Below are 195,892 nucleotides of genomic sequence, written 5' to 3' on the forward strand. Positions count from 1 at the left end.
CCGGCGGCGACCACCTGGGCGACCGTGCCCTCGGCCGGCGCCGGGCGCTCGAAGGCGTAGGCGACCTCGGTGCGCAGCGCCTCCCGGGACAACCGGTCGAGGGGGACGCCGTCCAGCAGCACCTGTCCCTCGTCGGGGTCGATCAGCCGACCCGCCACGGCGGCCAGGACGGACTTCCCCGCTCCGCTGCGGCCGACCACCGCGGCGGTGGCGCCGCCCGGCACCCGCACGCCGTCGGCGCGCAGTACCTGCCTGCCGTCGCGCACCACCCGCACGCCGCGCAGTTCGAGTTCGCCCGGTCCCGCCGGGGGAAGACACCGCGTTCCGTGGTCCAGCACGGGCATGCGCGCCAGGGCCAGGGTCCGGTTCCGCGCCTCGCGGCCCCGCACCACCGCGCCCAGCAGGGACGCGGCACCGCCGACGCCGGCCGTCAACTGCGCGTACCGGCACACGGCGAGCAGCTCGCCCACGCTCAGGACGCCCGACGCGAGGCGCAGGCCGCCGACGGCCGTGGCGGCCAGGGTGAGCAGGGGGACCAGGACACCGCTTCGGCCCAGGGCCCGCCCGTGCAGCGCCCACATCCGCCGGCCCAGGGCGGCGAGCCGCGTCAACGGCTCCAGCACACGCGCTCGTTCACGGGCTCCGGTCCCCGCGGCGGCGATCGTCGCCGCGCCCTCCAGGGCCTCCAGCAGCCGGGACGCGATCTGCGACTGCGCCTCCTGGTAGGCGGCCACCGAGGCACCGGTGTCACGGGCGAAGGTCCGCAGCACCAGCGCCAGGGCGGGGAGCCCGGCCAGCACGCAGGCCGCCACCCACATGTCGACGAAGGCCAGCGCCGCGAGCGCGCCCACCGGCGTGACCATCGACGCCGCCAGCGCCGCCCGGGCCGCCGGGGCGCCGCCCGCGTCGGCGGCGTTGAGGGTCAGGCGGGTCCCGACGTCCCCCGGGGTGAAGGGCCGCGCGCGATCCGGTACGGCGCGCAGCAGACCGTCGAAGGCGCGGGAGCGCAGGGACGCCGTCCACACTGCGTTGCAGCGTCCGGTGAACAGGGAGGTGAGGCTGTCGAGCAGCAGTTCACCGAGAAGCAGCGCGGCACTCAGCGCCAGCCAGCGTCCCGCGGCACCGCCGGCCCCGCCGTCGCGCAGGAGCAGATCCAGTGTGCGGCCGAGGGCGAAGGGCTGGGCCACCGTCGCCACGGCCGCTCCGACCGAGCACAGCAGCACCAGCACCTCGGGCGCGCGCCCCGGCTCCGCGCCGTCGGCTCCGTCCCTCGCCCTGCCCGCCCGCCGTGCCCGGAACCCGGTCGTCAGCACCGGCCGGCCTCCTTCCGTCCGTCCGTCCGCCGGAACGTGCTCCGGCGCCCCGGGCCGGAACCCGGGGCGCCGGAGCCGGGGGACGTGACTCACCACGTCGCCCCGGCGGTCAGCACCGGTGTCAGTTGCAGGTGGTGACGCTCAGGCTGCTGTCGCCGCAGAGCAGCAGGCTCGCGCGGCTGCCGCTCTCGACGTCACCCATGGCCTCTTCCTTCGGGGTCTCCATCGACTGCAGGTCGAACAGGTTCATGACATTTCCCTTCGTAGGACAGCGGGTTCTCTTGCATCACGACCCCGGAAGGGGCCGAGTCATGGGGCCGCCCCGGTGTACGCGGCGGCGGGAGGAACGGCAGCCCGGCGGACCGGGTGCCGTGGACGGAGGCGACGGCCAGCAGGCATCCCGCCGTTCCCGTGGAGAGGTCCATGGACAGGCGCATCATCTGCTCACCGGGGAAGGCGAGCCGGTCGCGGTAGGACATGGCGTGCCAGGAGAGCGCGTCCAGCTGACGCCGGACGGCCCGCGGACCGGTGCCGGGCACTTCGGCCGTCGTGCGGCCGAGGTACAGCACCATCCCGGCCACGCCCCGGTACAGGCCCGGCTGGGCGTAGAACATGGCCTGCGCCGCTGCCACGATCTCACCTCTCGCCCGCGCGAACTCCTCGTCCTCCCGGTGCGCCAGGTAGTCGTCGAGCACCATGCCGATGCCCACGCTGCCCGCGCCCAGGTAGGGCATGGTCCGCCAGCCCTCGTCGACCTGGAGTGCGCCTCCTGCGCCGCGGACGCAGCGGGAGAGGTCCTGGCGCAGCGCGTCCCGCGCGAGGTCGAGCAGGGCGGGGTCCCGGTCGCGTTCGTACAGCCGCAGGAAGAGCAGGGCACGTCCCGCCGCGCCGTGCAGCAGCCCCGCGCGGCCCCGGCCGGTGCTCCCGTCCCCGGCCGCCGGCCCGCCCCGGGCGGTCAGCTCGGCACAGCGCCGGGCCGCCGTGTGCAGGGCGGTCTCCCCGGTGGCCGCGGCCAGCGAGTCCAGGGCCAGGCCCACTCCGGCGGTGCCGCTGTGCAGGTCCGGGGCCAGACGGTCGAAGGACTGGTCGAGGAGCAGCTCCGCGAGGTCGAGGGCGCGGTCGTGGTGGCCGAGGTACTCCAGCGTCCAGGCGAGGCCGGCGAGCCCGTCGTGGAAACCGGGCGGCATGCCCGACGGCGGTTGTTTGGTCCGCTCCAGCAGCCACTGCTCCCCGTCCTCGTCCCGCCCCGCCCCGCTCTCGGCCAGGGCGTACAGCACTCCCGCCGCGCCGTGGCCGAAGGCCAGTCCGCCGCCGGCTGTGGCGAACTGCGCGATGTCGCCGGGGAAGAGGCGGTCGGTACGGGAGGGTGTCGCCGACGCGCGGATGGCCGCGGCCATCGAGTCCCGGCTGCGGGGCCAGTCGTCCGGCCGGACCGGAGCCACCGGCCCGCCCGCCCGTCGTGCCGCCGGGGCGCCGGTGGCCCCGCCCGTGATCTCCTCGACCGCCGCGTCCAGGAAGGCCCGGCCCACCGGGAACTGTTCGGCCGCCACCTCGGCGAGGTGGGCCGCCTTGCGCCGGTCCAGCGCCAGCAGACTGGTGAGCGGGAGGAACAGCGCGAGCCTCAGACAGGCCAGCGCATACCGGTCCACCGCGACGCCCCTCCGGTCGGGCGGCGCCACGAACCCCGGGTTGGCGACGGTCTGCCGACCGGCTTCGTCGACCCGGTGGGCCGCCTCGAAGTCCAGCAGGGCGACGCTGTCGTCCTCGCGGATCATGATGTTGAACAGGTGCAGGTCGTTGAAGACCACGCCCCGGGCGTGGACGGACTCGACGGCGCGTTCCACCCGTGCGTGGACGTCGAGGGCCCAGGCGGTGTACTCGGCCAGCCGTTCCTCACCGGGGTCGGCCTCGATGAGCGGGTGCCGGCGGGCGAAGAACGTGTTGAGCGGCTTGCCGTCGATGTGCTCCAGCACCAGGAAGTGGTGCTCCCCGACCGTCAGGTGGTCGAGCACCTCGGGTGTGCAGTCGAGGCCGGACAGCAGCTCCAGCGCCCGGCGTTCGCGGTGCAGCCGGGTCACGGCGTCCGCGCCGTCGGCCGCCAGACCGGCGTGCGGACGGGCTTCCTTGAGGACCACCCGGTCCCCGGTGCGGGAGTCACGGGCGAGGTAGACACCGCCGCCGTTGGAGAAGTGCAGCGCCGACTCGACGGTGTAGGGCAGGCCGCCCACGGTCAGCGCGTCCCTGGCCTTCAGGTGCGGGCGCAGGAACGCGGGCGGATCCACCCAGTCCGGTATGCGGAAGACGGGGCCGCGCAGGTCGGGCACCAGCACGCCGTCGGGACCGGTCACGGCCGGCTGCAACTCCCCGTGCGCGTCGTAGCAGTTACGCCGGGTGAAACCGCCGTACCGGACGTGCACGGGTCCTTCGCCGAGCCGCAGGTCGCTCAGGATGTACGGTCCTGGCTCGCCCGCCAGCAGCTCCGACAGCTCGGCCGCGAGCCGTTCGAACCGCGCCTCGTCCGCCGGGTACACGGTGATGAACTTGCCGCTGCCCGCCCGGTCCGCGTACTTGGCGTTGCGCTGGTGCAGCAGGTAGCGGCTGGGGACGAACTTGAAGGCCGTGCCGCCGGCGACACAGTGCCGCCACACACGACCGAGCACGGACTCGGCGTTGTCGAGACAGGCGGAGACGTGGATCTTCCACCCCTGGTCGGGCAGTTCGGCGTCGGCCGGACGCAGGGCGAGCCAGTCCCCGCTCTCGTTGCGCTGCCATCCCGACGGGACGGGCCACGAGGCCGCGGCGTAACGGGAGTTGCCGGCGCCGGCCGGGGAGACGGTGCGGTGCGGAGCGTCGTAGAAGCACGGGTCCGCGTCGCAGTACACGGCATAGCCCTTGTTCACGCCGTCTCCCTCCCACCGGTTGATGACGGGGACGACGGTGTCACGCGACGCGCCGTCCCGCACAGTCACCTCTGTCATCACTCCGGTGTGCGGAACGCACGGGTAACTTCACGGGGTTCCGTACGGCGGACGTCCCGTTGCCGGGGTGGAGGCGGCGTCGTCATGACGGTGGCGACACGACGTCGAGGACGACGGGAGCCGCACGATGCCGCACACCACCGCCTTCGCCGGGAACCAGTGGTACGTCGCCGCCCCGGGTGCCGGCCGCGTCGACGACGGCGGGGGCGCGGAGGACGCCGCGGTCCGTGCGCACCCCGCGCACCGCGCCGTCGGCGGTGCGCAGGACCCGGGTCGCCTCGCGGCCGCTGAGCGGCCGTGCCCCGGTCGGCGAAGGGCCGTCTCAGTCGGCGGAGTGGACCACTCGCAGATGGGAGGCGGCGCGGCGGGGCCCGCGGCCCCCGGACGGTGCTCGGCGCGCCTCGCGAAGGACCAGCGTCAGCCGGGTGCAGTCCATGTCCCGGAGGGCCGGGGTCGTCTCCGCGACGATCCGGCAGTCCGTGGCGCCCCAGCGCGGATCGGGGTGGATCAGCGGCCGTACGGCGCCGTCGGGTTCGGCGGCCCGCTCGCCGACGGCCCGCAACCAGTGCGGCAGTCCGTGCCGGTAGGCGGCCTCCATGAGGGGGTCCTGGGCGATGTCGCGGCGGATGGCCTGCAACCCGTGGTCGTGGCCGTACCGTTCGACGGTCTCGGCGAAGTGGGCCAGCATCGGCAGGCACCAGCTCGACTCGTGGTCGCCGAGCACCGTGGCCGCGTCCGGGTGGAAGAGGACGAACCGGAGGAAGTTGTCGGAGGGCAGGGCCGTGGGGTGCGGCTCGACGTCCTGGAAAAGCGCCCGGAAAGCGGCGTTGGCGAGCATCACGTCCCAGCGGTGGTCGACCACCAGAGAGGGGAAGGGGACCGCCTCCAGGAGTGCGGCGTAGTCCTGGAGATAGGCCTGGACCTCGGGAGTCCCGGGGACGGGCCGCGGTGCAGGCCGCTGCCCTCCTGCCTGATGTGCCATCGGGAGGTCACCCCTCTTGCCTGTGTGGCCCTGACGCGGCGTCCCGATCCTGCTGCCCGTACATGAGGCGTGTCAACTATCGTGGCATTCCATGCCGGTTGACGGCTGAAATTGGCCACAGTTGTGGCGAGACCTGGATGTGGGCTCGAGGCAACGGCTAATCTCCGTGAAGTTCACGGCAATCGTCTGTGAGAAGCCTGTGAGAGACGTAGGAGATCTTCCGGTGACGGGTGGCTTCGAGGGTCCGGACGCCGTGCCGACGACCGCGCTGCCGGCCGTCGTCGCCCGCGTCACCGCACTCGCCGACCGGCTCGGCGTGGCGCACGCCGAGGTCTTCGACGTCGGTCGGCTGTCCGCCGCCTCCGGTGTCCCGGAGTCCGTGGTCAAGGCGCTGCTGAGCGGCCGGTCGGCGGGCGAGCCCGATGTGCAGGCGCGGTTCGTGCAGCGGCTGGACCTGCTGCGCCGCACCCGGTTGAAGCCGAACGGCCGCAGGTACACGCAGCAGGAGATCGCCGACGGCGCGGGCATGTCCCGGCAGCAGGCCGGCGCGCTGATCAACGGCGACCGACGTCCGACCATGGAGCACTGCGACGCCATCCAGCGGTTCTTCCGGGTGCACGCCGGTTTCCTCACCGCCGAGGACCCCGAGGCGCTCACGGGCGCGCTCCAGCACACCGAGCAGGAACTGCTGCAGAAACTCGCGGACCGGGAGCGGGCGGCCGCGCCGGCCGACGACCCGCTGGAGCGGCTGCTGCAGGACCACGGGGTGCGCGGGATCGCCTGGCGGGCCGCCCAGCTACCCACCGACCAGCACCGCGACAAAGTCGCGGAGTGGCTGGACATGCTCCTGGAGAGTGTTCAGCGACCCAAGGCCTGACCCGGGGAGGACAGTGGGCATCGGCAGGGAGATGCGCCGCCTGTGCGGCGAGTTGCTGGCGGAGCTGACGCTTCCCGTCCCGGCGCGGTCCACCGATCTGTACGCGGCTCTGTGCGAGGCGATGAGCAGGCGCCGCGGCCGTCCCGTGCTGTTCCGCACAGCGGTCTTCCCGCCCGGCACGGCGAGCGGGTTGTGGCTCGACATGGCGGACCAGGACCTCGTCGTGATCGAGGAGCGCACGGCCCCGGACCACCAACTGGTGATCCTGGGTCACGAGCTGTGGCACATGCAGGCCGGCCACCGCGGTCGCCACCACGTCCGGGGAGCCGAGGTGGCGACGCGCCTTCCGGGCCGCACCCTCGACGAGGACGCCCTGCGGGCGACCGTCCTGAAGGCCGCCGCACGCACCCGGTCCGACCTCGCCGAGGAGAAGGAGGCCGAGGCCTTCGGCCTGCTGCTGGCCAGCAAGTGCCGGACTCGGCTGGCCGGTTCGTCGCTGCGCGGGCCGGTGCGGCGGGATCGGCTGGCGGGACGGATCGAGGCGTCACTGGGGTACCTGGGGCCGCAGGGCTGAGCGGCACGCCCCGGCGCGTGAGCCCGCCGGGCGGGCGAACCGGACCGGGGCGGCATCCGATTGTCAGTGGGGGGCGGCAAGCTGGAGGCGAACCGTCACCGACCGCGACAGGGGGAGAACCGAGCGATGTCCACCGCACTACTCACCGACCGCGAGCGCACCGCCGTCCAGGCCTACCTGCGGCTGCTGCACACGGTGCGCGCCGCCCTGGACACCCGGCCGGGCCCGCCCGGGCCTCCCGGGCCCCCGGTGGTGCCGCCCTCCGTGCTCGCCGAGGCGGAGACCGCCCTGGCCCGGGCGGGCCTGTCCGGGAACGAGGAGGTGTTCTTCCGGATGCTGCGCGACTGGCACCCCGAGCCGTAGCCGGCCGTGTCCCGCCCGTGGCGGCGGTCGCCGTCCCGCTCAGACGTGCGGGACGGCGACCGCGGTCACGACCAGGCCTCCCCCGGTGGCCCAGCGGCCGGTGAAGTGACCGACCTCCCGGGCACCCACGCGCGGGCCGGGGACGAGGAGGGTGGCACGGAAGCCGCCGCGGGCGTGCTCTCCGGGGTCGGCGAAGAGGTCGAGGTCGGCCTCCATGAAGTCCAGCCACTTCCCGGTGAGCGGGAACCACGCCTTGTAGACGGACTCCTTGGCGCTGAACAGCAGCCGGTCCCAGTGCACGGCGGGCAGTTCCCGCGCCAGCGCGCCGACCCGCGCCGCCTCCTGCGGCAGCGCCACGGAGGACAGGACGCCCTCGGGCAGCGGAGCGTGAGGCTCCGCGTCGATGCCGAGGGACGCCAGGTCGACGGCGCGCACCAGGGCGGCGGCGCAGTAGCCCTGGCAGTGGGTCATGCTGCCGACCACCCCGTCCGGCCAGACGGGGGCGCCCCGCTCACCGGGCAGCACCGGCCGCGCCGGCACGCCCAGCTTGTCCATGGCGCGGCGGGCGCAGGAGCGCACGGCGGTGAACTCCCGGCGGCGTTTGGGGACGGCGCGCTCCAGCAGCGCCTCCTCCTCGGGGTACAGCGGGGCGTCGACGCCCTCGTCCCCGTAGGCCTCGACGGCGACCACCGTCTGCGGCAGCAGCTCCTCGATCATCGCCCCTCGTCCTCCCGCGGCACGATCCGGCGCAGCCGCCCCGGCGGCTGTTCCCGTTTGCGCCACTCGCGCGGATAGCCCACCGACACCTCCTCGAAGCGGACGCCGTCCTGCCGGGTGGTCCGGGGGATGTGCAGATGGCCGTAGACCACGGTGTGGACGGGGAACCGACGGTGCCAGTCGTCGGTGAGCATCGTGCCGCACCACATGGCGAACTCGGGGTACCACAGGACGTCCGTCGGATGACGGTGCAGTGGCCAGTGGTTGACCAGGACCAGCGGCAGTCCGTCCGGCACCTCGGCCAGCCGGCGTTCGGTCTCGGCTACCCGGGCCCGGCACCAGGCCTCCCGGCTCGGGTACGGGTCGGGGTGCAGCAGCTGCTCGTCGGTGCAGACGACCCCGGTGCCGTGCGCGTACTCCAGCCCCTCGTCCTTGGTGGTGCACCCGGGCGGCAGGAACGAGTAGTCGTACAGCAGGAACAGCGGGGCGACGACGACCGGGCCGCCGGGGCCGTCCCAGACGGGGTACGGGTCCTCGGGTGTGACCACCCCGAGGTCGCGGCACTGTTCGACCAGGTGGTCGTAGCGGGCGGTGCCGCGCAGGGTGACCGGGTCGCTCGGATGGGTCCACAGTTCGTGGTTGCCGGGCGCCCAGACGACCTTGGCGAACCGGCCGGCCAGGGTCTTGAGGGTCCAGTGGACGTCCTCCACGGTCTCCGCGACGTCACCGGCCACGAGCAGCCAGTCCCCGTCCGACTCGGGCCGCATGCCGTCGACCAGGGCACGGTTCTCGGCGTAGCCGATGTGCAGGTCGCTGATGGCCCACAGCTGTCCGCCGCCTGTCCCCGACATCCCCGCCACTCCTTCAGCCGTCGCATCCGACACCACGAGATCACATCGGCGCCGCCGGAACAAGCCGTGCCCCGCCGTCCGCGTGCGGTACGGGAACAACCTGCGAAGCCGTATGATCTGCCCCGACACCACCGCCGTGAGACATCCTTCCACAGGGCGGTTCGGTGACCCTCCGCACTCCTGCCCGGGCAACGGGCCGCCGAGCCCTGCCCGCGACCCCCGAAAGGCGGCCCGCATGGTCTCTCGCGTACGCGTCTGGCTCAACCGCACGTACGCGGAGAACGTGTTCTTCATGGATCAGCTGCGGAGGAATCCCGACGACCGGGCCGTCGAGATCCACGCCACCCACGGCGACCCCGACTCCCCCGTGCCGGCCGCCGCCGACACCTCCGAACCTGAACCCGAGGGGCTGTCCCCGGCGGCGTACGTCGAGTACGCGCTCGCCCAGTGCGAGCGGCGCGGCATCGACGTGTTCGTGCCCCGGCTGCACCAGGCGGCGATCGTCGCGCGCCGCGCCGAGTTCGAGGCGGTCGGTACGGCACTGCTGGCGCCGCCGCCCGAGGCGGTGGCCGTGTTCCACGACAAGGTGACCGCCTATGAGGCGGTCCAGGCGATCGGGGTGCCCGTGCCGCCGTGGTGGCGGGTTCGCACTGCGGAGGAACTCGTGGCTGCGGTCGACGAGTTGGAGGCGCACGGGTATCGGGCCTGTTTCAAGCCCGCCTCCGGCGCGGGCGGGGTGGGCTTCCGCGTGATCACCCGCGCGCCCTTCTCGCTCGCCCAGGTGAGCGGCTTTCCGAGCCCGTACGTGCCGCTCGGCCCGGTGCTGGACGCCCTGCGGGAGGCCGACGAGCCGGTGGACTGGCTGGTGATGCCCCGGCTGGAACAGCCCGAGGTGTCGGTGGACTGCCTCACCGGCACCGACAACCGGGTCCGGCTGGCGGTGGGGCGCACCAAGAACGGCCGGCGCAGGGGCTTCACGCTGCACGAGCAGTGGCTGGAGCCGGCCCGGCGGATCGCGGAGGGCTTCGGACTGCACCATCTGTCCAACATCCAGTTCCGGATGCTGGGCGGACGGCCCGTGCTCATGGACGTCAACACCCGGCCGGCGGGCGGGCTGCACCAGCTGGCGCTGTGCGGGGTGAACGCCCCGTGGGCCGCCGTGCGGCTGGCGCTCGGCGAGGATCCGGGCGAGATGACGCCCCCGTTCCTGGGTCAGGACTACACGGTGGTGTCGGGTCCGCGTCCGCTGCTGCCGGTGCCCCTGCCGCAGCAGCGGACCGACGCGGACACGCTGGGGGCCGTACCGGCTCCGGCGCCGTCCGTGGAGCCTCGGACGGTGGCCGGAGCCCCCGCGTAGGAATTCCCCGGAAGAAATTTCCGCCGGGGGTGTATCAGGGGCCGGGTCGTGTGCTCTTGATGGTGAAGGCGACTTGGGGGAGCCGCCGGGGGGGGGAGCACGGGGGAACGGGGGGCTCGGGCCGGTCGGTCGCTGTCACGGGGGGCGACCGACCGGCCCGAAACCGTGCCCGCCCGCTATCCGAGGTAGGCGAGGCCGGGGTGGACTGCGGTGTAGCCGTCGACGAGACGGCGGGCCACGTCCACGGAGTCGACGAGCGGATGCAGCGCGAACGCCTTGACGGCCGTCGCACGGGAACCCGACCGGGCGGCGGCGAGCACCTCGCGCTCGACGGCCTTCACGGCGCAGACCAGACCGGTGGCGTGGTCGGGCAGCGGGTCGACGGAGACGGGGTGCGCGCCACTGGCGTCCACCAGGCAGGGGACCTCGATGACGGCGTCCCCGTCCAGGGGTGGCAGGGTGCCGCGGTTGCGGACGTTGAGGATCAGGGTGGCGCGTTCGTCGCGGGCGATCGCCCGCATCAGGGCGAGTGCCACGCCCTCGTACCCGCCGGACAGGTCCTCCTCCTCCCGTTCGCCCGCACCCGCCGCCTCCCGGTTCTCGGCCATGTAGGTGGCCTCGCGTTCGGCGCGGGTGCGGTTCCACAGCTCCAGGGCGGGAACACCGGGCTCGGCCACCCCGGCGTAGAACCGTGCCTGCTGGTCGTGGAGGAATGCGCCCCGGGTCCGGTCCGCCTGCTGGTAGGCGTGCACGGCCTCACGGTTGAAGTAGTAGTAGTGCAGGTACTCGTTGGGGATCGCGCCCAGGGAGCGCAGCCAGTCGGCACCGAAGAGCCTGCCCTCCTCGAAGGAGCCGAGCAGGACGGGATCGGCGAGCAGGCGCGGGAGTTCGTCGCGGCCGGCGACCCGCAGACCGCGGACCCAGCCGAGGTGGTTGAGGCCGACGTAGTCGACCCACGCCTCCCCCGGCCGCGCGCCGAGCACCCGGGCGATGCGGCGGCCGAGGCCGACCGGTGAGTCGCAGATGCCGATGACGCGGTCGCCGAGGTGACGGGACATGGCCTCGGTGACCAGTCCGGCGGGGTTGGTGAAGTTGATGACCCAGGCATCGGGGGCGAGGCGGGCCACCCGCCGGGCGATGTCGACGGCGACGGGCACGGTGCGCAGACCATAGGCGATGCCGCCCGCACCGACCGTCTCCTGGCCGAGCACGCCCTCGGCGAGGGCGACCCGTTCGTCGTGCGCCCTTCCTTCGAGACCGCCCACACGGATCGCGGAGAAGACGAACGCGGCGCCGTGCAGCGCCTCGTCGAGGTCGGTGGTGACGGTCACCTCGGGCGCGTCGGACACACCGGCGGCCTGTTCGGCCAGCACCCGGGCGATCGCGTGCAGCCGTCCGGCGTCCACGTCGTGCAGGACGACACGGGTCACCCGGCCCTCGGCGTGGTCCCCGAGCAGCGCCCCGTACACCAGCGGCACGCGGAATCCCCCACCGCCCAGAATCGTCAGCTTCACATCCGCACCTTCCCACCACGACGAACCGGGACGACCCTACTCGCGGCGCGGCCGCACCGGGCACGCTCCACCGCCCCGACCCGCTGGAGGGCGGCCGGCCACGGCCAGCCGCTCCGCGCCCCACCGTCCGCTGTCCGCTGTCCGGCCGCAGCGAAATCCCTCTCACCGGTGAGGGCCGGGCCCCGGGACCTCGCGATACTGGAACGGCCCCCCGCCCCGAGGAGCCTCCCATGTCCCTCCGGTCCGCCTTCGCGCCGGTCGTCGTCCGCTGGCGTGCGGCGAATCCGTACGCCCTCGACACGGCGCTCGCCGCGCTCGTGCTGTTCGCCGTCTCCCTGCAGTGGATGTTTCCCGACGAGGGCGAGGACCCCCTGTCCTGGCAGGGCTGGCTGCTGGGCGCCGCCACCGCCGTACCGCTGGTCTGGCGGCGGCGGGCGCCGTGCGCGGCGGCGGGCGCCGTGTCGGTCGCCACCCCGGTACAGGCGCTGTACCACGCTCCCCCGCCGGACGTGATGTACGGCGGAATGGTCGTCCTGTACACCTTGGCCGCCCTCGGCAAGCCCTGGCAGCGGAGGATGATGCTCACGGGCTGGATCGTCGGGGTCGTCGTGACCATGCAGCACCAGACGGACAAGGAACCCTTCGAGTACGCCTTCCACCTGATGGGCCTCGTCTGCGCCTACGCCCTCGGAATGCTCGCCCGCGTACAACGCGCCTACACCACCGAGCTGGAGGGACGGGCCCGTCGGCTGGAGCGGGAGCGGGCCGCGGACACCGCGTGGGCCCGCGCCGAGGAACGCGCCCGCATCGCCCGGGACATGCACGACATCCTGGCGCACGCGGTGAGCCTGATGGTGGTGCAGGCGGAAGCCGGGCCCGTGGTGGTGCGCAAGGATCCGGAACGCGCGGAGGCCACGTTCGACACCATCGCGGAGACCGGCCGGGACGCGATGGCCCAACTACGGCGCATCCTGGGCGTACTGAAGGAGGAGCGGCCGGACGGCGAGGCCGGCGGCCGCATGCCGCAGCCGGGCGTGGCGGCGCTGCCCCTGCTGGTCCGCCAGGTGCGGGAGTCCACGGGGCTGCGTACCGAGCTGCGCACCACGGGCGTGCCCCGCCCGCTGTCCTCGGACACCGAGGTCGCCGCCTATCGTGTGGTCCAGGAAGCTCTCACCAACACCGTGAAGCACGCCCGTGCCTCCCGTGCCGTGGTGGAGCTGGACTGGACGGAGGACCGGGTGACCCTCACGATGACGGACGACGGACGGGGACCGTCCGCGTCGGCCGGCGGACACGGGCTGATCGGCATCAGGGAGCGGGCCGCCGCCTGCGGGGGCAGCGCCGAGACCGGCAGCGGCCCGGACGGCGGCTTCCGGGTCGTCGTGCGCCTGCCGGTGGCCACCGACCGGGAGGGAGCCCTCGGGTGAGCATCCGGGTGGTCGTCGCCGACGACCAGGAACTGGTCCGGGCCGGCTTCGGCATGATTCTCGACGCCCAGGACGACATCGAGGTGGTCGTCGAGGCCGACGACGGCGAGCAGGCCGTCGCGGCGGTGCGCCGACACGCCCCGGACGTACTGCTGCTGGACATCCGCATGCCGGTGATGGACGGCCTGGAGGCGGCCCGGCAGGTGTGCGCGCAGTCGGGCTGCAAGGTCGTCATGCTGACCACGTTCGACCTGGACGAGTACGTGTACGAGGCGCTGTACGCGGGCGCCAGCGGCTTCCTGCTGAAGGACGTCCGCCGGGACGACCTCGTGCACGCGGTGCGGGTGGTCGCGGCCGGCGACTCGCTGCTCGCCCCGGCGGTGACCCGGCGGCTGGTCGCGGACATCGTGCGGCGCCGCCGGGAACGGGCCACCACCGAGACCGCCACCCCGCAGCGGCTGGACGCGCTCACCGCCCGCGAGGCGGAGACGCTGCGGCTGCTGGCCCGGGGCCTGTCCAACGCGGAGATCGCGACGGCCCTGTTCGTCAGTGAACACACCGTCAAGACCCATGTGAGCAACATGCTGGGCAAGCTCGGTCTCAGGGACCGGGTACAGGCGGTGATCTGCGCGTACGAGACGGGGCTGGTCGTTCCGGGTTCCCCCTGAGGGGTGAGCGCCCGGGCCTTCTCCCCCGTACGGGCGAGGGCCGCGAACCGCTCCTTCCGGCGATCCGTCGCACCACCCCGTGGCACGAGTCTGGGAGGCGACGACGAACCGACACTCGCCGGGAGGGACCGTGCTTTCCGCACTCGCCCGGGCGGCCACCCGCCGCCCCTTGACCGTGATGCTCCTATGGGGGCTCTTTCTGCTGCTGGGCTTCGGGCTGGGGACGGGCGTGTTCGCGCGGCTCTCCGACAACGTGCCCGAAGTGCCCGGAAGCGAGTCGGAGTCGGCGGCCCAGTACCTGGACCGGGTCGGCCCGGTGGGCGAGTCGGTCACCGGCGTGGTGGCCGGCACGGCCGTCTCGGACGCGAAGCTGCGCGCCGAGGTCGGGCGGGCCGTGGCCGACGTCCGGAGGGTCACCGGGGTCGCCGCCGTGCCCGACCCGTACACCACGCGCGGGCTGACCTCAAAGGACGGGCGGGCGCTGATCATCCCGGTCACGCTCGAGGGCGGCCTGGACGACGACGCCGAGGAGCACGCGCTCGACGCGGCGGCCGAGCGGATCCGGGAGATCGACGCCCCCGACGTCCATGTGAGCGGAGGCCCGCTGCTGGGACAGCAGCTCGGTGAGCGCGCCCAGGAGGACGTGAAGAACGCGGAGTTGATCTCCCTGCCGGTGGTACTGGCGCTGCTGCTCGTGGTGTTCGGCGGGCTGCGTTCGGCGCTGCTGCCGCTGGTCGTCGCGGTCGGCGGCATCGCGGGGGCATTCCTTGCGCTGTTCCTCTTCAGCGAGGTCACGGACATCTCCGTGTACGCGATCCAGGTGACGACGATGCTGGGGCTCGGGCTCGCCGTGGACTACGCCCTGCTGATGCTGGTGCGGTTCCGGGAGGAGCGCCGGCACACGGAGGACGTCGTGGAGGCGGTGCACCGCACGGTCGCGGCGGCCGGACGGACGGTGCTGTTCTCCGGACTCACGGTGGCCGTCAGCCTGACCGGGCTACTGGTCTTCCCGAGCGTGTTCCTGCGCAGCATGGGCCTCGCGGTCGCCGCGGTGGTCGTCATCGACATGCTGGCCGCGCTCACGCTGCTGCCCGCGCTGCTGGCCCGGTTCGGCGGGCGGATCACCCCGGCGAAGAACCGGCCGGAGGGCGAGGAGGGCCGGGTCTTCGCACGGATCGCCCGCTTCGCCGACCGGCGCCGGATCGCCGTCCTGGCCGTGGCCGTTCCGGTGCTGCTGGTGCTGGCACTGCCGGTGACCGGGATGCGGATCGCCCTCGGGGACGCGCGGCAACTTCCCTCGGACACCGAGGCCCGGCGGTTGCACGACACCGTGGGCGACCACTTCCCGCCGGGGACCGGGGTCACGCCGATCACCGTGGTCGTGCGGCCCGGCGCCGACGGCGCGACCGCCGACGGGCTCCGCGCGCTGTCCCCGGCCACCACGGTCCGTGAACTGCCCGGTGGCGCCACGGTGCTGGAGATCCGGCCGCCCGGCGAGGCCGACGGCGAGGAGGCGACCGAGCTGGTCGACCGGGTGCGTGAGGCGCGCGGCGGCGAACCGGTCGAGGTCACCGGGCCCGCGGCCCGGCTGGTCGACTTCCGCGAGATGCTCGCCGAACGGGCGCCGTGGGCGGCCCTGACCGTCCTCGTCGGCATCTTCGTGCTGCTGTTCGCGTTCACCGGTTCCGTGCTGCTGCCGCTGCGCACCGTCACGACGACGCTGCTCAGCCTGGGCGCCGCGCTCGGGGCGGTGGTGTGGGTCTTCCAGGACGGTCATCTGGCGGGGCTGCTGGGCGCCGAGGGGCTGGGCGCGCTGAGTCTCACCGCGCCACCGCTGATCATCGCGATCGCGTTCGGACTCGCCATGGACTACGAGCTGTTCATCCTGGCCCGGATGCGGGAGGCCCGGCAGCGCACCAGCGACGACGCACAGGCCGTGGTGGACGGGCTGCGCAGCTCGGGCAGGGTGGTCACCTGCGCGGCGCTGCTCCTGGCGGTCGTCTTCGCCGCCTTCATGACGGGCGGCTTCTCACCCATCCTGCAGATCGGACTCGGTCTCACCCTGGCCGTCCTCATCGACGCGACCGTCGTGCGCATGCTCCTGGTCCCGGCCACCATGTCCCTCCTCGGCCGCCGCGCCTGGTGGGCCCCGGCGCCCCTGCGCAAGGCCCATGACCGCTTCGGCCTCCACGAGGAGCCGGCGGAGACGGCCCGGCCGCGCGTGCCCACGGGGGTGTGAGCACCCCCCCTCGCCACGCCGCCCCCTCCCGTCGCTGGGGGCTCCGCACCGGACCCTTGTCCGTGTGGTTCCCCGCGCCCGTGACGGGCGCGGGGAACCACGGCGTATCCGCGCCGCCACACCACCCGTCCGGCGCCCCCTGCGCCCGTCCGCACCGCTTCGGGACATGGACTCCCCACAACCGCAGGAGCCTTGTCAGTAACGCGCAGGGCAACAACACCGTGTTCGCCATGATGCACTACGGCGCCTCACCGGGCGGTCCGTGCAACGGGACCAGCGGCATCGACGGCTCGGCCACCTGCCAGGGCACGGCCTGCCGGGCGGCTTCCACACGTACCGAAGGGAGCGGGACCGCCCGACGGGTACGGAGGAGGTCCGCTTCTCCCTCGACGGCGCCGCCTTCACACCGTGCGGGGGAACCAGGTCGACGCGACGGCCTGGGCGCACGCGACGAACCACGGCCACGTCATCCTCCCGGACGCGGCGACGGGCGACGGCTTCCCCGACGCCTTCGGCGGCGGCCCGGACACTCGATGTCCGTGACTGCGTGCAGGTGTTGACCTCCGGCGGCGCCGCTTCCCGCCGGCAACCGCGACGCCTACGGCGCCGTCCAGACCGAGTGCTACGACGGCCGGAGCGGCACGACGACGGAGAACACTTCGGGCTCCGGCGGCGGCCAGAACGTGGGCGCACCGGCCGATGGTGACCGGCGGCGGTTCAAGGGCGTCGCCTTCGGCTCGAACCCGGCCCGGCAGTTCTCCGCGCGGGTGGCGAGCGGCGCCGCCTCCGGCCTGAGCGGATTGGTCGAGGTGCGTCCGGACAGCCGGAGCGACGCGCCCGTCGGCGGGTTCGCCGTGGTCGACACGGGCGGCCGGCAGCCCCGGCGGACACCGGCGACGTGACGAGCACCCACGCCGTCCACCCGACCTTCACCAGCGGTCAGCCGTCGGACCTCGCGAACGCCAGCCGGTTCCCCCTCAGCCACTGGTCCCGCCCCCGCACCGGCCCTTCCGGCCGGGTGGGAGGGCTTCACACACGCGTGGAACCCTCTTCCGCATGCCCCGGCCGGAAGCTGCATGGCCATGACGGTTCCGCGGTACCCGGGGCCGCGGAGGAGGGGCGGGCCGTCGGCACCGAGGACGCCCCACCGACCGGAAGTGGACCCACCACCAGAAAGGTCATACTTTTAAACATGAATGCATGAAGCATCGATGTTGCTTGAACCGATGACTTTTTGAAGTGGTGCGGCGGGCCACCCGCCTCGGGCGGCACCGCCCCGGCGACGCGGCCGCCGGGGATTCACCGGCCGCCGCACACGGTTGCCGTGACCGCGAGGGAGAAGACGAGCACTGTGAGTGGAGCGACCGTGAGGGACTTCTCCGGTGAGCGCCGGACGTCCGCCGAGGTGAAGGACCCGGCGGGCAGGGACACCCTGGGTGTGGAGGCGCCGGCCGCACCCGGCTCCGCCCCCATGGTGTCACCGTACGACGAGGTGGTGCGGCAGCCGGCGAACGAGGGCGCCGCGACGCGCGAGGACGACCGGCGCGAGCTGCCCGACGCGGTGACGAAGTCGCTCGACAGCAAGGGAGCTGACGCGGAATGACCGACGAGACGACCGAACCGACGACGGACGCCCCGGAGGAACGGGAGGAGGCCCTCACCGCCCTCCCCGCGCCCCCGGCCGACTGGGTCAACCCGCTGCGCGACCCCCGGGACCGGCGCCTGCCCCGGGTGGCGGGCCCCTCCGGGCTGGTCATCTTCGGGGTCACCGGCGACCTGTCCCGCAAGAAGCTGATGCCGGCCGTGTACGACCTGGCCAACCGGGGCCTGCTGCCACCGGGCTTCTCGCTGGTGGGGTTCGCCCGCCGGGACTGGGAGAACCAGGATTTCGCCCAGGTGGTGCACGACGCCGTCAAGGAGCACGCGCGGACCCCGTTCCGCGAGGAGGTCTGGCAGCAGCTCTCCGAGGGCATGCGGTTCGTCCCGGGCGACTTCGACGACGACCACGCATTCGAACAGCTGCGCAAGGCCGTCGACGAACTGGACGCCTCCCGGGGCACCAGCGGCAACTACGCCTTCTACCTCTCCGTACCGCCGCGGTTCTTCCCGAAGGTCGTCCAGCAGCTCAAGAAGCACGGGCTGGCCGACGCCCCCGAGGACTCCTGGCGGCGCGCGGTGATCGAGAAGCCGTTCGGGCACGACCTGAGGTCGGCCCAGGAGCTCAACGCCCTCGTGCACGAGGTGTTCGAGCCGGAGCAGGTCTTCCGGATCGACCACTACCTCGGCAAGGAGACCGTCCAGAACATCCTGGCGCTGCGTTTCGCCAACCAGATGTTCGAACCGGTCTGGAACCGGTCCTTCGTGGACCACGTGCAGATCACCATGGCGGAGGACATCGGCATCGGCGGCCGGGCGGGCTACTACGACGGCATCGGCGCCGCCCGTGACGTCATCCAGAACCACCTGCTGCAGCTGATGGCGCTCACCGCGATGGAGGAACCGGCCTCCTTCGACGCGGCCTCGCTGCTGACCGAGAAGCTGAAGGTGTTCCGGGCCGTGCGGCTCCCGGACGAGCTGGGCCGGCACACGGTGCGCGGACAGTACCAGGGGGCCTGGCAGGGCGGCGCGAAGGTGCGCGGCTATCTGGAGGAGGAGGGCATCGACCCCTCCTCGAGGACCGACACCTACGCCGCGATCAAGCTCGGGGTGGACAACCGGCGCTGGGCGGGCGTCCCCTTCTACCTGCGCACCGGCAAGCGGCTGGGCCGCCGGGTCACCGAGATCGCGGTGGTCTTCCAGCGGGCGCCGCACTCCCCCTTCGACTCCACCGCCACCGAGGAGCTGGGGCAGAACGCGGTCGTCATCCGGGTCCAGCCGGACGAGGGCATGACGGTCCGGTTCGGCTCCAAGGTGCCGGGGACCTCGATGGAGCTGAGGGACGTGACCATGGACTTCGCGTACGGCGAGTCGTTCACCGAGTCCAGCCCGGAGGCGTACGAGCGGCTCATCCTGGACGTCCTGCTGGGGGACGCCAACCTGTTCCCGCGCCACCAGGAGGTGGAAGAGTCCTGGAGGATCCTCGACCCGATCGAGGAGTACTGGGCGGCGCACGGCCGGCCGGCGCGGTACACCTCGGGCAACTGGGGACCCGCGGAAGCCGACGAGATGCTCGCACGAGACGGACGGAGCTGGCGCAGGCCATGAAGATCGACCTGACCGACACCACGGCAAGCAAGGTCAACAAGGCGCTGGTGCAGGGCCGCCGCGCCATCGGCACACCGGCCGTGGGCATGGTCCTGACGATGGTGATCGTCACGGACGAGGAGAACGCCTACGACTCGATCAGGGCGGCCGAGGAGGCCTCGCACGAACACCCCTCGCGCACCCTGGTCGTGATCAAGCGGCACACCCGCAACCCGCGCGAGCGCACCCGTTCCCGGCTGGACGCCGAGGTACGGGTCGGCTCCGAGGCGGGCACCGGGGAGACGGTGGTGCTGCGGACGTACGGCGAGGTGTCCGAGCACGCCGACTCGGTGGTGCTGCCGCTGCTGCTGCCGGACGCGCCGGTGGTGGTGTGGTGGCCGACGGACGCGCCCGAGAACCCGGCGAAGGACCCGCTGGGCGCACTGGGCCAGCGCAGGATCACCGACCTGTACACGGTCAGGAACCCCATGGAGGTGCTCGAGGCCCACAGGCGCACCTACGCACCCGGCGACACCGACCTCGCCTGGACCAGACTGACGCTGTGGCGCTCCATGCTCGCGGCGGCGCTGGACCAGGCGCGGGCGCCGGTGACCTCGGCGACCGTGGAGGCCGAGGCCGACAACCCGGCCGCCGAGCTGCTGGCGCGCTGGCTGGAGGCACGGCTGCGGGTCACCGTCGACCGGGTGGCGACCGAGGGGCCCGTCGTCACGGCGGTCCGGCTGGGCACCGCGGACGGCGAGGTCGTCATCGACCGTCCCGAGGGCCCGCTGGCCACGCTGACCCTGCCGGGGCAGCCCGCGCGCCGGCTGGCGCTGAAGGTCCGTACCACCTCCGAACTCATCGCCGAGGAGCTCAGGCGCCTCGACGCGGACGAAATGTACGCCGTCGCCCTGCGCGGCGAGGCCACCGAGGAGATTCCCGCCCATGTCTGACGTCCCCGAGCCGGCCCGGCGCCCCGAGTGGACCGCCCTGGAGAACCACCGCGCGGACGCGCTGCCGCAGCCGGACCTGCGCGAGCTGTTCGCCGCCGACCCGTCCCGCGCGCAGCGGTACGTCGTGCGCGTGGGGGACCTGCGCATCGACTACTCCAAGCACCTCGTCAACGACGAGACGCTCGCCCTGCTGCTCCGGCTGGCCGAGGCCACCGATGTGTTCGGCCTGCGCGACGCCATGTTCCGAGGGGAGCGGATCAACACCACCGAGGACCGGGCCGTGCTGCACACCGCGCTGAGGGCCCCTCGGGACGCGGTGATCGAGGCCGACGGGGAGAACGTCGTCCCGGCCGTGCACGCCGTCCTCGACAGGATGGCCGACTTCGCCGGCCGGATCCGCTCCGGCGAGTGGACCGGCCACACCGGCAAGCGCATCCGCAACGTCGTCAACATCGGCATCGGCGGCTCCGACCTCGGCCCGGCGATGGCGTACGAGGCGCTGCGCGCCTACACCGACCGCTCGCTGGCCTTCCGCTTCGTGTCGAACGTGGACGGCGCCGACCTGCACGAGGCGGTGCGCGACCTGGACCCGGCGGAGACGCTGTTCATCGTCGCGTCCAAGACCTTCACCACGATCGAGACCATCACCAACGCCACCTCGGCCCGCTCCTGGCTGCTCGCCGGACTGGGGGGCGACGAGAAGGCGGTCGCCCGGCACTTCGTCGCCCTGTCGACCAACGCCGAGAAGGTCTCGGACTTCGGCATCGACACGGCCAACATGTTCGAGTTCTGGGACTGGGTCGGCGGCCGCTACTCCTACGACTCCGCGATCGGCCTGTCCCTGATGATCGCCATCGGCCCGGACCGCTTCCGGGAGATGCTCGACGGCTTCCGGATCGTCGACGAACACTTCGTCAACGCTCCCGCGGAGGCCAACGCTCCGCTGCTGATGGGCCTGCTGGGAGTCTGGTACAACAACTTCCTCGACGCCCAGTCGCACGCCGTGCTGCCGTACTCGCACTACCTGTCGAAGTTCACCGCCTACCTCCAGCAGCTCGACATGGAGTCCAACGGCAAGTCGGTGGACCGTCAGGGCCGCCCCGTCACCTGGCAGACCGGGCCGGTGGTGTGGGGCACGCCGGGCACCAACGGGCAGCACGCGTACTACCAGTTGATCCACCAGGGGACGAAGCTCATTCCGGCCGATCTGATCGGCTTCGCCCGCCCGGTCGCCGAACTGAGCGACGAACTCAAGGCACAGCACGACTTGTTGATGGCCAACCTGTTCGCACAGGGCCAGGCCCTCGCGTTCGGCAAGACCGCGGAGGAGGTGCGGGCGGAGGGCGTGCCCGAGGAGCAGGTGCCGCACCGCACCTTCCGGGGCAACCGTCCCACCACCACGATCCTGGCAGCCGAACTGACCCCCTCGGTGCTCGGCCAGCTGATCGCGCTGTACGAGCACAAGGTGTTCGTACAGGGCGCCGTCTGGAACATCGACTCCTTCGACCAGTGGGGCGTCGAACTCGGCAAGGCCCTCGCCAAACAGGTCGAGCCCGCCCTCACCACAGACGCCGACGTCCCCGGCCTCGACCCGTCCACGGCCGCGCTGGTGGCCGCCTACCGCGAACGCAGGAAGTGAGCTGACATGCAGATCGGTCTTGTTGGGCTCGGCAAGATGGGCGGCAACATGCGCGAGCGCATCCGCAACGCCGGCCACACCGTCATCGGGTACGACACCAATCCCGAACTCTCCGACGTCGGCCACCTGTCCGACCTGGTCGACCGGCTCGAGAGGCCGCGCGCGGTGTGGGTGATGGTGCCGGCCGGCACCGTCACCCAGCACGTCATCGACCAGCTGTGCAGTCTGCTCAAGCCCGGCGACGTCGTCGTCGACGGCGGCAACTCCCGCTGGACGGACGACGAGAAGCACGCCAAGGAGCTGGGCGCCCGGGGCATCGGCTTCGTCGACGTGGGCGTCTCGGGCGGGGTGTGGGGTCTGAAGAACGGGTACGCCCTGATGGTCGGCGGCGACGAGGAGCACGTGGAGCGGCTGAGGCCGGTCTTCGACGCGCTCAAGCCGGACGGGCCGTACGGCTACGTCCACGCGGGCAAGGTCGGCGCCGGGCACTTCTCGAAGATGGTCCACAACGGCATCGAGTACGCCATGATGCAGGCCTACGCCGAGGGCTGGGAGCTCCTCGAGAAGGTCGACTCGGTGGACAACGTCCGTGAGGTGTTCCGCTCCTGGCAGGAGGGCACCGTCATCCGCTCCTGGCTGCTCGACCTCGCGGTGAACGCCCTCGACGAGGACCAGCACCTGGAGCGGCTGCGCGGGTACGCCGAGGACTCGGGCGAGGGCCGCTGGACCGTGGAGGCCGCCATCGACAACGCCGTGCCGCTGCCGGCGATCACCGCCTCGCTGTTCGCTCGGTTCGCCTCCCGCCAGGAGGACTCCCCGCAGATGAAGATGATCGCTGCGCTGCGCAAGCAGTTCGGCGGGCACGCCGTCGAGACGGCGGAGAAGGGGTAACGCCGGTGGGAGATCTGCTGCTGGCGCGGCACGGCGAGACGGAGTGGAGCAGAGCGGGCCGGCACACCGGCCGGACCGACCTCCCGCTGACCCCGGCCGGTGAGGCCCAGGCCGAGTCCCTGGCTCCGCTCCTGGCGGGGCGGGCCTTCGGACTGGTCCTCACCAGCCCGCTGGTCCGCGCCCGGCGCACCGCCGGGCTGGCGGGGCTGACCGGGGCCGTGGAGGAGCCGGACCTGCGGGAGTGGGACTACGGCGGCTACGAGGGGATCACCACCGCGGACATCCACCGCACCCGGCCCGGCTGGGACCTGTGGACCGACGGGGTGCCGCCCGGCCGGGAGTTCCCCGGCGAGTCCCCGGAACAGGTCGGCGAGCGCGCGGACCGGGTGCTGTCCCGGGTGGCCGGGGCGCTCGAGGAGGGGGACGTGATGCTGGTGGCGCACGGCCATCTGCTCCGCGTCCTGACGGCCCGTCGGCTGGGCCTGCCGCCGGCCTGCGGCCGGCTGTTCCGCCTGGAGACGGGCACCCTGAGCCGGCTGTCGCTGGAGCACGGCAGCCCGGTCGTCGCGGAGTGGAACACCCGGCCGTGACCTGGCGGTCCGGCGATGTGCCGGCCGCCGGCGGGCCCCGTCGCCGCCCTCGCCGGACGGCTCGGCCGACGTGCCGTCGAGGGGAGCGCGAAGCGGGCGGAGAGGATGACGGTCCGATCCCGCCGACGGCGTTCCCCGGCCGGTCAGGAATCGAGAAGCGCAGAGGGACACGGGCCGTCTAGCCTGGCCCTGCCGCGATGGGGACACCGACGGGGACCGCGCACGCGGTCCCCGTCCGACGAAGGGGAACAATGAGCATGGCCACGAGGGCAGAGCAGCAGTCGGCCGGGGCGCACGCCGCCGACAGCCACGATCTGATCCGCGTGCACGGGGCGCGTGAGAACAACCTCAAGGACGTCAGCATCGAGATCCCCAAGCGCCGGCTGACGGTGTTCACCGGTGTCTCCGGCTCGGGCAAGAGCTCCCTGGTGTTCGACACGATCGCCGCCGAGTCGCAGCGGCTGATCAACGAGACGTACAGCGCCTTCCTGCAGGGCTTCATGCCGACCCTGGCCCGCCCCGAGGTCGACGTGCTCGACGGACTGACCACCGCCATCACCGTCGACCAGCAGCGGATGGGCTCCGACCCCCGCTCCACCGTCGGCACCGCCACCGACGCCAACGCGATGCTGCGCATCCTCTTCAGCCGGCTCGGCACGCCGCACATCGGCCCGCCCGCCGCGTACTCCTTCAACGTCGCCTCGGTCTCGGCGAGCGGCGGCTTCACCGTCGACCGCGGGACCGACAGGACCCGGACCGAGAAGGTCAGCTTCAGTCGCACCGGCGGCATGTGCACGCACTGCGAGGGTCGGGGCACCGTCTCCGACATCGACCTCACGCAGCTCTTCGACGACTCCAGGTCGCTCTCCGAGGACCCCTTCACCATCCCCACGTACACCGGGGACGGCTGGGTCGTGCGGGTCATCGCCGAGTCGGGCTTCTTCGACAAGGACAAGCCGATCCGCGAGTACACCAAGAAGGAGCGGCACGACTTCCTCTACCGCGAGCCGACCAAGGTGAAGATCAACGGGGTCAACCTCACCTACGAGGGACTGATCCCGAAGATCCAGAAGTCGTTCCTGTCCAAGGACCGCGAGTCGATGCAGCCGCACATCCGGGCCTTCGTGGACCGGGCGGTCACCTTCGCCGAGTGTCCCGAGTGCGACGGCACCCGGCTCAGCGAACTGGCCCGCTCCTCACGGATCGGCGGGCTGAACATCGCCGACGTCTGCGCCATGGAGATCCGCGAGCTGGCCGAATGGGTCCGCGGGCTCGAGGAGCCGTCGGTGACGCCGCTGCTGACCAAGCTCCAGCACACCCTCGACTCGTTCGTGGAGATCGGCCTCGGCTACCTCTCGCTCGACCGGGCCTCGGGCACGCTCTCCGGTGGTGAGGCGCAGCGCACCAAGATGATCCGCCACCTCGGCTCCTCGCTCACCGACGTCACCTACGTCTTCGACGAGCCCTCGATCGGCCTGCACCCGCACGACATCCAGCGGATGAACAACCTGCTGCTGCGGCTGCGGGACAAGGGCAACACGGTGCTGGTGGTGGAGCACAAGCCGGAGACGATCGCCATCGCCGACCACGTCGTGGACCTCGGCCCCGGCGCCGGCACTGCGGGCGGCACCGTCTGTTTCGAGGGCACCGTCGACGCCCTGCGGGCGAGCGACACCGTCACCGGCCGCCACCTCGACGACCGGGCCGAACCGAAGAAGACGGTCCGCGAGGCCACCGGCGCGCTGGAGATCCGCGGCGCGAACGCCAACAACCTCCAGGACGTCGACGTCGACATACCGCTCGGCGTGCTCTGCGTCGTCACGGGCGTCGCCGGATCCGGCAAGAGCTCCCTCGTCCACGGCTGCCTCCCGGCCGAGGACGTGGTCTCGGTGGACCAGACCCCGATCCGCGGCTCGCGCCGCAGCAACCCGGCGACGTACACGGGACTGCTCGACCCGATCCGCAAGGCGTTCGCCAAGGCCAACGGGGTCAAGCCGACCCTGTTCAGCGCCAACTCCGAGGGCGCCTGCCCCACCTGCAACGGCGCCGGCGTCATCTACACCGACCTGGCCATCATGCAGAGTGTCACCACGACCTGCGAGGACTGCGGGGGCAAGCGGTTCGACGCGTCGGTGCTGGAGTACCGCTTCGGCGGCCGGGACATCAGCGAGGTGCTCGCGATGTCGGTGACCGAGGCCGAGGAGTTCTTCCGCGAGGGCGAGTCCCGGCTTGCGGCCGCGCACCGGATCGTGGAGCGCATGGCGGACGTCGGGCTCGGCTACCTCACCCTCGGCCAGCCGCTCACCACGCTGTCCGGCGGCGAGCGGCAGCGGCTGAAGCTGGCCGTCCACATGGCCGGCAAGGGCGGGGTGTACGTCCTCGACGAGCCGACCACCGGTCTGCACCTCGCCGACGTGGAGCAACTGCTCGGCCTGCTCGACCGGCTCGTGGACTCCGGGAAGTCGGTCATCGTCATCGAGCACCACCAGGCGGTCATGGCGCACGCCGACTGGATCGTCGACCTCGGCCCCGGCGCCGGTCACGACGGCGGCCGGGTCGTCTTCGAAGGCACCCCCGCCGACCTGGTGGCCGCCCGCTCCACCCTCACGGGTGAGCACCTCGCCCGGTACGTCGGTGCCTGAGGCACTCGCCGTACGCGCCGGGGCGTCCCCCTGCGCCCCGGCTCCGCGCGGGATGCCCTACGCCCCGGTGCCGCGCGGGATGCCGTACGCCCGTTCCACCCGCAGCCGCAGCACCAGGCGCCGGTCGCGGACCATCGCGGCGCGGTAGTCGTCCCAGTCGGCGTGCTCGCCGTTGACGTCGCGGTACAGCCGGATCAGTTCCTCGACCGTCCCGTCGTACGGGTTCCCGGCGACGGGCGACAGGTCGGCGGTGCCCTCGGCGACCGTGTAGGCCCACCGGTCGTCGCTGGTCACGTGGTAGGAGGCGCGGGGGTCGCGCCGCAGGTTGCGGGTCTTGGCCCGGTCGTCGGTGAGCGAGACGCGGATGACCCGCTCACCGGGGTAGTAAGCGTGCATGACGTTCGACAGCTGGGGCCGTCCGTCACGTTTCAGGGTGACGAGCACTCCGCCGTGCAGCTCGGAGAGCAGGGCGAGCAGTGCGTTCTGTTCGGCGTCCTGGGTCATGACTCGTCCAACGGCCCGCACCGGGCCGGTGTTCCCCCGAGGAGAGCGATGGCAGTGCTGCGGCAGGAGGCCGGTCCCGCCGAGGCCGGGCTGGACGCGGGGGCGCTGGAGCGCCTGGACCGGCACTTCGCCCGTCTGGTCGACGAGGGGAGGCTGCCCGGGTTCCTGGTGGCCGTCGCCCGGGACGGGCGTGTCGCACACCTGACGGCGTACGGGGCGCGGGACGTGGCGGCGGGGCTGCCCGTGGAGAGCGACACGCTGTGGCGGATCTACTCCATGACCAAGCCGGTGACGGCCGTCGCCGCGCTGATGCTGATGGAGGAGGGTCGCCTCTCGCTGGACGACCCGGTCGGCCGCCACCTGCCGGCGTTCGCGCGGCCGCGCGTGTACGAGAGCGGGTCGGGCGACGGGGTGCGGACCCGCCCTCCCGCCGGCCCCCTCCTCGTACGGCACCTGATGACGCACACCGCCGGTCTGACGTTCGCCTTCTACCACTCCCACCCCGTCGACGCGTTGTACCGCGCGGCCGGGCTGGAGTCGTCGGTGGCGCCCGGCGCGGACCTCGCGGGGACGACGGAGGTGTACGCACGTCTGCCGCTGCAGTTCGATCCGGGCACGCAGTGGAACTACTCGGTCGCCTCGAACGTGCTGGGGCGGATCGTCGAGGTCGTGTCGGGCCGGCCGCTCGACGTGTTCCTCGCCGAGCGGGTCTTCCGCCCGCTCGGTATGACGGACGCCGGGTTCGAGGTCACCGACGAGCAGGCGGAGCGGCTCGCTGAGCTGTACGGGGAGTCCGACGGCGGCGGCATCGAGCCGATCGAGGGACTCCCGCTGCGGGGCCGGCCCCGGTTCCTGTCCGGCAGCGGCGGCATGGTGGCCTCCGCCCACGACTACCACCGCTTCATGGAGCTGCTGCGCCGGCGCGGCGAACTCGACGGCGCGCGCCTGCTCTCCCCGGCGACCGTGGACCTGATGACCCGCAACCACCTCCCCGGCGGCGCCGACCTGCGCGCCCTCGGCAGCCGCCCCGCACACGACGTGCCCGGAAACGACGGCGTCGGCTTCGGCCTCGGCGTCTCCGTCGTCGTCGACCCGTCGCGCACCCAGGCCCCGTCCGCTGCCGGCAGCTACGGCTGGAGCGGGGTGGCCACGACCACGTTCTGGGTCGACCCGGGCCGCGACCTGACCGTGCAGTTCCACACGCAGGTGCGGCCCAGGTCGTCCCGCACCGTCTTCCGGGACCTCAAGCGGCTCGTGCACGAGGCGGTGACGGGGTGACGGACGTCAGGACAGGTGAGCCGCCGCGCGGGCGGGGAGCGGACGGGCGGGTGCGCCGCTCCCGTCACGCTCTTCGGGGCAGCAGCACCGCCGCCGCCCCCGTCGCACCGGCCAGTGCCAGCCACGGCACCGTCGGCGGCAGCCCGGCGTCCAGCAGCATGCCGGTCGCCGAGCTGCCGACCAGGACGATCAGGCCGGAGACCGAGGACAGCGCCCCGGTGTAGAGGCCGAGCCGGCCCTCCTCGGCGAGGTCGGGCACCCAGGCGCGGGCCACCGGCACGACCAGCATCTGGCCGAGGGTGAGCAGGACGACGAACCCGGCCGCGGGTACCAGACCTGCGGTCCCCGACCACCCCGCGGGGCGCGCCGCCGCCACCGTGGCGAAACCGACCGCGACGAGCAGCAGGCCGGACGCCATCGACCGGCGCATCGCCAGCCGCTCCCCCACCCAGCGGGTGACCGGCAGCTGCGCCGTCACCACCAGCAGGGAGGACAGGGCGAACAGCCAGGCCAGCGCCGTCTGGGAGCCGGTGACGCGCTCCACCTCCGCGGGGAGGGCGAGATACAGCTGGTTGTAGGCGAGCAGATAGGCGCCGAAGGCGCAGCACAGGCCGAGGAAGGGCCGGTTGCGCAGCACCATCCGCAGTCCGCCCCTGACCGGCGTGCGGTCCCGCCCGGGGATGCGCTGCGGCAGCAGCCGGGCGTGACCGGCGAGCACGAGCACGAAGACCCCGGCGCCCGCCAGGCACGCGGTGCGGAAGTCCACCGCCAGCAGCAGCGCGCCCAGCAACGGCCCGACGAACGCGCCGGCCTGCCCCGCCACGGTGAACAGCGCCAGCACGCGGGTGCGGGGCCCCCCTCCCGCCTCCTCCCACACGACCGCCTGCCGGGCCACCTCCGACTCGACGGCCGGGGAGAACAGCGCGGCGGCGAACCCGATCAGCACCACCGCGCAGATCACCGCCCAGGTCCGCTCGGCGTGCCCCAGCCACACGAAACCGGCGATCCGCAGCGCGCACCCCGCGAGCACCACCGGTCGGATGCCGTACCGGTCGGCCAGCGCCCCGCCGACCACGAACAACCCCTGCTGGCTGAACGTCCGCAGTCCCAGCACCAGCCCGACCAGCCAGCCCGCCATTCCCATGGCCTGCCCCAGATGGGCGGCCAGGAAGGGAAGTACGGCGTAGAACCCGAGGTTGAAGGCGAGTTGGGTGACGATCAGCAGCCGCAGCAGCGGGGAGAGCCGGGTCCGGCCCGCCGCCTTGCGCGCACCGGTGGACAGGGCGGTCCTCATGTTCTCACCAGTTCTTCCGAGGACGTCGACGGGCGTGTGAGCAGTGCGCCGGGCGGGCGGCCCCGCAGCCGTCCGCCCGGTCCGCGCCGCCGCCCCGGCCACCGCACTCCACCGGTCGCGGTCACCGCGAACGCCCCGAGCAGGGCGAGGACGGCGGCCGGGGCGAGCACCGCCCAGGGCGCGCGTTCGGCGTAGGGCTGGTTCTCAGCGAGGAGCAGCCCCCATTCCGGCGACGGCGGCTGGGCGCCGAGACCGAGGAAGCCGAGGGAGGCGAGGGCGAGGGCGATGCCGGGCAGGCGCACCAGCGCGTGGCGGGTGACGGGCGGCAGCACTGCGGGCAGCAGCTCACGCCGCAGCAGGTGCCAGGGGCCCGCCCCGAACTGCCGGGCGGCCGCGAAGTGCTCGGTGGCGCGTTCCTGGACCAGCAGCGCCGAGGTGTGCGCGGCGAGCGGGGTCCAGGCGACGGCGGTCACGGCGATCGCGGGCGTGGCGGTCCCGCCTCCGACGACGGCGGTGACGAGCAGCGCACCGAGCACCGGCGGTACGGAGTTCACCGTGTCGGCGAGCGGCCCGGACAGCCGGGGCAGCAGCCCGAGCGCCACCCCGGCGCACAGGGCCACGGCGCTGATCCCGAGGGCGAGCAGCAGGGTGTCGAAGGCGCCGTGCCCGACCCGGGCGAGCAGGTCCCTGCCGAGGGCGTCCGTACCGAACGGGTGCGTGGGGGACGGGGCCTGGAGCCGCTCCCCGGTGTCCAGCGCGAGCGGGTCGCGGGGCAGCCCCAGCGCGACGACGGCGACCAGCAGGGTGCCGTGGACGAGGGGCTGGACACGGCGGGCGGACGGGGCCGGCCGGTGCAGCGTCGTCAGGGCGCCGTCCCGCAGCGCCGGCCCGACGAGCAGCCGGGCCGCGAGCCGGCACGCCCCGGTGGCCACGGCCGCGAGCAGGACCAGGGCGAGGGCGCCCGCCTGGAGCACGGGCAGGTCCTGGGCGAGGGCTGCCTGGAGGGTGGTGCGGCCGAGCCCGGGGATGTCGAAGACCTGCTCCACGGCGACGGCCCCGCCGGTCAGCCCGACGACGAACAGGCCGAAGTTGGGAAGCAGCGCGGGCACGCAGCGGCGTACCGCCCGGCGGGCGATGCGCCGTGCGGGCAGTCCCTGGGCGGCGGTGGCCAGCGCCCAGGGCTCGGCGAAGGCGCCGGGCAGCAGATCGTCGAGCAGCCGTCCCAGCACGGCCCCGGCGGGCAGGCCGAGGGCGAGCGCGGGCAGCACGGTCCACTGCGGCCCGTACCAGCCGAGGGCGGGCAGCCAGCCGAGGTGCACTCCGACGACGGTGGCGAGCACGGAGGCGACCAGGAACTCGGGCAGTGCGGCGAGCATCGCCGACCCACCGCCCCCGGCTCGCCGGCCGTCGAGCAGCCGCCGGGATCCGAGGTGGAGGGTGCGGGCGCAGACGAGCCGGGCGGTGACGAGGGCGACGAGGAGGGCCGCCGACATCAGCAGCAGGGAGACGCCCAGTGCCTGGAGCACAGTGGGCAGGACCTCGTCGCCGGAGATCCACGACCGTCCGGCGTCCCCGCGCCACAGCCCGCCCAGCCACTGTCCGAGCAGGGAGAACGGGCCCGAGTCCAGACCCAGCTGCTCACGGATGTCCGCCAGCACCTCGGGCGTGGGGTCACGCTCGGCCGAGCGTGCCTTGAGGACCGTCAGCGCCGGGTCGGTGCGCGAGAGCCAGGGCAGCAGGCCGATGACGCACACGAGGGCGGCCGCGAGGACCGCGCGCCACAGAAGTGCGGCCAGGGGCTGTCGCACGGGTCAGCGCCGCGTTCCCGTACCCACGAGGGTGCGCTCGTAGGGATCGAGCAGCACGCCCCGCACGGAGGCGCCGACACCGGTGATGATCCGCTGGTGCACCAGCGGTATCACGGCGTCACTGCCGAGGACGGCCGCCTCGGCGGCCATGGAGGCGTCCTGCCGTTGGCCGGGCTCGGCGGTCCGCTCGGCCTCGGCGACCGCACGGTCGACGTCCTTGTCGCACAGCTGGGCGATGTTGTAGCCACCGTCGCAGGTGTAGTCACTGGCCAGGACGGCGACCGGGTCGCCGGTGTCGAGGAGGGTGTTGCGGGCGAGCACGAACGCGTCGAACTTCCCGTCCAGGGCGTCGCCCTCGAGCCGCGAGTACTCCCGCACCTCGAGCTTCACCGTGAAGCCGGCCTTCTCCAGCTGCTGCTTCACCACTTGCGCGACCTCGGGGAGTTCGGGCCGGTTGTCGTACGTCGCGAGGGTGATCGCGGTTCCCTTCGCGCTGCCGGCCCCCGCCCGTCCGGTGGGCTCGACCCGCTTGCCCTCGGCCCAGGTCACGGCGGGTCCGTAGACACCGGCGCCCGGGTCGGCGTACCCCTCGTACACCCCCTCGGCGAGCGCGGAGGTGTCGATGGCCGCGCGGGCGGTGGCGCGCAGCCGCGGGTCCTTGAGGGGCCCGGTGGCGGAGTTGAGCAGCAGGCTCGTGGTGCGGGTGGTGGCGGTGTCGCGCCGGGTCCTCCGGTCGAGGGCGGCCGCCTGCGCGACGGGCACCGCCTCGGCGATGTCGACCTCGCCGGTGCGCAGGGCGTTGGCGCGTGCTGTGCCGTCGGCGATGAACCGGGCGTCGATGCCGGTGGCCTGGGCACGGCCGCCCCAGTAGTCGTCGAAACGGTCGAGGGAGGCGGACGAGGCCCCGTCCGCCCCGGTGAGTTCGAAGGGCCCGGTGGCGGTGCCGACGGGGTCGACGCGGCCCTTCGCGTCGTACGCCTTGCCGGAGAACACGGCGAGGTTCGGGCTGGACAGCCGCAGCGGGAGGACGGGGTCGGGCTCGGCGGTCCGGACGGTGACCTCGCGGCTGCCGCCGGCCTCGACGGTCAGGTCGACGCCGGAGAGGGCGGCGGGCTCGGGCTCGGCCTCGGCGGCGTGCGTGAGCGCGTCGGCGACGGCGGACGCGGTGACGTCCGTACCGTCCTGGAATCCGGCCTCGCGCAGCGTGAACACCCAGGTCCTGTCGTTCTTCTGGCGCCAGGACCGGGCGAGCGCGGGCGCGGCGGCGCCGTTGGCGTCCATGGCGGTCAGGCCCTCGGACACGCCGAGCCGGCTGAGGAGCGTGGCGTCGGCGCCGTACGGCGAGAACCGCTCGGCGGGCGGGAAGGCGAGCGCGACCCGCAGCCGGGACCCCGCGTTCTCGCCGCCGTCCGTCGACTCGCCTCCCCGGGAGGCGAAGCAGCCGGCCAGCAGCGGAGTGAGCACCAGGGTGGCGAGAAGCCGCGAACGAAGCGGGCGCACAGGTCACCGTCCCATCGGTATTTCGAAGTGGACGACGCCGTTGCCGCCGTCCGCGTCCTCACGTTCGTCGTGCACGACCTTTCCGAGGGACCGCCAGAAGGCCTCCGCCCCCGGGACGGACGGATCGGTGTGCAGATACACGGACCGGTAACCGCCGTCGGCCGCCGCGAAGTCGAGCAGCTCGCCGACCATCCGACGCGCCAGTCCACGTCTGCGGTGGTCCGGCCGCACGTACACCCGGCGCAACTGGGCGGTCTCGCCGGAGGGATAACGCTCGGCGAGCTCGCGCGGGTTCGGCGGATGGGCGGGCCCCCGGGAGTCGAGGGCTCCGGTGGCGACGACCTCGCCGCCGTCCGGATCGATCGCGACGAGCAGGGTGTGCCGGGGCGGGGCGAGGTAGGCGGTGCCCGGGTCGATGATGTCGCCGTGCCAGCGCGGCACGTACCCGGTGCCGAAATCGCGGTACACGGTGTCGAGCATCACGGCTCGCGCACGGTCGAGGTCTGCCGGGCCCGCGGCCCTGATGCTGTAATCATGCACCTGCAAATCATATGCAAAAAGTTTTCAGGGTCGATCAAGGGGGTGAGGGCCGCCCGGCACACCCAGAACCTACATACATGACTTTCATGTTCGAACGGGACCGGCCAGGCGCCTCACCTCCCTCTCTCCCTCCCCCGCTCGCTCGCCTACTCGGGACCAGCCGCACCGAGCAGCCGGACCAGGTCCTTGCGTCCGCACCCGAGCCGGCGGGCCCGGTCGGCCGCCATCAGCACCAGGTGCGCCACGGCCTCCGCCGAACATCGGTTCCCGTCATCGGCGTCGAACCCCTCCTGGGGCTCCTCGACACCCAGACCGTTCATCACCAGCCCGTGCTCACGGCGGACCTCCGCGACGGTGTCGGCGACCGCGTCCAGGAGCGTCTTCCCCGGCCGCTCGCACTCCAGGGCGAAACAGCCCCGATCGGCCGGCACACACCCGTCCGGTGGACGCGCCCGCAGCCCCGCGTACCGCTCGTCCGCGAACCCCGTGTCGTCGAACTCGTCGTGCACCAATGCGAACCGGTGGAAACCGGACGGCACCGGAGGAGGTGGCGGCGCGTACGCCCACCCCGCGTCCTCGTACAACTGCCGCTTCACCTCCTCCTCCTCGGTGTGCGTCACGGTGAAGCCGGTGGCCTCGTTCCGCCCTGTCGTCGTGCCGTCGGCGTTGCGGTGGAAGTGCAGGCTCATGATGTGCTCCGGTCGTCCGTGTCCTGGGAGGACGGGAGATGTCCCCGTCACCGGTTCGAACGGACCACCCGTCCCGCACGTGCCCGCATCGCACAGCACCACCCGATCGTGTGAAGCCGCCCGCCGACGGCGGCGCCACCGGCCACGGCTCACCGCCCCGACGACGGACCGCCGCTGCACCGGGACGGCTGTCAGGGCCGGGAGTTATCCTCACAAGACGCTTGCGACACATGTGTCTTACGACCACGGGGGGTGTCCATGCACGGCCGCGACCAGATCTTCCCTCAGGACTGCCCGGGCGATCACCCGGGCATGTCGACCGAGGCGGGGATCGACGTCCAGCGACAGCTGGAGTCCCTGATCCAGGACTTCCGGACCAGTGACCCCCCGATGCCGGTGATCGTGCTGCACGCCGAGGACCCCGCCGACGACGACCGGGTCACCGAACTCGTCGACGAGCTGAGCGAGGGGCAGCAGCGTCACGGCACCCGCCTGGCCGTCGCCCCGACCGAGCCGCAGCCGGGGGACCTCGATCCCACCGCCCGGGCCGCTCGGCTCCTGGCCGACCTCGGCGACTCCAGGAAGTGGGGCGACCGGTCCGCCTCCTACCGCCCCTACTCCTTCCCCCGCCTCAGCCTGGTGCGCGCCCTCCAGGAGGCCACCGACGACCCGGAGATGCGCGAGCACTGGCCGACCGCCCCCGGCGGCACCCCGGACGGCAACGTCCAGCGGGAGCGGGCCCAGGCACATCTGCTGCGCATCCTGGCCCGGCAGCGCTGGCGCCCCCGCAGACCCTCGCGCCGGAACCGGCAGGTGCTGCTCAACGACGTGCAGCAGTTCCTCCCCATGGGCGTCCTGGGCGCCTTCACCGCGCTGCTCACCCGCCCCGAGTGGTACGTCGCCGTCCTGGCGGGCATCGGGCTGATGGTGCTCCTCGCCGGACTGAACCACGTCCCCGGGCGCGCTCCCCTCCTCCTGTGGCTGCGCAGGGAGAGCCGGTGGTTCCTGACCACGACGTTCCTCCAGTCCGCCGCCCGCCGCCAGTCGACCAGCGTGCGGCTGCTGCGGCCCGTCCGCTCCTGGCGGGCCATCGCGGCCCGCGCCTACGACGTGGCCGAGGCCATGCGCGAGGGCGGTCCGTTCCCCCTCCAACTGTACGTGCTGGCACTCTTCGAGGACCTGCGGGACAACCACCGGCGCGGCAGCTGGGACCTGCGCGGCTTCAAGCGGACACGGCCGCCGGTGCTGTTCCTGCGCCGGGCGGGCCGGGAGAACGGCGGCACAGAGCTGATCCGGGCGGTCAGCGACGTCCGCAGCCGGCGCAGTGAACTCGACCCGCTGCTGATCGTGGCGGGCGTGGCGGCGGGCGACGCGACGCTGCTCGACCGGGGCGCGGACGCGCGTCCTGCGCTCAGCCGGCCGCAGCAGTCCCCGTCCCCGCCCTCGCGTCTCCCGCAGCGGTTGCGGCACTGGTACGACGAATGGGCCGGGAACCTCCGCGCCGATCAGTCACCGAGCAGGACGAACGCCCTGCCCTGGGTGCTCAGGATCCCTTTGCCCCACGACGAGCTGGTCCAGCTGCGGCAGGCGGACTGGCGGTGCGTCAGGGCCAGGCACCGGCCGCCCCTGGCCCGCGTGGTGTGGTCGGCCCACAGCCTGCTCCTCGTCCTCGTCCTGATCGTCACCGCGGGCGTCGTCCACGCCCGCGAACTGCACCGGACGTACTGTTCGGCGGGCCTGCTGACCGCCGACCGCGACACCGAGCGGCGCCCCGCGCCCGGCGGCGGCACGGAGTGCGTCGGCATAGCCGCCGGCGACGTCCGGTTCGGCGCGCACCTGAGCGGCGGGACCACCGAGGAGGGCGAGCGGCTGCGGGAGCTGGAGAGGCTGGTGAGCGCCGAGAACGCCGAGGTCCTGCGCGACCACCCCGACGCCTACGTCACCGTGGTGTACGCGGGCCCGCTGAGCTCCTCCTCGGTGGACCCGTCCCTGGTCAAGGGCGCCGAGGAGCTGACCGGCGTGTACCTCGCCCAGCGCGTGGTCAACGAGAACTACACGGTGAAACTGCGGGTGCTGCTCGCCAACGGCGGTGCGGACATGGGGCACCAGCGCGTCACGGCCGACGCGATCGCCGAGTACGCCGACCGCGACCCGACCGTCGTCGGCGTGGTCGGCTTCGGCCGCGACCTGCAGAGCAGCCCCGACGTCACACGGCGGCTCCACGCGGCGGGGCTGCCCGTGGTCTCCGGCACCAATTCGGCGACCTACCTGCCGAAGGAGTTCTCCAACTGGTTCAGTCTCGCGGCTCCCGACGAGCACCAGGCCGAGGCGCTCGGTCTCGTCGCCCGGCAGCTGCGCGCCGGGGGCGGGTCCCCGCACGCCCTGGTGCTGGCCCGGGACACCAAGGAGTCGCAGGACCGTTACACCGGCGAACAGGCCCTGTACGGCGGCGAGATGCTGAAGCGGGAGGGCTTCCGGCTGCTGCCCGCGCAGCGCTACCGGGTGGCGAACGGCAAGCCCGAACTGCGGCTGCACGCCGAGAGCATCTGCCGGGGCGAGGACATCCCCTCGGTGATCTACTTCGCCGGACGGGTCGAGGACGTCGGACCGCTGATGACGCAGCTGACCACCGAACCGGGCTGCGCCAACCGGCAGATCTCGATCCTCACGGGCGACGACCTGAGCAAGGCCAGGTTCTCCGGCACGGGCGGCCGCGACGGCGTGGCCCCGCGGATCACGCTGTACCACGCGGCCCTGGCCGAGCTGCAGGAGGCCGCCGCCAGGACCGCCTTCTACGAGGACGCCGCGCACTACCTCCCCTGGCTGGAGGAGGGGAGGGCCACGTACGACGCCGCCGACTTCGCGAGCGGGCAGACGGCCCTCTCCCACGACGCCACGCGCGCCCTGTACTGGGCGGCCAGCCTCGGGGACGTACGCCAAAACCGCGCGGCGACCTGGGTCAACCTCAGACACGTCAGACTCGACGGCATGGCCACCGGGACGATCGACTTCACCGACGCGCCCCTGTACGAGGAACGCCACGGCCACAGCATCGTCCTCAACCGGGTCCGGAGAACCGCCGAGGGGGACTCGAACCCGGAGGTCCTGTGCAGCAGACCGGCCGGCAGCACCCGGCCGCTCACCGTGCGGGAATGCTCGATCGAGTGAGCGGGCCGGCGGTTGTTACGCTCACCGCGTGAGGATTCCGGGCCCCGAAGAGATCCGCGCGCTGCACGAGAAGCACGCGCCCGACGCCGAGGCGTTCACGCTCGTCCACACGCACTGCGAGGTCGTCTGGAGCATCGCCGAGCAACTCATCTCGGCCTCGCGCCTCGACGTCGACGCCGAACTGGTCCGCGCCGGCTGCCTCCTCCACGACATCGGCGTCTACCGCCTCTACGGGGACGACGGCCGGCTGGACCACGGGAACTACATCCGGCACGGGCTGCTCGGCCACGAACTCCTCGGGAACGAGGGCTTCCCGGAGCCCCTGCGCCGGTTCTGCTCCCACCACACGGGGGTGGGGGTCACGAAGGACGACGTCCTGCGCCAGAACCTCCCGATCCCTCCCGCCGACTACCTCGCGGTGACGCGGGAGGAGCGGCTGGTGATGTACGCGGACAAGTTCCACAGTAAGTCCCGGCCGTCGGCGTTCCTCTCCCCCGACGCGTACGCCGCCCACGTCCGCCGCTTCGGCGAGGAGAAGGTAGCCGCCTTCCAGGCCCTGCGCGCGGAGTTCGGCGACCCGGACCTCGACCGGCCGGTGCCGGGCCCCGACCTGCCGCCCGGCCGTTCCTGACGCACGGTGCGACGCGGGTGCGGGCGGCGACGACCGGGGCCTACTCCCCCGGCAGGTGTGCGTCCGGCGCGTCCGGGCGGTGGTCGGGAAGCCCCGAGCGGGTGGCCGCCTCGTGGCGCACCCGCAGGAACTCCAGGTGCCGCTCGTACTGGTCGAGACTGTCGGCGATGAGCTGTTCCTTGGTGTAACCCATCACGTCGTAGTCCTGGTTGCCCTCGGTGAGCCGGACCTCGAAACGTACGTAGGTGTCGTGCGTGCTGACCGACCGGACGGCGAACGCGGGGGTGGGCAGTTCCACGGGCCGGACCTCGTAGAGGAACGCGTCGTCGGGGCCGATCGGTACCCGCAGACCAACGTGGGTGAGGCCGTTCTCCTCGACGGTGCCCTCCAGGACCTCCGCCTCCGCTCCTTGCTGCCGCAGCTCCTCGGCGACCTCCTGGAGGGCGGGACGGCACACCTGGTCGACGAATCGCGCGGCCGCCCTCCTGCCGGGGAACGCCATCGTTCGCGCCAGCCGGCGCCGCCAGTTGGGCGCCCCCTGCAGACCGTGCTGCGCCATACGTCCGGAGAGCGCCCCGGGCAGCGTGGTGACCCTCGCCTCCTCCTTCATCCGTTCGGTGCGCAACGCCAGATAGAGCCCGGCCATGATCAGGAACATGACGAAGGAGAAGGGCAGCCCCATGATGATGGTGGCGTTGGTGAGCGCCTGCACACCGCCCACGATGAGCATGGCGAGGGTGAGCAGCCCGGTCGCCACCGCCCAGAAGATGCGCAGCCACGAGGGAGCATCGGTCACCGGGGTGGGCAGTTCGGCGCTGAGGTTGCCCATGACCAGGGCCCCGGAGTCAGCGGAGGTGACGTACAGCAGCAGCCCGACGAACGTGGCGAGTCCGGCACTGAACAGGAAGCCCGGATACTCCGCCAACAGGCTGTAGAAGCCCTGCTCGGGGACGCTCATCGCCGTTTCGCCGAACTCGGTGTTCCCGTCGCGCACCACGAACAGGGCGCTGTTGCCGAAGACCGCCAGGAAGAGGCCGGTGAAGAGGAACGGGATGACCAGCGTCGCCGCGACGAACTCGCGCAGGGTGCGGCCGCGGGAGATGCGGGCCAGGAAGAGCCCGACGAACGGCGCCCAGGCGACCCACCAGGCCCAGAAGAAGAGCGTCCACGCGTCCAGCCACTCGGTGGGCCGGTCGTAGGCGAAGGTGTTCAGGGTCATCGACGGGAAACGGCTGACGTAGTCCCCGACGTTCTGGACCACGGCGTTGAGCAGCCGGAACGGTTCCCCCACGACCAGGATGTAGAGCATCAGCAGGGTGGCGAGGAGGATGTTGAGCTGCGACAGCCGGCGGATGCCCTTGTCCACGCCGGACGCCGCGGACACGGTGGCCATCGCCACCGCGACGACGATCAGGGCGATCCGCGCGGCGAGCCCTTCCGGCACGTCGAAGAGGACCTTGAGTCCGTAGTTCAGCTGCACCACGCCGATGCCGAGCGTCACGCCGATGCCGAAGACGGTGCCGAGGACTGCCGCCAGGTCGACGGCGTCACCGATCCGTCCGTGGATCCGACGGCCGATGATCGGATAGAGCGCGGAGCGGATGGCGAGCGGCAGCCGGTACCGGAAGGAGAAGTAGCCGAGCGCCATGCCCATCAGCGCGTACATGCCCCAGCCGGTGATGCCGTAGTGGAAAAGCGTCCACACCACGGCCTGCCGGGCGGCCTCGAGTGTCTCCGGGTCGCCCTGCGGCGGCGCGAGGTAATGGCTGACCGGCCCGGAGACCGAGAAGAACATCAGGTCGATGCCGATGCCCGCCGCGAACAGCATCGCACCCCAGGTGAAGAGGCCGTAGTCGGGCTTGGAGTGCTTGGGGCCCAGCTTGACCGTGCCGTACTTGGAGACGCCGATGAAGACGACGAACAGCAGGTACAGGGTCGCGGCGACGAAGTAGTACCAGCCGAACCAGTGGGAGATCTTGCCGACCGCCACTCCGATGGCCGTTTCCGCGCCGGAGGGGGTGATGATCGCCCAGATAGAGATCGCGAGGACGAGGAGGGCCGATCCGAAGAACACCACGGGTTTGAGCCGGACCGGGCCCGTCGGCACGTCCTGGGACCGCATCCCCTCCGGTGCCCTTCCCGGGCCCTTGTCTCCAGCGGTCGACACGGTCATCCTCCTTCACTGAGGGCCAGGACGCCGGCTCCCGGTGGCCGGCGGCACCCGCCGCGGACCGCGGAGCTCTCAAGGCCTCTTGTCACTGCTCGGGGGCCCGGGACACACAGGGCGAGGCGGTGAACCGGTGGCCCCGGCCGGACGTGTTGCCCTCCGTGCGGCCGTTCCCGGGGAACGCGCGCGGCGGTCGGCCCCGCGGGAGGCCGCGGACCGGTCACCGTGCCGCTGCCCGGCCGGTGGTCCCGGGCCCGCCGGTGAGCAGGTCGGCGGCGCGTTCGGCGACGAGCAGGACGGTCACCATGGGGTTGATGGTGGGCATCGTCGGGAACACCGACGCGTCGACGATGCGCACTCCGTCGACGCCGCGCAGTCTCAGCCGGGGGTCGCAGACGGCCATCGGGTCGTCCGCCGCGCCCATGCGGCAGGTGCCCGCCGGGTGGTAGACGGTGTGGGCCGCGCGGCGCCCGTACTCCGACAGGCCGGCATCGGAGGTGACGTCCGGGCCGGGTGCGACCTCGCGGACGAGCCAGCCGCTCAGGGGATCGGTCGCGGCGACCTCCCGGGCCAGCTTGAGCCCCTCGACGACGGTGCGCTCGTCGTGGCCGTCGGGATCGGTGAAGTACCGGAAGTCCAGGGCGGGATGCTCGGCCGGGTGGGAACTGCGCAGCCACATGCGACCGGTGGAGCGGGCCCGCGGCACGTTGGGCGTCATGCACACCCCGTGTTCCGGGACGGGGTAGCCCAGGCGTTCGGTGTTGACGGTGAACGGCACCTGGTAGAAGTGGAACATCAGGTCCGGGCGCGGCTGTCCCTTCTCCAGGCGCAGGAACAGGCCGGCGTCGGAGTCCATCGCGGAGTTGGGCGGCAGCGGGCGGTCGGTCTCCCAGACGATCACGGACTCGGGATGGTCCAGCAGGTTCTCCCCCACGCCGGGCAGATCCACCCGTACGTCGATGCCCAGGCGGCGCAGGTCGTCGGCCGGGCCGATGCCGGACAGCATCAGCAGCCGCGGGGTGTCGATGGCTCCGGCGCAGAGCAGGAGTTCGCGTTCGGCGCGCACGGTGGCGGGTTCGCCGTCGGCGTCGCGGACGGCGACGCGGGTCAGTCTCCCCGACGCGTCGGCGAGCAGCCGGTGGGCCCGGGTCTCCAGGAGGAGGGTGAGGTTGGGGCGGTCCAGGACGGGGTGGAGGTAGGCGACGGAGGCGGAGGAACGCAGGTTGCCCTCCGGTTCGTAGGCCAAGGAGAAGAAGCCGGTGCCGTCGGCGAAGGGTTCGGCGTTGAAGTCGTCGACGACGGGGACGCCGGTGGCGCGGGAGGCGGCGGTGACGAAGTCCTTGGCGATGGGGTTGCGGTCGGCCTCGGCCACGGGGACGATCTTGGTCTGCAGCCGGTCGCGGTACGGAAGGATCGTCGCCGGGTCCCAGCCGGAGCATCCGGCGGCCACCCAGTCGTCGAGGTCCTGCGGCAGCGGCAGAAAGCTGATCAGCGTGTTGTGGGAGGAGCAGCCGCCGAGGACGCGGGCCCGTGAGTGCAGGATGTGGGAGTTGCCGCGTGGCTGTTCGACGGTGGTGTAGCCGTAGTCGAACTCCGTGCCGAGCAGGTTGATCCAGTTGCGCAGGCGCAGGATGCGCTCGTCGCCGACATCGCTGGGCCCGCCCTCGATGACGCAGACGCGGCAGTCGGGGTCCTCGCTCAGGCGGGCGGCGAGCACACAGCCGGCGGTGCCTCCGCCGACGATGACGTAGTCGTAGGAGGACTCGGCGCCGTGTGAGGTGGTCGAGGCCATCGGGTGCCTTTCTTCGTGACCGTCGGTGGGGCGTGCCGCTCGCGCTCAGCCTTTGAACCAGCCGGAGGGTCCGGGTGCGAGGTTCTGGTAGATGTGCTTGGCCTCCTGGTATTCGCGCAGGCCCGTGGGGCCGAGCTCGCGCCCGACCCCGGAGCGGCCGAAGCCGCCCCACTCGGCCTGCGGGACGTAAGGATGGAAGTCGTTGATCCACACGGTGCCGTGCCGCAGCCGTTGCGCGACGCGCTGGGCCCGGCCCGCGTCGGAGGTCCACACACCGCCGGCCAGGCCGTAGCGGGTGTCGTTGGCCAGTTCCACCGCCTCGTCCTCGGTGTGGAAACGCTCGACGGTGACCACCGGTCCGAAGACCTCCTCCCGCACGATGCGCATGGACCTGTCGCAGTCGGCGAAGACCGTCGGCAGCAGGAAGAAGCCGCGGCTCAGCTCCGGGTCGTCGGGTCGGGTGCCGCCGGTGACGAGCCGGGCGCCCTCCTCCCGGGCGACGGCGATGTGGCGTTCGACCTTGTCACGGTGGTCGGCGGAGCTGAGCGGGCCGCTCTCCGTGCCCTCCTCCATGCCGTTGCCGAGGCGGATCGCGCGGGCGCGTCCGGCGAGGGCGTCGACGAACCGGTCGTGCAGGGAGTCCTGGACCAGCAGGCGGGAACCGGCGGAGCAGACCTGTCCGGCGTGCAGGAAGGCCGCGTCGAGCGCGTAGTCCACGGCGGCGGCGAAGTCGGCGTCCTCGAACACGATGTTGGGGTTCTTGCCGCCCAGTTCCAGGGCGATGTTCTTCGGCCCCTCGGCGGCGGCGGCCATGATGGCGCGTCCGGTGGCCAGGCCCCCGGTGAAGGACACCAGGTCGACCTCGGGGTGGGACGTGAGAGCCGCGCCGACGTTCGCTCCGGAACCGAGCACCAGGTTGGCGACGCCCGGCGGGGCACCGGCCTCCTCGATCAGGCGGATCATGGCGATCGTGGTGAGCGGTGTGGTCTCGCTGGGTTTGAGGACGAAGGTGTTGCCCGCGGCCAGCGCCGGCGCGACCTTCCACGACGCCTGCAGCAGCGGATAATTCCAGGGGGCGATGAGCGCGCACACCCCGACCGGCTGGTAGACGACGCGGCTGAGGACGTCCGGGCCGACGTCCACGACACGGCCGCCGTCCTTGCCCGCGAGTTCCGCGAAGTACCGGAAGGCGTTCGCCACGTCCTCCACGTCGATGCGGGCCTCGGTCAGCGTCTTGCCGGTGTCGAGGGTCTCGGTGCGGGCGATCTCGTCGATGTCGCGCAGCAGCAGGTCGTGGACCCGCAGCAGGAGGTCGGCACGCCGGCGGGTGGGGGCGTTCGCCCAGTCCTCCTCGTCGAAGGCTCGCCGGGCGGCGCGCACCGCCCGGTCCACGTCGGTGGCGTCCGCCTCGTCGACGGTGGTGACGACGGAGGCGTCGTACGGGTTGACCACGTCCCGCCGTCCGCCGGCCGCCGCGTTCGTCCACTCGCCGTCGATGTACAGCTCGCCCATCGCGGGCCTCCTTCGCATCCGACCGGCACCGGTCGGTCTGCCGGTCGGCCGCACGGCCCATCGTGCGGCCGGCGGCCCCGGACCGCACGGCCACCGTCGCGACCGGGTGGCGGGGTGACCCGGTCGGGCTAACGACCGGCCGGGGCGGGCCGCCCCGGAGGCGTACGAGGAGGTGACGCACGCGGCGACGGGGAACGGCCGGTGAGGTGCGCGGACACGTTCCGCACCGGGCCCCGCCCGCCGGTGTTCCTCACCTCCGACGAGTACGCCGCCCACGTCCGTCGCTCAGGCGAGGACAAGGTGGCCGCGTTCGAGGCGCTGCGCACGGAATCCGGCGACCCGGATCCCGCCGGACCGGTGCCGTACGGGGCGCGGAGGAAGACCCCGGCACGCCGCTGTTCACGCGTGGGGGCCGGGGATCACCCCGGTCACCGACCCGAGGACCTTCTCCACCCGCAGGACCGCGCTGCGGACGGCTCCCGCCTCCGCGACCAGCACGTCGGGGACATGGGACTCGTGGAAGCGGAGGTACCCGACGGTGCCCGCGGTCGTCGTGCGCGCGCCGAGCCACAGCACCATCCTGCGCAGGTCGTCGAACTCGTCGGGATGCGCCTCCTGCCGCACGGTCAGCGCCCACTGCGGACCGTCTGAACACAGTTCCCCGACCAACGCGCCCCCGATCCGCAGCGCCGGCCCCCGGTCTTCCCAGAGGGGGTACTCGTAACCGTACTCCTGCCGACCGCCCTCCTCTCCCAGGTGCCAGCGGAGCAGGGCGAGGTCCTGCGGCGGGAGCGAGCCCGGCAGGTCGAGCGTGAGCTGGAGCTCGTAGATGTCGGCCATGATCAGAAGGCTACGAGTCCCGGTGCCGGTGTCCTTCACCGCGGCCCGGGGAGGACGCCGGACACGGCAAAGGCCCTGGACCGTCACGTCCGTCGACCTACTGTGACCGCATGACGGCGAAGTCCCTTCCCTGCCTCACCCCGACCGGCACCTGCTGGTGCGGCTGCGCCAAGAAGGCCGGAGCCGGATCGTTCTTCGCCCCCGGCCACGACAAGGTCGCGGAGGCGGCGCTGCCCGCGGTCGCATACGGTTCCTCCGTCGCCCGGTTGCCGCACGGACACGGATACGGCCCCGGACACCCGGTGAGCGCGCGTGCCGTGTCCGAGGGCGTCTGGCGGAAGTGCCCGGCCTGCGACCACGTCGGCGCGCCGGCGAGCATCACCGACCACACGAAGAAGGCGCGCACCGCCGCCGTCGGCGAGCGGGCACAGGGGGCGGAGCGTCGACCGGACCGGACTCCAGACAGCGGGCCGACCTCGAGAAGGCGGTGCGCACGTACGGCGGCTGCTGGGACACCGAACGCGGCCTGCGCGCACTGCGCGACGCGGGGCACGATCCGCAGGACAAGCACACTCGGCAAGTCCTGCGCGATCTCGCGAGCGGAGGTCTGCTGGTGAAGGTGGCGGACCGGCCGGTCCGTTGCAGCGCGGTGCGGGCCGGCTGAAGCGCGCCGGCCCGCATCACCGTTCCTGCCGTCATCCCGGTCGAGGCGTCGTCAGTGTCTGCTGGAGCTGCCCGCCCGGCACACCCTGGACGACGACCCGGAGGTCGCCGAGGCGCTCGCCGCGACGGCGGCCCGCTTCCCGGAGCGGGGCGCCCTGGTCAACGGTGAGCCGCTCACCGCGTCGCGCATCGCGATCGGCGCGGCACGGACCGTCCAGGTGGAGGCGGTACGGTCCCGGCTGGCGGCGCGCGGTCTGACGGCCATCACGGTGGACACCGCCAACCGGCTGCAAGGCCGCGAGTTCGACGTCACCCTGGTCTGGCACCCGCTCTCCGGCCGCCAGGACGCCTCCGCCTTCCACCTGGAGACCGGCCGCCTGTGTGTCCTGCTCTCCCGGCACCGCTTCGCCTGCGTGGTGGTGGCCCGGGCGGGAATCACCGACCTGCTGGACCGGCATCCGCGTAGCAGCCCGGTGTATCTGGACGTGCCGCCGAACTTCCCGGACGGGTGGCGGGCGCACCAGGTGGTGACGGAGCGCCTGGGACGGCAGGAGCACCGGGTCCACGACTGAAGTTCACACAGCCCGTGTGCGCGGCCGGGCGGCCCTGCCCGTAATCACGTACTGCTTCTCCTGAGAATTCCGGAGGCGCCGGTGATTCCTGACGTCTTCCTCCCAGAATGCCTGCGCCTCGCCGAGGGCCGGGACCGGGCGGTCCAAGTGGTCCAGTACCTGGGCGTACAGCGGGTGAACCCGGTTGCCGCGGGCGGCTACGAGTGCCGACAGCAGCGGCCGGCCGGGGCACGTCGCTCGGTCGACTTCCACCAGTACCGACACCTTGTCGTCCGGGTGGAGCGCGGGCAGTCGGCTGTCCAGGCGTTCCCCCAATTCCATCCAGGTGAGCGGACGAGCTGTCCGGGCGGAAGCCATGCCGAGTGACCACCGCACCAGATCGGCGTAGGCCCCTATCTCCCGGAGAGTAGGACGTGCCGCCATGACCGCAGCGTGGGCGTGCCATGCGGCGATACGTCGTCGCAGTACGGACCCCGTCGGATGCCACATCGCCTCCTCACAGGCCGCGATGCCGCGCAGGGCGGCGTGGAGCTGGTCGAGATGGAGGTCGTCGCCGACTTCGTCGAGATGGTCGAGGAGGGACACCAGGCGTTCGGTGGCCCGTCTGTCGTCCTCCGCGCGGAACTGGCCCGGCGACAGAGCCGGAGCTCGCGAACTGCTCTCCAGTACGTGGCCGGGTCTTGCGGAGGTTTCCCGATCCGCGGGCTGAGGCTCTGCGGGCCGGGGCGCTTGCGGCGCCGTCGGCTGTCGGGCAGGCACGACGACAGGCGGTGCGATGACGGATGTCGGGGTGGCAGACCGTACAAGGTGCGAGGCAGGCTGTCGGGCTTCCCGGCCCTGGCGGACGACGCCGTTCGGAGTGAGTTCCAGTCCGGGCGCCTGCAAGCCATAGGCGGTCATCCGGCACTTGGAAAGAGGGACCCACTCGACGGGGGCGTCCGGGAACTGCACGCCGACGTCCACGACACGCGTGATCCCCTCCGGCCGGCACTGGACACGGATGGCGTATCCCTGTCTGTCCATCTGCCAGTTGGCGAGCATGCTGTCGGGGCCGAACATCCACTCCACGTCGGCCCACCGTCCGTGAAGTTCGGCGTCGGCGCGTTCCCACTCCGTTTTGGACCCTCTGGCCAGTTGGACGCGCACGAGGTGGCGGAGCGGGCTTCCGTCGCGGGTGTAGAGGAGGTCGACCACCTCCCGCACCTTCTGTCCCCGCTGTTTGTAACGCACCTGGACGTTCCTGTACTTCTGTTTCTTCATCCAGGCCGCGAGAGCTCTACCGATGTAGAGGTGGTCCGCGCTGGCCTCGTTGGTCGAGACCCGTCGGCAGCGGCCCGAGACGACATGTGCGAAGTGGCACTTCTTGTCGCGGTACTTGCGGGCCGACAGTTTCTTGCCGCATCCACCGAGGAGCGTGCCGCAGTAGAACTCCCGGGCGGGGTACTCACGGATGAAGCGATCGTAGGCGGCCGCGTCCATGGGCAGGTACACCGGGTGGTCGGCGCCCGGTGAACCCGCGACTGCCGTCTGAACCTTGCGTGTGTCCTCTTCCTCGGCGGACAGTGGCACGGCTGGACTCCGAAGGTGGTGCGGTGAGCGGACGGTGGACGGAGGACGGCTGCTCTCCGTCCTCCAGCGGGAAGCCCTTCTCAGGCGGAGCCGTTCAAGGCCTGCAGGCGCACGGGCTCGGACAGCACGCTTCGGGCGCCCTCGAAGTCGGCCAGGCGGGACGCGACCGTGGCGACGGCGAGGCGTTCGGGAAGGGCGGCGGAGAACTTCAGGCCGCGTACGGCGCGGGGGTCGACGTCCGGCAGGACGAGACTCTCGCCCACACTCTCCCGGGCCGCCCGCCAGCCGGCCGGGGTGAGGTCCTCGCGCAGGCGCAGCCAGCAGTCGGTGGGCCGTTGCAGCGGATCGGAGACCAGGGGGAGCGTGGCCGCGAGGGTGGCGTTGGCGCGGTAGCCGGCCCAGGTCCACCAGCGGACGTCGGTGCCGACGCGGGTGATCAGCGTGCCTGCTGGGTGCACGGTGTCGGGTGCGTCGCTCTCGCGTTGCTCGGCCAGGCACGCCTCGGCACGTCGAGTGAGCGACACGGGAGGGTCCTCGCCGAGCAGGACCTCGCGCATGGCGCGCGTCAGGGCGTACGACAGTCCTGCGATGCCGCCGTTCATCCACTTGGCGATGCCACCGCCGTCGGCGGGTTCGACGAAGACGCGTTTGCGCAACCAGTCGATGTAGGTGACCTGCCAGCTGCGTCCGCCGAGCAGCAGGCGTCGCGGACCCGGGCGTTCCTCGGTGAGCACGCTCGGGTCGGTGCGGCCGATCTCGGTGCGCCCGGACAGGACGGTGAACTGCGGTGGCGCGGTGAAGGACGCGGTGAGTTCGATGAAGTGCCGTTTGCCGAAGCGGCGTTCCGCCTCGGGGCCGACGAACAGCATGCCGTCGTCGCTGTCGAGAAAGCCCTCGTCGGTGAGATGGCGCAGGATCGGGGCGGCGGACCGGTCGAAGGGGGCGAGGCCGTTCCACTGCTGTTCCCACAGCTGGTCGCCGAGCTTGTGCTGTTGCAGGGTGGCGGCGAGGAGCTGCTGGGCCACGAGATGGCGCGGCTCGGGCGGTGGGAGGACCGGTTCGACCCAGCCGCGCGACCACAGCAGGAGCAGTCCCGCCGCCTGCAGCAGGGTGTCCTTGCTTGTGGTGAGAAACAGACAGTTGCGTACGGTGCCCGCGCGTCGGCCGGTGCGGCCGATGCGCTGCAGGAAGGAGGCGACGGAGGCCGGGGAGTCGATCTGGATGACGCGGTCCAGGTCACCGACGTCGATGCCGAGTTCGAGGGTGGAGGTGGAGACGATGACGCAGTCGCGCGCCTCGGCGAAGGCCTGCTCGGAGCGGGTGCGTTCGTCGACGGAGAGGGAGGCGTGGGACAGGAAGACGGTCACCTCGCGGGCACGGAGCGCGGCGCCCAGTTCCTCGACCTGGCGGCGCGAGTCGCAGAAGACGAGGCGTTTCTCTCCGCGGTGCAGGGCGGCGATGAGCTTGGCGGCGTTGTCGAGGGAGCCCACATAGTCGAGTTCCACCTCGCCCGCGGGCCTGCGGGACGGCTCCTCGGCAGCCTGCTCCCCGTGTCCGGCCGCACCGGTGGCGGGCAGGTGGACGCCCGGTGCGACGACCCGTCCGGTGCGGTTCCCGGCACCGGCCCCCTGCAGCCAGCGCAGCAGTTGCTCGGGGTTGCCGACGGTCGCCGAGAGGCCGACGCGCTGGATGGGCCGGCCGGTGACCCGCTCCAGCCGTTCGAGCACGGCGAGCAGGTGCCAGCCCCGGTCGTCGCCCGCGAAGGCGTGCACTTCGTCGACGACGACGGCCCGGACACTGCCCAGCAGCCGCGCATGGTCGGTCTTGACGCCGATCAGCATCGCCTCGAGCGACTCGGGCGTGGTCAGCAGGACGTCCGGCGCCTCGGTGCGGATGCGCTGCCGCTGCGACTCCTTGGTGTCGCCGTGCCAGAGGGCCGCGCGCCGCCCCAGCCACTGGGCGTAGGTGTCGACGCGACCGACCAGGTTGTTGAGGAGCGCCTTGAGGGGGCACAGGTACAGTACCGAGGTGCCGGTCCACCGCTGTTCGGCCATCGCCGACAGCAGCGGGAAGCAGGCCGCCTCGGTCTTGCCGCCGGCTGTCGGGGCCAGCAGGACGGCGTCCTCGCCGTCCATGAGCGAGGTGATCGCCGCCCGCTGGAGGGGACGCAGGTCGGGCCAGCCGAGGGTGTTGACGATGTGATGCAGGACGACGGGGTCGAGCCGGTCGAGTGCGTCGGCTCCGGCCTCGGCCGGACCCGTTCCGGCCGGGCTGTCGGCTTCCGCCATCACAGTTCCAGGTCGATGTCGTCGGCGGACGCGGCGGCCAGGTTCCGCTCCACGTCGGTGAGCTCACTGCTCGCGACGGTCAGCTTGTAGTGCCGCCGGGGGTCGAAGTCGTCGAACTGGTCCACGCGGTCGAGCACGTCCCCGACGAGCTTCTTCAGGAACAGCCGGGGAGCCACCCCGGCCTTCCCGCCCAGCGCCCCGCCGACGGCCCGCGCGAGGTCCGCGACGTAGGCGTCGTCGACGACCGTCCGTACGCGCTCGGGCGACGTGGCGGCGTCCGCGTACAGGTCCCTGATGGTGACGCCGAGGCCGACCAGGGACTCCTGGGTGAAGCCGGGCAGCCGGATCTGGACGGCGCGGGGGTTGTCGAAGCGCGGGTCGGTGGTGAAGTCGGTGGCGATCCGCTGGGCGAGCGGGGCCAGGCGCTGCACGCCCTGCTGACCGTCGTAGAAGGCGGGCGTGCCGGTGATGACGAGGTACAGGCCGGGGAAGCGGCCGGAGTGCACCTCGTCGATGAGCTGCCGCAGGGCGTTGAGCGCCTTGTCGCGGGCGTCGGAGCGGACCCGCTGAAGCGTCTCCACCTCGTCGAGGACGACGAAGAGCCCGGTGTGCCCGGAGTCGCGCAGCACGGTGAGCAGCCCCTGCAGGAAGCCGAGCGCCCCGAAGTGGTCCAGGTCACCGCGCACCCCGGCGGACCGGCGGGCGGAGGCGGCGACGTGTGGCTGCCCGCCGAGCCACGCCAGCACGGCCGCGGCGGTCGCCTCGTCGCCGTCGGCGAGTGCGGCCCGGTGGCCGCGCAGGGCGGTGGCGAAGGACGGGGCGTGCCGGGACACCTCGGCGAGCCGCGCGACGAGCAGCTTCTCCACCTCGCCGGGCAGCTCCTCCTCGGTCGCGCCGGCCGCGAGGGCGTCCTCCTCCAGGGCGTAGAACCAGGCGTCCACGACCGGGCGCAGGGCGCTGGGCGGGAAGCTGGAGGTGGTGAGTCGCTCGGTGAGCCGCCGGTAGACCGTCTCCAACTTGTGCAGCGGCGTCTCGTTCTCCGAGATCTGGATCTCGGCCACGGCGAAGTTGCGGCGCTTGGCCCGCTCCCCCAGCCAGCGGGTGAAGAACGTCTTGCCGGACCCGTACTCACCGCGTACGGCCTTGAACACGGACCCGCCGGAGGCGACGGCGTCCAGTTCCGCGTCGAGGGCCGCCTCGAACCGGTCGAGTCCGGTGGCGAGCAGGTCGAGCCCGCTCTCGGGCACGGCCCCGCGGCGCAGGGCGTCGACGACGGTACGGCGGCGGGCGGCGCTGACCTGTGCGGGGCGCTTGGATCCGGTGGTGCTCACGGGGAACAGTGTTCCATCTCCTCGCGCTTCAGTGCCCGGGCGAAGGGCCACAGTGTCCGGTTCGCAGGCAAGTGCCCGTTGGTTTCGAGTTCCGCACTCGAAGCCGATGGCGAGTCGACGGTGCCGGGGTCTCCCCCGCCGTCCCTCATGCTCGCGAGGCAGTTGGTGTGAACAGTACATTCGGGGGCGCGGCACATGGCCGACGAGATCAAGTACGAGTCGTCGCCGAAGTCGGCGAATTCAACGCGGTCCAGTGCCTCTTCCACCTCGACCCGATCTCGGCGGAAGCCCGGTAGTCAACCCTTCTCCCCCAAGGACACCGCGGAACTCCTGGGTGGGTGGGCGCTCGCTGATGGTCTTGTTCATCTTCGAACCGGCTTGACCGTCACCACAGAGCGCTGCTGGAATCACTCTCCGTACAGACAACAGGGCGGGGAGTGGAGTCACATGGCAGCCCTCGACAACGTGAAACTCAAGGACGTTCTGGCGGATGTCGCCTCGGGCTCCTTACAACTGCCGGACTTCCAGCGGAACTGGAAGTGGGACGACGACCGGATCCGGGCGATCATCGCGACGGTCACGCTGGACTACCCGCTCGGCGTCGTGATGACGCTGCAGACCGGCGGCGCCACTCGGTTCCGCTCCCGGACCCTCACCGGCGCACGGCCGGACGGTGATCCGGAGGCCGATCTCCTGCTGCTGGACGGGCAGCAGCGCCTCACCTCGCTCTTCCAGTCCCTGTGGCTGGACGCCCCGGTGGAGACGGCGGACGCCCGGGGCAAGGCCATCCAGCGCTGGTACTACGTCGACATCGCGAAGGCCGTCGGGCCGTCCGCGGACCGCGACGAGGCCATCGTGTCCGTCCCGGCCGACAAGGTGCTCCGCACGGACTTCAACCGCACCGTGGTGCTGGACCTGAGCACCACCGAGGCCGAGTGCGCGACCGGCCTCTTCCCCCTCCACTTCGTCTTCGACGCCCAGCGCGTCAACGAGTGGAAGAAGGTGTACATCAAGGCGGACGAGGACCGGAACTGGGATCTGTGGGGCCAGTTCGACGAGGCGGTCCTCCAGCAGGTCCGCGCCTTCCAGGTACCGATGATCCGGCTGGCCGCCTCCACCTCCATGGACGCCGTCTGCGCGGTGTTCGAGCGGGTCAACACGGGCGGTGTGCCCCTGAACGTCTTCGAACTGCTCACCGCGACGTACGCCGGTGACCGCGACTACGTGGAGCGGACCGGGGACTACTACCGGCTTCCCGAGGTCTGGCGGGAGATCAAACAGGCACTGGCGGCCAAGTACCCGGTCTTCGGCCGTATCGAGAGCGGCCTTGAGAACGGGCTGAGCAGCATCGACTTCCTGCAGGCCATCGCGCTGGTGCGCACCTGGGAGCGGAAGCAGGAGGGCCTCGGGGCCACGGTGTCCTGCAAGCGCCGCGACCTGCTGGACCTCCCCCTGGCCGACTTCGTCCGCCTGGCGCCCAAGCTCGCCGACGCCTTCGCCTGGGTGGGCGACTTCCTGGAGCGGCAGTGCATCGTCCGCCCGGCCGACCTGCCGTACAAGACGCAGCTCGTCCCGCTCGCGGCCGTCCGCGCCATCATCGACACGGGGACGGACGGCCTGGGGGCGGAGGAGAAGATCGAACAGTGGTACTGGTGCGGGGTCCTCGGTGAGATGTACGGCGGTTCCACGGAGACGCGCTTCACCAAGGACGTCGAACAGCTCGTCCCCTGGATCGCGCAGGACGAGAAGGCGCCCGAGACGGTCACGGAGGCGTTCTTCTTCGCCGACCGCCTCGACACCCTCACCACCCGCAACAGCGCCGCCTACAAGGGCATCTACGCCCTGCTGGTCAAGCAGGGGGCGGTGGACTGGCACCACACGGGTGCCCCGCTCAGTCCCGGCCGACTGGACGAGTACGGGGTCGACATCCGGCAGATCTTCCCCAAGACGTGGTTCCGACGGGGCAACAGCAACGGTCTGCCCACGAGTTCGATCGTGAACAAGACTCCCTTGTCCTACCGTGCCGCGATGGACATGACGGGGGCGCCGTCGTCGTACCTGTCCACGATGATCGCCGCGTCCGACATGCGTCCCGAGTGGTTCGACGACGTCCTGACCACCCACCTGATCGATCCGGACGCCCTGCGCGAGAACGACTACGAGCGCTTCTACCGCGATCGCTCCAAGCAGTTGCAGGACCTCGTGCACTCCGCCATGGGCAAAAGGACGATGCTCCGTGACCTGCCGGAGGGTGACGCCCGATGACGACCAGGCCGTACGAGCGGGACGTCGCCTCGCTCAAGGGCAGGACCGTGTCCGTGCAGGAGATCCTCGACCTGTTCCAGGTCAGGGTCCGTGACCACCGGTCGGTGCACCGGATCTCGCAGGCACTGACGGACGCCGGGCTGACCACGCTGCCGGACTTCGCCGTCTGTGGTCTGCGCAGCACCGTCGACGTCGTGCCGCTGGCGGCCGTTCCCGCACAGCGCACGCCGGCCGACGCGGACGACGAGGCCGACGCGACGGACGAGGCCCTGCCCTCGCACGCCCTGCCGCAGCGACTGCTGCTCGGCGACATCCCGTCGGCACGGCGCGGCCTGATGTCCGTGGGACCCGGCACGCCCCTGTCCCAGGCGACCTTCCTGATGCGCACCAAGGGCTTCTCTCAGATCCCGGTGACCACCGGCATGGCGCAGGTCCACGGAGTCGTCACCTGGGGATCCGTGGCCAAGATGTACGAGGCGGGGAAGGAGGCCACCCTCGACAACGCGATGGAGAAGGATTCGCTGCCCGTCTTCGACTCCCGGCAGGAGTTCTTCGCCGTCCTTCCGGTCATCCGCGAACACGGCTACCTGCTCGTCCGCGGCGACGACGGCTGTCTGTCGGGCATCGTCACCGCCGCGGACGTCACGGAACGCTTCGAGGGGGCCGCGCGCCCCTTCTTCATCGTGGGCGAGATCGAGTCACTGCTGCGCCGCTGTCTGGGCGCGGCGCTCGATGTGGAGACCATCAAGGCGGTCCAGACGAACAGGAAGCCTGAGCAGCGCACGGGGCAAGTGTCGGACCTGATGTTCGGCGACTACTTGAGGCTCCTGGACGGCGACCAGACGAAGCAGTCCCTCGCCGAGCGGGCCGACCGCAATTGGGAGGCGCTCAAGTGGCCCAATATGCCACGTGAGCAGTTCATCGGCCTCCTGAAGCGGGTGAACGTCATCCGCAATCGGATCGCCCACTTCAGCGAGAAGCCGCTTCCGCCGGAGATGACCGACGAGCTGACGACCTTCGCGAAGGTACTGCGGGAGTTCGCGTCATGAGGTAGTGGGATGGGGATGCTCCTCAGTTCGGGCACGCGATCTCGGCCCACACCGTCTTCGTGCAGGTGGCCCGCACCTCGCAGCCCCAGCGTTCGGCGTACGCCGACACCAAAAGCAGCCCCCGTCCCGAGCCCGCTTCGAGGGAGCCGGTCTCGGCGGCGGGGGCTGCCGGCGGCAGCCGTTCGGGGCGCGCGTCGGTCACCTCGACACGAACGTGCCCCGGGAGCCGCAGCAGGGAGAACCTGAAGTCCCGTCCCGGCAGCCGGCCGTGTGTGACGGCGTTGGCCGCCGGCTCCACCGTGACCACCGTCTGACAACGGACCACTCGAGGCGCCTCGGACCTTGGTCCTGAGACGCCCCGAGTCGTGTCGTCAGCCCGCTCCGAGGGCGAACTGCTCGCGCAGCAGCGCCTCGTGGAGCCGCAGGGTGCGGCCGTCCGGCAGGGTCTCCAGGACCTGTACGCCGTCGTAGTTGAGGAGTTGCCGCAGGACGGCGGCGAAGCCGTCGCCCCGGGTGACGGGCATGCCGGCGCGCTGGGCGAGCGCGGTCACGGGCAGGGTGCCGCCCGCGTCCAGCAGGGCGGCGAGCGCCTTGTGGACCTGCTCCTGCTGCGGCTTGCGTGCCAGTCCGCCGAGCTGCGCCTGGTACGTCTCCGAGTCGAGCAGCGCCGTCACCAGCGTCTCGGTGCGGGAGACGACGGTCGGGGTGAGCAGGGCGTCGTCTCCTCCGGCGGTCAGCGCGACGTCGAAGAGCGTGTCGTGCGTCCGGGCGACTTCTACCTGCTCCTTCTTGGCCTTGCCCGTCGGCTTCCTGGAGGCAGGAGCCGTCGCGGTCACCGGCCGAGCGGTGCGCTCGTCCGGGAGCGGTGTCTTTCCGGTCTCCTCCAGAACCCACCAGGCCGGTCGCTGGTCGCCCAGTTCCCGCCACCCCTTGGGCGGCTCCGCGCCGAACGGCAGGAAGGCGAGCACCGGGATGGTGACCTCGGCGAGCGACGCCCCACCGTGGTAGCCGGCCTTGAGGGCGGTGTAGCGGGAGTCGGCGTCCCACAGGGCGACGACGGACGCCCCGGGATCGGGCCAGACCACGCGCGGTCCGGACAGGGCGATCTCCCGTTCGGCGAGCGGACCGTCGCCGGGCAGGCGGTGGCGGGCGGAGGCGGGGTCGGAAGCAGGGTCGACCTTCGTGCCGTGCCGGTCGACGACGTGGCCGTGGTCGCTGGCGAGGACGACCGCCATGCCCTCGGTGGCCGCCGCCCGCAGCAGGTCGCGCAGGCCGGGCACGTCGTCGATCCGCCAGGTGCCGTCACCGAGCTTCTGTTCCTTGGCGAGCCGGTCGTCGATGGCGTTGAGAACGACGGCGACGTGGGTCCTGCCGTCGCCGAGCACCTCCGTGAGCGCCGGGCCGAAGGTGTCGCCCGCGGTCTCGGTGCGCAGGTCGTCCTTGTGGAACACGGCGGCAGGGGCCCCGCCCCACAGCTTCAGCGCGGGGAAGAGCCGCTTCTCGTCGGCCTGGGTGCCCTTCATCAGGGTGCCCGCGAAGAGGGAGGTGCGGGACACGGCCGTCACGGTGGGCAGGGCGGCCGCCATCGCCCGTCGGCGCGGGGCGTTGCCCTCGGGCAGCGGGTCGAACTCGGCCCAGGAACGACGCAGTTCCTCCCCCAGTTCGTTCGCGATGGCCGCGCTCATGCCGTCGAGCACGAGCAGCAGCACCCGCCGTTCCTCTCCGCGTCGCACGGCCGGGCCGACCACCCGGTCGAGGAAGGTCTCGACGGTGAGCATGGAGCCGGGCTGGGTGCCTGCCTCCGTCCAGGCCGCCAGGGAGCGCGCGAAGGACGCGTCGATCTGCCGACGCCGGTCCCTGGCCCGGGTGCCGAGGATGTCGTAGGCGGCCTTGAGGACGGGGTCCGGGTCGCCGCCGGCCTCGATGTGCTCCAGGGCGAGGTCCGCCCAGCCTGTCTCGGCCACGTGCCGCTGTAGGGCGTCGGCGACGGTGGGGGCGTCGACGGACGGGTCGGTGGCCAGCCAGCGGGCGAGGCGCTGGCCCATGCGGGCGCGTTCGATGCGGGCGGCCTCCTCCGGCTCGGCGGCGAGCCGGTGGTCCTCCAGGCGGCGGACGGCGTCCGCCACCGCGGCCGTGTCGTCCGCCGCGAGGGCCTGGCCGACGGCGGTGAACCGGGCCTCGAGTCCGCCGCGCAGGACGGGGCTCGCCGCCACGGCCTCCTCCGCGCCGAACTGACGGGCCAGGGCGGAGGCCCGGTCGAGCACGATGCGGGTGGTGCGGCGTGCCTCGCGGGCCTGGTCGGCGTCGGTGCCGCCGGTGCGGTGCCCGGCCGCCAGCAGCGTGCTCACGTACTCCTCGGCGGCCCGGCCGAGGACGGTCACCAGGGCGTCGAGCTGGCCGCCGGTCGCCGGGGGCTGGTCGCCGAAGTAGCGTTCGGCGCGGCCCCTGGCCCGGTAGGTCTCGGGGGCGGGCTCGGCGTGCTGCCACAGCGCCGCGCAGACGAGACCGAAGGCGACGGCGTCCGCGCCGCGCTCGGCGTCGACGAGGGCGAGCAGGGCGCGTCCGGCGAGGCCCGCCTGGTCCTCCTCGCCGAGGAAGGCGGTCAGCCCGGCGCGTTCGGGGCCGCGCAGGGCGAGGAGCCGTTCGGGGGCGCCGGGCCGGGTCGACCAGTGCAGCAGGGCCTGGGCGTCGAGCCGGTCGTCGCCGGGGCGACGCGTGCCGCCCTCGGTGTCGTAGCGGCCCAGGCGCAGGCGGCGCTGGGCGAGCGCGGTGAGGGCGTACTGGCGGGACAGCCAGCCGCCGGGCACGGCCGGCCAGCCGCCGGGCGGGGTGGCGTCGAGCAGGGCCTCGGCGGCCCAGTTGACGTCCTTGAGCCGGGGGTCTATCTGCCGGGCGCCGAACGCCTCGCGGACGACGTCCCAGCTGTCGACCGTGTCGATGCGCAGCTTGTGGACGCGGGCGAGGATCGCCGGGTCGAGTTCGTGCTGCTCGCGGTCGGTGAGGACGACCAGGACGGCGGGGCCGGGACGGCGGCCCGCCAGGTGGTCGAGGACGAGTTCGTGGACGGCGAGCGGCGACGGTGCCACCGCGACGCCGGCCGTGCGGCCTTCGCCCCAGGCGGGCTCGGCGGGGCCGTCCCACTGGGGGGCGGACCGCAGCAGCACGGTCCGGCGCCTGCCCTCGCCGTCCCCCGTGAGGGAGGCGGCGAGGGAGGACTGCGAGGACAGGTACTGGGTGACGGTCGCGGTGTTCAGCCGGACCGCGCCCGGTGCGACGGTGGCGGTGTCCGTCATTCGATGACCTGCCAGGTGATCTCGATGGTCGCGTTCGGGTGGCGGGCGGCCAGTTCGGACAGCTCCGCCTGGAGGTCGGCGGCGGCCTGGCGCACGGTCGTGCTGCGGCGCCCGGACTTGCGCGCGGTGCCGCCGCCGCTCGCCGGGGAGGGTGTCTCCTGCGGCGGGGTGTAGGGGATGCGCGGGTCGCTGGTCGGCGTGTCCAGGGACTGGCCGTCGGCCGTGGAGGGCTGGGGCGCGACGGGCGCGGGCGGCGGGGTGGCGGCGGCCTGGGCGCGCTTGATCAGGGCGACGACCTCGCGCTGGGTGCGGACCAGGGCGTCGCGCAGGTCTGCGGTGCGCTGGTCGTCGCGGGCCACGTTGCGCAGCGAGTCGAGCAGCGCCTCGCCCTCGGGGCCGAGCCCGGCGGCGAGCTCCAGGGTGCTCCAGGGGGCGGAGGCGACGGCCTCCGCGACCGCGCGGGCCTTCTTGATGGAGGTGCCGTACCGGTCGGCGCTGGTCTCGCCCAGGTCGAAGGAGGCGAGGGCCTCCACGGTCTTCTTCGCCCCGGCCGCGCCCTTGCCGGCCTCCGCCGTGAGCGCGTCCAGCAGCTGCAGGGAGCGGCGGGCGAGGGCGAGCCGTCCGGTGTCGGCGGTCTGGTCGAGGCCGAGGAAGGTGGCGTGGGCCTCCAGCTGGTGCACCAGGTCGGCCGCGTGGTCGCGGTGGTCGCGGGCGGCCTCGATGATCTGGCGGGCGAACTGGTTGACCATCCGGCCGCGCCGCAACGCGGGCGGCTTCGCCCCGAAGACCGTCTCGAAGCGCTGCCGTGCGGTGTCCCAGTCGGACTCGGCGGGCAGCGGCTGGCTGCGCAGCGCGTCGTGGTCCTTGATCGCGGACAGTTCGGGCGCGGGGTCGAGGACGGTGCCGCCGCGCACCCACACCCGGTCGTCCATCTCGGCGAAGGAGGCGACGACGAGCCGGGCGAGGAAGTCGGGCAGGCCGCGCGGGTCGGGCCGGTCGGTCCAGTCGGTGAGGGTGATCAGGGACAGGTCCCCGGTGACGCCCTGGGAGCTGGCCTGCCGGCGGAAGTGGTCGGCCCAGTAGCGGGACAGCTCGAAGTACGCCTCCTTCTGCTGTCCGAGGCGCAGGGGTCCGGCGATCCGCTGCATGAGCTTGCGGTCGGCGGCCGGGACCTCGATCCGCCCGTCGCGGGCCTCGGCGGCGGCCCGTACGTGCACGAACACCTTCTTGGTGTCGGCGGGCTTGACGGCGGTGCCGGTGGCGTCGGGGTCGAGGTCGGGGTGGGCCGGGTACTGGTGGGCGAGCAGCTTGCCCGCGACGTGCCGGATGCCGTCGTGCAGGCTCTGCCCGAAGGACAGGGTCAGTCCGTCGACGTCGGGCAGCGCGACGAGGTGGTCGTCGAAGTCCGGCACCACGTCGGCGGCCTGCTTCTGGGCGAGTCCGTACGCCTGCTTGAAGGCGCCCTTGACCTGCTTGAGCAGCGCCTCGCGCTGGGTTTCGAGCAGACCCTTGGCGCGGCTGCGGTTGTCGGCGTTGAGGTGGCCGGCGTACTGGGTGTCGAAGCGGTGCTCGTCGGCGAGGGCCTTGTCGATGACGACGAGGCGCCGGAAGTCCTGGAAGCGCTGCGCGGACAGGTGCGCGGGCAGCCAGGCGACGGTGCGGGACCGTTCGCCCTGCTGGCGTTCGCGCAGCCGCCGGATGCGGTTGACGTCCTCGACCGGGCCCCACTCGCCCTCGTCGAAGGGGAGGTCTATGGCGACGCGCCAGCGGCCCTCCTCCTGCGGCATCAGGTCGTGGTCGGGCAGCTCGTCCTCGTCGGCGACGTTGCCGAAGACGATCTCGGCGGTGCGGGCGGTGCCGCGCCAGGTGAAGCCGAGCTGGTCGCTCAACTGGCCGTGCTCGACGCCCAGTTCCTCGGAGAGCAGGCGGCGGGCGAGGGCGACGCGGTTGCCGGGGTTGTCGTTGACCTGGGCGTTGGCGATGACGGAGTCCACGTCGACGCCGGAGAGTTCGAGGCGGACGCCGGGGTTGGCGTCGGTGCCGGTCTCCTTGATCTCGGGGAACCTGGCGGCCCACTCGGCGACCTTGTTCTTGATGATGCCGACCTCGGCGCCCGGGATGGGCGCGAGGACCGAACCGTGGTTGAGCGCACCGAGCCGCCGGATGGTCAGTTCGGACAGGGCGGGCACGCTGGGCGCGAGCGCGGACAGCAGCAGCGTGCACACGAGCCGGTTGTCGCCGGTGAACATGCGGCAGCCGTTGAGCTTTTTCGGGTCGGTGAGGGACTCGGGCCGGTTGCGGTACTGCTCGACGTCGTCCTCGGTGATGTCGTACGAGCTGAGCAGGTAGGGCCGCAGCTTGGTCTTGTACAGCTTGTCGGCGGCCTCGAAGACGACCTTCAGGCTGTCGGTGAACGGCTTGTCGCCGCCCTTCGCGATCACCGGGTAGAGATCACCGACGGGGATGAGCTGCCCGAGGCGGATCTCGTTGCGGTGGTCGGCGAGGAGCTCGCCCATCAGCTTGAGACCGGTGCGGGAGCGCTGAAGGGCGGACGAGATGTGGACGAGGGTGTCCATGAACGCCGGCGAGAACGGGTACGTCAGCCGGAACGACTCCGCGTCCGCCCCGGTCGTGCCCTTCTCCGAGCCGAGCAGGGTGTCCCACACCTGCGGGCCGACCCGCTTGGTCTGCTCGAAGGCGGCGTCGACCAGCTGGGCCGCCTCGGCGTCCTTGGGCCTGAGGAGGCGGGCTTGGGCGATCTGCGGGAGGTTGCGGTCCTCCAGGGTGATCTTGTCGAAGCGGCCGGAGGCCAGGTTCAGGGTGTCCTGGATGGACGACTCGGCTGCACCGGACACCTCCTCGCCGACCAGCTCGCGCAGGTCGCGCTGGCGGGCGATGAGCGACACGACGGGGATGGCGCGGCGGGCGTCACCGCCCTCCACGAAGTTCGTGATCTTGCTGGCCTCGCGCGCCACGAACTTCTGCTCGTGGATGAGGGTCGCCAGCCACAGGATCAACTCGTCCAGGAACAGGATCAGTCCGTCGTAGCCGAGCGACTTGGCGTGCTCGGCTACGACGGAAAGACCGGCGTCCAGGGAGATGAAGCCGTGCTCGTTCTCGGCGGCGTTCGCGGTGAAACCGGGGAGGAGGTTGGTACTGGCGTCGTTGACCAGCTTGGCCCGCAGCTCGGCAGGGATGGACGGGTTGCGGAGGTTGAGCGGAATTCCCGCCTCGTGGTTCTCCTCGGCGGCGAGCGCGGTGTCGAGGAGCTGCGGGGTCCAGGCGAAGCCCTCGCCCCACTCGTCCTCCTCACCGTCGTCCGCGTCGCTGGTGCCCAAACCGCGGATGACGGCCTCGTCACCCATGTTGGCGCGCATGGCGCGGATGTCGGCGAAGAGGGAGTCGGTCCGGTACACCTGCGGGGTCGGGGCCTCGGGGTGCAGCTTCTTGACGTGGTGCACGTACCCGCCGAGCACCCGCTGCTCCAGGGCCTTCGCGCCGAGCATGTGGTAGGGCACGAGCAGGAACTTCTTGCCGTCCGTGCTCAGCCACTCGTGCCTGGTCAGCACCGGGTCGAACTCGGTGCGGGAGCGGGCGGCCGGGTCGCCGCTGAGCAGTGCGTACAGCACGGCCATGAAGTGCGACTTACCGGAACCGAACGAGCCGTGGAGATAGGCCGCCTTGGAGCGGTGCCCGTCCAGCGCGGACTTGATGAGGGCCAGCGCCTCGTCGAAGTTCTCCAGCAGCCGCTCGGTGACGACGTAGTCCTTGAGCGCGTGCCGGGCGCCCTCGGGCGTCGTCGCCTCGGCGAGGGACAGCACGAAGTCCGAGGTGGAGATGGACTCCTTGATGTCGATGACATCGCGGAGGAGGGGCGGCTGGGCCATTGCGGGTTCTCGCTCTCCCTGACGGTGGTCGCTGCTGCTGCTCGTACTCGGTGCCGCGCGGGGTCCGCCGCCGAGGCCCCGGGCCGTTCCGAGGGGTGGGGCCGGGTCGCTCAGGGGTACGGACGGCCGGTGCGGCGGACCGGCCGTCCTGGCCGGCGGCACGGACGGATCCGGTCGTGCGGTGAGCGGACGGACACCACGCTCACGGCGTCGGACGGGTCAGGTCGGGTGGGTTCGCGGCGTCTGCACTCTTCGTCCCCCTCGCACTGAACGTCACCCGTACGGCCTGCGCCTAGCACCCTACATCGGTACTCCCCTCCACCCCGTGCCGAATGCCCGACCGCACCCGCCCGTGCGGACCGCTCCGGTCCCGGCCGTGGGGCGCTACGGCCGCCATCGCCCCGAACGGTAGGCGTCCAGCAGGTTCCGGCTCGCGACCGTGAAGGGGCGCTCGGGGCCCAGGCCGCGGTCCCGCCGCTCGACGACGTCGGTCATCAGCGCGATCCCCTCCTCCGTGTGTCCGAGCGCGGCTCGGGTCCGGGAGAGGAGCTGCCGGGCGGCGAGCACGATCGGGCACTCGGGCCCGAACCGCCGCTCATACGTTTCGGCGGCCTGCCGGATCTCCCGGTCGGCCTCGTCGAAGCGGCCCAGGAGGTACAGCGCCCACGCGTGGTTGTGCCGGGCGCCCAGGGTCACGGTGTGGTCGGGGCCGAGGACGTGTTCGCACTCCGACGGCAGCGTGAGCAGTGCGCCGCCTTCCTCGGTGACCACGTCGGCGGCGGGCAGCATCTCCAGCAGGCCGGCGCGGGCCCGCAGGGTCAGCGGATGCGCGGGGCCCAGCGCGGAGCGCCGCCCGGCGACGGTGTCGCGGAGCAGCGCGACGGATTCCTCCCGTCTGCCGAGGTTCGCCAGTGCGAGCTGGAGGCCGTAGCCGCTGTCCGTGGTGTCGGGGTCGTCGGCGCCGAACAGTCGCTCCTGGGCGTCCCGGATCGCGCGGAGCGCCGCTTCGGCTTCGGCGTACCTGCCCAGCCGGAACAGGGCCCGTCCCGCCCTGGAGCGGGCGGCGAGGACCGTACGGTGGTCCGCGCCGAGATGTCGCTGGGCGAGGTCCGCGGCGTTCCGGGCGGTCTCCCAGGCCAAGAGGTAGTCGCCGGTCCGGTGCAGGGCGACGGCCAGCCGCGTCGCGACGGCCAGGGCGTCGGTGGCGGACGGCCCGCCGATGTGCCCCAGCAGGGCCAGTGCGTGCGGCACCAACAGGCGCAGCCTGGGGTCGTGCGGACCGGCGTCGGGTACGCCGGGCACGGCTGCGTCGAGCAGCCGGACGGCCGTAGTGTCGAGGGTCGGATGCCCGGTCGGGCCGAGCGGGTCCGTCACGGAGCGACCGCGCGTACGAGGAGCGTCCCGATGTGCCCCGGGTGAGGTGCGTCGAGCACCTGCGCGTCGGCCGTGGCGAAACCGGCTCGGGTGAGCAGGCGTTCCCAGACGGCCGGCCGGTAGCTGTAGCGGTAGGTGAACATCGCCTTTCCGGCGAAGCCTCCCTTGTACATGCCCTGCGGCCCGTACGCGCCGGGGATGGCGGGCGGCTGCGAGAACACGAAGACACCGCCGGGCCCGAGCCTCCGGCGGACAAGGGGGAAGAGACGGCTCGGGTCGGTGAACCAGGCGGCTCCGAAGATCGAGTAGACCGCGTCGTACACCTCCTCGTGCCCGCTCAGGTACTCCAGGACCTCGGCGCATACGAACTCCGCACCCGTGCCGTGCCACTTCGTCGTGGTCTTCTCCACCATGACGGGAGACAGGTCGACCCCCCGGGCGACGATGCCGCGCTCGGCGAGGTGGGCGAGGGCGCGGCCTGTGCCGCAGCCGATCTCCAGCACGCGGCGCGGGTCACCCAGCAGTTCCGGGCCGGGGCCGTGCCCGGCGTACTGGGTCCAGCAGAAGCTCGGCTCCGCGTCTTCCTTGAAGGCGGAAGCGGCGAACGTGTCCCACAGCTCCGTCTCGGCGGCGATGTCGTGTGGTGCGGGCAAGGCGATTCCTCTTCGCAGGGGCCGGCCCCTGTCATCGGCGGGACTGACGGCAGGGGCCAGGGTAGGGCTGTTCAGTGGCTGTCGGGGACCTTGTTGTCGCACGGTGAGCAGTCCGTGCCGTCGATCGCCCACAGCTCCTCGTCGATGTCGAAGCCGATGGACTTCAGGAAGTCCGCCGAGCGCAGGCACAGGCCGTCACGGCGGCGCTCGATGAACGGGGCGTGGTGCTTGTAGCGGCCCTCGTTGTACGCGTCGCAGAGGGCCCACCACACGGGTGTGTCGAGGATGAGCTGGTGGACGCCGATGTCGACGAGCTTGCCGACCCCGAGGTGGACCTCCGGGTGCTCCATGCAGCCGATGGTGTACATGACGGCGTTGCCGAGGATGCGTTCGGCCATGTCGCGGACCATCGTGTGGTCGCGCAGCAGCAGGGCCACCTCGCGGTCCCAGAGGGTCATGCCGCCGTCCAGCACGTTGACCGTGAGGTGCCTGATCCGGGGCTGAACGGCGTTGAGGAGTTCCTTCGGGTCCCGCGTGCGGGTGCTCAGGGGTCGGTCGAGGGTGACGGTCATGGGCTGCTCCTCCGTGGAATGGGCGTGTCGAACCTCTACGGGCACGCTAAAAGCGGAGCACCAGCCGGCAGTACACTGTTTTCTCGATTTTTCTCAGTGTGGCCACGGGATTGCTGGCGTTTTCTGCTGAACCCTGCCTGACTCCGTGGTGCCGGGCCGGACCACCGACCATGCTGAGGGGGTCAACACCCCGCGAAAGGGAGAGCGTCCATGGTTCGTCGGTTGCGCTTCACCGACACGGACAGCAAGGTCGACGGTTGCCCCGCCCTGCACACGGACGAAGACACCGGTGAGATCATCGTTCAGGGCACGCCCGTCACGGACCCCGAAGACCTCGCACAGCTCCGGCACTTCGGGGCCGGCGAGGCAGCGGTGGCCGTGCCGCGCGAGCTGCTCGTGAACTGGGGGCCGAGGGAGATGGAGCGGGCACCGGAACTCGTGGACCGGGCCTCCTTCCGCTGCCTGTTCGAGACCTTCGAGCACACCGCCTGGCGGCTGGAGACACGGCGCGGCTACGCGTCGGACCGACAGGACCCCGACTTCCAGGCGTTCCTGGCCAACGGCTCGTCGCCCTGCGACCCCGACGAACCCTGGTTCGTCACCATCAAGGCCCAGACGGACGCCGGCAAGACGGTCGGCCGGGTGCGCGTCGCCGACGCCCCGCCCACCACGGAACAGCTGTTCCTGCTCGACTACGCCCGGCACAACGCCGCCTTCGGCGAGGACATCCGGTATCTGTGGCGCGAGGACGCCGAGCGAGCCGGCCTGCCCGCCGAGGACTTCTGGATCTTCGATTCACGGCTGGTCGCCCTGCTGCACTTCGATGACGGGGACAACCTGCTCGACATCGAGCTGATCACCGAACCGGCTGAGGTCGTGCGGTACGCCATGGTGCGTGACGCGGCGATGCACCACGCCGTCCCGCGCGACCGGTTCGCCGCGCAGGTGGCCACGACTGAATAGCGCGTGACCGGTGAGCACCGACTATCAGCAGGCACGGGCGGCGTTGGGTGCGCGGCTGCGCGAACTCCGTTTCACGTGCCCCGGTGGTCGGCTCACCGGTCAGCAGCTCGCCCAGCGGCTCGGCTGGCCGAGCTCCAAGGTCAGCAAGCTGGAGAACGGCAGGCAGACGGCCACCCCCGAGGACCTGCGGGCGTGGGCCGACGCGACCGGGCAGCCGGGGGTGTACCCCGAACTCGCTGCTCGGCTGGCCGGGTTCGAGTCGCACATCAGGTCATGGCGCCGAGCGCTGGCGAACGGCTTCAAGCCCCTTCACCAGGGGCTGAGCGCCGAGATCGACCGCACCTCCGACCTGTGGATCTGGGAGGAGTCGGTGATCGCCGGATTGTTGCAGACCCCGGAGTACGCCCGGCATGTCATCCAGCGGTACTCGGAGCTGCTGGGCGGAGCCGACGACGTCGAGGCAGCCGTCCGCTCCCGGGTGCGGCGCCAGGAATGGTTGTACCGGTCCGGGCGCAAGCTGCACGTGGTGATGTGGGAGGCCGCGTTGCGGTCCCTGATCTGCCCGCCCTCGGTGCTGGCGAGCCAACTCGACCGCCTCAACGGCATGATCGGTATGGACACGGTCGAGCTGGGTGTCGTCCCCTTCACGGCGTCCGTCAAGATCGTGCCTGCCAACGGCTTCTGGGTGCTCGACGACCGACTGGTCGTCGCCGAGGACTGGCACGCCGAACTGTGGCTGGACGACGCCGACAACATCGCCTTGTACAAGAAGGTCTGGAAGATCCTCAGCGAATCGGCGGCGTACGGGGCCGACGCCCACAACCTCATCAACTCGGCCCGCCGGTCTCTGAACCCGCGGTGATGGCGCTGCGGGCGTGCGTCCTGGGCAAAACATCGCGAGCAGCCGTAGTGCCGGCGAACCCGGCTCGCGCCTCCGCCGAAGGCAGAAGGCCGCTCCCTTGGGGCGGGCGGCCAGGAGTGCTTTTGCGGCGTCAGGGCCTGGGGTCCTCCAGCTTGGCGGCAGTAGTGTCCGGGGCGTGCAGTTCAGCGTCCGCTGAGGCCAACGTCTCGTGTTCTTCCACGACTTCGCCGTCCACGACGTCCCCCTCCGTCACCCGGTGCGACGGGTCCGCCAGGGGCAGGCCGGCAAGGTGCTTCTTGAGCCTCCTGGCCATCGGAAGGTACGTCGAGAGAGTGAGCCCGCCGGACACGACGGCCCCGACGACGGGGATGGCCTTGGAGACACCCTTCGCGAAGGACTGCTTGGTCATCTGGACGCCGAGGTAAGCCGCGGACTTCTTCACGATCGGGTAGATGACACCCTTGGTGAGCGCCTTCTGGGGCAGCTTCTTCGCGACCTGCTTCGACATCATCCCGGCGACCTTGCCCACGGCGGCGTTCGCCGACTGGGTGCCGAACATCACGCCGAAGAACAGCGTGAGCACCCCCATCGTCGCGTCGTCGACGCCCTCCCCCTCCTCGGCGAACAGATCGGGCCAGCTGTAGAGGTAGGCGAGCTTCTGCGCGATGCGCAGCATGTGGCCGACGTACTGGGCCAGGTCGGCGGGCACCGTGGCGGGCAGGGCGAGGATGCTGGGCATCCCGGCGGCGGCCGAGAGAGCGCTGACCTTGGCGGTTTCGTAGCGGATGGAGTCGTTGGCGACCTTGTCGAGGAGCTCGACCGTGATGCCCGCGGCAGCGGGAGTCTCCTCTATCGCTCGTCGGATCTCTTCCTCGGAGCAGTGGCGAGCGAGCGCACTGCGGAGGTACGCCTCCCTGTGGATCCGCACACCGGGGAGCTTCGCCGCTGCCAGCAGCACCGCGAAGAAACGCGACTCGGGGTTCTCGACCTCTTTACCCTTTTTCATGGCAGGAACTACAGGAGCACCGCACGCCAAAGGCCGGCGTGTCTCGGCTCCGTTGAGACCTCGTGATGTGAGTGACGGTGGTGTGAGGCCGGCTCCCTTCACGGTGTCGAGCGTCACCCGGGGAGGGGCACTACGTCCGCTTGGCGTGTCGGACGAAGATCGTCCAGGTGTCCCGCAGGACGGTCACGGTTCCCCGACTGCGTGCTTTCGTGTCCCGGACCATCACCTTGTTCGGATCGCTGTCGGCCAGTTCAACGCAGTTCTGTGTCTCGGTGTAGGAGCTGGTTCGCCAGTTCGGGGTCACGGGCTTCATGGGGCCGCTCTCCTAGTCCGTAGGCATCTGGTCGAAGTGCTGAATCGCTGTGGAGATGAGACCGCGGACGGCGGTGCCGTAGACCGCTGACTGTTTCAAGAGGGCGAACGCCTTGGTGTACAGCTCGATTTCTCGGGGCTGGGTGACGGAGAGCTCAGCCGAGTAGGTCTCGACGAGGACGAGTCGGCTGTCGAACATCGAGAACGCGTTGCCCGGCCAGATGAAGGTGGGGGCGGACTTGGGGACGATGCCCAGGCTGAGGCGGGGAAGTCTCATCACGGCCAGGAGACGGTCGAGTTGCCCCTTCATCACTTCCGAACCACCGAAGTTGGTGTACAGGGCCTGTTCGCCGAGGAGGACGTTGAAGATGCGGTCGCCCCTGTACAGGTACTGCTGGCGCTCAAGTCGCTTGGCCACGGCCGCTTCGGCGTCATCGGGAATCTCGTAGTAGCTGACGCCCTGTCGGAGGACTTCGGCAGCGTACTCAGAGGTCTGGAGGGTTCCCCAGATGAGCGTGGGGTGCCAGATGCGGAAGACCTTGGTCTTGGCGTACACCGGAATCGCCTGGCGCTGTCGTTTCTCGACGCCGGTCTGGAGTTGCCTTCGCCATTCGAGCCACAGCTCGTCGACATGGCGGACGATCGCGACCAGGTCACCCAACTGCTCGCCCCGGCCGGTCGTCTCGCACCAGACGCGCATGTCGTCCTCGCTGGGGCGCTGCTTGCCGTTCTCGATGCGGGAGACCTTCGACTCCTGCCACGAGGTGGCACGGGCGAATGCCCGGCCGCTGGTGAATCCGGCGTCCTTACGGAAGCCACGCAGCCGGGCACCGAGCGCCTGCAGCGCCTCTTCCACCTGCTTGCTCACGGGTCGGTCAGGGCTTGTACTCGGGATGGGGAATGGCGTCTGCCCACAGCAGGTCCCGCAGGCGCACGCACTCGGCCACGGTGTCGGGGTCCTCGACGATCTCCGACCCGAGCACTCTGCCGTCCGAGTCGAAGTGTCCGACTGCGAGGAGGCGGTTGTCGTACAGCCACCAGTCGTTTCCCTCCACGGGAAGTGTGACGCCCTCGGGCAGGTGGTGTCGGGGCAGCCAGCGGATCTTCTCGCCGGCCTCCTCGTTGAGGCCGGTGGTGGCGTGCTCCCACTGGATGTAGAGGGTGTGGGGCTCGGTGACCACGCGGACGCGTCGGACTGTCTTCCCTTCCCCGGTGACGCGCCTGATGAGTTGCGTCCACGGTTCCATGTAGGAGTAGTCGACGCGCTCGCCGCGGAGCCAGCTCGCGAAGGGGCTGTCCTCGTCGGGGACGGAGTAGTCGTCCCTCAGCTCCAGATGGAATGCGTCCTGTGCGAAGCCTTCAAAGAGCTGGTTGCGCTCGGCGCTGGAGATCAGCTCCATGCGGTTCCTCCAGTAGGGCGGTGATCGCGGGCTTGGACACCTCGACCACGGTCTCGTAGTCCGGAATCTCCATCTGGGCCAGGGCCTCGATGTCGGTGACCTCCCGGCCCTGGACGACGAACGTACCGCCCGGCGTGAGGATCATGATCGGGTCCTCGATGCGCCTGACCTCTCCGGCCGGCAGGCCGTCCTTCACGAGGTGCTCGAACAGCTCTGTGGGGACCTCCACCGCCGTCTCCCCCTCCGGGATCTCAAGCTGCGTCAACAGGTCGTTCGCGAAGATCTTCCAGCCCTGGACAAGGTAGGTGTCCCGGTCTGTGGCGTACAGGGTCGGGCAGTCACCGACCGTGGAGTTCTTACCAAGGAACCGTAGCTTCATGGTCGTTCTCCTGTCTGCTGCCTTGCTCAGGTTTGCGCGACATGGCGATGGTCTGCGGGCCGTTCCGGGCCGTCAATCGAGTTGCCGCAAACTCGCGCAATCTCCTGGGGACTTGGGTGACGACTGCTCTACGTTCGTCTCCGTACCCGAACAACCGACGCAGCCGCCGCGCGTTCCGGTACCGAGGGAGATGCGCTGTGGCCATCGTGACCGACAGACGCGGGGCTCCAGCCGTCGACAACCTGCCCCTCGACCCGCATCCGATCGCGGACGGCATCGACGCCACCCTGAGGACGGAGCCGTACATCGTGTTCAAGCACCGAGCGTTGAGAAGTGTCGGCAACCAGGCTCCGGTCCGGGTCACGAAGGACCGCACACTCCGGGTCAAGGTCATCGATGCCTGCGGAATGACCTGCACCTTCTGCCACAACGAAGGCACACCCGTCAGCGGCGACAACCACGCTCGGACCGCCGGCGAATTCGGCGCTGTCGGCCGGTCGGGACGGGTCTCCCTCTACCTGGCGACCAACGGAGCGCGCTTCGTGGCAGCTCCCATGTTCCCTGATGACGCCTTTCGCGCCGCCCTGGCGAGGCTGCGTGACGCCCTGGGCTTCGAGGAGGCTCACCTCACGGGAGGGGAACCGACCCTGCACCCCAAGCTCGCGGCGATCGTCGCCGTGGCCAGGGAGGAGGGATACGAGGTGGGCGTCACCTCCAACGGTGAGAACGGCGCCGGAGTCCTCCCCGCGTGCGCGAAGGCGGGCCTGGGCCGCGTCAACTTCTCGATCTTCGGCACCACACCCGAGGAGCTGGCGCGAGTGCAGAACGTCCGGTTCCGGACGGCTTCCCTGGCGGCGCGGAAGATCGAGGCGCTGGAGCGATCGATCCAGGTGGCGACCGACGAGGGAGTCGGCGTGAGCGCGAACGTGGTCATCCCGGACCACAGCCACATCGAGCGCGTCCACCGGCTCCTGGACCGGTACTCTCCGCAGGTGTCGTTGAGGATCCTGTCGTCGCTGGCCGACGGGGACAAGTCACTGGACGCCATCGACGAGCTTCTCGGCGGCCTCGGCGCGGTGCCTCGGGAAGTCCACGTCATCGCTGGAAGCTCCGGATTCCGCATCTCCTACACCCTGCCCGGCGGACGCGTGATCAAGGTCAAGCACATTCGGCCCCTGCGCCTGCCCGAGACCTGCGCGAGCTGCCGCTTCAACAACACGACCGACTGCCATGAGGGTTACTACGGGGTCCGTCTCTACCGCGACCCCAGGGGAACCTTCCACGTAGGCGTCTGCATTCAGCGCATGGACCTCTGTCTGTCCATCGACGAGTTCCTGGACGGCGCCGTGTGCAGGGAGATCAGCACGATGCGCGAGCAGGAGTTCCACGCCCTGACCGCGCAGACCGTCACATGACAAGGAGAACCATGGCACAGAACGAATACGAAGCGAAGTTCCTGGAGATCGACGTGGAGGCCACCCTCGACGCCCTGCGCACTGCCGGGGCGCAACGGGTCTTCCCCAGGACCATGTTCACGCGTCTGATCTTCGAGAACGACGCCGTGCAGGGCGAGCAGTGGCTGCGGTTGCGCGACGAGGGCGGCAGGACGACGCTCACCCTGAAGCAGGTCACCGACGCGACACACATCCACGGGACCACCGAGATCGAGATCGAGGTCGACGACCTGGCCAGGACCGCGGAACTCCTCGCGGCGCTCGGCCTGCGGCAGGTCCGCTACCAGCAGAACTACCGCGAGGAATGGCACCTGGACGGTGTCACCTACGACTTCGACACCTGGCCGGACCTCCCCACCTTCCTGGAGGTCGAAGGCTCTTCCGAGGCTGCCGTGAAGGAGGCGGTGGCGGGACTCGGCCTGGACTACGACCAGGCCCGCTTCGGCAGCATCGACCTGATCTACAAGAGCGAAGCGGGGCGTGACATCCTCGCGGAGCCCACGCTCCTCTTCGCCTGATCCGGCCGGCACCTCGGCGGTGTGCCCGCGGCAGCGGCCTGGCTTCCGACACTTCCGACATCACCGCTCAGAGCGGGTGGAGGCTTTCACCCGCGCACAGGGCCCTCGGCAAGCACGCGCCCACCGAGGGCCCTGTCCCGTCAGAGTGCCGCGAACTCGACGAACGCGGCCCACGCCGTGGGTTCTACGGCGAGTGCGGCGCGGGTGGTGTCCTTCGAGTCGCGGACGTGGACTTCGGCGGGGCGGGTGGCGACCTCGACGCATTCGCCGCCTTCCTCGCTGCTGTAGCTGCTCCTGCGCCATACCAACTGGTCTATCTGCGGCTGATGTACGTGCGCGTTCATGGCTCTCCCAGCAACTTCTCTACGTACGCCAATGATTCACGAGGAGTCAGGGCCTGCGCCCGGATGATCCCGTACTTGGCTTCCAGCGCACGGACGCGGTCCCGCTCCGTTTGCAGGCGGCTGACGTTCTGCACCTCGGCGTACGCGATCCTCCGCCCTTCCTTCGTTTCGATCAAGGTGAAGGGACCAGCCATACCTGCGTTCTCCTCACGGTCGAGCGGCATCACCTGGATCTCGACGTTCCGCTGCTGCCCCATCAGGAGAATCTGCTCAAGCTGGCCACGCAGGATGCCTCGGCCTCCGATGGGACGCCTCAACACTGCCTCATCCATGACGAAGCTGGCGAGCAGCGCGTCACGGCTGGACAAGATCTCCTGCCGGTCCAGGCGGGCACCCACCCGCTGTTCGATCAGCTCGTCGCGCATGGGTGGCCGCATCATCATGAAAATGGCCCGCGCATACTCCTCCGTCTGCAAGAGTCCAGGCACCGCCTGGTTCGCGTACACATGCAGCTCGACGGCCTCCGCCTCCAAGCGTGCCGCATCCCGGAAGAACGCCGGATACTGAGCCCGAGCCACCTCCTCCTTACTCGCGCTCAACACCCCACCTGCACACAGCACTTCATCCGCCTGGTCGATGAACCTGGGCTGCGGAATACGTCTCGCCTGCTCGAACGACGCGATCGTCGAGGCCGAGTACCCGGTCAGGGACCCGAGCCCCGCGCGGTCCAGGCCCGCCCGCTCCCGGAACAGCTTCAACTGCCGTCCGAACACGCACAGCATGCCCGTCCCGACCTCGTACTCCTCCGGCTGCTGAACCTCGTCGTCCACGCCACAGCTCCTCTCGTGCAACCGCCCAGTCGGCCAACTCGGGGCCTGGGAACCGGTCACGCCCAACACCGGGTACAAGCGCACCGACCGCGTGTACAGCCCGCCCCCGTCAGTGCATCGCTCCTGGTCAACGCTACGCAGAGTTCGCGACCGTTGACCCTATGAAGTCAGAAACTCCCCTGAATGGGCATCTGCCGCAGCACCCCGCACCCGAACGCGAGTTCGCCATGCGCTTCACCTCGACGTCGCGCGGTGCCCGCCTCGCCCGCCGACTCGTCTCGCACCGCCTGGACGACTGGGGGCACCCCTATACGACCCCGGTCAACGAGACGCTCACCCTCATCACGTCGGAACTCACCGCCAACGCCGTCCGCCACGGCTACGTCCCCGGCCGGGACTTTCACGTCCAGCTCGTCCTGACCGAGGGCACCTTCCGCATCGAGGTGACCGACACCCGCGCTGAAAAACAGCCCCCGGTCGCCAGCCCTTCGGCAACCGACTCGCTTTCCGAGTCCGGCCGGGGCCTGCTTCTGGTCGCCGCCCTCGCGGACGACTGGGGCGTCAGCCCTCGCAAGGCCGCCCCAGGCAAGACCGTGTGGGCGGAGCTGCGCGTGCAGCACCAGGGCCACCCGCTTGAACACCGGGTGGCCCCTGAACCGACGGATGTCGATCTGCTCCTGGCTACTGCTTCGCTGCTGCGCGACGACTTCGGGTCGCGGCCGCAGGACGCCAGCCACGGAGGTCGTCGTCCGTGAGACCGTGCTCACCCTGCTTCTGCTGGCGGTAACCGGCGAAGAAGTCCGCCGGGGAGCCGCTGTAGAGCATGTCGAACTCGTTGTGCCACTGGTACAGCCACGGCTGGAGCTCCAACAGGCCGGCGAGGAACGGCGTGATCTCCTCGGTGGACAACGCAGTGTTGGTGAAGTACGTGGCGAGGGCCTGCGCCTGCTCCCGATGGCCCCAGCCGGCCCAGCCATACAGCTCGGGGGTGGAAGCATTGGTCTGCCCGTAGGAGATGAACCGTTCCTTGGGCACGTCCAACTTGCCGCGCGCTCTCCAGTAGGACGGGCGGAGGAAGTCGGCCGAGGTGTACTTCGGCGGTACGGGGATGGAGTCCCGGATCTTCCGCTTGGCGGGCTCGTCTGGGGCGGCATCCTCCTTGCGCTGAAGGTCCCACACCTCTTCCCAGTCGGCGCGCTTCTTCAGGCCGGAGGGCTTGTAGCGCAGGGCGGAAAGGAACGGCACGTGCTCGTCGGTGACCAGCTCGGCAACGACCTTCGCCAGTTCCTTGCGGGGGGCGTAGAGCTTGGCGACGGAGACGAAGTCCTCATCGCGCGAGAGGGCGTCGGTGAGGCGGGCCAGGGTGAGGATGGTGGGCTGGCCGTTCTCATCGAACCAGAAGTCGCGGTTCTCTATGCGGTCGAGCAGCCAGGCGCGGAGGGCCTTCTCTTGGAGTACATCCCAGCCCTCAGTAGCCCAGCGACGCTTGTACTCAGGGCGCTCGACCATGTTAATGGCACGGTTAGCCTCAATGGCGTCGATGCGCTTCTGGACGACCTCCCGGTATCGGACGGGCCAATGGGCGGGGATTTCGCTTATGGGATCAAACTTATGATTGTGATGTTCAAACCAGGAGGTACTGACCTCACCGCGTTCCCTCTTCCGGGCCAGCACGATAGCGAAGGCTCGTTCAGCAGGGGCGACCAGAGGAATATCCTCGGCGGGCGCTACGATCTCCTGGTCAAGGAGACCATAGAAAGCGTAGACCTGCCAATCCAGTTCTTCTTGGATGGCAACCATACGGCCACGGATCGCCTCCCACTTCTCGCGACCCTCACGTAGCGCAGTCACATTAGGCACTCCGCTGGAAGCAATGGCGGAGGGGCTAGTCGTAGCTAGCTCCTGCGCAAGGCCATCCAGAGCAGTGCCGAAACTCAAGGGAAGTATAGAAGGAACTGGGAACCCCTCAAGCTTGGTTCCCGTGAACTCGAAACGGTGCTCCCAAGGCTCATCCGCTCCTGCTACATCCGCACCGGGCCGCCCCTTGTCATGACTGACCTGCCGAAGCCAGAAGCCAGCCGTGGAACTGTTGAGCAGTCCCAGCAACCGGAAATAGTCCTCTTCACTCGCCCCTTCCCGCAACTTGATCACTGGAGCAGTCTGCTTGAACACCTTTCCACCCCTATCGAGTGCGAAGTGATTATGGGTGGCCACAAAGGGAAAGGAGATGCCAAACACTGCCGAGTAGCGCTCGGGATGCCACCTACTCCACTCATACCAAGTGAGCCCGATCTCCTCATGAGTACCGCCTGGTTCACGCCGTTCGCGAAGCAAAGGACGGTAGCACCAAAGCATTGAAGCGAAGTCGTCCGTCAACTCGGGCTGGAGATTGCTTCCGTAAGGAAAAATTGACTCAGTGTCAGGGCTGATATTCCAGTCCCTGACAGCATCACCGCCAACGAGTGGCACAGTGTGCGATTTGGCAACTCTGTATCGCGCCCAAGTATTGGTTGGCGCAAAATAGGCGTCGTCGCTACCCGTATGAGCATATCGGCCGATAGTGCGCCGAACTTCACTCAGCGTGCCGATCTTGGCTGCTTCAATCTGCTCATTCAATTCCAGGCCGCCGTCGGCCAAATTCCAGGGCTGTTTTCCGAAGTAGCGCCCCCGCTCCAAGTCATCCACCGAAACCCACTGGCTCACCGAACCGGGCTTGTCGACCTGCTCTACGATCGCCCGCCAGACCAACCCTTCCTCGGCGTTCTCCGGCGCCGATGGCTCCCCCTGCACGCTTCGCACTGTGCGAATCGACGTCGACCGCCCCTTGCCAGCACGGCGCTTGCCCACCAAAATGACTGTGGGCGTGCCGTGCCCCGGGATGTACGCACCCGAAGTGTCGATGACCTCAGTCAACTCGACTTCGTGAGCGAAGTACTGTTCGATAAGCTTGGTGCCGAACTCTCGCTTCATGAACGAGTTCGCGGTGATCTGGCCAACCATGCCGTACCCGCTACCCCCGGAATCTCCCCGCTTGGCCAGCTCGAAGAACCGCTGCGCAAAAGGAACTGATAGCGCATACTGCAAAGCGCATGCATTGTACAGATCCTTGTACAATGCATTGAGCCGCTTATCCTTCACCGTCACATACGGCGGATTGCCAACCACTACGTGGTAGCGCCCCTGCTGCAAGATTTCCAGATGCTCGTGCACATCCTCCGTGGCGTATGCGAACGACGCGAGCGGATCATCCCCCCCGTCCTCGTCCCCACCCAACGTCAGTTCCAGCTGCCGGGCCTTGATGAGCGAGTCACCCACCGCCAGGTGCATCGGCCATTCGTATTTTGAAGCCTCCGCCAGCGTGCGCACCCCACCCGCAGCCATTGCCGCAACAAGCAACCGGAACCGCGCGATAGCCACCGCGAACGGGTTGATGTCCACACCGTGCACCGAGTCCAGCGCAGCCCGCACCCGCTCGTGCACGTCCTTCCCCGGCTGCCCCTCCCCCCACAGCCGCACCAACCGCCGAAACGCCCCCAGCACGAAGTGCCCCGACCCACACGTAGGGTCGATCATCTTCAGGCCCTCGTACCCGAACTCCCGCACTGCCGGATTCATTGTCCGGTCGAGGATAAACTCCTCCACGAACTCCGGCGTCTGGAGCAGCGCGTACGTCTTGCGCGCAGCCTCGCTCAGGTCCTGGTACAAGTCCCCCAGGAACCGCGTGTCCCAGCCCTCCGTGCCGTCCTCGTTCAGCGGGTCGGTGAAGTCGTGGACGAGGACGCCCGCCTCGTCGCGCCCCCGCCAGAACTCGACCAGCTCGCGCGCACCGTCGTGCGACAGCGGAACCTGGTACAGCGGGTTGTGCCGCTTGTCGAAGAGGAGCCGACCCGCCTGGCCCTGGCCCAGCTCGTCGAACGCCTTCTCCAGCCACCCCCGGTACGTCGGGTCGTCGTCCGACTCCACGTACGCGTCGTACCGCGACTCCGCCAGCTCGCGCCGGTCACCGTCCGGCCCCGTCAGGTACGGCTCCGGGATCAGCCGGTTGTCCTCGCAGAACCGCACGAAGACCGTGCCCAGCACCCACGCCACCGCGACCTGCGTGACCCGTTCATCGAGCCACGAGTTCCACGTCGCCGCCGTACGCCCGAGCTTGCGCGCCTGGTCGTACTCGGCCCGCAGCCGCTCCCCGACCTCACCGAGCGCCTTCACCTGCTTGCCGAGGTCGGCCTCGACCGCCTTGACCTGCTGCTTCAAGTCGTCCAACAGAGCCTTGCGGTCGATCACTTCGCGTCTCCCTCGACACCACTAGCCACAACCTCGCCGGACCCGCGGTGTGCGTTGCCCACCCACGTGTCCGGAAGCTGGATCCACTCCCCCAGGCCGGCCTGGTACGGCACGGCCACCTGTCCGAGCCTCGGCTCGCGCGAGGGGTCGCTCTGCGGGACCAGGAGCCACAGCCCCCGCCCGCCCCGCCGGGCCACCGACGCCAGCCGGTCGAGGACGCCCATCGCGTCGTACCGGGCGAACACCCCGGCCTCCGTCAGCAGGACGGGCCCCGCCGCACCGCCGCCACCGTTGTCCAGCAGCCCGGCGATCCGGGGCTCGACCGAGCCCCACGCCGTGCGCGCGTACTCCGCGAACCGCACCGCGCCCTTCGAGCCCGGCTCGGCGGCGTCCGCCTTGAGCAGGGTCTCCCAGGTCGGCTTGGTGCCCGGAGTGACCTGCCCGTGCAGGGCCTCCAGGAACAGCTCGGTCACCGACACCGCCCGCACGCCCAGCCGTTCGGCGCCCAGTTCCCGTACCGCGTCCCGTACGAGCTGCTGCCGTACGGTCAGCACCCGGTACCCGTCCCGGCGGGCCGAGGCGAGCAGCCGTTCCTCCGCGCGCACCGCGCCCGCGAGCTGCGGGTCGTCGGCGTACCGCGTCACCGTGCCCGTGCGCGTCGACTGCCGCCACGCGCCCGTCGTGAGGTAGCTGGAGGCGTCCTCCACCCGCGTCGGCAGGTAGCGCAGCGTGCCCGTGTCCTCGCGCATGCTCAGCGACAGCTCGAAGCCCGCGTCGCGCAGCGCCTTGGTGAGCGGGCCGCCGGTCGGCAGTTCGTGGGTCGTGCCGCCGCGTCCGTCCGGGACGCCCAGCTCGGGGAAGCGGGCGCGGACCCGCTCGTGCACGTCCTCACCGGTCAGGCCGGGCTGCCGGCCTTCCGGCACGCCCGGGATCCAGCGGACGAGACCGGCCTGGGTGAGGCGCAGGGCCCGGACGAGGGACAGGTCGCGCGGGTAGATCTCCAGGCGCGGAGTGGCGGCGGCGTTCACCGACGCGGCGGCGGCCAGTTCCACCATGCGCCGCTCGTCCCAGTCGACGGCGCCGGGCGGGACCGTCAGCGCGCCCAGTTCGGCCAGGACGGTCGCGGCCGTCGGCAGGGTGTCCAGCTCGGCCAGCCGGCCGGCCGTCCTGCCGAGGCGCATCGCGTAGTCGAGCAGGCCGGGGGCGGTCGGGGTGTCCGGGGCGTCGTTCTCGCGCACGTCGAGGGCGAGCAGGCCGGCGCCCAGCGACTCGTCGGTCGCCTTGCGGTTCGGCTGGTGCTGGAACTCGGCCTCCTGCGGCACCAGTTGCTCGATCTCGACGACGGCCCGCACCGCCGCCAGGGCCATCGCGCGCCGCTGCTCGCGTCCGGCGAGGTGCGTGCCGCGCCGGACGGCGAGGGCGTCGGCGATCTCCACGGCGGAGGCGACACGCCCCATGCTCTCCAGCAGGTCGATGATCTCGTCGCGCAGCGCCTGGACGGCGGGCTCCGCCTTCCAGCGCTTGCGCTCGTCCTTGAGCATCTGCGGGATGCGGCCGTGGCTGAGGCCGAGCGCGTCGGCGACGTCCTTCTGCTTGGGCCAGACGCCGATGCCGGGCAGGACGCCGTGCTCGTCGGGCAGGCGCAGCAGCAGCCGCACCATCTCCGCCTTGTTGCGGTTGGAGCCGTTGTTGTTGACGGCCGGCACGAGGACGGTGGCGAGGGTGTCGAGGCTGACGGAGCGCAGGGTGCGGGCGGACAGCGCGCCCGCCGACTCGCCCGTCGCGAGCTGTCCGACGAGGGCTGACTCGGCGGCGGTGAGCTGCTCCAGCTCCTCCTTCGCCTCCGCCCGGCCCTTTGCCGTGAGCGGGGAGACGGGGATCTCGCGCAGCCGCTCGCCCCACTCGCGCTGCCGCTGCTGGACCTCGTTGCGGGTCTTGGCGCCGAGGCCGGGGGCGTTGACGAGTTTGCGGCGGCTGTAGTCGAGGAGTTCGCCGACCGTGGTGATGCCCAGGCCGTAGAGGAAGGACTGGGCGGCAAGCGTGAGGCCGGAGACGGTCAGCGGGGTGTCGCGGGTGACCTCGGCGGCGAGGCGGTCACGCTGCTGCTCGGCGGTCTCCGGCTCGGCGTCCGCGATCGCCACCGCGGCGGCGCCCTCGGCGGGGGCGGTCCCGTCGGCGGGCGTCGTGTGGCGGCTGCGGTGGCTGGAGGGGACGGTCTGCGAGGCGTCGAGGAAGACCTTGCGCCAGGCGTCCCGCATCGGCTTCAGCTCGGGGAACCGCTTGCCCGCGTCGCGGTGCAGGGCCTTCTGGAAGAAGGCGACGAGCCCGTCCCGCACGGCCGGGTCGAAGGCCTCGGCCGCGATGGTCGGATACGGCCACTCCTTCTGGTCGGTCATGCGCGGCAGGACGCTGCCGTCGCCCCACTTGGGCAGCTCGCCGGAGGCCATCTGGTGCAGGGTGACGGCGACGGCGTACCGCTCGGCGTGCGAGTCGTAGGAGCCGCGCGTGATGACGTCGACGAAGGGGTCGAGGTAGCCGTCGGTGCCCGCGTCGGTGTTCTTCGCCGGGTAGCCGGCCAGCGAGAAGTCGATGAGGACCAGCTCGCGGGTGCGGTTGGGGCGGATGCGGACGGCGATGTTGTCCGGCTTGATGTCGCGGTGCCAGACGCCCTCGCCCTCCAGGAAGTCGACGGCGCCGAAGAGGTAGTCGCCGTACGCCTCGAGCTGGTCGACCGGGAGGCGGCCGTGCTCGCGGAGCTGGCGGGCGACGGTCTCCTCGCGGCGGCGCGGGCGGGCCGCGCCCTCGGCGCCCTGGGCGTCGTCGTCGCGTTCGTCGCCGACGTACTCCAGCGCCAGGACGGTGCGGCCGGCGATGTGCAGCGGCTCGGGCTCGACGAGGCGGATGATGCCGGAGTGGGGGCGCAGGCGGCGCATGGCCTCGGCCTCGCGGACGAGGATCTCGCCGCGGCTGTCGGAGAGGGCGACCTTCAGCACGGCCAGCGGTCGGGTCCTGCGGGTCTCCGCCTCCAGGTCGCGGACGAGGAAGGCGCGGCTGGTGGAGCCGGTGCCGAGGCGGCGGCGGACCTCCCAGCGGCCGGCGAGCACGTCGCCGGCGACGGCCTCCAGCGGGTCCTTGTCGGCGCTCTCCCCGGTCTCCCCCTCGGCCTGTCCGTCGACGGTCGCGGCGGGGGCGGTGAGGGAGTCCTCGACGACCTCCAGCAGCTCCAGGAACTCGTCGACGCTGGAGAGGCGCTGGCCGGGGCGGTAGGCGGTGGCGGCCTGCACCAGCTCGTCCACGTCCTCGGAGAGGCCGTCCACCAGGGAGCTGGGGCGCAGGCCCTCACCCGCCTCCAGGCGGGCCAGCAGCTCGGCCTGGCTGGCGGCCGGGGCCTTGCCGGTGACCAGCAGGTAGGTGAGGACGCCGAGCCCGTACACGTCGAGGTAGACGGGGTCGGGGCTGAGGGCGGTGAGTTCCGGCGCGAGGTAGGCGTCGGCGTCGTCGGACAGGTGCATGGCGGACAGGGCGGTCGGTGCGAACCGGGTCATGCCCTGGCCCTGGGAGGAGTCGCCGCTGCGCTGGGTGGCGATCTGCCAGTCGGAGATCTGCAGCTGCGGGGCGAGCCAGGCGGCCTCCTCCCCGACGGCCTGCCCCTTGCGGCCGCGCGGCCGGGGGACGACGTGGACGGAGCGGGCGGCGAGCGCGCGGTGGTGGATGCGGCTGGCGTGCGCGGAACGCATCGTCTCGGCGAGCTGGCGCACCAGTGCCATCCGGCCCAGGATGTCCAGCTTCTCCCCGTACCGGACCAGGTACTCGTCCAGCTTCAGGGTGTCCGGGTGGTAGTCGAAGATCAGCGCGGGGCCGGCGGCGTGCCCGGAGGGGAAGTACTGCTTGAGCTGGACGACGCCCTGGTGCTTGAAGCGGCCCAGCACCGCGGCCTCGCGCCGGGCGGCGTTCTCGACGGACTGGCGCAGGGAGGCGTCGGAGCCGCGCTCGCTGAGGTAGATCCGCACGCGCGCGGCCTCGGGCAGGTCGCTGTGGCGGGCGAGGTAGTCCGCCCAGGTCTCTCCGGAGTCGAAGGACTTCCGTTCCAGTTCGTAGGGGCCGACCTTGTACTGGGCGTCGCTCTTGCGGATGCCGATGCTCTTCAGGGCTCCCGCGACCTCGCGCGACCCGATCGCGGTGACGCGGCGACGCTCGTCGCGCGGGGGCTGCTTGAGCATGTCGACCAGCTCGTCGACGGTGTGGACGCCGTTCTGGTCGTGGGCGGGCAGCCGGACGCGGAGGCTGTTGTCGGTGAAGCAGACGGCCTCGGCGACCCAGACCCGCCTGGCGCCGGTCCGGGCGAGCAGGCCGGCCAGCTCCTTGGCCTTGCGGTTGACCAGGTGCAGCGGGTTGCCGTGGGTGCGGCGGTGGCCGCCGGGAGTGGTCTGGACCCAGGTGCCGTTCTCGGAGGTGACCGAGCCGTGCCAGTCCTTCAGCTCGATCATGCAGAGGCCGCCGGGGGCGACGACCAGCAGGTCGACCTCGCGAACGTGGCCGGTGTTCGCGGTGAAGGTGAAGTTCGACCAGGCACGCCAGGGGTCGGAGTCCGGCAGCTTCTGGCGGATCGCCTCCAGGCCGCGGCGTTCGTGCTCGAACTCGGACTCGGTGACCGTGACCCACCGGCCTTCCCGCATGCCTGTTCCCCGCTCCTCGTGTCCTTCGAGGGCCGCCGTTCCCCATGGCCGGACCCGCTGCGCATCCTAGTGGCTGCTTGTGACATGAGCAGAGGCGGTGGAGTAGGGACCTCAAGTGCGCCGCCGGGCTCCGGACAGCACTCGGGTGTGCCGGAGCCGATCCGTCAGGCCGACACCGTCTCCCGCGTCCCCTCGCCCGCCAGCTCTCGCAGCTTCTCCCGCGTCTCGGGGTCCGTCGAGTGGACGATCGTGCCGACCATGCCGCGGGTCAGCAGCACCTTGTAAGTGTTGCGGATCAAGCGGTCCACGTCGGTGTCCGGCGTGGATTTCCTGAAAACCGGGTCCTTGGAGGCGGTGCGGTCCGTGACCCACCGGTCGCCGCGCCAGAGCAGATCCGGGCCGACGATGACGCCGGACCAGTCGTACTCGAAGCCTTGGGCGGTGTAGACGCAACCCACCTGACCGAAGCCGGCCGGATCGGTGGCCCACAGGGCGGCCGGGGGCGCGCCGGAGACGGAGCGGTCGCCGCGCAGGTTCCAGGGGCGGGCCCAGTCGCCGATGACGACGTCCGGCGGCAGCGGCTCGCCCGGCTTGGGTTCCGGGGACCAGCGCCAGCAGTAGCCCGCGGACATACGGGCGCCGTACCCCTGGGCGCGGCGGGCCTCGAGGAACGCCTCCATCTCCTGCGGGCTGTCGGCGACCAGCAGCTGCATGCGGCCGTCGGGTTCCCAGACGACCGGCCCTCCGGCCTCGAGGCCGAGCAACCGGACCACCCAGCGCAGGTAGGCGTCGCTGCCGCCGCAGCGGAACTGGCTGTCCAGCGGGACGACGTGGCAGGGAATGCCCCGCTTCGCCGCCGCCTCCTTGATGTCGGCCACGGTGCCCATCTCACCGGGGCGCACGACCTGGTGCTCGTCGAGGAAGAAGACGGGCACGTAGGCGACGTCGATGAGTTCGTCGATCTGGGCGCGGCCGGTCCGCAGGGCGGCGCGCGTGTAGCGGTTGGCCGAGGTTTCCCGGATGCGGTGGGCCTCGTCGCAGATCAGGGCGCCCAGGCTGTTCTTCTCGGCCGTCATGAAGCTGTTGAAGTACTTGAAGAGGTCCTGGACCTCCCGCTTGCGGGCCCCGGCGATCTTCCGCATCGTCTTGGTGAAGGACTGGGAACCGGTGGCGTGCAGCGCCGGTACACCGCGTCGGTAGAGTTCGCCGAGCAGTTGGAGGGCGATGACGCTCTTGCCGGTGCCGGGGCCGCCCGTGACGATGACGACTTCCTTGCGGTCGGCGTTCTTCGCCTTCCGCACCGCGTTGAGCACCATGCGGTACGCGACCTGCTGCTCGTCGAGGAGCACGAACTGCGTCCGTTCCCGCACCTCTTCGGCGGCCACGGACATCAGCTGCCTCGACGGCACCGTGGCGCCGTCGCGCAGTTCGTCCGCCGCTCGCGCCCCCGGGTGCTTGTCACTCAGCCTCGAACGAAGGTGGTCGAGGAAGGCGCCGCGGCGCTCACCGGTGAAGAGCAGGCCATGGCCGTCCCGCTCGATCTCGCGCAGCCCGGTCACGCCGAACTCGGTGGCGTTGTGCAGGAACGCCACCCCGCTGACCCGGTGGCCGTGTTCCGCCACCGCTCCGTTGAAGTTGACCAGGTACTCGCAGTAGCGGTGCACCTGCTCGACCGGGTTGAGGACGGGGTGGGTGTAGGCATCGACGTGGCACAGGGTCGGATCGTCCTCGTGCGGCAGGGCCCGGCTCCACTGCTTCAGCTCCACCACCACGTACGACGGCTCCCCCGTGGCCGGATGGACTCCGGCGAGGACGACGTCGGCGCGCTTGCTGTTCAGCGGGAGCGCGTACTCCAGCATCATCTCCACGTCACCCAGGCCGGCGTCGGTGAGCGCGGCGGACAGGACGGGGATGCTGCGCTCCCAGGAGCGGACCTCCGAGGTGCCGGGCCGGTAACCGTGCATGTGGACGAACTGGTCGGTGAGGTGCAGGAACAGCGAACCGTCGAGCGCCATGACGGCGACCGTTTTCGCGGACGCGCGGAACAACAAGGACTTCCCCCAGGCAGCACGAAAGACTCGTGCGGGTGGGGGCATGTCCTTCGAGACTCCACCGTGGTGGAGCGGAAGCCCGTCGGGCCGCGTTGACGACGTCCGCGAGATTACCTTGTGGCACTGACAGACGTCCTGGTGGCCACCGAGGCGGCCGAGGCCCGTATCGGGTGTTCCCGGCCGCCTCCCGATCGTGTCCCCCGTCAGCCGTGCGACCGTGCCGCGGCGACGCTCGCGCGCCGCTCCGGTGGATCCGGTTCCTCGTGGAACCCCGGGGGGTGCTGGCCGGCGTGGCGGGCGAGTGCGTCACGGACCTGCGTCGGCGATTTCACCGCCTTCGGGAATCGCGGTTCCACCTTCACGCACAGCCGCGAGAACCCTGCTTCCGGGGTTCGAACAGGTGTGGAGCAACCGCGTCGACCGGAAAGCAGGAGGACCAAGTGACGCGCACCACGCCCGAGCACCCCGTCGATGTCGAGGCATTGTTCCCCGAGCTCCGGGAACACCGTCGCACGAGCACTCGGCTGCACCCCCGGCAGGCTCCCCGGAACCCGGGCACAGCTCGGTGGGGGCCCGTTCCTGTGGCCCGCCGCCGAGTCGTGGCCCGTATGCACCGTGCGGCACGACAAGCGCAGCGGGTACCGGCCGACCGATGTGCGCCCGGAGCGCCGGATTCCCGACGAGGCGTGGCAGCGGGCCCCTCAGCGCGTCCCCTCGGACACGGAACGTGCGGTCCTGGCGGAACTCTGACCGGGCCTGCACGCTTCCGGGATCCGCGACGAGGACCCGATTCCGCTGCTGGCCCCCGCCCAGTTGTACACCCGTGACATCCCGGATCTGGCGGGTCCCGACGTCTGCGACCTCCTTCAGGTCTTCTGGTGCCCGTTCGAGGCCCATGGCCCGGATCGCACGATCGACGTGGTTCTGAGATGGCGCCGTTCACAGGATGGGGCGGAGACGCTGACGGACATTTCCGAGCCGGTGGTCGTCGGCCGCAAGGAACGCGTGCCCCATCCTTGCGCACTCGACCCCGAACAGGTGGTGGAGCACGAGTATGTCGGCCTGCTCGACCCCGAACTGCGGGAAAGGATCGAACTCTGGGAAGAGGAACTCCTCGACGCGGAGGACGCCTCCGCCGGCCCCGGAAACTACGACAGCTACGAGGAGTACGAAGCGGCCATGGGCGGCGGTGGACCGGAGGGGGACGAGCTCACGTACCAGCACGACCTGTCCATCGCACCGGGCTGGAAGGTCGGCGGGTTCGCCTCACGGCACCTGACCGACCCCGCTCCCGTCGTCTGCTCCTGCGGTGCCGGCATGCGGCCCCTGCTGACCGTCCACGGCCGGGAGTGGGACAGCGGCACACTGAACTGGGTTCCGCTGGAGGACCTCGACGTGCTGCGCCTCCCGGGCGCGAACGTGCCCGCCGGCGTATACCTCGGGCGCGGCCTGATGTGCGTCTTCGTCTGCCCCGCAGATCCCGCACACCCGCACCGGCTCAGCTTCCAATGAAACCCGGACCTTCCGTGTCGTACCAGGCGTACGCGTTGCGGCGCTCGTGAAGAACGTCGGGCCCGAAGCACCCCCGCGGCTCTGCCCGGACATGCCGTACGGCCGGCCCCGGCAGCAGGTCCGGCCGTACGGCGCGGGGCGCGTGCCCGACCGGGACGCCGACGGGCGGCCGGCTCGGGACGGCCCCGGCGTCGACGCGTCACGGCGTCGGCGGCGCCGTCCCGCAGTCGGGCACGCCGTCGAGCCACGCCGCCCCCTTGATGTAGATGTTGGTCACCCATGCCCTGTAGTCCGGCAGGTACGACCACACGTCGTTGGTGTAGCCGTCGGAGGTGACCGATTCGGCGTGCTTCTGGCACCGGACGCGGATGGTGGTGGAGTACGGGAAGGCGTAGACGCGGGCGGCGCCGAGGGAGGGTGCGGTCTTGGTCCACACGCCGGTGCCCCACGTCTGGTGGATGTGACCGGTGACCGGCCCGGTGTCGACGCGGACGGCGCCGAAGTAGCCGTCGAGGCGGACGTCGCTGACCATCAGCCTGGTGCCGGACTCCTTGGCCTCGACCATCCTGCCCGCGCCCAGGTAGATGGCGATGTGGTGCAGGTCCTGCGAGGTGCCCCAGGCGAGCAGGTCGCCCGGGACCAGCGGGGCCAGGCCCTGGGCGGCGGTGAAGCGGGCGGCGGCGCGGTGCGTGTAGTACTGCTGACTGGCGATGCCGTTGAGGATGTCGGAGCCGGCCGCCTCGGCGTACGCGTGGCGGACCAGGCCCGAGCAGTCGAAGCCGAGCCGCTCGGGGTCGTGTTCGCTGTCCGGGTCGGTCGGGTCGACCTGGCCGTACGTGGGACCCGGCCGGGCGCCGTGCCCGCCGCCCCACGTGTACCAGGTGCCGGCCGCGACCTCGGCGCAGGCGGCGGCGATCGCGCGTTCGGCCGCCGCGGGGGCTCCGGGTGCGAGGGCGCCGCACGTGTCGGCGGCCGTACGCTGCGCGGGCGCCGGGGTGTTCGCGGCGGCGGCGGTCACCGGCGCCCAGAGGAGGAGGGCGAGCAACGCGATCAGTGTGCGGATGGGACCGGTCCGGCGGACCATGCCAGGACCCCCGTTTCCTGTGGCTGGTGGGAGGAGTGGTCGCTCAGGAGCCTGCTGGCCGCGCCGCGCGCTTGTCGAGGAGCCAGGTGTCGCCTCCCTGCGCCGGGCAACGGGAAACGCCCGGGAAACCCCCTCGGAGCAGGTGGGTCGCCGTCACCCCCGGCCGTGGCAGGGCGCTCCGTCGGAGAGGGGGACACCGGGCAGGAGCTTCGCGCGCGCGTCCGCGTCGACGCCGGCGCGCAGCCGGCAGATCCGCTCCAGCCGGGCCCCGGGATCGAGGTCCCACAGCCGTACGGTGCCGTCCGTGCCGGCGCTGACCACCGTGCGCCCGCCGGGAGCGAAGGTCACGCTCCACACCGCGTCGGTGTGGCCCGTCAGCGTCGCCCACGGACGCCGTCCGGCGACGTCCCACAGGCGCACCGTACGGTCGTTGCCGCTGCTGGCGAGCGTGCGGCCGTCGGGGGCGAAGGCGATGCCCCGGGTGGAACCGGTGTGGCCGGTCAGGACGGCCTCGGCCCGGCGTTCGCGGACGTTCCACAGCCGTACGGTGCCGTCGTTGCCGCTGCTGGCCAGGGTGCGCCCGTCCGGGGTGAAGGCCACGCCGCGCACCGCGCCGGTGTGGCCCTTCAACGTGCCGAGCGGGCGGCGCGAGGAGACGTCCCAGAGCCGTACGGTCAGGTCGTCGGCGGCGCTGGCCAGGATGCGGCCGTCGGGGCTGAAGACGACGCCGTTGGCGAAGTCCCGGTGGCCGGTGAGCGTCGCCAGCGGCGCGCGCCGCGCCACGTCCCACAGGCGCACCGTGCGGTCGGCGCCGGCCGAGGCGAGACTGCGGCCGTCGGGGGCGAAGGCGAGGCAGAAGACCTGCCCGGTGTGGCCGGTCAGGGTCGCCAGCGGTGCCCGCGCGGTCACGTCCCACAGCCGGACCGTGCCGTCGGAGCCCGCCGACGCCAGGGTGCGCCCGTCGGGGGCGAAGGACACCGAGAAGACGGCCCCGGTGTGTCCCCGCAGCGTCGCCAGGAGCCGGCGCCGGCCCACCTCCCACAGGCGTACCGTGTGGTCGGCGTCGGCCGTGGCCAGCAGCCGTCCGTCGGGGCTGTACCGGGCCTGCCAGACCTCCGTGAACGGACGGGCCCTCAGCACCGGGCCGCCGAGGTCCCACAGGACCACGGACCGGTCGAAACCGGCCGTGGCGAGCAGGGTGCCGTCGGAGGTCACGGCCGCCCCCATCACGTAGTCGGTGTGGCCGGCGAGCACGGCGGTCTGCCGGCGGCTGCGGACGTCCCACAGCCTGGTCGTCCCGTCGCCGACCGCGCCGACGACCGTGGCGCCCTCGTGCGTGTACGCGACGGCGTTGATGTCGTCGTTGCTGCCGGACAGCGTCGCGTCGAGCCGGCCGCCGCGCACGTCCCACAGCCGTACGGTCCGGTCGACGCCGCCGGAGGCCACCTCCCGGCCGTCCGGGGAGAACGCCGCGCCCAGCACCTCGTCGGTGTGCCCCTCGAGCACGTCGAGGGGCCGGGCCCGGTCGGTGTCCCACAGGCGCACGGTCCGGTCGGCTCCGGCGGAGACCAGGGTCCGCCCGTCGCGGGAGTGGTCCAGGGCGTTGACCGCCCCCTCGTGCCCGTCGAGGGAGGCGGTGAGGCGGGGCGTGCGCGCGGTGTCCCACACCTGGACCGGCCCCCGCGCGGTCGCGACGGCGAGCCGGTGTCCGCGGGGGTCGAAGGACAGCGCCCGGGCGCCCTTCGTGCCGTCGGCGAGCACGGCCTTCCTGCGGCGCTCGGCGATGTCCCAGAGGCTCACGGGCCCGCGCGTCGACGTCGCCGCGAGGGTGCGGCCGTCGGGGCTGAAGGCGACCGAGCGGACGGGGCCGGAGACGGCGAGCACGGCGGTCGTACGGCGGTCCGACACCCGTCGCAGGGTCACCGTGCCGTCGGAACTGGCGCTCGCCAGGGTCCGGTCGTCCGGTGCGAGGACCACCGCGTTGACCGGCCCCCGGTGACCGCCCAGCCGGCCGGAGAAGGGCTGGGACTGCGTGCTCAGCAGCGCACCGCGCGCCTCGGTGGTGGCGTGGGCCCGGTAGGCCTCCCCGGCCAGCAGCATCGACGCCTCCGGCTGGCCTTCGGCGAGCGACGCGGACCGCACGGCGAGCGCCTGGGAACGCGCGACGCGTTCCTGGTGGAGGGCGCTCTCGCGCTGCTGGTGGGCGAGGCCTCCGGCGGTCAGGGCGAGCCCCAGCAGGACGACGAGCGTGGCGAGCATCGACTGCCGGATCCGGACCTGGCGTCTGGCCTGCCTCTCGTGGCCTTCCTGTTCGGCCAGGCTCGCCCGGAGGAACGTCTCCTCCACGGGGCCGAGCCGGCCCCAGCCGTCCAGTTCGTCGGCCCAGGAGCGCACGGTGCTCAGCCGGGTGCCGCGGTACAGCGCGGACGGATCACGGCCTTCACGCTCCCATTCGGCGGCGGCGTGCGCGAGTTGCTGGTGCAGGAGCAGTCCGGCGCGGTCGGCGTGGATCCAGTCCCGCAGCCGTGGCCAGGCGTGCAGCAGGGCCTCGTGGGTGATCTCGACGGTGTCGCTGTCCATGGTGATCAGCCGGGCCCGGACGAAGGCGTCGAGCGCGGCGGCCGCGCCGTCCGCGTCGGCGAACTGCTCCATCAGGCCGGCCCCGCTCGTCCGGCGGCGGGTCGTCCCGCCGCCGTCCGCGACGTACACCAGACGGGACAGGACGCGGCGGATCGTCCTCTGCTCGGCCGGGTACAGCCGGGCGAAGACGTTCTCGGCGGTCCGCGCGATCGCGCCCCGGATCCCGCCGGCCCGCTCGTATCCGGCGACGGTCAGCACGGATCCCTCGCGCCGCTGCCAGGTGGCCAGCAGGGCGTGGGAGACGAGGGGGAGGACGCCGGAGGGCGTCGCGTCGGCGCCGGCACCGGCGTCCGCCCCGCTGCCCGGCGGTGGGCCGCCCTGCTCGTCGCGCAGCCCCGCGTCACGCAGGAGCAGGGGCACCAGGCCCGGCTGGAGGGTCAGTCCGGCGAGCTGCGCCGGCCGGGTGATGGACTCCCGCAGCTCCGCCACGGACATGGGCGGCAGCACGAACAGTCCGTCGGTGAGGACCGGGGCCAGTTCGGGGAGGTCCAGGCAGTGGCCGGTGAAGTCGGCCCGGACGCCGAGCACCACGACGGCGGAACCGTGTGCGCTCTCCTCCGGCCGGGGGGCCGCCAGCCCGCAGAGCACCCGGACGAAGGAGCGCCGCTCGTCCTCGTCCGCGCAGAGGGTGAAGAGCTCCTCGAACTGGTCGACGATCAGCACCGGCCGGCAGGGCGGGGGCCGGCGCTCCTCGGGCGGCGCCGGCGGGTCGTCCGCCATCGCGCGTACGGCGTCCAGCACCGCGTCGGGATTCTCGCGCACCTCCTCGACGGTGACGGCGAGGTCCCCGCCCACCGCTTTCGCGGTGCGTTCCAGGAGTTCGTCCAGGGGTCGTGAGGTGGGGGTGAACGCCACCACCGGCCACCGGTCGGCGCCCGGCATGGGCAGGTCGCCGCGCCGCAGGGCGGGCACAAGTCCGGCGTTGAGCAGGGACGACTTGCCCGCGCCCGAGGGGGCGACGAGTATCAGCGGACCGCTTCCCACTCGTTCGAAGACCCGTTCCACCAGTGCGGCCGTCGCACGCTCCCGGCCGAAGAACCAGTCCGCGTCCTGCGGGGTGAACGCCGACAGGCCGCGGTAGGGACACGCCCCGTCGGACTGCCGTTCGGGAGCGGCGGGCTCGGCGCCGCTCCCACTGCCGGCGGGCGGCCCCTTCTGTACGAGCCTGAGCAACTCCCCCTCGGCGTCCAGGACTCGGTCACAGATACGGGCGATGTCGGCGGTCGCCCGTTTCGCGCCGGTCTCGATCTTGCTGAGGTAGCCCTTGCTGTAGTGCGTCCGCCGCGCCAGGTCGGCCAGCGACAGGCCGCGCGCCCGTCTGAGTCGTCTTAGTTCCGCGGGGAAGGAGGACGTGGCCGACGCGTCCCGATCCCGCTCGTTCCCCTGGTCGGCTTCATGCCCGTGCTGCGGATCTCCCACGGAGTCCCCCATGCGGTGCGGCCGTGAGACGGTGGAATCCCAGGCTACTGCCGGAGTGGTGAGGACAGCCGAACCTTTCACTCGGAGTGGCGAAAACACGAACATCCGGAACCATGGGGCGGTTCCGGACGTTCGTTCCCCGCCGCACGGACGGGTCGGGTCGGTCGGATCAGGTCAGGAAGGTCCCGCAGGCGCTGCGGGCCACCCACCTGTGCGAGGAGATGGTGTCGTTCGCGCTGACACCGCCGGTGAGCCGGTTGTCGGTCAGGTTGTCGGCGTAGAGCTCGCCCGGTGCGAGGCAGGCGTGGCCGCCGCCGTGGCTGGCGTGCTCGTAGAACGCGACGTGGTCGAGGCCGCCGGTGTAGCCGCGGTTCATGACGGACGTCGCCCGGTCCTGCGAGCCGCCCCACCAGCTGCTGTTGCCCGCGGTACTGATCAGCAGGGCGCCCGAGCAGTCCAGGTTCTCCCAGGCGTACATGTAGCCGTTGCGCGGCCCCCACTTGCTGTCGCAGCCGGGTCCGGCGACGGTGCTCCCGGCCGCCTGCGAGGTGGTGGCGGGTACGACGACGCCCAGGGCGGTGAGCCCGAGCAGGGCGGCCGTGACGGTGAACTTGCGCATGCTGTTTCCCCTCGTTTCCTCTGATGGTGTGGTGCGCCGGCGCCGGCGCACCGGGCCGGTGGCCCGGCGTGCCCTCACCGGGGGCGGGGCCCGCCCGGGAGCGGGAGGTGGTCAGCCTCGCTCCGGGACGATGCGCACCGCCCGGTCGTAGGCCCGCCGACCGAGGTGCCGGTAGGTGTCGATGTCCTTGCCGAACCGGTCGCGCAGGCGGTCCAGGTAGTACGTCTCCCGCGCCGTGGCCACGGCGCGCAGGGAGGTCTCGCGGGCGCAGGTCGCATCGGCGACGGCGGTCCTCCGCTCGGCGGCGAACGCCTCGTCGGCGCGGGCCGCGCCCAGCCGGGCGGTGTTGGCCCGGACGGCGTCGCGGGCGGCCTGGGGGTCCTCGTGGGGCCGGCCCGCCCTCTTCATGCACCGGGACCAGGCCCGCACCGCCGCGGTCAGGTGACGGTCCTTCATCAGCTCATCGCCGTACAGGGCGTTGAGGCCGGTGGCGATCTTTCCGGTGCGGTACCACTCGGCCGGGTCGCCGTAGAGCGCGCGCTCGGCCTCCTCCGTGCAGCCGCCGACGCGTTTGCGCGTCTGTCCGCCGCCCGGCAGCGACGCCGTGAGCATGCGGGCGCCGTCGCCGCCGTCGAGCGCGGCGTCGAAGGCGGCGCGCCGGGACGGGGAGAGGCTCTGGCGGTAGGTTCCGTTGGGGTTGCGTTCGTGGACGCGCAGGCTCTTCGCCTCGATCCGGCCGCCGTACCCGTGCGTACGGGCCCAGGCCACGTCGTCCTGCACGTAGCGCACCGGGCGGCTCTCCCGGAGCGTCAGGCCGCGGTCCTCCCAGTAGGTGAAGCCCTGGCGGTTCATGCACTGCTTGGTCAGGCGTTGTTGTGCGTCGGCGACGCGCAGTTCCTGTTGCCAGGTCAGTGCCGGGGGGCGCGGACGCGGATCCTGTCGTGCCCGGCCGTCGTCTCCGTCACCGCCGTCGGCGCATCCGGCCGTGACGGCCGCCACGACCGCGCACAAGGACACGAGCACACGCCTCATGGCCCCGCCCCCCTTCGCTGCCGCTCGCTGACGGATCCAGAGTCGCCCCGTTGCCGGCAGGGGTCGACGGGTTTCCCGTTGCCCGCCGGACGGCAGGCCGGGAAACAAGGTGCGAGCAGGGGGAACGTGGGGTGGGAGGCAACACGGCGGCCCCGGTGGGAAGCCGTGCGTCCGTGTGGGCGGCCCTCTCGTCCCGCCCACACGGAGGCGCCGGTGCGGAAGCCGCCCGTACGACACGCGGTCCGCGCCGCCCGCCCGCGCCGCCCCCGGCGGGACGTGAAGACATGGCGGATCACGGGTCCGGCACGTGCCCACTGCGTTCAACGCATTGACACGTGCATTACATGGGCTTTACGTTCCGGCCATCTGAGAGCGCTCTCAGAGTCTCCCCCTGTCACGACCCGAGGTGACGCATGCCATCCCCACGCACCAGGCCGGCGACCGTTCTGCTGCTGGCCTCAGCCCTCGCCGCCGTCGGCCTGGGCCCGGCCGCCGCACCGGCGGCCGCCGCCACCGTCCCCGTAGGCTCCGGCAGTTACTCCGACACCCGGCCTCCCGGCACGTCGGGCCCCACCACCAACACGGGAACGCCGGTCACCCCCAAGGTGACCGCGGCCGCCAAGGACCGGCCCGTGCCCACCAACGACTGGTGGTCCTCCCTGGCCTTCCAGCGCTACGGCGACAACCCGTACTCGACCCCCATGTACGGACACCCCCTCACCTACCAGGCCACGGCCGGCGGCCTCGACGTCGGCTACCCGACGACCCCCGCGATCACCGGCGACGGCCGCCAGTACGAGTACGCCCACAAGCGCGACCTCACCATCGGACTGACCGGCCTCAACTCCCCCGACACCAAGGCCGACGACTGGTCCGACTGGACGGTCACCCCCTACTGGTCCGACGGCGCCCGCACCCTGCGCACCACCATCGGCCACGGCTCCCCGTTCGTGTACGCCAAGGGCTCCGGCGGCGACGCCCAGATCACCACCGCCGGCGCGCCCGCCGTCTTCGCCGACCAGGGCAACGTCCTCGGCATCACCGTCGCCGGGCACCACTACGCCCTCTTCGCGCCGACCGGCAGCGACTGGAACGTCGCCGGATCCACCGTCACCGCGGGCCTCGGCTCCAGGGACTACTTCTCCGTCGCCGTGCTGCCGTCCACCGGCGCGCTGGCGACGTTCAAGAAGTACGCCTACAGCTTCGTCACCGGCTCCAAGGTGACCTGGAGCTACACCGGGGGCACCGTCGGGGCCACCTACACGCTCACCACCGAGGCGAAGGAAGGCACCGAGCGGGGCACGCTCCAGGCCCTCTACCGCCACCAGTGGCTGAACACCACGGATCCCCTGACCTCCTACACCTACGTCTCCCCGCGCGGCGCCATGAAGGTCCGCGAGTCGGCCTCCTTCACCACGCGTCAGAAGGCGGCGGCGGTGCTGCCCGCGCTGCCCAGGTCGAACGGCGTGGACGCCGCCCGGCTGCGCGGTTACCTGAACGAGGTCGTGAACGCCTCCGACCCCTTCTCCGGAGCCGCCGACACCTACTGGACCGGCAAGGCCCTCGGCCGCCTCGCCCAGCTCGTCCCGGTGGCCGACCAGATCGGCGAGACCGCCGTCCGCGACCGGCTGCTCGGCCTGATGAAGGGCAGGCTCCAGGACTGGTTCACGGCCGGAGGCGCCAACGGGTTCAGCTACGACAGGGACTGGAGGACCCTCACCGGCTACCCCGCCTCCTACGGCAGCGACACCGAACTGAACGACCACCACTTCCACTACGGCTACTACGTCTACGCGGCGGCGATCGTCGCCCAGTACGACCCGGCGTGGGCCGCCGACTCCGCCTGGGGCGGCATGGTCGAGACCCTCGTACGGGACACCGCCAACCCCAGCCGCACCGACACCGCCTTCCCCTTCCTGCGCGGCTTCGACGTCTACGCGGGCCACGGCTGGGCCTCCGGTCACCAGGGCTTCGCCGCCGGCAACAACCAGGAGTCCTCCTCCGAGTCCACCAACCTCAGCGCGGCCCTCGTCCTGTGGGGCTCCGCCACCGGCGACACCTCGCTGCGCGACCTCGGCACCTTCCTGCTGACCACCGAGTCGGAGTCGATCGCCCAGTACTGGTTCGACGCCGACGAGCAGGTCTTCCCGTCCTCGTTCGGCCACGACACGGCCGGCATGGTGTGGGGCAGCGGCGCGGCCTACGCCACCTGGTGGACCGCCAACCCCGAGGAGATCCACGGCATCAACGTCCTGCCCGTGACCGGCGGATCGCTTCACCTCGGCGGTGAGAAGGCCGCGATCCGGCGCAACATCGCCGAGATGGAGCGGGAGAACGGCGGCCCGGCCGTCGAATGGCGCGACCTGCTCTGGGAGTTCCAGTCCTTCGCCGACCCGGGCACGGCCAAGGCGAAGTGGGACGCGGGCCACGCCGGCTACACCCCGGAGGAGGGTGAGTCGAAGGCGCACACCTACCACTGGCTCACCACCCTCGACACCCTCGGCGCCCCGGACGCCACCGTGACCGGCGACATCCCCACCTCCGCCGTCTTCACCAAGGGGACGACCCGGACCTACGCGGCCCACAACCACGGACCGACGGCCCGCACCGTGACCTTCTCCGACGGCAAGACCCTCTCCGTACCGGCCCGTTCCACCGCGACCGGCACCGGAACCGGTTCGGGGGAGCCCGACCCCGGCCCGGAGCCGCCGACCGGCGACACCTTCCGGCTGCGCAGCGGCGGCGCCCTGACCACGGCGACCGGCGGCACGGCGGGCAGCGACACCATCGCCTCCGCCGGCGGCGCCAACCACGACGGCACCCCGCACCAGCCCCTCGTCTACGAGGCCCGCGGTGTCAACGGCACGCTCACCCCGGGCGCGCAGACCGCCTTCCGGCTCCAGGTGGACGCGGGCACCGCGGTCGGGCTGGGCCAGCAGGCCCGGATCAGCTACGACCTCACCGGCGACGGCAGCTTCGACCGGACCGAGACGTACCACTACTTCGCGACCGACCCGGTCACCGGATGGGAGGAGTACACGCAGGCGCGCGGCCTCAGGGCGGCCACCGGCACACCGGGCGACCTCAAGGGCGGCACCGTACGCCTCGAGGTGTGGAGCGCCATCGGCAACGGCGCCTCGAAGCTCCAGACGGGCACGGACAAGTCCGTGCTGGTGATCCCGTACAGCTGAACCGGCGAAGGGCGGCGGTGGGCATCGGTGTCCGGCCGGTGCCCACCGCACCGGCATGGCCGGCACCCGCGTCCCGTCGCTCGGCCGGTCCGGTCCGGGGTGTCATCGGCCGATTGTCCCGGCAGGCGCGCACCACCTGACCGACGTCATGACGGGAGCGACGGTGTGCGGTTGCTGTCGTACCTGATGCGCGTATCAATGCCGGTCACGTCGCACACCCTGGCATTCAGGCCGCCCTGTCTGTACCCGGACAGCGGATCGCTGGTGCCCGTCGGCTGTCCACGCCGACGCGCTCGGTTCGCACAGGACCGCGCGGCCGGGCAGTTGGCCGGCCGCGTGGGAGACGGCGGCCGGGGCTCCGCGCGGCAGCCTGCTCGGGGCGCTGCCGCTGATCGCGTGGTACGAGCACCGTGACGACGACGCGGAGGGGGCCGACTTCCGGGCGCCGTATCTGCTCGCCGTGGTCGACGCGGCTCTGGCGGACGTGGCCGCGGCTCCGCCGGACCGCCGGGCACGGCGGCCGTACGGCGCCTGCTGGCGTACTTCCTGACCCGGCAGGGCCGCCACGAGGCGGCGTTGCCGCAGTTCCGGCTGGTCGACGGGTACGCGGGCGCCCTGCCGTGGCGGTACTGGGAGGACCCGGCCGCCGTGTGCTGCCCGTGGCGGGGCCGGGCGGTCAAGGGCGCGCGGCGGGGCCGACCGCCGCCGCACGCTCTGGCGCGTACACGCCACCGTGGGACGACACGCCTACTTCAGCAGCGACTTCGGTTCCCGCAGCGCGTGCCACAGCCCCGCCGCGAGCGGTACGGCCGTCAGGGCGAAGAAGACCCAGAACAGGAACTCGGCGCCGGGCGCGAGGTCGTAGACGGTGCCGTCCTCCCACCGGCAGTAGGCCCGCGGCGGGAACGGAGTGGAGACTCCCCGGACCTCCCCGTCCCCGAGGACACCCTCGCGCATCGGCTCCCCGGGGCAGGGGGCGGTCTCCGGGAACAGGAAGGCGTCGTCCGCCGTCATGATCACGAACCAGGTGACGGCGCCGAGCGGCACCGACCAGAACACCGCGGTCCGCACCCACAGCGGCAGCAGCGGATGGGCCAGCAGCCCGCGCAGCGCGACCCAGCCGACCACGAGCCCGACGAAGACCGGGAGCAGTGTCATGACACCACCGCGGTCTTCTTCCGGGCACGGACCCCGGATGCGTGGCCCGCGCCGACGGCGAGCAGGGCGGCGGTCAGGGCGAGGGACGCGGACGCCCGGTTCATCCACACGTAGTCGGGATCGCTGGAGTAGACGCTGCCGTCGTCGCGGACGCAGTCGAAGCGGAGCGGCAGGTACGAGGACCGGTGGTGGGACAGGCCCTGTCTCGTCCCGGCGTCGAAGCCGTCGCGGCAGGCCGGGGCGGGGATCGAGTCCGCGCCGTCGCCGAACGCCTGTTCCGACGCCAGGACGGAGAAGAGCCCCAGGGAGTAGACGGCCGCGGCCGCCCACGCGGCCGTTGCCGCCGCACGGCACAGCAGACGCGTCGCCCAGGGCCGGGGCCGGCCGGGGAACGCCATCGCGACGACTCCCGCCGCGGCGACGAGCGCGCCGACGGCGCAGACCGCGGACAGACCCAGGCCCAACAGCACGCCCGTCACTCCCCCTTCGAGCCCCCGTGTCACGAAGACCCTAGTCCCGCGGGACGTCCCTGACGTACACGACCCCGTCGGTCCGGGTCAGGTGGGCCGGGTCGAGTGGGGCGTAGCCGAAGTACGGGGACACGCGGGGAGCGGGGCGCTTGTCGGCGAGGGCGGTGGCCAGTCGGGGGGCGTCGACGACGCAGCGGTCCTCGGGGAGGGTGTGCAGGAGTCCCTCGAGGGTGTCCGGGGGCGGGGTGTCCACCCCGTGGTGCCGGAGCGTGCCGAGGGCCGTGGCCAGGAAGGCGTACCGCTCGCCGAGCCGGGCGCTCACGAGGGCGCCGGCGCTCCACCACTCCAGCAGCGGGTGGTCCCACATGCGCATCGTGCTCCTGTCCCGCTGGAGGTGGCTGTTGTGGGCGTGGACGAACACCGGGCCCCGGTCGGCGAGGGCGAGGAGGTTGCCGGCCATCATCGCGTCCCGGGTGGCCAGCAGGCGGGTCATGCGGGCCGGTGAGGTGTCGGCCATCCAGGAGTGGTAGCGCAGCAGGCCGGTGGCGGTGCGGCCGTACAGGCGCGCACGGTCCCGGTCGTCCCGCGAGGTCGCGGTGATCAGGTGCGGGGCCTGGGTGTCGAGCAGCGCCACCAGGTCGTCGGCGAGCAGCCGTAGTTCCCGGGCCTCGGCCGAGCGGCCCACGGACCGGGACGGGTCCGTCATGGCCTTCTGGTCCGTCCACGGCTCGTCGGGGCCGAGCAGGCGGTCGAGGGTCTCCGCGGTGCAGGGCAGCAGGTCCGCGTCGACGTGGGCCGCGAGGTGGTCGTGGAGCGCGGTGAGGGGGCGCCTCGGGCTCTCGGCTCCGGTGATCTCCAGCGGGCCGTCGAAACCGGCGAAGCGGACCTGCTCCGGTTCGGGGCGGTCCTGGTTGTACGCCCGCATCCAGCGGACGAGTTCGCGGTTGCCCGGGAACGCTCCCCACCCGTGGCTGAAGCCGTGCTCCATGACCTCGTCGAGGGTGCCCGTGCCCGAGGTGACGTAGGCGTCCACGACCAGAGCCCTCACACAGTCGCTCTCGACGGCGATCGTCCGGTAGCCCTCCTGCTCGACGAGCTGCCGGAAGAGGTCGTTGCGCAGGCCGAGCAGGACACCCTCGCCGTGGGTGGGCTCGCCCAGGGCGAGGAGGCGCGGGCGGGCCGGAAGCAGCTCTATGACGGCCGCGGCCTCGACGGCATGGGCGATGTCCGTGATGTCGGTTGCCATGCCTTCAACGATATCGTTGAACTTTCGGTGGAGACTTGGACGCGGTATCGTCCGCCAGGTGGGGCGAAACCTTCAAAACGGTGAGAAGCTCAGGCCGATCGACCTGGCACGGCGGCACGGTCTGTCCACCCAGGCGGTCAGGAACTACGAGGAGGCCGGCATCCTCCCCGCCGCCGACCGCACGGCGGCCGGCTATCGCGCCTACACCCCGCTGCACGCGCGGGCTCTGCGCACCTTCCTCGCCCTGGTGCCCGGCCACGGTCACCCGACGGCGACGGCGATCATGCGGGCCGTGAACGAGGGGGCGGTCGACGAGGCGTTCCGCCTGATCGACGGGAGCCACGCCCAACTGCTCCGCGACCGGGAGACGCTCCAGGCCGTGGAGGGCGCCCTCCGCGACCTCGCACCCCACGCGGGCACCGCGGCGTCCCGGCCTCGCCGTACGTTCATCGGGCCGCTGGCCGAGGAGCTCGGCGTCCGGCCGGCGACCCTGCGCAAGTGGGAGGAGGCCGGGCTCGTGCGCCCGCGCCGGGATCCGGTGACCGGGTACCGGGTCTACGACGAGTCCGACGTGCGCGACGCCCGCCTGGTGCACCAACTCAGGCGTGGCGGCTACCTGCTGGAGCAGATCGCGCCCCTGATCCAGCGGGTGCGGACGGCGGGCGGGCTGGAGCCCCTGGAAGGCGCGCTGCGCGACTGGCGGGGCCGGCTGTCCGCCCGCTCACGCGCGATGCTGACCGGGGCGGCGGAGCTGGAGGCGTACCTGCGCGCGCGCACGTGAGGACCCTCGGCGTCCCGGTGTCCGACTCGTACCCCGTGGGCGCGGGTGGTTCGGCGAGGGCCGGCCTCAACGGAACACGCGGCGAGTCCGACCGGGCCGGCGACGGCCTGGGGTACCACGCCGGTCGAGGTGAGCAGGGTCACAGCGCGGGGTCCTCGCTCTCCGCTCGCGCCGCGGCGGTGACCTCCGTGCGCCGCCCCTTCGCCCGGTGTGGCCGGAGCTCGTCGGCATGCCGCGGGCGTGCACTGCGACAGTGACGGCTCCACGCCCGCTCGAGCGCCTGGTTTTCCGCCCCCGGACCGGAGTTCCGGACGATGCGGGGCCGGTCCACGGCCGCACGGACGATTGGCCGGAAGTAGCCGATTGAATACACGGGAAAGACGGCAAAGTGCGCGACGGACTCACAAAGAGAGAAAATTGGAAGTCTCCGAAAAACGCTCGGCGACGACGCCGTCCCGTCGCCCAGCCTCTCAACTCGCACCCCTTCCCCCGGCATTGCAATTGATCTATGGTCATGGCGACCACAGTGTTCTCGGGTGACATCACCTCTCAAGACATGAGCCTTCCATCGAAACCCTTGCACCAAGTTTTGCAGTGACGCGGGTCGAAGACCCCGGCGGGAATCCCTGACAAGGAGCGCGAGTGAAGACAGTGATACGCATCGGCGTTGCGGCTGCCGCCGCCCTGGGCCTCATGGCTGCCGCACCCGCCTCCTCCGCGGCCGAGCACACCTCCGCACGGACGAAGCAGACGAGCACGACGCCCGCGACCGTCGACATCAAGGGCGTTCAGGTCGACGAGAAGGCGTCGAGCGACACGAGACGGATCATCGAGGCCGACGCGCCGGCCGCCGTCGCCGCCGCGAACGTGTGCGGATCCGGCTACACCATCTCCACCGGAGCGTGGCGCCACGACGGCTACGGCACCACGTACACATGGACCGACGGCACTTCCGGGGCCGGGTACTACGACAGGCCGATCTGCGCCGTGTTCTTCAACGACAGCGGCTACACGAAGTACATGGGCGTGCGTCTGCGATCCAATTACACCGCTGACGCCCCCGACGAGGACTTCGGCGCCTTCGGCTCCTACGCCGGCCCCGTCTACCAGAAGCGAGGTTACTGCGGGACGGTCTACTCCTACATGGAGGCGTCCAACGGCAACGTCCTCGTCGACCGCACCCAGACGGTCGGGAGCTGCAACTGATCGCGGCCCGCACGCGGGCACGACGCGCTCCGGCGGCAGGGCTCGTGACGTCCGGCGGACATGGACGCGGAAAGCGCATGGTGCGCGGTACCGGCAGGACAATCGCACGCCGCCGTTCCGAGGAATGAACCGGCCGTCCTCGCCGACGTCCCGGGAATCACGCGGTGAAGAATTCCGCCCGTTTATCTCACGTACCGCGCCGTCCCCTTTCGACGCACAGGCACCGGATTCCGTATTCCGCATTCCCGAGCATGTCCCGTCCGGGAAACCGCCGACGACATGGGCGTGCTCTTTCATGCCCGTTTTGGCTTCGAAACAGCCGCCATCGCTGCGGCTCTCATCACAGAAGGAGTGGCGGACTTGGCCGACGCCAAGGTTCTTGAGGCGCAGCAATGGGTGAATGCCACCTACGGATCTGTCGCCGGATACGTCAGGTGCCCCGAGGACGGGCGCACCGGCTGGTCCACGATGTACGCGCTGACCATGGGGCTCCAGCACGAGTTGGGCATCAGTCCCGTGGTGGCGAGTTTCGGCCCGACCACCCTCTCCAGGCTCCAGGCGCTCGGCGACATCGGCTTCGGCTGGAACAAGAACGCCAACATCGTCCGCATCCTCCAGCACGGCCTGTTCTGCAAGGGCTACTGGGGAGCCAATGGATACGGCGAGTACGGGGCCGTGACCACGGAGGCGGTGAAGTCCCTCCTGGTCGACATGGGCCTGCCCGACGGCGGAACAGGGACGTCCGGCGGCGTCACCACCCCGAAGATCTTCAAGTGCATCCTCAACATGGACGCGTACGTCGTTGTGGCCGGCGGAACGGAGAAGATCCGGGCCATCCAGCAGTGGCTCAACAACCGCTACTGGCAGCGGGACGCCTACTCGATCGGCCCGTGCGACGGCATCTACTCCCGGGATGTGCAGAAGTCCCTGGTGATCGCCATCCAGTACGAACTGGGGCTCAGCCCCAACGGCAATTTCGGCCCCGGCACCCAGGCCGGTCTGCGCAGCCATCCCGTGCGGGAGGGCGACTCGGGCATCTTCGTGCAGCTGTTCACCGCGGCCTGCGTCTTCAACGAGCCGGTGATCCTGCGCGGCCTGGACGACTCGGAGGTCCGGACGACGTTCAAGAGCACCTTCGACACGAAGACCAAGGAGTTCGTCCAGGTCTTCCAGAAGTTCTCCCAGCTGTACGAGCAGGAAGACGCCAACTACGGCGTGGGTGAGTACGACACCTGGTCCCAGTTGCTGGTGTCCATGGGCAACGCGGACCGCGCGGCGACCGGTTCGGACACGAGGTTCGAGATCACCGCCTCCCGTGCCCGCTGGCTGTACGACAACGACTACCGCCTGGTCGGCCGCTACCTCTACGATCCGCCGGGGTCCACCCTCGACAAGGAGATCAAACCCGGCGAGCTGCAGACCATCTTCGACGCCGGCCTGCGCGTCTTTCCGATCTACCAGGACAACGCGCGCCGGCTCGCGGACTTCACCTACGGCCAGGGCTTCCAGCACGCCCTGAACGCGCACGACCTGGCAAGCGAGTACGGCTTCAACCGCGGCACGACGATCTACTTCGCGGTCGACTACGACGCCCAGCAGTGGGAGATCGACGGTCAGCCGGAGGGCATCGTCGCCTACTTCAACGGCGTGGTGGCCGGCCTCGCCAGCCGGGGCAAGAAGTACTTCCACGGCGTCTACGGTTCCCGCAACGTCTGCATCGACGTCACCGCCAAGACCGGCGCGCGCTTCTCCTTCGTCTCCGGCATGTCCTGGGGCTTCTCCGGGAACCTCGGCTACCCCCTGCCCGCCAACTGGGCGATCAACCAGATCAAGGAGTTCCAGGTCACCAACGGCTCGGACACCTTCGACCTGGACCGGGACGTCTGGCGGCGCAACGGCGAGCCCGGCGTCCGTTCGGTGAACAACACGGGCGGCCCCGCCGACACGTACATCGCCTACGTGCAGCGTCTCTACGATCACGCCGTCGCGTACAAGGCGTCGAACAACGTCGGCACCAACGCCAGCCGACTGGTGATGGAGTACATCCGTCACGAGAAGTACCGGGGCGTGAAGTGGTGGTGGCTGGCGAACAGCTACGACGAGGACTTCGTCGGGTACTGCGACAGCCGCGGGATGTCGGTCGAGGACTCCTTCACCGACACCGTCACGGGCTACCAGGTCGACGCCACCCACCTGATGGCCACGGCCAACGGCTTCCTGGAGAACTCCGACCCGTCCGACAAGAAGGAGTCCACCGGCGGCGACATCGCCGGCTGGGGCGGGGACATCATGACGTTCTGGGCGGACTGGCGGAACTCGGTGGACGAGTACGCCTCGCCGCTCACGTTCTGCCAGGCCAAGCTGGCCATCCCCGGCACCGTCTCCAGCTTCGGCTACACGGACATGCTGGAGGACGTCGACGGGTACCTGCTGGCCAAGCATGTCGCCGGGGGCGGGAACGTCGTCGACTGGATGAAGGCGCACTACAACAACGGGGGCGCCCTGACCCGCTTCCGCAGCCACTTCGACCGGCGCTGGGAGAACGCCACCAACGCGCGGGCGAGTTGCTGGGACATCCTCGCCGGCCCGTCCGACGTCACCGTCGACGCGGCCCGGCTCGCGCTCATCACGGGCGCGGGCGTCGCCCTGCCGGCGGACTACGTCCTCGTTCCCGGCAACACGGAGAAGCTGGCCCAGTTCTGTCAGGGCTTCTCCGACCGTCAGCTCGCCCTTATCGGCCTGGAGAACAGCCTGGCCGCCAAGTACAAGGAGAACCTGACCGTCTACCGCAAGCAGGCCGCGCAGCGGGCCGCGGCCCGGTAGGTCGGGAAGAACCTGCAGAGTTCAGCCCATGGCCCTCATTCTCATCCCGATTCTCCTGCCCCTCCTGGTCGTCCTGTGGTTCTGGAGCCGCCCGCTGCTCTCCGGCACGTGGCGGCGCAGTCCCGCGTGGTTCACCTGGAGCGCGGTGCTCCTGTTGCTGGGAGCCGGTGTCAGTTACCTCATCGGCTCCCTCGCCGGGGCGTCGCTGGACCCGGAGGAGGCGTGCCACAGGGCGGGCCAGACCTACGACCGGGCGTACCGCAGGGCGAACTTCGAGGAGTACACGCGGTGGTTCCCGCTGCACGACAAGTGTCATGCGGGGTACGACCTGGTCCCGGCCTGGGTGAACCCGGCTCTGGTCGTGCTCCCGGTCCTGGCGCTGCTCTGCCTGGCCTGTGCCGTGGGCCTGACCGTCATCCGACTCCGTACCAACAGGAAGGGCACTTCATGACCGCTTTGAGCAGACGCCGTGTGCTCGGTGCCACCGGGAGCCTGGCCGGGGCCGCCGCCCTCGGCCTTCTGGACACGGCCCCGGCCGCGGCCCGGACGGACCGGGCGGCGACCGCCTGGCGCGGCAGCCGCTCGGCCAACGGCTGGAAGATCCTCGACGAGGCCGCGTCCCACACCATCGAGGGCAGCGGCCTGACCGTACGCCTGGCCGAGGGCGACCCCGCGACGCTCCTGCTGCACGTCGCCCGGCGTTTCCACTACGAGATCGACCAACTGCGTAAGAAGGACGTGACGGGCCACACCACGTCCCGCGAGGTGCGCCGGCCCCACGAGTCGAACTACCTGTCCGGCACGGCGCTGGCGATCCGGCCGCACGCCTACCCGCTGGGGGTGCGCAGTGGTCTGTACCCGCAGGAGCTGGTGGTGGTGCGGGACATCCTGGCCGAGCTGGACGGTGCCGTCGTCTGGGGCGGTGACTTCGCCTCGCCCCAGGAGTCGCACTTCGAGATCGCCCTCGGTCCGGCCCACCCGAAGGTGCGGGGCGTGGCTCGCAAGCTCCGGTCCTGGAGGGACGTACCGGGCCTGGGAGCGGGGACGGTCGACGCGTTCGCTCCGGAACGCCGGGCGGCCGTCAAGGCCTTCGGCCGGAGGAACGGCTCGTAGGGTCCGCGTGATCTCCGGTCCGGAGGCCCGGGCCGGAGATCCCGTGACGGCAGCGCGGGGCACGACCGAAGTGCGGGTGCTCCGCGCCGGGGAAGCGGTTCCCCGAGGGGGCGGAGGCCGGACGAGGGGCCGAAGCCGCTGTCCCGGCCGGCCCCCGGACCCGGGCGTCACCCCCGCAGGCCGAGGGCGCCCAGCAGCATCGGCAGTGAGGCGTGCAACTCGCGCCGTCGGGGGTGAGGAGGCGGACCTCGACCGTACGGCCGCCCAGGGCCGCCGACCTCACCGACAGGTCGACCTGCCGGTCGGCGACCCGGGTGACGGCGACGACCTCGGCGCCGCGCGCATGCGGCGGACGGGATGGGGCCTCGGTCCCCTGCCCCGTGACGGCGCGTGCCGGTGCGGCCGGCGCGAGGGTGAGGAGGACCGTGGCGAGGACGAGCAGGGCTCTGGAGCGGAGGCTCGGGAGGGTGGTCGTGGTCGCTGACAAGGCGGCTCCCTGGGGTGCGGTTCGACCGGGCTGGACGCACGGGCGCGTCGGAACCGCCCTTCCCACGGACGGTCACGGCGATGTGTCCGGGCCCGCTCCGCCGGACACCGGGCGCCGCCCCGTCCCCTGCCGGTGACCGGCGGCGAGGCGCTCCAGGGCGTCCCAGAGCTCGCGTTCGCGTCCTGGGTCGTACGACTCCTCCGACGAGCGGTCCACGCGGCCGCGGTCGACGTAGGAGCCGGTCGGCGCCTCGACGCCGCCGAGGACGACGTCGGCGAGGTGGCGGCCCGCGGCGGCGCGGCCGGTGGCGAACGGGGTGAGGGTCATCAGCGGCAGGATGCGCCGCATGGCGAACCGGGAGAGCGGACCCGCGTTGCGGGCGAGGCCGGTGCCCGGGACGAAGGCCGGGTTGTAGGCGACGGCGTCGATCCCGGCCGGGAGCCGGCGCGCGTACTCGTGGACGAGGTGGATCACGGCCAGCTTGCTCGTCGAGTACGCGGTGCGGCCGGCGACCGCAGTGTCCGGCCGGGGGAAGGCCCCCGGGCGGGCGAGGACGTCGGGGGACTTCCAGACCGGGCCGGGGACCATGCCCAGGTTGTGCCGGAGGTCGCCGAAGTGGGTGTCGCTGGTGGTGATCACGATCCGGGCGGGAGCGTCGAGGCGGTCCTGCAGCAGGCGTACGAACAGGTGGTTGGCCAGCACGTTGACGGCGAAGGTGGACTCGAGACCGTCGGGTCCCTCGGTGAGGGCGTTGGTGTACTGAATGCCCGCGTTGCCCACGAAGGCGCGTAGCGGCGGCAGTTGGCCTCTGTCGAGCCGGTCCCGGATCTCCGTGGCGGCCGCGCGGACGCTGTGCGACGAGGCGAGGTCCGCCGGGACGTGGGAGACCGTGCGCCCGCCCGTGGCGAGCTCCGCGGCCAGTCGCGGGCCGGAGGATCCCCGGGCGACGACGAGGAGGTGGGTGTCCGGCGACCGGCGCAGGATCCGTTCCGCGGCGACACGGCCGATGCCTCGGCTCGCGCCCGTCATCACGATGGTGTGCTGCATGGGAATTCCCTCACTGGTCGGTGGGCGGCGCCCGCTCCGGGCACGGCTCCACCTTCGCCGTGCCGTGCCGCGCCGGCCAGTGCCGTCCCCGTCCCCAGGACCGGCAGTACCCAGGCTCGTCCGGCGCCGTGCGGTGAGAATGGACGCATGGCTTCCTCCCGTTCCTCCTTCGCCGCGCTGCTGCGCACCTGGCGCGACCGCCTGTCCCCGGCGGACGCCGGCTTCCCCGTGACGGACGCCCGCCGCGCCCCGGGGCTGCGCCGCGAGGAGCTCGCGCAGCTGGCCGGGATCTCCGTCGACTACGTGCTGCGGCTGGAGCAGGGGCGCGCGAGGAACCCCTCCGCCCAGGTCGTCGGCGCCCTCGCCCGGGCCCTGCAGCTCACCCGCGCCGAGCGTGACCGGCTGTTTCGAGGTGCCGGGCTGCTGCCTCCCCGGGACGGGACGGTCGGCACTCATGTGCCGCCGGGCGTCCAACGGCTCGTCGCACGCCTGGGCGACGTCCCGATCGGGGTGTTCACCGCGGACTGGACCCTGGTGCGGTGGAACTCCCTGTGGAGCGCCCTGCTCGGTGATCCCTCGGTGCTTCCGGCCGCCGAGCGGAACCTCGCCCGTGCGCTGTTCGGCGACGGTCCCGCACACGCCTCGATGCCCCTGGTGCGGTCCGAGCGCGGGCCCGACGCCTTCGCCGCGTCGATCGTCGCCGACCTCAAGGAGGCGGTGTCCCAGTACCCCGGGGATCCCGGGCTCGACCGTCTGGTGCGTGAGCTGCGCGAGGCGTCCGGCGCCTTCGCCCGGTACTGGGCCACGGAGACGGCCGCCGGGCACACGAGCGAACGCAAGACCGTCGGCCACCCGGAGGTCGGTGACGTCGTGCTCGACTGCGACGTCCTGATCGTCCCCGGCGCGGACCTGCGCATGGTGACCTACACGGCGGCGACCGGGAGCGCCGACGCGGAGAAGCTGGACCTCCTGCGCGTCACGGGCGGCCGTACCGTCGCCCGGCTCCCCTGACGGGCGCCGCCTACAGCCCCGCCCGTGCCAGCAGCACCGGCAGGGCCTCCGGCTTCACCTTCTGCACCGAGCGCACCTGGCCCAGCCCCAGTTCCTCGCGGCTCACCGGGTCCCGGTACAGCTCCTTCGTCGCCTCGGTCAGCAGGGTGACGGGGACCAGGAAGGGGACGTCGGGGTCCTCGTCGTCCGGGCGGGGTTCCTCGTCGACCTCGGCCACCGCGGCGACCGCCGACTCGGGCCGCGCGAAGTAGAACCAGAGGCGGTCACCCGGCTCCATGCGGTTGCGGCGGCTAAGCCAGAGCTCCAGTTCCGGTTCCTCCCCGGCCAGTTGGAGCATCGTCTCCTTGTCGGACGGCTCCCCGTCCAGCGTGTCCTTGCGCGGGTCGAGGATGTAGATCCAGTCCGCCATGGAATCCCCTTCGGTCAGGACGTTCGGCCCGCGTGAAGACGCATCGGTGCAGCGACTCATGGTGCCAGACGGCCGGGGCATGTGCGTACACGTTTTCGACACGAAGACGTCAGGCGCCGGGTTTCAGCGCCCCGTTGCCGAGTCCGTCCCGTGCCAGTTCCGTGATCTGCCGGCTGAGTTCCGCGACCCGCCGCGACCGCTCCTCGAACTCGCGCAGCGCGTGGAAGGCGGCCCCGTACCCGCGCTGTGCGGTGATGTCCATCTGCGGGATGCGGGCGCCCTTGCTGTCGAGCCGGAAGGTGCCGCTGGCGGTGGTGGAGCGGCGGCTGTTGGCGGCGCTGTGCAGGAAGCCCTGGAGGAAATCCGTGTCGAGCTGGTCGCTGACGGAGACCGGTTCCGGGTCCGCGTGCTCGACCAGTCCGGCCTTGATCAGGTCGGCGACGCCGACGCTGGGACCCTCCAGGGAGCCGGTGCCCTCGCCGGCGGCCAGGGCGGGGAGCAGTTCGGTCAGGCGCCGCACCTGTTCGGTCAGCTCCCGGCGCAGGGTGTCGTACTCGGTCGCGTAGTCGCGGTGCGACTCCTGGACGTGGCGGCTCGGGGTGAGGTCGACCAGGTCGTCGAGCAGATCGATCCGGGAGACCTCGGTGATCTGCTGGGGCCGCGGCTCCAGGGGGTCGTCCGGGTCGTTGGACGTGAGGTCCACCATGCGCACGACGGTGGCCGCGTCGTCCGGGGTCCGCGGGCGGCGCAGGTGCCACAGGTGCACGGGGAGGGAGTGCGCGGCGGCCGTGCCCGGGGCCAGCGCGGTGACCTGGGTGAGGACGCCCCGGCGGACGAGCTCGGCCCGGATGCGGCGGCCGGCCTTGCGGTAGGCCACCGAGGCGGGCATGACCATGACGACACGGCCACCGGGTGCGGTGTGCGCGTAGGCGTGCTGGAGCCAGGCGAGTTCGCCCTCCGCGCGGGAGGGGGTGCCGAGCTCCCAGCGGGGGTCGAGGAGGAGGTCCTGCCGCCCCCAGTCGGTGTCACTGACCGGCGGGTCGCAGACGACGAGGTCGGCCTTGAGGTCGGGCCACGCGTCCGCGCGCAGGGAGTCGCCCTGCGCGATCTCGGTACGGGCGTGTCCCGCGAGGCCGGCCCGCGACCGCGCGAGCCGCGCGCTGCGGGCGTCCGCCTCCTGGCCGCATCGCCTGGCGCCCGGTTCGGCTCCGACGGCGAGCAGGAGAGTACCGATTCCGCAGGCCGGGTCGAACAGCACCGCGTCGGCCGCCACGTCGCCCGTGAAGTGCCGGACGGCCCGCACCACCCGGGGGGAGCTCACCTGGTCCGAACCCGCTCGCCGCACGGACTCCGTGAAGCGCTCGGCGAGGCCGTTCACCACGTCCGCCGCGGAACCGCCGTCCGCCATGCGGCGGGCGAGCCGGACCGCCGGCTCGGGCAGCGCGGCCGGCGCCTTCTCCCCGGGGGCGGTGAGGACATGGGCGATGTCCGCGAGCCCGCCCAGGATGTCGTCCCCGTAGGTCCCCCGCAGCAACTGCCACAGCTGGACCTCGTCGGTGACGTCCTGGCCCTTGCTCTGCTTGTCCAGCCAGGCCCGGACCTCGGCCAGGTCGAACAGCGGGCTGTTGGCGCCGCCGCCGACCGGCACCGGGAAGTCGTCGTACCGCCGTCGCCAGTTCGACACGGCGGCACGGGTGACACCCGCGATGCGGGCGATCTCGGAGCCGGTGACCAGCGGGTTCGTCGGTGGGGCCGGAGTCTGTGGCATACCGACCACGGTACACAGCGCTCCGGCCGAGCATCAACGAAAGATGGCCGTTGACGATGTCAACACCGGCCGTTCCGCCCGGCGTCTCCGCTCCCGTCCCGCGCCGGGGGCGTTGTCAGTGGCTGCCGATAGCTTGATCCCGTTGCGCCGTTCTGGCGTCGACGTCCCCTTTCGCATGCATGGGAGTGGTGTGTTGTCGGTCCGGGAGAAGTCGAGTACGGCGCGGGTGGTGCCACCCGCGCGGCCGCGGAAGCTCGCGAAGGTGCCGTTCGTGGAGCTGGCCGACGGGCGGTTGCAGGGTGTGGTGTCCAGCGGGTCGGACATCGGGCGGGTGTACGTGTCGTCCGTCGAGGCGGAGACGTACGCGTTCGCGTGCAGCACCAACAACAACCGGCCCTGCGGCGGGGCGCGCGGTGGTTTCTGCAATCACATACGTGCCCTCGTCGACGAGGCCGTGCTGCAGTACGGCGTCGAGCGCGTGGCGCGGTACCTGAAGGTCGAGGTCTCCGGCGAGGACCCGGATGCCCACACCGTCTTCAGTGCCATGAGCTACACGCGGCCCGCGCAGGGCGACAGATCGGCCGCGGCGCAGGTGTTCAGCCGGTTCCTGCGGCATCTGGCCTACCTCGAACTGGTCCCGGACACCGCTCCGCTGCCCGAGATGCAGTGGTTCCCGACAACGAGGGCGGTGGCGTGATGCGTGCCGATCTGCTGACCGACACCGTCGACGGGCTCGACGAGGCCCTCACGGCCGTGGACGGGTTCGACGAGGTCCTCGTGGGCGGCGTTCTCCGTCCGGGGCCCGCCCAGGCCGTCGGGCTGGCCGCTCTCGCCGAGGCCGTCGCCGGGTCACCGCTGGCCGGGCGGGTCGCCGAGGCGGCCGAGAAGACGGCCGCCGGGGCCGCCGGCGAGGACCACTTCGTGGCACTCGCCGCCGCTCGCACCGCGCTGCTCGGCTCCGTGCACGACGCGCTCCTCCTGCGGGTCGAGGAGGCCGTCGGGCGGGCGCGGGACGGGGAGAGCGGCACAACGGCGGCCGGCGGGGCGGAGCATGCGGTCAACCTGTGTGCCGCCGCCCGTAGTTGGCTGTGCGGTCTCGCGCGGGCCGGCTGGCGCGGCATCGACCACGAGGTGATCGCCGGTGCCGCGCCCGTCGTGTCCGCCATGCTGCCCGACCCGGGACTGCGCCGCCTGGCCACGCTGCTCGACGGCTTCGCCGCCGAACTCGCCGCGTCCTGCCCCGGCGCGACGCTGGAGCACGTTCCCGTACGACGGTGGGCCGACCTGTGGTCGCGCGCCATGCTGCTGTCCCTGCCCGGCGCGGCGACCGCCCCCGCGGTCGGCGGGGCGACCGGCCGGCTGCTGCCGCTCGGTGTCGACGTGCAGGAGCACGCCACCGCCGTACAGGCGCAGGTGCACGCGGTGTTCGAGCCGGCGGACGGTGGCACGCCGCGGCTGGTGCGGGCCTCGGTGTCCGCGCCGAAGCCCGACACCGTCGTCGGGGCGGGGCTGTGGCAGCTGCTCCGGCCGCGCCTGTCCCTGCTGGCCGCCGTGAGCGAGGGGCGTGCCATGGATCTCGACGCGATGCCCGTCACCGGTGAGGGCGATCTGATCTGGGACGACGCACGGGCCCGTACGGGCGAGCCCGCCGAGGTCTTCGCCACCGCGCGGGTGGCGCTGCCCGCCGCCGCGGCCTTCGCGACCGCTCCGCTCGACCGGCATCCGGCCCGGATCGCCGTGCCCGTCCTGCTGGAGGGGTACGCCGTGGAGGAGGACGAGGACGGGGTGGCGTTCCAGGTCGCCGGGCAGCGGCTCGCCGTCGACACCGACCGGGTTCCGGCCGCCGGTCCGCTCACCCCCGAGGTCGTCGCCTCGTCCGGTGCGTGTGTCGGGCTGCTGCGGTGGGACGCCGGGGAGTTCCTGCTCCAGCCGCTCGCCGTGGAGAGGACGGTGCGGAAGAAGAGCGTCGCCGTGCACGCCGGGGCCTGGGCCGGGGGGACGGCCGACAAGGCCGGCGTGCGCGCCGAGAAGGCCGCCACCGACGCCGTGAAGGTACTGCGTGAGCGCGCCGGAAAGCTGCTGCGGAAATGAGCGAACCGACCCTTGCGGGCGCTCCGGCGCCCGACCCCGACGAGAACCGGCGGCAGGTGCTGTACTGGCGTCTGCTGGCCCGCCTCTTCGATCCCGAGGAGCAGGCGTCCCTGGAGTCGGCGAGTCTGGCCGTGGTCGAGGACGTCGGCCTGCCGTCCGCCCTGCTGGACCCACAGGCGTCCGTCGACTCCGTGGTGCAGCGGCACCCGGAGCTGGCCGCCGAGTTCGACGGGCTGATGACGCCCGAGCCGGACGAGGACGGTGCGCGTGACCGGGCCGCCGAGGTGCGGCGCGCGGCGCTCGCGTCGAAGGTGCTGCTGAACGTCTTCGCCTCCGGCTCCGGCACCGTCACCGCCGAGCAGCTGGCGCGCTGGCAGTCGGACACGGGCTGGCTGGAGCGGGCGCTGGGCTGCCGGCCCGGCGAACTGCGGGGCGGACGCGGTGGTGTCAACCGCGCGGGTGGCGGGCAGGGCGTCAGCCCGGCCGGCACCGGCTTCGGCGGCCCCGCTCCCGACCTCAGCCGTCTGATCCCCGAGATCGGGCCGGAGCTGGGCTCCATCGAGGCCGGCCTCGTCAGGCGCATGCATCTGCGCGAGGTGCTGGCCGATCCCGCGCTGGCCTCCCGGCTGACGCCGAGCATGTCGCTGATCGAGCAGTTGCTGCGCGACAAGAACAACCTCTCCGGTGTCGCCCTCGCCAACGCCAAGGAGCTGATCCGGCGTTACGTCGACGAGGTCACCGAAGTGCTGCGCACCCAGGTGGAGAAGGCCACGGTCGGTGAACTCGACCGGTCCGTCCCGCCCAAGCGCGTCTACCGCAACCTCGATCTCGACCGCACCATCTGGAAGAACCTCACCAACTGGGACCCGGAGGAGGAGCGGCTCTACGTCGACCGGCTCTACTACCGGCACACCAGCCGCAGGACGACACCCCAGCGGCTGATCGTCGTCGTGGACCAGTCCGGTTCGATGGTCGACTCGATGGTCAACTGCACCATCCTGGCGTCCATCTTCGCCGGGCTGCCGAAGGTGGACGTCCACCTGATCGCGTACGACACGCAGGCGCTGGACCTCACGCCCTGGGCGCACGACCCGTTCGAGACGCTGCTGCGGACCAGACTCGGCGGCGGCACCGACGGCACCGTCGCCATGGCGCTCGCCCAGCCGAAGATCGCCGAGCCGCGCAACACCGTCGTGGTGTGGATCTCCGACTTCTACGAATGGCGCACCGACGAGCTGTTCGAGAGCATGGCCGCCGTTCACCGCTCGGGGGCGAAGTTCATCCCGGTGGGTTCGGTGACCAGTTCCGGGCGCGGCAGCGTCAACCCGTGGTTCCGGGAGAAGTTCAAGGACCTCGGTACGCCGGTGGTATCCGGTCACATCAAGAAGCTCGTGCACGAACTCAAGACGTTCCTCACGTGATCGGCGCAACGCCACACGTCCCCCTCTGATCACCACCGTACGAAAGGCTGTCCCTCATGTCCGACCTGTTGCGCGCCCCCGCCGAGATCAAGTACGCCGAGGAGCTCGACTGGCTGGAGTCGATCGACGACAACCCCAAGCCGTTCTCGTGGCGCCTGTCCCCGAAGATGGTCCGCCTGTTCGTCCTCGGCTCCGAGCGTGCCGACGGCCTGGACCGGGAGGTGTCGCAGAAGTGGTTCGGTGACCGCAGCTTCGTGGAGCGGTCGATCGTCACCCTCGCCTCCGACCGCGGTCTGCTGCTCATCGGTGACCCCGGCACGGGCAAGAGCTGGCTGGCCGAGCTGCTGTCCGCGGCGATCTGCCGCAACTCCACGCTGGTGGTGCAGGGCACGGCCGGCACCACCGAGGACCACATCAAGTACTCGTGGAACGTGTCGATGGTGATCGCCAAGGGCCAGTCGCGGGAGTCGATGATCCCCTCGCCGATCATGACCGCGATGGAGGCGGGTGCCATCGGCCGTTTCGAGGAGCTGACCCGGTCCACGAGCGACGTCCAGGACGCGCTGATCTCGATCCTCTCCGAGAAGTACATCTCGGTTCCCGAGCTGGAGAGCGGCGGCGGTGACGACAACATCGTCTTCGCCAAGCCCGGTTTCTCCGTCATCGCCACGGCCAACAGCCGCGACCGGGGCGTCAACGACCTCTCCTCCGCGCTCAAGCGCCGCTTCAACTTCGTACGCATCCCGGTCGTGACGAACAAGAAGAGCGAGGCGGAGATCGTCCGCTTCCGCACCGAGGAACTGCTGCGCCGGCACTCGATCGACCTGGACGTGCCGCCGACCCTGCTGGACGTGCTGCTGCGGAGCTTCGCCGACCTGCGCGCCTCCGCCGCCGCGGCCGGCAGCGACGACGAGAAGCTGGAGTCCGCGCTGTCGACGGCCGAACAGATCGGTGTGCTGGAGGACGCCGTCCTGCACAGCAACTTCTTCGGTGAGCGCACCCTGACCGCCCGTGCCCTCGCCTCCTCGCTGGTCGGCTCGCTCACCCGGCGCGAGCCCGAGGACCTGGCCATCCTCAACAAGTACCTGCACGGTGTCGTCGAGCCGCGCAGCAAGGAAGAGGGCGGCTCCTGGCCCGAGTTCCTCGAGGGCGGCCGCGACGCGATCGCCACCCTGTCATGAGCGGGGTCCGGGAGAACACGTCGTTCGCGTCGCTGCGCGGCCAACTGCAGGAGGCCGCAGCCACGTTCGCGGGCGGGCCGGACGCCCTGGAGGGCATCCTCCTCGGCATGGTCGACGACGTCGACCGGGCGGCGCGCGAGCCACTGGAGATCTTCCCCGTCTGCCACCACTCCCCCGCCTCGGCGCTCGCCATGGCCCGCCGGCTGCGCGAGAAGCAGCCCAAGGTGGTGTACCTGGAGCTGTGCGAGGACATGGCGCCGCTCCTGACCGAGCTGCGCAACTGCCGGCTGCCGGTGGCGGTGCAGGCGTTCGCCGGAGACGTCGACGGCTTCCCGGCCGACTGGGCCCCGCTGTCGGTGGTGGCGCCGGTCACGGAGGCGTCCGCCGAGTACCAGGCGATCGCGTACGCCCTGGACACGCCGGGCGTCGAGCTGGTGCTCGTCGACCGGTCGGCGGACCACGTCTTCCAGTGGGGCAGGAGGGGGGAGCAGGCGCAGGAGGGGGCCGAGCCTCCGGAGGAGGCGGAGGCCGCGCTGCACGGTGAGGCCGTCGGCGTCGAGATCGGCGACCTGCGGCCGCGCTTCGCCGAGCTGGAGGAGCACCTGCTGCGCCACGGCAAGGTGCGGCACTGGTCGGAGTGGTGGCACCAGTACGTCGAGGTCCCGCTCGGGGGCAGCGACCACGACACCTACCGCCAGGTGATGTTCCTCATCGGCAGCCTGTTCCGGCGGCTCGCCCCCGGAGAGGGGGCCCGGCTCCGGGTGGACGAGGACCGTGAGCGGTACATGTGGACCCGGATGCGCGAGCACCTGGCGGCGACCGGCACGGACCCGGAGGACTGTCTGTACGTGTGCGGGGCGTTCCACGCGGCCAGCCGCGTCGAGGAGTTCGGCGTACGGGGCGGCTCGGACACGTTCACGATCTCCCCGCGTACCGCCACCACCTGGCAGTACGGGCTGATTCCGTCCAGCCACGCGGCGATCGAGGCGCAGTTCGGCCTCGCCGCGGGCTCGGTGTCGATCGCGGCGACGGAGTGGGCGAAGGGCCTGAAGCGGACCCGTGTGGAGCCGTACGTGCTGGAGGGCCAGGCCGGCAGGAGGAAGTCCGCGGCCAAGAAGGCGGCCGTCGTCCCCGCTCCACCGTCCGAGGCCGCCGCGGACAGGCTGTCCGGCTTCCTGCGCAGGCCGCCCGTGCTCGACGGGCTCGACGAGGCCGAACTGCTCGGCTGGTCGGTGGACATCGTGCGCGCGGCCCGGCGCAACGGCTATCTCGCCTCCACCGCCGACGCCATCGCCGTCTTCGAGACGTCGATCCTGCTCGCCGGCATGCGGGACCGGGCCAAGCCGACGCCGTACGACTTCCAGGACGCGGCGGTCACCTGCATCGAGAAGGACAGCGTCCCGGGGCGGCGGGACGTGCGGCGCCTCGTCGAGATCATGATGGGCGGCGACCGGATCGGCCGGGTCGGGTACGACTCGCTGCCGCCGCTCGCCCGTGATGTGTACGACCGGCTCGCACCGCTGGAGCTGAAGCTCGAACAGCGCGGGGTGCGCCGGGCGCTGCTGGACATGGCCTCCCGGCCGGAACTGCGGGCGTGTTCCGACGTGCTGTGGATGCTGCGGCGCCTGCTGCCGCAGGGCGCGGCACGGCCGATCATGGGTGAGCGGCGGCTCGGTGAGCGGTCGATCCAGGAGTCGTGGGACCTGGCGCTCGGGACGCACCAGCGGGCTCTGATCGAGCTGGGCTACGAGGGTGTCAGCCTCGAGCAGGTCCTGGAGCAGCGGCTGCGGCGCGACGCGTACGGGCCGCAGGCGACCACGGCGACGGTGCTGGCGGCCGTCGAGGACACGCTCCTGTACCTGGGCGGCCGCCGGCTCGCCGACGAGCTCGGCACGCACGCGCTGAAGGTGCTCGCCGCCGAGCGCGGTGTCGACGGGGCGCCGGAGGTGCTGCGCCGGGCGCGTGCGCTGCTGGCGTACTACCGCACCAGTGAGCCGGTGCTGCCGGCGTGGATCGAGTCGTTCGTCAAGACCGGTTACGCCCACTACTGCACGCTGCTACCGACGGCGTTCCGGGACGAGGACGCGACGGTGGGGCAGGTCGCGGCGATGCTCGGCTTCCTGTTCTCCATGGAGAGCCTCGCGCTGTCGCTGGGCTGCGACCGGACCCAGCTGGAGCTCGCGGTCGCCCAGTCGCACCCGGAGGACCCGTCGAAGACGGCACTGCTGTGGGCGGCGCAGGTACAACTCGGCACCCTGTCCCGGGCCGAGCTGCGGGCGCGGTGCGACGAACTGCTGGACAACCCGCTGGTGGTGCCCTCCTACCCGCGCTACCTCAGCGGTTTCGTGCACGCGCTGGAGCCCGTGCCGGGGCTGGCGGACGTGGTGGTGGAGGCGGTGTCGAACGCGTTCGGGCGGCTGCCGGACCCGGTGCTGCTGCCGTGGCTGCCGCTGCTGATCACCACCCTGCGCTCCGGCGCGGCGGACCTCGCCCCGCTGATGGTCCGCGAGGCGGGGCGGATCTTCCCGGGCCGGCTGGCGGCGCTGGACGCGTGGGTGCCGCCGTGGCGGACACCGGAGACGGATCCGTTCGCCGTGGGGCCCGTGGCCGCTGTCCACCGTGGCGCGGCGCTGCCGGCCGCGCACCCGGCGACGTGCGACGCGGTCGCGGAGCTGCTCGGCTGCGACGGCGGCTGGGCGGCAGTGGCCGGTCCGTCCTCGTCGGAAGGCGCCGCGCTCACGGCTCGCCATCCGGAGACGGCCAGGGCCCTGGAGCACCTGCTCGCAGCCGGATGACAGCCGCGGCCGGGTCCCGGATTCACCGGGCCCCGGCCGCACCCGCACCGGAACGGGCGACGGCCACCGGCCCACTCGACGAGCCCTCAGCCGTGACAAGCGGGCAAGGGCTCCAGACCCTCCGGCACCCCGTACCCGAGGACCGCCGTGTACGCCTCCGCGCTGTCGCAGCCCCTGCCGGACCAGGCAGAGGCGAACAGGCTCCGGACCGGAAGGACGACGACGAGCGCCGAGCGCGTCCCCTTCGGCATGCCCGCGTCGTCCCTCCCCGCACAGCGGAACACACCGCACCCCGGTTCCGGGACCGGGTGACACGGACCCCCGTGGCGACGGCTCCGGACGCACCGCGCCACCGGCGCCTGCGTACACGGTCCTGCGGGGAACCGGACGGCCGTTCCCCCCGGCGCGGCGCTAACCGACCCGCTGCATCGCCTTCCGGTGCCGTTCCGCCATCGTGGCCCCGGACTCCCGGCGGGCCATCCTGCGCAGGACGGACGGTGCGAGGAGCAGCCCGGCGACCGCCCAGGCGCCCAGCACGCCCACCGTCTCCAGGTACCGCCAGGACGCGCCGACCTCGGCGGCGACCGCCTCGGCCGGCAGCAGGGCGGCCCGCAGACCGAGGCCGAGCCAGTACACGGGGAAGACCTGCCCCACGATCTGCAGCCACTCGGGCAGCTTCGACAGCGGGAAGTAGATCCCGGAGATCACGATCAGCCCCATCACCGGAAGCATCAGCAGGCCGACGGTGCGCGGGCTGTCGACGAGCGAGCCGATGACGGCGCCCATCGGCAGGGTCGCCAGGAGGCCCAGCGGCACCACCCACACCAGCGTCAGCAACGCCGCGCCGCCCTGCCGGGCCACCCCGTCCACCAGGAACACGCCGACGGCGAAGGGGAGCGCCATGGAGGCGAGGGCCGTGCCCGACACCATGACGACCTTGCCGACCAGGTGGCCGACCATGCCGTGGGGCACGGCCTTGGCCCGCAGCAGCGTGCCGTCCTCGCGCTCGGTCGCGAGCAGTTGCGCCGTGGTCATCATCCCGGTGAACGCGAGCGTCATGCCCACCATGCTCGGCAGCATGAACGCGCCGACCGAGATGCCCGCGCCCTTCAACTGCTCGTCCCCGACCAGGAACAGCGGCACCATGAGCAGGACCGTCCAGAGCACGTACCCGAACAGGTCCTGGCCGGAGGTGAAGGTCTGCCGGAGTTCCGTCAGGCCGCGCCGCGTTCCCAGCCTCGCCGCGTACCACACCGGACTCATCGCGATCCCTCCCCGAAAGCACGTGCCGCCCGCTCGCCGGGGCCGCTTCCCGTCTCCAGCTCCCGCACCATCGTCAGGTAGGTGTCCTCCAGGCTCGCCCGGCGCACCTCGAGACCGCCGATCGCCTCGCCGTGTTCCTCGAACAACCGGCGGACGAACCGGGTGGGTTCGGCCGTCGCCTGCTCGAAGGGCCGCCCGTCCCGGGTCCAGCGCACGGTGGCCTCCCCCGACACCTGCCGGGACAGCTCTCCGGCCGTGCCGTCGGCGACGATCCGGCCACCGGCCAGGATGAGGATCCGGTCGGCGAGCTTCTCCGCCTCGGCGAGGTCGTGCGTGGTCAGCAGAACGGTGGTCCTCTCGTCCGCGAGCCCGCGCACCAGGCCGTGGAACTCGTTCCTGGCCTCCGGGTCCAGACCGGCGGTCGGCTCGTCCAGGAACAGTGCTTCGGGCTTGCCCACGATGCCGACGGCCACGTCGAGACGTCTGCGCTGGCCACCCGACAGGGTGCCGACCCGCTTGTCCGCCTGCGCGGTCAGTCCCACCGCGGCGATGAGCTCGTCGGTGTCCCACGGCCGCCGGACGAGGGCGGTGGAGTACGGCGCGTAGTACGAGCCGAGGTGGGCCAGCAGTTCCCGCACCCGCCACTTGCCGTGGTCGCGCCAGGACTGCAGCACGATGCCCAGGCGCGCACGCCACCGCTCGTCCCCGCGGGCCGGATCGGAGCCGAGGACGGTCACCTCACCGGCCGACCTCATCCGGAAGCCTTCCAGGACCTCGATCGTGGTGGTCTTGCCCGCGCCGTTCGGGCCGAGCAGCACGAGGACTTCGCCCCGCCGGGCCGTGAAGTCCACGCCCCTCAGCACCTCTTGGTCGCGGTAGCGCATCCGCAGGTCCCGTACGTCGATGACCGTGTCGCCCTCCGGCGGCGGACTGATCTCCGCCCCGGACGAAGCGTGAGCGGTCGTCATCGGTGTTCCCCCGTCCGTCTCGTGAGCTGTCCCAGGGTCCAGGGGCCGAAGGGCGTGCCGACGTCCGTGGTCATGGAACGCGTCACGGCTGTGGTCGCCGTTGCCCGTCGGCGGCAGCCGTTCGGCCCTTCCCCGGCGAACACACTACCGAACGGCCAGGACTTCCCTTGCTGTTCCACCGGCCCGGGGAACCCTCCCGGCCACAGCACCCGTTCGAGCCCTCGTCCCGGCAGGCGGCCCACCGGTGCTCCACGCGCCGGGGGAAGAGCGAGGCCGCAGGAGTCTCAGCGCTTCCGGTCACCCAGGGCCGCGGCGACCGCCAGAGCGGCGCCGACGAGAAGCGGCACCGTCATCGCGGCGAGCAGCCACCCGGACACGTCCGGGTCGGGCGTGGAACGCCACAGTATTCCGCAGCCCGTGAGCAGGGTGAGGCCGATGAGCGTGCTGAACGACAACAGGGCCCGTACGATCCGTTGTGCCGATGCGCGGCTGCCTGGCCTGTCGAGAAGGGACGAGGGGGTTCCGGCGGCGAACGGCGGTTTGCCGGGGCCCGGCAGTTCGTCGCGTGGCGTCATGCGCAGGGCCAGCTCGGCGCAGCAGGTCATCAGCACCGTCATGCCCGTGTACACGAAGACCAGGACGAACGCGCTGCCGATCGACCGGTCCGTCCAGGCGTCCACTCCGTCGACACCGATGTGCTTCGGTATCCGCTCCGGCAGGTGGGGGTAGCGGAGCACGCCCCAGGCCCACATGACGGCGAGGATGACGACGTTGGGGAGCAGCCAGAGCCGGATCGGGGAGGAAAGCACCCTGACACCGGCCGTCCGGGGGCGGTGTGAGAAGGCGGGCATGGCAAGAACCTCGCAGTGCTCCGGCTCCCGGGCAATCGAGTTCCCGGCCGGACGCCTGTGCGTTCGGGCGAACGGCGCGGACCCGTCCTCGGTACCACCACTCCGCCCGTCGGCATGAGTGCGGACCCGGCCGCGGACGACGGGTCGCCGCCGGGCCCACGCCGGCGCCTCACCCGCTGTGGACGATCTGGATCAGGTTGCCGCAGGTGTCGTCCAGGACCGCGGTGGTGACCGGACCCGTCTCGAGCGGCTCCTGGGTGAAGTACACCCCGAGCCCACGCAGCCGGTCGAACTCCGCCCGTACGTCGTCCACGGCGAAGGAGGCCGCCGGGATGCCGTCCTGGGCCAGCGCCGCCCTGTACGGCTGCACCCCGGGATGGCCGGAGGGCTCGAGCAGCAGTTCCGTCCCGTCGGGGTCCTCCGGCGAGACCACGGTCAGCCATCGGTCCGCGCCCATCGGGACGTCGCTCTTCTTCACGAAGCCCAGCACGTCGGTGTAGAAGCGCATGGCCTTCTCCTGGTCGTCGACGAAGACGCTGGTGAGGTGGATCCTCATGGGGTGCCCTCCGGGGGGCCGGGCCTGAGCCATCGGGTCACGATGTGCTCGAGGGGTTCGGTGTTCAGGTCGTGGAACTTGTAACGGCCCTGGCGCCTCGAGACGACCAGACCCGCGGACTCCAGTACGGCCAGATGCTGGCTGATCGCCTGACGTGACAGCCCCAGGCCGTGCTCGGCCGCCAACCGCGCGCATATCTCGAACAGGGTCCGGCCGTCCCGCTCCACCAGCTCGTCGAGGATGCGGCGGCGGGTGGGGTCGGCCAGCGCCTTGAAGACGTCCTCCGCCATGACCACCACCATAGGCAAGCGTTGACTTGCATGACAAGTCGAGGACCGTACCGTCGGGCGCACCGGAGGCGCGAGGGGAGGCGGATGCGGTCGCGCGCCCTCCACCGTCGGGCGGCGGCCCGCCGAACACCTTCTCCCCTGCCGGGATCAACCCGCGGCCGCGACGCGTGTTCCTGCCGACGTCCAGACCGAGGGGGACGCCCGCGCCGCCGGCGGCACCACCTTCGGATCATCCGGCCGACAGGGGGCAGAAGTCATTCCGGGCCCGGAAGCCGGCGCCCTGCCGCAGGACCGTCGAGGAGACGACGGGGCACTCCGGAACCCGGCCCGGCGAAAGATCGCGTGGGCGGTGTTTGGAAGCGCTTCGGCGGTAAAGACGATGCACTAACAGAAACTTTATACAACGAGGTAGGAGACGTGTCATGGGAATCATCGCTTGGATCCTCATCGGCCTGCTCGCGGGCTTCATCGCCAAGGCGCTGATGCCGGGCAAGGACCCCGGCGGCGTCATCATCACCATGCTCATCGGCATCGCGGGTGGTCTCCTCGGCGGCTGGCTCGGCAAGGTGATCTTCGGAGTCGACTCCATCGACGGCTTCTTCGAACTGTCCACCTGGATCGCCGCCATCGTCGGCTCCGTCATCCTGCTCGCCCTCTACCGCCTGATCACCGGCAACCGCCACTCCCACCGCCACGCCTGATCCGGCGCTCGCCCCACACGGAACGGCTCCTCGTCCCACGCGACGAGGAGCCGTTCCTTTTCCGGTCCGGAAATCCGGAAGTCCGGACGAACGGCGTCCGAACGCTCGCGGCGGCGCCGCTCCCGGGACCGGGAAAGCGCCGGGGGGCGGGACCGTTCGGAACGGCATCCGCTTCCACTCCAGGGGGCCGACCGGTACGGCTTCCTCCCCCGGCGGGCCGGGGCTGCCCGAACCGGAAGCCGGTCAGCTCGTCGTCGTGGATCGGCGGAGCGGCGACCGAGTCGTCGGCCCGGAGACAGCCCATGGGACAACCGTGGTTCTCGTGCCGGTACATGCAGACGGCGCGGTCCCCGGTTCGGACCGAGGTCGCGCGGTCGGTCCGGTTCGGACCGACGTCGTGCGGCCGTTCATGCGACTGCCGACGTCCGGCGTGCTGCCGGAAGCCGGGAGGGAGTCGGGGCGACCGGCTCGGGGTGCACGCGCATGGTCTACGGCTACCACATGGGCGTTCCGCCGGCGGCGGGCGAGGACACCTCCCGGCAGCGGCTGCCCCGCAAGTCCCGGGACATGGCGGACTACGCACCCGGCGTGCGCATCGCCCGGACCGACGGCACCGCTCCGCCCGCCGCCGCGCTGCTCCAGCCCGGTGACCTGGTGCTGTTCAACGCCGACTCCGGCGACGACCGGCAGACGGCCACGGTCGACCACGTCGGCATCCACCTGGGCGAGGACGCGGCCGGCGAACGCCGTTTCCTCTCCAGCCGCAAGACCGTCAACGGGCCCACCATGGCAGACCTCGGCGGCGCCTCGCTGCTGGACGGCACGGGCACCTACGCCAGGACCCTGCACACCGTGCACCGCGTCTGACGCCATGTCACGCGGACCGGTTCGCGGCGGCACGAGGAGCACGGGCCGTGCACCGGGACGAGCCGCCGGCGGTCGGTGCGGCCGTCCATGCGGACGGCGGAGGCCCGGCCCTCGGGGCGGTCGCTCGCGGCGTGGATCGCGGAGAGGCAGTCGACGATGCCGACCTGGACGCCGAGGTCCGCGGCGCGGACGGCGCGGGCGGCCGGGCCGTGGCCGGGCAGAAGGTGGCAGGGGGCTCGGACGGCCGCCGTGAGATCCCTCCAGCCGGGGTCCGTCCCGCCCTCGAGGTGGCCGATCCGGGCCGGGCACGCACGGCCCGACGGCGGGCGGCGTCCGTACGGGGAGCGCAGGGCGAGGGAGGGCCGGGCCACACAGCACGGGCGTCTCACATGTTGGTACGCCGTTTCTGGCCAGTGAGATGTCTGAGATCGTTGTACGGCCCACACTGTTCGCGCGGCCTCCCGCGAGGTGGACGCGTGGCGCGGTGCGGGCCGCCGGTGTACGCCGCCGGTGACCGTTCCTCCCCGGAAAGACCGTGAAATGCCCGCACCAACCACCGGCCCGGCCCCCGTCAACTCTCGGTCCCGGGTCCTCATCGCGAGCCTCATCGGCACGACGATCGAGTTCTACGACTTCTACATCTACGCGACCGCCGCCGTCCTGGTCTTCCCCAAGCTCTTCTTCCCGAGCAGCGACCCGACGACGGCGCTGCTGTCGTCCTTCGCGGTGTTCGGCGCCGCGATGGTCGCCCGCCCGATCGGCGCCGTGGTCTTCGGACACCTCGGCGACCGGCTCGGCCGCAAGGGCACGCTGGTGGCCTCGCTTCTCACCATGGGCATCGCCACCTTCCTCATCGGCGTACTGCCCACCTACGCGCAGGCCGGCTGGGTCGCCACCGCGCTGCTGGTGCTGATGCGGCTCGCGCAGGGCTTCGCACTCGGCGGCGAGTGGAGCGGCGCGGCCCTGGTCGCCACCGAGAACGCCCCGAAGGGCAAGCGCGCCCTCTACGGCACGTTTCCGCAACTGGGCGCCCCGCTCGGCTTCATCATCGGCAACGGGCTCTTCCTGATCATCGGCGCGCTGCTGCCGTCCACGGCGGGCGCCGACCCGTCCCAGCCCTCGGAGGCCTTCCTGAGCTGGGGCTGGCGCATCCCGTTCCTGTTCTCCGCGGTGATGGTCGCGATCGGCCTGTGGGTGCGCATGCGCCTGGTGGAGGCGCCCGTCTTCTCCAGGACCCGCGAGGCCGGACTGGTGCGCAAGCTGCCGCTGGCCACCGTCTTCCGCAGCCACTGGAAGCAACTGCTCCTCGGTACCTTCTTCATGCTGGCGACGTACGTGCTCTTCTACCTGATGACCACGTTCTCGCTGAGCTACGGCCGTACGCCCGAGGACGCCGCCGTGCCCGGCCTGGGGTACAGCTACACCACCTTCGTCCTGATGATGATCTTCGGGGTGCTGTTCTTCGCCGTGTTCACCCTGGTCTCCGGTCCGCTCGCGGACAGGTACGGCCGGCGCTCCACGCTGATCGCGGTCACCGCCGGGATCCTGGTCTTCGGGCTGGTGTGGGTGCCGCTGATCGGCCTGGGCACGCCGGGCGTGGTGCTGTGGCTGGTGCTCGGCTTCACGCTGATGGGCATGACGTTCGGCCCGATGGGCGCGCTGCTGCCGGAACTCTTCCCGACGAGCGTGCGCTACACGGGCTCCGGGATCTCCTACAACGTCAGCTCGATCCTCGGCGCGGCCGTCGCCCCGTTCATAGCGGTCGCCCTGTGGCAGGCCGGCGACGGCTCGCCGTGGCTGGTCGGCGTCTACCTCTCCGCGATGGCGCTGCTGACCCTGGTCGCGCTGCTGCTGGGCAAGGAGACGAAGGACGTCGGCCTCGACGAGGGCGAGGCCCCTGCCGGCCTCGACCAGGCCGAGGCTCCCGCCGCCACCGCGGCCCGCTGAACCGTCCGGCGGCCCGCCGAGGCCCTCCGCACCCGTGCACCGGGCGCGGAGGGCCTCGGTGTCTTCGGCCCGGCCGCAGGTGGACATCTCCGTTCCGCAACTCCTGTCCCTGTACCCGCCCCTCATCCACTACCGGCTCACCCTCGCCGTGCCCGTCCTCAGTCGACCTTCCGCACTCGTGCGGCGGTCCGCTCGGCGAGCTCGCGGACGCCCTCGGCGGCGTTGCCCGAGAGCTCGCCGAGTACGGCGTCGGCGGCGGTGAGGAGGACACGGGCCTCCTCGGGGCGGCCCGCGTCGGTCAGGGCGAGGCTGGGCCGGTAGCGCTCCGCGGCGATGAAGCGGCCGAGGTCGACCCGCCGCCAGTGGCGCGGCGAGTCGTCGCCGGGGTGGCCGAGGCGTCGCGCACGGCGGCCAGGCTGTCCACCGCCTGCGGCGGGTCGCCCAGGGCGCCGAGCGGCAGCAGCAGCGCGGCCAGGGCGAGGGTGTAGATGTTGATGATCCACAGGACCGTGCTCTGGGAGGCGCCGAGTTCCACGGCCATGTGGGTCTGCGCGACGTTCAGTCCGGTCACCGAGGCGATGACCGCCATCAGGGCGATGGAGACGGTGGTCAGGATCATGCGCAGCCGGCGCGCGTCGGGGGCACCCCGGTCACTGGCCTGCGCGGCCGGTACGGGCTGGTTCGTACTCATGGACTCCTCTCGGAGGGCATGCCGGGGCGGGACCGGTCGCCGGGTGAAGGGGGGTGGACGGGGCCCGGGCCGCCGTACGCGTCGAGGACGTACGGCGGTCGGTGCCGCGCCGGATGTCGGAGGGCTGGGGCCCCGCCCTGAGGACGAAGCCGCGGCCCGTGTCGTCGGACAGGTCCCGCACCGGCGGCTTCGGACCGTTCGGGGCCTCGGTACGGGCCTCCCCCGGGTGGCGACCGCGGTCCCGCCGGGCAGCGCGTCGCTCGCGTACGGGGAAGTCGTCACAGCCATGGCCTCCTGTCCCTCTCGTGCGCCGGTCCCGGACGCTGCGGACCGTCTGCACACGACGCCGAGCCGGGTTTGCCCCTCAGGCATAGAGTGTTGCTCATGACGCAAGAAGACGAAGATCTGGACAGCCTCGTACGCAAACGCATCCGCGCCCTGCGGGTGGCGCAGGGCTGGTCCCTGGAGGAACTGGCCTCCCGCGCCCACCTCAGCCAGTCCTCGCTGAGCCGCATCGAGAACGGCCGGCGCCGCCTCGCGCTGGACCAGCTGGTCACCCTCGCCCGCGCCCTGGACACCACGCTCGATCAGCTCGTGGAGACCGCAACCGAGGACGTCGTCACCAGCCCGACGATCGACGGCGCCCACGGCCGGATGCGCTGGACCGTCAAGGCCGACCCCGGGATGAGCGTGGTGCGCCAGCGCATGACCGGACCGCCCCCCGAGAACCCGGCGCGCATGCGCGCCCACCCGGGACGCGAATGGCTCGTCGTCCTGTCCGGCACGGCGATCCTCGTGCTCGGCCACCGCCGCTTCCGCCTCGAGACCCATCAGGCCGCCGAGTTCCCCACGATGATGCCGCACGCGATCGGCGCCGACGGCGGACCCTGCGAGATCCTGGGCATCTTCGACCGCGACGCCCGCCGCGGCCACCAGAGCGACAGCGACGACTCCCAGGGCGCTCCCGGGTGACGGCGAGGCCGCATGACGGCCCTCCCCGGCGGTGTCCTCTTGCGCGTCGGGCAACGCCCTCGGCCATCGTCTTGCGTGAACCGGGATACTTCATGCCGCATACGCATATTCGCCCTAGCGTGAAGGACATGAACCACGCCCACACCCCCGCCCCCCGCCACGGCGCTCCGCACGGTCACCCCCACGAACACGCGACAAACGGCCAGGCGGAGATCCTCGACCTGGACGCCGAGATCCTCACCGAGCACACCGCCTCCCTCACCGCGTGGCTGCCGCTGCGGACCACCCCGCACCACATCGTGGACCTGGGCTGCGGCACGGGCGCAGGCACCTTCGCCCTCCTCGACCGCTTCCCCGACGCACACGTCATCGCCGTCGACGCCTCCGCCGAACACCTGCAGCGTCTGCGCACCAAGGCGCGCGCCCGCGGCGTCGAGGAACGCGTGCGCACGGTGCGGGCCGACCTCGACGAAGCGGCCTGGCCCGACCTCGGCTCACCGGACCTGGTCTGGGCGTCGGCCTCGATGCACCACATGGCCCGACCCGACCGCACACTGCGCAACGTTCACGACGTGCTCGCGCCCGGCGGCTTGTTCGCCGTCGTCGAACTGGCCGGCCACCCCCGCTTCCTGCCCGAGAACGCCCCCGAGGACCGGCCCGGTCTGGAAGAGCGCGTCCACGCCGCAGCCGACCGCCGCCAGGCAGCGCACCTGCCCCACCGCGGCGCCGACTGGGGCCCGATGCTGACCGCAGCCGGCTTCACCGTCGAGGGCGAACGCACCGTCGCCGTGAACCTCGAAGGCTCGCGCAGCGAAGCGATCGGCCGCTACGCCACCGGCGTCCTGCAGCGCATCCGCAGCGCCATCGCAACGGGGCTCTCCCCCGAGGACCTCACCGCGCTCGACCGGCTCCTCGACACCGGCGGTCCGCACAGCATCCTGCGCCGCGACGACCTGACGGTACGCACCGAGCGCACCGTCTGGGCCGCCCGCCGCACCTGACCACGGATGGTTCCTGCCGCCAGGGCGGGCCCGCCACCGAACCCGTGTACAGCACACCTCCGTACAGGCGTCGTTGCTGGTGGCGCGCCGGTCGCGGCCATCATGCCGGCGGCATGCACAGCCCTTCCTCCCCGCAGCGGTTCCGGCCCTCCGCCCCCGCGGCTCCCGCCGAGTTCGCCGCGTCCTTCACCTTCCCCCCTTGCCCAGGATCCGGTCCAGCCGGTGCCTGCCGCGCCATACCCTGCCCGCGGCGAGCCGCTCCACGTGCACTTCCCCCGGTGAGTCCCGGCGGTGTGTACCGGCCTCGGCGAAACGAGAACAACCGATGGCCCCGACCGCTTCGGTCGGGGCCATCGGTGGAGCGATGTGTCCGAGGGGGGACTTGAACCCCCACGCCCGATAAAGGGCACTAGCACCTCAAGCTAGCGCGTCTGCCATTCCGCCACCCGGACAAGGTGTGCGTCGCCTCGGCGGGGTGCTCCCCCGTGGCGACACGGACAACCATACCAAGGTTTCGCAGCACCTTTCACCTGCGTTTTCCGTGCCTGCGGGCGGCGGTGGGCGGGGGCACGGTAGGTGTCCGGGCGGTGACGTGCGCCGGGGCGTGGGCCGGGACGCTCAGCGGCGCCGCCCGCGCAGGGCCGCCAGGTTGTCGTAGCTGATCTTGGCCTCGCGCAGCGACTGCGCCGGGTCGGTGGCGCTCGGGGAGTTGTCGTCCTCGACCATCGGGTTGTGGTAGTTCCGCTGCCCGACGCGGGAGAAGAACGTCGTGTAGTCGATGACGCCCGTTCCGAAGGGCACCATGTCGTAGCCCATGCCGTTGGTCGTGCTGACGACGCCGTCCTTGGCGTGGAACAGCGGGTAGCGCTTGTTGTTGCGGGCGACCAGGCCGGCCGGGTCGAAGACCTCCCTTCGGGTGGAGCCGTCGTGGGCGGTGTACGTGTGGAACTTGTACTGGGCGACGTGCGCCCAGAAGATGTCCATCTCCAGCCAGACGAGCCGGGGATCGGTGACCTTCAGGAAGTACTCCAGCTTCCGGATGCCGGAGCTGCGGGTCGGCCGGCCCCGGTCGTCCAGCGGACCGCCGTCGAGCAGGAAGCCGTAGGCGCTGTCGTGGTTGTGGGTGTAGAGCTTGATGCCCTCGCACCGGGCGATCTCTCCGAGGGCGTTCCACTTGTCGGCGGCCACGTCCCAGTCGGCGCGGTAGGAGCTTCCGGTGGGGTCGCCGCCGGTGCCCATGTGGTCCATGCCGAGGATGTTGGCGATCTCCAGGTGCTTCTTGAAGGTGTCCTTGTCGGCCGTGGTGAGCGGCCAGGAGGGCGGGACGAAGCCGTGGTTGCCCTGGGCGCGCAGCCCGTGGTCGTCGAGCCAGCGGCGCAGCAGCCTGGCACCCTGGACGGATTCCAGGTTGTCACCGCCGGGCGCGTTGGCGTGCTGGCGGTAGCCGGCGAACTCCACCTGGCGGTAGCCGTGGCGGGCCAGCTGCTTGAACACCTCGCGGAAGCCGGAGGGCAGGTCGCTCGCGAGGGGGTCGCGGGCGGTGGCGTCACGGACGGTGTAGAGGATGATGCCGCGCTTGTGCGGCGGGACGAGCACCTGTCCGCGCCCGTGTCCGTGGCCGTGGTCCCTGCCCCGGTCGTGGGCCAGGGCGGGGGCGGCGCCGAAGACGGGGGCGGCGACGGCTCCGGCCGCCACGGCGGTGCAGGTGCCGAGGAAACGGCGCCGGTCCACACCGAGGGTGCGGCGCAGTCCCTCGTCCGGGGTGCCGGCGGCTTCGGTGCGTGAGGGGTCGGAGTACGGGGTCACGAGTGGCCTGCCTTCTCGGTCGTGGCCGGCTCCGGTCCCGCCGGGACCGGCCGTTGTCAGTGCCGTGTGTTTCACTCTCGGTAGTCGGATGTCGGCGGCCGTGTGTGGTGCGGTGTCAGCCGAGTCCGGCGAGCCGGAGCAGGAGTTGTTTGACATCGGTGGCCGCGACGCGGTCCCCGACGGCGCGGGGGGTGGAGCAGATGAGGAGCGGACCGTCGTCGTCGCTCGCGGGGAGGCGGCCGTGGCTGCCGCGAATAGGTGAGGGGTCCAGGGGCACGACCGCCATGCGGTAGCGCATGCCGAGCTTCTTGCGTGCCAGTGCGGTGGCCGCCTTGACCTTGACGTAGGGGTCGAGGGGGTCCATGAAGAGCTCGACCGGGTCGTAGCCGGGTTTGCGGTGGATCTCGACGAGTCGCGCGAAGTCGGGTGCGCGGTCGTCGTCGAGCCAGTAGTAGTACGTGAACCAGGCGTCGGGTTCGGCGACGGCGACCAGTTCGCCGGCGCGCGGGTGGTCCAGATGGTGGGTCTTCTTGCCCTCGTCGTCGAGGAGTCGCTCGATGCCGGGCAGTCCGTCGAGGGCGGCGCGGGTGGCGTCGAGGTCCTCGGGGCGGCGCACGTAGACGTGGGCGAGCTGGTGGTCGGCGACCGCGAAGGCGCGGGAGGCCATCGGGTCGAGGTACTCCATGCCGTCCTGGGTGTGGACCTCGAGGAGGCCGGCGCGGCGCAGGGCGCGGTTGATGTCCACGGGCCGGTTCACGCGGGTGATGCCGTACTCGGACAGGGCGACGACGGTACGGCCCTCGGCGCGGGCGTCGTCGAGGAGCGGGGCCACGGCGGCGTCGAGGTCGGCGGCCGCCTTCAGGGAGCGCGGGTCGTCGGGGCCGAAGCGCTGCAGGTCGTAGTCGAGGTGAGGGAGGTAGCAGAGGGTCAGGTCGGGGTGGCGGGTGCGCATGATGTGGCGGGTGGCGTCGATGATCCACTGGCTGGAGACCAGGTCGGCGCCGGGTCCCCAGAAGTGGAAGAGGGGGAAGGTGCCGAGCTTCTCGGTGAGTTCGTCGTGCAGGGCGGGCGGCCGGGTGTAGCAGTCGGGTTCCTTGCGGCCGTCGGCGTAGTAGACGGGGCGGGGGGTGACGGTGGTGTCGGTGTCGGCGCCCATGGCGTACCACCAGCAGATGTTGGCGACGGTGTAGCCGGGGTGGGCGCGGCGGGCGGCGTCCCAGAGCTTGTCGCCGGCGACGAGGCCGTTGTGCTGCCGCCACAGCAGTACGTCGCCGAGCTCGCGGAAGTACCAGCCGTTGCCGACGATGCCGTGTTCCGAGGGCGTGGTGCCGGTGAGGAAGGTGGACTGGGCGGCGCAGGTGACGGCGGGCAGGACGGTGCCGAGGGGGGCGCGGGAGCCGGATCGGCCGAGCGCCTCGAGGTGGGGCATGTGGTCGAGGAGGCGGGGGGTGAGGCCCACGACGTCGAGGACGAGAAGGGGGGTGGGACCGGTCATGGGAGCTCCTTCAGGCCGAGGTCCGTCAGGAGGTCGCGGGCCAGGGCGAGTTCGGCGGCGATGCCGTCGGCGAGCTGGGCGCGTCCGCGGGGGCGCAGCTCGGGTGGGAGGGCCTGCCAGGTGTAGGTCTCGACCTCGAGGTGGCGGGTGAGGGGGTGCGGGCCGCCGACGAGCCGGGTCAGGACGGATTCCAGGACGGGCAGCGTGGAGGTGAGGGGCGCCGCGGGGGCCGCGTGCAGCGGGACGTGGAAGTGGGACCGCCAGGGAGCCGCGTCGGGCAGTGCGTCGCCGGCCAGGGCCTCGTCGAGGTCGTCGGTGCCGCGCGGGCCTGCGGGGGTGGAGGTGCGGGTCTGGTGCAGGAAGCGGGGTTCGGCGAAGGCGGCCAGGGCCTCGCGGACCTCGGGGAGGTGGGGCTGTTCGGCGTGCAGGGCGGCGGAGAGCTGGGACTTGACCACGGGCACGCCGGCCCGGGCGAGGTCGTCCAGGGCGGTGTGCGGGTCTTCGAAGGAGGTGGCGAGGTGGCAGGTGTCGACGCAGACGCCGACGCGGTCGTGGGCGATCGCGGTGAGCGGTGCGATGGCGTCACGGGTGGTCTCGACGACACAGCCGGGTTCCGGTTCCAGGGCGACGCGGACGGAGCGTCCGGTCAGTTCCTCCAGGGCGTCGAGGCGTTCGGCGAGGGTGCGCAGGGCGGTGCGGGCCGTCTGTGCGCGCTGCTCGTCGTAGGCGGTGCGCCAGGCCAGCGGCAGGGTGGAGATGCTGCCGTCGGTGACGTCGTCGGGGAGGAGTCCGGCGAGGACGCGGGCCAGGGAGGTGGTGTGCTCCAGGCGCTCGGGGTCGGCCCAGTCGGGTTTGTAGACGCGGTGCTTGACCTCTCCGGAGCCGAAGCCCTGGTAGGGGAAGCCGTTGAGGGTGACGACCTCCAGGCCGCGCCGTTCGAGTGCGCAGCGCAGTCCGCGCAGGGCGGCGGGGTCGGTGACGAGGGCGTGCGCGGCGTCCCTGGCGAGCCACAGGCCGATGCCGAGCCTGTCCCGGCCGAGGCGGCGGCGGACCGGCTCGCAGTGGTCGCGGAGCTGGGCGAGGACACCGTCCAGGGTTTCGGCGGGGTGCACGTTGGTGCAGTAGGCGAGGTGGACGGTGGAGCCGTCGGGGTGGCGGAAGCGCATGGCTCACGCCTCCGTGACGGGGACGCCGGCCGGCTGGGGTCCGTCCTTCGGCGCGCCGCGCAGGATGGAGTTGCCCTCGTGGGTGGCGCCGGCGGCGTCGACGTCGAGGTTCAGGCGGCCGCTGAGCCCGTAGAAGGCGACGGGGTTGCGCCACAGCACCCGGTCGACGTCGTCCTCGGTGAAGCCCTCGGTGAGCATCAGGTCGGCGACCCTGCGGGTCTTGAGGGGGTCGCTCTTTCCCCAGTCGGCGGCGGAGTTCACCAGGACCCGCTCGGGACCGTAGGCGCGCAGGATCGCGACCATCCGTCCCTCGTCCATCTTGGTGTCCGGGTAGACGGAGAAGCCGAGCCAGGCGCCGCTGTCCTTGGCCTCCTCGACGGTGGTCTCGTTGAGGTGGTCGACCAGGACCCGGTCGGCGGGCAGGGCGGACTCGCGGACGACGTCCAGGGTGCGGCGCAGTCCTGCGAGCTTGTCGCGGTGCGGGGTGTGCACCAGCGCGGGCAGGCCGTGGTCGGCGGCGAGCTGGAGCTGGGCGGCGAGGGCGGTGTCCTCGGCGGGGGTCATGGAGTCGTAGCCGATCTCGCCGACGGCCACCACGTTGTCCTTGACGAGATACCGCGGCAGCGCGTCGAGGACGGGTGTGCAGCGCGGGTCGTTCGCCTCTTTCGGATTGAGGGCGAGCGTGCAGTGGTGGGCGATGCCGTACTGGGCGGCGCGGAAGGGTTCCCAGCCGAGGAGGGCGTCGAAGTAGTCGAGGAAGGAGGCCGGGGAGGTGCGGGGCTGGCCGAGCCAGAAGGAGGGCTCGACCACGGCGCGGACGCCCGCGGCGTACATGGCCTCGTAGTCGTCGGTGGTACGCGACGTCATGTGGATGTGGGGGTCGAAGATGCGCATCAGGACTCCTTGCCGTGGGGGTCGTCCGTGCCGTGCGGCGGGGCGGCGGGGGCGGACCCGGTCAGGGCCAGGACGCGGTGCAGGTCCTCGGGGACGGGGCGGCCGGCGGCGGTGCGTTCCGCGGCGTAGTCGTCGAGCATGCGGGCGAGTTCGCCGTCGCCCCGGGCGCGCCGGTCCAGGTCCGCCACGTGGTCGAGGCCGACGCCGGTGAACAGGCACTTCAGGACCGCGTGCCGCCAGGCGTGGGCGTCGAGGTGCCGGGCGGCGTAGGGGCCGAGGGCGGCGGCGGCCAGCCGGGGGTCGTTGGTGCGCAGGGCGTCCTCGACGAGCGGGAGGGCGGCGGGGTCGTCGGGCACGAGGTGCGGCAGGGCGTGCAGGACGGCGCGGCGTTCGTCGGCGGTGCCCTGGAAGTAGACCCGGCTCAGCGCGTCGGCGTCGGCGTGGGCCGCGTGCAGGATGAGGACGCGGGCGGCGTCGGCGTGGGCGGGGCCGCAGCGGCGGCCGGCCTCGGCCAGGCGCAGCTCCCACACGGAGACGGGCCCGTGGGTGCCGGGGTGGGCGGCGGCCTCGTCCAGGGCCTGGCCGAGCCAGACGCGGGCGGCTCCGACCAGCCGGTCGTCGAGGCGGCGGCGCAGTTCGGCGGGCGGGGTGAGGGCGGGAGCGGCGCCGTCACCGGGGGCCGTCGGCCGGCCGGTGGTGTCCGCCTCCGGGGTGGCCGGTGCGGCATGGGGGCGGGTCATGGGGTTCTGCTCCCTTCGGGGGTGGCGGAGGGATCGCCGTGCGCTGGGTCGGGGACAAAAGGGGCGGCGTGGCGGAGGAACGGGAGGGAGCGGGCGGCGAAGTGGGGGCCCGCGTGGGAGTGGCGGGGCAGTTCGACGACCGTCAGGCCCTGGTAGCCGGTGGCGGCGAGGGCCGCGAGGACGGGCGGGAAGTCGATCTCGCCGTCGCCGAGGGGGAGGTGTTCGTGGACGCCTCGGCGCATGTCCTCGATCTGGACGTGGCGCAGCCAGGGGGCGGCGTCGCGTACGCAGTCGGCGGGCGGAAGGGGCTCGAGGCACTGGCAGTGGCCGAGGTCCAGGGTGAGGCCGAGGGGCTCGGGGTCGCCGAGCGTGCGGCGCAGGTGGTGGAAGTCGGCGAGGGTGGCGAGGAGGTGGCCGGGTTCGGGTTCGACGGCGAGGGGGACGCCGGCGGTGGCGGCGGCGTCCAGGACGGGGGTGAGGGTCTCGGCGAGGCGTTTCCAGGCGGTGTCCTCGTCGGTGCCGGCGGGCACGACGCCGCTGAAGCAGTGCACGGCGTGCGCGCCGAGGTCGGCGGCGACGCGGACCGCCCGCAGGAGCAGGCCGACGCGGCGGGCGCGGTCGTCCGGGCCGGCGTCCAGCAGCGAGGGGCCGTGCTTGCGGCGGGGGTCGAGCACGTAGCGGGCGCCGGTCTCCACGGTCACGCCGAGCCCGAGCTCGTCCAGCCGGTGCGCCACCCGGCGGGTGCGGGCGGCGAGGTCCGGGGCGAGCGGGTCGAGGTGCATGTGGTCGAGGGTCAGGCCCACGCCGTCGTAGCCGAGGTCGGCGAGGAGGGCGAGGGCGTCGTCGAGGCGGAGGTCGGCGAGGCCGTTGGTGCCGTAGCCGAAGCGGAGGGGGGTGCGTGCGCACCCGTTCGTGTCACGGCGCACCTCCCGGGCCGGGTCCGCGCCCGTGTCCCGGCCCGTGTCCCGGGCCGGGCGGTCGCTCGCGTCCCGGTCCGTGTCCCGGCCCGGGGCGTGCCCGTCGCCGCTCGCCACCCGGCTCGCCCGCCGGGCCGCGTGGCCGCCCGCGTCCCGGTCCGCCTCCGGGGCCGGGGCACGGCCGCCCCCGGTGACGTCCCGGCCCGCGCCCTGGTTCGGGTTCCGGCTCACGTGATGCTCACCTTCCTCATGCCGGCCCTTCTCGCGAACATCCGGCCGGCCGGGGCCAGGGCCGCGACCAGCAGGGACGTGGCGGTCGCGCCGGAACGGGCGGCGAGTGCGGCCTGGAGCGGGACCGTGGCGCGGACGCCGCCGCCGACGGCGCGCTGGGTGAGCGGGGGTGAGGGGTTGAGCGTGGCGTGGACGTAGGGCCGGGCGGCCGTGGCGGCGTAGACGGCGCCCAGGGCGGTGGTGAGGACGCCGGTGGTCCGGGACGTGTCCTCGGCCGGGCCGGAGCCCGGCAGGCCGGGGGCGGCTGCTGCCCGCCGGCCTGCCGGGGGTCGGGTGCGGCGGGTGACCAGCCGGGTCAGCGCCCCCGTCGTCGCGAGGGCCGCCAGCGGGGCCAGGGCCGAGCCGCCGGTGGTCTCCCGGCGGGAGACCACCGTGACCGCGAGGGTGTGGCCGCCGAGCAGCGCGGCGGAGGGCAGTGCGGCACGGGTGCTGTCGCCGGTGGCCGCGGCGCCCAGGAGCAGGTCGAGTCCGCGGGCGGCGGCCATGGCAGCGGGACCGGCGGGCGTGTGCTTCAGGGCGAGGTCGTAGGCCCAGACGGTCGCCGCCAGGGGCGCGGCCACCGCGAGGGCGGGCCGTCCCGCGCCGGCGGCGAGCGCCAGTCCGGCACCGGTGAGGGCACCGGCGGCGGTGAGGGCGGCGGCCGGACGGACGCGGCCGGACGGCAGCGGGCGGTGCGGGCGCTCCACGGCGTCCTCGGCGCGGTCCGCCCAGTCGTTCAGGACCATGCCGGCCTCGTACAGGCACATGGAGGAGCCGATCGCGAGCAGGGTCCGCGGCCCGGGGCGCGCACCGGCCGCCGCCGCGCCGGCCAGGGCGTCGCCGGGGACGGTGAAGAGGGCGGGCAGCCGGAGCAGTTCGGCCCAGGCGCCCGCGCGGCCCGAGCGCGGGCGCGGGGTACGGGACGCGACGTCGTCCCCGGGGACCGCCCCGCCCGTCGCCGCGCCCACCAGGGCAGATCCGGCGACGGTGGACAGCACGGGCAGGCCCAGGCGTTCGGCCCACCTACCGGTGCGGGCCGGGCCGGCCGTCGCCGTCGGCGCGGGTGCGGCCTTCGCCGTGGCGGTCGTACGGCTCATCGGTGTGTCCCGCGGTCGTCGGCGCCGTCCCGCAGCCGCCCGGCGAAACGCCTCAGCTCCGTGTACTGCTCGGCCAGGGACGACGGACCGTCGCCGACCGGGTCCTTGAAGTAGAAGCCCAGTCCGCTCAGCGGGCCGGTCAGACCCTGCTGCCGGGCGCGGGCGGTCAGCCGGGCCAGGTCGAGGACGAGGGGGGCGGCGAGGGCCGAGTCGCAGCCCTGCCAGGTGGTCTGGAGGACCATCCGGGCGCCGAGGAAGCCGTCGAAGGCGATGTGGTCCCAGGCCGTCTTCCAGTCGCCGAGCGCGGGCACGTCGTCGATGTGGACCTCGCCCTCGGGGGCGGCGCCGAGGGTGTCGGCGAGGACGCGTTCCTTGCCGGCGTTCTTGGCGGCGGCGGCAGCGGGGTCGGCGAGGGCGGCGCCGTCGCCGCCGCCCAGGAGGTTCGTGCCGGACCAGGCGCGCACGGCGAGGGCGCGCTGCACGAACATCGGACCGAGCACGGAGCGCAGCAGGGTCTGCCCGGTCTTGCCGTCGCGGCCCGCGTACGGCAGGCCCGAGGAGTCGGCGAGCGGAGCCAGCGCCGGGTGGTGCAGGCCCGTGGACGGGGTGAAGTTGACGTAGGGGCAGCCGGCGTGCAGGGCGGCCGCCGCGTAGAGGGAGCTGGGCGGCAGGGCGTCGTCGGTGGGGGCCGGCTCGGTGGAGGCGACGTTGATCACGACGGCGCCCGCGAGGCCCTGGCGGTGCACGAAGTCGCGGATGTCGGCCGCGAACACCTCGATCCACTGCTCCTGGGTGCGGCCGGTGTCACCGGGCGGCGGGCCACCGGGCCTGATCTCCCGGTCGGCGGCGACGAGTTCGGCGTGCACCGCGGACGGCAGGCCGTGCGGCAGGACGCCGCTGTCGGCGAGGTGCTCGGCACGCTTGGGCAGCGGGCAGTCGAGGGTGTCGTGACCACCGAAGACGAGGGACGACAGCGACGGCAGGCCGCAGGAGGTGAAGTCGGCGGTCTCGGTCACCATGCCGGTCGGCGGGTGGAGCCCGGCGGCGACGGCGGCGCAGCCCGCGATCGCGGTCGTGGCGACGGATCCGCGCGCGCCGATGAGCCAGACGCCGAAGCGGGGAGCCGGGGTGGGGGCGGGGAGGAACGGTTCGGCGGACATGGGCAGCCTCCTTGTCGTACGCGAACCCGGTGCGAGCGCCGGAGGGGACGAGCGGGGTGCCGGGCGCGGGGCCCGGCGGGACGGCGGGCGGAGGTCCGGCGTCCTCCGCCCGCCGCCGTTCCGGTCGCCCTAGGAGGGCAGTTCCTTCAGCTGGATGTCGCGGAAGGAGACCTGGTCGCCGGCGCCGTGGTTCTGCAGGCCGATGTGGCCGTCGGTCAGGCTCCGCTCGGGGTCCTTGTTGGTGAAGTCGTTGATCTTGACTCCGTTGAGGAACACCTGGAGGCGTTCGCCCCGGACCTTGATCTCGTAGGAGTTCCACTGGCCGGGCGGGCGCAGGACCTGGTCACGGGCCTTGATGTTCGCCGACTTGAACGAGTAGACGGAGCCCGTGGTGCGGTCGGCCGCGTCCGTGGCGTCGATCTGGATCTCGTAGCCCTTGTGCACCGCGGACCAGGGGTCGTCGGAGGCCGGGAAGCCCACGAAGACCCCGGAGTTGTCGTCGCCCCGCATCTTCCAGTCGAGCTTGAGCGAGTACGCCTTCAGCTCCTTGGCCTGGTACCAGAGCAGCCCCATGCCGCCCTCGGACTCCAGGGTGCCGTCCTTGACGTCGAACGTGCCGGGGCCGGCCTGCTTCCAGCCGTCCAGGGTCTGACCGTTGAAGATCTCCCGGTAGCCCTTGTCCGGCTTGCAGTCCGCCTTCACCTGGCCGGTGGCGTACTGGAGGCCGCCGAGCAGGTGTCCGCGGAAGGCCTCGTCGGCGTACGACTCCTTGGTGTGGCCGCCACCGGTGTAGAAGGACCGGCCGCCGCCGTAGCTCTGGCACCAGGCGATCGGGTGGTCGCCCTTCATGGTGCCGCCGTCGTAGGTCGTCTCGTCGAGGGTGGCGAGGACCTTGACCTGCTCGCGCGGGTTGGCGCGGTAGTTGTACCACTCGTCGGTGCGCTCCCAGGTGTCGCCCAGGTGCGCGGTGGACGGGTGGTCGTGGTCGTGGACGCGCACGGTGGCCTTCTGGACGGCCGGGTGCGAGTCGAAGCGGGCGCCGACGAGGCCGCCGTAGAACTCCCAGTCGTACTCGGTGTCGGCGGCGGCGTGGACGCCCATGTAGCCGCCGCCGTTCCTGACGTAGTTCTCGAACGCTTTCTGCTGGTCGGCGTCGAGGACGTCACCGGTGGTGGACAGGAAGGCCACCGCGTCGTACTTGGCGAGGTTGGCGGTGGTGAACTGCCGGGCCTCCTCGGTCGCCGTGACCGAGATGCCGGCCGGGGCGCCCAGCTCCTTCAGCGCGGCGACTCCCTCCGGGACGGAGTCGTGCCGGAAGCCCGCCGTCCTGGTGAAGACCAGGACCTTCTTGCCGGACGTGAACGGCTCGGTGGAGAACTCGAAGTCGTCCACGTCGTACAGCGCGCCCTCGCCGCCCCGGAAGACCAGGTAGATCTCCGTGGTCCTCTTCGGCAGCGACCGCAGCGGCACGTCGACGTCCTGGAACGTCTCCCAGCCGCCGGTCGGCGGGATGTACGCCGAGCCGTGCAGCTTGCCGGTGGGCGAGCCGGTGCGCAGCTCGACGAAGCCGCCGGCGCCGCCGGAGGAGGCCCGTACGGTCATCTTCTTCTGCCCGTCGAACCTGTAGGGGCTGAAGGAGATCCAGTCGCCGTCGTGGATGTCGCCGACGGTCCTGCCGCCGTTGGCGCCGGTCTTGTCGATCACCGACACGCCCTGCTGGGCGCCGAAGTGCTCGGCCTGGCGGTGCGGCGGCTGGAGCACGGTGCGGGCGGTGCCGGTCAGCGCCTCCTGGCCGTTCGCCCCGCCGTCGGTGTAACTGGCGCCGACGACGCCGTAGATGTTGGCGTTGGGGTCGTGGCCGCCGTCCCCGGCGGGCGGCTCGAGGGTGCCTTCGCAGCCCGTCTCGCCGGTCAGCTCGTGGGCGTGGGAGTCGTGGCCGAGGCTGTAGACGACCTTGACCCTGGAGCAGTCGATCCGCTCCTCGGGGTCGTTGACGGTCACCTTGAACGGCACGGGCTCGCCGAAGGCGGCCAGGCTGCCGTTGCCCGGGACGGTGATCTTCACCGTGGGTTCGGTGTTGCCGACCACGATCCGGACGCTGGCGCTGCCGGTGTTGCCCTCGGGGTCCTTCGCGGTGAAGGTCGCGGTGTAGGTGCCGGCCTTCCTGTAGCGGTGGGTGGGGGTGAGCCCCTCGCCCTTGGCACCGTCGCCGAAGTCCCAGCTGTAGGTGAGGTCCGGGGAGTCGGCGTCCTTGGCACTGCCGGTGAACCTGACCCTCAGCCCGGCCGCGCCGGACGTCTTGTCCGCGCCGGCCTCGGCGATCGGTGAGAAGCCGTCCTCGGCGTTCTCGATCCGGTACAGGGCGGAGTCCTTGTCGCCCTGGAACCAGGACAGACCGTAGTCCAGGACGTAGAGCGCGCCGTCGGGGCCGAACTCCATGTCCATGATCTGGGTGCCGGTCCACGGGAAGTCGTTGATCTTCGCGACCGTGCCGTCCTCGTTCTGCTCGATCCGCTTGATCCAGCGGCGGCCGAACTCGCCGGCGAAGAAGTCGCCGTCGTACGCCTCGGGGAACTTCACCGAGGACTCGAGGTCGGGGTCGTAGCGGTAGACCGGGCCGCCCATCGGGGACTCGGAGCCGCTGCCGAACTCGGGTACGGAGCCGCCGTCGTAGGGGATCCAGGCGGCCTGCGCGGGCGGCAGGTCGACGAGGCCGGTGTTGTGCGGGGAGGTGTTCTTCGGGGCGGCACAGTCGAACTTCTCGCCGGAGGCGCCGGTGGCGAAGTCGTAGTCGTTGTAGGCGTCGTTGTCGCCGGTGCAGAACGGCCAGCCGAAGTTGGCGGGCCCGGTGACCCTGGCGAACTCGACCTGTCCCGCCGGGCCCCGGCCCGGGTCGGCGGCGCCGGCGTCGGGGCCGTATTCGCCCACGTAGATGGTGCCGGTCTTCTTGTCGATGTTCATCCGGAACGGATTGCGGAAGCCCATCGCGTAGATCTCGGGGCGGGTCTTCTCCGTGCCCGGTTCGAAGAGGTTGCCCTCCGGGACGGTGTACGAGCCGTCCTCGGCGACCTTGATGCGGAGGATCTTGCCGCGCAGGTCGTTGGTGTTGCCGGAGCTGCGGCGGGCGTCGAAGGCCGGGTTGCGGTCCGGCCGCTCGTCGATCGGCGTGTAGCCGTCGGAGGCGAAGGGGTTGGTGTCGTCGCCGGTGGACAGATAGAGGTTGCCCTCGGCGTCGAAGGCGATGTCGCCGCCGACGTGGCAGCAGGTGCCGCGGGAGGCAGCGACGTCCAGGACCTTCTTCTCGCTGGCCGGGTCCAGTGTGCCGTTGGGGTTGAGGACGAACCGGGAGAGGCGGTTGACGCCGTCGAACTTCCTGAAGTCCTCGGCGGTACCGGTCTCCGGGGCGTCGCCCGCGGGGGTGTCGAGCGGCGGGGCGTAGTAGAGGTAGATCGCCCGGTTGTTCTCGAAGTCCGGGTCGATGCCGACGCCCTGCAGGCCCTCCTCGTCGTGGCTGTAGACGTCGATCTTGCCGGCGACCCTGGTGACGCCGCCCTGGTCGGTGAGGCGCAGCGTGCCGTCGCGCGAGGTGTGCAGGACGCTGCGGTCCGGGAGCACGGCGAGTGACATCGGCTCGCCCGTCTCGGGTTCGCCCTTGGCGAGCGGCACCTGCTGGAACTGCCCTTCGGCGGCTGCCGGTTCGTCGTGCTCCGGGTGGCCGGGGTGGGCGCCGGCGACGGTCGCCGGGGTGCCCACGGCCAGCAGCAGGCCGGTGAACAGGGCGAGACCGCTGCGGAGTCCGGAACGACGCCTCGTGGTGCTGGTGGATGTGAGTCTGCTTCTGTGCACGAAGTCCCTCCGGGAACGGGATGGGGCCGTACGGAACAGGTGCGAAGACGTGTGGTGCGTGCGGGCGCCGGGGTGCGCCGTCACCCCGGAGGTGTGGGTGTCCTGAACACTTCAGGGACGGTAACCGTGTTCCTCCGGGGCGAACACCCCTGGGAACGGAACCGGTCGAACTTTTCCCCGGCCCAGGACAAAGCGGGATCCGGGCAGGTCGGACCGGGGACCGGCGGATGCGCCGGCCCCGTCCCCGACCTGTAGCCGGGCGCCCGGGTCAGCTGTTGAACGCGGCGTCGAAGGACGCGCTGGGCGGCTCGAAGTCGAAGGCCCTGAGGCGGGTGAGCGCCTCGGGGGCACCCTGGAGCCGGTCCATGCCGGCGTCCTCCCACTCGACGGAGACGGGCCCCCGGTAGTCGATGGAGCGCAGCATCCGGAAGACGTCCTCCCAGGGCACGTCCCCGTGGCCGGCGGAGACGAAGTCCCAGCCGCGCCGGGGGTCCCCCCAGGGCAGGTGGGAACCGAGGCGGCCGTTGCGGCCGTCGAGACGCCTGCGGGCCTCCTTGCAGTCGACGTGGTAGATCCGGTCGCGGAAGTCCCACAGGAAACCGACCGGGTCGAGGTCCTGCCAGACGAAGTGGGAGGGGTCGAAGTTGAGGCCGAAGGCCGGCCGACGGCCGACCGCGTCCAGGGCGCGTACGGTCGTCCAGTAGTCGTAGGCGATCTCGCTGGGGTGGACCTCGTGCGCGAACCGCACGCCCTCGGCGTCGAAGACGTCCAGGATCGGGTTCCACCGCTCGGCGAAGTCCTCGTAGCCGCGTTCGATCATCGACTCGGGGGCGGGCGGGAACATGGCGACCAGGTGCCAGATGGCGGAGCCGGTGAAGCCGATGACGGTGTCGACGCCGAGGAGGGCCGCGGCGCGCGCGGTGTCCTTGATCTCGGCGGCGGCCCGCTGCCGTACCCCCTCGGCCTCGCCGTCGCCCCAGATGCGGGCGGGCAGGATCGCCCGGTGGCGTTCGTCGATGATGGCGTCGCACACCGCCTGCCCCACCAGGTGGTTGGAGATCGCCCAGCACTGCAGGCCGTACTTCTCCAGGAGCTGGTGGCGTCCGGCGACGTAGGACGGATCGGCGAGTGCCCTGTCCACCTCGAAGTGGTCGCCCCAGCAGGCGAGTTCGAGACCGTCGTAGCCGAAGTCGCGGGCGAGTCGGCAGACCTCCTCCAGTGGCAGGTCCGCCCACTGGCCGGTGAACAGCGTGAAGTTGCGCGGCATCTCGGTCCGTCCTCCTCAGGCGGCGATCGGTGTGTAGACGGAGTTCTTCTCGGCGCTCTCCTCCACCGCCGCCAGGACGCGCTGCACCTGGAGCCCGTCGGCGAAGGAGGGATCGGGGCTGCGGCCCTCGGCGACCGCGTGGACCAGGTCGCGGGCCTGGTGCACGAAGGTGTGCTCGTAGCCGAGGCCGTGGCCCGGCGGCCACCAGCCCTCGAGGTAGGGGTGGTCGGGTTCGGTGACGAGGATGCGGCGGAAGCCGGCGTGCGTGCCGGGCTCGGTGCCGTCGTGGTACGACAGCTCGTTGAGCCGTTCCAGGTCGAAGGCGAGCGAGCCGCGCTCGCCGTTGAGTTCGATGCGCAGGGCGTTCTTGCGTCCGGTGGCGTACCGGGTGGCCTCGAAGGAGGCGAGGGCGCCGGAGGCGAAGCGGCCGGTGAACAGGGCGGCGTCGTCGACGGTGACCTGGCCGGTGCCGGCGGAGACGGCGGCCGGGCCGGGGGCGGTGGGCAGCGGCCGCTCCCGTACGAACGTCTCGGTGAGCGCGGAGACACCCGCCAACTGCTCGCCGGCCAGGTACTGCGCCAGGTCGACGATGTGCGCGCCGAGGTCGCCGAGCGAACCGGAGCCGGCCTGCTCGCGCCGCAGCCGCCAGGTCAGCGGGAACTGCGGGTTCACCAGCCAGTCCTGCAGGTACGCGACCCGCACGTGCCGCAGCGTGCCGATCCGGCCCTCGGCCACCATCCGCCGGGCCAGCGCGGTCGCGGGAACGCGGCGGTAGTTGAAGCCGACCATCGCCAGCTGACCCCGCTCCCGGGCGTCCTCGGCGGCGCGGACCATCGCCTCGGCCTCCGCGACGGTGTTGGCGAGGGGTTTCTCGCACAGCACGTGCTTGCCCGCGGCGAGCGCGGCGAGCGCGATCTCGGCGTGGCTGTCGCCGGGGGTGCAGATGTCGACGAGGTCGACGTCGTCCCGTTCGACGAGGGCGCGCCAGTCGGTCTCGGTCGCCGCCCAGCCGTGCCGGTCGGCCGCCGTGCGCACGGCGTCGGCGTCCCGGCCGCAGATCACGGCCAGGTCGGGGCTCAGCGGCAGGTCGAAGACGCGGCCCGCGGTGCGCCAGCCCTGGGAGTGGGCGGCGCCCATGAAGGCGTAACCGACCATGCCGATGCGCAGCGGTGGCCTCCCCGGCTGAGCCCCGTCGGACGCTTGCGGCTGTGCCATTCGGATGTCCTCCTCGTCGTCGTGGCGGGCGGGGGTGATCCCCGCCCGGAGGGCTGGTCAGGCCCGTGGGGCGGGGCCCCTCATCTGAAGCCGGTGGGCATGTACTGGTCCACGTTCTCCTTGTCGACGACGGCCGAGTAGCAGGTCACCGACGAGGGGATCTCGAACTCCGCGAGGCCGCCGACGCCCTTGTCCTGGCCGAGGGCGCGGGCCAGGTCGATCGCGGAGGCGGCCATCGTCGGCGGGTACAGGACGGTGGCCTTCAGGACACCCCTGTCGGCCTTGATGGCCTCGAAGGCGGCGAGCGCGCCCGCGCCGCCCACCATCAGGAACTCGTCGCGCCCGGCCTGCTCGATGGCGCGCAGCGCGCCCACGCCCTGGTCGTCGTCGTGGTTCCACAGCGCGTCGATCCGCGACTGTGCCTGGAGCAGCTGGGCCGTCTTGGCCTGGCCGGACTCGACGGTGAACTCGGCGGCCTGGCGGGCCACCTTGCTGATGTTGGGGTAGTTCTTGAGCGCGTCGTCGAAGCCCTGGGTGCGCTGCTTGGTCAGTTCCAGGTTGTCCAGACCGGCCAGCTCGACGACCTTGGCGTCCGTCTTGCCCTTGAGCTTCTCGCCGATGTAGTGGCCTGCGTTGAGGCCCATGCCGTAGTTGTCGCCGCCGACCCAGCAGCGGTACGCCTGCGGGGTGTTGAAGATCCGGTCGAGGTTGACGACCGGGATGCCGGCGCGCATCGCCTTCAGTCCGACCTGGGTGAGCGCCTTGCCGTCGGCGGGCAGGATCACCAGGACGTCGACCTTCTTGTTGATGAGGGTCTCGATCTGGCCGATCTGCTGGGCGGTGTCGTTGGAGCCCTCGGTGATCTCCAGGGTGACGTCGGAGTACTTCTCCGCCCGCTTCTTGGCGTTGTCGTTGATGGCGTTGAGCCAGCCGTGGTCGGCCTGCGGTCCGGCGAAGCCGATGGTGACCGGCTTGCCGGGCCGGTCGTCGGCGGGCTGGTCGTTCGCGGCCGGCTTGTCGTCGCTGGTCTCGTTGCTGGTGCAGCCGGTGACGAGGGCGCCGGCGGACACGGCGGCCGCTCCGAAGAGCAGGCCTCTGCGGCTGGTGAACTCTGGCATGGCGGTGAACCCCTTCTTCAGGTCGTGCTCGCGGTACGGCGCTGGACCAGCACGGCGGCGACGATGATCGCGCCCTTGGCGATCTGCTGGACGTCGCTCTGCAGGTTGTTCAGGGCGAAGATGTTGGTGATCGTGGTGAAGATCAGGACACCCAGGACGGAGCCGACGATGGTGCCCCGGCCCCCGGTGAGCAGGGTGCCGCCGATGATCGCGGCGGCGATGGCGTCGAGTTCGTAGAGGTTGCCGTTGGTGTTCTGGCCGGAGCCGGCCAGCACGATCAGCAGGAAGGCGGCGATGCCGCAGCACAGCCCGGACAGCAGGTAGAGGTAGAGCCGCTGGCGGCGCACGTCGATGCCGGCGAGCCGGGCGGCCTCCGCGTTGCCGCCGACGGCGACGGTGCGGCGGCCAAAGGTGGTCCGGTTGAGGAGCAGCCAGCCGACGACGGTGACCGCGGCGAACACGAGGACCAGCGGCGGGACGCCGAGCACGTAGGAGTCGCGTTCACCGAGGTCGAGGACGCCGTCGACGGTGACGATCTGCGTCCGGCCGTCGGTGATCTGCAGGGCGAGGCCGCGGGCCGAGGCGAGCATGGCGAGGGTGGCGATGAACGGGACCATCCCGCCGTACGCGATGAGCACCCCGTTGACCAGGCCGCATCCCAGTCCGACGAGGACGGCGGTGAAGAGGATGCCGCCGAAGCCGTACTCCTGGGTGGCGACGGTGGTGGCCCACACCGAGGCGAGGGCGACGATCGCGCCGACCGACAGGTCGATGCCGCCGGAGATGATCACGAAGGTCATGCCGACGGTGACGACACCGATGACGGAGGCCTGGGTGAGGACCAGCTGGAGGTTGCGGGTGTCCAGGAACTCGTCCGGTTTGGTGACGCCGCCGATGAGGACCAGTACGGCGAGCACGCCGAGCAGCGACAGCGTGCGGACGTCGGCGCGGAACAACACGGCGCGCCAGGCGGGCTTCTCGTCGGCCGACGGCGCCTTGGGGGCGCTGTCCCGCGGCGGGGAGACGGGCTGCGTCATGACGCCGGGCTTCCTTCCATGACGAGGTCGAGTACACGGTGTTCGTCGAGTTCACGGGCGGGCGCCGTGTGGACGACGCTGCCCTCGCGCAGCACCAGGACGCGGTCGGCGAGGCCGAGCACCTCGGGCACCTCGCTGGAGACCAGCAGCACGGCGAGGCCCTCGTCCGCCAGCCGGCGGACGACCGCGTAGAGCTCGGCGCGGGCGCCGACGTCGACGCCCCGGGTGGGTTCGTCGAGCAGCAGCACCCGGCAGCCGCGCAGCAGCCAGCGGGCGAGCACGGCCTTCTGCTGGTTGCCGCCGGACAGGGTGCGCACGGGAACGTCCGGGTTGTCGGGCCGCAGGGACAGCTCGCGGACCGCCGCGCGTGCCGCCCCCCGTTCGGCGCCACGGTCGATCCAGCCGGCCCTCGCGAAGCGGGACATGGAGGAGACCGACACGTTGCGGGTGACGGACTCCAGCATCAGCAGGGCCTGCGCCTTGCGCTCCTCGGGGGCGAGTCCGAGTCCGGCGCGTACGGCGGCCCGTACGCTGCCCGGCTTCAGGGGGCGTCCGTCGACGAGGACCCGGCCGGTGTCGGGTTTGCGGGCGCCGTAGACCGTCTCCAGGATCTCGGAGCGCCCGGAGCCGACGAGTCCGGCGAACCCGACGATCTCCCCGGGCCGCACCTGGAGGTCGAGCGGGGCGAACTCGCCCTCACGGGACAGACCTTCGACGACGAGCACCGGTTCGCCCCGCGCGGCGGCGGCGGGCCGCTCCGGGAAGACGTACTCCACGTTGCGTCCGGTCATCAGCGCGACGACCTCGCGGGTCGGCGTCGACTTCGCGGGCAGCCCGCCGGCGACGGCTCGGCCGTCCTTCAGCACGGTCACCCGGTCGCCGATGCGGCGGATCTCCTCCAGGCGGTGCGAGATGTAGACGACGGCGACTCCGTCGGCGGTGAGGTCGCCGACGATGCGGAAGAGGTTGTCGACCTCGTCCGGGTCGAGCGCGGCGGACGGCTCGTCCATCACGATGAGCCGTACGTCGTGGGAGAGCGCCCGTGCCATGGAAACGATCTGCTGCTGCGCCGCCGGGAGTTCGCCGACCAGCCGGGCGGGGTCGATCTCGGGATGGCCGAGCCGCTTCAGCAGCTGCGCCGTCGACGCCCTGGCCGCTCCCGAGCGGACGACGAAGCCGGCCGTGGTCGGCTCGTGGCCCAGGTGGACGTTCTCGGCGACCGACAGGTGCTCCACCAGGTCGAGTTCCTGGTAGATGGTGGCGATGCCCAGACGCATGGCGGCGATCGGCGAACGCAGGGTGACGTCCTCACCGCGCCAGCGGATGGTGCCGGTGTCGGGCTGGTGGGCGCCGGCCAGTACCTTGATCAGGGTGGATTTCCCGGCGCCGTTCTGGCCGAGCAGGCAGTGCACCTCGCCGGCCTGGACGTCGAGGTCGACGCCGTCCAGGGCCCGGACTCCGGGGAACGACTTGGTGATGCCGGACATGCTGAGCAGCGGTGGTTGTGGTGCCATGCGGATTCCCCTCGGCGGGCGTACGGGCCGGTGACAGGGCGATCCCCTCACGGGGCAGGAGTTTTCGGGCAGGACGGGGTAGGGCGGTGGCGGTGCCTGGTACGGGTGGACTGTTCCGTGCGGTGGAGCAGGTGCGGCGGCGCGGATGCCGTGGAGCAGGTGCCGTGGAGCAGGTGCGGCGGCGCGGATGCCGTGGAGCGGATGTGGTGGTGCCGTGGCGCGAGGAGGCGGTGGTGCCGGGACCAGGTTCGACGAAGGTGCGGTGAGGCTGCTTACGCGGGTGAGAACAGGTGGTCGCTGATGAGCCGGGCCGCGCCGATGACTCCGGCGGTGGGTCCCAGCTCCCCCAGCACGATCGGCAGGTTGCCGGTGGCCAGGGGCAGCGAGCCGCGGTAGACCTGGGTGCGGATCGCGGCGAGCAGGGTGTGGCCGAGGCCGGTCACCCCGCCGCCGACCACCACCAGGCCGGGGTTGAAGAAGCTGACCAGGCCGGCGATGACCTGGCCGGTGCGGTTGCCGCCCTCGCGGATCAGATCGAGGGCGGTGGCGTCACCGGCCGCGGCCGCGGCGGCGACGTCGACGGCGCTGAGCGTGCCGTTCGCCTCCAGCCGGGCGGTGAGTTCGCCGGAGAGCCGTTGTTCGGCGGCCTCCATGGCGTCCCGGGCGAGGGCCGCGCCGGAGAAGTGCGCCTCCAGGCAGCCCCGGTTGCCGCAGGCGCACGGACGGCCGTCGGGCACGGCCTGGATGTGCCCGATGTCGCCCGCGCTGCCCGTCGTGCCGCGGTAGACCTCACCGCCGACGACGATGCCGCAGCCGATGCCGGTACCGATCTTGACGCAGAGGAAGTCGGCGACGGTGCGGGCGACGCCCGCGTGCTGCTCCCCCATCGCCATCAGGTTCACGTCGTTGTCGACCATGACCGGGCAGCCGAGATCCTGGCTGAGCGCCTCCCGCACGGGGAAGCCGTCCCAGCCCGGCATGATCGGCGGAGCCACCGGGATGCCCTCGGGGAAGCGGACCGGCCCCGGGACGCCGATGCCGGCGCCGTCGAACCCCTCCGCGAGCCCCGAAGCCTTCAGCTTCCCGGCCATGGCGAGTACGTGCTCGAAGACCGCGACCGGCCCCTCGCGCACGTCCATGGGCTGGTTGATGTGCCCGAGGATCTCCAGTTCGGCGTTGGTGACGGCGACGTCGACCGAGGTCGCGCCGATGTCGACGCCGAGGAACCGCAGGTGCGGGTTGAGCCGGATGTTGTGGGAGCGCCGACCGCCGCGCGAGGCGGCGAGTCCGTCGGCCACGACGAGGTCCGTCTCCAGCAGCCGGTCCACCTCCACGGCCAGTTTCGACCGGGAGAGGTCGACCTGGTCGCCCAGCTGGGCACGGGAGTTGGGTCCGCCGTCGCGCAGCAGCCTGAGCAGTCGGGCCTGGTGGGCGTTGGCGGGTCGCGCTGTCATGCGTCTCACGAACCCCTCCCCGACTCGACCGGCCCGAGCGCGCCGGATTCCGGCCACGTGTGTGGCGTGCTTTCGGATGGGAAAGTAGCAGCGCCTGCCGGAGGTGGGAAGAAGTCGCGCAGGAATCGCCCCCTACTTTTTCCACTCACAGGACAAAGCAGCCCGTGAAAGCGCCGGGAAGCAGCTCGCAAAGAGGGCGGAAAGGCGCCTACGGGTCGTTCAGGAATCATTGCCTTCGGCTACGGTCCACGGCGCACACGTGCCAGGGGGTGCCGGGTCGGCCTCGACACGCCGGTCCGGGCTCAGGGACAGCGCACGACCTGTCCCGCGTACGACAGGTTCCCGCCGAAACCGAAGAGCAGCACCGGGTCGCCGGTCGACACCTCGCCCCGTTCGACGAGCTTGGAGAAGGCGATCGGGATGCTGGCGGCCGAGGTGTTGCCGGACTCGGTGACGTCGCGGGCGACGACGGCGTTGACGGCGCCGAGCCGGCGGGCGAGGGGTTCGATGATCCGCAGGTTGGCCTGGTGCAGGACGACCCCGGCGAGGTCCTCGGGCGCCAGCCCCGCCTTCTCGCAGGCCTGGCGGGCGATGACCGGCAGCCGGGTGGCGGCCCAGCGGTAGACGCTCTGGCCCTCCTGCGCGAACCGCGGCGGCGTCCCCTCGATCCGCACCGCGTGCCCCATCTCGGGCACCGACCCCCACAGCACCGGCCCGATCCCCGCCTCCCTGCCGGGGGCGCAGGCCTCCACCACGGCGGCGCCCGCCCCGTCGCCGACGAGCACGCAGGTGGTGCGGTCGGTCCAGTCGGTCACGTCGGTCATCTTGTCGGCGCCGACGACCAGCACCCGGCTCGCGCCGCCGGCGCGTACGGCGTGGTCGGCGGTGGCGAGGGCGTGGGTGAACCCGGCGCACACCACGTTGATGTCCATGACCGCGGGTCCGGGCATGCCGAGGCGGGCCGCGACGCGGGCGGCCATGTTGGGCGAGCGGTCGATGGCGGTGGACGTGGCGACCAGGACCAGGTCGATCTCGGCGGGTGTCCGGCCGGCCGTTGCCAGCGCCTTGGAGGCGGCGTGCGCGGCCAGCTCGTCGACCGGCTCGTCGGGGCCGGCGACGTGGCGGGTGCGGATGCCCACCCGGCTCGTGATCCACTCGTCGCTGGTGTCGACCATGCCCGCCAGGTCCTCGTTGGTGAGCACCCGGGCAGGCTGGTAGTGGCCGACGGCGACGATGCGCGAGCCGATCATGGGTGGGTCCCCCTCGGTGGGTCGGGTGCGGGATGCACCAGTCTGATCAGTGACTCACCGGTACGAAGGCAGGTGAAGCGACAGGAAACAGGGGCGCGGCTTGTCGGCTTCCGTCAGGCCCCGGAGCCGCCCGGGACCCGGAGTCACCCGGTGAACAACCGGGCCGCCTTCCGCACGAGCTCGTACAGCCCGTGGGCGAGCGGCACCCCCGCCCAACAGCCAGGCGAGGGCGATCAGCCCGCGACGGCCGGGATCAGGCGGACTCCGGCTGCTGTCGCCGGTCATCGGCGGCCTCCTTCGGCGTCCCGTGGCCGAGGGCGTGGTGGCGGGGGCGAGCGGGCCGGACCAGTTCGTTGGGCGACGAAGCCGGCGACGAGCAGTCCGACCATGACGAACAGCGACAGTCCGTACAAGAACGGGCCGTGCCTGCCCGCCTCCTCCCGACGGTCGGCGAACCGGTTCACGATCAGCGGCCCGAGCACACCCGCCGTGGACCGGCCGGTGGGGAGAGCCGCCCGTGGACGGCGCCCACCCGGTAGGTGCCGAAGAGGTCCTTCAGCTGGGCGGGCGCCGTACCCTCCGGGGTCTGTCGTCCACGTCGGAGTGCGGCATGCGGACGGCGGGTACCCGGGACGATTCTGGGCAGTCGGAGACGGCGACCGTGTGCGCGTACCGCGGAGGGGGCACGGCCTCGCACTCCGTGTACAGGACAATGAGCTCGCGAAGGTCACCTCGCCGCACGACGCTCCGGTGGCCTGCGGCAGCCTGTGCGTCAAGGGGCGCTTCGGCTGTCGACGCATACAGAACCGGGACTGAGCGGAACTGGTGGGAACATGGGACGAGTCACGGAACGACGCAAGGTGCTCCGCATCCGCGACGGGGCGGTCTCCAGTCGCCCCGACACGCTCGTCGCCGAGGAACCCCTGGAGATCAGGCTGAACGGCAGACCTCTCGCCGTCACCATGCGCACACCGGGCGACGACTTCGCGCTGGCGGCCGGTTTCCTGGTGAGCGAGGGAGTGCTCGCGACCGCCTCCGACCTGCAGAACATCGTCTACTGCGCGGGCGCGACCGTCGACGGCTCGAACACCTACAACGTGGTGGACGTGAAGACCTCCCCCGGCGTGGTGATCCCGGACATCACGCTGGAGCGCAACGTCTACACCACGTCCTCCTGCGGCCTGTGCGGCAAGGCCAGCCTGGACGCGGTGCGCACCACGGCCCGCCACCCCATCGCGGACGATCCCGCGCTGCGCGTGGAGCCGGAGCTGCTGGCGGGCCTGCCCGACCGGTTGCGCGCGGCCCAGCGGGTCTTCGACCGCACGGGCGGCCTGCACGCGGCGGCCCTGTTCGACGAGGACGGCGAGCTGCTCGACGTACGGGAGGACGTGGGCCGGCACAACGCGGTCGACAAGCTGGTCGGCCGTGCCCTGCAGGGCGGAGACCTGCCGCTGTCCCGGACGATCCTGCTGGTCTCCGGCCGGGCCTCCTTCGAGCTGGCGCAGAAGGCGGTCATGGCCGGCATCCCGATGCTGGCGGCGGTCTCCGCCCCGTCCTCGCTGGCCGTGGACCTGGCGGCGGAGACGGGGCTGACCCTGGTGGGCTTCCTGCGGGGCGGTTCCATGAACGTGTACGCGAGTGAGGAGCGCATCGTCCTGCGGACCGCGGCTGCCCGGGGCTGACCGGCTCCCCGCTGCACGGCGGCGGGGCCCTGCCGGCGGGAGCGCCCCCTGTGCCGCGGGCCCCGTCCCGGCGTCCGCCGGGCGCACCTGGGACCGCGGGGCCCCGGCCTCCCTGTCTCCGGGCCCCGCGACGCGGCGGCACGGACCCCGCCGCGCGGCGGACCGACCGGCGACGTCCGGCGGACCCGCCGACGACGTCCGGGGCCGCCGTGACGCTCAGCCGGAACGTGTGCCCGTACCGGCCCCGGTCCGCGGCCGTCCCGCCCGGTCCGGGACGGTGGCCTCCTCGACGGGGTCGTGCGAGCGCCGCTTGGCGATCACCGCGCACACCATCAGCTGCATCTGGTGGAACAGCATCAGCGGCAGCACGGCCAGCGAGGCCTGCGCCCCGAACAGCACGCTCGCCATGGGCAGCCCGGCGGCCAGCGACTTCTTCGAGCCGGCGAACTGGATCGCGATCCGGTCCCCCCGGCCGAACCGCAGCGCCTTGGCGCCGTACCAGGTCAGCAGCAGCATCACGGCGAGCAGGACGGCCTCGACGGCGAGCAGCCCGCCGAGCCGGGCGGGGCTCACCTGGTGCCAGACGCCCCGCACCATGCCCTCGCTGAAGGCGGTGTAGACGACGAGCAGGATCGAGCCGCGGTCGACCAGCCCCAGCACCCTCCGGTGCCGGGAGACGAAGGAGCCGATCCAGCGGCGCAGCAGCTGCCCGGCGGCGAACGGCACCAGCAGCTGGAGCACGATCTGCGCCACCGACACCGCGGAGAACCCGCCCGTGCCGCTGCTCAGCAGCGCCGCCGCGAGCAACGGGGTGACGACGATGCCGACGAGCGAGGAGAAGGAGCCGGCGCAGATCGCGGCGGGCACGTTGCCGCGGGCGATCGAGGTGAACGCGATCGACGACTGGATGGTCGAGGGGACCAGGGTGAGGAAGAGCAGTCCCTGGTGGAGCGGGTCGGTCAGGAGGACCGGGACGAGCCCGCGGGCGGCCAGTCCCAGCACCGGGAAGACGACGAAGGTGCAGGCCAGCACGGTGACGTGGAGCCGCCAGTGCTTCAGTCCGTCCAGCGCCTCGCGGGTGGAGAGCCGGGCGCCGTAAAGGAAGAACAGGAGGGCGATCGCGGCGGTGGAGGCTCCGGAGACGACGTCGGCGCAGGCTCCCCGGGCGGGAAGCAGCGCGGCGAGGCCCACCGTCCCGAGCAGCAGCAGGATGTACGGGTCGATCGGCAGCCGACTCGGCCGGCGCAGGCGTTTCACGGTGCTCCACTTGCTCAGGTGCTCGGTGCTCGGGGGTGCGGGCGCCCCTCCCCATCCTGCTCCCTCCCGCCGTGATCGGGAATCCGGTACACCGCTCCCACCGTCGTCACGTCCCGTGGTGACCGCCACTGCCCTGGCCGCACGTACGGCCCGACGCACCTGCGGAGGTTCCCGTCGGTGGCCCGGACGCTGGGCTTCACGCAGGCGGCACGACGGCTCGGGTTGCGCCGGTCGACGGTGAGCCGGCACGTGCGGCGGCCGGACCCCGGCCGCCCGGTGCGCGACGCGGACCTGGAGACGGGGGTGCGGCGGGCCGTGGTCGCGGCGAGCACCCTGGTCCCGCAGGCCGAGTCGATCCGCACGTTCCGCGCCCCGGCGCAGCCGTTCGCCGAGGGGCAGGGGCCGCTCACGCCGTCGCTCACGCTGAAGCAGCAGGCGATCGAAAGAACGTACGGGATCGGGGCGCTCCGCCGGGCATGAAATTCACCGGTCAGGAATGCATCACGGGCCGTGATCGTTGACGATGGGGGTAATACCTGTAGTACCTGACCACAACCGAAGGATCGAGAGCTCGTGAGCAAGGTCCCCCCGATCATCCTGAACAACGGTGTCGAGATGCCCCAGCTGGGCTTCGGCGTCTGGCAGGTTCCGGACGCGGAGGCCGAGACGGCCGTGACGACGGCGCTGGAGGCCGGCTACCGCAGCATCGACACCGCGGCGATCTACGGCAACGAGGAGGGCACCGGGCGGGCCCTCGCGAAGTCGGGCGTCCCGCGCGAGGAGCTCTTCGTCACCACCAAGCTCTGGAACAGCGACCAGGGGTACGACTCCACCCTGCGGGCGTTCGACACGTCCCTGTCGAAGCTCGGCCTCGAGTACGTGGACCTCTACCTGATCCACTGGCCGACGCCCGCCCGGGACCGGTACGTCGACACGTACAAGGCGTTCGAGAAGCTGCTCGCCGACGGCCGGATCCGTGCCATCGGCGTGTCCAACTTCCTGCCGGAGCACCTGGACCGTCTGATCGCCGAGACGTCCGTCGTCCCGGCGGTCAACCAGATCGAGCTGCACCCGCACCTGCAGCAGCACGCCTCGCGTGAGTACCACGCGGAGCGGGGCATCGCGACCGAGGCGTGGTCGCCGCTCGGTTCCGGCAAGGGGATCCTGGAGGTCCCGGCGATCGTGGCGATCGCGCGGAAGCACGGACGCACGCCGGCGCAGGTGGTGCTGCGCTGGCACCTCCAGCTGGGCAATGTCGTCATCCCCAAGTCGGTGACGCCGTCCCGGATCGAGGAGAACATCGACGTCTTCGGGTTCACTCTGGACGCGGAGGACCTCGCCGCGATCAGCGCGCTGAACGAGGACCGGCGCATCGGGCCGGACCCGGCGGAGCTCAACGACTGACCTCGCGCACCCGACGGCCTCCCCCCGGTCGGGGGGAGGCCGTCGTGCGTCCGCGGGACGGTGCCCGGCCGGGCTGCCCGACGGGCCGTACGAACGGTGCCGACGTCGCGACACCGGTCGGCTGCGCCATGGCCCCACGACGGAGTCGGCGATCCGGCCGGCGGTGAGCAGGCGGCCGGGCGGGAGGCTGCCGCAGGCGCCCCGGAACGGGGGCTCCACCCGGGCCGGGCGCGAGCAGGTGACGCCCACGCCCACTCGGCGACCCGCAGGCGGGTGTTCCCGGCGAGCCCGGTCACCGCCCTCCCCCACTCCCGGCTCCGCTCGAGCGGGAGGCGCCCCGCGGTGGCCCCGCGGAGACTGCCGGGCCCGTGCACGAACCCGGCGGCGCTGCCGAGAGCGCTCCGGACCGAGCCGTCACACGGGCCGCACCGCCGAGTGGACCGTGTGGGCCGCCAGGACGAACACGTCCGGGCGGTGGTGGACGCTCGCCTTGTCGTCGGGGTCGAGGAGGCGGTCGAGGGTGGCGCGGTCGCCGGCGTCCAGGTCCTCGCCGATGACCTCGCGGGTGCGGGTGAGGGCGGTGACCAGGTAGGCGCGGGTGCGGTCCGTGACCGGGGCGGGGAGGTCGAGGAGGAAGGTGCGCGAGCGGGCGTGGTGCAGGCCGGCCGAGGTGAGCAGGGCCGGCCAGTCCTCGACGACGGCCACCGAGCCCGGCAGTTCGGCCCGCATCCGGCCGAACCGCTCCTCCTGCGCCGCGTCGATGCGTGCCTGGAGACCGGGCCGGCCGAACCCGATGTCGCGAGGCAGGAACCGCGGAGGCAGTCCGCCCTCCATCACGGCCAGCGTGCCACCGGGCGCCAGCCGCGCCGCGCAGGCGGCCAGCGCGGCGGCCTGGTCCCCGAGGTGGTGCACGCTGCGGCTGGCCCACAGCAGGTCGGCCGGGTAGTCCAGCTCGTCGAGGACATCGGGGAGTTCGCCGGCGAGGGTGTCGAAACGGTCACCGGCGCCCTGGCGCCCGGCCCGGTCCCTGGCCCGCTCCAACAGCGGTTCGGAACCGTCGACGGCCACGATCCGCGCGCCCGGGAAGATCTCGGCGAACAGACACGAGATGACGCCGGGGCCGCTGCCCGCGTCCACGATCAGTCCCGGTTCCGTCACCTCCTTCGCCAGCCAGTTCAGAGCCCGCTCGTAGAGCGGTGTGAACAGCTCCGCCTCGGATTCGAGCAGGGGCGCCATCTCGGCCCAGTCGTGCCCGTGCCCGTGCTGGTGGTCGTGGTCGTGGTCGTGGTCGTGCGCCATGGTGTTCAGCCTCTCCGCTCGGATGCCGCCAGAGTGCGACGACGCACCGGGAGCGGGCAACCGATGTTGCCGCTTCCGCAAAAGGACGCCGTGCGGAGAGGCGCGCGGCGGTCCGCCGGGGCCGGACCCGGCGGGTCCTGCTCCGACGGACCGGTGGTCAGCCCGTCACGACAGCGGCGGGTACGCGTTCTTCATCAGCTCCTGGAACTGGGCGGAGAACCAGTGCCCGGAGATCGGGGCGTCGGGCAGCGCACCCGACATGTTGTTGTTGTTCCGGGGGTTACCGGTGTAGGTCGGGTCGCACATCCGGTCGAAGCCCTTGCCCTCGTCGTTGGGGATGACCTTGCTCGCCCCGTCCGACTCACCCGGGGGCTTCATCCAGACGTAGGCGTCGATCCCGGGCTCCGGGGAGGCCTGCGGCCGCTCACCGAGGCCGGCTCCCGACTGGTTGCACCAGTTGCCGAGGTGGATGCGGCGGTCGTAGCGGCCACCATCCACGTAGGTGTCCACGCTGGTCGTCGCGCCGGGACCGGTGGGCCGGTTCGCACCGCCCCAGCCGTTGCGGGAGGTGTCGATCAGCATGCCGATGCCCGAGTCGAAGCCGATCGAGACCAGCTGGTTGCGCAGCGCCTGGGCGTACGACAGCTCGTCGGTGTAGCGGTTCCAGTCGACCCACTTCGACTCGCGCACCGACTTGCCGGCCACGCTCTGGCCGATGGAGAAGTGGTCCTCCTTCAGCGCGCTGTAGTTGGCCGTGTTGGCGATGAAGCCGTGCACGTCGGCGACGGTCGCGCCCTCGGCGGTCGCGGCCTGCTTGAACATGTCGGCGGAGGCGCCGAAGTTGTCGTCCCAGCCCAGCCAGCCGTGGTGGCCGGCGTCCACGTAGTTGTAGACGTTGGGCACGTCGCCGAGCTTGTTCAGGGCGTAGCCGACGCCCTTCACGTAGTTGCCGTTGGCCTTCATCACGTCGCAGTTGGGCGTGGCGGTGGCCCGCGGTGTCACGTTGGTGACCAGGTTGGGCAGGGAGTCGATCTCGACCGTGGTGACGATCCGCAGGTCGGCGTACTTCGGGTCGGCGAGGATGGCCTTGATCGGGTCGATGTACTGCGTCTTGTACTTGTCGATCTCCGTCGGACCGAACTCGCCGTTGGAGGCGAGGGCGGCGCAGTCACGGCCGGGCAGGTTGTAGACGACCAGCTGGATGACGAGTTCGCCGGAACCCTTCTGCCGCAGGGCCTCGTCGAGGTGGTCGCGCAGGCCCATGCCGCCGTTGACGCCGTTGATGGCGGCGGTGCGGTCCAGCCAGACGCCGGTGGGCTGGTTCGCGATGCGGCTGCCGCCCGGCTCGGCGGCGGCCTTCGCGGACCACTCGGGGTTCACGTACACCTTGGCGCCGTCGTAGGGGTTGTTCACCCGGTCGCCGGGCGGGTCGGTCGGGTCCGGCGGATCGGTGGGGCCGCCGCCGGAGTCGACGTTGCAGGTCACGCCGTCGAGGGTGAAGGTGGCGGGGACGGCGTTGCTGCCGCTGTAGGTGCCCTGGAAGCCGAAGGAGGCCGATCCCCCGGTGGCGAGGGTGCCGTTGTAGGACTCGTTGGCGACGGTGACGGCGGCACCGGACTGGGTGACCTTGGCGTTCCAGGCGCTGGTGACCTTCTGGTTGCCGGCGTACGACCACTTCACCGCCCACGACGACTTGGCGGCGCCGTTGTTGGTGACCGTCACGGACGCGGTGAAGCCGGTGGACCACTGGTTCTGGACCTCGTAGTCCACGGTGCAGGGGACGGCGGCCGTTCCGGCCTCGCCGGGGACGGCGGCGATCGCCGTCCCGGTGGCGCCGGCGACCAGCGCCACGGCGGCGAGGAGCGCGGTTCTGGTGCGACTCATGGTGCGGGTTTCCTATCCGTAGGGGGCTGTCCTTCTGGAGCGCGCGCGGACCATCGCGCGGCCTGGTGCCTTACGGGTGGGAGCGCCGTCCTCCGGGCCTGGTCGGGACAGGCCTGTGGTGCCGGCCGGGGGTTTCCGGGCAGCATGGACGGCAGATGGATCCCACGGAACGAGCGACCCCGCGTCAGGTGCTCCACACGTGCACGGGCATGGCTGAAAGTACTGAACGCGGGGGGTGGCGCATGAGCGACTCCTTGCAGGTCGGACACGTCGGGACGGACGCGTCGACTGGTGGAACCGCTCCCACTGGTGCACATGAAGCTAGCGCCAAGTGACGGCAAAGAACAGAGGGACTGCCGACTTTCCCCCGGCTCGAACCGTCGAATGTTTTCGATTCGCCCCAAGTCTTGACCGCCCTTCACCCCGTCCTCACTATGGGAGCGCTCCCACTGGTTCAAGCCTTGACATCTCCGAGTCGCAGGAGGGACCAGCACCATGCATCCCCCACCCAGGAGACGCAGAGGCGTCCGGCGGTTACTGACGGCCGCCGCGGCCGCTCTCGCGCTTCCGCTGACGATGCTCTCGACCGGCTCGACCCCTGCTCGGGCGGCCGCGCTCCAGTGCAGCGTCGACTACAAGACGAACGACTGGGGCTCCGGATTCACCGCGGAGCTGACCCTCACCAACCGCGGTGCGGAGGCCATCGACGGCTGGACCCTGACGTACGGCTACACGGGCGACCAGAAGCTCGTGAACGGCTGGAACGGCAGCTGGACGCAGTCCGGCACGACCGTGACCGTGAAGGACGCCGGGCACAACGCCCGGATCGCCGCCGGCGCCGCCGTCACGACCGGCGGCCAGTTCACCTACAGCGGCAGCAACGCCGCGCCCACCTCCTTCGCGATCAATGGAACCCCCTGCGTCGGCGCCCACCAGCCGCCGGTCGCCGTACTGACCAGCCCTCAGGCCGGCGCCGTCTACACGCGGGGAGAGACGGTTCCGCTCGCCGCCACCGCGGCGGCGGCCGACCAGGCCACCATCACCAAGGTGGAGTTCTACGACGACACCGAGCTGCTGGGATCGGACAGCAGCGCGCCCTTCGCGCTCTCCGTCGCCAATTTGACCGTGGGCAGTCATTCCCTGGTGGCGAAGGCGTACGACAGCATGGGCGCCTCCGCCGACTCGACCCCGGTCGGCATCACGGTCGCCTCGGGACCCGCCGTGGTGGCCACGCCGTCCCAGCTCGGCGTCCAGCAGGGCGAGTCGGGCACGTACGAGGTGAAGCTGTCCAAGCAGCCGAGCTCCGACGTGACCGTCACGACGGCACGGGCGAGCGGCAACTCGGGGCTGTCGGTCTCCGGCGGCGCGTCGCTCACCTTCACGCCGTCGAACTGGAACACCGCGCAGAAGGTGACGATCGCCGCCGACTCCTCGGGCAGCGGCTCGGCGGTCTTCGAGTCCTCGGCGCCGGGCCACGCCAAGGCGGCGGTCACGGTGACGCAGCTGGGCGCCCGGAAGACGTACGACGCACGTTTCCTGGAGCTGTACGGGAAGATCACCGATCCGGCGAACGGCTACTTCTCGCCGGAGGGCATCCCGTACCACTCGGTCGAGACACTGATCGTCGAGGCACCGGACCACGGCCACGAGACCACCTCGGAGGCGTACAGCTACCTGCTGTGGCTGCAGGCGATGTACGGCAAGGTGACCGGTGACTGGTCGAAGTTCAACGGGGCCTGGGACATCATGGAGAAGTACATGATCCCGACCCGTGCGGACCAGCCGACCAACTCCTTCTACAACGCCTCGAAGCCGGCCACCTACGCGCCCGAGTACGACACCCCGAACGAGTACCCGTCCGCGCTCGACCCGGGCGTCCCGGTCGGCCCCGACCCGATCGCGGCCGAGCTGAAGTCCGCCTACGGCACGGACGACGTCTACGGGATGCACTGGATCCAGGACGTCGACAACGTGTACGGCTACGGCAACTCGCCCGGCAAGTGCGAAGCGGGTCCGGCGGACACCGGGCCGTCGTACATCAACACCTTCCAGCGCGGCCCGCAGGAGTCGGTCTGGGAGACCGTCCCGCAGCCCACCTGCGACGCCTTCAAGTACGGCGGGAAGAACGGCTACCTGGACCTGTTCACCAAGGACGCGTCCTACGCCGAACAGTGGAAGTTCACCAACGCCCCGGACGCCGACGCGCGTGCCGTGCAGGCCGCGTACTGGGCGGACCTGTGGGCCAAGGAGCAGGGCAAGGGCTCCCAGGTCTCCGCCACGGTCGCCAAGGCCGCGAAGATGGGCGACTACCTGCGCTACGCCATGTTCGACAAGTACTTCAAGAAGATCGGCGACTGCACCAGCCCGTCCTGCCCGGCCGGCACCGGCAAGGACGCCTCGCACTACCTGCTGTCCTGGTACTACGCCTGGGGCGGCGCCACCGACTCCTCGGCGGGCTGGGCCTGGCGCATCGGCTCCAGCCACGCGCACGGCGGCTACCAGAACCCCCTCGCCGCGTACGCGCTGAGCAGCTACGCGCCGCTGAAGCCGAAGTCTGCGACGGGCGCGGACGACTGGGCGAAGTCCATGCAGCGGCAACTGGAGTTCTACCGCTGGCTGCAGTCCGCCGAGGGCGGCATCGCGGGCGGCGCGACCAACAGCTGGGCCGGCCGGTACACGACCCCGCCGTCCGGCACGCCGACCTTCTACGGCATGCACTACGACGAGAAGCCGGTCTACCACGACCCGCCGTCCAACCAGTGGTTCGGCTTCCAGGCGTGGTCGATGGAGCGGGTCGCCGAGCTGTACCAGCAGACCGGCAACGCGCTCGCCAAGTCGGTCCTCGACAAGTGGGTGGACTGGGCGCTGTCCGAGACCACGGTCAACCCGGACGGTTCCTTCCGGATCCCGTCGACGCTGCAGTGGTCGGGCAAGCCCGACACCTGGAACGCGTCGTCACCCGGCGCCAACAACGGACTGCACGTCACGGTCGCCGACTACACCAATGACGTCGGTGTGGCCGCGGCCTACGCCAAGACGCTGACGTACTACGCCGACCGCTCCGGTGACACGGAGGCGGCGACCACGGCGAAGGCGCTGCTCGACGGCATGTGGGAGAACAACCAGGACGCGCTCGGCATCGCCGTCCCGGAGACCCGCGCCGACTACAACCGCTTCGACGACCCGGTCCACGTCCCGAGCGGCTGGAGCGGCACCATGCCCAACGGCGACGTGATCAACTCGTCGTCGACGTTCGAGTCGATCCGCTCCTTCTACCAGGACGACCCGGCGTGGTCGAAGATCGAGTCCTATCTGGCGGGCGGCGCCGCGCCCACCTTCACGTACCACCGGTTCTGGGCCCAGGCCGACATCGCCCTGGCCATGGGCTCGTACGCGGAGCTTCTCGAATAGCCCCCGCCGACGCTCCGCGGACCGGTCCCGGCACCTGACGCCGGGGCCACACACGGCCGGGCGGTCCCACTCGCTCACGGTGGGGCCGCCCGGTCCTCGCACGTTCTCCCCACTCTCCCTCCCCCACCCCGAGGAAGGAACGCACCGTGCGAAGAACCCGCACCCTCACGGTCGTGCTCGCGCTGGCGGCCGGCCTGCTCGCGGGCGGCCTGCCCGCCCGCGCGGCCGGTGACGCCCCGGAGCCGGCCGGCACCACCCTTGCCGCCGACACCTACACCTGGAAGAACGCCCGTATCGACGGCGGCGGGTTCGTCCCCGGCATCGTCTTCAACCGCAGCGAGAAGAACCTGGCCTACGCCCGCACCGACATCGGCGGCGCCTACCGCTGGCAGGAGCCGACGAAGACCTGGACCCCGCTCCTCGACTCGGTCGGCTGGGACGACTGGGGCCACACGGGCGTGGTGAGCCTCGCCTCCGACTCCGCCGACCCCGACCGGGTGTACGCGGCGGTCGGCACGTACACCAACGACTGGGACCCCACGAACGGCGCGGTGCTGCGCTCCACGGACCGGGGCGCGAGCTGGAAGAAGACGGATCTGCCGTTCAAGCTGGGCGGGAACATGCCGGGACGGGGCATGGGGGAACGGCTGGCTGTCGACCCGAACCGCAACAGCGTGCTCTACCTGGGCGCGCCCAGCGGCAAGGGGCTGTGGCGGTCGACCGACTCGGGCGCCACCTGGTCGCAGGTGACGAGCTTTCCCAACCCCGGCAACTATGCGCAGGACCCGAGCGACACCTCCGGCTACGCCTCCGACAACCAGGGCATCGTCTGGGTCACCTTCGACGAGTCCACCGGCGGCTCCGGCAGCGCGACGAAAACGGTCTACGTCGGCGTCGCCGACAAGGAGAACGCGGTCTACCGGTCGACGGACGCCGGCGCCACCTGGCAGCGGCTCGCCGGGCAGCCGACCGGGTACCTCGCGCACAAGGGCGTCCTTGACGCCGAGAACGGCTACCTGTACCTCGCCTACAGCGACACGGGCGGCCCCTACGACGGCGGCAAGGGCCGGCTGTACCGGTACGCGACGGCGACCGGCGCCTGGACGGACATCAGCCCGGTGGCGGAGGCCGACACCTACTACGGCTTCAGCGGCCTGACCGTCGACCGGCAGAAGCCGGGGACGGTGATGGCTACGGCGTACAGCTCCTGGTGGCCGGACACCCAGATCTTCCGCTCCACGGACAGCGGCGCGAGCTGGACCAAGGCGTGGGACTACACGTCGTACCCGAACCGGGAGAACCGCTACACCATGGACGTCTCGTCCACGCCGTGGCTGAGCTGGGGCGCGAATCCGTCGCCGCCCGAACAGACCCCGAAACTCGGCTGGATGACCGAGGCGCTGGAGATCGACCCGTTCGACTCCGACCGGATGATGTACGGCACGGGCGCGACGATCTACGGCACGGAGAACCTGACCGACTGGGACGACGACACGTCGTTCACCATCACCCCGATGGTGCGGGGCCTGGAGGAGACGGCCGTCAACGACCTCGTCTCTCCCCCCTCGGGTGCCCCGCTGATCAGCGCGCTCGGTGACATCGGCGGCTTCCGGCACACGGACCTCACCAAGGTGCCGCCGATGATGTTCACCCAGCCGAACTTCACGTCGACGACCAGTCTGGACTTCGCCGAGTCCAGCCCGAGCACGGTGGTGCGGACCGGCAACCTGGACTCCGGTCCGCACATCGCGTTCTCGACCGACAACGGCGCCAACTGGTTCGCGGGGACCGACCCTTCGGGCGTGAGCGGCGGCGGCACGGTCGCGGCGGCGGCCGACGGCAGCCGGTTCGTGTGGAGCCCGCAGGGCGCGGGCGTGCACCACACGACCGGGTTCGGCACGTCCTGGTCGGCGTCGAGCGGCATCCCGGCGGGGGCGGTCGTCGAGTCCGACCGGGTGGACCCGAAGACGTTCTACGGCTTCAAGTCCGGCAAGTTCTACGTCAGTACGGACGGCGGTGCGACGTTCACGGCGTCGGCGGCGACGGGACTCCCGGTCGGCGACAGCGTGCGCTTCAAGGCGCTTCCGGGTGCGAAGGGCGACATCTGGCTGGCGGGCGGGGCGAGCGACGGACCGTACGGCCTGTGGCACTCCACGGACTCGGGCGCGACCTTCACCAGACTGCCGAACGTCGACGAGGCCGACACCGTCGGCTTCGGCAAGGCAGCGCCGGGCGCCTCGTACCAGACCCTCTTCACCAGCGCGGAGATCGACGGCGTACGCGGCATCTTCCGCTCCACGGACCGGGGCGCGACCTGGACCCGCGTCAACGACGACGCCCATCAGTGGGGTTGGACCGGCGCGGCCATCACGGGCGACCCGCGGGTCTACGGCCGGGTCTACGTGGCGACCAACGGCCGCGGCGTCGTCTACGGCGACACCTCGGACACCGGCGGCGGCACGGGTCCGGAGGAGCCGGACCCCGAGCCTACGGCCGCCTGCAAGGTGACCTACCGGATCACCAACCAGTGGACCGACGGCTTCCAGGCCGACGTCCAGCTGACCAACACGGGCTCGACCGCCTGGAACGGCTGGTCCCTGAGCTGGTCCTTCGCGGACGGCCAGAAGATCTCCCAGCTCTGGAACGGGTCCCACACCCAGTCGGGCGCGGCGGTGACGGTCCGCGACACCGGCTGGAACGGCACGGTGGCGGCGGGATCGTCGGCGGCCTTCGGCTTCACGGCGACCAGATCGGCGACCAACAACAGGCCCACCGCCTTCGAACTGGGCGACGAGACCTGCACGGTGAGTTGAGCCGGTGTCCCCGGCCCGCCCGCACCGGGTGCGGGCGGGCCGGGGTCCGGTCAGGGCGTGTAGACCGTCGGCCTGGGCGGGGTGGGCATGCCGGCGCCGAGGAAGAAGCCGGTGTGCGGGGGCTGGTTGTAACCGGTGTTCTGCCAGGCCAGGGACGTGCGGTACAGGGTGTCGTGGAGGAGGGTGGTGACCCTGCGGTCCGTGTCGTGGGGGGTGGAGTAGATACGCAGGTTCCTGTTGTCGGCGGTGCGCCAGACGACCTCCTCGCGCCAGTCGCCCAGGATGTCACCGGACAGGACCGGGGTGGCCTTGGTCCCGTTGTTCGAGGCCACGCCCGCCCCGGTCAGCAGGCGGGTGTCGGAGGAGGTGCCGTACTTGTCGATGCGGGTGCCGTCGAGGAGTTCGCGCACGGGGTCGCCGTCCCACCAGGCGAGGAAGTTGGCGGAGGACGGCTTGCGGCCCTTGGGGGCGCCGCTCCTGTCGCGGATGGAGCCGTCGGACGAGGACCACATCTCCGGGCCGGAGTTGCCCGGCCAGATGTCCGCGGCGACGCCCCGTCCGTTGTCGCAGCAGGCGCCGAGCTTCCAGCGGACCGCGCCGTTCGCGGGATCGACGGAGAGGGCGGCGGGCTGGCCGGTGGACTCGGAGACCTTGTAGTACTCCAGGCCGGAGGTCGACGGGTCGAGGTCGCCGAGGTGCTGGGCGTCGCCGTGGCCGGTCCTCGTGGTCCACAGGGCGTTGCCGCCGTCGTCGACGGCCATCGAGCCGTAGACGATCTCGTCCCGGCCGTCGTTGTCGACGTCCCCGACGGAGAGGCTGTGGGAGCCCTGGCCGTCGTACCCCTTGCCGCTGTTGGTGGAGGAGCTGGTGTCGAAGGTCCAGCGGCGGGTGAAGGAGCCGTTCCGCCAGTCCCAGGCCGCGATCACCGTGCGGGTGTAGTAGCCGCGGGCCATGATCAGGGAGGGGCGGGCGCCGTCCAGGTAGGCGGTGCCGGCGAGGAAGCGGTCGACGCGGTTGCCGTAGGAGTCTCCCCAGGAGGAGACGTTGCCGCGCGCCGGGACGTAGCCGACGGTGCCCATCGCCTTGCCGGTCCGCCCGTCGAACATGGTCAGGTACTCGGGTCCGGAGAGCACGTAGCCGCTGGAATTGCGGTGATCGGCCGAGGAGTTGCCGATCACCGCGCCGGTGCCGTCCTTCGTTCCGTCGGCGGTCTTCATGGCGACCTCGGCCCTGCCGTCGCCGTCGTAGTCGTACACCTGGAACTGGGTGTAGTGGGCGCCGGAGCGGATGTTGCGGCCGAGGTCGACGCGCCACAGCCGGGTGCCGTCGAGCTTGATGCCGTCGACGATCGTGTTGCCGGTGTAGCCGGACTGGGAGTTGTCCTTGGCGTTGGTGGGCTGCCACTTGAGCACGAGGTCGAGGGCGCCGTCGCCGTCGAGGTCGCCGACGGAGGCGTCGTTGGCCTCGTAGGTGTAGGAGACGCCGTCGGGCGCGGTGCCGCCGGCGGGCGGGGACAGGGGCACGTCCTTGTAGCCGGCGCGGAACTGGACGGCGTGCACCGAGTCGCCCTGCTCGGTGCCGTTCACGACCGCGCGGACCGTGTAGTCGGCGTGGGCGGGGGCGCCGGAGTGGAAGAAGGTGGTGGAGCGGGTGACCGGAGTGGAGTTGACCTTGGTGCCGGCCCGGTAGACGTTGAACGCGACGTCGTCCGGGTCGGTGCCGAGCCAGCGCCAGCCGACCAGGTTCCCGCTGCCGGTGTGCACGCTGACGACGCCGCGGTCCAGCTTCTCGACCTGCCGTGCGGTGGCGGCCTCGGCGGGCTCGTCCGACAGCGCGGTCAGGCCGGCGCCGGCCAGCGCCGCCACGGCGAGCGCCGCGGGCAGGACGACACGGCGTCTGCGGTGCCTGTGGGGGTGGGTCATGGGAGGGCCTCCTGGGAGGACGGGGGGGTTCCGTCCCTCAGTCGCCGCCGGAACGCTCCGGGTTGCCGCCCCGCGGCTTCCGGTACGCCCTGAGCCGGAACACGGGGTCGGCTCGGGGCCGGTCCTGGTCGGGGAGCTCGGCCAGCCGGGCGGCGAACTCCTCGGCGATCGGCTCACCGGGCGGCAGGGTGACGAACCAGCCGCGCCGCAGGTCCGCGATGGTGCGACGGGGACTGCGGCCCTGGCCGCGCCCCCGGAAACGGGCCTCCCCGGCGGGGAGCAGACCGTGCCCTGCGGCGCAGGCGTCGACGGCGTCGGGGGCGTCGGGTACCGGGCTGCGCGGGCGTGCGGCGAGGATCGCGTCGATGTCGCTGCCGACGTTGTGCGAGGCGCCCTTGTGGACGGTGGTGACGTACACCCCGCCGGGCCGCAGCACGCGGGCACACTCGGCGACGACCGCCCGTACGTCCTCGGGACCGGACATCAGGTGCAGCAGCCACACGCTGACGACGGCGTCGAACCGGGCGTCGCCGAAGGGCAGCCGGCGGCTGTCGGCGCGGACCACGGCGCCCGGCAGGCGGGCGGCGGCCCTCCGGGTCATCGCCGCGGAGAGGTCGACGCCCGTCACCCGCAGACCGGCGCGGGCGGCGGCCAGCCGCCGGGTCACGATGCCGGTGCCGCACGCCACGTCCAGCAGATCCCGTGCACCTCCCGGTACGAGGCCCGTCACCGCGTCGGCGGCGGCCGCCGCCCGCGGTTCACCGCCGCGTGAGACGTCGTACCGTTCCGCTTCCTCGTCGTAGTCCAGCACGCGCCTCAGTGTGCATCGTGTCCGGGCGCCAGCTCCTCCACCCTGCGGGCGAGTTCGAGGTCCTTCTCGGTGACGACGCCGCCCGCGCTGTGGGTGTGCACGGACAGGGCCACGGTGTCGTAGCCGAGGGTGAGGTCGGAGTGGTGGTCGAGCTCCTCCTGCACCTGGGCGATGTGGACGACCATCGCCGTCGCCGCGAAGTGCGAGCCGAGCCGGTAGGAGCGGGTGATCCGGTCGCCGTCGAGCGACCAGCCCGGCAGCTCGGCCAGCCGCTCCTCGGTCTCCTTCTGCGACAGCGGTTCGACGGGCATGGTCTGTACTCCTTCGCCGGTTCGGGTCCCGTGGCCCCGTGCGGGACTCCCAGGCTGCCACAGAGGACCCCTCGATGCCCCGCTCGGAGCGGGTGCCTCCCCGGCAGGACCGTTTCTCGATTACCGTCCTGGCATGACCACTGTCACATCTCACGCCGCTTCCCGCGCCGGGGGCGTGGGTCCGCTGTTGCGCGCCTGGCGGGAGCAGCGGCGGGTCAGCCAGCTGGAGCTGGCCCTGCGCGCCGATTCCTCCGCCCGGCACATCAGCTTCATCGAGACCGGCCGCTCCCGGCCCAGCGAGGAGATGGTGCTGCGGCTGGCCGAGCACCTGGACGTCCCCGTGCGGGAGCGCAACGCGCTGCTGCTGGCGGCCGGTTACGCGCCCCACTACCCGGAGACCCCGCTGGACGACCCCGCGCTTGAGGTCGTGCGCGCGGGCATCGAGCGGCTGATCGGCGGCTTCGAACCGTATCCGGCGCTGGTGGTGGACGCGATGTACGACGTCGTGGCGGCCAACCGGGGTGTCATGGCGCTGTTCGACGGCGTCCCGGAGTCGCTGCTGACGCCGCCGCTGAACGCGGTACGGCTCACCCTGCACCCGCGGGGGCTGGCGCCGCGGATCCGGAACCTGCGGGAGTGGCGCGGCCACCTGCTGGAGCAGATGCGGCGGCACATCGCCCTGCACCGCTCGGAGCGGCTGCGGGCGCTGTACGACGAGGTGGCGGCGTTCCCCGTGCCGGACACCGCCGGTCGGCAGGAGGAACCGGCCGAGCCGGTGGCGTACTTCGCGCTGCCGATGCTGATCGAGCACGGGGGGCGGACGCTGTCGTTCGTCTCGTCCATCTCGACGTTCAACACGCCCATGGACGTGACCGTCGCCGAGCTGGCCGTGGAGACGCTGCTCCCGGCGGACCCGGCGACGGCCGAGTACCTCCGGACCTGGCTGGGCTGACGCGCGCCCCCAGCGCCCGGTGCCGGAGCAGGGCGAGGCCCGCTGCGGCGAGCGTCCGGAGGACCGTCCGCACCACGCCTGCGGCGGTCGGGGCGAGCCACGGCGCGAGGGCGGCGAGACCCACCGCCGTCCGGGCGCGGCCGGCCTCGACGACGATCCGCGTGCCGGGCGCCGACGGGTGCGGCCGGGTGGCCGGCGGGCCCGCCGGCCGCATGCCCGGCGAGGAACGGACCGAGCCCGGGCGACAGCGCTGACGAGGCGCCGCCGGCCCCCCTGTGGTCCGATCCGAACGGCGCCCCGGCACGGCGAGCTGGGTCGTGGACATGACGCATCGTCCTCCGCCGGGACCGGTCGCCGGGTTCCGGGCCGAAGTGCGCCGGCCCGCGACCCGGTGTGTCCACGATCCCGCGCGGGTGGGACCGGGTCGATCATCCGCCGGGTCATGCGGCGGGAGACAGTGGAGCGGAGCGGACGCCCGTGGCTCGTGAGAGTCTCGGAGGGACATGACAGACTGGGCACGTGCCCGGGCGCGTTGGGGAGGCGTGGCGTGAGTGAGCGGCGGGCCGCACCCACGGTGGGCCAGGTGGTCCTGGGAAGGCGGCTGCAGGAACTGAGGGAGGCGGCGGGCCTCTCACGGGAGGAGGCCGCCCGCGTCCTGCGGGTGGCGCCCGCGACCGTACGGCGGATGGAGACCGCCGAGGTCGCGCTGAAGATCCCGTACGTCCAGCTGCTGCTGGGCGCCTACGGGGTGCCCGAGGACGAGTCCGCCGCGTTCGTCGAACTCACCGAGGAGGCGAACCGGCCGGGCTGGTGGCAGCGGTACGGCGACGTGCTGCCCGAGTGGTTCAGCATGTACGTGAGCCTGGAGGGCGCCGCCCGTATCATCCGCTCCTACGAGCCGCACTTCGTGCCGGGGCTGCTGCAGACCGAGGAGTACGCGCGTGCCGTGCTGGAGGCCGGGACGATCGGGAACATCGGGACCGAGGTGGTCGAACGGCACGTGGCGCTGCGCATGGAGCGCCAGCGGCTGCTGGACCGCCCCGACCCGCCGCACCTGTGGGTGCTGATGGAGGAGACGGTGCTGCGCCGTCCGGTGAGCGTCGACGGCCGGGTGATGCGCGACCAGCTCGACAAGCTCCTCGAATACTCCGCGCGGGACCGGATCACGCTGCAGATCGCCGAGTTCGCGGACGGGCCGCACCCGGGGACGTACGCGCCCTTCTCCCTGTTCCGGTTCGCCGAACCGGAGCTGCCGGACATGGTGTTCACCGAGTACCTGACCGGCGCCCTGTACCTGGACTCCCGCAAGGAGGTGTCGGCGCATCTGGAGGTCCTGGACCACATGACGGCGCGGGCGGCCTCGGCACAGCGCACCGAGAAACTGCTGCGGGAGTGCCGCGAGCACTACTGAGCCGCGCACCCGAGCAAACCTTCGAACCCACGAGGAGAGGACCGCCCATGACCGGACCCGGCACCGCGCCCGTCCGCATCGACACCAGCCGACCGCATCCGGCCCGGGTCTACGACTGGTGGCTCGGCGGCAAGGACAACTACCCGGTGGACGAGGAGCTGGCGCGGAGGATCCTCACGGCGGACGGCACGGTGTTACGCGGGGCGCGGGCCAACCGCCGGTTCATGCACCGGGCCGTGCGCACCGTCGCCGAGGCGGGGGTGCGCCAGTTCCTGGACGTCGGCACGGGCATCCCCACGGAGCCCAATCTGCACCAGGTGGCGCAGGGCGTCGCCGCGGAGTCCCGCGTGGTGTACGCGGACAACGACCCGATCGTGCTGCGGCACGCGGAGGCGCTGCTGCACGGTACCGCCGAGGGCAGCACGCGGTACGTGCACGCCGACGTACGGGACGCGGACACGCTGCTGCGCCGGGCCGCCGAGTCGCTGGACCTCGGCCGGCCCGTGGCGCTGTCGCTGGTCGCGCTGACCCACTACCTGGACGACGACCCGGACGGCGACGACGTGTACGGCCTGCTGGAGCGGTACAGGGCCGCGCTGGCGCCGGGCAGCTACCTGATCCTCTCCCAGGTCACGCCCGATCTGAGTCCCGAGGCCGTGGAGCGGGCGGCGGACCTCTTCGGGCGCAGCGGCACGCCCTTCCACCCGCGCTCGCTGGCCGCGTTCTCCCGCTTCTTCACCGGCCTCGAGCTGCTGGGGCCGGGGGTCATCCCGGTACACGGGTGGCGCCCGGCGGCGGAGGACGTGGCGGCGCAGGCGGAGGGCATCGTGCCGGTCTACGCGGGGGTCGCCCGCAAGCCGTGACCGGCGCGGCGGGTCAGGCGGCGCCGTCCTCCCGCCGGCCGGTGTCCTTGTCGTCGTCGACGATCTCCGCGTCGACGACGCCGTCGTCGTCGTCCTGCGGGGCGGTGTGCTGTTCGCTTCCCCCGGCCGGGGTCTGCTGGGTCTGCGCGTACATCGCCTGGCCCATCCTCTGGCTGACGGAGGCGAGTTCCTCGACGGCGGCGCGCAGTTCCGCGGTGTCGGAGGACTCCTGCTCCAGCAGCCGCTTCACCTCCGTGACGGCCGACTCGACCTCGGTCCTGGTCCCGCCGGGCACCTTGTCACCGTTGTCGCGCAGGAACCGCTCGGTCTGGTAGGCGAGTTGTTCGGCCTGGTTGCGGGTCTCGGCGGCCTCGCGGCGTTTGCGGTCCTCCTCCGCGTACTGCTCGGCGTCGCGCATCATGCGGTCGATGTCGTCCTTGGGGAGGGCCGAGCCGCCGGTGACGGTCATCTTCTGTTCGCGGCCGGTGGCGAGGTCCTTGGCGGAGACGTGCATGATGCCGTTGGCGTCGATGTCGAAGGCCACCTCGATCTGCGGGATGCCGCGCGGGGCCGGGGGCAGGCCGGTGAGGTCGAAGACACCGAGCTTCTTGTTGTGGGCGGCGATCTCGCGTTCGCCCTGGTAGACCTGGATGCCGACCGAGGGCTGGTTGTCGGTGGCGGTGGTGAAGACCTCCGAACGCCGGGTGGGGATCGTGGTGTTGCGTTCGATCAGTTTGGTCATGATGCCGCCCTTGGTCTCGATGCCCAGGGACAGCGGGGTGACGTCGAGGAGCAGCACGTCCTTGACGTCGCCGCGCAGGACGCCCGCCTGGAGGGCCGCGCCGAGGGCCACGACCTCGTCGGGGTTGACGCCCTTGTGCGGTTCCTTGCCGGTGAGTTCGCGGACCAGGCCGGTGACGGCGGGCATCCGGGTGGAGCCGCCGACCAGGATGACGTGGTCGATCGCGGACAGCTGCACGCCGGCGTCCTCGACGGCCTGGTGGAAGGGCTTCTTGCAGCGATCGAGGAGGTCCTCGGTGAGTTCCTGGAACTGGGCGCGGGTGAGCTTCTCGTCCAGGTGCAGGGGGCCTTCGGCGGAGGCCGTGACGTAGGGCAGGTTGGTCGAGGTCTCGGTGGACGAGGACAGCTCGATCTTCGCCTTCTCGGCGGCCTCCCGCAGCCGCTGCACGGCCATCTTGTCCTGCGCCAGGTCGACGCCGTACTGCCCCTTGAAGCGTGTGGCGAGGTACTCCACGACGCGCTGGTCCCAGTCGTCGCCGCCGAGGTGGGTGTCGCCGTTGGTGGCCTTCACCTCGATGACGCCCTCGCCGATGTCCAGCAGCGACACGTCGAAGGTGCCACCGCCCAGGTCGAACACCAGGACGGTCTGGTCGTTCTCCTTGTCCAGGCCGTACGCCAGGGCCGCCGCCGTGGGCTCGTTGATGATCCTGAGCACCTTCAGGCCGGCGACCTCCCCGGCCTCCTTGGTGGCCTGCCGCTGGGCGTCGTCGAAGTACGCCGGCACGGTGATGACCGCGTCGGTGACCTCCTCGCCGAGGTAGGCCTCGGCGTCCCGGCGCAGCTTCTGCAGCACCCGGGCGGACAGTTCCTGCGCCCGGTAGCGGGTGCCGTCGACGGAGCCCTGCTCGGGGAACCGCCAGTGCGCGTCGCCCATGTACCGCTTGACCGAGCGGGCGGTGCGTTCGACGTTCGTCACGGCCTGCCGCTTGGCGACCTCGCCGACCAGCACCTCGCCGTTCTTGGCGAAGGCCACCACCGAGGGGGTCGTACGGGCGCCCTCCGCGTTGGCGATGACGGTGGGCTCACCGCCCTCCAGCACCGCCACCACCGAGTTCGTGGTTCCCAGGTCGATTCCGACCGCACGTCCCATCGCTGTCCCCTTCCGCCAGGGCACCTCTCCGGACTTCCAGCACAAAACTTGAGCGGTCGGTTGTCAATGGCTCGAGCGGTCGGTGGTCAACGGGACGCATGGTCACGCAGGGCCACGGCGCGGCGGGGCCGGTCGGTGACCAGCACGTCCACGCGCGGGTCACCGAGGAAGCCGCGCAGCGCCGCGTCCTCGTTGACCGTCCACACCATGGTGAACAGCCCGCCCCGCGCCGCCTCGCGCAGCACGGTGGCGCGGGCCAGCCGCCAGTGCGCGGCGACGCCGTGGGCGCCGCAGGCGCGGACCCGGCGCATGGGCAGCAGCTCGCCGATCCGGGTCCGCACCAGTAGGCCCCGGCGGATCTCCCCGGCGTCCCGGCCGAGGGACAGCACGGCGCGCACCCGCGGGCGGGCGGCGGTGATGGCGGCGACGGAGCTGTCCTCGAGGGTGGTGGCGACGAACCCGTCCTCGCCGAGCAGGGCGGCCGCGCGGTCGATCAGCTCCCTCTCGTAGCCGGTCTCCTTGAGGTCCAGATGGGCGACGAGCCTCCCGGCGACCAGCCCCATCACCTCCTCCGCGACGGGCACGGGGTAGCCGGCGCGCTCGTTCAGCTCGGCGTGGGTGAGCGTGGACAGCGGCGGGCCAGCGCGGCGTACGCGGGGGTCGTGGTGGACGACGAAGACCCCGTCCGCGGTGCGCCGTACGTCGAGTTCGACGTACTCCGCGCCGGACGCGAGCGCGTCCTCGTACGCCTCCCGGGTCGCCGGGGCGGCGCGCTCGGAGCCGCCCCGGTGGGCGGAGACGGCGGGACGTGGCGTCATGGTGGTCGGCTCCGGGTGGGATGTGCCGCAGGCCGCCCCGGGAAGGAGCGGCCTGCGGTGGTGCGGTGCGGCGGGCGGGTCAGGCGAGCTTCGCCGTCAGGGTGATCTCCGTGCCCTTCAGCGCCTGGCTGACGGGGCAGTTCACCTTGGCGTCCTCGGCGGCGGCGACGAAGCCGGCCTCGTCCAGGCCGGGGACGGTGCCCTCGACCGTGAGGTGGATGCCGGTGATGCCCTCGCCGGGCACGAAGGTGACGTCGGCGGAGGTGGTCAGCCGGGTCGGCGGGGTCCCGGCCTTGTCGAGACCGTTGGAGAGGGCCATCGAGAAGCAGCTGGAGTGCGCGGCGGCGATCAGCTCCTCCGGGCTGGTCCTCCCGTTCGCCTCCTCGGCCCGCGACGCCCAGGTGACCGGCTGCTCGGCGATGGCGCCGGAGGAGTCGAAGGCGACGACCCCGCTGCCCTCGAAGAGACTGCCTTCCCAAACGGTGTGTGCGGAGCGCGTGGCTGCCATGACGCATCCTTTCGAAGATGTCCGGCCGTGTGTCCGGCGGTGTTCGGTCCGGGCGCCCGGATCACCGGGCGCCCTCTTCCATCCGATCACATCACGGCTCAGCTCACCCGGAAGACGGGCCCCCTCGCGGTGAACGGCAGCCGGGCGCCCTGCGGGACGAGGTACGCGTGCTCGCGCCGGACCCGCAGCACGTCGCACCAGCCGTCGGTGACGACCAGGATCGGCGCGGTGGCGGGGAAGTCGTCGGCGCGCTGGAGGAAGTCGATGCCGGGCTGGAGCACGGTGCCGCCCCGACCGCGTACCCGCACCCGCCCGGCGATCTCGGTGACCGGTACGTACCCCGCGTCGTGCGGCGCCGCGTCGCAGAACACCACGCGGGCCGCCGGCACGTCGCGGGCCTCGGCGTAGGAGGCGATGGCGCCGAGCGCCTTGCCGAGCAGGACCCGGTCCATGGAGCCGGAGGTGTCCAGGACGACGCCGAAGGTGCAGCGGGCGATCTCCTCGGGCGGGAAGTACCGTCCCGCGCGGGGGACGTCCGGGGTGGACGCCTGGCGGCGGGAGGGGCGCGCGTACGAGCGGAGCGGCTCGGGGCGCGGCACGAACTCGTCGAACCAGCGGGCGAGCCGGGCGTCCCAGGGCAGCGGCGGATGGCTGAGCGCGCGGATCTCCTGGACCAGGCCGGCGGGCAGGAAGCCGCGCTCCTGCCGGTCGTGCAGGTCGAGGCCCTGGGCGAGGCCGCGGCGGTAGAAGCCGTCGAGGTCGACGGGGGCGCGGGGCGGGCCGAGGGGGCCGCCGAGGACGTCGCCGAGTCCCTTGCCGCGCGGGGTGGCCAGCCGGCGCATGCGCCGGAGGTCGCCGGCGATCCGGTCGTGGACCTCCTCGGCGGACAGTCCGGCGAGCTCCTTGTCGTACAGCAGGCCCTCGGGCATGGTGCCGACCCGCATCTCCTCCAGCCAGCCGTTGACGACGTAGTCGCAGGCCACGTTGAACAGGTACGGGTCGCGTCCGCCGCAGCGGTCGCCGTGACGCAGGGCGGCGTGCAGCATCTCGTGCGCGAGGACGAAGCGCCATTCCTCGTCGTCGAGCCGCCGCAGCGGGTTGACGTAGATCTCCCCCGCCCCGGCGTCGACGGCGGCGACGGAGATGCCGTGGGCGCGGGCCAGTTCGGCGTCGGCGACGAGGGTGATGCCGGCCGCGATGCCGCCGAGCAGCGGGTAGGAGGAGACGAACCAGCCGAGCGCCCGTTCCCAGGGGCGTCGTGGCGCCGGTCTGCCGTCCAGGCTGTCGAGACGGCCGCCCGCCATGTCCATCGCGGCGGACACGGTGCGGGTGAGGGCGGTGGCGAACGCGAGCTGATGGTCCGGCGGTTGCCCGCACCAGCCGTACCACTCCCGGAGGAACAGGTCCGCCTCACCGCCCGCCGTGCCGCAGCGCTCGTACACGGCCGGGACCCCGTCCCGGCGCCAGCGTGCGGCGAGCTGCTCCTCGTCCCCGTCGGGGTAGGCAGCGGGCAGGTCGTCGGGGGCCCTGCCGACGGGGAAGCCGAGCAGGAAGCGGTTGACGACCACGCAGCGTGCGGCGAGCTCGCCGCGGTCCGGCTGCTCGCGCGTGCCCTCTGCGGCCGGGACGTGACCGAAGCCGAGGTGGAGGACGGCGTGCGCGAGGGCCCACGCCCAGGCCTCCGGGTCGGCCATGCGGTCCGGGTGGGCGTGCAGGACTGCCTCGGAGTCCACGCGCACCAGCCCGTCGCGGGGCGCGAGCTCGCAGTCCTCCTTGCGGCAGACGTCGAAGTCGACGGCGGCCAGCGCCGGGTTGGCCCGCATCAGCCGCAGTCCCGCGTCGAACGCCTCCTGTGCGAGGTCCCGTTTCTTCGGCCCCTTCGCGCGGGCGCGGCTCACCGGCGCGCCTCCACCAGCCGGGGCATGTCGCGGGCCGCCTCCACGAGGAACCAGGACGGCAGGACCGGGTTGCCGTCGCCGTCGGAGGCGATGACGGTCTGCGCGACCTCCACCGAGATCTCGGCGAGCTGCACCAGCAGCGACTTGGCACGGTACGCGGTCTGCCGGCCGTTCGCCGACATGTGCTCCTTGCTCGCCGGAAGCTCCTTGGCCAGGCGCCCGCGGAACGACTCGGCGAGGTAGTAGAGCAGGTCGCGGTCCTCCGGGCGGTGCGGCCAGCGGGCGTCGCCCTTGATGACCGCGTCGATGCCGAACCGGCTGCGCACGATCTTGACGTAGCCGCAGAAGGCGGTGGCGTGGGCGGGGGTGAGCGTGCCGTGCGCCAGGACCTTCAGGGTGTCCTCGTCGAGGTCGTGGCCGAAGGAGTGCAGCGCGTCGGAGAGCATGTGCCAGGAACGGGGCGTGGAGAACGGCTCCTCGGTCTTCGGCGGCTTGGACCACAGGTGGTCGGGGCGGTCGGTGAGGTGGTCGGTGATCCACGGGTGGATGCCGTTGCCCGCCGCCCACACCAGCCAGTCCCCGGCGGAGACCTCCAGGTGGACGTGGACGAGGCGGTTGACGAGCGCGGAGGCGACGGGGCGGGCGAGCGCGTTGTCGGTGGCGCGGTTTCCGGCGCCGATGACGATGGAGCCCTCGGGCAGCTCGTAGTCGCCGATCCGGCGGTCCAGGATCAGCGAGTAGAACGCCTTCTGCACGTCCGGGGTGGCCGCGTTGAGCTCGTCCAGGAACAGGCAGTACGGCTCGTCACGGGCGATCGCCTCCGGCGGGCAGAACACCGAGCGGCCGTCGCGGATCTGCGGGACGCCGATCAGGTCCTCGGGGGCGAGCTGGGTGCCCAGCAGACTCACGCACTCCAGCCCCAGCGACTCGGCGAACTCCCTGACCAGAGAGGACTTGCCGATGCCGGGCGCTCCCCAGAGGAACACCGGCCGCACGGTCGCGAGACCGAGCAGCAGCTCCGGGACGCGGGAGGGAGTGACGGTGACGGTTGCCTGCACGCAAGGGCTCCTGGGATCAGGGGGAGGCCGAAGGGGGCGCACGAATCGCCGGCGTCGGGCCGGAGCACATGGATCATGACGGGCGCCGGGTCCAGTGAACTGCGTCCCGCGCGGAGGGGGCAACGCGTTTTCAGCGGAGCCGGGCACGGTCGTGGGCCCGGACACCCGGTCGTGGAACACCAGCCGCGGGAAGAGCCCGCCCTCGGCCCCGGAAGGGCAGCGGGAAAGCGGGACCCGTCAGCAGGTCCCGGTGCGACACGCAGACGTGTGCGCGGGTGTCCGGAAGGAAGCGGGCCGCCCCGAAGGGGGGCCCGGCCGGTCCCCGCGTGGATGCGGTCGCCCTGCACCGCAGCGGCGCAGCCGTGCTCCTCCGCCTTTCCGCCGGGACCCCGCGGACCCGGCGGCGGGACTCGTCGAGGAACCCGTGCCGGGCCGGCTCCCGCAGGCCGGTCCGCTCCGTCCGGGCGCCCCCGCGGCCGTCGGGGAGCACCGTGCGCCGGGGCACCCCTCGCGGCGGCTCCGGTGGGCGGGGAGGTCCCGGGCGACGCGGTCCAGGACGTGCGGGACGGACGTCCGTGCGCACCGCCGGGTCCGGTTCCCAGAGCCCGTCCAGCGTGTACGCGGCGGCCTGGTCCGTCGCGCCGTCATCCGCGACCGCCGCCGGCGGGTCGACGGCCGCTCAGGCCGCGCGCTCCCGGTCAGGGGCCGCGGGCAGGTCCGCCCCGCCCGACTCGGTCAGCCAACGGCGCAGCACCTGGTGGACCTGTTCGGCGCCGGCGAGTTCCGTGCCGTCGGGGACGGGCGCGGACAGGACGAGCGGGGACAGCAGGAAGGGGCGGGACTGGGCGCCGCCGAGGCCGCCGTGGGAGCCGATCTGCTCCTCGAAGGCGAGGACCTCGCCGTCGGCGGGGTCGTGGAAGGAGTTGACCATGATGTCGGCGGTGTGCGGGAAGGTGTGGGTGCGCCGCACGACGTCGGCGGCGCCGGGACCGAAGGCGGCCAGTGGGCCGGGGTTGTCGTCCAGTTCGTCCAGCGGGATCTCCGCGCCGTACGCGCCGAGGACGACCCCGCCGTGGCGTTCGCTGCGGACGAGGAGGAAGCCGATGCCGGGGTGGTTGGCGAGGGTCGCCAGCAGTGCGGGGTGGCGGGCGTCGATCTCCTCCTTGGTCATCCGGTGCGGCACGTCCGGGAAGGAGACCAGGCCGAGGTTGCCGGAGGCGAGCACGACGGGTTCGGAGCCGCGGGAGGGGCGGTAGTGCTCGACGCCCTCCTCGACGGGCCGGCGCAGCGCCGCGCGGACGGCCGCGCGGGCCTCGGCGCCGCTGTGGGTGCGCCCGGCGCGGCGCGGCACGGGCAGCCCGCAGCCGGCCCGCACCAGGTCGCCGAGGGTGAGGCCGTAGCGGGAGCGGAAGGTCTCGCCGGGGCTCTGCCCGTGGTCGGAGAGGAGGACGATCCGGTACGGACGGGGGGCGTGCTCGGCGACGTTCTCGATCAGGGAGAGGGCGCGGTCGAGGCGCTGGAGGACCTTCTCGGTGTCCCGGCTCGCGGGCCCGGAGTGGTGGGCGACCTCGTCGTAGGCCACCAGGTCCGCGTAGACGGCGGTGCGGCCGGCCAGCAGGTCGCCCGTCACGGCGGCGACCACGACGTCCCGTTCGACGACGGTCGCGAAGGCCCGCACCAACGGGTAGAGACCGCCGCGCGAGACGCGCGGGCGCTGCCCCCGGAACCGGGCCCGGGTGGACTGGCCGATCTCCCGGCCCACCTCGGCGACGAAGGACAGCGCGGTGCGCACGGCGTTGGCGGGGTCGGAGAAGTACGCGAAGTAGCCCGCGCGGGAGCGGGCTGCCGGGCCGCGCCGGCGGGTGGCGATGGAGAGCACCAGGGCCTGTTCGGCGGCGCCGCCGCCGAACAGGTTGCCGCGGCTGGCGCCGTCGTCGGCGAGCAGTCCGGCGTGGCCGGAGTGCTCGATGGCGCGGGCCTGGAGCTCGGCGGCGCTGGTGGGCCGGTTGCAGACCATGACCTCGCGGCGGGCCTTCTCGTACCAGCGGAAGGCGGGGACGTCGTGGTTGCTGCCGTGCAGGATGCCGAGCTGGCTGGCGCCGGTCTGGCTGGACCAGTCGGTGCGCCAGGGGATGAGGCGGTGGGAGGGGCGGTCGCCGCCGGTGCCGGTGCCGAGCCAGCGGGCGACGGTGGGCATCAGTCCCTTGTCGACGGCGCGCAGCAGGATGTCATGGCCGACGCCGTCGAGTTGCAGGAAGACGGTTCCGGGGGTGGTGGGGCGGGGCGGGGCGGGGCCCCGTCTGCGGTCGGCGAGGCGGTGGAGGCGGCGGCGGTAGGCGTCGTCGTCGCGCACGGCGAGGGCGGCGCCGGTGGCGGAGGCGACCGCGGACATGACGGCGGCGACCACGACCGCCGTCTCCGGTGCGGCGGCGCCGCGTTCGACCGGTGTGACGTGCAGGGCCAGCCACAGCAGGGCGCCGTTGAGGAAGAACACCAGCAGGCCCAGCACGAGCGCCGGCACGAGCAGCAGCAGGCGCACCAGCAGCGGCCAGACCAGGGCGGAGAGCAGACCGAAGGCGCCGGCGCCGAAGGCGGCGGTGACCGCGATGTCCGTGGCGCTGTCCCCGTCGGCCGAGCGCAGCCGGAAGTCGGGCAGGACGCCGGCGAGCAGCAGCATGGTGAGCGTGGAGACCGCCCACACGGCGACACTCCGCCCGATCTGACTGGCGACCCGTCGCCATCGCCCGCCGTCCACGTCCGCACACCTCACGTCCCGGCCGAACTGGCCGTCTCCACCCTGTCACAACGGCCGGACGAGCCGTTCCGTCCCCGTCGCGCGGGCCGGCGGCGGCTCAGCGGCCGTCGTACCCGGCCGTCGGCGGCGACGGCCGTCGGTGCACACGGGCCTTCGTCCCCGCGTCTACGACGGTTCCGCGCGGCCCACCGTCTCTCCACCCGCGCCCCGCGCCGCGCCCGCTCCCGTCCGAACCCCTCCCCCAGGACGGCGTGCGTTCCGGCGCCCGCAGGCCCGGCGCCACGAACAGGCGGGCCCCGGGCGGTACTCCGCCCCACCGCACGCGGCGGCCGGGGCGCGGTGCCCGTACGGGGAGTTCGCGGGCCACCGCACGGCCGTGTCCGGCGGCCCGGCGGGCGCACCTGGCGTGCCGGCCGCGGGAGTCCACCGGGAAGGGATCGGCGCCCGGTTCCTCCAGCGGCGTCGGACTCGCGGCCGCCGTCCCCCGCACCGGCCCCGTGGCGCCCCTCGCCTCCGGTTCTCGCCGCCGCCCCCTCTCCTGCGCGTAGGCTTCGGGGAGTCGCACGAGGGAGGCGCGAAGGTGCCGGTGGAGGTCACGTGGTGGGGTCACGCCACCTGCACGGTCGAGGACTCGCGCACGCGGGTGCTCACCGACCCCCTGTTCGCCCGCCGGTTCGCCCATCTGCGGCGTCGGCGCGGCGCGGTGCCGCCGGCCGAGGCCCGGCAGGCGGACGTGGCCCTGGTCTCCCATCTGCACGCCGACCATCTGCACGTGCCGTCGCTGGCCCGGCTCGCGCCGGGCACGCGTCTGCTCGTGCCCCGGGGCGCGCGACGCGCGGTGCCGGGGCTGCGCCGGCTCACACACCTCGTGGTGAGCGAGGTGGCGCCCGGCGATGTGACGAGGGTCGGCGGACTGGTCGTACGGGCCGTGCCCGCGCGCCACGACGGGCGGCGGCTGCCGGTCGGGCCGCACCGCTCCCCCGCCCTCGGCTACGTCCTGGAGGGCGAGGCGCGGACCTACTTCGCCGGGGACACCGGCCTGTTCGACGAGATGGCCAAGGAGGTCGGGCCGGTCGACGTGGCGCTGCTCCCGGTGGGCGGCTGGGGGCCGTACCTGGGCGAGGGGCACCTGGACGCGGGACGCGCGGCCGAGGCGCTGGCCCGGCTGGGGGCGTCCAGCGCGGTGCCGGTGCACTACGGCACGTACTGGCCGATCGGGATGGACGCCGTGCGCCCGCACGAGTTCCACGCGCCGGGGCACGAGTTCGAGCGGCAGGCGGCCCGGCACGCGCCCGGCGCATCGGTGCACCGACTGGAGCACGGGGAGCGCGTGCGCCTGGAGGTCGCGCGGTGACCCTTCCCGCCGCCCCGGGCCAGGCGGCCGGCGCGTCGTTGTCGTCGGCGGCCCTGCCCGCCGTGGCACCCGAGTTCACCCAGCAGGCCGTCGGCTATCCCTCGCTGTTCCTGCTGGTGCTGATCGGGGCGCTGGTGCCGGTGGTGCCGACGGGCGCGCTGGTCAGTTCGGCGGCCGTGGTCGCCTTCCACCGGGCGGCGCCGTTCCCGATGGCGCTGGTGTTCGTGACGGCGTCGCTGGCGGCGTTCCTCGGGGACGTGGCGCTGTACTGGCTGGGGCGGCGCGGGATGAAGTCGAGGAACGGCTCCCGCTGGCTGGAGGCGATCCGGAAGCGTGCCCCGGAGGACCGGCTGGCGCAGGCGCGGCAGAAGCTCGCCGACCACGAGGTGGCGGTGCTGGTGCTGTCCCGGCTGATCCCGGCCGGGCGGCTGCCGGTGATGCTGGCCTGTCTGATCGCGCAGTGGCCGGTGCGGCGCTTCGTGCGGGGCAACCTTCCTGCCTGTCTGGCCTGGGCGGCGACGTACCAGTCGATCGGCGTCCTCGGCGGTTCGCTGTTCGCCGAGCCGTGGCAGGGCGTGCTGGCGGTGGTCGTCCTGACGGTGCTGATCAGTGTGGCGCCGGGCCTGTGGCGGCGGACGCGGGGGACGACGGCGGGGTGAGGCGTGCGGGCGGGCCCCGGTCACGTCAGGATCCGGGAGCCGCCCACCGGCAGGTCCCACAGCCGCTCGCGGGGCAGGCCCGCCTTCTCCCAGGCGGCGCGGACCCGGGTGAGCGGTTCCAGGACCGGTTCCGCGGACAGGACGAACGTGCCCCAGTGCATGGGGGCCATGTGGCGCGCGCCGAGGTCCTGGGCGGCGCGTACCGCCTCCTCCGGGTCGCAGTGGACGTCGGCCAGCCACCAGCGGGGGGCGTAGGCGCCGATGGGCAGCAGGGCGAGGTCGATGCCGGGGTAGCGGCGGCCGATGCGGGAGAACCACTGGCCGTAGCCGGTGTCGCCGGCGAAGTGGACGCGTTGTCCGTCGGGTGCGGTGAGCACCCAGCCGCCCCACAGGGAGCGGCAGGTGTCGGTGAGGGTGCGCTTGGACCAGTGGTGGGCCGGTACGAAGTCGAAACGGACTCCGCCGAGTTCGGCGGCCTCCCACCAGTCGAGCTCGGTGACGCGGGTGAACTCGCGGCGGTGGAACCAGGGGGCGAGCCCGGCCGGCACGAACACGTGGGTGTCGCGTGGGAGCCGGCGCAGGGTGGGGGCGTCCAGGTGGTCGTAGTGGTTGTGGCTGATGACGACCGCGTCCACGCGCGGCAGGGCCTCCCAGGGAACGCCGACGGGGGTGATCCGGGCGGGGGTGCCGAGGATGCGGCGGGACCAGACCGGATCGGTGAGCACCGTGAGCCCGCCGATCCGCAGCACCCAACTCGCGTGTCCCGCCCAGGTGACGGCGACCGTACGGACGTCGACGCGGGGCAGCGGGCCGGGGGCGCAGGGCAGCCGGGGGATGTCGGCGAGACCGTCCGGGGCGGGCCGTACGGCGCCCTCGCGGGCGAAGCGGGCGAGGGCCTTCAGACCGGGCAGCGGGGACGTCAGCCGGTCGTGGAAGGTACGGGGCCACACCCGCCGTTCGGCGAGCGGACGGGGCGCGGCCAGGGGCGGGTACGGAGCCGCGGCCGGATCGCCGGCCTCCCGGGCGCCGGATTCCGGGGCGCCGGATTCCGGGGCGGCCGTTCCGGCGGTCGATTCGGCGGTCGATTCGGGGCACTGCGTCATCGAGGGGACTCCCGTCGCCGAGCGTCGTCACGGAGATCGTCGAGGACCGCTGTCAGTCGGGTCAACGCGCTTCGCACCTGCGGCAGTTCCAGGGGCGCGGGTGAACCCAGGGCTTCCGCGCGCAGTGCGGCGGTGTCGCCCAGCAGGGGGGCGGTGGACAGCCGTACGCGCGGTGCTTCGAGATCGTCGCCGAAGCGGTGGCCGCCCGGTGCGGGCATACCGAGCCGGATGGTGAGGAAGTCCTCCAGTTCCTGGGCGTCGCCGATGCCGTGCGCGTCGAGCGCGGGGGCCAGGGGGGCGAGGTCGACGTACAGGTGCCGGCCGCAGCAGGGGGGCCGGGCGAGGGCGCCCGCGGCGACGACGGCGCGGTGCGCGGCGGCGGCCACGCACGCGTGCAGGCGTACGGCGTCGGCGACGCGCGCGATGACCGGTTCGGGCTCGGACAGCGCGTACGCCGCCGCGGCGGCGACGGGTGCGGCGACGCGCGCGTCGAGTGCGGTGAGCACGTCGAGCACGCGCGCGTGGAGCGCGTTCCCGTCCTCGCCCGCCGGGAAGCGGGCCACCGCCGCCGGCCAGCCCGGCGGAAGCAGGGCGCCGGCCAGGTCGGTGACGACGGTGACCCGGTCGGGCATCATCTCGGCGGGACTGAGCAGCACGGTGCCGTGCGGGTCGTGCAGGGTGTCGCGCCAGGTCTCGTCGCTGACCAGGTGGAGTCCCTCGGCGACGGCGGCCTCCAGGGTCTCGTGCAGCAGTTCGGGCGGGGTGACGCCGGCGGTGGGGTCGTCGGCGACGGAGAGCACCAGCAGGCGCGGGTCGCCACCCTCGGCCCGCAGTCGGCGCACGGTCTCCAGCAGGGCGTACGGGTCGGGGACGCCACCGTTCTCGGTCGAAGTCGGCACGTGGAAGGCGGGGCGGCCGAGCAGGCGGGCGTAGGGGGCCCACCAGGCTGCACAGGGCCGGGGCGCCAGGACGTCGCCGCCGAGGGCCGCGGTCAGCGCCACCAGCAGGACGGGCGCGCCGGGGGCGACGGCCACCCGGTCGGGGGCGGCGGGCAGTCCCCGCCGGTCGCCGTAGCCGCAGGCGGCGTCCAGCAGGGCGCGACCGCCGCCGACCGGTTCGGCGGCGGCGCGGGAGGCCGCGGCGGCGAGTACGGCGGACAGCTCGGGCAGGACGGGAAGCCCGTCCTCGGGGAGCACCGGCCCGAACCGGACGGGGCCGTGGCCTTCCGGATACGTCCGTCGCATCCCTACCTCCGCGCAGTCCCTGGTGCCGGTGCCGTGGTGCCCGTTCGTGCCCCGGACGACCTCCCCTGGGCCGGTCAGTACCCAGCGTGCCGCGCGCCATGGGTGCCGGGGCGGGTCGCGCCGTGCGCGGCGCGGGCATCGGGCGTCAGCCGTCCGTGCGGGTGGTCCGGTCCCGGTGCACCCGGTGCGCGGCGGCGGCGAACGCGCCCGCGATCAGCAGTCCGCCGACGGCCAGCGCGGGCACGGAGTCGGTGAAGGCGCCACCCCCGCCCGCGTGGACTCCCCGGTACACGGGAGCACTGGCGCAGGGGGTGGCTCCCGACCCGCCGGATTCGGGGGTGGAGGGCCTGTACGCGGTGGGCTCGGGCTTCAGGGTTTTCGGTTCGACGGCCCCGGGTCCGACGGGGTCGCCTCCCCCGGAGTCCTCGAAGCCCTTGAGGTCCCCAGGAGCCCCGGACTCCCCGGAACCCTCGGAGCCCTCGGGTTCCTCGGGTTCCTCGGGCGCGGGGATATACGCCTCGAAGCCTTCGGGATCTTCAGGGCCCCCGGGATCTTCGAAGTCCTCGGCGTCGGGTTCGGCGTCGGGCCCCTCCAGGGCCGTGCTCCTCGGGACGACCGCCTCCGGGCCGGCGGGGTCGAGGGCGTCCGGTTCCCACTCGTGTTCCTCCGGTTCCGGGCAGGGCGCGTGGGAGGCGGCGCCCCGAAAGGTCCCGTCGTCCGGAACGGCTCCCGCGAACACGGCCGGCGTGAGCGCCGCGAGGGTGGCACCGGTGGCGGTGGCGAGGGACAGGGCACGGACGGTGCGGCGCATGGTGCGGGCTCCTTCGAGCGACGGCGGGGCGCGGCGTGCGGTCACGCCCCACAGCCATCACAGCCCCGTCACCGCCGCACCGCTCGCCACCGGACACCATTTGGCGGGACCGGGCTCGCCCGTGCGGGTGAGAGGCCGCTACGCCTCGTCGTGGTCCCGCATGACCTGCTCCCGCACCCGGCCGCAGCAGCGGCTGATCAGGCGGGAGACGTGCATCTGCGAGATGCCCAGTTCCTCGGCGATGCTGCTCTGCGTCATGTCACCGAAGAACCGCATGTAGAGGATGGTCCGCTCCCGCTCGGGCAGCGCGGCCAGCCGGTCCCTGACGGCCTCGCGGTCGACCACGGTGTCCAGCGCCGGGTCGGGCGCGCCGAGCACGTCGCCCAGCGAGTAGCCGTCGTCGCTGCCGGGCAGCTCGGCGTCCAGGGACAGCGCGGTGAAGCTCTCCAGCGCCTCCTGCCCGGTGCGGACCTCCTCCTCGCTCAGATCGGCGTGCTCGGCGATCTCGGCCACGGTCGGCCGACGGCCGGAGGTGGTCTGGGACAGCTCCTGGGAGGCGTGCCGGACGCGGTTGCGCAGCTCCTGGACCCGGCGCGGCACGTGCAGGGTCCACATGTGGTCGCGGAAGTGGCGCTTGATCTCGCCGGTGACGGTCGGCACGGCGTAGCTCTCGAACGCGTTGCCGAGCTCGGGGTCGTACCGGTCGACGGCCTTGACCAGGCCGAGCGCGGCGACCTGGTACAGGTCGTCGAAGCTCTCGCCGCGGCTGCGGAAGCGTCCGGCGAGGCGGCCGGCCATGGGCAGCCAGGCCTCGACGATCTCGTCACGGAGCGCGTCCCGCTCCGGACCGGGGGGCAGTGCGGCGAGCCTGCGGAAGGCGCCCGCGGTGTCGGGGGCGTCGTCGTGCGGGTGTTTCGCGGTCGCTCGGGTCGGCATGGTGCCTCGCAGCTCCCTCAGGGGGTGCTCGGGGACGGACGGTCACCGTGGCGAGCGCACCGGTCGGAGGACGGGCAGGCCCGGAGCGGCGCGGGGCCGCCTCCACGGACGTGCCTCCTGTCCGAAGCACTGGACCTGCGCCTGCCCCCGCTTCACCGCCCCAAACTCCCCAGCCGGGCTTCGGGCGGATCGGCCTCGGGTGGTGCGGGCGGCAGCACGAGATCCTCGTAGCGGCCCAGCATCAGGATCACGCCGAGCATGAGGGACGGGATGAGCACGGCGAGCACCGCCATGGCCTGTCCTTTCCGGGAGGCGCGTGAGGGTGCGGGTCTCCCGCCCTCCGGCGGCCAAACCCCGGGCCGTGACGATCCGGCGCCCGAACCCCTGTGTCGCCCTCCGCTCCTCGGGTACGCGGTGCGCATCCCGAAGGACCTGGAGGGAGACATGCAGCGAGGCAGCGACCGGCTCAGCGTCCACCGCGACGACGAGATGAAGCACGAACTGCAGGGTCTGCTGCGGTCCGGGCACCCCACCCGTACCGAGGAGTGGCACGACCCGGAGCCGTTCGCCGACGACGACCCCGAGGTCGCGCGCGGCCCGGTGACGCCGGGCCGCGGCCCGACGTCACTGGAGTCGGTGCGGCTGGAGCTGGCCAGGATCCTGGGCCGCGGGGCGTTCCCCGCGGGTCCGCGCGAGCTGATGCGCACCCTGGACCGGCGGTACGCGCCCGACGCGCTCATCGAGGCGTTGGGGCGGCTGCCGCACAAGGACCGCTACGGCAGCGTCCAGGAACTGGCCGAGGCGCTGACCCGGTCCCGGCAGACGGAGACCGCGTGACCGGTCCGTCCGGGGCGCCCCGCCGGCCGGGACCGGAGGGAGGGCCCCGGTCATGGCCGGGTCCGTCGAGGACGTGACGGCCCGGGCGTGGGCGCCGCGTGCCCGGACACCTCGACCGTCGAGGCGGCGCGGCCGATGTGCACCCGGGACGTCGGCGACGTGGTGGTGGCCGACGGACGACGGGTGGACGGCGCACTCGCCGACCGCGACAGCACGGTCCGCGCGGTCGGTCGCCCGGGGCACGGCCCCACCCGGGGTGGGCGTGGGATCGGTGTGCGCGCCGGACCCGTTGACGCTCGCCCCGGACGATCCGATGTCCTCGGCCGCCGCCCTGGTGCGTGAGCACGCGATCCGCCGGACCCTGGTGGTCGAGGGCGGTCCGCCGGTCGGACCGGCGAGTCCGGGCGCCCCGGACGAGGCGTGGGAGACCGGCTCGGCACCGGCCGGCATCAGCCGTGCACAGCCGGACGGGAACAGCTGAACGAAAGGACGTGGAGACATCATGCGCATTGCATTCCTGACCGCACCCGAGGGCGTGGAGCAGGTGGAACTGACCGAGCCGTGGCAGGCGGCCGTGGACGCCGGTCACGAACCGGTGCTCGTGTCGACGAGCCCGGGGAAGATCCAGGCGTTCAACCATCTCGACAAGGCGGACACCTTTCCCGTGCAGGAGGTCGTCGGCGAGGCGTCGGCGGACTCCTTCGACGGGCTGGTGCTGCCGGGCGGGGTGGCCAACCCCGACCTCCTGCGGATGGACGACAAGGCCGTCGCGTTCGTGCGGGACTTCTTCGAACAGGGCCGGCCGGTCGCCGCGATCTGCCACGCCCCCTGGACCCTGATCGAGGCCGACGTGGTCCGCGGCCGGGTGCTGACCAGCTGGCCCAGCCTGCGCACGGACCTCCGCAACGCCGGCGCCACCTGGGTCGACGAACAGGTGAAGGTGTGCGACCACGGGTCGAACAAGCTGGTCACCAGCCGCAAGCCGGACGACCTCAAGGCCTTCTGCGAGGCCTACCTCGAGGTGTTCGGGACGCAGGCGGCCTCGTAGGGCGCAGTCCGGTCAGGTGCCCGGGGTCGTGGGCGTCGCGGTGTCCGCGGCGTCCCGTTCCCGGGCGCCTTCGCGTGTGCGGCCGGGAGCCACCGGGCGGTGCGGGTTGCGGCGCAGGTACTCGCCCTCCAGCTGCGCCATCCGCTCGTTGTGGGTGCGCAGCGCGTCATTGGAGCCGTACAGCAGTGTGTCGTGGCGTGTGCGGTGGATGGTCTCCAGCTCCTTCATGAGCTGCTGGTCGTCCAGGCGGTCCGGCTCGACTCCGGTCATCGTGGTACCCCGCTCGTCGTGTGCGTTCATATGGTCCGGGTACCCGCCCGGTCGGCACAGGCACTACCCGAACGGCAACCGGGAGGGAGCCATGGAACTCGCTTTCCTGCGTCCGCTCTGCGAACGCCCCCGGCCCCTGGGCCTCCGTCTACGTCGACACCTCCCGGCACACGGAGCACACCCCCCGGGAACGACGGCTGAAGGCCCAGGCGCCGGCCGGTGAACTGGCCGACCAGGGGGCGGACGAGGCGACCTGCCGGGCAGTGCGCCACGCGCTGGAGGATCTGCGGCACTCCGGCGAACCGCACGGCCGCGCGCTGTTCCGGCGCTGGTCGAGGCCGCGCGCGAGCACCGGATCGACGAGCTGCTGGTCCGGCCGGAGTCGGCCGACGCGCACCGCGAGGTGTGGATCGGTGAGGATCCGGACCAGCTGGCGGTGCGGCGTACGGAGCTGAAGGTGCTCGGCGAGCAGAACTCCTGGTCGGCGCGGGCGGACGACGCACTGATCCGGTCCGCGGTCGCCACGGACGTGCCCGCGCTGTCGGTGGCCGCGGCCCCGGGCGCGCGGGACGACGCGCCGGCCGGCGGACCGGGCGCGCTGCTGCGCTGGAAGTGACCCGCCGGATGCCTCCTAGCGTGCTCGTTCCACCCGGCGTTCGTCCCAGACCGGTTCGGGGGTCTCCCTGACGTGGCCGTCGCTGCCGAAGACCAGGAAGCGGTCGAAGGAGCGGGCGAACCAGCGGTCGTGGGTGACGGCGAGGACCGTGCCCTCGAAGCTCTCCAGACCTTCCTGGAGGGCTTCGGCCGATTCCAGGTCGAGGTTGTCGGTGGGCTCGTCCAGGAGCAGGGCCGTGACGCCCTGGAGTTCCAGGAGCAGGATCTGGAAGCGGGCCTGCTGGCCGCCGGAGAGGCGGTCGAAGGTCTGCTCGGCCTGCTGGGTCAGTTCGTACCGGCGCAGGCGCGACATGGCGGCTCCCCGGTCCTGGGAGTGTTCGGCCCACAGGATGTCCAGGAGGGTACGGCCCAGCAGTTCGGGGTGGGCGTGGGTCTGTGCGAAGTGTCCGGGCAGCACGCGCGCGCCGAGTCTCCAGTTCCCGGCGTGGGCCACGTCGTCGCCGGCGAGCAGGCGCAGGAAGTGGGACTTGCCGGATCCGTTGGAGCCGAGCACCGCGACCCGTTCGCCGTAGAAGACCTCCAGGTCGAATGGTTTCATCAGGCCGGTGAGTTCGAGCCGCTCGCAGGTGACGGCGCGCACTCCGGTGCGGCCGCCCTTGAGGCGCATCCTGATGTCCTGCTCGCGCGGGGGCTCCGGCGGCGGTCCCGCCTCCTCGAACTTGCGCAGCCTGGTCTGGGCGGCGCGGTAGCGGGATGCCATGTCCGGGCTGTTCTCGGCAGCCTGACGCAGCGTCAGGACCAGCTTCTTCAACTGGGCGTGCTTCTCGTCCCAGCGGCGGCGCAGTTCCTCGAAGCGGGCGAAGCGCTCCCGCCGGGCCTGGTGGAAGGTGGTGAAGCCGCCACCGTGCACCCATGCGTCGGCGCCCGCGGGGCCCGGTTCCAGGGAGACGATCTTCTGGGCTGCGCGGGCGAGGAGCTCCCGGTCGTGGGAGACGAAGAGGACGGTCTTGCGGGTCTCGGCGAGGCGCTCCTCCAGCCAGCGCTTGCCGGGCACGTCGAGGTAGTTGTCCGGCTCGTCGAGCAGCAGCACCTCGTCGGTTCCGCGCAGCAGCGCCTCGAGGACCAGGCGCTTCTGTTCGCCCCCGGAGAGGGTGCGGACCTCGCGCCACTGCGCCTTCTCGTACGGCACGCCCAGCGCGGCCGTGGTGCAGATGTCCCACAGCGTCTCGGCCTCGTACCCGCGCGCCTCGGCCCAGTCGGCGAGGGCCTGCGCGTACGCCAGCTGGGCGGCCTCGTCGTCGACCGTCATGATCGCGTGCTCGGCGGCGTCGACGGCGCGGGCGGCCTCGCGGATCCTGGGCTGCGCCACGGACACCAGCAGGTCGCGCACGGTCGTCCCGTCCCGTACGGAGCCGACGAACTGGCGCATGACACCGAGGCCGCCGGTGACGGTGACGGAGCCGCCGTGCGGCTTCAGTTCGCCGGAGAGGAGGCGCAACAGGGTGGTCTTGCCCGCGCCGTTGGGTCCGACGAGGGCCACGACGGCGCCCTCCCCCACCCGGAAGGAGACGTCGCCCAGCAGCGCCCTCCCGTCGGAGAGGTGGTACTCGAGGTGCGCGGCTTCCAGATGACCCATGACGGGATTGTGCGGGGTGGTCGGCGCAGGCGGCAAACGGTTTCCGGCAGGGGTGTACCGGAATGCGAGACACACATCTCATCATGCGACTGGCGAGCGTAGCGTGGGCGTCCTCCTACGAGAGTGGAAGGGGTGGGTCCGTCATGCCGGAAGCACGGGAGACCGCCGTCTACACGCACGGCCACCACGAGTCGGTGCTGCGCTCGCACACCTGGCGGACCGCCGAGAACTCGGCGGCGTATCTCCTCGGGCTCCTCGATCCCCACATGCGGATCCTCGACATCGGGTGCGGGCCCGGCACCATCACCGCCGACCTGGCGGGGCTCGTCCCCGACGGTCACGTCACCGGTCTCGACCGGGAGCCGGGGATCCTGGAGCAGGCCCGGACGGTGGCCGACGAACGAGGGCTGACGAACACCGACTTCACGGTGGGGGACGTGCACGCGCTGGACTTCCCGGACGACACGTTCTGCGTGGTCCACGCCCATCAGGTGCTTCAGCACGTGGGCGATCCGGTGGGGGCGCTGCGCGAGATGCGGCGGGTGACCAGACCGGGCGGGTTCGTCGCCGTACGGGACTCGGACTACGCGGCGATGACCTGGTATCCCCCGTCGGCGGACATGGACGACTGGCTCGACCTCTACCGGCGGGTGGCGCGAGCCAACGGAGGTGAGCCGGACGCCGGGCGGCGACTGAAGTCCTGGGCGCTCGCCGCGGGCTTCACGGACGTCACCGCGACCTCGGGCACCTGGACCTTCTCGACCGCCGGGGAGCGGGCCTGGTGGAGCGGCCTGTGGGCGGACCGCACGGTGGCGTCGGCCTATGCCGAGCGGGCGGTCGACGGCGGCCACGCCACCCGGCAGCAGCTGCGGGACGTGGCCGGGGCGTGGCGGGAATGGGGCGACCGGGACGACGGCTGGTTCAGTGTGCTGCACGGGGAGGTCCTCTGCCGCAAGGAAGCCCGGACCATGTCCGCGAGGTGACGGCGAGGCCCCCGGGACCGGGTCCCGGGGGCCGGCCCCGGGTTCAGTCCCGGGGAAGCAGCGGTCCGAGCGGCCCGAGATCCAGGTTCAGGTCCTCGGGCCGCAGCCCGTAGCGGTTCCGCAGTTCCGCCATGCGGTCCTCGAGCAGCATGAGGGTGAGACCGACCCGCTCCTCCTGCTCCTCGCTCAGGTCCCCCTCGTCGAACCGGCGCACCGCCTGCCGCTCCATGAGCTGGCGCAGCAGTTCCACGACGGTGAGCACCAGCTTGATCAGGTCGCGTTCGACCGTGTCCGGCTCCAGGTCCAGGCTCCTGCGCCGGCTGTCGTGCGGCTCGACGTGCCGCTCGCCCTCGGGCGCGGCCGTCACGGCGAGTCCTCGAAGGGCGAGGGGACCCGCGCGTTCACCGAGCTGATGAGCGCGTTGAGGTCGATGCGGACCAGGTCGACGTCCGCGATGCGCAGCGTGATGTCCCCCTTGATGACGACCCCTCCGGCCAGGAGCCGGTCGAGCAGGTCCACCAGGGCTATCTCGCGGCGTTCGACGACGGTCACGGGCCCTCCTCCCCTGCGGTTTCCTCACCGGCGAACGAGTAGGCCGCCCAGGGGCCGGTGAGTTCGACCCGTATTCCGGGCTCACCGTCCTTGGTGCGGTCCACCTCTTCCACGAACTCCTCGGACTTCGTGCGGGACACCAGATAGGCGGCGTTGAGCACATTGCGTCCGGAGGCGCCGGAGAGCGCGGGATTCTGCGGTGCGTGCAGCCGGGAGTCCTCGGCCGTCCCGGAAAGGGTCTCGTGCAGCCGGGTCGCGAACGTCTCGGCCCGCTGCCACAGATCGTCCTGCGACTTCGTCCGCATACGCCGCTGACGCAGGTAGTCACGGCCGGACGTCGGCTTCGGCGCGGGCGCGGCCGAAGCCGACGTCCGGTCCGACTCGACGTAGACCTTGACGCCCCACTCGACCCTGCCCTCCAGCCGGTCCAGGGTGCGCAGGAAGCTCTCCTCGCGCTCCTCCATCATGGTCCGTACGCCGCTGTCGTCGCGGAACACGGTGCCGAGCCGCAGCGGCAGGGGGGTCGTGACGGTGGTGAGCGCGTCGATCACGCCCTGGTGGGCGCGGGCGACCGCGGTCAGCCAGTCGAGGTCCTCCAGGTGCGCGCGCAGCGGTTCCTCGGCGAAGTCCGCCTCGGGCACATGGCTGACGACCGCCACCAGGCCGTGGTGGGGCAGCAACCGGGGCGGATCGCCTCCGACCCCGGTCAGTTGTGCCTGCAGCGGTGTGCCGTAGGGGCGGCAGACCGCGTAGACGTACCGCAGTCCGGTCACGGACCCTCCTCATGTGCGCGGCGGGGCTCCAGCCCCAGTTCCTCAAGCCGGGCCAGTCGTTCACGCAACTCCGCGTTCTCCCTGGCCAGTTCGTCGCGCCGGGCGCGCGAGGACAACGCCGGGTCGGACTCCCACCAGTCGATTCCCATCTCCTTCGCCTTGTCGACGGAGGCGACGACGAGCCGCAGTTTGATGGTGAGGAGTTCGATGTCCAGCAGGTTGATGCGGATGTCCCCCGCGATCACGACGCCCTTGTCGAGCACCCTTTCCAGGATGTCGGCGAGATTGGCGCCGCTGCCCTGGCCGTGCGGCTCGGGGAGCCGGCTGGGGGTCGTCATCGGCGACTCCGGCTTCCAGGCTGCTCTTCCTCGGCCTCGTCCTCGTACTCGTCCTCCGGGTGCTGGTGCTCCTCGTACCCGTCCTCGGGCTCCTCGATCTCGGAGGGCTCCGCGGTCTCCTCGTCCTCCGGCCCGTACTCCCCCCCCGGCTTCGTCCTCCGGCCCGTACTCCCCCTCGGCTTCCTCGGTGTCCGAGGGTTCCGTGGACCCGGAGGGTTCCGCGGTCTCCTCGTCCTCCGGCCCGTACTCCCCCTCGGCTTCCGCGTCGGCTTCGTCCTCCGGCTCGTACTCCCCCCCGGCTTCGTCCTCGTACCCGTCCTCGGGCTCCTCGTCGTACTCGTCCGAGGAGGCCCCGCTCCCCTCCTCGGAAGGGCCTTCGTTCCTCTCCTCGGCAAGGGCGTCCTCGTGGCTGCGGACGACCTCGCCGTCGCGGATCTCGCCCCGCCAGCTGTCCTGGGCCTCGCCCTTGATGGTGATGAAACGGGCGAAGTGCTTCAGGTCGAGCCGGGCGCGGCGGCCCTGGGCACGCCAGATGTTGCCCGTCTTCTCGAAGAGGCCCGAGGGGTAGTACTCGATGACCAGCAGGACCCGGGTGAGGTTGTCGGCGAGGCGGTGGAAGGAGACGACGCCCCTCGTCGTGCCCTTGGCACCCTCCGAGGACCAGGCGATGCGGTCGTCGGGGACCTGCTCGGTGGTCTTCGCCTGCCAGCTGCGGTTGGACCACCAGATCTTCGCCTGCCAGTCCGACGTGGTGTCGTCGGACTTGTCGGCGCTCTTGACGCCCTTGGCGAAGGTGCTGAAGTCCTGGTACTGGGTCCACTGGTCGTACGCCGTGCGCAGCGGAACCCCGACATCGACGTACTCCATGATGACGGTGGGCTTCCGGCCCGCGGAACTCTTGCGCCTGCCCTTGCCCTTGCCGCCGCCCAGGCCCTTCAGCACGCCCATCACGTTGTCCTTGGCCCGTGAGGCGCCGATCTCGACGGCGCCGCGCAGGGGGCCCTTGCCCTCCGCGATCTTGCGGCCGCCGTCGAGGGCGAGCTTGGCGAAGCCCGGGCTGTTGCCCTCGGCGATGTCGTTGAGCTTGTTCGTGGTCTCGCCGAGCTTGTGGCCGAGGCCGGTCAGCAGCCGGGTGGCCTGGGCCGCCAGGTAGTCCTGCAGCTCGGCCTTGAGCCGGTCGGCGGCCTCACTGTGGGCCACGTCGGCGAGCGGGTTCTTCGACGCACCGTTCCGTGCGGCGGAGCCGGCCCGTCCGAGGGTCTCGGTCATCACTCACCGCCCCCCTTCGTGGTGCGGGAGCGGGACGCCGCGGCGGACCCCTTCGCCGCCGTCTTCCTCACGGGGGCCGTCCTCTTCGCCGCCGCCCTCTTCGCGGAGGCCGCCTTCTTCCCCGGCGCCTTCCTGGCCGCCGCCTTCCTGGCCGGCCGCTCGGAGGCCGGCTCACCCTCGTCCGGTGCCTCCCGGTCCTCCGCCCCGGCGTCCTCGACGTGCTCCTCGTCGGCGTCGTCCCCCGGACCACCACCCGCCAGCCGGTCGCGCATACCGGCGGTACGGCCGTGCAGCCGGTTGGCGAGGGAGTCGAGCTGCCGCTCGACCAGCGCGCCGGAGGCGGCCTTGCCGACGCCGCGCAGCTCACCGCGGAGCTGGTCGCCGATCTCCTTGAACTGCGGATTGTCCCGCAGTTGCTGGGACACCAGGTCGGCGACCATGCGCGGGCTGAGGTTCAGCTTCTTGCCCGCCACCAAGCCGCCGACGGCGAGCGCCATCTTCAGCTTCTTGGTCCGTCCGAGGAGGTATCCGGCCCCGATCGCGAGGCCCAGTCCCGTTCGATTCACTGTCCTGCCGTCCCATCCCCCGCACCCGTGCCCGTGCCCGTCGCGGTCTCCAGCCGGTCGAGGAGTTCGTCCTCCTGACGGTCGAACTCCTCCTCACTGATCTCTCCGGCTTCCAACTGCTCCTCCAGTCGAGCCAGTTCGGCGCGTATCGTGGCGGGGTCGTAGTAGATGCGTTCCGCTTCCTTCAGCACCTGCCTGATGGCCCAGCCGCTGCCGCGTACCGGCGCGAACGGCAGCAGCAGCACCTCCGAGACCAGGCCCATGTCCTCACCCCGCTTCGGCGTCCGTTCCGCCGGCCGCGGTGCCCGCCGGCTCGGCCGGGCCGGGCTCGACGAAGCTGTACGGCGGCAGCGGACCGTTCAGACGCACCTCGAGGTGGGGCATGTCCTTGCGGACCTGCTCCACCGCGGACAGGAACTCCTCCGCGGTCTCCCGCCTCACCAGGTAGGAGACGTTGGCGAGCCAGCCCGTGGACTCGGGGCCCACGCTCACGGCGTCGGCCACTCCTTCCAGCGCGTGCTCCAGCGCGGCGCCGTCCTCGGACTCCTTGGCCTTGACCGCCGCGGCGACCATCTCGCCGAGCCGGATCTTGTCCTCGTAACTGCCGCCACCGGACTGGCGGTTGGCCTCCGCGAGAGCGCGGATCTCCGGGTTTCCGGCCATCACGTGGTGCAGGACGGCGTCCTCGACGTGGTTGGCCTTGACGTTGTACTCGACCCGGCCGTCCAGTGCGCGCAGTCGCTCCAGGTAGTGCTCGGCGCGCTCGGTGAGGACCCCGGTGACGGAGCCGTCGTCCGGGGCGACACTCCCGAAGCGCATGGGCAGCACGCACCCGGCCGCACCGATCTCGCTGAGCACGTTCTGGTGGGCGAGCAGTTCCCTGCGCTTGGGACGCAGCCCCTCGGGCGCGTCGCTGACGACGGCCGCCAGTTCTCCCGCCCGCAGAATGCGGACCGGGCGCGACGGATCTCCGACGCCGCCCATGCCCTCGGGCAGGGAGGGGTGCGACGCCGCCGTGATGCCGTAGACGTACGTGCTCACTCCTGCTCCTCCTTACGGCGGGCGGCGGTGCTCTTGCGGGCGCGCGGACGCGACTCGGTCTCGCGCTCGGATCCGCCTTCACGCGCCTGCTTGAAGGCGTCGGAGATGGTGTCGGCGGCGCCGGACAGCGCCCCCTTGGACTTGCCGCGGGCGCCGGACTCGGTGACCTCTCCGACGATTTCGGGAAGCCCCGGGCTCTTACGGGGCCCGGCCTCCAGGTCGAGGCGGTTGCACGCCTCGGCGAAGCGGAGGTAGGTGTCGACGCTCGCGACGACGACACGGACGTCAATCTTGAGGATCTCAATGCCGACCAGGGACACGCGCACGAAGGCGTCGATGACGAGCCCCCTGTCCAGGACGAGCTCAAGCACGTCGTAGAGGCCGCTGCTGCCGCCTCCACCACCGGTCTGTTGTGCCGGTACGACTGTCATTCCGACTGTCCCTCCTTGTCTGTGGGTGTGCATGCGGGTCCGGCCGGGCGGCCTAGTGGCCGCCGGACCTGCGCGCGTCGGCGCGTCCCCGCTCGTAGCGGCGGACCCGCCGGTAGCCGGTGAGCTGCCCGTCCTGGTCCAGCTCGACCTGGTAACTCGCCATCAGGCTCATCGTGTCGGGTACCCGCTCGAGTTCGAGGACCTCGACCTCGAGCGCCCAGCCCTCCTCCGTCCGCTCGAAGGACGACACGGACTCGGCTTCCATTCCGGTGAGTTCCGCGAGCTGGCCGCGCGCCTGGCGCAGCACCTCCATCGGACCCGGCCGTTTGGCGCTCCCGCTGCTCTCCGTCGGTTTGTGGGTTTCCTGTGAATCCTGTGATTCTTCGGTGTTCTTCGTGTTCGACATGTCCACCTCCCCCTTCGTGTGGCCGCAAGTGTGTCCACCAAACCTCAGTGCACCCGGCCGATCCCCGCGGCCGGACCTCGTGCCCGGCCGGAGGGGTGCGAGCGCCGTTCAGCCCCGCAGGGCGGCCAGTCGGCGGCGGGCGGGCCCCAGGGCGCGTCCCCGGCGCGGCAGGTCCGACCACGGGTCGGTGCGGACCTGCTCGACGGCGTCGGCGACGGTCCAGCGGCGGGCGTGCAGGTCCGGATCGTCCAGTTGGTCCCAGGAGACGGGCGTGGCGACGGGGGCGCCGGGCAGGGCGCGGACGGTACAGGGGGCCACCGCGGTCTGCGCGTAGGCGTTGCGCTGCACGTCGAGGTAGAGCCGGTCGCCGCGGTCCTTCTTGCGGGCGGCGGTGGTGAGCCGGTCGGGGTGGGCGGCGGCGAGGGTGTCGGCGACCTCGCGGGCGAAGGCGCGTACGTCGTCGAAGTCGTGGTCGCCGGTCAGCGGCACGATCACATGCAGGCCCCGGGAGCCGGTGGTCATCAGCGCCGAGGGCAGTTCCAGCTCGTCGAGCAGCTCACCCAGCAGCCGGGCGGCCTCCCGCACCGTCTCGAAGTCGTCGCCGGAGGGGTCGAGATCGAAGACCAGCCGGTCCGGCCGGCGTGCGGGGGTCCCCCCGCCCGAGCGAAGCCGGGAGCGGGGGAGGTCGATGCGGGACAACCAGCGGTGCAGGGTGATGCCGGCCTGGTCGACGAGGTGGAGGAGGGTGGCGATGTCGTTGCACACGGTGTGCGTGACGGTGCCGCCCTCCTTGGCGACCTCGGCCCGGGCGATCCAGTCCGGGTAGCCGTCCGGGGTGTTCTTCTGCATGAACGCCGGGCCGTCGATGCCGTCCGGGCGCCGGTCCAGCATCAGCGGGCGGCCCCTCAGGTGCGGCAGCATGAACGGGGCGACGGCCCGGTGGTAGTCGACGAGATCGCCCTTGGTGTACTCCCCGGTGTCCCCGTCGCCGGGGAAGAGCACCTTCCCCGGCCGGTGGATCTCCACCCGGCGACGGCCGGCCCGTACGGTGCGCGGCCCGTCGTCGCTCACGGCACGATCGCCTCCCCCACCAGCAGCCGGGCGGCCGCCGCGATCGACTCGGCGTCGATGCCGGCGGCGTGCAGCTGCTCGTCCGGGGAGGCCGACCCCGGCATGGTGCGCACGCCCAGCCGCACCAGGCGCGGTACCGGGCGCCCGTCGGCGAAGGCCTCCGCGACCGCGTCCCCGAGGCCGCCCTCCGGGTGGTGGTCCTCCACCGTCATCAGGCAGCCGGTCTCCTCGGCGGCCGTGCGCAGCGTCTCCCGGTCGACCGGCTTCACCGAGTACAGGTCGATCACCCGTACGGCGATGTCCTCCCCCGCCAGGGCCTCCGCGGCGGCCAGCGCCTCGGGCACGGTGACGCCCGCCGCCACGAGGGTGAGCCGGTCGCTGCCGGAGGAGCGCAGCACCTTGCTGCCGCCGACCGGGAACTCCTCGTCGGGGCCGTAGATCACCGGGCTCGCACCGCGCGAGGTGCGCAGGTAACGGATGCCGTCGAGGTCGGCCATCGCGGCGACCAGCCGTGCGGTCTGGTTGGCGTCGCACGGGTACAGCACGGTCGAGCCGTGCACCGCCCGCATCATCGCCAGGTCCTCCAGGCCCATCTGGCTGGGACCGTCCTGCCCGATGGCGACGCCCGCGTGCGAGCCGACGAGGTTGATCCCGGAGCCGCTGACCGACGCCATGCGGATGAAGTCGTGGGCGCGGGTGAGGAAGGCCGCGAAGGTGGCGGCGTACGGCACCCGGCCGCGGGTCGCCATGCCGACCGCCGCGGCGACCATCTGCTGCTCGGCGATGTAGCACTCGAAGTAGCGCTCGGGGTGTTCCTTGGCGAAGGCCTCCGCACGGGTGGAGTCGCCGACCTCCCCGTCGAGGACGACGACGTCGCCACGTGCGGCGCCGAGGGCGGTCAGCGCCTCGCCGAAGGCGTTCCGGGTGGCCACCTCCTCGCCCTTGTCCCAGCGGGGCAGTTCCAGGCGACCGGTGTGCGGGACGGGCGGCGTCCCGTCGGCGGCCGGCTGCGCCACCCGGATGCGCAGGTCGCGGAGGCCTCCGAGTTCGGCGATGGCCTCATCGGCCTCGGGCAGCGGCTTGCCGTGCAGGCCCTCGCGGTCCTGGACCGCCTCGACGCCCTTGCCCTTGAGGGTGCGGGCGAGGATCGCGGTGGGCTGGCCCCTGGTGGACAGGGCCTCGCCGTAGGCGCGGTCGACGGCGTCCACGTCGTGGCCGTCCACTTCGACGGTGTGCCAGCCGAAGGCCTGGAAGCGGCGGGCGTAGGCGTCCAGGTCGTGGCCGTGCCGGGTGGGGCCGCGCTGCCCGAGCCGGTTGACGTCCACGATCGCCGTGAGGTTGTCCAAGTGCTCGTGGGCGGCCTGCTCGGCCGCCTCCCAGATGGAGCCCTCGGCCAGTTCGCTGTCACCGCACAGCACCCACACGCGGTGGTCGTCGTGGGCCGATCGCTTCCCGGCCAACGCGATGCCGACACCGACCGGGAGGCCCTGACCGAGGGAGCCGGTGGCCGTCTCGACCCAGGGCAGCCGGCGTGGGGTGGGGTGTCCTTCGAGGCGGCTGCCGTTCTCGCGGAAGGTGAGCAGTTCCTCGTCGTCGATGGCGCCGACCGCCTTGTAGGTGGCGTACATCAAGGGCGAGGCGTGCCCCTTGGAGAGAACGAAGCGGTCGTTGGCCGGGTGGTCGGGGCGGTCGAAGTCGTAACGGAAGTGACGGGCGAACAGCACGGCCATCAGGTCCGCCGCGGACATCGACGACGTGGGGTGCCCGGAGCTCGCAGCGGCCGCGGCGCGGATGCTGTCCACCCTCAGCTGCTGTCCGATCTCGACGAGTTCGCCGGTGTTCATGAGTCTCCTTCGGTGGGACGGTCGATTCGCTTGACGGGGCCGGGCGCGACGCCGGTACCGGGCGGCGGCTGGTCCGGGGGCACGGCGACGGCCGGCCGGCCCCCGGTCGGCTCACCACCCGGCTGATTCTTCGCCGGCTCACCACCGGGCTGGTTCCTCGCCGGCTCACCACCGGGCTGGTTCCTCGCCGGCTCACCACCCGGCTGATTCCTCCCCGGCTCACC

The 195,892-nt window shown here is 72.1% G+C and carries 157 protein-coding genes, 1 tRNA gene and 12 pseudogenes (1 of these 170 only partly in view); 63 read left to right on the top strand and 107 right to left on the bottom strand.

Annotation, left to right across the window (positions count from 1 at the left end; all coding sequences use genetic code 11):
* The 5 genes and pseudogenes from KYY02_RS08145 to KYY02_RS08165 form a co-directional block, all read right to left on the bottom strand.
* On the bottom strand, window positions 1-1,310 hold the 5' portion of the coding sequence (locus KYY02_RS08145) for an ABC transporter transmembrane domain-containing protein (RefSeq protein WP_371237111.1). 475 nt of this gene lie to the left of the window's left edge; the window shows 1,310 of its 1,785 coding nt (coding positions 1-1,310); the start codon lies at window positions 1,308-1,310; its stop codon lies off the left edge, out of view.
* A 124-nt stretch (window positions 1,311-1,434) separates the two neighbouring features.
* The gene (gene ramS, locus KYY02_RS08150) at window positions 1,435-1,563 is read right to left on the bottom strand and encodes a mycelium formation morphogenetic lantipeptide SapB (protein ID WP_149551904.1); all 129 of its coding nucleotides are present in this window, start codon (window positions 1,561-1,563) and stop codon (window positions 1,435-1,437) included.
* On the bottom strand, window positions 1,508-4,213 hold the full coding sequence (gene lanKC / locus KYY02_RS08155) for a class III lanthionine synthetase LanKC (RefSeq protein ID WP_371237112.1): 2,706 nt from the start codon (window positions 4,211-4,213) through the stop codon (window positions 1,508-1,510). Before lanKC ends, ramS begins: the two co-directional genes overlap by 56 nt.
* A gap of 246 nt (window positions 4,214-4,459) precedes the next feature.
* Window positions 4,460-4,598: pseudogene (locus KYY02_RS08160) on the bottom strand (FAD-dependent oxidoreductase); the annotation flags it as partial.
* A gap of 15 nt (window positions 4,599-4,613) precedes the next feature.
* Window positions 4,614-5,273, bottom strand: coding sequence for an MmyB family transcriptional regulator (locus tag KYY02_RS08165; RefSeq protein ID WP_371236915.1), 660 nt, complete (start codon window positions 5,271-5,273; stop codon window positions 4,614-4,616).
* A 223-nt stretch (window positions 5,274-5,496) separates the two neighbouring features.
* Between KYY02_RS08165 and KYY02_RS08170 the strand changes: the two genes are divergently transcribed.
* The 3 genes from KYY02_RS08170 to KYY02_RS08180 all read left to right on the top strand — a co-directional run bounded on the left by KYY02_RS08170 (window position 5,497) and on the right by KYY02_RS08180 (window position 7,087).
* A complete protein-coding gene (locus tag KYY02_RS08170; RefSeq protein WP_371236917.1) occupies window positions 5,497-6,150 on the top strand; it encodes a helix-turn-helix domain-containing protein in 654 nt (217 codons plus the stop codon).
* Window positions 6,151-6,181: 31 nt separating this feature from the next.
* On the top strand, window positions 6,182-6,724 hold the full coding sequence (locus KYY02_RS08175; RefSeq protein WP_371237114.1) for a toxin-antitoxin system, toxin component: 543 nt from the start codon (window positions 6,182-6,184) through the stop codon (window positions 6,722-6,724).
* A 126-nt stretch (window positions 6,725-6,850) separates the two neighbouring features.
* Window positions 6,851-7,087 carry a hypothetical protein gene (locus KYY02_RS08180; protein ID WP_371236918.1) on the top strand — a complete coding sequence of 79 codons (237 nt, stop codon included), beginning with the start codon at window positions 6,851-6,853 and terminating at the stop codon, window positions 7,085-7,087.
* 39 nt (window positions 7,088-7,126) lie between these two features.
* Here KYY02_RS08180 and KYY02_RS08185 read toward each other — a convergent pair whose 3' ends face one another.
* Window positions 7,127-7,804, bottom strand: coding sequence for a 4'-phosphopantetheinyl transferase family protein (locus tag KYY02_RS08185; protein WP_371236920.1), 678 nt, complete (start codon window positions 7,802-7,804; stop codon window positions 7,127-7,129).
* A complete protein-coding gene (locus KYY02_RS08190; protein WP_371236921.1) occupies window positions 7,801-8,655 on the bottom strand; it encodes a metallophosphoesterase family protein in 855 nt (284 codons plus the stop codon). The genes KYY02_RS08185 and KYY02_RS08190 overlap by 4 nt, the downstream gene beginning before the upstream one ends.
* A 235-nt stretch (window positions 8,656-8,890) precedes the next feature.
* Here KYY02_RS08190 and KYY02_RS08195 point away from each other — a divergent pair, with 235 nt between their 5' ends.
* A complete protein-coding gene (locus KYY02_RS08195) occupies window positions 8,891-10,012 on the top strand; it encodes an ATP-grasp domain-containing protein (protein WP_371236923.1) in 1,122 nt (373 codons plus the stop codon).
* A 176-nt stretch (window positions 10,013-10,188) separates the two neighbouring features.
* On the opposite strand, the gene KYY02_RS08200 is transcribed toward KYY02_RS08195, so the two are convergent.
* Window positions 10,189-11,526, bottom strand: coding sequence for a 6-phospho-beta-glucosidase (locus KYY02_RS08200; RefSeq protein ID WP_371236924.1), 1,338 nt, complete (start codon window positions 11,524-11,526; stop codon window positions 10,189-10,191).
* Between the two features lie 230 nt (window positions 11,527-11,756).
* On the opposite strand from KYY02_RS08200, the gene KYY02_RS08205 reads away from it, so the two are divergent.
* The 12 genes and pseudogenes from KYY02_RS08205 to KYY02_RS08260 all read left to right on the top strand — a co-directional run bounded on the left by KYY02_RS08205 (window position 11,757) and on the right by KYY02_RS08260 (window position 25,758).
* Window positions 11,757-12,953: a sensor histidine kinase gene (locus KYY02_RS08205; RefSeq protein ID WP_371236925.1), complete on the top strand. Its 1,197-nt coding sequence runs from the start codon at window positions 11,757-11,759 to the stop codon at window positions 12,951-12,953.
* Window positions 12,950-13,621, top strand: coding sequence for a response regulator transcription factor (locus KYY02_RS08210; protein WP_371236927.1), 672 nt, complete (start codon window positions 12,950-12,952; stop codon window positions 13,619-13,621). Before KYY02_RS08205 ends, KYY02_RS08210 begins: the two co-directional genes overlap by 4 nt.
* Window positions 13,622-13,751: 130 nt before the next feature.
* Entirely contained in the window at window positions 13,752-15,860 is a 2,109-nt protein-coding gene (locus tag KYY02_RS08215; protein ID WP_371236929.1) for an MMPL family transporter, read from the top strand.
* Window positions 15,861-16,268: 408 nt separating this feature from the next.
* Window positions 16,269-16,403, top strand: a complete 135-nt coding sequence (locus KYY02_RS08220; protein WP_371236931.1) for a hypothetical protein — start codon at window positions 16,269-16,271, stop codon at window positions 16,401-16,403.
* Window positions 16,404-16,534: 131 nt separating this feature from the next.
* Window positions 16,535-16,762 (top strand): annotated as a pseudogene (locus KYY02_RS08225) (carbohydrate-binding protein); the annotation flags it as partial.
* Between the two features lie 449 nt (window positions 16,763-17,211).
* Entirely contained in the window at window positions 17,212-17,463 is a 252-nt protein-coding gene (locus KYY02_RS08230; protein WP_371236933.1) for a hypothetical protein, read from the top strand.
* A complete protein-coding gene (zwf, locus tag KYY02_RS08235) occupies window positions 17,460-19,064 on the top strand; it encodes a glucose-6-phosphate dehydrogenase (RefSeq protein WP_371236934.1) in 1,605 nt (534 codons plus the stop codon). The genes KYY02_RS08230 and zwf overlap by 4 nt, the downstream gene beginning before the upstream one ends.
* Window positions 19,061-19,996, top strand: coding sequence for a glucose-6-phosphate dehydrogenase assembly protein OpcA (opcA, locus tag KYY02_RS08240; RefSeq protein ID WP_371236936.1), 936 nt, complete (start codon window positions 19,061-19,063; stop codon window positions 19,994-19,996). Before zwf ends, opcA begins: the two co-directional genes overlap by 4 nt.
* A complete protein-coding gene (gene pgi / locus KYY02_RS08245) occupies window positions 19,989-21,635 on the top strand; it encodes a glucose-6-phosphate isomerase (RefSeq protein ID WP_371236937.1) in 1,647 nt (548 codons plus the stop codon). Before opcA ends, pgi begins: the two co-directional genes overlap by 8 nt.
* A 6-nt stretch (window positions 21,636-21,641) precedes the next feature.
* Window positions 21,642-22,526 (top strand): phosphogluconate dehydrogenase (NAD(+)-dependent, decarboxylating), encoded by an 885-nt coding sequence (gene gnd, locus KYY02_RS08250; protein ID WP_371236938.1) that lies wholly within the window; start codon window positions 21,642-21,644, stop codon window positions 22,524-22,526.
* A gap of 5 nt (window positions 22,527-22,531) precedes the next feature.
* Window positions 22,532-23,116, top strand: coding sequence for a histidine phosphatase family protein (locus KYY02_RS08255; RefSeq protein ID WP_371236939.1), 585 nt, complete (start codon window positions 22,532-22,534; stop codon window positions 23,114-23,116).
* A gap of 251 nt (window positions 23,117-23,367) precedes the next feature.
* The gene (locus KYY02_RS08260) at window positions 23,368-25,758 is read left to right on the top strand and encodes an ATP-binding cassette domain-containing protein (protein WP_371236941.1); all 2,391 of its coding nucleotides are present in this window, start codon (window positions 23,368-23,370) and stop codon (window positions 25,756-25,758) included.
* A 57-nt stretch (window positions 25,759-25,815) separates the two neighbouring features.
* On the opposite strand, the gene KYY02_RS08265 is transcribed toward KYY02_RS08260, so the two are convergent.
* Window positions 25,816-26,262 (bottom strand): PPOX class F420-dependent oxidoreductase, encoded by a 447-nt coding sequence (locus KYY02_RS08265; RefSeq protein WP_371236942.1) that lies wholly within the window; start codon window positions 26,260-26,262, stop codon window positions 25,816-25,818.
* A gap of 48 nt (window positions 26,263-26,310) precedes the next feature.
* Here KYY02_RS08265 and KYY02_RS08270 point away from each other — a divergent pair, with 48 nt between their 5' ends.
* Window positions 26,311-27,540 carry a serine hydrolase domain-containing protein gene (locus KYY02_RS08270; RefSeq protein ID WP_371236944.1) on the top strand — a complete coding sequence of 410 codons (1,230 nt, stop codon included), beginning with the start codon at window positions 26,311-26,313 and terminating at the stop codon, window positions 27,538-27,540.
* A gap of 64 nt (window positions 27,541-27,604) precedes the next feature.
* On the opposite strand, the gene KYY02_RS08275 is transcribed toward KYY02_RS08270, so the two are convergent.
* The 5 genes from KYY02_RS08275 to KYY02_RS08295 all read right to left on the bottom strand — a co-directional run bounded on the left by KYY02_RS08275 (window position 27,605) and on the right by KYY02_RS08295 (window position 33,371).
* Window positions 27,605-28,834, bottom strand: a complete 1,230-nt coding sequence (locus KYY02_RS08275; RefSeq protein ID WP_371236945.1) for an MDR family MFS transporter — start codon at window positions 28,832-28,834, stop codon at window positions 27,605-27,607.
* Complete coding sequence (locus tag KYY02_RS08280) at window positions 28,831-30,642, bottom strand: ABC transporter permease subunit (protein ID WP_371236946.1); 1,812 nt, start codon at window positions 30,640-30,642, stop codon at window positions 28,831-28,833. The genes KYY02_RS08275 and KYY02_RS08280 overlap by 4 nt, the downstream gene beginning before the upstream one ends.
* 3 nt (window positions 30,643-30,645) lie before the next feature.
* Window positions 30,646-32,142 (bottom strand): ABC transporter substrate-binding protein, encoded by a 1,497-nt coding sequence (locus tag KYY02_RS08285; protein ID WP_371236947.1) that lies wholly within the window; start codon window positions 32,140-32,142, stop codon window positions 30,646-30,648.
* 3 nt (window positions 32,143-32,145) lie between these two features.
* The gene (locus KYY02_RS08290) at window positions 32,146-32,682 is read right to left on the bottom strand and encodes a GNAT family N-acetyltransferase (RefSeq protein ID WP_371236949.1); all 537 of its coding nucleotides are present in this window, start codon (window positions 32,680-32,682) and stop codon (window positions 32,146-32,148) included.
* Between the two features lie 146 nt (window positions 32,683-32,828).
* Window positions 32,829-33,371 (bottom strand): hypothetical protein, encoded by a 543-nt coding sequence (locus KYY02_RS08295; protein ID WP_371236950.1) that lies wholly within the window; start codon window positions 33,369-33,371, stop codon window positions 32,829-32,831.
* Window positions 33,372-33,683: 312 nt separating this feature from the next.
* Here KYY02_RS08295 and KYY02_RS08300 point away from each other — a divergent pair, with 312 nt between their 5' ends.
* Window positions 33,684-36,539 carry a type 1 periplasmic-binding domain-containing protein gene (locus KYY02_RS08300; protein WP_371236952.1) on the top strand — a complete coding sequence of 952 codons (2,856 nt, stop codon included), beginning with the start codon at window positions 33,684-33,686 and terminating at the stop codon, window positions 36,537-36,539.
* A 28-nt stretch (window positions 36,540-36,567) separates the two neighbouring features.
* Window positions 36,568-37,170 carry an HD domain-containing protein gene (locus tag KYY02_RS08305; RefSeq protein ID WP_371236953.1) on the top strand — a complete coding sequence of 201 codons (603 nt, stop codon included), beginning with the start codon at window positions 36,568-36,570 and terminating at the stop codon, window positions 37,168-37,170.
* 40 nt (window positions 37,171-37,210) lie between these two features.
* Here the strand turns inward: KYY02_RS08305 and betT are convergent, their stop codons facing one another.
* From betT to KYY02_RS08325, 4 genes are all read right to left on the bottom strand, one after another.
* Window positions 37,211-39,337: a choline BCCT transporter BetT gene (betT, locus tag KYY02_RS08310; RefSeq protein WP_442538144.1), complete on the bottom strand. Its 2,127-nt coding sequence runs from the start codon at window positions 39,335-39,337 to the stop codon at window positions 37,211-37,213.
* Between the two features lie 220 nt (window positions 39,338-39,557).
* Entirely contained in the window at window positions 39,558-41,129 is a 1,572-nt protein-coding gene (locus KYY02_RS08315; RefSeq protein WP_371236956.1) for a GMC family oxidoreductase, read from the bottom strand.
* 45 nt (window positions 41,130-41,174) lie between these two features.
* Window positions 41,175-42,641: an aldehyde dehydrogenase family protein gene (locus tag KYY02_RS08320; protein WP_371236958.1), complete on the bottom strand. Its 1,467-nt coding sequence runs from the start codon at window positions 42,639-42,641 to the stop codon at window positions 41,175-41,177.
* 399 nt (window positions 42,642-43,040) lie between these two features.
* Window positions 43,041-43,481, bottom strand: coding sequence for a hypothetical protein (locus KYY02_RS08325; protein WP_371236959.1), 441 nt, complete (start codon window positions 43,479-43,481; stop codon window positions 43,041-43,043).
* 110 nt (window positions 43,482-43,591) lie between these two features.
* Here KYY02_RS08325 and KYY02_RS08330 point away from each other — a divergent pair, with 110 nt between their 5' ends.
* Both KYY02_RS08330 and KYY02_RS08335 read left to right on the top strand, forming a co-directional pair.
* Window positions 43,592-44,098, top strand: a complete 507-nt coding sequence (locus KYY02_RS08330; RefSeq protein WP_371236960.1) for a hypothetical protein — start codon at window positions 43,592-43,594, stop codon at window positions 44,096-44,098.
* Window positions 44,099-44,206: 108 nt separating this feature from the next.
* Window positions 44,207-44,716 (top strand): annotated as a pseudogene (locus tag KYY02_RS08335) (AAA domain-containing protein); the annotation flags it as partial.
* Between the two features lie 3 nt (window positions 44,717-44,719).
* Here the strand turns inward: KYY02_RS08335 and KYY02_RS08340 are convergent.
* The 3 genes from KYY02_RS08340 to brxD form a co-directional block, all read right to left on the bottom strand.
* Window positions 44,720-46,285 (bottom strand): competence protein CoiA family protein, encoded by a 1,566-nt coding sequence (locus tag KYY02_RS08340; RefSeq protein ID WP_371236961.1) that lies wholly within the window; start codon window positions 46,283-46,285, stop codon window positions 44,720-44,722.
* Window positions 46,286-46,365: 80 nt separating this feature from the next.
* The gene (locus KYY02_RS08345) at window positions 46,366-48,573 is read right to left on the bottom strand and encodes a DEAD/DEAH box helicase (protein WP_371236962.1); all 2,208 of its coding nucleotides are present in this window, start codon (window positions 48,571-48,573) and stop codon (window positions 46,366-46,368) included.
* Entirely contained in the window at window positions 48,573-49,904 is a 1,332-nt protein-coding gene (gene brxD, locus KYY02_RS08350) for a BREX system ATP-binding protein BrxD (protein WP_371236963.1), read from the bottom strand. Before brxD ends, KYY02_RS08345 begins: the two co-directional genes overlap by 1 nt.
* Before the next feature lie 167 nt (window positions 49,905-50,071).
* Between brxD and KYY02_RS08355 the strand changes: the two genes are divergently transcribed.
* The 3 genes from KYY02_RS08355 (at window position 50,072) to KYY02_RS08365 (ending at window position 53,218) form a co-directional block, all read left to right on the top strand.
* Window positions 50,072-50,200 carry a DUF4839 domain-containing protein gene (locus tag KYY02_RS08355; protein ID WP_371236964.1) on the top strand — a complete coding sequence of 43 codons (129 nt, stop codon included), beginning with the start codon at window positions 50,072-50,074 and terminating at the stop codon, window positions 50,198-50,200.
* Window positions 50,201-50,351: 151 nt separating this feature from the next.
* Window positions 50,352-52,169, top strand: a complete 1,818-nt coding sequence (locus KYY02_RS08360) for a GmrSD restriction endonuclease domain-containing protein (protein ID WP_371236965.1) — start codon at window positions 50,352-50,354, stop codon at window positions 52,167-52,169.
* Complete coding sequence (locus tag KYY02_RS08365; protein ID WP_371236967.1) at window positions 52,166-53,218, top strand: CBS domain-containing protein; 1,053 nt, start codon at window positions 52,166-52,168, stop codon at window positions 53,216-53,218. Before KYY02_RS08360 ends, KYY02_RS08365 begins: the two co-directional genes overlap by 4 nt.
* A gap of 22 nt (window positions 53,219-53,240) precedes the next feature.
* On the opposite strand, the gene KYY02_RS08370 is transcribed toward KYY02_RS08365, so the two are convergent.
* The 6 genes from KYY02_RS08370 to KYY02_RS08395 form a co-directional block, all read right to left on the bottom strand.
* Window positions 53,241-53,543 carry an ATP-binding protein gene (locus KYY02_RS08370; RefSeq protein WP_371236968.1) on the bottom strand — a complete coding sequence of 101 codons (303 nt, stop codon included), beginning with the start codon at window positions 53,541-53,543 and terminating at the stop codon, window positions 53,241-53,243.
* Window positions 53,544-53,589: 46 nt separating this feature from the next.
* Window positions 53,590-56,511, bottom strand: a complete 2,922-nt coding sequence (gene pglZ, locus KYY02_RS08375; RefSeq protein WP_371236969.1) for a BREX-2 system phosphatase PglZ — start codon at window positions 56,509-56,511, stop codon at window positions 53,590-53,592.
* Window positions 56,508-60,398 carry a BREX-2 system ATPase PglY gene (gene pglY / locus KYY02_RS08380; protein WP_371236971.1) on the bottom strand — a complete coding sequence of 1,297 codons (3,891 nt, stop codon included), beginning with the start codon at window positions 60,396-60,398 and terminating at the stop codon, window positions 56,508-56,510. Before pglY ends, pglZ begins: the two co-directional genes overlap by 4 nt.
* A gap of 384 nt (window positions 60,399-60,782) precedes the next feature.
* Window positions 60,783-61,772 carry a tetratricopeptide repeat protein gene (locus KYY02_RS08385; protein WP_371236972.1) on the bottom strand — a complete coding sequence of 330 codons (990 nt, stop codon included), beginning with the start codon at window positions 61,770-61,772 and terminating at the stop codon, window positions 60,783-60,785.
* On the bottom strand, window positions 61,769-62,425 hold the full coding sequence (locus tag KYY02_RS08390; RefSeq protein ID WP_371236973.1) for a class I SAM-dependent DNA methyltransferase: 657 nt from the start codon (window positions 62,423-62,425) through the stop codon (window positions 61,769-61,771). Before KYY02_RS08390 ends, KYY02_RS08385 begins: the two co-directional genes overlap by 4 nt.
* Window positions 62,426-62,496: 71 nt before the next feature.
* The gene (locus KYY02_RS08395; RefSeq protein WP_371236975.1) at window positions 62,497-62,997 is read right to left on the bottom strand and encodes a hypothetical protein; all 501 of its coding nucleotides are present in this window, start codon (window positions 62,995-62,997) and stop codon (window positions 62,497-62,499) included.
* 210 nt (window positions 62,998-63,207) lie between these two features.
* Between KYY02_RS08395 and KYY02_RS08400 the strand changes: the two genes are divergently transcribed.
* Together KYY02_RS08400 and KYY02_RS08405 are read left to right on the top strand one after the other, a co-directional pair.
* Window positions 63,208-63,960, top strand: a complete 753-nt coding sequence (locus KYY02_RS08400) for a DUF6879 family protein (RefSeq protein WP_371236976.1) — start codon at window positions 63,208-63,210, stop codon at window positions 63,958-63,960.
* A gap of 10 nt (window positions 63,961-63,970) precedes the next feature.
* Window positions 63,971-64,822: a helix-turn-helix domain-containing protein gene (locus KYY02_RS08405; protein WP_371236978.1), complete on the top strand. Its 852-nt coding sequence runs from the start codon at window positions 63,971-63,973 to the stop codon at window positions 64,820-64,822.
* Window positions 64,823-64,952: 130 nt separating this feature from the next.
* On the opposite strand, the gene KYY02_RS08410 is transcribed toward KYY02_RS08405, so the two are convergent.
* From KYY02_RS08410 to KYY02_RS08430, 5 genes are all read right to left on the bottom strand, one after another.
* The gene (locus tag KYY02_RS08410; RefSeq protein ID WP_371236979.1) at window positions 64,953-65,828 is read right to left on the bottom strand and encodes a hypothetical protein; all 876 of its coding nucleotides are present in this window, start codon (window positions 65,826-65,828) and stop codon (window positions 64,953-64,955) included.
* Window positions 65,829-65,958: 130 nt separating this feature from the next.
* Window positions 65,959-66,141 (bottom strand): DUF397 domain-containing protein, encoded by a 183-nt coding sequence (locus tag KYY02_RS08415; protein WP_371236981.1) that lies wholly within the window; start codon window positions 66,139-66,141, stop codon window positions 65,959-65,961.
* A 12-nt stretch (window positions 66,142-66,153) separates the two neighbouring features.
* The gene (locus KYY02_RS08420; RefSeq protein WP_371236982.1) at window positions 66,154-67,008 is read right to left on the bottom strand and encodes a helix-turn-helix domain-containing protein; all 855 of its coding nucleotides are present in this window, start codon (window positions 67,006-67,008) and stop codon (window positions 66,154-66,156) included.
* A gap of 7 nt (window positions 67,009-67,015) precedes the next feature.
* On the bottom strand, window positions 67,016-67,540 hold the full coding sequence (locus KYY02_RS08425) for a DUF6879 family protein (RefSeq protein WP_371236983.1): 525 nt from the start codon (window positions 67,538-67,540) through the stop codon (window positions 67,016-67,018).
* Window positions 67,500-67,919 carry a hypothetical protein gene (locus KYY02_RS08430; RefSeq protein WP_371236985.1) on the bottom strand — a complete coding sequence of 140 codons (420 nt, stop codon included), beginning with the start codon at window positions 67,917-67,919 and terminating at the stop codon, window positions 67,500-67,502. The genes KYY02_RS08425 and KYY02_RS08430 overlap by 41 nt, the downstream gene beginning before the upstream one ends.
* A gap of 197 nt (window positions 67,920-68,116) precedes the next feature.
* Here KYY02_RS08430 and KYY02_RS08435 point away from each other — a divergent pair, with 197 nt between their 5' ends.
* Entirely contained in the window at window positions 68,117-69,334 is a 1,218-nt protein-coding gene (locus KYY02_RS08435; RefSeq protein ID WP_371236987.1) for a radical SAM protein, read from the top strand.
* Between the two features lie 11 nt (window positions 69,335-69,345).
* Window positions 69,346-69,891, top strand: a complete 546-nt coding sequence (locus tag KYY02_RS08440; protein ID WP_371236988.1) for a class IV adenylate cyclase — start codon at window positions 69,346-69,348, stop codon at window positions 69,889-69,891.
* A gap of 140 nt (window positions 69,892-70,031) precedes the next feature.
* Here KYY02_RS08440 and KYY02_RS08445 read toward each other — a convergent pair whose 3' ends face one another.
* Together KYY02_RS08445 and KYY02_RS08450 are read right to left on the bottom strand one after the other, a co-directional pair.
* Window positions 70,032-70,235: a DUF397 domain-containing protein gene (locus tag KYY02_RS08445; RefSeq protein WP_371236990.1), complete on the bottom strand. Its 204-nt coding sequence runs from the start codon at window positions 70,233-70,235 to the stop codon at window positions 70,032-70,034.
* Entirely contained in the window at window positions 70,232-71,065 is an 834-nt protein-coding gene (locus KYY02_RS08450) for a helix-turn-helix domain-containing protein (protein WP_371236991.1), read from the bottom strand. The genes KYY02_RS08445 and KYY02_RS08450 overlap by 4 nt, the downstream gene beginning before the upstream one ends.
* A gap of 161 nt (window positions 71,066-71,226) precedes the next feature.
* Between KYY02_RS08450 and KYY02_RS08455 the strand changes: the two genes are divergently transcribed.
* Complete coding sequence (locus KYY02_RS08455; protein ID WP_371236992.1) at window positions 71,227-71,820, top strand: ATP-binding protein; 594 nt, start codon at window positions 71,227-71,229, stop codon at window positions 71,818-71,820.
* Here the strand turns inward: KYY02_RS08455 and pglX are convergent.
* The 3 genes from pglX to KYY02_RS08470 form a co-directional block, all read right to left on the bottom strand.
* On the bottom strand, window positions 71,747-75,349 hold the full coding sequence (pglX, locus tag KYY02_RS08460; RefSeq protein ID WP_371236993.1) for a BREX-2 system adenine-specific DNA-methyltransferase PglX: 3,603 nt from the start codon (window positions 75,347-75,349) through the stop codon (window positions 71,747-71,749). The genes KYY02_RS08455 and pglX overlap by 74 nt on opposite strands.
* Entirely contained in the window at window positions 75,346-80,025 is a 4,680-nt protein-coding gene (gene pglW, locus KYY02_RS08465) for a BREX system serine/threonine kinase PglW (protein ID WP_371236995.1), read from the bottom strand. The genes pglX and pglW overlap by 4 nt, the downstream gene beginning before the upstream one ends.
* Before the next feature lie 164 nt (window positions 80,026-80,189).
* Window positions 80,190-82,076, bottom strand: coding sequence for a DNA/RNA helicase domain-containing protein (locus tag KYY02_RS08470; RefSeq protein WP_371236996.1), 1,887 nt, complete (start codon window positions 82,074-82,076; stop codon window positions 80,190-80,192).
* A gap of 1,005 nt (window positions 82,077-83,081) precedes the next feature.
* Between KYY02_RS08470 and KYY02_RS08475 the strand changes: the two genes are divergently transcribed.
* Entirely contained in the window at window positions 83,082-83,588 is a 507-nt protein-coding gene (locus tag KYY02_RS08475; RefSeq protein WP_371236998.1) for a hypothetical protein, read from the top strand.
* Window positions 83,589-83,787: 199 nt separating this feature from the next.
* On the opposite strand, the gene KYY02_RS08480 is transcribed toward KYY02_RS08475, so the two are convergent.
* The 4 genes from KYY02_RS08480 to KYY02_RS08495 all read right to left on the bottom strand — a co-directional run bounded on the left by KYY02_RS08480 (window position 83,788) and on the right by KYY02_RS08495 (window position 90,382).
* Window positions 83,788-84,672 carry a C40 family peptidase gene (locus KYY02_RS08480; protein WP_371237000.1) on the bottom strand — a complete coding sequence of 295 codons (885 nt, stop codon included), beginning with the start codon at window positions 84,670-84,672 and terminating at the stop codon, window positions 83,788-83,790.
* A 153-nt stretch (window positions 84,673-84,825) separates the two neighbouring features.
* Window positions 84,826-88,731 (bottom strand): nSTAND1 domain-containing NTPase, encoded by a 3,906-nt coding sequence (locus KYY02_RS08485; protein WP_371237001.1) that lies wholly within the window; start codon window positions 88,729-88,731, stop codon window positions 84,826-84,828.
* Between the two features lie 169 nt (window positions 88,732-88,900).
* A complete protein-coding gene (locus tag KYY02_RS08490) occupies window positions 88,901-89,350 on the bottom strand; it encodes a peptidase inhibitor family I36 protein (RefSeq protein WP_371237002.1) in 450 nt (149 codons plus the stop codon).
* A gap of 111 nt (window positions 89,351-89,461) precedes the next feature.
* A complete protein-coding gene (locus KYY02_RS08495; RefSeq protein ID WP_371237004.1) occupies window positions 89,462-90,382 on the bottom strand; it encodes a hypothetical protein in 921 nt (306 codons plus the stop codon).
* Between the two features lie 413 nt (window positions 90,383-90,795).
* On the opposite strand from KYY02_RS08495, the gene KYY02_RS08500 reads away from it, so the two are divergent.
* Window positions 90,796-93,573: a glycosyl hydrolase gene (locus KYY02_RS08500; protein WP_371237005.1), complete on the top strand. Its 2,778-nt coding sequence runs from the start codon at window positions 90,796-90,798 to the stop codon at window positions 93,571-93,573.
* 747 nt (window positions 93,574-94,320) lie between these two features.
* On the opposite strand, the gene KYY02_RS08505 is transcribed toward KYY02_RS08500, so the two are convergent.
* The 3 genes from KYY02_RS08505 to KYY02_RS08515 are packed head-to-tail and all read right to left on the bottom strand — an operon-like array spanning window position 94,321 to window position 96,447.
* Window positions 94,321-94,731: a hypothetical protein gene (locus KYY02_RS08505; RefSeq protein WP_371237006.1), complete on the bottom strand. Its 411-nt coding sequence runs from the start codon at window positions 94,729-94,731 to the stop codon at window positions 94,321-94,323.
* Window positions 94,728-95,201 (bottom strand): hypothetical protein, encoded by a 474-nt coding sequence (locus tag KYY02_RS08510; protein WP_371237007.1) that lies wholly within the window; start codon window positions 95,199-95,201, stop codon window positions 94,728-94,730. Before KYY02_RS08510 ends, KYY02_RS08505 begins: the two co-directional genes overlap by 4 nt.
* Before the next feature lie 40 nt (window positions 95,202-95,241).
* A complete protein-coding gene (locus tag KYY02_RS08515) occupies window positions 95,242-96,447 on the bottom strand; it encodes an erythromycin esterase family protein (protein ID WP_371237008.1) in 1,206 nt (401 codons plus the stop codon).
* A 58-nt stretch (window positions 96,448-96,505) separates the two neighbouring features.
* Between KYY02_RS08515 and KYY02_RS08520 the strand changes: the two genes are divergently transcribed.
* The 5 genes from KYY02_RS08520 to KYY02_RS08540 all read left to right on the top strand — a co-directional run bounded on the left by KYY02_RS08520 (window position 96,506) and on the right by KYY02_RS08540 (window position 102,370).
* Entirely contained in the window at window positions 96,506-97,228 is a 723-nt protein-coding gene (locus KYY02_RS08520; RefSeq protein WP_371237010.1) for a TioE family transcriptional regulator, read from the top strand.
* Window positions 97,229-97,870: 642 nt separating this feature from the next.
* On the top strand, window positions 97,871-98,434 hold the full coding sequence (locus KYY02_RS08525) for a hypothetical protein (RefSeq protein WP_371237011.1): 564 nt from the start codon (window positions 97,871-97,873) through the stop codon (window positions 98,432-98,434).
* Between the two features lie 360 nt (window positions 98,435-98,794).
* Window positions 98,795-101,257, top strand: coding sequence for a glycoside hydrolase domain-containing protein (locus KYY02_RS08530; protein WP_371237012.1), 2,463 nt, complete (start codon window positions 98,795-98,797; stop codon window positions 101,255-101,257).
* A 28-nt stretch (window positions 101,258-101,285) separates the two neighbouring features.
* On the top strand, window positions 101,286-101,708 hold the full coding sequence (locus tag KYY02_RS08535) for a hypothetical protein (protein ID WP_371237013.1): 423 nt from the start codon (window positions 101,286-101,288) through the stop codon (window positions 101,706-101,708).
* Window positions 101,705-102,370, top strand: a complete 666-nt coding sequence (locus KYY02_RS08540; RefSeq protein WP_371237015.1) for a hypothetical protein — start codon at window positions 101,705-101,707, stop codon at window positions 102,368-102,370. Before KYY02_RS08535 ends, KYY02_RS08540 begins: the two co-directional genes overlap by 4 nt.
* Window positions 102,371-102,929: 559 nt before the next feature.
* Here KYY02_RS08540 and KYY02_RS08545 read toward each other — a convergent pair.
* Complete coding sequence (locus KYY02_RS08545) at window positions 102,930-103,904, bottom strand: SDR family NAD(P)-dependent oxidoreductase (RefSeq protein ID WP_371237016.1); 975 nt, start codon at window positions 103,902-103,904, stop codon at window positions 102,930-102,932.
* Window positions 103,905-104,051: 147 nt separating this feature from the next.
* Between KYY02_RS08545 and KYY02_RS08550 the strand changes: the two genes are divergently transcribed.
* Complete coding sequence (locus KYY02_RS08550) at window positions 104,052-104,915, top strand: helix-turn-helix transcriptional regulator (protein ID WP_371237017.1); 864 nt, start codon at window positions 104,052-104,054, stop codon at window positions 104,913-104,915.
* 10 nt (window positions 104,916-104,925) lie between these two features.
* Here the strand turns inward: KYY02_RS08550 and KYY02_RS08555 are convergent, their stop codons facing one another.
* Both KYY02_RS08555 and KYY02_RS08560 read right to left on the bottom strand, forming a co-directional pair.
* On the bottom strand, window positions 104,926-105,324 hold the full coding sequence (locus tag KYY02_RS08555) for an EVE domain-containing protein (RefSeq protein ID WP_371237018.1): 399 nt from the start codon (window positions 105,322-105,324) through the stop codon (window positions 104,926-104,928).
* 109 nt (window positions 105,325-105,433) lie between these two features.
* Window positions 105,434-107,092, bottom strand: a complete 1,659-nt coding sequence (locus KYY02_RS08560; protein WP_371237019.1) for an N-6 DNA methylase — start codon at window positions 107,090-107,092, stop codon at window positions 105,434-105,436.
* Window positions 107,093-107,267: 175 nt separating this feature from the next.
* Between KYY02_RS08560 and KYY02_RS08565 the strand changes: the two genes are divergently transcribed.
* The 5 genes from KYY02_RS08565 to KYY02_RS08585 are packed head-to-tail and all read left to right on the top strand — an operon-like array spanning window position 107,268 to window position 114,580.
* Window positions 107,268-107,789 (top strand): hypothetical protein, encoded by a 522-nt coding sequence (locus tag KYY02_RS08565; protein WP_371237020.1) that lies wholly within the window; start codon window positions 107,268-107,270, stop codon window positions 107,787-107,789.
* Window positions 107,789-109,183, top strand: a complete 1,395-nt coding sequence (locus KYY02_RS08570; protein ID WP_371237116.1) for a hypothetical protein — start codon at window positions 107,789-107,791, stop codon at window positions 109,181-109,183. Before KYY02_RS08565 ends, KYY02_RS08570 begins: the two co-directional genes overlap by 1 nt.
* A complete protein-coding gene (locus tag KYY02_RS08575) occupies window positions 109,180-110,604 on the top strand; it encodes a vWA domain-containing protein (RefSeq protein WP_371237022.1) in 1,425 nt (474 codons plus the stop codon). Before KYY02_RS08570 ends, KYY02_RS08575 begins: the two co-directional genes overlap by 4 nt.
* Window positions 110,605-110,660: 56 nt before the next feature.
* Window positions 110,661-111,785, top strand: coding sequence for an ATP-binding protein (locus KYY02_RS08580; RefSeq protein WP_371237023.1), 1,125 nt, complete (start codon window positions 110,661-110,663; stop codon window positions 111,783-111,785).
* Window positions 111,782-114,580, top strand: coding sequence for a DUF5682 family protein (locus KYY02_RS08585; protein WP_371237025.1), 2,799 nt, complete (start codon window positions 111,782-111,784; stop codon window positions 114,578-114,580). Before KYY02_RS08580 ends, KYY02_RS08585 begins: the two co-directional genes overlap by 4 nt.
* 86 nt (window positions 114,581-114,666) lie before the next feature.
* Here KYY02_RS08585 and KYY02_RS08590 read toward each other — a convergent pair whose 3' ends face one another.
* The 6 genes from KYY02_RS08590 to KYY02_RS08615 form a co-directional block, all read right to left on the bottom strand.
* Window positions 114,667-114,831, bottom strand: coding sequence for a hypothetical protein (locus tag KYY02_RS08590; protein WP_371237026.1), 165 nt, complete (start codon window positions 114,829-114,831; stop codon window positions 114,667-114,669).
* 160 nt (window positions 114,832-114,991) lie between these two features.
* Window positions 114,992-115,843 (bottom strand): ABC transporter permease, encoded by an 852-nt coding sequence (locus tag KYY02_RS08595; RefSeq protein WP_371237027.1) that lies wholly within the window; start codon window positions 115,841-115,843, stop codon window positions 114,992-114,994.
* On the bottom strand, window positions 115,840-116,811 hold the full coding sequence (locus tag KYY02_RS08600; protein WP_371237028.1) for an ABC transporter ATP-binding protein: 972 nt from the start codon (window positions 116,809-116,811) through the stop codon (window positions 115,840-115,842). The genes KYY02_RS08595 and KYY02_RS08600 overlap by 4 nt, the downstream gene beginning before the upstream one ends.
* A 284-nt stretch (window positions 116,812-117,095) precedes the next feature.
* Window positions 117,096-117,662: a DUF1648 domain-containing protein gene (locus KYY02_RS08605; protein ID WP_371237030.1), complete on the bottom strand. Its 567-nt coding sequence runs from the start codon at window positions 117,660-117,662 to the stop codon at window positions 117,096-117,098.
* A 169-nt stretch (window positions 117,663-117,831) separates the two neighbouring features.
* On the bottom strand, window positions 117,832-118,218 hold the full coding sequence (locus KYY02_RS08610) for a VOC family protein (protein WP_371237031.1): 387 nt from the start codon (window positions 118,216-118,218) through the stop codon (window positions 117,832-117,834).
* Entirely contained in the window at window positions 118,215-118,508 is a 294-nt protein-coding gene (locus KYY02_RS08615; RefSeq protein WP_371237032.1) for an ArsR/SmtB family transcription factor, read from the bottom strand. Before KYY02_RS08615 ends, KYY02_RS08610 begins: the two co-directional genes overlap by 4 nt.
* A gap of 422 nt (window positions 118,509-118,930) precedes the next feature.
* On the opposite strand from KYY02_RS08615, the gene KYY02_RS08620 reads away from it, so the two are divergent.
* From KYY02_RS08620 to KYY02_RS08630, 3 genes are all read left to right on the top strand, one after another.
* The gene (locus tag KYY02_RS08620; RefSeq protein ID WP_371237033.1) at window positions 118,931-119,209 is read left to right on the top strand and encodes a GlsB/YeaQ/YmgE family stress response membrane protein; all 279 of its coding nucleotides are present in this window, start codon (window positions 118,931-118,933) and stop codon (window positions 119,207-119,209) included.
* 483 nt (window positions 119,210-119,692) lie between these two features.
* Window positions 119,693-120,076 (top strand): NlpC/P60 family protein, encoded by a 384-nt coding sequence (locus KYY02_RS08625; protein ID WP_371237034.1) that lies wholly within the window; start codon window positions 119,693-119,695, stop codon window positions 120,074-120,076.
* A 540-nt stretch (window positions 120,077-120,616) separates the two neighbouring features.
* Entirely contained in the window at window positions 120,617-122,023 is a 1,407-nt protein-coding gene (locus KYY02_RS08630) for an MFS transporter (protein ID WP_371237035.1), read from the top strand.
* Between the two features lie 436 nt (window positions 122,024-122,459).
* Here KYY02_RS08630 and KYY02_RS08635 read toward each other — a convergent pair.
* Window positions 122,460-122,714 (bottom strand): annotated as a pseudogene (locus tag KYY02_RS08635) (MFS transporter); the annotation flags it as partial.
* Between the two features lie 384 nt (window positions 122,715-123,098).
* Between KYY02_RS08635 and KYY02_RS08640 the strand changes: the two are divergent.
* Together KYY02_RS08640 and KYY02_RS08645 are read left to right on the top strand one after the other, a co-directional pair.
* Window positions 123,099-123,686: a helix-turn-helix domain-containing protein gene (locus tag KYY02_RS08640; RefSeq protein WP_371237036.1), complete on the top strand. Its 588-nt coding sequence runs from the start codon at window positions 123,099-123,101 to the stop codon at window positions 123,684-123,686.
* A 128-nt stretch (window positions 123,687-123,814) separates the two neighbouring features.
* On the top strand, window positions 123,815-124,687 hold the full coding sequence (locus KYY02_RS08645) for a class I SAM-dependent methyltransferase (protein ID WP_371237037.1): 873 nt from the start codon (window positions 123,815-123,817) through the stop codon (window positions 124,685-124,687).
* A gap of 367 nt (window positions 124,688-125,054) precedes the next feature.
* Here the strand turns inward: KYY02_RS08645 and KYY02_RS08650 are convergent.
* The 19 genes and pseudogenes from KYY02_RS08650 to KYY02_RS08735 form a co-directional block, all read right to left on the bottom strand.
* A tRNA-Leu gene (locus tag KYY02_RS08650) sits at window positions 125,055-125,139 on the bottom strand.
* A 166-nt stretch (window positions 125,140-125,305) separates the two neighbouring features.
* Window positions 125,306-126,493, bottom strand: a complete 1,188-nt coding sequence (locus KYY02_RS08655; RefSeq protein WP_371237038.1) for a sugar phosphate isomerase/epimerase family protein — start codon at window positions 126,491-126,493, stop codon at window positions 125,306-125,308.
* Between the two features lie 115 nt (window positions 126,494-126,608).
* Complete coding sequence (locus KYY02_RS08660; protein WP_371237039.1) at window positions 126,609-127,988, bottom strand: alkaline phosphatase family protein; 1,380 nt, start codon at window positions 127,986-127,988, stop codon at window positions 126,609-126,611.
* Entirely contained in the window at window positions 127,985-129,154 is a 1,170-nt protein-coding gene (gene eboE / locus KYY02_RS08665) for a metabolite traffic protein EboE (RefSeq protein WP_371237040.1), read from the bottom strand. Before eboE ends, KYY02_RS08660 begins: the two co-directional genes overlap by 4 nt.
* Window positions 129,155-129,157: 3 nt before the next feature.
* Complete coding sequence (locus tag KYY02_RS08670; RefSeq protein ID WP_371237041.1) at window positions 129,158-130,048, bottom strand: TatD family hydrolase; 891 nt, start codon at window positions 130,046-130,048, stop codon at window positions 129,158-129,160.
* A complete protein-coding gene (locus KYY02_RS08675) occupies window positions 130,048-130,788 on the bottom strand; it encodes an EboA domain-containing protein (RefSeq protein WP_371237042.1) in 741 nt (246 codons plus the stop codon). Before KYY02_RS08675 ends, KYY02_RS08670 begins: the two co-directional genes overlap by 1 nt.
* Window positions 130,785-131,714: a sugar phosphate isomerase/epimerase family protein gene (locus tag KYY02_RS08680; protein ID WP_371237118.1), complete on the bottom strand. Its 930-nt coding sequence runs from the start codon at window positions 131,712-131,714 to the stop codon at window positions 130,785-130,787. The genes KYY02_RS08675 and KYY02_RS08680 overlap by 4 nt, the downstream gene beginning before the upstream one ends.
* A gap of 218 nt (window positions 131,715-131,932) precedes the next feature.
* Window positions 131,933-133,072 (bottom strand): SCO3242 family prenyltransferase, encoded by a 1,140-nt coding sequence (locus KYY02_RS08685; RefSeq protein ID WP_371237043.1) that lies wholly within the window; start codon window positions 133,070-133,072, stop codon window positions 131,933-131,935.
* Window positions 133,069-134,232, bottom strand: coding sequence for an inositol-3-phosphate synthase (locus KYY02_RS08690; protein WP_371237044.1), 1,164 nt, complete (start codon window positions 134,230-134,232; stop codon window positions 133,069-133,071). The genes KYY02_RS08685 and KYY02_RS08690 overlap by 4 nt, the downstream gene beginning before the upstream one ends.
* Window positions 134,233-134,361: 129 nt before the next feature.
* Window positions 134,362-138,078, bottom strand: coding sequence for a ThuA domain-containing protein (locus tag KYY02_RS08695; RefSeq protein WP_371237045.1), 3,717 nt, complete (start codon window positions 138,076-138,078; stop codon window positions 134,362-134,364).
* A 268-nt stretch (window positions 138,079-138,346) separates the two neighbouring features.
* Window positions 138,347-139,345, bottom strand: coding sequence for a sugar phosphate isomerase/epimerase family protein (locus KYY02_RS08700; RefSeq protein WP_371237046.1), 999 nt, complete (start codon window positions 139,343-139,345; stop codon window positions 138,347-138,349).
* Window positions 139,346-139,360: 15 nt separating this feature from the next.
* Window positions 139,361-140,560: a Gfo/Idh/MocA family protein gene (locus KYY02_RS08705; protein WP_371237047.1), complete on the bottom strand. Its 1,200-nt coding sequence runs from the start codon at window positions 140,558-140,560 to the stop codon at window positions 139,361-139,363.
* An 80-nt stretch (window positions 140,561-140,640) separates the two neighbouring features.
* The gene (locus KYY02_RS08710; RefSeq protein WP_371237048.1) at window positions 140,641-141,678 is read right to left on the bottom strand and encodes a substrate-binding domain-containing protein; all 1,038 of its coding nucleotides are present in this window, start codon (window positions 141,676-141,678) and stop codon (window positions 140,641-140,643) included.
* A 17-nt stretch (window positions 141,679-141,695) separates the two neighbouring features.
* Window positions 141,696-142,715, bottom strand: coding sequence for an ABC transporter permease (locus KYY02_RS08715; protein ID WP_371237049.1), 1,020 nt, complete (start codon window positions 142,713-142,715; stop codon window positions 141,696-141,698).
* Entirely contained in the window at window positions 142,712-144,229 is a 1,518-nt protein-coding gene (locus KYY02_RS08720) for a sugar ABC transporter ATP-binding protein (RefSeq protein WP_371237050.1), read from the bottom strand. Before KYY02_RS08720 ends, KYY02_RS08715 begins: the two co-directional genes overlap by 4 nt.
* 272 nt (window positions 144,230-144,501) lie before the next feature.
* Window positions 144,502-145,683, bottom strand: a complete 1,182-nt coding sequence (locus KYY02_RS08725; protein ID WP_371237051.1) for an ROK family protein — start codon at window positions 145,681-145,683, stop codon at window positions 144,502-144,504.
* A 302-nt stretch (window positions 145,684-145,985) separates the two neighbouring features.
* Window positions 145,986-146,933, bottom strand: a complete 948-nt coding sequence (locus tag KYY02_RS08730; protein WP_371237052.1) for a beta-ketoacyl-ACP synthase III — start codon at window positions 146,931-146,933, stop codon at window positions 145,986-145,988.
* A 143-nt stretch (window positions 146,934-147,076) separates the two neighbouring features.
* Window positions 147,077-147,218: pseudogene (locus tag KYY02_RS33900) on the bottom strand (MFS transporter small subunit).
* A pseudogene (locus KYY02_RS08735) lies at window positions 147,187-147,507 on the bottom strand (MFS transporter); the annotation flags it as partial. The pseudogenes KYY02_RS33900 and KYY02_RS08735, both read right to left, overlap by 32 nt.
* A gap of 12 nt (window positions 147,508-147,519) precedes the next feature.
* Here KYY02_RS08735 and KYY02_RS08740 point away from each other — a divergent pair.
* Together KYY02_RS08740 and fdhD are read left to right on the top strand one after the other, a co-directional pair.
* Window positions 147,520-147,749, top strand: a pseudogene (locus tag KYY02_RS08740) (2Fe-2S iron-sulfur cluster-binding protein); the annotation flags it as partial.
* Between the two features lie 17 nt (window positions 147,750-147,766).
* Window positions 147,767-148,615 carry a formate dehydrogenase accessory sulfurtransferase FdhD gene (gene fdhD / locus KYY02_RS08745; RefSeq protein ID WP_371237053.1) on the top strand — a complete coding sequence of 283 codons (849 nt, stop codon included), beginning with the start codon at window positions 147,767-147,769 and terminating at the stop codon, window positions 148,613-148,615.
* A 216-nt stretch (window positions 148,616-148,831) separates the two neighbouring features.
* On the opposite strand, the gene KYY02_RS08750 is transcribed toward fdhD, so the two are convergent.
* Window positions 148,832-149,872 carry a bile acid:sodium symporter family protein gene (locus KYY02_RS08750; RefSeq protein WP_371237054.1) on the bottom strand — a complete coding sequence of 347 codons (1,041 nt, stop codon included), beginning with the start codon at window positions 149,870-149,872 and terminating at the stop codon, window positions 148,832-148,834.
* A 159-nt stretch (window positions 149,873-150,031) separates the two neighbouring features.
* Here KYY02_RS08750 and KYY02_RS08755 point away from each other — a divergent pair, with 159 nt between their 5' ends.
* Both KYY02_RS08755 and KYY02_RS08760 read left to right on the top strand, forming a co-directional pair.
* Entirely contained in the window at window positions 150,032-150,352 is a 321-nt protein-coding gene (locus KYY02_RS08755; protein ID WP_371237119.1) for a helix-turn-helix domain-containing protein, read from the top strand.
* A gap of 135 nt (window positions 150,353-150,487) precedes the next feature.
* Window positions 150,488-151,276, top strand: coding sequence for an aldo/keto reductase (locus KYY02_RS08760; protein ID WP_371237120.1), 789 nt, complete (start codon window positions 150,488-150,490; stop codon window positions 151,274-151,276).
* Between the two features lie 70 nt (window positions 151,277-151,346).
* On the opposite strand, the pseudogene KYY02_RS08765 reads toward KYY02_RS08760, so the two are convergent.
* The 3 genes and pseudogenes from KYY02_RS08765 to KYY02_RS08775 all read right to left on the bottom strand — a co-directional run.
* A pseudogene (locus KYY02_RS08765) lies at window positions 151,347-151,671 on the bottom strand (hypothetical protein); the annotation flags it as partial.
* A 19-nt stretch (window positions 151,672-151,690) separates the two neighbouring features.
* Window positions 151,691-152,575, bottom strand: a complete 885-nt coding sequence (locus tag KYY02_RS08770) for a class I SAM-dependent methyltransferase (RefSeq protein WP_371237055.1) — start codon at window positions 152,573-152,575, stop codon at window positions 151,691-151,693.
* 165 nt (window positions 152,576-152,740) lie between these two features.
* Window positions 152,741-154,459, bottom strand: coding sequence for a glycoside hydrolase family 6 protein (locus KYY02_RS08775; protein WP_371237056.1), 1,719 nt, complete (start codon window positions 154,457-154,459; stop codon window positions 152,741-152,743).
* A 495-nt stretch (window positions 154,460-154,954) separates the two neighbouring features.
* Between KYY02_RS08775 and KYY02_RS08780 the strand changes: the two genes are divergently transcribed.
* Together KYY02_RS08780 and KYY02_RS08785 are read left to right on the top strand one after the other, a co-directional pair.
* The gene (locus KYY02_RS08780; protein ID WP_371237057.1) at window positions 154,955-157,870 is read left to right on the top strand and encodes a glycoside hydrolase family 48 protein; all 2,916 of its coding nucleotides are present in this window, start codon (window positions 154,955-154,957) and stop codon (window positions 157,868-157,870) included.
* Between the two features lie 146 nt (window positions 157,871-158,016).
* The gene (locus KYY02_RS08785; RefSeq protein WP_371237058.1) at window positions 158,017-160,683 is read left to right on the top strand and encodes a cellulose binding domain-containing protein; all 2,667 of its coding nucleotides are present in this window, start codon (window positions 158,017-158,019) and stop codon (window positions 160,681-160,683) included.
* Between the two features lie 50 nt (window positions 160,684-160,733).
* On the opposite strand, the gene KYY02_RS08790 is transcribed toward KYY02_RS08785, so the two are convergent.
* From KYY02_RS08790 to KYY02_RS08800, 3 genes are read right to left on the bottom strand one after another with little or no spacing between them, the layout of a single operon-like run.
* The gene (locus KYY02_RS08790; RefSeq protein WP_371237059.1) at window positions 160,734-162,605 is read right to left on the bottom strand and encodes a rhamnogalacturonan lyase; all 1,872 of its coding nucleotides are present in this window, start codon (window positions 162,603-162,605) and stop codon (window positions 160,734-160,736) included.
* Window positions 162,606-162,642: 37 nt separating this feature from the next.
* The gene (locus KYY02_RS08795; protein ID WP_371237060.1) at window positions 162,643-163,416 is read right to left on the bottom strand and encodes a class I SAM-dependent methyltransferase; all 774 of its coding nucleotides are present in this window, start codon (window positions 163,414-163,416) and stop codon (window positions 162,643-162,645) included.
* Between the two features lie 5 nt (window positions 163,417-163,421).
* Window positions 163,422-163,727, bottom strand: coding sequence for a 4a-hydroxytetrahydrobiopterin dehydratase (locus KYY02_RS08800; RefSeq protein WP_371237062.1), 306 nt, complete (start codon window positions 163,725-163,727; stop codon window positions 163,422-163,424).
* Window positions 163,728-163,860: 133 nt separating this feature from the next.
* On the opposite strand from KYY02_RS08800, the gene KYY02_RS08805 reads away from it, so the two are divergent.
* The 3 genes from KYY02_RS08805 (at window position 163,861) to KYY02_RS08815 (ending at window position 166,953) form a co-directional block, all read left to right on the top strand.
* Window positions 163,861-164,679, top strand: a complete 819-nt coding sequence (locus tag KYY02_RS08805) for a helix-turn-helix domain-containing protein (protein ID WP_371237064.1) — start codon at window positions 163,861-163,863, stop codon at window positions 164,677-164,679.
* A 547-nt stretch (window positions 164,680-165,226) separates the two neighbouring features.
* Window positions 165,227-166,090: a Sco1979 family transcriptional regulator gene (locus KYY02_RS08810; protein WP_371237066.1), complete on the top strand. Its 864-nt coding sequence runs from the start codon at window positions 165,227-165,229 to the stop codon at window positions 166,088-166,090.
* A 47-nt stretch (window positions 166,091-166,137) separates the two neighbouring features.
* The gene (locus KYY02_RS08815) at window positions 166,138-166,953 is read left to right on the top strand and encodes an SAM-dependent methyltransferase (protein WP_371237067.1); all 816 of its coding nucleotides are present in this window, start codon (window positions 166,138-166,140) and stop codon (window positions 166,951-166,953) included.
* A 13-nt stretch (window positions 166,954-166,966) separates the two neighbouring features.
* On the opposite strand, the gene dnaK is transcribed toward KYY02_RS08815, so the two are convergent.
* From dnaK to KYY02_RS08850, 7 genes and pseudogenes are all read right to left on the bottom strand, one after another.
* On the bottom strand, window positions 166,967-168,844 hold the full coding sequence (gene dnaK / locus KYY02_RS08820) for a molecular chaperone DnaK (protein WP_371237069.1): 1,878 nt from the start codon (window positions 168,842-168,844) through the stop codon (window positions 166,967-166,969).
* 86 nt (window positions 168,845-168,930) lie between these two features.
* Window positions 168,931-169,662: a glycerophosphodiester phosphodiesterase family protein gene (locus tag KYY02_RS08825; RefSeq protein WP_371237071.1), complete on the bottom strand. Its 732-nt coding sequence runs from the start codon at window positions 169,660-169,662 to the stop codon at window positions 168,931-168,933.
* A 79-nt stretch (window positions 169,663-169,741) separates the two neighbouring features.
* A complete protein-coding gene (locus KYY02_RS08830) occupies window positions 169,742-170,170 on the bottom strand; it encodes an OsmC family protein (protein ID WP_371237073.1) in 429 nt (142 codons plus the stop codon).
* Window positions 170,171-170,268: 98 nt separating this feature from the next.
* On the bottom strand, window positions 170,269-172,068 hold the full coding sequence (locus tag KYY02_RS08835) for a vWA domain-containing protein (RefSeq protein WP_371237074.1): 1,800 nt from the start codon (window positions 172,066-172,068) through the stop codon (window positions 170,269-170,271).
* Entirely contained in the window at window positions 172,065-173,126 is a 1,062-nt protein-coding gene (locus tag KYY02_RS08840; RefSeq protein ID WP_371237075.1) for an ATP-binding protein, read from the bottom strand. Before KYY02_RS08840 ends, KYY02_RS08835 begins: the two co-directional genes overlap by 4 nt.
* A gap of 679 nt (window positions 173,127-173,805) precedes the next feature.
* Window positions 173,806-175,881 (bottom strand): phage holin family protein, encoded by a 2,076-nt coding sequence (locus tag KYY02_RS08845; RefSeq protein ID WP_371237076.1) that lies wholly within the window; start codon window positions 175,879-175,881, stop codon window positions 173,806-173,808.
* A gap of 97 nt (window positions 175,882-175,978) precedes the next feature.
* Window positions 175,979-176,371 (bottom strand): annotated as a pseudogene (locus KYY02_RS08850) (hypothetical protein).
* A gap of 90 nt (window positions 176,372-176,461) precedes the next feature.
* Here KYY02_RS08850 and KYY02_RS08855 point away from each other — a divergent pair.
* Window positions 176,462-177,235 (top strand): MBL fold metallo-hydrolase, encoded by a 774-nt coding sequence (locus tag KYY02_RS08855; RefSeq protein ID WP_371237077.1) that lies wholly within the window; start codon window positions 176,462-176,464, stop codon window positions 177,233-177,235.
* A gap of 38 nt (window positions 177,236-177,273) precedes the next feature.
* On the top strand, window positions 177,274-177,894 hold the full coding sequence (locus KYY02_RS08860) for a DedA family protein (protein ID WP_371237121.1): 621 nt from the start codon (window positions 177,274-177,276) through the stop codon (window positions 177,892-177,894).
* Between the two features lie 20 nt (window positions 177,895-177,914).
* Here the strand turns inward: KYY02_RS08860 and KYY02_RS08865 are convergent, their stop codons facing one another.
* The 5 genes from KYY02_RS08865 to KYY02_RS08885 form a co-directional block, all read right to left on the bottom strand.
* Entirely contained in the window at window positions 177,915-178,997 is a 1,083-nt protein-coding gene (locus KYY02_RS08865; protein ID WP_371237079.1) for an MBL fold metallo-hydrolase, read from the bottom strand.
* Complete coding sequence (locus tag KYY02_RS08870) at window positions 178,994-180,241, bottom strand: aminotransferase class I/II-fold pyridoxal phosphate-dependent enzyme (protein WP_371237081.1); 1,248 nt, start codon at window positions 180,239-180,241, stop codon at window positions 178,994-178,996. The genes KYY02_RS08865 and KYY02_RS08870 overlap by 4 nt, the downstream gene beginning before the upstream one ends.
* Before the next feature lie 145 nt (window positions 180,242-180,386).
* On the bottom strand, window positions 180,387-181,052 hold the full coding sequence (locus tag KYY02_RS08875) for a hypothetical protein (protein WP_371237082.1): 666 nt from the start codon (window positions 181,050-181,052) through the stop codon (window positions 180,387-180,389).
* 138 nt (window positions 181,053-181,190) lie between these two features.
* On the bottom strand, window positions 181,191-181,988 hold the full coding sequence (locus KYY02_RS08880; RefSeq protein ID WP_371237083.1) for an RNA polymerase sigma factor SigF: 798 nt from the start codon (window positions 181,986-181,988) through the stop codon (window positions 181,191-181,193).
* A 152-nt stretch (window positions 181,989-182,140) separates the two neighbouring features.
* Window positions 182,141-182,281 (bottom strand): hypothetical protein, encoded by a 141-nt coding sequence (locus tag KYY02_RS08885; protein WP_371237085.1) that lies wholly within the window; start codon window positions 182,279-182,281, stop codon window positions 182,141-182,143.
* A gap of 151 nt (window positions 182,282-182,432) precedes the next feature.
* On the opposite strand from KYY02_RS08885, the gene KYY02_RS08890 reads away from it, so the two are divergent.
* The 3 genes from KYY02_RS08890 (at window position 182,433) to KYY02_RS08900 (ending at window position 183,873) form a co-directional block, all read left to right on the top strand.
* Window positions 182,433-182,825: a DUF2795 domain-containing protein gene (locus KYY02_RS08890; RefSeq protein WP_371237086.1), complete on the top strand. Its 393-nt coding sequence runs from the start codon at window positions 182,433-182,435 to the stop codon at window positions 182,823-182,825.
* A gap of 262 nt (window positions 182,826-183,087) precedes the next feature.
* Window positions 183,088-183,306, top strand: coding sequence for a CBS domain-containing protein (locus KYY02_RS08895; RefSeq protein ID WP_371237087.1), 219 nt, complete (start codon window positions 183,088-183,090; stop codon window positions 183,304-183,306).
* A 21-nt stretch (window positions 183,307-183,327) separates the two neighbouring features.
* A complete protein-coding gene (locus KYY02_RS08900; RefSeq protein WP_371237089.1) occupies window positions 183,328-183,873 on the top strand; it encodes a type 1 glutamine amidotransferase domain-containing protein in 546 nt (181 codons plus the stop codon).
* A gap of 12 nt (window positions 183,874-183,885) precedes the next feature.
* Here KYY02_RS08900 and KYY02_RS08905 read toward each other — a convergent pair whose 3' ends face one another.
* Window positions 183,886-184,173 carry a DUF6158 family protein gene (locus tag KYY02_RS08905; protein ID WP_371237090.1) on the bottom strand — a complete coding sequence of 96 codons (288 nt, stop codon included), beginning with the start codon at window positions 184,171-184,173 and terminating at the stop codon, window positions 183,886-183,888.
* A gap of 286 nt (window positions 184,174-184,459) precedes the next feature.
* On the opposite strand from KYY02_RS08905, the pseudogene KYY02_RS33905 reads away from it, so the two are divergent.
* Window positions 184,460-184,759: pseudogene (locus tag KYY02_RS33905) on the top strand (baeRF2 domain-containing protein); the annotation flags it as partial.
* A gap of 15 nt (window positions 184,760-184,774) precedes the next feature.
* On the opposite strand, the gene KYY02_RS08915 reads toward KYY02_RS33905, so the two are convergent.
* Window positions 184,775-186,394 carry an ABC-F family ATP-binding cassette domain-containing protein gene (locus KYY02_RS08915; RefSeq protein ID WP_371237091.1) on the bottom strand — a complete coding sequence of 540 codons (1,620 nt, stop codon included), beginning with the start codon at window positions 186,392-186,394 and terminating at the stop codon, window positions 184,775-184,777.
* Between the two features lie 143 nt (window positions 186,395-186,537).
* Here KYY02_RS08915 and KYY02_RS08920 point away from each other — a divergent pair, with 143 nt between their 5' ends.
* Window positions 186,538-187,377, top strand: coding sequence for a methyltransferase domain-containing protein (locus tag KYY02_RS08920; RefSeq protein ID WP_371237092.1), 840 nt, complete (start codon window positions 186,538-186,540; stop codon window positions 187,375-187,377).
* A gap of 43 nt (window positions 187,378-187,420) precedes the next feature.
* Here KYY02_RS08920 and KYY02_RS08925 read toward each other — a convergent pair whose 3' ends face one another.
* The 13 genes and pseudogenes from KYY02_RS08925 to KYY02_RS08985 all read right to left on the bottom strand — a co-directional run.
* On the bottom strand, window positions 187,421-187,744 hold the full coding sequence (locus tag KYY02_RS08925) for a gas vesicle protein K (RefSeq protein WP_371237094.1): 324 nt from the start codon (window positions 187,742-187,744) through the stop codon (window positions 187,421-187,423).
* Window positions 187,741-187,929, bottom strand: coding sequence for a gas vesicle protein (locus tag KYY02_RS08930; protein WP_371237096.1), 189 nt, complete (start codon window positions 187,927-187,929; stop codon window positions 187,741-187,743). Before KYY02_RS08930 ends, KYY02_RS08925 begins: the two co-directional genes overlap by 4 nt.
* On the bottom strand, window positions 187,926-188,702 hold the full coding sequence (locus tag KYY02_RS08935) for a GvpL/GvpF family gas vesicle protein (protein WP_371237098.1): 777 nt from the start codon (window positions 188,700-188,702) through the stop codon (window positions 187,926-187,928). Before KYY02_RS08935 ends, KYY02_RS08930 begins: the two co-directional genes overlap by 4 nt.
* Complete coding sequence (locus KYY02_RS08940; RefSeq protein ID WP_371237122.1) at window positions 188,699-189,040, bottom strand: gas vesicle protein; 342 nt, start codon at window positions 189,038-189,040, stop codon at window positions 188,699-188,701. Before KYY02_RS08940 ends, KYY02_RS08935 begins: the two co-directional genes overlap by 4 nt.
* 132 nt (window positions 189,041-189,172) lie before the next feature.
* Window positions 189,173-190,309, bottom strand: a pseudogene (locus tag KYY02_RS08945) (SRPBCC family protein); the annotation flags it as partial.
* Complete coding sequence (locus KYY02_RS08950) at window positions 190,309-190,875, bottom strand: DNA primase (RefSeq protein WP_371237099.1); 567 nt, start codon at window positions 190,873-190,875, stop codon at window positions 190,309-190,311. The pseudogene KYY02_RS08945 and the gene KYY02_RS08950, both read right to left, overlap by 1 nt.
* The gene (locus KYY02_RS08955) at window positions 190,872-191,138 is read right to left on the bottom strand and encodes a gas vesicle protein GvpG (protein WP_371237101.1); all 267 of its coding nucleotides are present in this window, start codon (window positions 191,136-191,138) and stop codon (window positions 190,872-190,874) included. Before KYY02_RS08955 ends, KYY02_RS08950 begins: the two co-directional genes overlap by 4 nt.
* 4 nt (window positions 191,139-191,142) lie before the next feature.
* A complete protein-coding gene (locus KYY02_RS08960) occupies window positions 191,143-191,916 on the bottom strand; it encodes a GvpL/GvpF family gas vesicle protein (protein ID WP_371237103.1) in 774 nt (257 codons plus the stop codon).
* The gene (locus KYY02_RS08965; protein ID WP_371237105.1) at window positions 191,913-192,347 is read right to left on the bottom strand and encodes a gas vesicle structural protein GvpA; all 435 of its coding nucleotides are present in this window, start codon (window positions 192,345-192,347) and stop codon (window positions 191,913-191,915) included. Before KYY02_RS08965 ends, KYY02_RS08960 begins: the two co-directional genes overlap by 4 nt.
* A gap of 52 nt (window positions 192,348-192,399) precedes the next feature.
* Window positions 192,400-192,753, bottom strand: coding sequence for a gas vesicle protein GvpO (locus tag KYY02_RS08970; protein ID WP_371237107.1), 354 nt, complete (start codon window positions 192,751-192,753; stop codon window positions 192,400-192,402).
* Window positions 192,754-192,861: 108 nt separating this feature from the next.
* The gene (gene ligD, locus KYY02_RS08975; RefSeq protein ID WP_371237108.1) at window positions 192,862-193,824 is read right to left on the bottom strand and encodes a non-homologous end-joining DNA ligase; all 963 of its coding nucleotides are present in this window, start codon (window positions 193,822-193,824) and stop codon (window positions 192,862-192,864) included.
* Window positions 193,821-195,668 (bottom strand): transketolase, encoded by a 1,848-nt coding sequence (locus KYY02_RS08980; protein ID WP_371237109.1) that lies wholly within the window; start codon window positions 195,666-195,668, stop codon window positions 193,821-193,823. The genes ligD and KYY02_RS08980 overlap by 4 nt, the downstream gene beginning before the upstream one ends.
* A pseudogene (locus tag KYY02_RS08985) lies at window positions 195,665-195,892 on the bottom strand (NAD(P)/FAD-dependent oxidoreductase); the annotation flags it as partial. The pseudogene KYY02_RS08985 and the gene KYY02_RS08980, both read right to left, overlap by 4 nt.

Origin of the sequence: Streptomyces pimonensis, assembly GCF_041380215.1 — a bacterium.
Taxonomy (GTDB): Bacteria; Actinomycetota; Actinomycetes; order Streptomycetales; family Streptomycetaceae; genus Streptomyces; species Streptomyces pimonensis.

Coding starts and splice junctions, on each gene's coding strand:
- KYY02_RS08550 (WP_371237017.1), top strand. CDS start 104,052: ATGGCTTCCTCCCGTTCCTCCTTCGCCGCGCTGCTGCGCACCTGGCGC.
- KYY02_RS08690 (WP_371237044.1), bottom strand. CDS start 134,232: ATGTCCGCCGAACCGTTCCTCCCCGCCCCCACCCCGGCTCCCCGCTTC.
- KYY02_RS08440 (WP_371236988.1), top strand. CDS start 69,346: ATGGCACAGAACGAATACGAAGCGAAGTTCCTGGAGATCGACGTGGAG.
- ramS (WP_149551904.1), bottom strand. CDS start 1,563: ATGAACCTGTTCGACCTGCAGTCGATGGAGACCCCGAAGGAAGAGGCC.
- KYY02_RS08580 (WP_371237023.1), top strand. CDS start 110,661: ATGTCCGACCTGTTGCGCGCCCCCGCCGAGATCAAGTACGCCGAGGAG.
- KYY02_RS08195 (WP_371236923.1), top strand. CDS start 8,891: ATGGTCTCTCGCGTACGCGTCTGGCTCAACCGCACGTACGCGGAGAAC.
- KYY02_RS08565 (WP_371237020.1), top strand. CDS start 107,268: ATGCATGGGAGTGGTGTGTTGTCGGTCCGGGAGAAGTCGAGTACGGCG.
- KYY02_RS08760 (WP_371237120.1), top strand. CDS start 150,488: ATGCCCCAGCTGGGCTTCGGCGTCTGGCAGGTTCCGGACGCGGAGGCC.
- zwf (WP_371236934.1), top strand. CDS start 17,460: ATGACCGACGAGACGACCGAACCGACGACGGACGCCCCGGAGGAACGG.
- pglW (WP_371236995.1), bottom strand. CDS start 80,025: ATGCGGGAAGGCCGGTGGGTCACGGTCACCGAGTCCGAGTTCGAGCAC.
- KYY02_RS08455 (WP_371236992.1), top strand. CDS start 71,227: ATGAAGTCAGAAACTCCCCTGAATGGGCATCTGCCGCAGCACCCCGCA.
- KYY02_RS08805 (WP_371237064.1), top strand. CDS start 163,861: ATGACCACTGTCACATCTCACGCCGCTTCCCGCGCCGGGGGCGTGGGT.
- KYY02_RS08325 (WP_371236959.1), bottom strand. CDS start 43,481: ATGGCCGACATCTACGAGCTCCAGCTCACGCTCGACCTGCCGGGCTCG.
- KYY02_RS08900 (WP_371237089.1), top strand. CDS start 183,328: ATGCGCATTGCATTCCTGACCGCACCCGAGGGCGTGGAGCAGGTGGAA.
- KYY02_RS08595 (WP_371237027.1), bottom strand. CDS start 115,843: ATGAGTCCGGTGTGGTACGCGGCGAGGCTGGGAACGCGGCGCGGCCTG.
- pgi (WP_371236937.1), top strand. CDS start 19,989: ATGTCTGACGTCCCCGAGCCGGCCCGGCGCCCCGAGTGGACCGCCCTG.
- KYY02_RS08630 (WP_371237035.1), top strand. CDS start 120,617: ATGCCCGCACCAACCACCGGCCCGGCCCCCGTCAACTCTCGGTCCCGG.
- KYY02_RS08185 (WP_371236920.1), bottom strand. CDS start 7,804: ATGATCGAGGAGCTGCTGCCGCAGACGGTGGTCGCCGTCGAGGCCTAC.
- KYY02_RS08600 (WP_371237028.1), bottom strand. CDS start 116,811: ATGACGACCGCTCACGCTTCGTCCGGGGCGGAGATCAGTCCGCCGCCG.
- KYY02_RS08590 (WP_371237026.1), bottom strand. CDS start 114,831: ATGCCGAAGGGGACGCGCTCGGCGCTCGTCGTCGTCCTTCCGGTCCGG.
- KYY02_RS08555 (WP_371237018.1), bottom strand. CDS start 105,324: ATGGCGGACTGGATCTACATCCTCGACCCGCGCAAGGACACGCTGGAC.
- KYY02_RS08920 (WP_371237092.1), top strand. CDS start 186,538: ATGCCGGAAGCACGGGAGACCGCCGTCTACACGCACGGCCACCACGAG.
- fdhD (WP_371237053.1), top strand. CDS start 147,767: ATGGGACGAGTCACGGAACGACGCAAGGTGCTCCGCATCCGCGACGGG.
- KYY02_RS08865 (WP_371237079.1), bottom strand. CDS start 178,997: ATGACGCAGTGCCCCGAATCGACCGCCGAATCGACCGCCGGAACGGCC.
- KYY02_RS08940 (WP_371237122.1), bottom strand. CDS start 189,040: ATGACGACCCCCAGCCGGCTCCCCGAGCCGCACGGCCAGGGCAGCGGC.
- KYY02_RS08400 (WP_371236976.1), top strand. CDS start 63,208: ATGGTTCGTCGGTTGCGCTTCACCGACACGGACAGCAAGGTCGACGGT.
- KYY02_RS08585 (WP_371237025.1), top strand. CDS start 111,782: ATGAGCGGGGTCCGGGAGAACACGTCGTTCGCGTCGCTGCGCGGCCAA.
- KYY02_RS08175 (WP_371237114.1), top strand. CDS start 6,182: ATGCGCCGCCTGTGCGGCGAGTTGCTGGCGGAGCTGACGCTTCCCGTC.
- KYY02_RS08540 (WP_371237015.1), top strand. CDS start 101,705: ATGACCGCTTTGAGCAGACGCCGTGTGCTCGGTGCCACCGGGAGCCTG.
- KYY02_RS08515 (WP_371237008.1), bottom strand. CDS start 96,447: ATGGCAACCGACATCACGGACATCGCCCATGCCGTCGAGGCCGCGGCC.
- KYY02_RS08670 (WP_371237041.1), bottom strand. CDS start 130,048: ATGCGCATCTTCGACCCCCACATCCACATGACGTCGCGTACCACCGAC.
- KYY02_RS08190 (WP_371236921.1), bottom strand. CDS start 8,655: ATGTCGGGGACAGGCGGCGGACAGCTGTGGGCCATCAGCGACCTGCAC.
- KYY02_RS08295 (WP_371236950.1), bottom strand. CDS start 33,371: ATGAGCCTGCACTTCCACCGCAACGCCGACGGCACGACGACAGGGCGG.
- KYY02_RS08675 (WP_371237042.1), bottom strand. CDS start 130,788: ATGACCCGCCCCCATGCCGCACCGGCCACCCCGGAGGCGGACACCACC.
- KYY02_RS08790 (WP_371237059.1), bottom strand. CDS start 162,605: ATGACCCACCCCCACAGGCACCGCAGACGCCGTGTCGTCCTGCCCGCG.
- KYY02_RS08915 (WP_371237091.1), bottom strand. CDS start 186,394: ATGGGTCATCTGGAAGCCGCGCACCTCGAGTACCACCTCTCCGACGGG.
- opcA (WP_371236936.1), top strand. CDS start 19,061: ATGAAGATCGACCTGACCGACACCACGGCAAGCAAGGTCAACAAGGCG.
- KYY02_RS08645 (WP_371237037.1), top strand. CDS start 123,815: ATGAACCACGCCCACACCCCCGCCCCCCGCCACGGCGCTCCGCACGGT.
- KYY02_RS08320 (WP_371236958.1), bottom strand. CDS start 42,641: ATGGGCGAGCTGTACATCGACGGCGAGTGGACGAACGCGGCGGCCGGC.
- KYY02_RS08730 (WP_371237052.1), bottom strand. CDS start 146,933: ATGATCGGCTCGCGCATCGTCGCCGTCGGCCACTACCAGCCTGCCCGG.
- KYY02_RS08570 (WP_371237116.1), top strand. CDS start 107,789: ATGCGTGCCGATCTGCTGACCGACACCGTCGACGGGCTCGACGAGGCC.
- KYY02_RS08970 (WP_371237107.1), bottom strand. CDS start 192,753: ATGTCGAACACGAAGAACACCGAAGAATCACAGGATTCACAGGAAACC.
- gnd (WP_371236938.1), top strand. CDS start 21,642: ATGCAGATCGGTCTTGTTGGGCTCGGCAAGATGGGCGGCAACATGCGC.
- KYY02_RS08980 (WP_371237109.1), bottom strand. CDS start 195,668: ATGAACACCGGCGAACTCGTCGAGATCGGACAGCAGCTGAGGGTGGAC.
- KYY02_RS08415 (WP_371236981.1), bottom strand. CDS start 66,141: ATGAAGCCCGTGACCCCGAACTGGCGAACCAGCTCCTACACCGAGACA.
- KYY02_RS08480 (WP_371237000.1), bottom strand. CDS start 84,672: ATGGTCCGCCGGACCGGTCCCATCCGCACACTGATCGCGTTGCTCGCC.
- KYY02_RS08715 (WP_371237049.1), bottom strand. CDS start 142,715: ATGACGCAGCCCGTCTCCCCGCCGCGGGACAGCGCCCCCAAGGCGCCG.
- KYY02_RS08610 (WP_371237031.1), bottom strand. CDS start 118,218: ATGAGGATCCACCTCACCAGCGTCTTCGTCGACGACCAGGAGAAGGCC.
- KYY02_RS08955 (WP_371237101.1), bottom strand. CDS start 191,138: ATGGGCCTGGTCTCGGAGGTGCTGCTGCTGCCGTTCGCGCCGGTACGC.
- KYY02_RS08725 (WP_371237051.1), bottom strand. CDS start 145,683: ATGACAGCGCGACCCGCCAACGCCCACCAGGCCCGACTGCTCAGGCTG.
- pglY (WP_371236971.1), bottom strand. CDS start 60,398: ATGGCCCAGCCGCCCCTCCTCCGCGATGTCATCGACATCAAGGAGTCC.
- KYY02_RS08965 (WP_371237105.1), bottom strand. CDS start 192,347: ATGACAGTCGTACCGGCACAACAGACCGGTGGTGGAGGCGGCAGCAGC.
- eboE (WP_371237040.1), bottom strand. CDS start 129,154: ATGCGCTTCCGCCACCCCGACGGCTCCACCGTCCACCTCGCCTACTGC.
- KYY02_RS08775 (WP_371237056.1), bottom strand. CDS start 154,459: ATGAGTCGCACCAGAACCGCGCTCCTCGCCGCCGTGGCGCTGGTCGCC.
- KYY02_RS08800 (WP_371237062.1), bottom strand. CDS start 163,727: ATGCCCGTCGAACCGCTGTCGCAGAAGGAGACCGAGGAGCGGCTGGCC.
- KYY02_RS08640 (WP_371237036.1), top strand. CDS start 123,099: ATGACGCAAGAAGACGAAGATCTGGACAGCCTCGTACGCAAACGCATC.
- KYY02_RS08505 (WP_371237006.1), bottom strand. CDS start 94,731: ATGACACTGCTCCCGGTCTTCGTCGGGCTCGTGGTCGGCTGGGTCGCG.
- KYY02_RS08660 (WP_371237039.1), bottom strand. CDS start 127,988: ATGACCGGTCCCACCCCCCTTCTCGTCCTCGACGTCGTGGGCCTCACC.
- KYY02_RS08880 (WP_371237083.1), bottom strand. CDS start 181,988: ATGCCGACCCGAGCGACCGCGAAACACCCGCACGACGACGCCCCCGAC.
- KYY02_RS08265 (WP_371236942.1), bottom strand. CDS start 26,262: ATGACCCAGGACGCCGAACAGAACGCACTGCTCGCCCTGCTCTCCGAG.
- KYY02_RS08615 (WP_371237032.1), bottom strand. CDS start 118,508: ATGGCGGAGGACGTCTTCAAGGCGCTGGCCGACCCCACCCGCCGCCGC.
- KYY02_RS08270 (WP_371236944.1), top strand. CDS start 26,311: ATGGCAGTGCTGCGGCAGGAGGCCGGTCCCGCCGAGGCCGGGCTGGAC.
- KYY02_RS08710 (WP_371237048.1), bottom strand. CDS start 141,678: ATGCCAGAGTTCACCAGCCGCAGAGGCCTGCTCTTCGGAGCGGCCGCC.
- KYY02_RS08275 (WP_371236945.1), bottom strand. CDS start 28,834: ATGAGGACCGCCCTGTCCACCGGTGCGCGCAAGGCGGCGGGCCGGACC.
- KYY02_RS08165 (WP_371236915.1), bottom strand. CDS start 5,273: ATGGCACATCAGGCAGGAGGGCAGCGGCCTGCACCGCGGCCCGTCCCC.
- KYY02_RS08720 (WP_371237050.1), bottom strand. CDS start 144,229: ATGGCACCACAACCACCGCTGCTCAGCATGTCCGGCATCACCAAGTCG.
- KYY02_RS08770 (WP_371237055.1), bottom strand. CDS start 152,575: ATGGCGCACGACCACGACCACGACCACGACCACCAGCACGGGCACGGG.
- pglZ (WP_371236969.1), bottom strand. CDS start 56,511: ATGACGGACACCGCCACCGTCGCACCGGGCGCGGTCCGGCTGAACACC.
- KYY02_RS08705 (WP_371237047.1), bottom strand. CDS start 140,560: ATGGCACAGCCGCAAGCGTCCGACGGGGCTCAGCCGGGGAGGCCACCG.
- KYY02_RS08685 (WP_371237043.1), bottom strand. CDS start 133,072: ATGAGCCGTACGACCGCCACGGCGAAGGCCGCACCCGCGCCGACGGCG.
- KYY02_RS08625 (WP_371237034.1), top strand. CDS start 119,693: ATGGTCTACGGCTACCACATGGGCGTTCCGCCGGCGGCGGGCGAGGAC.
- KYY02_RS08410 (WP_371236979.1), bottom strand. CDS start 65,828: ATGAAAAAGGGTAAAGAGGTCGAGAACCCCGAGTCGCGTTTCTTCGCG.
- KYY02_RS08700 (WP_371237046.1), bottom strand. CDS start 139,345: ATGCCGCGCAACTTCACGCTGTTCACCGGCCAGTGGGCGGACCTGCCA.
- KYY02_RS08495 (WP_371237004.1), bottom strand. CDS start 90,382: ATGAGGCGTGTGCTCGTGTCCTTGTGCGCGGTCGTGGCGGCCGTCACG.
- KYY02_RS08395 (WP_371236975.1), bottom strand. CDS start 62,997: ATGACCGTCACCCTCGACCGACCCCTGAGCACCCGCACGCGGGACCCG.
- KYY02_RS08260 (WP_371236941.1), top strand. CDS start 23,368: ATGAGCATGGCCACGAGGGCAGAGCAGCAGTCGGCCGGGGCGCACGCC.
- KYY02_RS08825 (WP_371237071.1), bottom strand. CDS start 169,662: ATGACGCCACGTCCCGCCGTCTCCGCCCACCGGGGCGGCTCCGAGCGC.
- KYY02_RS08620 (WP_371237033.1), top strand. CDS start 118,931: ATGGGAATCATCGCTTGGATCCTCATCGGCCTGCTCGCGGGCTTCATC.
- KYY02_RS08830 (WP_371237073.1), bottom strand. CDS start 170,170: ATGGCAGCCACGCGCTCCGCACACACCGTTTGGGAAGGCAGTCTCTTC.
- KYY02_RS08500 (WP_371237005.1), top strand. CDS start 90,796: ATGCCATCCCCACGCACCAGGCCGGCGACCGTTCTGCTGCTGGCCTCA.
- KYY02_RS08535 (WP_371237013.1), top strand. CDS start 101,286: ATGGCCCTCATTCTCATCCCGATTCTCCTGCCCCTCCTGGTCGTCCTG.
- KYY02_RS08870 (WP_371237081.1), bottom strand. CDS start 180,241: ATGCGACGGACGTATCCGGAAGGCCACGGCCCCGTCCGGTTCGGGCCG.
- KYY02_RS08545 (WP_371237016.1), bottom strand. CDS start 103,904: ATGCAGCACACCATCGTGATGACGGGCGCGAGCCGAGGCATCGGCCGT.
- KYY02_RS08330 (WP_371236960.1), top strand. CDS start 43,592: ATGACGGCGAAGTCCCTTCCCTGCCTCACCCCGACCGGCACCTGCTGG.
- KYY02_RS08430 (WP_371236985.1), bottom strand. CDS start 67,919: ATGAAGCTACGGTTCCTTGGTAAGAACTCCACGGTCGGTGACTGCCCG.
- KYY02_RS08490 (WP_371237002.1), bottom strand. CDS start 89,350: ATGCGCAAGTTCACCGTCACGGCCGCCCTGCTCGGGCTCACCGCCCTG.
- KYY02_RS08360 (WP_371236965.1), top strand. CDS start 50,352: ATGGCAGCCCTCGACAACGTGAAACTCAAGGACGTTCTGGCGGATGTC.
- KYY02_RS08345 (WP_371236962.1), bottom strand. CDS start 48,573: ATGGCGGAAGCCGACAGCCCGGCCGGAACGGGTCCGGCCGAGGCCGGA.
- KYY02_RS08575 (WP_371237022.1), top strand. CDS start 109,180: ATGAGCGAACCGACCCTTGCGGGCGCTCCGGCGCCCGACCCCGACGAG.
- KYY02_RS08905 (WP_371237090.1), bottom strand. CDS start 184,173: ATGAACGCACACGACGAGCGGGGTACCACGATGACCGGAGTCGAGCCG.
- KYY02_RS08365 (WP_371236967.1), top strand. CDS start 52,166: ATGACGACCAGGCCGTACGAGCGGGACGTCGCCTCGCTCAAGGGCAGG.
- KYY02_RS08815 (WP_371237067.1), top strand. CDS start 166,138: ATGACCGGACCCGGCACCGCGCCCGTCCGCATCGACACCAGCCGACCG.
- KYY02_RS08315 (WP_371236956.1), bottom strand. CDS start 41,129: ATGGCCTCGACCACCTCACACGGCGCCGAGTCCTCCTACGACTACGTC.
- KYY02_RS08780 (WP_371237057.1), top strand. CDS start 154,955: ATGCATCCCCCACCCAGGAGACGCAGAGGCGTCCGGCGGTTACTGACG.
- KYY02_RS08605 (WP_371237030.1), bottom strand. CDS start 117,662: ATGCCCGCCTTCTCACACCGCCCCCGGACGGCCGGTGTCAGGGTGCTT.
- KYY02_RS08445 (WP_371236990.1), bottom strand. CDS start 70,235: ATGAACGCGCACGTACATCAGCCGCAGATAGACCAGTTGGTATGGCGC.
- KYY02_RS08300 (WP_371236952.1), top strand. CDS start 33,684: ATGTCGACCGAGGCGGGGATCGACGTCCAGCGACAGCTGGAGTCCCTG.
- KYY02_RS08885 (WP_371237085.1), bottom strand. CDS start 182,281: ATGGCGGTGCTCGCCGTGCTCATCCCGTCCCTCATGCTCGGCGTGATC.
- KYY02_RS08180 (WP_371236918.1), top strand. CDS start 6,851: ATGTCCACCGCACTACTCACCGACCGCGAGCGCACCGCCGTCCAGGCC.
- dnaK (WP_371237069.1), bottom strand. CDS start 168,844: ATGGGACGTGCGGTCGGAATCGACCTGGGAACCACGAACTCGGTGGTG.
- KYY02_RS08425 (WP_371236983.1), bottom strand. CDS start 67,540: ATGGAGCTGATCTCCAGCGCCGAGCGCAACCAGCTCTTTGAAGGCTTC.
- KYY02_RS08875 (WP_371237082.1), bottom strand. CDS start 181,052: ATGCGCCGCACCGTCCGTGCCCTGTCCCTCGCCACCGCCACCGGTGCC.
- KYY02_RS08205 (WP_371236925.1), top strand. CDS start 11,757: ATGTCCCTCCGGTCCGCCTTCGCGCCGGTCGTCGTCCGCTGGCGTGCG.
- KYY02_RS08560 (WP_371237019.1), bottom strand. CDS start 107,092: ATGCCACAGACTCCGGCCCCACCGACGAACCCGCTGGTCACCGGCTCC.
- KYY02_RS08890 (WP_371237086.1), top strand. CDS start 182,433: ATGCAGCGAGGCAGCGACCGGCTCAGCGTCCACCGCGACGACGAGATG.